The sequence below is a fragment of the Micromonospora sp. NPDC047762 genome, from assembly GCF_043204655.1.
Lineage (GTDB): Bacteria > Actinomycetota > Actinomycetes > Mycobacteriales > Micromonosporaceae > Micromonospora.
Window position 1 is genome coordinate 284,921 of sequence record NZ_JBIDCQ010000006.1, and the last position, 184,110, is coordinate 469,030.

A 184,110-nucleotide genomic window follows, 5' to 3' on the forward strand; every position below is an offset into this window, starting at 1 on the left:
TGGCCGCCCGTAGCCGCTTCTACACCGGCTCCACCGGAGGCAAGGGCTGATGGCAACGAGCACCCAGGCCCCACCAGCGCGGCCCCCCGCCACCAGCACCGACCGACGGCGGCGCATCACCGCGCGCCCGGCCGCCTGGATCGTGTGGGGCGTCGTCATCTTCTTCTTCCTCAACCTGCTGGGCGTCGTGGCGTCCGTGCTGGTCAGCTCGTTCGGCCGGCGCTGGTTCGACACCTGGCTCCCGGACGGCTACACCACCAGCTGGTACGCCCGAGCCTGGGACGAGTTCGCGCTGTTCCAGGTCATCGTCGTGACGCTGGAGGTCTCCGTACTCGTCGTTGGCCTCTCGCTGGTGATCGGCGTGCCGGCCGCCTACGCCCTCGCGCGGCGCTCGTTCCCGGGCAAACGGCTGATCTTCCTGGTGTTCCTGCTGCCCATCCTGATGCCCCCGATCACGTACGGCATCCCGCTGGCGACAGTCCTCTACAAGTTCGGCCTGGCCGGGCACATGTCCGGGGTGGTGCTCGCCAACCTCGTGCCGTCGGTGCCCTTCGTTATCCTGACCATGACCCCGTTCATCGAGCAGATCGACCCGAGGATCGAGAGCGCCGCGCGCATGTGCGGCGCCGGCCTGCGGACGGTGTTTATCCGGGTCCTCACGCCGCTGCTCGTGCCGGGCATCCTCGCCTCCGCGATCCTCGTGCTGGTCCGCACCGTGGGCATGTTCGAGCTCACCTTCCTGACCGCCGGGCCGGACTCGCAGACCCTGGTGGTGGCGCTCTACTACTCCATGTCCGCGTCGGGGATCAGGGCTCAGCAGTCGGTCGACGCCATGGCGGTCATCTACACCTCGATGATGCTGGTCCTCCTCGTCGTCGCGCTGCGCTACGTCAACCCGACCCAGCTGGTGGCCCGGGTCAAGGACGAGCCGGAGCACTGAGGCCGGCGCCGGCCGCCTCGTCGAGGATCTCGCCCAGGCGGCCCGCGACGGTGAGGAGCGCCGGCAGCCTCGTCCGCAGACCGCGATAGGCCGCGGCGAGAGCCGGGTCCACCGCGACGGGCTCGCCGCGGGCGACACCGGGATCGAGCTGGGCAACCGCCTTCCGAAGATCGCAGGTCTGACCGGTCGCGAAGAGCCCGAGGGCCGCCGCGCCGAGGGTGACGTGCTCGGCCACACCCGCGACCCGGACCGGGCAGTCCAGCACCGCCGCCATCACCTCGCGCCACAGCGGAGACCCGAAGGCACCGCCGGTCAGGCGGACGCTGCGGATCGGCGTCAGCGCGGCCAGCCGGTCACGGACACCAGCGAGTTGCAGGCAGACACCCTCCACGGCGGCCCGCACCAGGTGGCCGCGCGAGTGCTCGCTGCGCAGGCCCAGGAACGCGCCCGGCGGGGCGCAGCCCTGCGGCGGGGCCTCATCGGCCCGCAGGTAGGGCAGCATCACGAGACCATCGCTGCCCGGTGCGATCCGCTCGGCGAGATCCAGGAGCGCGGGCGCGGCCCCGTCGTCACCGAGGACACCTCCCGCCCACCGTACGACGTTGCCGCCGTTGCTGAGCGCGCCGCCGACAACCCACGCGTCGTCGGTCAACGCACCGCAGGAGAAAGTCTCCGCCGGGTCGGTGAGGGGAGCCTCGACGACCGTTCGCAGGGCCCCGGTGGCCCCGAGCGTCAGGCCACCGACGGTGGGGTCGGTCGCCGCCGCGCCCAGACTCCGCAACGGACCGTCACCCGCGCCGACGACGACCGGTGTGCCGGAGGGCAGGCCGACCGCGCGCCCGGCCATCGCCGACAACCGCAACACCGCCGTCGTGGGCAGCACCGGGGGCAGCTGACTCTCGGACACCCCGGCAAGATCGAGTACTGCCGAACTCCACAGCCGACGGTGCACGTCGAACATCCCGGTGCCCGATGCGGAGGACAACTCGGTCACCAACATCCCCGTGAGCCGATGGACCACGTAGTCCTTGAGGCCGATCCACCACCGCGTCGCGGTGCAGAGCCGCGGCTCGTGGCGGGCGAACCACAGCAGCTTGCAGAGCGGGTTCATCGGGTGCACGGGTGTGCCCGTCAACCGGTGCAGTTCCCGGCTCTGGCCGGACAACCGCAACTCGCGGGCCGCCTCCGACGACCGCCTGTCGTGCCGGGTCAGCAGCGGCGTCACCGGCGTCATGGCCGCGTCCAGCCCGATCAGGCCGTACCTGGCGGAGCTGAGCGCGACGGCGACCACCTCCGCCCCGCAGGTGCCGGCCACACACGCGGACATCGCCGCCACTGTGGCCGCCATCAGCACGTCCGGGTCCTGTACCTGCCAGCCGGGTATCGGCTCAAGCAGTGGGTACTCCCGCGTCGCGACGTGTCGGGCGGTGCCGTCCAGTGCGAACGCGACAGCCCGCACGGCCCTGGTGCCCACGTCGACTCCGACGATCACCCGCCGCTCCGGCCCCATCCGCCCATGGTCGAGCGGTGTTCGGCGGACCGGCAAGCGGTTGCGCGCAGTTGTCGTCACGCCGGCCCGCAGCCGACCCGTTCGCGCGGAAGATCGGGCGTCACCGACGCGAGTGGTGACAGGATTGCCCCCATGCCTGCTCGCGCACTGAGCTTCGGAATGGTGGCCAGACAATACGAACGGTACCGGCCGGGGTACCCCGCCGAGCTTGTCGACCTGGTGCTGACGTACGCGGGCCGGCCCGTTCGAACGGCCCTCGAGATCGGCGCCGGCACGGGCAAGGCGACCCGGCTGTTCGCCGCAGCGGGCGTCACGGTCACCGCGACCGAACCGGACCGGGCCATGCTCGCCGAGTTGCGCAAGCACGTGCCAGCAGGCGTCCACACCGTCCGCGCCGCGTTCGAGGACCTGCGGCCGGGCGCGACGTACCACCTGGTCTACGCGGCGGCGGCCCTGCACTGGACGACACCGCAGGGGCGGTGGTCGCGGATGGCCGCGCTGCTGGAACCCGGCGGCGTGTTCGCCTCGTTCGGTGGACCCACCCAGCTGGTCGACCCGGCGGTGGCGGACGCTGTCCGCGCCGCCCGGGAGCCCTTCCTGGAGAGCGACGAGATCCCCTCGCCCGACGGCACGCCCCCGGAGCAGGCCATGCAGTGGCCGGGCACCGAGCTCCAACGGTCCGAGTGGTTCACCGATGTGCAGCAGACCGTGATCGAGCGTCGACTGACGATGAGTGCGCGCGACTACGTCGGGCATCTGTCGACGATCTCGGCGTACCTCGAGCTGTCGACCTCCACGCAGGAGCAGGCCTTCGCCCAGATCGAACAGGTCCTGCCCGAGACCGTCGAGCTCCGCGCCGACCTCATCGTCCATCTCGCCCGTCGGCGCCCCGATCAGTAGCGCCGACGGCGCTCAGACCAGGAACTCCTCCCGCATCCGCGCGCCCAGGTTGATCCCGCCGACCGCCCGAGGGCCGGCCGGATCGTGCACGGCGACGGTGTTGTTGCGACGCATCAGCTCCCGGACCGCGGGTGGCAGTCGCGGCGGGTCGTCCATGGCCGCGAGGACCTGCCCGGCACTGACGATCAGCCGATCGGCCAGGGTGGCGGCGTCGGTGTCCACCCGCACCCGGCCGTACTCCCAGCCGGAGGTGGTCAGGTCGAGCACCTCGAACACGCGGGTCACCACCGGGTTCGGGTCGGTCACCCGGTCGAGCCGGGGCGCCCGCTTGCCGACCACGGTGACCGCGGCGGCCACCTGCGCGTACGGGTGGAAGCCACACGGCAACGCGAACAGCGGCCAGCGCAGGGCCGGGCCGGCCTCCTTCCACAGCGGCCGGTAGTTACGGCGGTGCACCAGCAGCCGTCGGCCCGTCCGCCGGTGGATCTCCTGCGCCTGGGCCTGAAGGTCCACGTGGGCCTCGTCGGCGACCTGACTCACGATCCGGGTCGCCACCACCAGGCCGTCGTCGCTGTCGAGCGAACCGGTGAGCGCGTCGACCTGCTCGTTGAACCGGACCCGCGCGTGGGGGCCGTACCGGGACTGGACGTCGTGCAGCAGCGCCTGCTGGCGTCCCGGGTCGAGCTGGACTCGCCTACCGCCCAGCAATCGACGGAGCCAACGCATGTCGCCTCGATTCAGCAGAGCCGTCGCGGACGGCGGCAATGCTAGTGCGTCGACCCTCCCTCATGTTCCCAAGGGGGGTTGATCGACTCGGCTCTCGGAGACGGCGATCACCGCCGACGGGGCGTGATCAGCCCTGACTCGTACGCCCACACGACCAACTGGGCCCGGTCGCGGCAGTGCAGCTTCGTCATCGCCCGGTTGACGTGTGTCTTGGCGGTCAGTGGACTGATCACCATGCGCGCGGCGATCTCGTCGTTGGGCAGCCCACGGGCGACCAGTTCGACGATCTCCTGCTCCCGGGCGGTCAGCACGTCGCGTCCGGCGGTCGGCACGGCCGGCGGTGGTCCGGCCACGAACTCACTGATCAGTGTGCGGGTGACGGTCGGCGCGAGCAGCGCGTCACCGCGCGCCACGACCGTGACGGCGTGCAGCAGGTCGGCGGGGTCGGCGTCCTTGAGGAGGAAGCCGCTGGCGCCCGCGCGGAGCGCGGCGAACACATAGGAGTCGAGCCCGTAGTTGGTGAGGATGAGAACGCGGATCGCCGCCAGGTCGGGATCGGCGGCGATGCGCCGGGTGGCCTCGATGCCGTCGAGGCCCGGCATCTGCACGTCCATCAGGACGACGTCCGGGCGCAGACTCCGGGACAGGTGGACGGCCGAGGTGCCGTCGGTCGCCTCGCCGACGACCTCCAGGTGGTCCTCGGCGTCGAGCAGTGCCCGAAAGCCGGCCCGCATCAGCGCCTGGTCGTCGGCGAGCAGCACCCGGATCATCCCGGCTCCTGGGAGAGGCGGGCGGTCATCGTGGGCCGTCCAGCGGGAAGGTGGCCCGTACGGTGAAGCCGTGGTCGTCGTGCGCGGCGGTCCGTAGTGTGCCGCCCAGGGCGCTGACCCGCTCCCGCATGCCGCGCAGGCCCACGCCCGGGGTCAGCGGCTCGGTCGGCGACGCCCGACCGTCGTCGCTGACCGCGACGGTCAGCCCCGCCGGGGCGTACTCCACCTGGATGTGCGCGGTCGCGGGCCCGGCGTGGCGGGCCACGTTGGTGAGTGCCTCCTGGATGACCCGGTACCCGGCCTGGTCGACCTCGTCGGGCAGGTCGCCGCGCTGGCCGGTGACGGTCACCTGCACCGGTACGCCGACCGCCCGGGTCCGCTCGGCCAGCTCGTCCACCCGGGCCAGCCCGACCCGATCGCCGTCGGTCGGTGCGCGGAGGACGTCGAGGGTCGTGCGGAGTTCCCGCATCGCGGCGCCGCTGGCCTCCTGGATCGCCAGCAGCGTGGCCGACGGCTCCTCGCCGTGTTTGCGGGCCAGGTGCACGGCGATCCCCGCCTGCACCTTGATCACGGAGATGCTGTGGGTCAGGGAGTCGTGCAGGTCGCGGGCGATGCGCAGGCGCTCCTCCCCGGCGCGGCGCAACGCCATCTCCTCGCGGGTGCGTTCGGCCTCGACGGCCCGCTGCTCGACCTGCTCGAGGTACGCCCGGCGCTGCCGCGCGACGAGGCCGGCGACGTTGGCCGCCACGAACCAGCCGAGCAGCAGGGCCGTCCGCTCGGCGACCAGTTGGCCTGGTCGGCCGGCCGGCGCCATCGAGATGTCGCTGGCCAGGAAGCTACCGAGGAAGACAAGGCTGGCCACGGCGGCGGCCGACCGGTGTCCCTGCCAGGCGCTGACGTAGACCGCGCAGAGGACGGGGAACGCGGCGGACACCCCGGGATGCACCCGGACGTGAACGGCCAGCATGGCGACGGTGACCACGCCCAGCGCCACCACCGGGTATCGCCGGCACGCCGCCAGGGCCACCACGGTGGCGAGGACCAGGGCGACGTCGAGCACCTCGACCGGCGCGGCGTCCGGGGTGAGCACGGCGTTGCCGAGCAGGAGGACGCCGAGGGCGAGACCGCCGAGGGCGTACGGGAGGTCGCGGCGCATGGTCGCACTGTAGAACGGCCGTCGTCGGTGGAGCATCCCGCGCGCGTGGTAGCTGCGGCGTACCACGGACGCGGTATGAGCGGCGCGGCAAGTGTCTGCGACGGCACGACGTTTTCCCGGCCCGCCGGAACAAGCATCGAGCCCATGACATACCGCTTCTTCGCCCCCACACCGACGAGGGCGGCCACCGGCCGCACCGCAGCCGTCTACCAACAGTTGCGCGACGACTTCCTCGGGCCGTTGCCGACCTTCCAGGCGCTCTCGGCCGTGCCGGAAGTGCTGGCCGCGACCTGGGCGCTGATGCGGGAGGCGCTGCTCGCCGGGGACGCGCCCCGGGTCGACCGCGAACTCGTCGCGGCTTCGGTCTCCCGGGCCAACCGCTGTCAGTTCTGCGTCGACGCCCACGTGCTGCTGCTGCACGCGCTGGGCGCACCGAAGCTGGCGGAGACCGTCGCCCGGGGCGAGACGCCCGCCGAGCCGGGGCACGCGGCGCTCGTCGGCTGGGCGCAGGCGAGCCGCAGCCCCAGATCCGCCGACTGGACCAGCGCTTACGGCCCGGAGATCACCGGCACCCTGCTCGCCTTCCACTTCATCAACCGGGTCGTCTCCGCGTTGCTCGACCCCGATCTGCTCCCCGGCGGCCTGCAACGTTCCCCGCTGGTGCGCTCGGTCGGGGGCCGGCTCTACGCCAGGGCGGCCCGGGAGTCGAAGGAGCCCGGCCTGAGCCTTCCGCTGCTCGACGTCGACCCGACGGCATCACCTCCCGCCTGGGCGGGGGACGGCCCGGTGGGTGTCGCCTACGCGTCGCTGCGGAACGCCGCCACCCGGGGTGGGGACCTGCTGGGCGCGGTGGCGCGCCAGACCGTCACGGCCACGGTGCGCTGGGAGGACGGGCAGTTCCCGGCGCGGCCCACGGACTGGGCCGTCGACCTGGTCCGGGACGTGCCGGGCGCGGACCGCGTCGGGACGCGGATCGCGTTGCTGGCGGCGTTCGCGCCCGGCGCGATCAGCCCGGGCGACGTCGCTCTCTGGCGGCTCTCCCACCCCGCCGACGCCGACCTCGTGCGGTTGGTCGCGTACGGGGCGATCACGGCCACCGATCACGTCGCCCAGGCCCTCGCCTCGGCGCACCTCTAGGAGGCAACCCATGCGCAAGGCACTCGTCATCATCAGCGCACTGCTGCTCGTCGCGTTCGCCGTGCAGTTCGTCCTCGCCGCCGTGGGTGGGTTCACCAGACCCGCCGGCGACGACGCGTACGCGCTGCACAGCGTCAACGGCATGGCGGTGATCCCGCTTCTCACGCTGCTCACCGCCCTGTTCGCCGCGTTGGCGAAGGCACCCGGAAAGATCATCGGACTGGCGGTCCTCCCGATCGGCCTCGTCGCCCTCCAGCCACTCATCGCCATGGTGGCGGAGGCGTCCACCGACGCGTCGGGTGTCAGCACCCCGCTCGGCCTGACCATCGGTGGGTTGCACGCGCTCAACGGGATCATCGCGGTGCACGTCGTGGTCGGCGTCCATCGGGCGGCGCGACAGCTCGCCGTGCCGGTCCCCGCCGGCGCGGCTCGGCTGGTCACCCGGGAAGGAGAGCCGGCGTGACCACCGGGTCGCTGCTCGTGGCCGACCTCGTGATCGCGGTCCTCGCGGTCGCCGCCTGGCTGGGGGCTGGCGCCGCGTCCGCCGCCCGTCGTCGCCCGCTCGCACTGGGACTGGCGGTCGTCGCGCTGCTCGCCACGCTCGCCCGCGCGCTCACGATCACCGCCCTCGCCCGGGCCGGCTGGTGGTTCGCGGCGGAGAAGGTCCTCATCGCGGCTCCGCTGTCGCTCGCGGCGGTGGGTGTCGCCGGTCCGCGGTTGCTGCGGGCCCCGGGCGACATCCGGGCCGTCGCGGTCCCGCTCCTCTTCGCCGGGTACGCCACGAGCAGCGCCCTGCTCGTGACGGTCCTGCACGGCTATCCGGCGTCGGCCGGGGCGGGGCTGCTGGCGGTCGCCGGGGTCGTGACGGCCACGGTGATCTCGGCGCGTGCGCTCGGTGCGCGCCCGTCCCGGACGGCGTCCCGGGCGGCCCTCGTGGTGGCGGTCGCGGCCCTGCTGACCGGAACCGGGCTGACCGTCACCCCGGGCGCCGCACCCGCCGTACCGCATGAGCATGGTTCTCCGGCGACCCGCATCGCCGACGAACCCACCCGGCGGTTCACACTGACCGCCGCAACCGCCACTGTGGACGCGGGCGGGCGGAACGTCGCGGCGTGGGCGTTCAACGGGCAGGTCCCCGGACCGGAGTTGACCGCCACCGTCGGCGACGTCCTGGAGGTGACGCTGCGCAACCGGAACATCGAGCGCGGCGTCACAGTGCACTGGCACGGGTACGACGTGCCAAACGATCAGGACGGGGTACCCGGCGTGACCCAGGCGGCGGTGCGGCCCGGGCAGGAGTTCGTCTACCGGTTCCGCGCCGACCAGGCCGGAACGTACTGGTACCACACGCACTCGGCCTCCGATGTCGGCGTGCGGATGGGTCTCTACGGGGTGCTGGTGGTGCGACCGGGCCCGGTGACCGGCCTCGACGTCACAGTGCCGGTGCACACCCTGGCGGGCCGTCCGTTGCCCGCGCCGAGGGTGGAGAAGGTCGAGGCCGGCGTGCCGGTGCGGTTGCGGCTGATCAACACCGACAGCACGACGCACCGGTACGCCCTGGCCGGGACCGCGTTCCGGGTGGCCGCGGTCGACGGCGTCGACCTGCGCGGCCCGACGCCGCTGGTGGACACCGCAGTGCTGATCCCGGCCGGGGGCCGCTACGACCTGGTCTTCGACGCGCCGGCGACCCCGGTGGCACTGGTCGTCGACGGACGGACCGTCTACTCGACCGGACCGGTGTCGACGGCGACCGGTGCCTGGCCGGTGCTGGATCCACTCGGCTACGGCGCGACCGCCCCGGTGCAGTGGTCCCGGTTCGACAAGACGTTCACCCTCGTCCTCGATCGCGGCCTCGACCTGCGCAGACTGCTACCGCGGTACGCCCACACCGTCAACGGCGCGGCCGATCCGGACATCCCACCGCAGGTCGTACGCCTGGGTGACGTCGTACGGTTCACGATCGTCAACCGGTCGCAGACCGTGCACCCGTGGCACCTGCACGGCCACCACGTCCTGGTGCTGGCCCGCGACGGTCGACCGGCGACCGGAAGCCCGCTGTGGCTGGACTCGTTCGACGTCCGTCCGGGCGAGGTGTGGGAGGTGGCGTTCCGGGCCGACAACCCGGGGATGTGGGCCAACCACTGCCACAACCTGGCGCACGCCGATGCCGGGATGACGCTGCATCTCACCTACTCGTGATCGCCGAGACGGGTAGTTTTCTGTCATGACTGAGGACACCTTCCGTTCGGTGGCGATCGAGCGCACCAGCCTGGGCAACTACGTCGTGCGGAACTCCCGTGGTGGGTCGGTGTCGCTGGGCACGGGCGAGGACGGCAGTTTCACGCCGGTGGAGTTGCTGCTGGCCGCCATCGGCGGTTGCGCCGCGGTGGACGTGGACCACATCACCAGTCGTCGTGCCGAGCCGACCGAGTTCACCGTCGCCGTGACCGGTGACAAGATCCGGGACGAGGCCGGCGGAAACCGGATGCGCAACCTGCGGGTCGAGTTCACGGTGACGTTCCCGGAGGGCGCGGAGGGCGACGCGGCCCGTGCGGCGCTGCCCCGGTCGTTGCAGCAGTCGCACGATCGGTTGTGCACGGTCTCCCGTACCGTCGAGCTCGGCACTCCCGTCGCGATCGCCGAGGGCCCGGGGCCATCAGCGACTGATCGGCGCTGAGCACTGCTACTCAGGCCTGTGCGGCTCGTTCGTGCGAGGGTGGCGGGATGCGTCGACTACTGGTGCCACTGCTGATCGTCCTCACCGTGGTGGTGGCGTGTGCCGACCCGAACGCCCAGCCGGGTCGCTCGGACCCGACGGTCGCGCTGCCGGCGCCCACCGAGTTGCTCGCCGACGGCAGCGTGCCCTGGGCCGACCTGAAGATCACCGACGAGGACTTCAACGGTCGCCCTGCCGCGCCGAGAACGCCGGCCAACGACAGCGAACCGTGCCGGGCGGAGCAGCTGGCCGGTCGGCTCACCACCTGGACGCGGCCCGGCAACGGCGGTGAGACGCCTCGGGGCTTCGACGCCGCCATCGGCAAGCTCATCGGCGAAGTGGACGTGCGGAACTCGTCGACGGTCGAGTGCACCCTGCAGGGCGAGGTGCCCACGACCATGCGCGCCGCCGGTCGCGAGATCCCGATGCTCTACACCCACGGCATCGACGAGGAGGGCCGCACCCGGGTGATCGTCGTGCCGGCCGGCGGCAACGCCAGCCTGCGTCTGGACTGGTCCGGACCGTTCTGCCAGCCGGTGAAGGGGTCGTTGGAGCTCGCGATCGAGCTGCCGCACGACGGTGGCAGGCTGCGCGCACCGGTAACCGCCGTCGAGCGTCCGGGCTGTCCGCAGGGGGAGGGGGTCAACCCCCGCGCGCGCGGGACGCTGTCCGCGAGCGGGTTCACCGAGCCGGTGGCGGTGTCGAAGCCCCCGTCCTCGCCGCTCGAGAAACTCACCGTCGCTGTGCAGGGGCCGACGACCGCCGTCGCCGGGTCGCGGCTCACCTTCCGGGTGACGCTGGGCAACCCGACCGACGGCCCCCTCGCGTTGGACCCTTGCCCGGCCTACCTGATGGAACGGTTCTCTCTCGGCGACGCGACGAACGACGCGGTGAATTCGGCCCAGCTCTACCGGCTGAACTGCCGCGCCCTACCGCAGATCCCCGCTGGCGGCACTGCCGTGTTCGAAATGGTCGCCGAGGTGCCGGCCTCAATGCGGGCCGGGCGCGAGCTGACCGTGACGTGGAAGCTCTATCTGCCGCACTACGTACAGCGGAGCAACCAGTTCGGTGTCGTGACCCTCACCGTCGCCTGAGGAGGTCACCGCTTGGCCGGCAGCATCGGCAACCTCGACATCGGCGAGAACGAAAGATAGATGCTGTTGAGGGTATGGGAGCGCTCCCGTAGCATACCTGACGCGGCCTGTTAACGTTCACAACCGCTTACCACGCAATGACCACCACCAATGTATGGGCCGCCGTCCCGCGAGGAGGGTGCTACATGGTCAGATCCAGAGCCACCAATGCCGGTCTGGTTGCGGCCGGCGTCGGCTTACTGCTGTCGTCGACAGTTGTCGCGGCGCTGCCGGCCGGTGCCGCGGCTGAGGGTTGTTCGGTGAACTACGCCGTGTCGTCGCAGTGGCAGGGCGGCTTCGGTGCCAACGTGGCGATCACGAACCTGGGTGACCCGCTGAGCAGTTGGACGCTGACCTGGTCGTACGGTGCCGGGCAGACGGTGACGCAGGCCTGGAACACGTCGCTGACGCAGAGCGGGTCGGCGGTGACCGCGAAGAACGTGAGTTACAACGGTGCGATCCCGGCCAACGGCACTGTGTCGTTCGGGTTCAACGGGTCCTGGACGGGCAGCAACCCCGCCCCGACGAGCTTCGCCCTGAACGGTGTCACCTGCACCGGTGGCACGACGCCGACTACTCCGCCCCCGACTACTCCGCCGCCGACCGACCCGCCGCCGACCACGCCGCCGCCCACCCAGACCTGTGACCTTCCGTCGACGTACCGGTGGTCGTCGACCGGTGCGCTGGCGCAGCCGAGGTCCGGTTGGGTCTCGCTGAAGGACTTCACCGTCGCGCCGTACAACGGCCAGCAGCTCGTCTACGCCACCACCCACGACACCGGCACCCGGTGGGGCTCGATGAACTTCGGCCTCTTCTCGAACTACTCGCAGATGGCCTCGGCCAGCCAGAACGCGATGAACAACGCGACAGTGGCGCCGTCGCTGTTCTACTTCGCGCCGAAGAACATCTGGGTGCTCGCCTACCAGTGGGGTGGGCCGGCGTTCTCCTACCGGACCTCGACCAACCCGACCAACCCGAACGGGTGGTCAGCGGCGCAGACGCTGTTCAGTGGCAGCATCACCGGTTCGGGCACCGGCCCGATCGACCAGGCGGTCATCGGTGACGACCAGAACATGTACCTGTTCTTCGCCGGTGACAACGGCAAGATCTACCGGGCCAGCATGCCGATCGGCAACTTCCCCGGCAGCTTCGGCTCCAACTACACGACCATCATGAGCGACTCGACGAACAACCTGTTCGAAGCCGTCCAGGTCTACAAGCTCCAAGGCCAGAACCGTTACCTCATGATCGTCGAGGCGATCGGTTCGCAGGGTCGCTACTTCCGCTCGTTCACCGCGACCAGCCTGGGCGGATCGTGGACCCCACAGGCCACCAGCGAGAGCAACCCGTTCGCCGGCAAGGCCAACAGCGGCGCCACCTGGACCAACGACATCAGCCACGGTGAGCTGCTGCGCACCAACGCCGACCAGACCATGACCGTTAACCCCTGCAACCTGCAACTGCTCTACCAGGGTCGTTCCCCCAGCTCCGGCGGCGACTACGGCCTCCTGCCGTACCGGCCGGGTCTGCTGACCCTGCAGCGCTGACCGGCTTCGATCGCGCTCGACCGAACCGGAACGGGGCGGGCTCGGCGTCACACCGAGCCCGCCCCGCACCACGCCGAGCGCGATTGATCCTTCGGCGTCCCCGGTCTCCGGAAACCTGGCACTGGATCGCTCCCGTGACGCCGGCTGACAAAGACGGGACACGACACGCGCCAGCGGGGCGGGCTGTGGCTGACGAGTTTGGGACGATGCGCCGGTCGACCTACCGACATCACCCGACTCGAAGGGACCTCCGCGATGGCAAAGGTCATCTCCACGCTGTTCATCTCGGCCGACGGTGTGGCCGAGATCGACCCTGACTGGCACTTCCCGTACTTCGACGAGAACATGGGCCGCGCCGTCACCGAGGACTACGACGCCGCCAACGTGCTGCTCATCGGCCGCGAGACGTACGACAGCTTCGCCGGGGCCTGGCCGGACCGTGAGGCCGCCGGTGGCGAGGACGCACCGTTCGCCAAGCAACTGGGCGACATGCGCAAGGTCGTCGCCTCGCGTCAGCCGCTGGAGTTCTCCTGGCGCAACTCCGAGCTGATCGACGGGGACCTCCTCGATGCCGTCACCGCGCTCAAGGCCGACGCCGGGGTGCGCGGGGTTCTCATCCCCGGGTCGATCTCCGTCGTGCAGCAACTGCTCGCCGCCGGCCTGGTCGACGAGCTGCGTCTGCTGGTGCATCCGGTGGCCGCGCGCAAGGGCCGCAGGCTGTTCGACGAGGGTGACGCGGCGTACCACCTGCGACTGCTGGCAACGGAAGCGTTCCCGACGGGTGTCCTTCGCGTGATCTACGCGCCGGGCCCGGCGCCGACGCCGGTTGGCTACGACGAGGTCAAGGACCAGGCGCCGGCCGGAAACTAGGGCGCTCCTGCGGGGACGGCCGCCGCGCCGGCCGTTCTCCGAGCGAGGCCGTCACAGGCCCATGTGAAGATCTCGGCGTGACCGAGTGGACGTACAACGATCGCCCTGCCGGCGTCAGGTTTCTCAGCGATCGGATCCCCGAGCCGGGCCGCACCGCCATCGAGGACGAGCTGTGGGCCTGGGTGGTGCGTGGTGAGAGCGACGCGGACGAGTTCGTCGACTTCTTCGACGACGACGACGAGCGCTGCGGCGCGACCGACGATGAGCTCAGGGCGGCACACGAGACGGCGTTGGCGGTTCGGCGGGAGCAGCAGCGCGAGTGGGGTGAGGTGCGCGGCAACCTCACCCGTGCCTTCGTCGAGCTCAACGGGCTGGGGGTGTTGGCCCGGGAGAACTTCAGCTGTTGTGGCACCTGCGCGAGCGCCGAGATCGACGACGAGCGGGACGACTCACGGCACTGGCGCGGGTTTCTCTGGTACCACCAGCAGGACACCGAGTCGCTGCTGGCGAGCGAGGACGGCGAGGTCTACCTCGGTTACGGCGTCTATCCGCCGGCCGACTTCGACGAGGCCGCCTACGCGGGCCTGTCGGAGGCCGAGCAGCAGGCCAGCTACCAGGCCGACCTGGAACGACTGCTGGACGAGGTCGCGTTCCCGGTGCTGCGCAAGCACGGCATGCAGGTGGAGTGGAACCGCAAGCAGTCCCGGCGGATCGAGGTCACCGGTGCCCGGTGGTATGCGCCACTGAATTGACCGCCATCGTTCCATCCCACACTTCGGCCAGATGTTTAGTGAGGCCCATCGATATTGACGCGCGGCCTCGGCGGCGACAGGATCTCGGGCACCACCACCCCTGATTCCCTCCTGGGAGGCGCCATGACCCGTCCCCGCCTGCCCCTCCTGCGGGCAGCCACCCGGTTGGCCGCACTCGCCCTCGCCACCGCCGGCGTGCTGCTCACCGTCGCCACCCCCGCCAGCGCCGCCGTGCCCACCGGCCGCTACGTAGCGCTGGGCGACTCGTACACCGCAGGCCCGCTGATCCCCACCCAGGTCGACCTCAACTGCCTACGGTCCAACCGCAACTACCCGTCGCTGGTGGCGGCGTCCGCCGGTTCGTCGTCGTTCGCCGACGTGAGCTGCTCCGGCGCCACCACTGACGACATCCTCTACGGCGGTAGCGGCCAGCTGGGCATCACGACGCCACCGCAGCTCAACGCGGTCACCTCGAACACCTCGCTGGTGACGGTGCAGATCGGCGGCAACGACATCGGTTTCGCCGGCATCATTGGCGACTGCGCGGAGGCGAGCGTCAGCAGCCCGCTCGGATCTCCGTGCAAGAACCGGTACACCGCCGGAGGCGTCGACCAGTTGCAGGCACGGATCGTCGCCGCCACACCGAAGATCACCGCCGTGCTCCGGGCGGTCCGGCAGGCCGCGCCGGGCGCGCGGGTCGTGGTGCTCGGCTATCCGGCGATCCTGCCCGACAGCGGTTACGGCTGCTGGCCGGTCGTTCCGATCGCCTATCAGGACGTGCCGTACCTGCGTGGCGTCGAGAAGTCGCTCAACGCGATGCTGGCCAGCGTCGCGAGCGCCAACGGCGCCACCTACGCCGACGTCTACACGCCGTCGATCGGCCGTGACGCGTGCAAGAGCAGCGGTACCCGGTGGGTCGAGGGTCTGGTGCCGCAGAACTCGGCCGCGCCGTTCCACCCCAACGCCCGAGGTGAGCAGGGCATGGCCACCGCCCTGATCGCCAGACTGAACAGCTGATCAGGCCCCCGAACGGTCGAAGCGGCCCCGTCGGAAGTGGCGGGGCCTCTTCATGGGGACACCGGGCTCGGCCGACGTCGCGGTGCTTGGGATCGGGCAGTCCGGGGTACCGACGATGTCATGCCGATTGTGGGGGAAGTCGTCGGGGACCGTTACCGTCTGCTCGAGAGCATCGCCAGCGGTGGAATGGGCGATGTCTGGCGGGCGGTCGACGAAACCCTGGACCGCCGCGTCGCGATCAAGATGCTGCGACCGCGGCTGGTCACCGATCCCGGCTTCGGCGAACGGTTCCGTCGCGAGGCCCGGGCGATGGCGGCCCTGCGTCACCCGGGTGTCGCGCAGGTCTACGACTACGGTGAGGTGTCCCAGCCCGACGCTCCGGTGCTCGCGTACATCGTCATGGAGTGCGTGCAGGGGCAGCCCCTGTCGGAGCGGATCGCCGAGACGGGCCGGCTGGGTGTGGCCGAGACGATGTCGATCGCCGCGCAGACCGCCCGCGCGCTCCAGGCCGCCCACGACGCCGGCGTCGTGCACCGGGACGTCAAACCCAGCAACCTGATCATCGAGCCGGACGGGCACGTCATACTCGTCGACTTCGGCGTCGCGGTGACCCAGGAGGCGGCGAGCCTCACCGGGACGAACCAGGTCGTCGGCACCGCCCTCTACATGGCACCCGAGCAGGTCACCAGGAGCGAGACGACGTCGGCGATCGACATCTACGCGCTGGGGGCGGTCGTCTACCACTGTCTTGCCGGCAGGCCCCCGCACGAGGGCGAGAACGCGATAGCGGTGGTGTTGCGCCATCTCGAAGAGGAGCCGTCGCCACTGCCCGAGGACGTTCCGGAGGCGGTCCAGCGGTTGGTTGCCACAGCGATGGCCAAGGACCCCAGCCGTCGCTTCCCGACGGCGGCGACAATGGCCGCGGCGGCCCAGATGCTCGCGGATCCGGCCGATCAGCTGCGGACGGCTGTCGGAGCGCCGGTCGGGGCGGCGGTCGGGGCGGTCGAACGCACCGAGATTCAACGGCCGGTCGTCGGCGGTGCGGCGAAGCGGTCGGGCGGCCCGGGGCCCAAGGTGCTCGCTGTGGTTCTCGGATCGATGGCCGCCGCAGCCGCCGTCCTGGTGTTCGCCGATCCCATCGGGATGATGACGGGCCCGACCGACGGGCCGTCGACGCCGCCAGCGGTGTCCACGACGGGCCCGTCGCAGCGCGAGCCCGACCTGGGCGTGGGTGGCGGAGAACCGGCTACCCGCGGTTCCGGGGGCCTGCCGGTCCGCGCGCCTGGCTCCCCGACCCCGACGGCAGGCGTTTCGGCGGGTGCCGGGCCGGTCGGCCAGCCAACGCCCTCCGGCGAGAGCACCGGGGGCGCGCCCGAGCCCACCTCGTCCGAAAGCCCGCCAGCGGAGCCGACGGCAGCCCCGACGGGTGGGACGACGGCGGCGCCGACCGCGACAGCGTCCGCGGAGAGCGATGAGGAGTCGGCCCCGGAGCCGACGAAGAAGCCGTCCCCGGGGGCGCCGGCAGCGGACGAGAACGCGGCGCCGGAGGTCTAGCGACGACTGCTGGCGTGACGGCCGAGGCCGCCACGCCAGCAGTGTGGGTCAGGAGTCGATCGGGTCAGCCGGTGCTGCAGGTGATCGTCGGCCAGTTCCAGTTGCCGTTGGCCATGACCGTGATCCCGAAGTTGTTGCCGTTGCCGTTCGGCCTCGCGGTGACGGTGCCGCTGCTGCCGCTGACGGAGGCGTTCCAACTGTTCTGGATGCTCTGGCCACCACCGAGGCCGAGGCTGACCACCCAGTTGTTGGTGCCGCTGACGGCGACATTGAGGTTGAACCGGTCACCCCACTGCTGGCCGGCGGAGATCGTCGCGTTGCAGTTGCCGGTCCCCGGGTTGCCGGTGGTGGGCGGAGTGGTCGGGTTGCCGCCGCTGCCCTCCCGCACGGTGATGTCGGAGCTTCCCTGGCTCTGGTAGCCCTCGGTGGCCATGACCTGGTAGCTGTGGTTGGTGCCGAGGTTCAGGCCGGCCCGGGCCCAGGCGTCGAAGTGGTTGGCGGTGGTGATGGTGCCACTCGAGCGCTTCTGCTGACGGACGCTCCAGAACTGGTAGAACGTCTGGTTGCCATCGATCGACGGGGCGTTGACCCGCTGGCTGCGGAGGATGTCGTAGGTGCCGCCGTCAGTGGTGACAGTGCCCATCCGCTGTGCGCCGCTGCTCGGGTTGTAGCTGCCGAAGTTCTCCACCACGTAGTACTCGATCAGCGGGTTGCGCGTCCATCCGTACAGGGCGAGGTAGGTGTTGTTGTTGCCCGGGTTGTAGCTGCCCGAGTAGGTGACCGTCCGCCGGCTGCCGGTGGCCCAACCCTTGCCGCCGACCCAGTTGTTGGTGCTCCTGTCCCAACTGCTGGTGTATCGGCCATCGGCGCGCAGCGTCATGCTGGCGTTGCCGCTGTCCTTCCAGAAGGAGAAGTAGTACCCGTTGTGCGTGCCGGTGAGGTTCGACGTGAGGGTCCGGTCGGCCTCGGCGTACGCGTTGGTGGCCGTCATCGTGCCGGCGACGGCCACGACGGCGGCGCATGCGGCGCCCAGGAGCAGCCGCATACGGGCGCGGCCTCTCGGTTTGGTGTGGCTGGTGTCGGTCATGGAACTGTTGCCTCCTCTGACGGCTGGCGGGGGCCAGCGGCGCGGTACGCCTCGGCAGGCTGCCGGCGGCCGGGTGACGGCCACGGCGTCGTACCGCTCGGTGGTGGTGGGGCCGGTCGTCCTGCACGACGATCGGAGAAGTGGGGCGTGGTGGCTGGTGCTGACGACAATCGAATGCCGTCGATGGCGACCGTATTAACCCGGCCGTCGACTTGTCAACAACTTCCGGAAACAGAGCAGCAACACCGCCGTCATCACCGGAGCGGCATCCATCCAGGTCAGTAGTGGATCAGAGGTCAGGGCGGTCGTCACGGCGTCCCGACAGCCGAACATTGGCCGGGATGGTGCCGCCGAAAGTTCCGGAGACTTTCCGGACCAGGTGCCCCGGCCTTGGTCAACGACACGGGCGGACGCTCCCGTTGCCCGAGGGGTCAGCGACGCCGTAGGTCGTTGAGCCGGGCGGCCTGGCGGGTCAGATGGTCGCGTTCGGCGAGGTTGGGGGCCTGCTGGGCAGCCTCGGCGTACAGCCGCGCCGCCGTTGCCAGGTCGCCGTCCCGCTCGTTCAGGTACGCCGCCACCGCCGTGTACCGGGGCAGCGCGTCGTCCACCGCCGCGAGCGCCGCCAGGCCGGCCCTGGGACCGTCGGCCTCACCGACCGCCACCGCGCGGTTGAGTCTGACGACCGGGTTCCCGGTCAGGCGCACCAGTTCGTCGTACCACTGCACGATCTGCACCCAGTCGGTCTCCGCGGCGGTGGGCGCGTCCGCGTGCAGCGCCGCGATGGCCGCCTGGGTCTGGAACTCACCCAGTTGGTCGCGGGCCAGGGCCGCCTGGAGAATCGCGACGCCCTCGGCGATCGACCGGGTGTCCCAACGGCTGCGGTCCTGCTCGGCGAGCGGCACCAGGCTGCCGTCGGGGGCGGTCCGGGCGGCGCGCCGGGCGTGGTGCAACAGCATGAGTGCCAGCAGCCCCGCCACCTCGGGGTGGTCGATCGCGGCCGCGAGCTGCCGGGTGAGCCGGATGGCCTCGGCGGCGAGGTCCACGTCACCGGAGTAGCCCTCGTTGAAGACCAGGTAGAGGACGCGCAGGACGGTGGCGACGTCACCGGGTCGGTCGAACCGCAGCCCGGAGACGGTGCGCTTGGCCCTGCTGATGCGTTGCGCCATGGTCGCCTCGGGCACCAGGTAGGCGTGGGCGATCTGCCGGGTGGTCAGCCCGCCGACAGCGCGCAGCGTGAGCGCGACAGCGGACGACGGCGTGAGCGACGGGTGGGCGCACAGGAAGTAGAGCTGGAGCGTGTCGTCCGCGGTGGGGGTGGGCCCCGGCGCCGGCTCCTCCTCGACGAGATCCTCGCGTCGACGGCGAGCGGTGTCGGCTCGGGCCGCGTCGAGGAACCGTCGCCACGCCACGGTGGTCAGCCAGCCCTTCGGGTCGCGCGGCGGGTCGGCCGGCCAGACCCGGACCGCTTCGACCAGGGCGTCCTGCACGGCGTCCTCGGCCGCCGCGAAGTCGATTCCGCGGCGGACGAGGATCCCGAGGACGCTCGGCGTGAGGTTGCGCAGCAGCGTCTCGTCCATCGGAGTCGTCACTCCGTGATGGTGGGCGGCTCGCTCAGGAACGGGCGCAGCTCCAGCCACTCGTGGATCGGCTTCCCGCCCGCCCCGGGCGCGGCCGACAACTCCCCGGCCAGCTCGACAGCCCGGTCGTAGCTGTCGACGTCGATCACCATCCAGCCGGCGATGAGATCCTTGGTCTCCGCGAACGGGCCGTCGGTGACCGGCGGGCGACCCTCGCCGTCGTACCGGACCCACGCTCCCTCCGGGGCGAGTGCCTGACCGTCGACGAACTCGCCGGTCTCCTCGAGTCGGGCCGCGAAGTCGCGCATGTACTGCATGTGGGCCGAGATCTCCGCCGGGGTCCACTGGTCCATCGGCACGTCGTTCACCCCGGCCGGGCCGCCCCGGTAGTGCTTGAGCAGCAGGTACTTGGCCATCGTGGTGCTCCTTGGTGTTGGCTGCGACCCGTCGTGGTCACGTTCACTCCGGGGACGGAGCCGCTCGGCACTTCTCGACATGGCTGTCCGAATTTCTTCCTCCCGCAGGTTAACCTCGGGTGAATCGTCCGCCGTTGGGGCACCTCGGGCGGCGCAAAACTTGATTCGTTCCAAAAAAGTGAGCTAGTGTTCGTACCCGTGATGTCCGACTTCGAGGCGCAGCTACGGGCTGTCTCGTTGCGCGTGACCCGGCCCCGGTTGGCGGTGCTCGCGGCGCTGCGTGACCACCCGCACGTCGGCACCGACGCGGTGATCGCGCTGGTCCGCGCGGACCACCCCACGGTCTCCCACCAGGCGGTGTACGACGTGCTGCGGGTGCTCACCGACGCCGGGCTGGTGCGGCGCATCCAGCCGGCCGGGGCGACAGCCCGATACGAGTCCCGGATCTCGGACAATCACCACCATGTCGTGTGCCGCTCCTGCGGCGCCATCGCCGACGTCGACTGTGCCGTCGGCCACGCTCCCTGTCTCACCGCCTCAGGCGACCACGGCTTCGTGGTCGACGAGGCGGAGGTCGTCTACTGGGGCACCTGTCCCGACTGCGCGACCGAACGCACGCCCCAGAGATCCGCAAGCTCGGAAGGAAGTACATGAGCGACACCCAGGACAACGGCCCCGTCAGTGCGCAGGGCGTGGACCAGAAGGCAGCGGCCGGCTGCCCGGTCGCGCACGACTCGGTGACCGCGCACGGCAGCGAAAGTGAGAACCCGGCGATCGACTCGCCGACCCCGAAGACCGGTGGTCGTCCGCGCACCAACCGGGACTGGTGGCCCAACCAGCTCGACCTCTCGGTGCTGCACGCCCACTCGTCGAAGGGCAACCCGCTGGGCGAGGACTTCAGCTACGCCAGGGAGTTCGCGAAGCTCGACGTCGAGGCCCTCAAGCGCGACATCGTCGAGGTGCTCACCACCTCGCAGGACTGGTGGCCGGCCGACTTCGGCCACTACGGCGGCCTGATGATCCGGATGAGCTGGCACGCCGCCGGCACGTACCGCATCGAGGACGGCCGGGGCGGCGCCGGCGACGGTGGGCAGCGGTTCGCGCCGCTCAACAGCTGGCCGGACAACGCCAACCTGGACAAGGCCCGCCGGCTGCTCTGGCCGGTCAAGCAGAAGTACGGCCAGCAGATCTCCTGGGCCGACCTGCTAGTGCTCGCCGGCAACGTCGCCCTGGAGTCGATGGGCTTCAAGACCTTCGGCTTCGGCTTCGGTCGCGAGGACGTCTGGGAGCCCGAGGAGATCTTCTGGGGCCCCGAGGACACCTGGCTGGGAGACGAGCGCTACGCCTCCGAGAAGGAGATGGCGGCCGGCGTCGGCTCGACCGAGATGGGGCTCATCTACGTCAACCCGGAGGGCCCCCGCGGCAACGCGGACCCGCTTGCGGCGGCGCACTTCATCCGCGAGACCTTCGGCCGGATGGCGATGAACGACGAGGAGACCGTCGCCCTCATCGCCGGTGGTCACACCTTCGGTAAGACCCACGGTGCCGGCGTCGCCGACAACCACGTGGGTCCGGAGCCCGAGGGCGCCCCGCTGGAGGCGCAGGGCCTGGGTTGGCTGAGCACCCACGGCAGCGGCAAGGGCGCGGACACGATCACCAGTGGTCTCGAGGTGACGTGGACCGACGTGCCGACGCAGTGGAGCAACCGCTTCTTCGAGATCCTCTTCGGCTACGAGTGGGAGCTCACCACCAGCCCCGGCGGTGCGAAGCAGTGGGTCGCCAAGGACGCCGAGGCGATCATCCCGGACCCCTTCGACCCGGCGAAGAAGCACCGGCCGACGATGCTCACGACCGACCTGTCGCTGCGCGTCGACCCGGCGTACGAGAAGATCTCCCGCCGCTTCCTGGAGAACCCCGACCAGTTCGCGCTGGCCTTCGCCAAGGCGTGGTACAAGCTGCTGCACCGCGACATGGGCCCGATCGAGCGCTTCCTCGGGCCGTGGGTGGCCGAGCCGCAGCTCTGGCAGGACCCGGTGCCGGCCGTCGACCACGAGCTGGTGGGCGACGCCGACATCACCGCGCTCAAGGCGAAGGTCCTCGAGTCCGGTCTCACGATCGACCAGCTGGTCTCCACCGCCTGGGCCTCTGCCGCCAGCTTCCGGCACACCGACAAGCGCGGCGGTGCCAACGGGGCGCGCATTCGCCTCGAGCCGCAGCGCAACTGGGAGGTCAACCAGCCGGAGCAGCTCGCGACCGTCCTGACCACCCTTGAGGGCATCCAGCGGGAGTTCAACGAAGCCGGCGGCGCGAAGATCTCGATCGCCGACCTGATCGTGCTGGCCGGTTCGGCAGCCGTCGAGAAGGCTGCGCGGGACGCCGGCGTCGAGGTGACAGTGCCGTTCCGGGCGGGCCGCACCGACGCGACCCAGGAGCAGACCGACACTGAGTCGTTCCGGGTCATGGAGCCGCGCGCCGACGGTTTCCGCAACTACCTGCGTCCCGGCGAGAAGACCCAGCCGGAGGTGCTGCTCGTCGACCGTGCGTACATGCTCAACCTGACCGCGCCCGAGATGACCGTCCTCATCGGCGGCCTGCGCTCCCTCGGCGCCAACGTCGGCGGCAGCCAGCACGGTGTGCTGACCGACCGGCCGGGCGTGCTCACCAGCGACTTCTTCGCCAACCTGCTCTCCCCGGGCACCCGGTGGAGCGCGTCGAAGTCCGACGAGCACGTGTACGAGATCCGCGACCTGGCCACCGATGAGGTGAAGTGGACCGCCACCGCGGTCGACCTCATCTTCGGGTCAAACTCGCAGCTGCGCGCCCTCGCCGAGGTCTACGCCAGCCAGGACGCCCGCGACAAGTTCGTCGCCGACTTCGTGGCCGCCTGGACCAAGGTCATGGAGCTCGACCGGTTCGATCTCGCCTGACAGGTACCACCGACGAGCCCCGGCCGATCCGCACGTGATCGACCGGGGCTCGTCCCGTTCGCGTGCCGTTCGACGCGGCACCAGCGCCGGTCACCTCGATGTCACCCCCGGTGCCATTCCCTTTGCGGCGAATCCCATGGATGATTTTTCTGTCTCATTGATCAGGTGGCGGACGGGCCCATCCATGGCAAGGTGTTGACCCTGCCCCGGGCGGCGGGCGCGGACCCAGTCACGCAGGGAGTCAACGTGGCCCATCCCGACCTGCAGGCCGAGGACGTGGACCAGCACGCCGGAAGCCCTGCGATACCCCGGCAACGGGTGGTCTCCGCCGGGCGGTCCCGGGCGGGCGTCGCCGACACAGCAGTCGCCTGGCGTCCGCTGCGGATCGCGATGATCGGTCAGAAGGGGATGCCGGCGACCTACGGCGGGATCGAACGGCACGTGGAGGAGATGGCCAGCCGGCTCGCCAGCTACGGCCACGAGGTCACCGTCTACTGCCGCCGGAGCTACGGCGAGACGCCCGCCGACGGCTACCGGGGCGTACGGCTGCGCCAGACCCACACGATAGCGAGCAAGCACCTCGACGCCATCGTGCACGCGGCGACCTCGACCATGGCGGCGATGGCCGCGCGGCCCGACATCGTCCACTACCACGGGCTCGGGCCGGCCCTGGTCGCTCCACTTCCGCGTGCCCTGTCCCGGGCGCGCGTGGTGTTGACGGTGCACGGGCTGGACAACCAGCGGGGCAAGTGGGGGCTTGCCGCGCGGGCAGTGCTGGGCAGCGCCCACTGGTTCAGCGGGTACGTCCCGCACCAGCGGGTGGCGGTCTCCCAGGGGCTCGCCGCCCACTACGGCGCCCGGTTCGGCCGCCCGACGACCTACATCCCGAACGGCGTGAACCCGGCGCGACCGGCGCGTACCCGTCAGATCCAGAACCGGTTCGGGCTGACCCCCGGCGGCTACCTGCTGCTGGTCGGTCGGCTGGTGCCGGAGAAGGCGGCCGACCTGCTGATCCGGGCCTTCCGCCGGACCGAGACCCCGATGCGCCTGGCGATCGTCGGCGGGTCGTCGTTCACCGACGACTTCGTGGACCGGCTGCGCCGGGAAGCCGGGGCGGACGACCGGATCGTCTTCACCGGGTTCGCCTACGACGACCTGCTCGCCGAGCTGTACGCCGGAGCGGCCGGCTTCGTTCAACCGTCCCGGTTGGAGGGACTGCCGTTGACGTTGCTGGAGGCGGCCGCGTACGGGCTGCCGGTGGTCGCCAGCGACATCGCGCCGCACGTCGAGGTGCTCAAGGCCGACACCGCCGGCGGGCGGTTGTTCCGCGACGGCGACGAGGACGACCTGGTCCGGGTGTTGACGTCGCTGCTCGCCAACCTGCCGGGTGAGCGGGCCGGCGCGGTGGCGCTGGGCGAGCAGATCACCAGCAGGTACAGCTGGGACACCGCCGCCCGCGAGTTGGAGCAGCTCTATCTCCGGCTGGCCCCGGAGCCGGGCCGCCGGGCGAGGGCACGACCCACGGCGACCGTCGACTGACCGGGCGGTGTCGGCCGGGGCAGTGTCGGGTCAGCCCCCCGGGGGACGGGGCAGTCGGTGCAACGGCCCCTTCTGCCGTCGAGGTGACAGGACTAGATTGAACCGATCTTGTGCCGGGAGGACATCGGTTGGCCGCGCCCGGCAGCGGCCGAGCAGCGTCGATTCAGTTCAGTGGGATCAGTGGAACAACACACTCAGCAGGTCACTCCGCTCATGAGCAGGCGGCTCGACCCGACCCGCCTGCTCACCGGCGCGGCGGCGCTGGCCGCCGCGGTCGTGGCGGTGGTCGCGGGTGTCTCCATGGCGGCCGGTGACCGCAGGGGGATGGTGCTGCCGCTCGCGGCGGTCGTGGGGATCGCGGTGGCCGTCCTCGCGCTGACCCGGTTCGCCGGGTACGTGCTGCTGATGCTCGCGGTGCGCTCCTGCGTCGACCTGTTCAAGCTGACCGGCCCGAGCGCCGGCCAGGCCGAATCCGGCGGAACGGCCCGGGCGGTGGACCCCTCCACCCTGCTCGCCGTGCTGTTCCTCCTCGCCGCCGGGCTCTGGCTGGCCGCGCAGCTCAGCCGGCGCGGGCGGTTACGCGGCTCCCCGCTCAGCTGGGCCATGCTGCTCGTTGGTGCCAGCAGCCTGGTCAGCGCCCTCGGTGCCAGCCGGCCGGCGAACAGCCTGTTGGAGGCGCTGCGGATCCTCACCGTGGTGGTGATGTTCGTGGTGCTGGAACAGCTCATGCCGGACACCGCGGCGATCCGTCGGGTCCTGCTCGCCTGCTACGCCTCGCTGGTGCTGGCGCTGGGCTACACAGTCGTGCTGTCGCTGCTCGGCAACCCGCCGGCCGAGGTGAAGGGCGACTTCACCCGCATCAGCGGCACGTTCAGCCAGTCGACCACGTTCGGCCGCTACCTGATGTTCATGGTGATCTTCGGGTTCGCGATGTACCGCTTCCTCGATCGTCGCCTGCGGGCGTCCCTCGGGGTGCTGCTCGCGCTCTCGCTGCTGTTCCTGCTGCTCACCAACACCCGCAGCGCCCTGCTCGGTGCGGCGATCGGCCTGGTGGTGGTCGCCGCGCTGCATCGCAGCAAGCGGATGCTGGTCACCCTCTGCGTGGTGGCGGTCGCCGGGGTGGCACTGGTGCCCGCCGTCGGCGAACGCTTCGCCCAACTCGGCACGTCCCGGGCTGTCGGCGGAGACCCGACCGGAAACACCCTGGCCTGGCGGATCGGCTACTGGACCGAGATCGTCACACTCGCCGACCGGAACCCGGTGACCGGCATCGGGCCGAACATGACCCAGCGGGAGACCGACGAGGCGAAGAAGCCGCACAACGACTTCCTGCGGGCGTACGTGGAGACCGGGCTGCTCGGTCTCGGGGCGTACCTGCTGATGCTGTTCGCCCTTCTGCACACCGCCCGGACCGCGCTGCGGCGCGCGCCTCCGGGCAGCTTCGAGCGCGGCGTCGCGGTCGGGTTCACCGGCTGCGCCGCCGCGTTCGTGGCGATCAGCGCCGCCTCCAACGTCATTTCCAACGTGGTCACCCTCTGGTACTTCGTCGCGTTCGCCGCGGCGGCCAGCGTGATCGCCCGCCAACCGGCTCCGAACCTGACCGGCGAGCAGCCACGAGGCACGTCCGTCCCGGTTTGACTGAACGACAGCATTGGGGAAAAAGTGGAGATCGTCGACTACCTGCGGGTCGCCCGGCGGCGCCTCTGGGTACTCGTGGGGGTGCCGGTGCTCGCCACCGGCGCCGCGGCCGCCATCGTCCTGTCAGCGCCACAGCAGTTCAGCGGGACCGCGTACGTGGCGGCGCCGGCCCTGGTGGGCGGCGTGGCCGGGACGCAGTACACCGGTACGCAGGCGGCGAACCAGTTCGTCGCGGCGTTCGGCGCGGCGGTCACCTCGCCCCGCGTCCTCGCCGACGTGGCCGCCGACACCGGGGTGCCGCCGGAGCGGTTGCGCGACGGGCTCGCCATCACCCAGGTCGGCGCGAGCAGCCAGTTGGAGGTGACCTACACCGCCGGCGACCGGGCTACTGTCGCGCCGGTGCTGACCGCGACCACCACCCGGGCGCTGGCCTTCCTCTTCTCCTCCCAGGTCGGCATCGCCACCGGTGAGGTCGAGGCGGCCAACGCCGACGTCACCGCGGCGACCAAGGCGATCGGTGAGTGGGAGAAGGCGAACAAGGTCTCCCAGCCGGACCGGATCTACCAGGCCACATTGGGCGAGCTGACCAGCCTGCGCCAGCAGCAGCTCTCCATGCAGGCGGTCGGCAACGGTCGAGGTGTCGACGCGGCGACCGCCGCGATCACCGCCGCCCAGAAGAAGCTCGACGAGCTGGGGCCGAAGCTCCCCGACTACCAGGCCCTGATCGCCCAGCGGGACGCGGCGACCAACGCCCTGTCCCAGGCGCGGGAAGGGTTGCAGGCGGCGCGGGCGCAGGCCCAGGCCGCCGATCCGTTGCAGGTGACCAGCATCGGCGAGGCGCACGAGGTGAGCCGGATGACCGAGCTGGTGCGCACCGGCCTGCCGGTGGGCGGTGCGGGTCTGCTGCTCGGGGTGCTGCTGGTGGGCGTACTCGAACTGCTCTCCCGGGGTCGTGCCGCCGCCCGGCCGGTGGCTCCGGCGGCGACCACAGCGGCCCCCTCGGCGCCGGCGGAGACCGTGAGCGCGGCACGGCCGTGACCGCCGGAGAACGGCCCGGCGGGTGCGCGAGGTGACCGGCCGGTCGCCGACCGCGCCGGAGACCGGCGACCAGCAGGTACGCGGCATGGCCCGCGGCGGTGTGCTGAACCTGGGCAGCGCCGTGCTCAGCCAGGTGGCGCTCTTCCTGGTCATGTTGTTGCTGGCCCGGGTCCTGGGTGTACGCGAACTCGGCCGGTACGCCCAGGTCTACGCCGTGCTGTCGCTGCTGGGGCTGCTCTCGCTCTCCGGCTTCCGGGCCGGGCTGACCCGGTTCGTGGCGGTGCACCTCGCCGACGACGAGCCGGCCGCCCTGCGGGGCGCGATCCGGCTCGGGATCGGCATCTCGGCCGTGGCGTCCACAGTGATCGCTCTTGGTCTGGTGGTCGGCGCGCCGTGGCTCGCCGACGCCCTGCACGACCCGCAGCTCACCACCGGGCTGCGGTTGGCGGCGCTCTGCCTGCCCGCCGCCACCGTCTGCGAGGCCGCCCTCGCGGCCACCCGCGGGTGGCGCACGCAACGGGCGTACGCGCTCATCGGCCAGGTCTACGAGCCGGCCGCCCGGCTGATGCTCACCGCTCTGGCGCTCGCCCTCGGGGCCGGCCTGACCGGCGCGTTCTGGGCGCTGGTGGCGGCGAGCTGGAGCGCGGCCGGGCTCGCCCTCGTGGCGCTCGCCCGGATGGTGCGCCGGGTGCCCGCCGCCCGGCCCGCGTACCGGCCGGGTGAGCTGTTCCGGTTCTCCACCGTCAGCTGGGTCTCCTCGCTGTCGTCCACCGGGCTGATCTGGGTGGACGCGCTGCTGCTCGGCTTCTTCGACTACGGTCCCGACGCGATCGGCGTCTACCACGTGGCGACCCGGCTGGTCACTATCGCGGTGTTCGTGCTGGCACCGGTGAACGCCTCGTTCGGTCCGCACCTGGCGCACCTCTACCACCAGGGTCGACTGGACGAGGTACGCCGGATCTACCGGGTCGCCACCGGTTGGGTGCTCCGGCTGTCGCTGCCGGCCTTCGTGGCCCTGCTGGTCTTTCCGGAGCAGTTGCTGCGCGTGGTCGGCGGACCGGGTCTGGCCGGCGGTGCGGCGGTGACCGTTGTGCTGGCGCTCGGCCAACTCGTGAACGCCGCCACCGGGCCCTGCGGGACGCTGCTGAACATGTCCGGCCGGGTCTCGGTCAACATGGTGGACAACCTCGCGGCCCTGCTGCTCAACGTCCTGCTCAACCTCTGGCTCATCCCGGCGTACGGCATTCTCGGCGCGGCGGTGGCCTGGGCGGTGTCGTTGGCAGCGGTGAACGTCGCCCGGGTCTGGCAGGTGCGCGCGCAGGTGCACACCGTGCCGGTGACGGCGGGCATGGTCAAGGGCCTGGTCGCCGCGCTGGTCGCGATGGGTGCCGGGTTCGGTGTGCGGTGGCTGCTCGGGGGCGGGACCGTGCAGCTCGTGGTCGGTCTGGCCGCGATCGTGGCGGTGTACCTCGCCGTGGTGCTCGCCCTCGGGCTCAGTCGGGAGGACGTCATGGTGTTGCGCTCGGTGACCCGCCGAGGCCCTCGACGCGCCCCGGCCGACCCCGCCGACCCCGCCGACCCCGCCGACCCCGCCGACGGTGCCGACGGTGCCGACGGTGCCGGTGTGGGTGCCGCCCGCCCAGTGGTCCGCTCGTGACCGGCGTCGTGCGGCGTCAGGTCACCGACCGGCTGCGTCGGGGGGTACGCGCGGCGCGGGCGTGGGGGCGTGCGGCGAAGCCGGGAGAGCCCGGTCCGTTGCCCGATTTCCTGGTGATCGGTGGGCAGCGCTGCGGCACCACGTCGCTGTACCACCACCTTGCCGCGCATCCGCTGGTCCGGGTGGCCAGCGGCAAGGAGTTGCAGTACTTCAGCATCCACCACGGCCGGGGCGTGCTGTGGTACCGGGGGCATTTCCCTCGTCTCGCCCCGGGTGAGCGCACGTTCGAGGCGAGCCCCTACTACCTGTTCCATCCGAGCGTGCCGGCCCGGGTCGCGGCGACCCTGCCGCAGGCGCGCTTCGTCGTCCTGCTGCGCGATCCGGTGCAGCGGGCCTACTCGCACTACCTGCACACCCGCTCGTACGGCGTCGAGCCGCTGTCCTTCGCCGACGCCCTCGACGCGGAGGAGGAGCGGCTGGCCCGGGCGGCGCGCGGTGGCCCGGACAGCGCCGCCGCGCACCGGGCGTTGCGTAACTATTCGTATGCCGCCCGGGGTCGCTACGCCGAGCAGTTGGACCGCTGGTTCGCGCATGTCCCGCGGGAGCGGATCCACGTCGCCCGAACCGAGGACCTGCACACCGACCCGGCCGGCACGTACGCCGACATGCTGCGCTTCCTCGGCCTGCCGGCCTTCACCCCCGAGGCGTTCACCCGGCACACCCGTCGCGTCGACCCGGGAGTCTCCGAGCTCACGCCGGAGCTGCGAGAGCGCCTGGGTGAGCACTTCGCGCCGCACAACGCGCGCCTGGCCGCGCTGTTGGGCTGGCCCGACCCCTGGCCCGGCTAGGGCGCGGCGGTCTTCGTCCTAGCGGACGGCGGCGAGGATCCGGTCCACCGGCTGGTCGGCGCGGAGCAGGACGGGGACGTCGGTCACTGTGGTGCCGCCGCCGGCCGCGCCCAGTGGGGAACCCACCGTCCCGGTCCGTCCGCCCGGTGTCGCCGGCACGGTCACCGGCGTGTTCGACGCCGACCACAGCACCAGCGTGCTCGACCCGCCCCGGACGAACGCGACCCCGTGCAGCCTGCCGGCCACCGGGGCGGGCAGCGGGGTGACTGTGGCGTCCCGCGCCGCGTCGGCCAGGGCGGCCAGCATCCGACCGGCGTCCCGCTCGGCCCCGTCCGGGTCGAGCAGGCCGTAGCGGACCTCGCTACCGGCGGCGTTGTTCGGGTTGTACGCCAACGGCAGCCAGCTGATCTCACCGATCCCGCCGGCGACCAGCAGGGTGACCGTCTTGACCATCTCCGCCGCCCGACTGGCCGGGTCACCGTCGCCGTCGCGCCAGAACTGCCCGACCTCCCACGCCTGGATCGGCGTACCCGGTGGTGTGGTGGCGCGCAGGTAGTCCAGCAGCGGGGCCACCCCGCTGAAGTGCTCGTAGAAGTGCACCTGGCGGACGTCGACGGTGCGGTCGGTCAGCAGCGACTCGGTCACCGCCAGGAAGCGCAGGCTGCGGCTGTTGGTCTCGGTGCCCAGCGCCCCGCGCAGTTGCGCCTCCCCGTTCACCGCCGGGATCTGCTGCCCCCGGGTGCCGACCCGACGGTGGAAGTACGCCTGGTAGGCGGCGACGGCCTCGGGCATCCGACCGGCGCGCACCAGCCGGTCGGCGACACCCATGCCGTACGCGACGCTGCTGATGCCGGAGTCGACCACCAGCGCCTTCGGGTCGGTCGCGCGGATCGTCTCGGCGGCGGCCCGGACCAGCCGCGCGTACTCCTCGGGGCTGCCGGCCCAGTAGCTCGGCGCGTTGACCTCGTTCTCGATGGCGTACTCCCGTACCCCGTACGGGCCGTAGCGCTGCACCACCGAGCGGACGAATCGCTGGTACGCGCCGAGGTCGGTGGGCATCGCCGACTCGGTCTTGTTCGCCGCGCCCCGGGTGTAGCGGGCCTTGCCACCGGTCGCCCAGCACACGCCGGTGCGGATTTTCAGGTGCAGCGTGACGCCCAGGTCCCGGCTGCGCGAGGCGATCTCGTCCAGCCCAGCCCAGTCGACCTGCCCCGAGGTCCGTTCGATCTCGCACCAGGAGATCTCCTCGTACGTCGCCGAACCGGCGAGCCGGCGCAGGTACGGCTCGAACTGCTGGTACCGCGACCAGTCCCAGTGCGCGCCGAACGGGTTGCTCACCGGGTCGCCGACGCGCGCCGGCGGGGCGGCTCCGGGTGCCACCTTGGCGGAGGGGGTGGCGGCCGGTGGCGGATCGTCGTCGCCGGCGGTGCAGCCGGCGGTGAGCAGGAGCGTGACGGCGACGGCGGTCGCGGCCGCGCGCAGCCGGCCGGGGCGGGTCACCGGTAGCCCAGCGCGCGCAGGGTCGGACCGGAGAAGACCCAGACCAGCAGGCGCAGGAACGGGTCGAGTTCGCGGCGGTAGCTGCCCACCCGGGAGCCGTAGATCGGCGCGGCGTCGCCCACCGCCGCCCGTCGCCGCTCCGCCTCGGTGGTGTACTTCTGCGCCACGTCGTGCTGCTTGCTGTCGTAGTCGAGGATGCCGTCCTCCCAGGGCTCGCCGAGGAATTCGAAGAGGCCGCGCATCGTCTTCTCCGGCTCGCTGACCGCCTCCTCGTACCGCAGCTCGTAGTAGCGGTCCGCCGGCAGGGTGGCGCCGACGGCCCGCGCGGCGCGGATGTAGCGCGGCCACTTCACCACGCACTTGACCGCGGACCAGTAGCCGAACCGTTTGCGGTGCGAGACCACCACGTCGCGTCCGTCCCGGATGAGGTGCACGATCTGGGCGTCCGGGAAGACCTCGGTGACGAAGTCGAGCGACATGGCGTACAGCGGGGTCTTGTCGGCCCACCGGGCCTTGCCCCGCGTGGCTGCGTAGTCGGCGTGCACGCCGCCGAAGAAGTCCCGGATCCGGCGCAACCAGTCCTCGCGCGGGAAACCGAAGCGGGCCAGTCGCTCCCAGTCCCGGCCGACGATCCGTCGCAGGTCCGGCAGGAACCGGGTCTCCGGACCACAACTGATCCGCGAGTGCGAGTCCAGGACGAGACGCACCATCGTGGTGCCCGACCGCTGGCAGCCGACCAGGAAGATCGGTGCGGTACGGGTTCCGGTCTCAGCCACTGTCGACCGCCTTCTTCGTCTCGGATCGGGCGTCGGCCGCGGCGCGATCGAGCCGTTCGGTCAGCTCGTCGCAGCGGGCCCGGACGCGCCTGTCGACCGGTAGCCGTCGGTGGTTCGTCGGGCCGTGCGACGCGCGTGGGGCGATGTGCGCGTGCAGCCGGGGATGGTAGGTGAAGTCGAGGAAGGCGCAGAGCCGCCGGAGCTGCGCGGCGGGCTCCGCGACCAGGCTGTCGTAGCGGCAGAGCAGCACGTCGGCCCGCTGGTCCAGGCCGAGCTGGAAGAACAACGAGTTGCGGACGTACCAGAACAGCGCGGCACCGCTGTGCGGATCCAACCCCTGCGGGTCGTGGGCCCGGATCAGCTCGACGGTGTCGGCGTCGAGGCGTTGCCCCTGCCACCGGCGGCCGATGCTGCCGTCGGCGATCGCCCGCAGGGCCCGAAGGTTGGCGTCACCGAACTTGGCGACCTCGGAGCGGGCCCGGTCGTCGACGTCGCGGTAAACCCAGAGCGCCCGCCCGGGGGTCAGCCCCGGCAGGGCCAGTAACTCGTCCACGCGGTGGCTCTCACAGAGCGGCTTGACCAGGACGTACGCGTGCCGGCTGCGCTGGAGAGTGGCGGTCAGCACCGGGTCGGGGCGCAGTTGGAAGCGGTGGAAGAGGGTGCCGTCGTTCTCGTTGCGGACCTCGACCTCTCCGGCGGCGTCCAGGCCCCGGACCAGCATGTTCGTGCCGGAGCGTTGCAGACCGACCAGGTAGACCGGCATCGCCGAGCCGGGCGTCCGGCCGGCCCGCCGCCGCCAGCGTCGCTTCGCCAGTGCGGTGCCGATCCGGTCGACCGGGTTGAGGCGGTCCTCCTCGATCAGCCGTCCGATCCCCTCGGTACGAGCCCAGCGCAGGTGCCGCCGGACCCGGCGCGCGGTGTACGCGAGCGCGGAGACCTCGTCGTCGGCTGCCACGGTCCTCCTCGTCGGACACCGGCCCCGGCCCTGCACCAGAGCGGGTGTGACCGGCGGCAGCCAGGTTATCTGGAGATCATGGCGGGAGGCCAGGCCGCGGACCGCACGGGCAGACGAAGATCACCCGTTCAGCCACATGCCAAACGTGAGCTGGACTCGCCGACCCGCCCTGCATACCGTGGGCCCTGGTCGGGGCGGGCAGACCCCGGTCATCACCCCCGGGCCCGGATCGCCCGATCGATGTGAGCAGGGCGAGTCGATGCGCGTGCTGCACGTGAACAAGTTCCTCTACCGCCGTGGCGGCGCGGAGGGGTATCTGCTCGATCTCGCCGACCTGCAACGGGTCGCCGGCGACACGGTCGCCTACTTCGGCATGAGCCACCCGGAGAACGAGTCGCCGCTGCCGTACGCCGCGCGGTTCCCGTCCGAAGTGGAGCTGGAGCCGGCGCCGAGCGGTGTGCGGCCCCGCGCGGTGGCCGTCGGCCGGATGCTGTGGTCACCGACGAGCCGCCGCGGGCTGGCCCGGGTGATCGACGATTTTCGGCCGGACGTGCTGCACCTGCACAACATCTACCACCAGCTCTCCCCGTCGGTGCTCGCCGCCGCCCGCGCCGCCGGTGTGCCGTGCGTGCTGACCATGCACGACTACAAGCTCGCCTGCCCGAGCTACCAGCTGCTGGACCGGGGCCGTCCCTGCCAGGCATGCGTCACCGGCGGCCCGTTGCAGGCGGCCCGTCGCCGCTGCAAGGACGGATCGCTGTCGCGCAGTGGCCTGCTCGCCGTCGAGTCCTGGTTGCACCGGCAGTTCGACGCGTACGACCCGGTGCAGCTCTTCGTGAGCCCGAGCGGGTTCCTGGCCGACGTGATGCGCCGAGCGGGCGTCTACCCGGACCGGCTGCGGGTGGTCAACCACTTCGTCGACCTGACCGGCGTCGCGGCCAAGCAGACCCCCGGCGGCGGTGTCGTCTTCGCCGGGCGGCTGGCGTCGGAGAAAGGTGTCGACGTGCTGATCGAGGCGGCCGCCGCGCTGCCGGACGGGGTCATCGTGGACATCGCCGGCGACGGCCCGGCCCGGCCGGAGTTGGAGGCGCTCGCCGCGCGGCGGGTGCCCGGTCGGGTCCGGTTCCACGGCCGTCTCGACAAGCCGCGCCTGCACGAGCTGATCCGGTCGGCGGCAGTGGTCGCCGTTCCGTCCCGATGGCACGAGAACCAACCGATGGCGGTGCTGGAGGCGTTCGCCTGCGGGGTTCCGGTGGTCGCCACCGACCTGGGCGGGCTTCCCGAGCTGGTCGAGCCCGAGGTGGACGGCCGCATTGTCGCGGCCGACGCGCCGACGGCCCTCGGCGACGCGCTCAACGACCTCCTGGCCGACCCGGACCGGGCGTACCGGATGGGCCGGGCGGGCCGGGCGAAGATCGCCGCCCAGTTCGCCCCGGACCGGCACCTGGACCGGATCCGTGGGCTGTACGCGGAGGCCGCCGAGGCGCTGCCGTCGCGCCGGGCCGCCGCCGGCGGGGGAGCGGCCCGGTGAGCCCGGTACGGGTGCTCTACCTCGCCGGTAGCGGTCGCAGTGGCAGCACGCTGGTGACCACGGTCCTGGGACAGTTGCCGGGCTTCTTCGCGGCCGGCGAGCTGCGGTACCTGTGGCGGCGCGGCATCCTGGAGAACCGACCCTGCGGCTGCGGCGCCCCGGTCGCCGACTGCCCGCTCTGGGCCCGGGTGCGCGCCGACCTGACCGACGCCGACCCGGCCGGGATCGCCGCCCGGTTGGCCCAGCGGCTGCGGCTGCGCGGACTGCCCGCACTGCTGCGCCGCCAGCGTCGGGGGCAGCCGCCGGTCGCGGGCCACCCCGACGACACGCACCTGGCCCGGCTCTACGCCTCGATCGCCGAGCACGCCCTGGCCGGCCGGTCGGACGGTGTCATCGTCGACTCCTCCAAGCTGCCGCCGTACGGGGCCCTGCTCGGCGGCCTGCCCGGCATCGACCTGTACGTCCTGCACGTGGTGCGCGACCCGCGCGCCACCGCGTACTCGTGGCGTCGCCGACGCCCGCTGGACGGGCGCGCCGACGACCAGCTGATGAGCCGGCCACCGGTCGGCAAGGCCGCGCTGCTCTGGCTCGTCTGGAACACCGCGACCGTACGGCTGTGGGGCGCCCGTCGCCGTGCGCCGGGCCGCTACCTGCGGGTGCGGTACGAGGACTTCGTGGCCGACCCGGCCGCTGCCACCGCCCGGATCGCCGGCTTCGTCGGCGCGATCCCCGACGAGCTTCCGTTTCCGACACCGGCCACGGTACGGCTCGCGCCCACCCACTCGGTGGCCGGCAACCCGTCGCGGCACCGCACCGGACTGGTCGACGTGGTCGCCGACAGCGAGTGGCTGACCGGGCTGCCCACCCGCGCGTACGCGGCGGTCACCGGGCTGACCGCCGTGGCGCTGACCCGCTTCGGCTACCCGTTGCGCCGCCCGGCGGCCACCTCTCCTGCCGCCCGCTTCGCCGCGGACCCGGCCGTCTCCCCGTCACCCGCCACCCGGCAGAAAGGCTGAACGATGCTCTCACTGGTGGTGGGCACCGGTCGCTGTGGTTCGACACTGGTCCAGGAGCTGCTCTCCCGGCATCCAGCGGTCGGCTTCGTCTCCGGTCTGGACGACAAACTGGCCCGGCTCAACCCGAAGGGCAGGTTCAACGGCCCGCTCTACCGGCGTTCGGCGCCGCGCCCGGCGGGGATGACCTCGCTGCGGCACAGTCGACGGTTGCTGGAGCGGGGCCGGCTCCGGGTCGCGCCGTCGGAGGCGTACCACCTGCTCGACCGGCAGGTCCTGGCCGGCTTCTCCCGACCGTGTCGGGACCTGGTCGCCGAGGACCTGACCCCGTTCGTGGCCCGGCGGTTGCGGGCCTTCTTCGACGAGCGGATCGCCCGGCAGGGCTGTCAGCAGTTGGTGCAGCACGTCACCGGGTGGCCGCGGACCGGCTTGCTGCACGCCGCGTACCCGGAGCTGCGGGTGGTCAACGTGGTGCGCGACGGCCGGGCGGTGGCCAACTCGTGGCTCCAGATGGGCTGGTGGGACGGCTGGCGCGGGCCGGACAACTGGATCTACGGCCCGCTCCCGTCCGACCTTCGGGAGGAGTGGGCCGAATCCGGTCGCTCCTTCCAGGTACTCGCCGCGCTGGGCTGGAAGATGCTGATGGACGCCTTCGCGCAGGCCCGACTGCGTCACCCGGCCGACCAGTGGCTGGACGTGCGCTACGAGGACCTGGTCGAGCAACCGCGCGAGCAGGTCGGCCGGATGCTCGACTTCCTCGGTCTGGGCTGGTCGACGGCCTTCGAGAAGGGCTTCTCCCGGTACGACTTCACAGTGGGCCGGGCGGAGGCGTACCGGGACGAACTCAGCCCGGCACAGCTCGCCGCGATCGAACGGGTGCTGGAGAAGTCCCTGGCCGAGTGGGGCTACCCGGTCTACGGAACGCTGCAGGAGTAGAGAGCAGCCGTCAGCATGCCGACCGTTCCGGTGACCGGTGTCGACGTCCAGCCGCCGGGGCCGTTCGCGACCAGGTTGAAGGTGCCGGTTCCGATGCCCAGCAACCCGCCGGGGACGGTGACCGAGGTGGCGCTGGGGCCGAGAGTCCCGCCGCCGGTGAAGCCGCCCGACAGCGACCACGTGAAGCCGCTGCGGGTCAGGCCGCCGACCGGCAGGGTCCAGGTGAAGGTCGGCGGGTTGAGCAGGCCTGCCGTGCACTGCAGGTTGGTCGGTGGGTTGACCGTGCCGGCCTGCAGCGAACCGCGACCGTACTCGGTGTCGGTCCAGGCGGCCAGCGTCGACTGCGGCGGTGCCAGCACGACGGCGGTGCCGGCGAGCAGCAGGGTTGCGGCACCCGCGAGCCAGCGCCGCCGGACGTGGCCGGCTCGCTCCCGAGCCGGCAGAGACCGCACGCGGAGGCGCCTCACGGCCGCCCCACCCTGATCCGGCGCGCGGCGCGCATCAGCAGCAGACCGGTGGCGAGCGCACCGCCCCCGGCCAGCAGAGGTGTCAACAGGTTGGTCCCGGTGCGCGGAAGCGGGCCGACAGTGCCGCCCGCCGATGCGCTGTCGCCGAATCCGGTCGCCGTGACGACCAGGTCCGCCGACCCCGAGGCCACCGCGTTGGCGAGCAGACTCGCCGTGACGAGCACCCAACGCTGCTGATCGGCGCGCATCGAGCTGATCGTGACCGGGTGCGCGGCCAGCCTGGTGGCGGGACCGTCGGCGAGGACCTGCTCACCCTGGCCGGTCGGGCAGGCACCCTTCACCCAGCGGATGGCACAGACGGCGACCATCACCTGGAGTCCGTCCGGACGGACGGCGAGAGGGCCCAGCGCGGACAGCGAGATGGTCACCTCGCCGGGCTGCTCCGCGTGCGCCGAGACGCCCACCTGCCAGGGCACGGGCTGCTCCGGCGCCAGGTTCGCCATGCGATCGTCGTCGCCGATCGAGACCAGCGTGAGGTACCTGCTCCGAATGACCTCCTCGGTGGTGTCCGCGCGGGCCTGACCGGGCGTCGCCAGTACCGCGGCGGCAACGCCCGGCAGCACCGCCAGCACGACCAACATGCGTCCCACTGTCGAGTCGCCACGCGGTCCCGTGCCGCTCGGCTGGGTGCCGACCTCCGGGGCTGCCCCCACCTCGTCGGGTACCGCCGAATCCGGTCGCCGACGGCGCCACGCGCGCTGTCGTCGGGTCCCCGGCTCGCCCCCGCGCGGCCAGAACGCCCAGGTGACGATCGCGGCTGCCCCGACCGTGATGAGACTCGTGGCGTAGACGTTCGACACGGCTCGCACCGCGTACCCGAGCCTGGGCACCGACCACTGCACGAGCCGCACGTGGCTCACCGCGTACGGCGCGGCGTCGTTCGACTGGTTCGCGTCCCCCCGCAGGGTGAGCAGGCGGGTGGCCCCACCGCCGTTGGCGATGTCGAGCACCCGGTGGGTGATCGGTGGCAGCGGCGTGCGGTCGACGGTGACGACGTCTCCCACGTGGACCTCGGACGCGGGGATCTCCCGCACCACGGCCAGTGACCCGGCCGGGATGGTGGGGCTCATCGACCCGGTCTTGAACAGGATGAGCGAGATGTCGAAGAAGAACGCCAGCGGGACGAGGACGACGCAGGCCGTCCCACCGACGGCGAGCACTGTCAGCACCAGGTCGCCGACCCGGGCGAGGGTGCCGTGCCGTCGACGTTCGCGTCCCACCATCTGCAGATCCCTCACGTAGACGTGGCAGTGAATTCCCAGGTGACCACCCCGGTCGTGCCCTGGTACGCGTTGCTGGCGCCGGACTGGACCCGGACCTCGAAGCAGAACCTCAGCTGCGGCGTCGCGCCGGCCGGCACGGTGATGGGGGAGGACACCGGTGAGCCGGGCACCGCGGTGATGGCGGAGTAGCCGGGCCCGACGATCCAGGTGGGTGAACCGGAGAAGGCGGCGGCGGCACACGTGGTGCTGGTCGTGGGGGTCCGCACGGCCCGGTACTCGAGCGCGGGCAGCAGGGCGCCGGAGTTGTTCGACGAACTCGTCAGCGCGACCGCGCCGCCGACATTCGTCGTCGAGGTCGTCCGGATGTCGAGGAAGGCGTAGAACGACACCGAGGGGGACATCGCCGTCGCGTTGAACGCCAGCGTCGCGGCGTTCGCGACCGGGGTGTGGCTGGCCCAACTACTGGAGGCGGTCTGCGATTCGGTGCCGAAGACGCTCGCGCCGAACGACCCGGTGCCGTACTCGCTGTCGGTCCACGCGGCGAGCGTGGACGTCGTTCCCAGGCCGAGAACGAGGGCGCCAGCGAGTACGGCACGGGTCCGGCGAAGCCGTGGTGTTCCGGCCGGCGTCCGACGGTTGACCACGGCCATCACCTAGACGGACTCGGCCAACAGTTGCCAGGTTTCCGTGACCGATGTGCCCTGCACCAGGGTGCCTCCCGCGTTGACGACGAAGCAGAGGTTCACCGGCGCGCCGGGCGTCGTGGGGGGAGTGCCCTGCGTCAGGTTGAACGGCACCGCGCCGGCCACCGAGTTGAGCGGGGTGCCCTGCGCCACGATCCAGGTCGGGGTGGTGGGTGTCGCGCTGCAGTCGGCGAAGGCCGGGACGGTCGCGATGCCGTAGGTGAGGCCGACGAAGCCGGCCGGGGCGGGGGTCGCTGACGCCACGGTGACTGTCGCGTCGTACGTCGTGGCCGCTGTCAGTCGGACGGCGAACGGCGCCGCGACCACGTCACCGGGGCTGATGTCGTCGAAGCCGGTGCTGAAGGTCAACGCGGCCGCGGTGCCGGCGGTGGGGTGCTCGGCGTAGGTGGTGCCGTTGGTGCTGCCCTCCATGCTGAAGGTGCCCGCCGTGAACGTGCCCGTGGCGTACTCCGAGTCGTTCCAGGCGGCGAGGGTGATCGTCGCACCGAGGCCGAGGACGATCCCTCCGGCCAGGATGGCCTTCAGCTTGCGAGAGCGGCCTCGACTGCTCGGTTTGTCCACTGCCGTCCCTGTCGGTTCAGTCAATTTGTCCTCCTCGGTGCAACGCGGTTGGTTGTCGTGGGCCGATGCCAGCGGCGCAAGGATCACGATAAACACCCAAAACAGTGCAAAACGCCCAAAGCGGTTAAGTGACCACGGGAGGGTGCAGATGGGCAGGGAGTGCACCGATCGGCACTATCGACGGACGTCACGGGGCAGCTAATCTTTGGCCCCACCCCATCGATGTGAGGAGATGCGATGGCGCGCCGTACCGGCCGACCCTCCTACCAGCTGGACAAGGCCGATGTGCGGCACCGCCGCACAGTGCGCTTCGTGGCCGTCGCGGGCGTGATCGCACTGGTCACCGCGTTGCTCGGCGGGTTGATCGGCTACCAGTTGGGCCGTCCGGACGCGACCGAGGCGACCATCGCGAGCATCAAGCAGGACGAGGCGAAGCGGGACGCTCAGCAGATCGTGGAGCTGATCGAGACGGCCCGACGCGTCCGCGACCAGGTCGCCCCGGTGCTGGCCGCCATCAAGACGGAGACGACGGCCGGACGTGCGCCGGACCCGGCGCAGGCGCGCCAGTGGCAGGGGGTCATGCGCCAGGCGGCGGAGCCGTTCGCCGAGCCGCCGTCGGGGACCACCGCCACCAACGTGGCGCGCGGAGGCCTGCGCGGAGCGGTCGAGCAGGCGTCGCTGGCCGTCGACGCCTACGCGCTGGCGGCCGGCGTTCCAGCGGCGCAACGGGCGGCCCTGCTGGACGTCACCGCGCGGCAGGCCGCCGAGGCCGCGACGATCTGGTCGGTCGCGGCGACCCAGCTCGATCAGATCAGCGTCGACTCGGGCCAGGGCCACCAGCATGTGTTCCTGGACACAGACCCCCACGAAGGAGCCCTCACCCCGGACGGAGCGGCCGAGGGAACCGGTGGCTGAGGCCCCTTGCGGGGCAAGTGTCGGGTTTGTTGACGGAGGGCGCCTTGCCGGGTCCGCCGAGCGGTCACGGCGTGATCTGGGGGTGACGCGCCAGATCGGGTACGGTCGCTTACTGCAAAGTCTATGAACCAGATTGGCTTTCTGTGAATTGGAAGCCGAATCGGAGGGGCACAGCCGTGAGGTTCCCAAGCGTCGTCCGTCAGGCCGGCCTCGTCGTGGCCGTCACCGCCCTCGCGCTGACCGCGGGTTGCGCGAAGAAGGACGACAGCGAGGTCCAGGCGAGCGGGGTCAAGCTGGTCACGGCCGGCAAACTGACCGTCTGCACCCACCTGCCGTACCCGCCGTTCCAGTCCAAAGACGCCAGCGGCAAGGTGACCGGCTTCGACGTCGAGATCATGGACCTGGTCGCCAAGGAACTCGGCGTCGAGCAGACGATCGTCGACACCCCGTTCGAGGGGATCAAGTCCGGTCAGGACCTCAACACCGGCAAGTGCGACGCGGCTGCCGCCGGCATGACCATCACCGAGGAGCGGAAGAAGGTCATCGACTTCTCCGACCCGTACTTCGACGCCACCCAGGCGATGCTGGTGAAGACCGGCAAGACGTACAAGTCCCTCGACGACCTCAAGGGCAAGAAGCTCGGCGTCCAGGCGGCCACCACGGGTCGTGACTACGCCAAGAAGCTCGAGGCGGAGAAGGGCCTGAAGCTCGTCGAGTTCGAGGACCTCGCCGCCCTCCAGCAGGCCGTCGCCAACGGCCAGGTCGAGGCCGCCATCAACGACCTGCCGGTCTGGACCGAGTACCTCAAGAAGAACCCGGGTGGGTTCGAGGTGGCCGCCGAGTTCGACACCGGCGAGCAGTACGGCTTCCCCGTGAAGAAGGACGCCAACCCGGAGTTGCTCAAGAAGATCAACGAGGTGCTGGCCAAGGCCAGGCAGGACGGCACGTACAACACGATCTACGAGAAGTGGATCGGCAAGCAGCCGAGCGCCTGAGCGCCACGCAGTACCGGAGGGCGCGCGTCCCGCGCGCCCTCCGACGTCGGTAACCTCCGGGAAGGCAACGAGCGAACGTGAAGCTGCGACGCCGCCAGCGGGAGCGGCTGTCCCTCGGGCTCCAGTACCTGGTCTTCATCGCCATCATCGCCACGGTGCTCGTCGCCGCGGACTGGGACAGGTTGGCCGACGCGTTCTTCCGCGTCGACATCATCAAGTCGATGTTCCCGACGATCATCACCGTCGCGCTGCGCAACACCATCCTCTACACGCTGGGCGCGTTCGCCTTCGGCCTCGTGTTCGGGACGATCCTGGCGCTGATGCGCCTGTCCCGGGTGGCGCCGTACCGCTGGGCGGCGACGGCGTACATCGAGCTGTTCCGGGGTCTGCCCGCGCTGCTGGTGCTCTTCCTCGTCGGGTACGGCATCCCGATCGCCTTCCCGGAGCGCGAGATTCCGGGCGGGGTGTTCGGTTCGATAGCGATCGGCCTCGGGTTGACCGCCGCGGCGTACATGGCGGAGACGATCCGGGCCGGCATCCAGGCCGTGCCGAAGGGGCAGATGGAGGCGGCGCGGACCCTCGGCATGTCGCACTTCACCGCCATGCGCACGATCGTCATCCCGCAGGCGTTCCGGATCGTGATCCCACCGCTGACGAACGAGCTCATCCTGCTCACCAAGGACTCGTCGCTGGCGTACGTGCTCGGGGTGACGGCGCAGACGATCGAGATCACCAAGTTCGGCCGGGACATGCTCAACGACCGGGTGAACGCGACCCCGCTGCTGGTGGCCGGCCTCGCCTACCTGGTGATCACCCTGCCGCTGTCGCAGGTGGTACGACGCCTCGAACTCCGCTACGCCAAGGCTCGGTGACCCCGATGACGACCACCCCATCCCGTCCCGCCGTGGAGATCCGCGACCTGCACAAGTCCTTCGGGCCGCTCAAGGTGCTCAAGGGCATCGACTTCGAGGTCGGCCAGGGCGAGGTGGTCTGCGTCATCGGTCCGTCCGGTTCCGGCAAGTCGACCCTGCTGCGCTGCGTCGATCTGCTGGAGGAGCCGACCGCCGGCAAGATCTGGGTGAACGGGGTCGAGATGACCGACCCGGACGTCGAGATCGACGCGGTCCGCCGCGGCATCGGCATGGTGTTCCAGTCGTTCAACCTGTTTCCGCACCTGACCGTCCTGAACAACCTCACCATCGCCCAGCGCCGGGTGCTCCGGCGAGGTCGGGCCGAAGCCGAGCGGATCGCACGGGCCAACCTGGAGCGCGTCGGGCTGACCGACAAGGCCGACGCCTTCCCGGCGCAGCTCTCCGGGGGGCAGCAGCAGCGGGCGGCGATCGCCCGGTCGCTGTCGATGGAGCCGAAGCTGATGCTCTTCGACGAGCCGACCTCCGCGCTCGACCCGGAACTCGTCGGCGACGTGCTCACCGTCATGCGCAAGCTGGCCGAGGACGGTATGACGATGATGGTGGTCACCCACGAGATGGCGTTCGCCCGCGATGTCGCCGACCGGGTCGTCTTCATGGACGGCGGCGTGGTGGTCGAGCAGGGGCCGCCGCAGGAGGTGCTGGGCGCGCCGAAGCACGAACGGACCCGCGCGTTCCTCTCCCGGGTCCTCGACCCGACCCACGTCGCGCAGCTCGGCCAGCCGGACCAGTCGCCCGCGTCGCCGCAGACCCCCAGCCTGCCGGCGGACGACCGCCACCACCTCTGACCACATCTGCCGTACGTCCTCCGCGCCGGGTTGCCTCATCCGAGGGGCAGCCCGGCGTCGTTCTGTGCGCCCTGCGTTGACGGCGCGGGCGGCGGTGTCCGCCCGCCACTGACCAGTCTGAGGACCTGACTGTCGACGGCCTGCGTGTCAGCTTCATGTCAATCGACGGACGTCGTGATGTCAAGGTAATCTTTTTGCAATCAGAGCTGTACTTTCGTCGATGGATTACATAAGTTGCTGTTATCCATCGAAAGTTCTGAGTCTTCCGAGCCAAGTCCGCGACGAGCCTCACCCTCAGTCGTGCCACCGCCCCGTGCTCGGCGGTCGATGCACTCTGCCCTCGTCGCGTCTTCGCCCGGTCGGGAACGGAGACCCATGGACGATCACGTTGGTGGCCCTCACCGCCACCTGTCCCGCAGATCGCTGATCGCCACCGGCGCGCTCGCCGCCGGGGCGTTGGGCGCGTCCGCCCCAACGATCGGCACCGCGTTCGGCGGCAGCCCCGCCCGGGCCGCCGCCGGTGTCACCAAGAAGATCACCATCTACGCCGAGCAGTTGCCCGGCAACCTGTTCGGGTACGGCCTGGCGCCTGGTCAGGCCACCGTTCCGGGTCCGATCCTGGAGATGTACGAGGGTGACACGCTGGAGATCACCCTGGTCAACACCACCAACCAGCGGCTGTCCATCCATCCGCACGGGGTGGACTACAGCACCGAGTCCGACGGCAGCCCGTTCAACGCCTCGTTCAACAACCCGGGTGAGACGCGGACGTACGTCTGGCGCTCACACGAGATGGTGGCCGCGGCGGGTCGGCGGTACATGCCGGGCAGCGCCGGCTACTGGCACTACCACGATCACGCGATGGGCACCGACCACGGCACCGGCGGTGTCGCGAAGGGACTGTACGGCGCGCTGATCGTCCGGCGACGTGGCGACATCCTGCCGTCGAAGCAGTTCACTGCGGTGTTCCACGACATGATGATCAACAACAAGATGGCTCCGGCGACGCCGATGTTCGAGGCGAACCTGGGCGAGCGCGTCGAGTGGATCGCCATCGGCCACGGCAACCTGTTCCACACCTTCCACCTGCACGCGCACCGCTGGGCGGACAACCGCACCGGGATGTTGGAGGGGCCGAGCGACCCGAGCCTGGTGGTCGACAACAAGGACCTCAACCCCGGCAGCTCGTTCGGTTTCCAGGTGCTGGCCGGGGAGGGCGTCGGACCCGGCGCGTGGATGTACCACTGCCACGTGCAGACGCACTCCGACGGCGGCATGGCCGGGATCTTCCTGGTGCGCAACGCCGACGGCAGCATGCCGCCGGGCGCCGAGGAGGCGATCCACCGGTTCCAGGGCCACACCCACACGCACGGAAGCTGACCGAACCGAAAGTGGGGACGGGCATGACGAGAAAACTACGACGAACCCTTGCCGCGGTAGCGGCCTTGGCGACACTGCTCCCGGCGACGACGGCGGCCGCGGCCGCACCACGAACGGCGGCCGCCCCGCAGGCGGCGACGCCGCAGAGGACCGCGGTCCTGGTATTCCACGGCCCGGTGGCCGAGCAACAGGACCCGGTGTCGCGCGCGGTGGACACCATCAAACAGCTTGGTGCCGGTCATGACATCGATGTCACGGCCACCACGGACCCGGGCGCCTTCACCGCAGCCGGGCTGTCCGCGTACCGCAGCGTGGTCTTCCTCTCCGCGGCGGGCGCCGCGCTGAACCGCGACCAGGAGTCGGCGCTCCAGAGCTACGTCAAGGCCGGCGGCGGGTTCGTCGGCATCGCCGACGCCGCCCGCGCCCAGGTCGACTCCACCTGGTTCACCGGGCTGATCGGCACCCGCCCGGCCGGCGCCATCCCGGTCGCCGAGCCGGTGACCCGGGTGACCGCCAGCGGCGAGAACCCGCCCAACGAGACCAAGGAGAAGCTGACCGACGGCGACGCCAACACGAAGTGGCTGGTCCGCACCCCGACCGCCTGGGTGGCGTACGAGTTGAGCGCACCGAAGAAGATCACCGGGTACGCGCTCACGTCGGCAAACGACTCCGCCGGACGGGACCCGAAGGACTGGACCCTGCAGGGCTCCAGCGACGGTCAGAGCTGGACCGACCTGGACCGCCGCACCGGGCAGACCTTCCCGGACCGCTTCCAGACCCGCCGGTTCGACATCGCCACGCCGCAGGAGTTCACGCGCTACCGGCTCAACGTCACCGCGAACAGCGGTGAACCCCTGGTCCAGCTCGCCGACCTGCGCCTGTTCACCGGCAGCACCACCGCTCCGGAGCCGCCCGCGGTGAACCGCGCGGTGGTGAACATCCTGGACCGCAAGCACCCGGCCACCGCGTCGCTGCCGCTGACCATCACCCGGTCGGACCGCTGGGAGAACTGGGACCCGAACCCGATCGGCACGGTGCACACCCTCGCCCAGGTCGAGGAGCGGCACTACAACCCGGGCGCGGCCGCCAACGGCGCCTTCCACCCGGTGTCCTGGTGCCGGGACTACGACGGCGGCCGGTCGTTCTACACCGGCATGGGCCACACCGAGGGCAGCTACGGCGAGGAGGCGTTCCGCACGCACCTCACCGGCGCTCTCAACTGGACCACCGGTCGGGTACGCGGCGACTGCCAGGCCACCATCGCCGCGAACTACAAGGTGGAGCGACTCACCGCCGCCAACCAGACCGGGCAGCTGGACCAGATCGGCGAGCCGCACGGGCTCACCATCGCGCCGGACGGCACTGTCTTCTACGTCGGCAAGGCTGCCTGCCCGAGCGGCCCCATCGCGGACTGGAACAACCCGAAGGTGGGCCTGGGCTGCGGCACCATCCACTCCTGGGACCCGCGCACCAAGCAGGTCAAGCTGCTCACCACCCTGGAGGTGATGGGCAACCGGGGCAGCGGCTCCGAGTTGGTCAAGAACGAGGAGGGTCTGCTCGGCATCGTGCCCGACCCCGCGTTCGCCGAGAACGGCTGGCTCTACGTCTACTGGATGCCGCACGACTCGGTCGACCGGGTGAAGCGGGTCGGTCAGCGGACCGTCTCGCGGTTCACCTACGACCGCCAGGCGCAGACCGTCGACCAGGCCACCCGCAAGGACCTGTTGCAGTTCCCGGTGCAGATCCACAGCTGCTGCCACGCCGGCGGTGGCATGGCGTTCGACGCCAAGGGCAACCTCTACGTCGGCTCCGGCGACAACAACTCCTCGGAGGGGTCGCAGGGCTACGCCGGCAACAACTGGACCGAGGAGTACCAGGGCATCTCGTTCCAGGACGCCCGTCGCACGTCGGGTAACACCAACGACCTCGCCGGCAAGATCATCCGGATTCACCCGGAGCCGGACGGCACGTACACCATCCCGGAGGGCAACCTGTTCCCACCGGGCACCGAGAAGACCCGGCCCGAGATCTACGTGATGGGCGTGCGCAACATCGCCCGTCTCCAGATCGACCCGGTGCACCAGTGGCTGACCGCTGGCTGGGTCGGCCCGGACGCCTCGTCGCCCAGCCCGACCCTGGGCCCGGCGAAGTACGAGACGGCCACCATCATCACCTCCGCCGGTAACCAGGGCTGGCCGTACTGCATGGGCAACCGGCAGCCGTACCGTGACCGCAGCAACACCGACGCGACAGTGCTGACCGGCTGGTACGACTGCGACAACCTGAAGAACACCTCGCCGCGCAACACCGGACTGGAGGACATCCCGGCGGCCCGGGACAACATGATCTGGTATTCGCCGGACGGTGGCGGCCCGGTGTTCCCGAAGCGGACCGACGGCAGCGGCCTGCCGACCTACGTGGCGGCCGACGCCACCTACACGCAGCCGTACCTGCGCGGCGGCGGGCAGGCCATCATGTCCGGCCCGACGTACCACCGGAACCTCGTCGACACCGCCAGCGGCGTGGCGTGGCCGGAGCACTGGGACGGCAAGTGGTTCATCGGCGACCAGTCGAACGCCGCCAACCGGGTCGCGGTCACCGTCGACCCGGCCGGCGTGCCGCAGGCCGCCCCACCGGTGTACGCCGAGTCGCTGCGGGCCATCATCCCCGGTGGCAACGGCGACACCCGGTTGCAGAGCTGGATGGACGCGAAGTTCGGCCCGGACGGCGCGCTCTACCTGCTCGACTACGGCGGCGGCTTCTTCAGCCTGCACGCGAACCAGAAGCTGATCCGGGTCACCTACACCGGCGGGGCGCCCACCCCGGCACCGGCGGCGACCTCGGTCGCCGTGCAGAACAAGCCGCTGACCATCGCCTTCACCGGTTCCCGCTCCGGCGGTGTGAGCCACCGCTGGGAGTTCGGCGACGGCGCCACGTCGACCGAGGCGGACCCCCGGCACACGTACGCCACTGTCGGCACCTACACCGCGAAGCTGACCGTCACGTACGCCGACGGTCAGACGGCGACGGTGCAGACCACTGTGACGGTGGGCTGCGCGGTGCCCGACGACCGGTCGACGGTATGGCTCGGCGACACCGACACCGGGGTGCCCAGTCGCACGGTCGGGCAGGGCTGCACGGCCAACGACCTGATCGACGACGAGAGCACCTGGACCGACCACAACGGTTTCGTCCGGCACGTCACGGCGGTCGCCCGCGTCTTGCAGGACGATGATCTGCTCAGCACCCGTGAAGCGGGCACCCTCACCCGTCTGGCCGCCGCGTCGGAGATCGGCCGGGACGGGCACACCGGGTACGAGCCGCTCTTCGACGGCACCGCCGAGTCGCTGCGCGGTTGGCAGCAGGCGCCGTCGGGCCAGTTCGACATCCAGCCGGACGGGTCGCTGCGCTCCAGCGGTGGCCTGGGCATGCTCTGGCACACCAAGGAGTTGGGCGACTTCTCGCTGAAGTTGCAGTTCCGGGACATCGCCCCAGGCACCGGCCGGGCCAACACCGGAGTCTTCATCCGGTTCCCGGACCTGCGAACGCCCCTGGACCAGCGGCCACCGGACAGCTGCGGCACTGTCGGATCGGCGCGGACCTCGCCGGCCTGGATGGCGATCTACTGCGGACACGAGATCCAGATCTACGACGGTGACACCGGTGAGCCGCAGAAGACCGGCTCGGTCTACAACTTCGACCCGGTGCCGCTGGCCCAGGCCGGCGTGACGCCGAAGAACGAGTGGAACGACTACGAAATCCGCGCCGTCGGGCAGCACTACACGATGATCCGCAACGGCGTGGTGATCAACGAATTCGACAACACGCCGGGCAAGCAGTCGTCGCGAGCCGGCGACCCGCCGACCGACCTGCGGCAGTTCCTGCGCGGCTTCATCGGCCTGCAGAACCACGGTGACAACGACCTGACCGAGTTCCGCAACATCCGTGCGCGAGAACTCTAGGAGTGACGATGACCCGACGACTGACGGCCGCGCTGGCGGCGTTCCTGCTCACGGTGATCCCGTTGGCAGTGACGCCCGCCTCCGCCGCCCCGCGCGTCGCCGCCGACCAGGTGTTGACCTGGACCGCCGACGACAGCATCACCCGATACAGGTCCGCGCCCACCACGGCGGTGGCCGGAGCGACCACGATCATCTGGGAGAACAGCGCGGCCACCGGCAACACCACCGGGATGCCGCACACCCTGACCTTCGACACCAGCACCGAGGGCTACAACCACGACGTCACACTCAATATCCTGGCCAGCCCGTTCGACGCCAACGACGGCCGCCACCAGGCGACTGTGACGCTGACCCCGGGCCGGTACCGGTACTTCTGCTCGATCCCCGGCCACAGCTCCATGGTCGGTGAACTGGTGGTCACCGAGGGCGGTGGCGGTGGCGACACCACCGCGCCGACAGTGACCGCCGCGGTCTCCGGCGACCAGGACCAGGACGGCAACTACGTCGGCGCGGCCACTGTGACAGTGACGGCCACCGACGCCGACTCGGGGGTCCAGACCGTCGAGTACCAGGTCGACGACACCAGCTTCCTGCCGTACACCGAGCCGGTGCGGGTGACAGCGATCGGCGACCACGCGGTGCAGTTCCGCGCCACCGACCAGGCCGGCAACACCAGCGCCGTCGGCTCGGTGGCGTTCCGGATCGTCGAGCCGGGGGAGGAGGACACCACAGCGCCGGTGGTCACGGCCGCGCTGGCCGGCGACCGCGACGGCGACGGCAACTACATCGGTACGGCCACCGCCACGCTGACCGCCACCGACAGCGGATCCGGTGTCGCCACCATCGAGTACGCCCTGGACGGGGCGGCCTTCACCGCGTACGCGAACCCGATCGTGGTGAACACGGCCGGGATGCACATGCTGCACTACCGGGCCACCGACGTCGCCGGGAACACCTCGGCGGAGCAGATGTCCCACTTCACCGTCGTCGAGCCGCCGGCCGAGGACACGACTCCACCCACCGTCGCCGCCACCGTGGCCGGTGACCGGAACGACGACGGCGGGTACGTCGGCGGCGCGACCGTCACCGTCACGGCCAGCGACACCGAGTCGGGCGTGGCGACGATCGAGTACGCGCTCGACACGGGAGGCTGGACGGCGTACGCCGCTCCGGTCGCCGTCCGCGCACCCGGCGCGCACACAGTCCGGTACCGGGCGACCGACGCGGCGGGGAACTCCTCCACCGAGCAGTCGACGTCGTTCACAGTGGTGGCCGACAGCACCGACCGCTGCCCCGACTCGGACACCCGGGCCACTGTGGTCATCGACGGTGGCGACACCGGCGTGCCCAACGTGGACACCGGTGACGGCTGCACCATCAACGATCTGATCGACGAACACGCCGACTACCCCGGCCACGCCGAATTCGTCCGACACGTCGAAGCGGTCACCGCCGCACTCGTGACCGGCGGCACGCTCGACCGGCGGCAGCAGGGCGCCATCGTCCGGGCCGCGGCCCGATCGGACGTCGGCGCATGAGTCCTCGAACCTCACCGACAGGGAGTACCACGATGCCCGGACGTACCGTCGCCAAGCTCGCCACCGTGAGCGCCGTGATCGCGGCCTCGGTGCTGGCCGTGGCGCCCACCGCACACGCCGACCTGGTCACCCACTGCATCGGCACCGGCGGCGCGGTGACCGTGCCCAACGACCTGCTCGTGCCCGCCGGCGAGTCCTGCGCGCTCACCGGCACCACGATCACCGGCAACGTCACCGTCGCGGCCGGCGGCAACCTGGTGGTGACCGGTGGCCGGGTCAGCGGTGAGGTACGCGTCGCCGCCGACGGCTACCTCGACGCGACCGAGACGACAGTCGACGGCCAGGTGGTGCTCGCCGCCGGGGGGTACGGCATCTTCCTGAAGGACGCCCGCACTGGCACTGTCACCGTACGGCCGAAGGGCTCCACGACCATCGACAGCTTCCTGTTCGCCGAGGCGTCGACGGTCACCGGGCACGTCAACGTCGGCGCCGGCGAGGTCCGGCTGGAGCGGGGCACCCAGGTGCAGCGCAACCTCAGCAGCACCGGCACCTACTACACCGACCTGCACGACTCGTTCGTCGACGGCACGCTGTCGGTGCTCAACAGCGCCACCGGCAGCGTCGTGTGTGGCAGCGCCGTCCAGGGCCGGGCCACCTTCGCCGGCAACCTGGGCGGTGTGCAGCTCGGCCCGAACGGTGCCCTCGACAGCTGCGCCTCCGGCGGTTACTGGGGCGGGGACGTGAGCATCACCAGCACCACCGGTGGTGTCACGGTGGACGACAACATCATCAACGGCCAGTTGACCGTCACCGGCAACGACCCGGTCGCCCAGGTGGCCGCCAACAACCGCATCCGCGGCGGCGTGACCGGTGACCAGGCGGCGGCGACCACCAACCGGGCGGCGCGGGTGGCCTCTCCGGACCGGGAGGACGCCGGCGACCAGCGGGCCGAGGTCCGTCGTACCTCGGCGGTGCAGGAGGCCGCTGCGGCGGGCGCGGCGAAGCTCTAACTGATCGACGCAACGGCGGCCGGTCACCCGCTAGGTGATCGGCCGCCGCCGCCGTACCGGGTCCGACCCGTCGCGGCGGCCTTGGCGTAATGCCGACGCAGACGAGTAAGTGCCTCCTGCCGTCGGTCAATACAAGCCAAGTGAACGCTTACTCCCGTGGCGGGGAAATGAGCCAGGCCAGGGGCTGTCCGCTGAGGGCGGCGTCGGCAATGCGGTGGGCGCTGGCGGTCTTCAGGGCGGCTCGTGAGCTGTCGATCCAGCACTGGACTTTGTCGACGCCTTGGTGGCGGTACTCGACGGCTTGGACGAGGCATTCCAGCTTGTCAGCGTCGCCGGCGACGACAGCTTCTCGTGTCTCGCCGGCTTCATGTGTCGGCGTGGGAGGTGGCGCCGCGTGTGAGGGGTTATGAGGCGACAGGCAGGCCGGTAGCGTTGGGTGGCACGGCGGCCTGGGCGCCGGCGATGCGTCCTGCGCTGTGAGGAGGCCCACGATGGATTCCTTGCCGGAGTTGACTTTCGGGCAGCGGTTGAAGGCCTACCGGGAGAGGTCCGGCAAGACCCGCGCGGTGCTTGGCGGCCTGGTCGGTCGCAGCGCCGAGTGGGTCAAGGCGGTGGAGACCGATCGGATCCTGCCGCCGCGCATCCACATGCTGGACCGGATCGCGCGTGCTCTGAAGGTTGAGGTGTCTGCCCTTGCCGGCGAGTTGGGGGCCCGGTCCGCTGTGGTTAACGGGCCGGAGCACCCGGCGCTGCCGTCCGTCCGGGACGCGGTCAACCACTTCGCACTTTCCGACGATGTTTCCCCGGAGCCGTTGACGAGCCTGAGGGACCGGCTTGCGATGGCATGGCGTGCGCGTCATCAGGCGTCGGACCACCGCACCGTGCTGGGCGGGTTGTTGCCGGGGCTGCTGCGCGACGTGCAGCGTGCCGCATTGGCATACGAGGGTAATGAGCGTCGACAGGCTCAGGCCTTGTTGGCGGAGACGTTCGGGCTGGCGCAGATGTTCCTTGCCTATCAACCCGCCGCCGAGTTGTTGTGGCGGGTCGCGGACCGGGCGATGGTGGCGGCGCAGGAGTCCGGCGACCCGGAGGCGGTGGCGAGCGCGGGGTGGTTCCTGTGCCAGGTGCATCGGGATGCCGGTGACTGGGACACCGCGATGTCGGTGACAGTGGACCTCCTGTCGGCGCTGGAGTCGCGTGCGGCCGAAGGGAACACGAACCTGTTGGCGCTCTGGGGTGCGTTGAACTTTGAGGCTGCCTACACCGCCGCCCGTGCTGGTGAAGAAGGCCGGGCTTGGCGGTACTGGGATCGCGCGGATCGGGTGGCTCAGCGTTTGCCAACGGGTTTCTATCAGCCGCAGACGTCGTTTTCGCAGGTCATCATGGGCGCTCACGCGGTGACCGTGGCGGTCGAGTTGCAGAAGTCCGGTGAGGCGGTGCGACAGGCACGCCGCCTTGATTCCGCGGCGATCCCGTCGAGGCCGCGCCGGGCACGCCATCTCATCGAGGTCGCGCGGGCGCACTACGGCAAGGACGACAAGGAAGCGGCCGTGTCGACCCTCAGGCAGGCGTACGAGTCGGCACCGGAGACGATTCGCTTCAACGGGTACGCCCGCCAGATCACCTTGGATCTGCTCGACGGCTCGCGTTCCACGCGTGACGACGCCCGAGACCTCGCGCTAAAGGTCGGGTTGCTCTCCTGAGCCAGGGGTAGAAACCCTACCCATTCCGCTCCGATACCCACCGTAGCTTTCTGCTCACGGGATGCGGCGGGCGGTGCGGGTATCGCCTGGTCGCCGCGTCCCCTCAGCGTCGGGGGGCGGGAAGTCGTCCTCGTGCTTGAACGAGGGAGAGTCCGTGCGGCGCGTCTCGTATGACGAATACCTCTCGGCCACCGCGCTGACTCTCGCCCGCAGGCACCGGCCGGTGTGGTCGTGGCGGCTCTGGAGACGCATCTGCCGCTGTGGAGCCGACCTGCCGTGCCGCGCGCGGCACCGGATTCCGATCAGTCGTGCTCACTGGCCGCCGGAAGGTGAGCAGTGAGTAGCCGGCAGCAGAAGGCGATCGTCGCGGTTCGCGTCCGAGAGCTGGACGGCAGGTGTAGCTGCTGCCGGACGTGGCTCACGTCGTACCCCTGCTGGCAGGTCGAATGGGCGACCGGTCGGCGGACGCTGACGAGCATCGCCGGCCTTCTGGCGGGTGCGCGGTGACCGTCCACGGCCCGGTCATGCCGATCTGGAGCTGCGGTGGCTGCGGCCTGCCTTGGCCCTGCACGACCCGCAAGCGCGAGTTGCGCGCGGAGTACGCGGATGCGCCAGTGTCGCTGGCGCTCTATCTCGGGTCCTACCTGGTGCAGGCGACTGAGGACATGCAGTGGACGCCGGCCGGCGTGCTGCACCGCCGGTTCCTCGGATGGACCAGGGATGCGGAGCTGCCGAATCCAGCAGCACCGCAATCCTGCCAGCCCGCCCGAGCCAAGCCCTAGCCGGCGGACGCCCTGGCCGGGCCCGTGTCGCCGCCGCCCGGCCCGTGCTTGCGTAGCGGTGCCGGCGTCGGAAGGTCGGCCTGCTGCGCAGGTAGGTGGTCACGCGAGGTCTCCGGCGTCCGGCTCGGCCTGGTAGCTGAACCGTCCACCGGAGACCTCGCCGCTCTCTGTCGCCGATTGGCGACTGCCTTCAGGCCGGGTCAGCTCAGAAGTTGCCGGCGGAGTTGCACTTGACGCCTTGGTCGAGGCAGTTGCGCACCCGTGCGGCGAGCGCCTCGTCCTTCCATGCGTTGAAGAAGTCCGCGTGCATGGAGAACGACGTGCCGGACGCGAGGGTGATGCCGTCCGTGTTCGCGCTCAACGGGTACGAGATCACGAAGGACACCGACGGAACGGGCACCGGGTGGCTCTTCGGGCAGGCCCCGGTGTGGTCCCCGTTGGCCATGTGCGCCTTGTGGTCGGGGCTGTCCAGGTGCTTGCCGTCCCAGCAGTCCGGGAAGGTGATCTGCCGGACGATGTTCGCGGTCTTGGCGCAGACCGGGAACGTCTTGTCGGCGCTGCGGCCGATCTCGCCGCCGATGCCGGCGCACCAGAAGTGGTTGCCCTGCTTGTCCGGGGTGTCGACCTGGGTCTTGGCGTTACCGGTGATCATTCGTAGGCCGAATGGGAAGGGCTGGGTCCTGCTCGGGTCTTTCAGGCGGGAACCGTAGTAGACGGTCACCTCCTTGGGGTCCACGACCTTGCCGTTCTGGTACATGGTCGGCACCCAGTAGGCGGACTGGTCGTCCGGCGAGTTGCAGGTGGTCGCCGTGGACGCCCGCAGCGATTCGGCTGTCGAGTTGGCGTCGGTCGACTTGTTGCCCCAGAAGGTGTGGTTGTGCGAGCCACCCACCAGCTTCGGCAGGACGATCGGGTCGTCGCTGTTGTGGTGGCTTGTCGTACAGCCGACGTTGAATTCGGGCACCTTGACCGGGTTGCCGGTCACCGGCTTGGGCTTGCGGGCGAAGAACGCCTTCGTCGCGGCGGCCTGCGCGCCAGCGTCGATGGTGATCCAGCCGCCGGATGCGGTGGGCGGGGCGGCGCTGGTCGCCGGCGTTCCGGGCTTGCCCGGCGCGGACGGGGTGGCCGAGGTGCCCGGGGCGCTCGGCGTGGCCGACGGGTCGCCCGGGGCGGTGGCCGTCGGCGCGTCCGGGCCGGACGAGCCGATGCCGGTGTCGCTGGACGGGCCGGACGCGCCGGGGGTTCCCGGCGCCTCCTTGCATCCGCCGGCCAGCGCCAGGCTCACCAGCAGTAGGGCGGTGACGGAACGACGGTGTCGAGGGGTGGATCGGAGATTCATCAACGGGGGCGCACCTTTCTTCCGAGAGGGAAGAATACGAGTGGACCCCCTGCCCGCCTCCAGTTGGAACGATTAATTCTCTCTTAAATAGCGCTCAGCGGTTGCCTGGTCAGCGTTGTGGAGTCGCTGTGATGTCGGCTCGATCTCAATTCTCTGATTTCTCTCGAAAAACCGTAATCGGCGGCTGCGGCATCACTCTGCTTTCTTGAGTGGTCGGCCGTATCGGCTCAGCAGCGGTCGCGTGCCTTGCGCGGGAAGGTCTCCCGCGACACGACCTTCGTTGACCTGCTTCCGTGCGACACCAACACCTGGTCCGGGCCGATCCGTGGCAGGTCCGCGAGGGTGAAGTCCACCGAGCGGGCATCGCGGCGGCTTGACCCGTCGAGGGTGTAGGTGACCCCGGCCCGAAATTCGGTGAGCAACTCGACGTCCACGTCGGAATCAGGGCTGTCGACAGCGTCGGCGACCTCCCAGCCCTCCGGCGGCTGACCCAACAGCGCCACCTCCACGACCTCGCTGGCGGGCGGGCCGCCGATGCTCCACCTGATCAGGGTCCGTTCGCCCGGTTCACCCTGATGGTCGTTCTCGAACACGCGGATATTGGCGTCACTGTCGTCGCAGGTGACCAGTACGCCGATCGGTTGGCCGTCCTGAACGGCGAGAGCGACAATCGGTTCCTCCGCCGGTGAGCAGGCGGTCAGGAGGAGGAGGGGGAGCGGGAGCAGAATCCATGGACGTCGTCTTCCGCGCATGTCGGCAGCCTTCCAGCACAGCATCACGCTTCGATGCCCCGAGGATCACGAAAGGGGTAGCGACCGACGGAACCGGACCGTGCGCGGTGCCGAACCTTTCCACCTTCGTTGGGTGATTTCCGGAAACAGCGCGGGGCGCCGTCTACGCGGAGAGAATTGCCGCCACGGAGCACACGGAAGCCGGGGGACGTTCGATGGTTTTACGGAGGCGTATGGCGCTCGTCGCGGTGGCGGTCGCGGCGACACCGCTGGTCCTCGGTGGGTGCACCACCGAGCGAAAGGCCGCCGTACGTCCCGCCGAGCAGGTGGTGCCCTCGCCCGAGCTGACCGTCACGCCCGCCGATCTCTCCCGGAACGTGCCGCTCAGCGCCGAGGTGGTTCCGCTCGTCACGGGTGGAAAGATCACCGCCGTGCGCATCGTCGACGAGGCGGGCACGGCGGTCGGGGCGCAGCCGCGCGAGGACGGCTCGGCGTGGGTGCCGAGCGCCCCGTTGCGCCCGCAGCACACGTACACCGCGTCGGTGACCGCCACCGGCGACTCCGGGCGGACCACCACCCGCACCAGCAGCTTCACCACCGCGGCGGCGTCGACGAAGCCGCAGGTGAGCAGCACGTTGTACTTCGCCGACAAGCAGACGTACGGCACCGCGATGCCGGTGACCATCGGTTTCGATCCGCCTGTCGCCAGGTCCGCCCGGGCCGACGTGCAACGTCGGTTGTTCGTCACCACGAACCCGCCGCAGCCGGGTGTCTGGTCCTGGGTGGACGACGGCAGCCAGGTCTACTACCGGGCTCCCGACTTCTGGCGACCCGGCACGACCATCAGTGTCCGGGCGGGCCTGACGGGTCTGCCGATCGGGAAGAGCCACGTCGGTGACGCCGACCGCACCGCGACGTCCCGGATCGGACGGCAGGTGTCGCTCGAAGTCGACAACGCCACCAAGCAGATGCGCGTGCTACGGGACGGCAAGCTGATCCGCAGGATCCCGGTCAGCCTCGGCAAGCGCAGCACCCCCACGTCCAGCGGCAAGATGGTGATCATGGAGAAGCACCAGTACACCACGTTCGACACGCGTGGCGAGCCGAACGGCGGCTACGTGGTGAACGTCGAGGACGCGCAACGGCTCACCTGGGGCGGCGAGTTCATCCACGGGGCACCCTGGTCGGTGTCCGATCAGGGACACCGCAACGTCTCGCACGGCTGCACGAACATCTCGGCGGCCAACGCCGACTGGTTGATGGGCGTCACCCGGGTCGGTGACCTGGTCACCTTCACCGGCACCGAGGTCCGGCTCCAGCCGGGCAACGGCTGGACGGCCTGGAACACCAGTTGGGGCCAGTTCATCAAGGGCAGCGCGCTGCCCGTACCCGCGGATCTGCGACCGACCCCGGCGTCGGCGCCGCCGGCCCGTGCGGTCGCCGGTGGCGTGCCGACGCCGGGGCCGTCCGCCTCCGGAGGCTGAACCACCGGGCGCCCGGTGGGCTCTCGCCGCTGGCGCGGCGGCCCTACCCTCCGGGCCATGACGTACGAGCCGACAATGGTTCCCGGCCCGAGGCCCAACCGGACGCTTCGTACGGTCCTGATCGTCGTCGGCGCCCTACTGACGGTGTGCTGCGTCATCGGCACGTGCGTCGGCCTCTGGCTCTACCGCTCGGTCAAGGACACAGTCGAACCGGTCCGGGGGGCCGCGACGGCGTACCTCGACGACGTGCGGGCCGGCAACTACGCGGGCGCGTACGGGCGGCTGTGCGACCGGGTGCGCGACACCATGCCGCAGGAGGACTTCGCCCGGATCCAGAGCGCGCAGTTGAAGATCACCAGTTACGAGATCACCGGCGTGAACGTCAACAACTACAACGGGCGGGTCACCGGGACCGTCCAGGTCGAGGTGGTCCAGGCGGCCACCGGTGCGAGGTTCAGGCAGGGGGTGGCGCTGGTCAAGGAGGACGGCGAGTGGCGCGTCTGCCAGTGAGAGACCGCACCGTCGCCGCGCAGAAGTTGGTGCGCGAGCTACGGTGAACCTGACGCTCACGTGAGGAAGAAGGCTGTGTGGCTGACGTCACCGGCTCGGAGGGAGGGGTCAATGCGGATCGGGGAACTCGCCACGAAGACCGGGGTGTCGGTACGAGCCCTGCGCTACTACGAGGAGCAGGGCCTCCTGACTGCCGCACGGAGCAGTGGCGGTCAGCGCCACTACCTCGACGACGCGATCGACCGGGTCTATCTGATCCAGATGCTGTACGCCGCAGGCCTGTCCAGCCGAACCATCCTGGACCTGCTGCCCTGCGTCGACGCGAAGGTCAACACACCGCAGTCGCGGGCCCTGCTGCGCGCCGAACGCGACCGCATCGATCGGCAGATCACCCAACTCCGGCAGGCGCGCAAGCGGCTCGACGAGGTCATCGCGGACAGCGAGAGCCCAGCCAGCGGATGCACTCATACGGGCACCGACGCCGTGATGGCGTAGCGACACGGCGAGGCCCCGTCGTCACCACCGGCCGCGATCTGCCCTCAGGGCGATCGGTGGCGGCCCAGCAGGGCGTCGCTTGGCGTGTCAAGTTGCTCAGCTGCCAACGATCACGGAATGGGCCAGCTCCGGGATGCCGTAGTGCTGGTCGAGGACCTGCATGGCGGCGCCCGCGGCGATCACGTCCGCGCCGAGGCTGGACAGGGCCACAGTGGTGCTGAGCCAGTCCGCGCGCAGGGTGTCCGCCCCGACCGCCTCGGTGACCACCGCGAGATAGGTCTGCGGATGCCGCAGGAGGTCCGCGCCGGTCAGCACCACGTGGGCGAGGTCGAGGGTCTGGAGCAGGTTGACGACGCCGACGGCCAGCACGCGGGCGGCGTGTGCGATGTCTCCGGCCTCGACGGCGCGGTGGTGCACGATCTCCAGGCACCCGTGCCGGCCACAGACGCAGAGGGGCCCGGTCAGGTCGACGACAGTGTGGCCGAACTCGCCCGCGTTGGTGTGTGCCCCCCGGTGGGCCGCGCCGCCCAGCCAGAAGCCTCCGCCGATGCCCGACTCGACCATGATGAGGGCCGCGTCGCCGAACGTCGCGCCGTGCCGCCAGGCCTCAGCCGTGATCCCCGCGGTGACGTCCTTGTCCAGGTGGACGGGGAGACCGAGGTGTTTCTCGGCGATCTCGCGCAGCGGTACGTCGTGCCAGTGCCGCAGGCCGTGGGCGTCCCGGACCAGGCCGTTGGCGTGGTCGAGTGGGCCGATCATGCCGATGCCCAGCCCGGTGAGCCGGCCCCGCAGGTCGCCGGTGCCGGCCATCGTGTCGATGCCGGCGCTCAGGGCGTCGAGGAGTTGCGCCGGGGTGAAGTCGCGGGGCAGCGGGCTGACCGCCGAGTGGTGCACGGTGCCGGCCAGGTCGACCAGGACGAGCCGCAGCGTGCGTCGGGCCACGTGGGCGCCGATCGCGTACCGGCTGTCCGGGACGAGTTCGTAGACGACAGCGGGCTTGCCGATGCCCGGACGTCGGACGCCGGCGGGGCGGATCAGGCCGTCGGCGGTCAGCCGGGCGATGACCTTGGAGACCGCCTGTGGTGTCAGGCCGGTGGCCTCGACCACCGTCGCGCGCTCGAACGTGCGAGCCGTGCGCCCCACCGCCATCACGAGAGCCTGGTTGTAGCCGCGGAGGAACGTGACGTCGGCAGTGACGCGAGTCATCTCACCACCCTATTACGCAACGCTGTTGCTAAATTTTTTCGGTGATCGAGTTGAGTAGAGGTCGACGGCTGGCGGCGCTTGCCGCTCTGGCACTGGGCGGCGTCGCGGTCGGCCTGACCGAGTTCGTGGCGATGGGGCTGCTGCCCGACATCGCCCGCGGTCTGCTCCCGCACGAGTACGCGCGGTCGTCGTCGGACGCCGTCGCCCGCGCGGGCTGGATGATCACCGCGTACGCGCTCGGTGTGGTCGTCGGCGCGCCGCTGATCGCCGCGTTGAGCGCGCGCCTGCCCCGCAAGAAGCTCGTCCTCGGGCTGCTTGTGATGTTCGCGGTCGGCACTGTCGCGTCCGCGCTCGCCCCCACCTTCGATCTGGTGCTGGTGGCCCGGTTCGTGGCGGCGCTGCCGCACGGCGCGTACTTCGGCGCGGCCGGTCTGCTCGCGGCGACCCTGATGGGCCCCGGTAACGAGGCCCGTGGTTTCGCCACAGTGCTCGGCGGTCTGACAGTGAGCAACCTGGTCGGCGTACCCCTCATCACGCGGCTCGGGCAGACGGTCGACTGGCGGGTCGCGTACCTGGTCATCGCCGGTTTCTTTCTGCTCACCCTGCTGGCGGTGCTGGCGGTCGTTCCGGAGGTCGCCGCGGCGGTCGACGGCTCGCCGGCCGCCGAGCTGCGGGCGCTGCGGACCTCGCAGGTCTGGCTGGTCGCCGCGACCGGCGCTGTCGGCTTCGCCGGCTTCTTCGCGGTGAACACCTACATCGCACCCGTCACCACCGACGTCGCCGGTCTCTCCGCCGCGACGGTGCCGTGGACGTTGGTCGCGGTGGGTCTGGGGATGACCGTCGGCAACGCCCTGGGCGGCTGGCTGGCGGACCGCGACCTCCAGCGGAGCATGGTCATCGGCTTCGTGGCGATGATCGTGAGCATCGCCGTGTTCAGCCTTGTGGCGTCGACGAGCGTGGGCCTGTTCGTGGGCGCGTTCCTGGTCGGTGCGACCAGCCTGTATCTCGGTCCGGTCCTGCAGGCACTTCTGATCACCGTCGCCCCGGGAGCGCAACTGATGGGCGCGGCGGTCAACCAGTCGGCCATGAACATCGCGAACAGCCTGGGCGCCGCACTGGGCAGCGTCGCCATCGCCGCCGGATTCGGCTACCTCGCGCCAGCCCGGGTGGGTGTCGCTCTGGCGGTCGTCGGGTTGATCCTGGGGCTGGTCGGCTTCGCCGTCGGGCGACGAGTGCGCGAGCGGGTCCCGGCGACCGTCTGACGAGTGCGGATCCCGGCCACCGTCTCGACCTGAGGTGGCCGGGCCGCCCGCGAGGTGCGGTCAGAAGTCGTCCACGCTGACCGTCACCCGGTCGGTGCTCGATCTCCAGTTGGGCACGTTGATCACCTCGTGGCCGCCGCCGCGTTGGCCCACGGTGATGCGTACCAGGCCGAGGTGTGCCGGCGTCGCCGGGATGAAGACGTCCATGCCGGTGATGAAGGTCTGGCTGAAGAACTCCGGCAGCGGGGCCGACAGGTCGGTGACGCCGTCGCTGCCGTCGTCGAAGGCGAAGATGCCGATCGTCCGCTTGGCGCGTGGTGTGTTCGCCGCGTTCAGGACGTCCCTGCCGTTGATCCAGAGGTGGTCGCCAGCGTCGCCCTGGTCGCCCCACCACTCCTTCTGCCGTTGGATCGTGAGCGCCGTGTGCCGGTCGCTGGTCTCGACCAGGCCGCTGAGGCCCTCGCCCGGCTCGCTGGTCGCCAGGCGCAGGAACGAGTCCGAGCGGAGGAACGGCTGGAAGTAGAAGTGGTGGGTCGCGGCACCCGGGCGTACGACGGCGAACTCGTAGCGTGCCGTGGCGAGCACCGGGAGAGGGCCGAACGAGCCGTCGACGCCGAGCGACAGCCGATGCGCGGGCCGGTGTGACAGTCGGCCGCCGGTCAGCGGGCTGACCGGGTAGACCTCGACTGTCGCACCGGTGACACCGACGTTGCTCGGGAAGAGCACGGCGCGGCCGGAGACCCGGGCGGCGCCGAAGAGTTGCGGCACGATCCGCGTCGTGTGGGGCGCGTGGCCCCGGAGGAAGCCGAAGATCTCGGTGAACGACTCCGCCGACGACACGGTCTGGGTGTGCGACTGGTCCGGCAGGTGCACGTTCGTCGCGCCGACGACGGCGCGGGCCGGGTCACCCTCGCCCCAGATGGCGAGCGTGGGCACGCCACCCGGTGGGGAGGTCGCGGTGCGCCCGTCCAGGTTGACGTAGTGCGCGACCCGGACGGCGCGCTCCGGCGAGCTGTTGAGGTAGCCCTGCGAGACGAAGGTGCCCAGCGAGTGCGCGACGAGGTCGACCCGGTCCGCGCCGGTGGCCGCCAGCAGGCGGGAGATCCGTGCGTCGAGTCCCGCGTACACCTGGGGCAGGATCGTCGCGATGTTCGGGGAGTCGTACTCGTGGGCTTCGATGATGTCGATCGGGTATCCGTTGCTGGCCAGCCGTTTGGCCTGGGTCTCGAACTGCGCCGCTGACCCCGCGCTGCCGTGTACGAAGATCACTGGACGGTGTGTCGGTGTGGCGGCGGCTTCGGCGGCGCGTGGAACGGCGACGGCGGACAGGCTGGCCGCGAGGGCGACCCCGGCCACCACGGAGAGCAGGCTCCGGCGAGATGTGTGCATCGATCCTCCACCAGGACGGACGAAGTATTTGCACTACTAGCGCAAGTATCGTGTCAGGGTGGGGCGCGATGGTCCACACCTTCCGGTCAGTTGACCTTTGTGGCGAGCAGGTCGCCGACAGCGGCGCGGACCGGGTCGGGGTTCGACCAGCTCCAGTTGGGGTGCGCGCGGTTGGTGAGCAGCGCCAGGACGAGTTGGCGGTCGGGCGCGACCAGGAGCGAGGGGCCAGCGAATCCGGTGTGGCCGAAGGTCCGGGCCGAGGCGAGCCTGCCCATGAACCAGCTCTGGTTGAGCACGACGCCGAGGCCGTGCGCCGAGGTCCGGTTGGGGCGCTCGGGATCGATGGCGGGTTTGCCGGCGTTGTGGTTGGTGAGCATCCGACGCACCGTCGCCGCGGCGAGGATCCGTTTGCCATGGTGGGTGCCCTCGTTGAGGAGCAATTGACCGATGGCCGCGAGATCGGTCGCGGAGGCGAAGATGCCGGCGTGACCGGCGATGCCACCGAGGTGGTTGGCGACGTCGTCGTGGACGACGCCACGGAGCAGCCCTCGGGACGAGCGGGCGTCGGTCGCGACCAGTCGGCTGGCCTTCGCGGCGGCCGACAGCCAGCTGTTCGGGTTGAAGCCGGTGTCGCGCAGACCGAGCGGGCCGGTCAGGTTGGTCTTGAGCGCCTGGTCGAGCCGCTGGCCGGTGACCTTCTCGACGATCTTGCCGGCGACCATGAGCCCGACGCTGGAATAGCGGAACGTGTTCCCTGGCACCGCGCCGGAGATCAGCGGCGTGCCGAGCACGGCGTTCCAGCGGGCCGCGTTGTCGGGCAGGCCGGTGACCGTGGCGCCGACGGGAAGACCGCTGGTGTGGGTGAGCAGCATCTCGACGGTGATCTGCTCCTTGCCCGTGCCGGTGAAGGCGGGCAGGTAGTCACGCACCGCAGCGCCGAGGTCGACGCGGCCCTTGTCGACCTGCTGCAGCAGCAGGATGGCCGTGTACACCTTGGTGACCGAGGCGAGGTCGAAGATGGAGTCCCGGCGCATCGCGACGCGCTGGTTCGCCGCGAGCAGCTTCGGACCCGCCGTATACCGCAGCGCCTCACCGACCGCGGTGTGCACAGTCACCTTCCCGCCCACCACGACGAGAGCGACAGCACCGGGAAAACCCTTGTGTTGCACGGTCTGTGGGGTCGCGGGCAGGTGTCGCCGGAGCAGGGCGGTCACGTCCTGGGCGTAGGGGGCCTGACGCACCGGCGGGTTGCCGCCGACCGGTGCGTCCGGTGCCCTGAGCGGCGGCCCGGCGTCACCCGCCGCTCCGAATCCGACCCGGCTGCCGGTGGCGCCCTTCGCGGTCGCCGCGTCGCCAGTGCCGGCCGAGCCGGTGTCCGGCGCGCCGGTGGCACCGCAACCGGTGAGGGCGGAGGTCGCGGCGGCAAGGCCGGCCCCGAGCAGAGTTCGACGCGCGACGGACATGCCGGAGATCGTGACAGCCGGCCGGAGGGCGCGCCACCGGACCCGTCCGAACGTCGGACCCGTCCGGCCCATCGGACAACAGGCCGTCATCTGGCGGACACAGCCGGTCGCCGTTCAGGTGGTTGTGCGACGATCGGCGGGCAATACGTCGAACGACCGTCCACCGGTCTGTCCGCGCACGTTCGCTGACAGTTACCGGGGAGGGCACGCCCCCCGTAACCCCCTTGGAGAGCACCATGTCCCTCTCCCCGTCCCGGGTCTTCGCGGAACTGAACGCGCCGCGACCCCCTGACCAGCTGACTCCGACGATGGGCACGGCCGTTGTGGTCGGCGGCAGTGTCGCCGGTCTGCTGGCCGCCCGGGTGCTGTCCGACCACGCCGACACCGTCGTCATCATCGACCGGGACGACCCGCAGGTGACCGGCGCGCGGCCCGGCGTACCCCAGGGGACACAGCTGCACGCGCTGCTGCCCGGCGGCCTCTTCCAACTGGAGCGCCTGTTCCCCGGATTCCGCGACGACGCACTGGCGCGCGGAGCGGTCGAGGCGCCGCCCGAGGCCCGGCGCAACTACCTCGACTGGCGTCTGAAGGTCGTCGTCCCCGACGACGCCGACAGTCTGGCGGGCAGTCGACCGCTGCTGGAGGGCCTGATCCGCCAGCAGGTGCTCCGGTTGCCCAACGTCAAGACGATCACCGCCCGCGCCACCGGCCTCGTGTTCGACGGCACCGCGGTCACCGGGGTCCGCTGCGAGGTCGATGGGGTGCCCGGGGTCGAACGCGCCGACCTCGTGGTGGACGCCATGGGACGGTCCAGCCGACTCTCGGACTGGCTGGAGCAGGCCGACTGGGACCGGCCGGTCACCCGGCGGATGACAGTGCACCTCAACTATGCGACAGCCCTGTTCCGCCGTCCGGAGGTCACCCCGGCCTCGACTGTCGTCCTGGCTTTGAACACGCCGAAATCGGGGATGGACGTGGCCGGGGCCGCGTTCTTCGCCATCGAGGACGGCCGGTGGATGGCCATGATGGCCGGTTACGGCAACGACCGCCCGGGGCGTACCGCGGATGACTTCGTCCGCCGCCTGCGCGAGCAGTTCCCACCGGAGTTCGGCGAGGTCGCCGACCAGGAGATGATCGGCGACGTCCAGACCTACCACCATGCCGACAGTCGACGACGGGACTTCCACGCGCTCAAGCGGTTCCCGGCCGGCCTGATCAGCGTCGGCGACGCCGTCGCGTCGTTCAACCCGGTGTACGGGCAGGGCATGACGGCGGCGGCCCTGCACGCGGCCTGCCTGTCGACGTACCTTCGGTCCGGCCCGGATCTGCGGGCGCCCGCGCGCCACTACCTCGCGCTCCAGAAGGTCGTGGTGGACGCCGCCTGGTCGCTCTCCACCTCGGCGGACCTGGCGTTGCCCCACGTCGACGGGCCCTACCCGCGCGGCTACCGGTTCTCCCGCTGGGCCAGCAGCCAGGTCATCGCCGCGACCGTCACGGACGTGGTGACCGCGCGGCGGTTCAACGACGTCGTCTCCATGCGCGAACACCCGCACTCCCTGGCCCGCCCCGGCGTGCTCCTGGGCGCCCTGCGCGCCAACCGGCGCGCACACTGAGCGAGTGACCCGGCGGCCTCGCCTGCGAGGCCGCCGGCAACGCCCTATCGGGGGAGCTTGCGGAGGATGTCGACCACGAAACGGTGGTCGTCCAACTGCGGCAGCCCGGAGACACCGACCCAGCCCACCACACCGGTGCCGCGCACGCGCAGGGGTACCGCGCCCCCGGCCGCCGCGTACCGCGAGGCCGGCAGACCGAACCGCTCGGCCAGCGTCACCTGCTTGTCCTGGCACAGCCGGGCCATGTAGAGCGAGGAGTGCTCGAAGCGCATCACCACCCGCCCCTTGCGGCGCAGCCACGCGTCGTTGTCCGCCGTCGACCCCGGCAGGCCACAGTGGAACAGCTGCCGCCCGGCCCGCCACACGCCCACCGAGACCGGCAGCCGCTGCTCGGTCGCGGCGGCGACGGCGAGCATCCCCAGCTCGTACGCGTCGGTCTCGGACAGGCCCGCGAGCTCCAGCTCGTTCTCCTCGCGCAGCAGCTCGTCGAGCGTCGGCCACGATTCACGGTCAGCTGACATGTTCTTCTCCTTGTTGGTGCGGGCGATCATCCTCGTCGCTCGGGGCGATCACCAGGCGCAGGGCGCGTAGTCCTTCAGGAAACAGCCGTACAGGTCCTCGCCCTGCTCGCCGCGGACGATCGGGTCGTACACCCGGGCCGCGCCGTCGACCAGGTCCAGTGGGGCGTGGAAGCCCTCGTCGGCCAGCCGCATCTTCGTCGGGTGGGGGCGTTCGTCGGTGATCCAGCCGGTGTCGACGCTGGTCATCAGGATGCCGTCGGTCAACATCTCCTCGGCGCTGGTGCGGGTCAGCATGTTCAGCGCCGCCTTGGCCATGTTGGTGTGCGGGTGCCCCGGCCCCTTGTAACCGCGGCCGAACTGACCCTCCATGGCCGACACGTTCACCACGTACTTGCGGCGGGCCGACGCGGCGGCCATCGCCGGGCGCAACCGACTGACCAGCACGAACGGCGCGGTGACGTTGCACAGTTGCACTTCGAGCAGCTCGACCGGGTCCACCTCCTGGACCCGCTGGACCCAGCTGTTGACCGAGTCGAGGTCGGGCACGAGCCCGCCGGCGTCGATGGCGGTGGACGCCGCGATCCGTTCCGGCGAGGCCGAACCGCTGGTCAGTGCCAGCGCGGTGAGCGCGTGCGGAGTGAGCGCCGTCGACTGTGGGCCGGCGGTCAGGGTGCCCACCGGGCCGCCCTGCGCGTCCGGCTTGGCGAACGTGATCAGCTCCGGCAGCGGGCCGTCCGGCAGGGCCGCGGCCTCGGCGGCGATGAGCTGCGCGTACGCCCCGGGGGACCGGCGGACGGTCTGCGCCGCGTTGTTGATCAGGATGTCGAGGGGGCCCTGGCTGCTGACGTCGTCAGCGAGGGCGATCACCTGAGCGGGGTCGCGCAGGTCGATCCCGACGATCCGCAGCCGGTGCAGCCAGTCGGCGCTGTCGGGCATCGCGGCGAAGCGGCGGACCGCGTCGTGCGGGAACCGGGTCGTCACCGTCGTGTGGGCGCCGTCGCGCAGCAGCCGCAGCGCGATGTACATGCCGATCTTGGCCCGGCCGCCGGTGAGGAGCGCACGCCGGCCGGTCAGGTCGGTGCGGGCGTCGCGGCGCTCACGGTTCAGCGCGGCGCAGGACGGGCAGAGCTGGTGGTAGAAGGCGTCCACCTCGCGGTAGCGCTGCTTGCAGACATAGCAGCCGCGCGCATTGTGCAGGAAGCCGGCCGTCTCGCCCCCGACGGAGGACGCCAGCGGAATGCCCTGCGTCTCGTCGTCGATCCGCCCCGGAGCGCCGGTGGCCGTGGCCTCCGTCACCGCGCGGTCGGCGGCAAGGATGGCGTCCCGCCGCTCCTCCCGCCGCCGCTGCTTGATCACCTTGTAGAGCCGGGCGGTGGCCCGCTGCACCTGCACCACGTCGGGGTGGTCGGAGGGCAGCGCCTCCAATGCCTCGAAGACGCTGAGGCAGGCCTCCAGCCGGCTTCGGTCAATACCCTCTTGACCGTTTTCGGTAATGTTGTCCACCGTCATGCGTCGTTGTCTCGTCCCGTATCCCGTGCCGGCTCCAGCCGACCCGCCCCAAGTCCGACCCGAAACGGTACGCGCCTCACGGCCTCCGACGCACCTCGCGGCCGCCCGGCGTGGTGCGCCTCGCGCGGCGCTAGGCGGCGTCGGAGTGTCCGAGACGCCAGTAGCCCATGAAGGCGACCGCCCGCCGGTCCAGACCCCGCTCGGCGACCAGGTGCCGGCGCAGGTTACGGATGACGCCGGCCTCCCCGGCCAGCCACGCGTAGAGCGGCGCCGGGGCAACCTGCTCAGGCACCTCCCACAGGATCTCGGTGTCCACGTCGACGTCCGGCACGGGCTGGGCGGCCGTCGACGCGCCGGGGGCCAGCAGCTCCCCGGCCGCGGCGACGACGGCGGGCACCAGTCGGCTGCCGTACCCGTCGGCGCCCCGGGCCAGCCAGCGGACCTCGACGCCGGGCGGTGCGAGCAGCGGCAACACGTCGGCGGCGTCGGGCACCTCCAGCACGACGATGCCCCTGGCGTCGAGGGGGAGCCGCTCGCAGATGCTGCTGATCGCCGGCACGGCGGTCTCGTCCCCGGCCAGCAGCACGGTGCCGCCGGTGGACTGTCGAAATTCGACCCCGCCGTGGTTGCCGTCGAAGCCGGCATCCGGCCCGACCAGAGCGATCTCGTCGCCGACGCTGGCCCGCCGCGCCCAGCGCGTCGCCGGGCCACTGTCGCCGTGCAGCACCAGGTCGACGTCGACCTCGGCCAGGTGCGGGCGGACCGCCCGGACGGTGTAGGTCCGGATCGGGTTGCGGAGGTGCTCGGGCAGGGCCCGCCACGTCGCGTACCAGTCGGCGCCGTCCGGCAGGGTCGCCCGGTCCTGACCGGGCAGCGGCAGCGCCAGCTTGATCCGCTGGTCGTAACCGTTGTCGGCGAAGCGGTCCAGGTTCGCCCCGGTGAAGGTCACCCGGGTGAAGGACGGGCTCAGGCGGCGTACCGCGCGGACGGTGACGGCGAACACGCGCCACGGGGCGATGGGCAGGGTCTCGGTCATGGTGCCTCTCTCGACGCGGGCGGCTCTACCGGGTGGTGCTCGCCACGGCGCGGGAGCGCCACAGCAGCCAGACGAAGTACGGGGTGCCGATCATGGCGGTGACCAGGCCGGCGGGGATCTGGGCCGGCGCGATGACCGTCCGGCCGAAGGTGTCGGCGATGCTGACCAACACCGCGCCGAGCAGGGCGGCCACCGGGAGTACCCGGGAGTGCCGGCCGCCGACGAGCGCCCGCGCGGCGTGCGGGGCGACCAGACCGACGAAGCCGATGACTCCGACGGCCGAGACGGCTGTGGAGGTGAGCAGCGCCGCCGCGCCGAGCGCGATCAACCGGGTGCGTTCCAGTCGAACGCCCAGCACGCGTGGGGTGTCGTCGTCCAGCGCCATCAGGTCGAGCTCCCGGCGGGCGGCGACAACCGCCGGGGTGAGCACCAGCAGGGCGATCGCCACTGGCAGCACCTGGGTGGGCATCCGACCGTAGGTGGAGCCGGACAGCCAGGTCAACGCCTTCCCGGTGTTCCACGGGTCGAAGGCCACGACCAGGTAGGTGATGACCGCCATGCCGCCCTGCCAGGCGCCGAAGCCGATCAGCACGAGTCGGTCGGAACTCAGCCCGCCGCGCCAGGCGAGGCCGTAGACCAGGGCGAACGCCAGCATCGCGCCGAGCCCGGCGACGCCGGAGACCGCCCACACCCCGGCCAGCGGCACGAAGGTGAGCAGGGAGACCGCGCCGAGTCCGGCGCCGGCGGTGATGCCGAGAATGCCGGGTTCGGCCAGCGGATTGCGGCAGACCGCCTGCACTGTGGTGCCGGCTACCGCGAGCGCCGCGCCGGCCAGGACCGCCGCGGCGACGCGCGGCCACCGCTGGTCCAGCACGAAGGTGTACGCGGGCCCGGTGCTGCCGTTGACCCAGTTGACGACGTCACCGAGCAGCACCCAGGTGTCACCGGCGAGCATGCCGACCGTCACTGCGCAGACGGTCAGGACGGCGGTGACGGCGACGACGCCGCGGTGGAAGGCTGCGGAGCGGACGGCCGCGTGCCCGCCGGGCGGACGACGGGTGGGGCCGGCGTCGCGGTGCCGGCGGGCCAGCCAGATGAGGATCACCGCGCCGAACAGTGTGGTGACCACGCCGGTGGGGATGTCGACCCCGGCCTGCCCGCCCATCACGGCCCGCAGCAGCACGTCGGAGCCGAGGACGATGATGACCCCGACGATGCCGGACAACGGCAGCAGGACGTGGTGCCGGTGCACGCCCGGCACCACGGGGGCGAGCAGCCTGACGATCACCGGTGCGCACAGGCCGACGAAGCCGACCGGGCCGGTGAGGGTGACGGCCGCGGCGGAGAGCAGCACGGCCAGCACCATGACGGTGAGCCGGGTGCGCCGCACGTCGAGGCCGAGCACTGTGGCGGTGTCGTCGCCGAGGGTGAGGATGTCGAGGCGGTGCCCGAGCAGCACGAGCACGATGGCGGCGCCGACGATCACCGGGGCGAGTTGGGTCAGCGCGGTCAGGTCGCTCTGCACCAGCGAGCCGTTCCCCCAGGCGAACAGCCCGATGGTGGCCTGCTCGAACAGGAGCAGCAGCAGGGTGGTCACCGACCCGAGCGCCAGCGCGGTCGCCGAGCCGGCGAGGATCAGCCGGGTGGTGCCGGCCTGCCCACCGGAGGACATCGCCATCACCAGGCCGGCGGCGGCCAGCCCGCCGCCGAAGGCGAGGCCGCCGGCGGGCAGCGCGGGCAGTGAGACGCCGAACGCGGCGACGGCGACGATCGCCAGGTGGGCGCCCGCGTTGACCGCGAGGGTGTCGGGGGACGCGAGCGGGTTGCGGGCGATCGACTGCAACGCCGCCCCGGCGAACCCGAGCGCCACGCCGATGGCGAGCCCGGCGAGCAGCCGGGGCAGGCGGGACGCGATCAGGACGCGGGCCGCCTCATCGTCGGCGCCGGTCGCGAGCCGCAGCAGGTCGACTGCGCCGACGTTCGAGGTGCCCTGGGTGAGGTGCACCGCGCCGACCACGAGCAGCAGCAGGATCGCGGCGACGAAGACGACGGCGATGCGGGGCACGGCCAGGCGCCCGCCCGGAGCCGGCCGGGTGGCCGGCTCCGGGCGTGGTGGCGCGTTCAGCACGCTCACACCGTGTACGTCTTGACGAGTTCGTCGATGTACTGCTTGCCGGAGAGCGGACCGCCGAAGGTCCAGATGCCGTTGGGCATCTTGTGCAGGTTGCCCTTCTGCACGAAGGGCAGCGACTTCCAGATGGCGTTGCCGGCGAGACCGTCGGCGAACACGTCGTCGCCGTCGGAGGCGTTGTAGAAGAGGTGCATGTCCGGGTCCTTGAGGACCGTCATGCCCTCGACGTCGGTCTGGCCCAGACCCCACACCTCATCGGTCTTGCCGGTCCAGGCGTTGGTGAGGCCGAGTTGGATGCCGATCTGGGAGACCAGCGCGCCCTTGCCGAACATCCGGATGCTGACGGTGCTGCCCTCCTTCCAGCCGTCGGCGATGGCGAACGGTCGGCCGGCGGCACCCGCGTCGGCGATCTTCTTCTTGCCGTCGGCGATGGCCGCGTCGAAGTCGGTAAGCAGCTTCTCCGCCTCCGCGGTCTTGCCGACCGCCTTCGCGATCATGGTGAGGTCGGTGCGCATCCGGCCCAGGTTGCCGGTGGCGTCACTGCCCTTGGCGACCACGACGGGCGCGTACTTCTCCAGCTGACTGACCATGTTGGCGCCCCGGTCGTCCTCCATCACGATGAGGTCGGGCTGGAGGGCGACGATCGAGTCGACGCTGGGCTCGCCACGGGTGCCGACGTCCTTGACGCCGGGGTCGAGCTTCGCCGAGGTGACCCAGGTGCCGTAGCCCTTCGGGTCGGCCACGCCGACCGGCATGACGCCCAGGCTGACCAGCATCTCGACCTCACCCCACTCGAGACCGACGACCTTGGTCGCCGGGGCCTTGAGGGTGATTTCCTTGCCCCGGCTGTCGGTGAGGGTGACCGGCCCGCCGGCGGCCGAGGCGGAGGTCTCGGGAGTGGCGGTCTTCTCGGTCGTGCCGCAGGCGCCGAGCGTCAGCGCGGCCACGACGGCGATGAGGGCGGTGAAACGGGTACGGGTCATGACGGTCTTTCTCTGCTGTGGATGGGGGGGTGTTCAGACCAGGGCGCGGATCTGGTGCCGCCCGACCGGGCGGGTGGTGACCAGTCCGCTGACCGGATCGGTGGTCACCTCGATGCGGATCCCGTAGGTCTCGGTGAGGGCGTTCTCGGTGAACACCGTCGCCGGGGTGCCGGTGGCGCGGACCCGGCCCTGCTGCAACAGGACCACCTCGTCCGCCACTGCGGCTGCCTGGTTGAGGTCGTGCAGTACGACGCCGACGGCGACGCCGTGATCGTCCGCGAGGTCACGGACCAGGTCGAGGATCTCCACCTGGTAGCGCAGGTCGAGGAACGTGGTGGGTTCGTCGAGGAGCAGAACCGGGGTGTTCTGGGCGAGGCAGGTGGCCAACCAGACCCGCTGCAACTCGCCTCCGGAGAGTTCGTCGACGGGACGGTCGGCCATCGCGGCCACGCCGGTGACGTCCATGGCGCGTGCGATGGCGGCGGGGCCGTCCGGGTCCTCGGTGCGCCAGCGCCCCCGGTAGGGGTGGCGGCCGTAGCCGACGACGTCGCGGACGGTGACGCCGCTGGGCACCGGCCGGCTCTGGGCGAGCAGGGTGACCCGCCGGGCGAACTCCCGGGCCGCGAGGCTGGCGGCCGTGACGCCGTCGGCGAGGTGCACCATTCCGGCCTCGATCGGGTGCAGCCGGGCCAGGGCCCGCAGCAGTGTGGACTTGCCGCTGCCGTTGGGCCCCACCAGTGCGGTGACGGCACCCGCGCGGAGGTCGATCGCGGCACCGTGTACCACCGGCACACCGTGATAGCCCAGACGGAGGTCGACGCCGGACAGGCTGCGCTCCCCGTTGACCGACGCCAACTCGTTCTGCATGAGGTTAGGCTAACCTAACCGAATGATGGCCTGTCAAGCCGGTCGCGGGGCCGTGACCGGCCGGACGGACCGGTGCTCGTCGGGCCCGTGCGCGCGTGGGGGATGCTGGGTCCGTGCACATCGCGACCCTCGGCCCACTCGCCGTCGACGGCAAGCCCGTTCGAGGTGAACGGCTCGCGGCGGTGCTCCGCGCGCTCGTCGACGCGCGGGGGCGAGCGGTCTCCGTGAGCCTGCTCGTCGACGCCGTCTGGGACGGCGTGCCGCCCGACGACGCGACCGGCGCCGTCCAGGCGCTCGTGTCCCGGGTACGTCGCCTCGGGCTGCCCGTGGTCGCCGTGCCGGGCGGCTACCGACTGCCCGCCGACGAGATCAGCGTCGACGCGGTCGAGGCGCGCGCGCTCGTTGATCAGGCAGGCACCGTCCTCCGGTGCGGTGACGTCCGTGCCGCCCGCGGCCTGGCCGATCAGGCGCGGGCCCTGTTCCCCGAGGTGCCCGAGTTGGTCAGCGCCGAGGACACCCGCCTGTTCGCCGAGGTCGCCGCGCTGCGCGCGCAGGCGGCACTCGCCGGCGCGGGCCCGTACGACGAGGTCGACCTGGGCCGACTCGCCGCGCGGACACCGCCGGACGAGCCCTCCGCCGCCCTGCTCGTCCGGGTGCTCGCCGCCCAGGGACGGGAGGCAGAGGCGCTGGAGGTGGTCGAGCGGCTGCGCGCCGACCTGGCCGACCGCTACGGCACCGACCCGTCACCCGTGATCACGAGCGTCCACCTGGCGTTGTTGCGCGGTGAACTCACCGCACCGCCCGTCGCGGCACCGCCCCGGCAACAGGCGCGGATCACGCTGCCCGCCGCGTGGCGCCGCCCCATGGCCGCCCTCGTCGGGCGGGAGCGCGACGTCAAGGCCGTCACCGACGCGCTCGCCGAGGCACCCGTCGTGACGGTCGTGGCAACCGGCGGGGCGGGCAAGACCCGGCTCGCCGCCGAGGTGGCCAGGCGTACGGCAGCGGGTGGGCGGGCGGTCCGCGTGATCGAACTCGCTGGTCTGCGCTCGCCCGACGAGGTGCTGCCCACTGTGCTCGCCGCGTTCGGCGGTGCGGACACCACGGCGACCGGCGGCAACCTGGGCCTGGAGCGGCGGGTCCTCAGCCCCGAGGAGCGGCTGCGCGCCGTGGCGCCGGACCTCGACGGGCTGGTGGTGCTGGACAACTGCGAGCACGTGCTCGACGCGGTGGCCGTCGTCGTCGCGGACCTGGTCGCGGCGGCCTCGCCGGAGGTCGCGGTGCTCGCGACGAGCCGCGCCCCACTGGGCCTGCTCGGCGAGCTGGTGCACCGGCTGACCGCGTTGCCGGACGCCGACGCGCTCGCGCTGGTCGAGTCCCGGGCACGGGCCGGTGGCGCCGTGCCGACGTGGGACACCGAGCGGACGCTCGCCCTGTGCCACCGGCTCGACAACCTGCCGTTGGCCCTCGAACTGGCCGCCGCACGACTGCGGCACATGCCGATCGACGACGTGCTCGCCGGGTTGACCGACCGGTTCGCGCTGCTCGACGACGCACTGCGCGGCCTGCCCGAGCGGCACGCGAGCCTGTGGGCGCTTGTCGACTGGAGCAGGGAACTGCTCGCCGAGGCCGACCGCGACCTGCTTCAGCGGGTCGCTGTCATCCCCGCGCCGTTCACCGCGGACCTCGCCGCCGCCGTCGCGCAGGCCCCGGACGTCCGTCGGGGCCTGGCGACCCTCGTCGAGCAGTCCCTGTTGACCCTGGTCGAGGGAGACGGCCCGCCGCGCTACCGCATGCTCGAAACGGTCCGTGAATACGGCGAGGCCCGGCTGGACGCGGCGGGTGCCCGGGACCAGGCCATGGCCGGCCTGGTCAGGTGGGCGCGGCAGCAGGCCGTCGCGCTGGCCGCCCGCTTCATCGGCCCCGGCCAGGTCGAGGCGCTGCACCGTTGCGCCGCCGAACAGGACAACCTGGTCGCGGGCCTGCGATGGGCGATGGGAGGGGACGACGAGCCCGCCGCCGTCGACGTCGCCACCGCGCTGTTCCACCTCTGGTCGGTGCGGGGCCTGCACCTGGAGGTCCTCTCCTGGGCGCGCGGGCTGCTGCACATGGACGACCCGCAGCGGCGGCTGCGGTCGGCGATCCTGCGCGGCGCGGCCAGCGGCCGGCCACTGCCCAACGCCGACCGGCTGGCCTGGACGTGCGTGGTGATCAGCGTGAACGCTGGCGTCAGCGGCGACCTGCGGCCCGCCGTGCTCGCCCGGCGGGCGCTGCGGACGCTCCAGACCGAACGTCCCGTCGAGGTGTCGTCCCGGCTGACCGCTCTCGCGTCGGCGCTGCCCGGCTTCGACGCGTCCGATCTGGAGCAGAGCCTGAAGAGCGCGACCGAGATGGTCGCGCACCCGGACCCGTACGTGCAGGGGCTGGGGCTGTTCGCGCGCGCGGCGGTACGGGAGAACGGCGGCCTGCCGGAGGCGTCGATCAGCGACGCCGAGCAGGCTTACCACCGCTTCGAAGCCGCCGGCGACCACTGGGGCATGGCGATGGCGGCGGGTGCGGTCGGGCAGTTCCTGGTTCCGGGCGGGGATGCCCGGTCGGCCGAGTGGCTGACCCGCAGCGTCCGGCACATGGAGTTGGTGGGCGCCACGCAGGACGCGCGGTCGATCCGGGTGCGGCTGGACGTGCAGCTCGCCCTGACCGGCGACGCGGAGGCGGAACGGCGACTGGGCGAGACGGCCGCGCTGGGCCAGGCCGAGCAGATCGACGCCGCGCAGGCGCTGCTCGGCCTGGCGCACCTCGCCTGGCAGCGTGAGCGGTACGACGAGGCGCTCGCCCGCGCCGACGAGGTGACCCGTGTCCTCGCCGGCTGGGTCGGACCGCAGCCACAGCCGCGCGTGATGCTCCGGGCCACGGCGGCGCTCATCTATTTGCGGGTGGCCCAGGTGGGGCGGGTGTCGGGCACCCACGCCACCATCCAGGCGGCCGCCCTGCTGTCGCTCGCCCGCGAGGATGCGCTGACCTCACGGGACCTGCCGGTGATCGGGGCGTGGGCATCGGGCGGCGCGGAGCTCGCGGCGTACCGGGGTGAGGCCGACACCGCCCGCGAACTGGCCGTACTCGCGAAGCGGATCGGCACCCAGATCGAAATGTTCTTTCCCTTCGAGAACGGCGAACGGCTCAACGCCATCCTCGGGAAAGAGGAACAGCGTGAGCCGTTGCATGCCGCGTGGCGCGAGCGGACACCCGCAGCGGCCGTCAGCCGGATCCGCGAGCTGATGGACGACCTGCTCGCGTAGGTCAGATCTTCTTCCGGTACGCCCGCAGCGCCAGCGGCATGAACACCGCGACGAAGCCGGCGCACCAGGCGAGCGTCCACCACACGTGGTTGCCCAGCGGGGTGCCGAGAAACAGCCCGCGCACCGACGCCACCAGATGGGTCATCGGGTTGACGTCCACGAACGCCTGCATCCAGCCCGGCAGGGTGTCGGCGCCGACGAACACGTTGGACGCGAAGCTCAGCGGCATGATCAACGCGAACATCACACCCTGCACGGCACCCGCGGTCCGCACCTTCATGGACACCAGCACCGGCAGCCAGCTCAGGCAGAGCGCGAACAGCACCGCGAGCAGACACCCGGCGATGGCCCGGAACAGGTCGGTCTCGATGCGGAAACCCATCACGTAGCCGATCGCGAGGGTCGACACGGTGACGATCACGTACCGGACGACGTCGCCGAGGACCGCGCCGACCAGTGGGGCGGAGCGGGGGATCGGCAACGACCGGAACCGGTCGAAGATGCCCTTGGCGATGTCGGTGTTGAGGTTGACGCCGATCGCGATGGCGCCGGTCGCGATCGTCTGCGCCAGGATGCCGGGCAGCAGGAACTGCAGATAGTCGTGGGTCGAGCCGGCGACCGCGCCGCCGAAGACGTACACGAAGATGATGAGGAACAGCACCGGTTGCAGGGTGACGTCGATGAGCGCCTCGGGCGTACGCCAGGTCTTGATGAGGCTGCGTTTGGCGAGTGCCAACGAGTGCCGGACCAGTCGAAACGGTCGCGGGTGCGCGGTGATCGTCGACAGCGCCCGGTTCCGGGTGGGTGGTGCGTCGGTCAGAGTGCTCATGCCGCGACCTCCGTGGGGCGGGTGGTGTCGTCTTCTGATGCCGTACGCCCGGTGAGGGTGAAGAACACCTCGTCGAGGCTCGGCAGGTGCAGGGAGAGTTCGGTGACCGCGATGCCGGCCGTGGCGAAGCGCGCGACGCTCTCGGTCAGGGCCGCGTCGTCGGTGACCGGCACCGCGAGGACACCCTTGCGGATCTCGTCGGCCTGCGCGCCGGAGCCGACCTGGGTCAGGATCTCCGCGGTACGCGGCAGGTGCGCCGGGTCGGACGGCCGGACCTCCAGGGTCTGCCCGCCGACCACCCGCTTGAGCCCGTCAGGTGTGTCGTGTGCGATCACCCGGCCGTGGTCGATCACCGTGATCGCGTCGGCGAGCGCGTCGGCCTCCTCGAGGTACTGCGTGGTGAGCAGCACCGTCGAGCCGTTGTTGACAAGCGTTCGGACCACGCCCCACATGTCCTCGCGTTTGGCCGGGTCGAGCCCGGTCGTCGGCTCGTCGAGGAAGATCACGTCGGGCGAGCCGACGAGGCTGGCGGCCAGGTCCAGCCGTCGCCGCATGCCACCGGAGTAGGTCTTGGCCTGACGGTTCGCGGCATCGGTCAGGTCGAACCAGTCGAGCAGCTCGGCGGCCCGCCGCCGGGCGCCGCTGCGCCCCAGCTCCAGCAGGGTGCCGAACAGCTCCAGGTTCTGCCGACCGGTCAGGTCCTCGTCGACCGAGGCGTACTGGCCGGTCAGTCCGATGCTCTGCCGAACGCGTTCGGCGTCCCGCACCACGTCGAAACCACCGATCCGGGCGGTTCCGCCGTCCGGGGTCAGCAGGGTGGAGAGGATGCGAACGGCGGTGGTCTTACCGGCGCCGTTCGGGCCGAGCACCCCGAGCACCGTCCCCCGGGGCACGGCGAGGTCCACGCCCTGCAGCGCCCTCGTCTTCCCGAACGTCTTCACGAGGCCCTCGGCCTCGATCACCAGGTCAGCTGTCATGCGTACAGCCTGCGCGGGCTCGCTGACACCGCCCCGACACGCCACCGACATCGGCTGACACGGGCTGACACCGCAGTCGTCGAGGGGAGGGCGGCCAGGGTGTGCGCGTCCACACCGACGGCCGGCGCCACGATATGCTGGCCACGGCAGAGCGCCTGCCAGCGCCCGATGTGGTGGCCCACGCCCGACCACATGCCTGGGGCCAAGAGTCTCCGACTCCGCGCCGATGTGTCGACTCTCGGCGTGCCGGTCACGCCGTCCGTTCGGTGGAGTGCGTGGGGCTGCACCGGAGGCGTCATGTCTGATCCCACCCCCCGACGGACCCCGGCCCCGGGTCGCGCCCGCAAACGCGCCATCCGGGAGCACGCAGCGCGGGCTGGCGTTGCCTACTCGGAGGCGGCCCGGCAGCTCGAGTCGGTCGGCCTTCGGCCCGGCGAAACCCTTTCCAGGTACGGGCGGACGATCTATCCGATCGGGTTCGACCCGCATCGCCAACTGCTCGTCGAACGCCGTGAGCGGCGGTCGTTCGAGGAGCGGGTGTCGGACACCAGACGGGCCGCGGCCCTGCCTCATGGCCGTGCGCGGCACCTCGTCGAGCGGTTCCCGCCCAGCCGCGGGCGTACCGGCAGCGGGGTCGGCTCGCTCTATCACGGCGAGGGCCGCGAGGAACTGCTCGCGATGCTGTTCATCGTGATCGTGGCCGAGTCGCCGGGGTTGCTGCCGGAGGTGGGCGACCTCGCCTGGATCGCGGAACTCGGCGAGGACACGGCACTCGACACGGCTTGCGCCGAAGTCGACAGGGAGGCCCGCCACCTGCTCGACCAGGAGCCACTGGCCCTCTGGTCGCGTATCCAGAACGCGCTGACCGTGGCCGGACGCAGCGTGGACGGGCAGGTCCGCCAGGAGGCGATCCGGCAGACCGCGCTGTTGGGCACGATGATGACCCCGCGTCTGGGATACGCGGGCGAGCCGTACGTTCCGGGGTTGCCCGTCGCCGGGGTCCGGCAGATCCTCGACGCGCTGCTGATCGTCGCCGACGACGGACACGCGCCCGGCACCCGCGTACGCCTGCTCCCGACGCCGCACCACGGGCGGTCAGCCACGATCATCGGTGCCCTTTGGGGTTCGTCCGGTCCGCCGGTCGGCTATCTGGTGTGGCTCGACGGAGCGACGGCGCCGCTGTCGGCCCGCCCCGACGACCTGATTGTGCTGGCCGACCAGGAGACCGTTCCGCGCTGAGTCGGGGCGGTCTGGACCACTGTCGCAAGGATCAGGCGACGGTCAGGCGGAAGACCTGCCGGGAACCGCCCTCCGGACCGGGATCGACGGCCTCGGCAGCGGTGAAGCCGAGGCGCTCGTAGAAGGCACGCGCACCGCTGACGCGGGCGCCCGGGTGATCGGCGCCAAAGGTGAACACGTCGACGGAGCCTGAGCCCGGCACGAACCTGCGCACAGCCGCTGTCATCAGTGCGCGACCAACACCCTGCCCGCGCGACTGCTCAGCAACGACAAGCCAGTGGACGTGGTGGGTCGGAGCTTTCGCCGTGAACAACAACCCACCCAGGAGATCGGGTCCGGAGGAGACAGCAACACCAACGCGTCACGGTCCAGTAACCCGCCCCACCGTCGTCGATCATGGACTTGTGGTGGTCAACAAAAGCCGTGAACAGCAATAACTAAGGCACCACAACTCCATGATCCACGATACCGGCCCGCCCCCATGCCGCGATCTTGCACTTTCTGTCCCGACATAGGGGTCGTTCCACGCGTATCGGCAACCGAAACTGCAAGATCGGCGGGGTGCGGGGTGCGGGGTGCGGGGTGCGGGGTGCGGGGGCGTGGGGTGCGGGGCGCGGGGCGTGGGGGCGTAGGGGCGTGGGGCGGCCGGGCTCCCTTGTGGGGGAGCCCGGCCGGTGCGGTCGGCGCCGTCGTAGAGCTGTCCGGGGCGAAGCGGGGGGAGGTGCTGCGCACGGGAGAGGTACGGACGGCGTGACCGCGCTCCGCGCGGTCGTCCGCGTGCTCAGCTCGGCAGGCGGCCCCGCGTGGAGACGAAGTGGTAGGACATGACGGCGAATCCGGGGTCACGGAGCAGCCGTCGGAAGGCGTTCAGTTGCTGGGGCGACAGCCCGGCAGCCAGCAGGTCCGGTTCCAACTGGCGGGAGTTGGTCTCGTAGAGCGATGTTCCGGTCGACCCGCCGGCCCAGCTCTGCGAGTGGGTGATGGTGTCCAGGTCGGTCAGACCGGCGAGGGCCATCTCGGTGTGGACGTCCTGCGCCCATCCCAGATCGGCGCCGTGGTCCTCCAGGACACCCATCATGGCGTCCATGACCTGCGCGAAGAGCTTCGCGGCGTCGTCGCTGGGCGCGGTCAACACCCGCTGCGGCGCGGTGCAGTCGAACTCCTCGACCACCAGCCACCCGCCGGGCGCCAGCGCGCCGGTGAGGGTACGCAGGACCCGTCGTCGATCGGGAAGGTGCAGCAGCACCAGCCGGGCGTGGATCAGGTCGAACGCGTCTCCGGGTGGCGCTTCGGTGCGCACGTCGTGCTGGCGTACGTGCAGGTTGCCCTCGGCCACCAGGTGTGTGGGGTCGATGTCGGTGGCCAGCACGTGCCCGTCGTCGCCGACCGCGCGGGCCATCCGCCGGGCCATCGAGCCGCCACCGGCCCCGACCTCCCAGCAGGTCGCGCCGGGCTCCAGCACCGGGCGGGCCAGCCGACGCGTCGTGATCGGATCCAGGAAGGACTCCAGCGCGTGCATCTGGGGAACGGCGTCCGGCGCGCCGTTGTCGAAGGTGTACGTGTCATCGCTCGTAGCGGTTGTCATCGGTGTCTACCTCTCCGTAAAGGGTCGGGTGACTCGAGAAGGGTCGGGTGACTACGGGGTGTCGGCCCAGAGCCGAGGGGTCGCCCTGTTGGCCGGGGGCGGCGCGACGGCGGCGACGCTCAACATCGCCGCCAGTGGGGCCGGATCGCGGCGGGCCTCCGCGGTCGGCCGGTCGTAGACCACCCGGCCGTACTCCAGCACCGCCACCCGGTCCGCGAGCTCGATGGCGTACTGGAGTTGCTGCTCCACGAGCAGCACTGTCAGGCCGTCGGCGGCGAGACCGTTGACGAGTTCGCGGACCCGCGCCGCCAGATCGGGCGAGAGCCCCTCACATGGTTCGTCGAGCAGCAGCACCCGGGGTTGGCCGAGCAGCGCACGAGCTATCGCCAGCATCTGCTGCTCGCCACCGGAGAGTTCGCAGCCGCGGTGCCGCAGCCGCACCGCCAGCCTCGGCAGCAACTCCAGGGTGCGGGCGACCGTCCAGCCTTCGCCGCCGGAGGTGGGGGCCCGCCACGGCGCGGCCGCCAGGTGCAGGTGCTCGGCCACTGTCAGCCGGGAGAAGACCCGTCGGCCCTGCGGGACGAGACCGACGCCGGACTGGGCGATGCGATGCGGTTGTCGGCCGGCGACATGCACACCGCCGATCTCGACGCGACCGCTGTACGCCCGCACCAGCCCGGCGATGGTGTGCACGAGCGTGCTCTTGCCCGCCCCGTTGCGGCCCACCACGGCCTGGATGCTGCCTGGGCGTACCCGCAGGCTGACCTCGTGCAGGACGATTCCCCCGCCGTAGCCGGCGCAGAGACGATCCACAGTGAGCATCAGGCCACCCCGTCGGCGTAGGCCTGCCGCACCAGCGGCGAGGTACGGATCTCGTCCGGTGTGCCGGCGGCCAACGTCTGACCGTCGCGCAGCACCGTGACCGTGTCGGAGAGGGCGTACACCAGGTCCAGTCGGTGTTCGACCAGCAACACGGCGACCGCCCTGGGCAGTGCCTGGAGCACCTCGACCAGCCGGCCGACCTCGACGGCGGACAGCCCGGCCGCCGGTTCGTCGAGGAGCAGCAGGCGGGGGCGGCCGGCCATCGCCATCGCGATCTCCAACTGGCGTCGTTGCCCGTGGGCGAGGTGCCCGGCGGGCACCGCCGCGACGGCACTGAGCCCCATCTGGTCCAGCAGCGGACCGGCCAGGCGCTGTGCGGCGCGTCGGCGGCCGCCGGGCCACCACCGGCCGCCCGGGATGATCCGTGGCAGCGCGGCCACCACGACGTTCTCCGTCGCGGTGAGCGTCGGGAAGACCGCGGGTCGTTGGTGGATGCGGTTGATGCCCCGCCGGGCCCGGGCCGCCGGGCCGAGTCGACCGACGTCCCGTCCGTCGAACCGCACCGTGCCGCGTTGCGGCCGGGTGGACCCGCCGAGGACGTTGAGCAGGGTCGTCTTGCCGGCCCCGTTCGGGCCGATCAACGCGTGCCGCTGGCCGTCGTGGATGCACAGGTCCACGCCGTCGAGTGCGGCGAGCGAGCCGTACCGCACGCTGATTTTCTGGGCTTCCAACAGGCCGGTCATCGGTGCAGCTCCGCAACCTCGGCCTGGTCATGGGCGGCTGGCTGGTTCGGCTGTGGCGTCCCGGCGCCCGGTGGGCGCAGCCGACCCCGGGCCCGGTTGACACCGGTGGGCAGCAGGTAGACAGTTGCCACGAACAGCGCGCCGAGCACCAGTGGCGCATGGCCGGGCAGCACCCCGAACAGCCAGTCCCGGACGGCGATGACCAACGCCGCACCCACCAGGGCGCCACCCACCGAGGCGGTACCACCGATGACGACACCGAGCAGCAGCAGCGCGGACGTGTCGAAGCCGAAGTCGGCGGGGGAGATGTACTGCTGGGCGACGACCAGGAGCGAGCCGGCGGCGCCGGCGATGGCTCCGGCCGCGATGTGCGCGCCGGACAGGTGCAACGCCACCCGGTGACCGCTGGCCCGCAACCGCGTCTCGTCGTCGCGGCCGGCACGCAGCACCAACCCCGCCCGGGTACGCAGCAGCACCAGCACCGCGCCGACCAGCGTGGCCACGACGACCAGGGCGTACAGGTAACGGGCCTGGTCGTTGGCCAGGGCCGGGAGCCCCCAGAACGGGCGAACCGCGGGGATGCCGGCCAGCCCGTCCGTGCCACCGGTCACCGACCGCCACCGCCCCAGGACGATGACGACGAGTTCACCGATGGCCAGGGTGATCATCAGGACGATCACCCCTCGGGCGTGTACGACGAGCGGCACGGTGAGCGCGGCCAGCAGCGCCCCGGCGGCCGCCGCGACGACGAGCTGCACGACGCCGACATCGGAGACCCGGCTGCCGACCACGGCGCAGGCGTATGCGCCAGCCGCGTACGGCGCGGTCTGGCCGAGGGTTGGCATGCCGGCGACGCCGGTGAGCAGGGCCACGCTCACCCCGACCAGGGCCAGCGCCAGCGTCCGGGCGAGGATCGCCGTGGTGTAGTCGTCGACCACCCAGGGCGCCACGACCAGGCCGACCAGGACGAGCGCCGCGATGCCGCCTCGAACTCGCCGGATCACCTCGCCCCTCATGCCGCCCTCCACCTGCCGGCCAGGCCACGCGCCCGCACGGCCAGCACGGCCGCCATGGCGGCGAACAGCAGAAACGGTGCGGCGGACGGCAGCAGCGCCACGCCCAACGTCTGGATCTCGCCGATCGCGAGCGCGGCCAGCAGGGTGCCCGCCATCGACCCGAGACCACCGAGGACGACCACCACCAGGGAGAGCAGCAGCACCGTGTCGGCGGTGCCAGTGCCGGGGCCGATGATGGGCGCGCCCAGCACTCCGGCCGCGCCGGCCAGCGCGCCGGCGGCGGCGAGCACACCGGCCCGGATCCGTGCCGGACTCACGCCCAGACAGGCCACCATCTCCGGGTCGTCGACCGCCGCCCGGACCAGCATCCCGGCCCTGGTACGTCGCACCACCAGGTAGAGGGCGACGGCGAGCACCGCCGCGACGACGATGAAGACCAAGCGGTACGCGGCGTAGCGGTGACCGGCGACCATCACCGACCCCTCCAGGGCTGCGGGCACCTGGACCTGCGGGTTGTCGGGGCCGAAGCCGGCGACGAGCAGGCTGCCGCCGGCCAGCGCCACCCCGAACGTCAGCAGCGCCTGACTCAGGTGATTGCCGGTGGCGACCGGTGTGAGCAGGCCGGCCAGGAGCACCCCCGTCGCCGCGGCGGCCAGCACACCGACAGTCAGCGCCAACGCCAGGCTCACCCAGCCGCCGTCGAGCAGTGCCGCGGCGGTGTACCCGCCGATCGCGTAGAGCAGGCCGTGCGCCAGGTTGAGGATGTTGGCGACGCCGAAACAGAAGACCAGGCCCGAGGCGGCGACGAACACGAGCAGCCCGTAGGCGACTCCGTCCAACGCCGGGATCAGGTACGGGTCGATCCGGTTCGTGCCGGCCGCCACCACTATCACCGGCCGACGGTCGCGAGGTCGCCCACGACGGTGTTGGACAGCGCCCGGCCGTCCTGGCGGACCTGCCGCAGGTACCACTTCTGCACGGGAGAGTGCGTGGTGGTGGAGAACTGCCAGGTGCCACGCGGGCTGGCGATCTGGCCGAGTTGGCCGATGGCCGTGTTGATGGCCTCGGGGGTCGGGTCGTTCCCGGCCGCGCCGATCGCCCGGTCGAGCACCGCCGCCGCGTCGTACGAGGCCAGCGCGTAGGTCGTCGGCGAACCGTCGTGCTTCGCCTTCCACGCGGCCACGAAGGCGCGGTTCTCCGCGTTGTCGAGGTCGGGCGAGTAGTTGAGCACCGAGTAGATGTCCCGGGCGGCCTCGCCCTGCGCGTTGAGTACGCCGCCCTCGGTGAGGAACCCGGCCGCGTACAACGGGATGTCCTTGATCTCGGACTGGGCATACTGCTTCACGAAGTCGACGGCGGCGCTGCCGGCGTAGAAGGTGTAGACGGCCGCCGCGCCGGAGGCCTTGATGCGGGCGAAGTACGGCAGGAAGTTGGTGGTGGCGGGGAACGGAGTGAAGGTCGTCTTGCCGTCGGCGTTCGCGAGCTTCCCGCCGATCTTGCCGAAGGCGTCGGTGAAGCCGCGCAGCTCGTCCCAACCGCCCTGGTAGTCCGGGCCGATCGCGTACACGGAGCCCTTGACGTTGTCGCGGACGTGCTGGGCGATCGCCGCCCCGGGCTCGTCGGAGAGGTACGAGGTGTGCCAGACCCGGGAGACGTCCTTGAGCTCCGGCCGGCCGTTGGAGCCGACCAGTGGCACCTTCGTCTCGTTGAGCAGAGGGGTGACGCCGGCGACCGAGCCGCCACCGACGATGCCGGTGAGCGCGGACACCCGGTCCTGCTTGAGCAGCTTGGTCGCGGCCGGGACGGCGGTCTGCGCGCCGTTGCCCTCGTCCGCGACGACGAGGTCGACCTGCCGGCCGCCCAACTTGCCGTCGTGGGTGTCCAGGTAGAGCTGGAAGCCGTCGCGGATCTCCGTGCCAACAGCCTGGTACGTCCCGGACAGCGACGCGAGCAGGCCGATCTTTATCGAGCCGCCGGCGCTCGTGCCCGGAGCGTCGTCGCCGCAGGCGGTGCTGGTGGTCAGCACGGCGGCGAGCAGCGCGGCGGTAAGGGCACGGCTGCGCCAAGGCGTGGTGAGAGGCATGTCTAACTCCAGGGGAAGGGAAGGGTCTCCGGCGTGGGGGCGCCGGGGTGGTCAGCGGCTGCGGGCGAGCGCCGCCCGGGCAGCGGGGGTCAGCGCGTCCCCGATGCGGTTGGCCAGCTCGGTCATCTCGTAGGAGACCTTGCCCACGTCACACTCGGGCGCGGCGAGCACCAGCAGCGAGGCGCCGTCGTTGAAGGCCATGGAGAACATGAACCCGCCCTCGAGCTGGGTGACGTTCGAGATCACCGCGCCGGCGTCGAAGAAGGCCGCCGCCCCCCGCAGCAGGCTGACCAGCCCGCTACCCGTGGCGGCCAACTGGTCGGCCCGGTCCGGTGGCAGGTCGCGGGTGGCGGCCACCATCAGGCCGTCGCTGGAAATGGCGATCGCGTGGCTGACCTCGGTCGCGCGCGCCGCGAAATTGTCCAGCAGCCAGCCGAGATCCTGTTGGTCGGTCACGTGCTCTCCTGTCGCGTCATTTGTTACCGAGGTTGATCGGGGTACGCCGTCGGTTGGCCACGCCCCGTGCGTACGCGGCCATCGCCGTGGCCACCTGCGCCGGGTCGCGGTACTCGGACCGTTGCTGCTGCTGGGGCACTGTCACAGCGCCGGGCACGAGGTGCCGTTGCGGCTGGCGTTTGGGCAGGCCGGAGTTGGTTGTCGTGGCGACCTCGGGGGTGTGGGCCTGGGCGGCGGTACGCCAGGCGTCGTCGGCGGGGCTGGACCACTGCTGGCCGTTCTGGCCGTTCTGGCCGTCGACGACGTCGTTCTGGAACCAGTGGTTGACCTGTTCGAAGATGAGCAGCTCCTCGGTGGGCGCGTCACCCCGGTCCGGCGGTGGGGGAGCCGGTCGGAAGACCGGCGCGGCCGGCAGGGTCCGTTCGGTCGGCGGGCGGCCGGCGGTGGGCTCGGGGCGGGGCTGGTACGGCGGCGGCGGGCTGGGCGTGCGAGCTGCCCGCCGCGACAGCCGGCCGGGTGCGAGCAGGTACTCCTCCGGTGGCAGCGACCGGATGATCGCCGCGGGCAGTGTCGCCTCGGCGAGGATGCCGCGTCGGGGGCCGCGTCGCAGTTGGACGGTGACGCCCAGCCGCGCCGCGAGCTGGCCCACGACGACCAGCCCCATCGCCCGTACGGCGGCCACGTCGATGGCCGGCGGGTGCGCCAGCAGCTCGTTGAGTTGCTGCATCCGCTGCGTGGACAGCCCCACGCCCTCGTCGCTGATCTGGACGATGACGCGGTCTCCCAGACTTCGGCCGCTCACCCAGGTCTCGCTGCCCGGCGGCGAGTACGTCGTGGCGTTGTCCATGAGTTCGGCGAGCAGGTGCACGACCTCGTCGACGGTCTTGGCAGCCACCGCGACGTCCCCGTCGATCATGCCGAGTCGGACCCGTGCGTAGTGCTCGATCTGGGACAGCGCTGCCTGGAGCACCTGCTGCAGCGGAACGTCGCGCTGGCGTACGCGCCCCACGCCGACACCGCCGAGCACCAGCAGGCTGGCGTTGATCCGGCCCATCCGGGTCGCCAGGTTGTCCAGTGTGTACAGCTGGTCGAGCCGGTCGGGGTCGGTTTCGTCCCGCTCGACCAGGTCGACCTGGGCCAGGACGGCGTCGACCAGTCGCTGTTCGCGGCGGCTCAGGTGGATGAAGATGTCGGCGGTGTTGGCGCGCATGACGGCCTGTTCGGCGGCGGTCCGCACGGCGGCCTGGTGCACGGCGCTGAACGCCTGCCCCAGTTCGCCGATCTCGTCGTCGCTGGACGGTTCGAGGGCGGCACTGGACTGCTGGTGGGCCAGCTTGTGTGGGTCGACGGCGGCGCTGCCGGGCTGTTGGAGCTGGGCCACCACGGCGGGGAGCTGTTCGAAGGCAACGGCGTTGGCCGCGTCCCGCAGCCGGCGCAGCCGTCGGGTGATCTGCCGTGCGACGGCCCAGGTCACCAACGCGGTCAGGATCAGGGCCAGGAGGACACTGGCCGCCTCTGCGACGGCGCGGCGGCGCTGGTCGGCGTGCGCGGCCCGAACATCGTCGCGGACCGCGTTGTCGACCCGGGCGCGCAGGTCGGCCAGCCGGGCGGCGCGCGTCTGGGTGGTGGACACCCAGTCGTCGGTTTCCAGTTTCAGTTGCGACCCCGGCTGGGCCCGGGCCACCTCGTCCTGCATCCGTTGCAGGGCCAGCGCCTCCTTGCCGGTGCCGGCCTGTTCCCACCAGATGCTCCAGTCGGGTGGGGCCAGGGCCAGGAACGACAGGCTCGACTCGGTGTAGCTGGTGCGGGCGGCGGTGATGTCCTGCTGCATGGCCGGCGTCAGTTCGCCGCCCGCGACGGCGCGCAGCACGGCCACCTGTTGCTGACCGATGGCCTCGGCCGTCTTCGACAGCGCCGCCGAGGCCCGGATCCCGTCGGCGAGTGGGGCGTCCACCACGCCGTGTGAGACGTTTTCCCGGAAGTTGATGAGGTCGGCGATCGCGATTCGGTAGCTGAAGGTCATCGCTGACACCGACGCGTGCGTGGCGGTGCGCACCTGGGTGCGCAGTGGGGCGAGGCCGTCCAGGGCGGCGTCGATGCGCCGCAGGAGAGCCGAACTGGTGCCGTTGTCGGTGGCCAGTCGGTCACGCTGCCCGCGGTAGCGGGCGACGGCGTCATCGGTGGCGGCCATCTCCGCGCCGAAGGCGTCCTGCTGCTCCGGCCGGGCGTAGGTGAGCAGGTCGGCGGCGGCGATGCGTTCGCGTTGCAGGCGGTAGGCCAGGTCGCCGGCCTCGGCACCGACCTGGGCCAGGACCTGCAGGTCGCTGGCGCGGGCCGTCTGGCGTGCGCTCTCGGTCAGTGCGAGACCGGCGAAGCCGATCACGGCGACGAGCGGGGCCGCGACGATGAGCCGCATCCGGCCGGCTATCTTCCAACCGCGTCGGCGGGTCGGGTAGGGTCTGGCCGCGTGGGACCGGGTGCTCGACGCCAAGATTGACTCCCACGACTTCGATGACGGTCTATCCGCACGTTGCCGAATGCAAGTCCCATTCGGCCGGAAGCCGCGCTCGTAGACCAGACCTGGCCGTGGTACAAACTGCCCGTACCAGCATCTGTACCCAACGTCAGCGACCGGTGACGCCGCGAGGTCGAGCTGACTCGTCGGGTCAGCGCTGGTTGTCGAGGGGTTCGGCCGACGGGTGCCGCCGCTCCGGCTCATCCGGTTCGGGTTGACCGTTGAGCACCTGGCCGATCAGCTCACGCAGCTCGTCGATCGCGTCCACCACGGCGCCCGGGTCGCGCGCGTCACGCCGGCCGCGCTGGCGCGGCACCTGCCGATCCAGTCGAGCCGGCTCCGGGGCGCGGGGGCCTCGGCGACCGTCGGCCGCCAACTGCTCGGCCGCGACCTGCGGCCACAGCGCGGCCAACTGTCCGCCGGTGCCGAGCACGTCGTCGCAGCGCAGGGCGAACTCGTGACTGCCGAACCGGCGACCTGACTCGACCGCCGCGACCGTCTCCCGGCTGAACCGCACCAGGTCCGCCAGGGCTCGTTGGGTCAGACCCCGTTGGACGCGGCAGTCGCGCAACTCCCGTCGGAACCGCTGACTGGCCGCAGAGTGAGCCGAGCTCGACGGGGACGTGTGCTCCATGCGCTCACCTTCGTGGAACGGACATTCAGCGGCGGACGCCAGATCGAGATTGGCCGATGAGCCGAACATTCACAGAGGGCAATTCTTAACCCAGGAAGCGATGGGTGTGAAGACGTTCACCGGCATGGATCGTCGGGAAAAGCCGGAAAGATTCTCGCCGGACCCGGTGCCAGAGCTGAGGCGCGCCGGGTGGAACGTGCCGACGCCAACCCACCCCACCCTCGACCCGTCCGCAGGTCAGCACCGCTGGAGCCGGTGCCCGCTCAGCCCGCGCGCACTTCGGCCGTCGCGCCGTTCCGTGCCGCCGGCACGTCGGTGGGCGCCGGGACGTCGATTATCGCGAGCAGCGTGCGGTGCGCACGAAACGCGACATTGGGTTTGTACGACCGATGTTGCTCCGGTGACAACCTCAGCTCGGGAATGGCTTCGGCGAGCCGGATGAGGGCGATTACGGCTTCAAGTCGCGCCAGTCCCGCGCCGATGCAGAAATGTGGACCGTGGCCGAACGACAGGTGATTGCCCACATCGGCCCGGTGTAGGTCGAACCGGTCCGGATCATGGAACGCCGCCGGGTCCCGGTTCGCCGCGCCGATCAACAGCAGGCAACGCTCCCCGGCGGGGATCGTCACCGTCCCCAGCGTGACATCGCGGGTGGTCACCCGCAGCCAGCCGTCGATGGCGGGCGCGAACCGGAGCGTCTCACCCACGAAGGCGGGGGCGAGCCCCGGGTCCGCGGTGATCGCCGACCAGCGCTGGGGAGCGGAGAGGGCCTGGTCGAGGGCGTGCGCGAGCAACCCGGCGGTGGTCTCGTGGCCCGCGACCAGGAGGTTGAAGGCGAGGCTCGCCACCTCGGGCACCGTCAGCACGCTGTCGTCGTCGTCCCGGTAGTCCAGGGCGCGGCTGATGAAGTCCTCGCCCCGGTGTCCACTGTCCACCCGCTGGCGGACCAGGTCCTCGCAGTAGTGCCAGAACTCCAGCAGGCCCTGGGCCAGGCGTACCTGCTCGGCCGGGTCGGGCTGCCCCCAGATGAGGGCGATCTGCCCGTCCGCCCAACTCCGGATCCGTCCGATGTCGGCGTCGGGCACCCCGAGGATGTCCAGGACCACCAGCAGGGGAAGCTCGGTCGCGAACTCCGGGATCAGGTCGACCTGGTCGCCCTGGCGGGCGGCGAGACGGGACACCAGTTGGTCGACCCGGCGTCGGATGATCGCGCCGTACTCTGCCTCGACCCGCTCGGCGGTGTTCGCGAAGGTCGCCCGCAGGGCCCGCCGGGTACGCGGGTGCGCCGGTGGGTCCGCGGCGGCCGTCGTGGGTGGTGCGTCGATCTGCATGATGACGTTCAGCGCCGGTGGACACACCTCGTAGACCGGGGCGAGGGTGAGGGCGTTGGCGAATGTCGTGGCGTCGGCGAGGGCCCGTCGGACGTCCGCGTGCCGGCTGATCAGCCACAGGCCCAGATCCTCGGCGTAGTGCACCCCGGCGGGATCGTCGAGAATGCGCCGCCACATGCTTGCTGGATCGGCGAGATAGACCCCGGTAAACGGATTCAACCGCATGGAAAGCCTCCTGGTGCAAGCGGCGCTAAACCGGCAGCGCCCCATTGGCGATCCACTTCAGTCTGGCCGATAATGGCGTGCATCTGCCTCTGGCTCTTTACGGTGCGCTGGTAGGCCGTACAAGTCAAGATTGGTTATCGTCTATCTATTGGTCGGCATAATTGCGTGTTGCAACAGCCGAGTGAATCTGGCCGCATGCAAGTTGCGGCTCGGTCCTTGCCCTGAAGCCGACCTGGCCGGGCGGTGCAATCAACCCGCCGCTTTCGCTCCTGATCGGGGAAACGACACCCGAGACGAGGAGTGACGCCGGGGTCCGGTCACCGACCGCTGCCGAAGACCCTGGCGCTGATGAAATCGGTCGGCGAAGTCGGCCCCGCGACACCGCCCACGCCTCGCGGGGGCTCCGGTCCACGCCGGAACCCCCGCCCTTCTCCTGTCGTGACGGCCCGGTCAGTGCCCAGCGGTCAGGGCGCCCACGGGGTGGCGACGTTCCACGTGCTGTCGGCGGTCCACGACGTCGGCGTGTTGTACGCGTCGCCGCCGGTGCCGTTGCTGAGCCAGACCTCCGCGTTGTAGTGCCGCAGGTACTTCCCGCGGAAGTTGTACGACTCCAGTGACACGCCGGTGCCGGTCAGCCCGGTGCGGGTGCACCAGGTGGCGTCGGCGCGCAGCAGCGCGGAGCCGTCGTCCGGTGAGTTGCGGACCCGGGAGTTCTGGTGCCGCAGGTACTGCCCGGGGAAATTGACCGACTCGAACGAGTAGCAGCCGGTACCGGCCAGGCCGGGCCGGATGGTGTACGTGGCGTCGGCCTTGAGCAGGCTGGGGCTCGCGGCGTCGACCACCTCGGTGTAGGCCAGGCTGTCCTGGTGGCGTAGGTAGCGGTTGGTGAAGCCGGGCGTGGTCACCTGCAACGACCGGCGGGTGTTGACCGGCAGGGCGACGGGCGCCGAACTGCCGATCGTCTTCGAGGCGTTGATCAGGGCGGTGTTGGCGGCGCGTACCCGCGCCTGGTCCATTTTGATCACCTGCCGGTCGTAGGTGAGGAAGCCGTTCAGCTCGCCCTCCAGGTCGGTGATCTCGGTGTAGATCGAGGCGCTGAGCCCCTTGCCGAGCATCAGGTTCTGGGTGCCCTGCACCAGCCCCACGTACCGGTCGGTGAGGGCGGTCGAGCTGGACTGCCACTCGTACGCGAAGAAGCTGCCGTTCGGGCTGTACTCGTGGGCCGGCGTGTGCAGGCCCAGGCCGCCGAACTCGCCGAGCACCGCGATCCGGCTGCTCGACGGTACCGGGGAGTCCGGGCCGAGGTAGACGTGCCAGTCGTCGATGTCGCCGTTGCCGGGGTTGCCGAGCGACTGGCAGCAGTTGTGGCCGCTGTGCGGGTTGACCAGACGGGTCGGATCCTGGTTCTTGATGTTCTGCGCGACCCGCCGGGTGTCGGCGAGGGACCGCTCGCCCCAGCCCTCGTTGTAGGGCGTGTACGCGATCACAGCGGGTGAGCTGCGGTGCTCGTCGACGATCTCGCGTGCCTCGGCCTCGAACTGCGCCTGCTGGGCGTCGGTGGGGTTGACGTCCTGTGCGGTCAGCGACGGGATGTCCTGCCAGACCAGCAGGCCGAGCCGGTCGGCGTGGTAGAACCAGCGCTGCGGCTCGACCTTGATGTGCTTGCGCACCATGTTGAAGCCCAGGTCCTTGTGTTTCTGCAGGTCGAAGACGAGGGCGGCGTCGGTGGGCGCGGTGTAGAGCCCGTCCGGCCAGAAGCCCTGGTCGAGGGTGCCGACCTGGAACACGAACTGGCCGTTGAGCTTGGGACGCAGCACCCCGTTGACCAGGCCGGTGGTGATCTCCCGCATGCCGAAGTAGTGCGTGGTCCGGTCCACTGTGGCGCCGGCCGCGTTGCGCAGGCTCACCCGCAGGTTGTAGAGGAACGGGTCGTCGGGTGACCAGCGGCGGGCGTTGGGCACCGGCACGCTGAAGTCGGTGAAGGCGCCGGTGGCCGAGCCGACCACTGTGGTGCCGTTCAGCGCCTCGGCGAGCACGCTGTGGCCGCTCACGTCGCCCCGGGTGAAGACCCGGACCCGCAGGGTGTTGTTGCCCAGGTTCGGGTAGACGTCCACGCTGCTGATCGAGGCGGCGGGCACCGGCTCCATCCACACCGTCTGCCAGATGCCGGAGCTGGGGGTGTAGAAGATCCCGCTGGGTGTCTTGGTCTGCTTGCCGATGGCGGGCAGGCTGCCGTTCTGCCGGGTGTCGGTGGGGTCCCAGACCTTGACGACGATCTCGTTCGTCCCGGCGGTGAGCTGGGGCGTCACGTCGAAGGTGAAGGCGTCGTAGCCGCCGGTGTGCGCGCCGACGCGGACACCGTTGACCCAGACGGTGCTCTGCCAGTCGACGGCGCCGAAGTGCAGCAGGGTGCGCCGACCCGACCAGTTCGCCGGGATGGTGACGGTGCGTCGATAGAACAGGTAGTTGCGGTTGTCGTTGGCGGCCCGCTGGATGCCGGACAGGGCGCTCTCCACCGGGAACGGCACGTTGACCCGCTCGGGCAGGTTGGTGCCGAACTGCGGCGCGTCGTCGGTCGTCGACTGGCGTAGCTGCCACTCGCCGTTGAGGTTGAGCCAGTCCGGCCGCGTCATCTGGGGTCGCGGGTACTCGGGCAGTGGGGTGCCGGTCAGGGCCTGGCTGGTCCAGGGGGTGGTCAGTGGTGGCGTCTTGGCCGGTGCGGCGTACGCCGGCGAGGCGGGCGCGGTGAGGACGCCGGCGACCAGGGTGAGGATGAGCAGCAGTGGCAGGGCGGGGCGGATGGGGACGTGACGTGTCATGCCGTCTCCGGGGGGCGAGTCGCCGCGGGCGGTGCAGCCAGGCCCGAAGCGCGTGGGTGGTGGGCATCGGGTGGTCATTGACGGGGGACGGGCGTCAGCGACGGATGTCGGTGGGATCTCCACGCGCCAACGGCGGCGAAAAGATTGACATCCATCATCACCTGTATAACGTTATAGGGCCGCGTCGACCCTCCCGTCAATGCCTGTTCATCAATGTCCGGTCGGCTCGCCTGTCGAATTCGCGAAAGGTTGGGGATGGGCGTCAACCTGAAGGACATCGCCCAGCGCGCCGGTGTCTCGCTGGCCACGGTCTCCAACGTGGTGAACGGGTACCGGCCGGTGGGGGAGCGGACCCGACAACGGGTGCAGCAGGCGATCGACGAACTCGGCTACAGCCCCAACCTCGGCGCCCGGCACCTCCGTCGGGGCCGTACCGGCCTGATCGCCCTGGCCGTCCCGGAACTGACCAACCCGTACTTCGCCGAGCTCGCCGAGATCGCCATCTCCGAGGCCGCCGTGCTCGGCTACACGCTCGTCATGGAGAACACCGCAGCGGACCGGGAGGCGGAGTTGGCGCTCCTCGACGGCTCGCGACAGCGCATCATCGACGGCCTGATCCTCAGCCCGGTGCGCATCGGCCGGGAGGAGGTGCTGGCCCGGTCGGCCGGCAGCCCACTCGTGCTGATCGGCGAGGGCGTCTACGACGTGCCGCACGACCACATCGCCATCGACAACGTCGCCGCCAGCCACGCGGCGATCCGGCACCTCGTGGCGATCGGCCGCCGCCGGATCGCGTTCATCGGCGCCACGCCGGGAGGTGACCGGCAGTCGGCGCACCTGCGGGTCCGGGGTTACCGGGAGGCCCTGGCGGCCGCCGGTCTGCCGTACCGACAGCGGCTGGTCGCCGGCACCGACGCGTTCGGTCGGCTCGACGGCATGCGCGCCATGCGTGACCTGCTCGCCCTCGGTGATCCGCCGGACGCGGTGTTCGGTTACAACGACCTGGTCGCCATCGGCGCGTTGCGGGCGCTGGCCGAGGCCGGTCACCGGGTGCCCGAGGACGTCGCGGTGGTCGGGATCGACGACATCGAGGAGGGACGGTTCACTGCCCCGACCCTCACCACGATCGCCCCGGACAAGAGGGAGATCGGCCGTCTCGCGGTGCGCCGCCTCGTCGCCCGCATCGAGGGCGCGGAGGTCGCGGGGCCGCTGACCGTGCAGACACCGTTCCGGCTTCTCCGCCGGGAGAGCACCGGCACGCCGGACGCCTGACCACCGGCGCCGCGCGCCGTGCGAGATCCATACCGCCGGTGGTACGACCCAGAGAGGATGACCCGCTAGATCCATATACCTCAATATGATGACCGCTATCTCGACTGCGGTGCGCTCACGAGGCGTGCCATCCTGATGCGGAGGAATGCATGGTTCGCTGGCGTACCCTCACTGGCCTGCTGGCCACCGCGTTGGCCGCGGTGACCGCGGCCAGCCTCACCCTCACCGCGCCGGCCGCCGCGGCCGACAGCCCCATGACGCCGAACGTCGTCGGTGGCACCCGCGCCGCGCAGGGCGAGTTCCCGTTCATGGTCCGTCTCTCGATGGGCTGCGGCGGGGCGCTGTACAGCCCCCGGCTGGTACTCACCGCGGCGCACTGCGTGGGCGCGACCGGCACCAACACCAGCATCACCGCGACGCTCGGGACGGTCGACCTCCAGTCGTCCAGCCGGATCACCGTCCGGTCCAACTACGTCTACCGCGCCCCCGGCTACAACGGCGCCGGCCGAGACTGGGCGCTGATCCGGCTGGCCAGCCCCGTCACCGGACTGAGCACGCTGCCGATCGCCAGCACCACCGCGTACGACAGCGGCACCTTCACCGTGGCCGGCTGGGGCGCCGCCCGCGAGGGCGGCAGCCAGCAGCGGTACCTGCTCAAGGCGACAGTGCCCTTCGTCAGCGACTCCACCTGCAACGCCAACTACGGCGGGGATCTCATCCCCGCCCAGGAGATCTGCGCCGGCTATGCCAGCGGCGGCACGGACACCTGCCAGGGCGACTCGGGTGGCCCGATGTTCCGCCGCGACGCCTCCAACGCCTGGATCCAGGTCGGCATCGTCAGCTGGGGCAACGGCTGCGCCCGGCCCAACTACCCGGGTGTCTACACCCAGGTGAGCTACTTCGCCTCGTCCATCGCCTCGGCCGCGGCGAGCCTCGGCGGCTGACCGTACGACGGGACGGCCATCCAGCGCGTTGGTCGCCCCGCCACCGCTCGGGCGGCCCGGACGACACGGTCCGGGCCGCCCGTTCGTGCCGTCCGCCCGTCCGGCGGCGAGTGGGCCACCCGACAGAAACGGCGGGCCGTCACTGCGCCGTCGTCCGCAGCGGCGATGATGGGCCGGTGAAGATCCTGTCCATTCAGTCGTCTGTCGCCTACGGCCACGTCGGCAACTCGGCGGCGGCCTTTCCGCTGCAACGCCTCGGGCACGAGGTCTGGCCGGTCCTGACCGTGCACTTCTCCAACCACACCGGGTACGGGGCGTGGCGCGGCCCGCTGCTCCCGGCGGCGGACGTGGCCGAGGTGATCGCGGGCATCGAGGACCGAGGGGTCCTCGGCAGCGCCGACGCGGTGCTCTCCGGCTACCAGGGCGACCCGGCCATGGGCGCGGTGATCCTCGACGCGGTCGCGACGGTGAAGGCGGCCAACCCGGCCGCGGTGTACTGCTGCGACCCGGTGATGGGCGACGCCGGCCGGGGCATGTTCGTCCGGCCGGGGATTCCGGAGTACCTACGGGACACCGTCGTGCCCCGTGCGGACATCATCACGCCGAACCACTTCGAGCTGGACTTCCTCGCCGGTCGCACCACGAACTCGCTCGCCGAGGTGCTGGACGCGGTCGACGTGGTGCGGGCGACCGGGCCACGGCACGTCCTGGTGACCAGCGTGCTCCACGGCGACCTGCCCCCGGACTCGCTGGAGGTGGTGGCGGTCTCCGACGAGGGCGCCTGGGCGGTGACCACGCCGCTGCTGCCGATCAATCCGAACGGTGGGGGCGACGTCACCGCGGCGCTGTACCTCGCCCACCTGTGGACGACCGGCTCACCCGCGACCGCGTTGGAACGCACCATCGCTTCCGTCTACGCCGTGCTCGAGGCGACTCTCGCGGCGGGCACCCGGGAGATCCAGCTGATCGCGGCGCAGGACGTGATCGCCGACCCGCCGGCCCGGTTCGCCGCCCGCCGGCTGCGCTGACGGCGGGTCCCGGACCGGCTGCGTCGCCGACGGGCGCGGACCGCTGACCGGTGGCGGTCAGCGACCCTCGGGAACGGCCATCTCGCCGAGCAGCGACCAGTCCTCCTGCGGCACGGTGGCGTTCACGATCCGCGGGGTCTCGGCCAGGTACGGCGGCAGGGTCTCCTGGGCCGTGCGGAAATGCGCGGACTGCACGTGGGCCCCGCCGGCCTGGTCGTCGCGGAACGCCTCGACCAGCACGTACTCGGTGGGATCGTCCACGCTGCGGGACCAGTCGAACCACAGGCAACCCGGCTCCGCCCGGGTCGCCTCGGTGAACTCGGCGGCGATCTGCGGCCACCGGTCGGCGTGCTCGGCCAGGACCCGGAACTTGGCGGTAATGAAGATCATGGCCCCAGGCTACCCAGCCGGGCGGGCACGGGCGACGACCTCCTCGGGTGTCAACGGCGCCTTCGGGTGGTGCGTCAGGCACAGCGGGGTACGGACCTTCACGAACGAGAACCCCTCCCCGGCGGCGTAGAACTCGCCACTGTTGAGCAGGCCGATGTCCGGCAGCCGCCCGCCCTTGGCCTCGGCGAGCTGGCGGGCCGCGTCGATCTGGGCCGGCGCGTTGAGCAGCCCGAAGAACTGCGTCGTCGCGTTGCCGGAGATCTGGTTGTGCAGACCCTTGGGCGCCTGGGTGGCGAAGACCAGCCCGAGCCCGTACTTGCGGGCCTGCGAGGCCAGCGCGATCGAGCTGGCGGTGCAGGCAGTGGTGCCGGTCGAGGGCACGAGCGTCTGCGCCTCGTCCATCACGAACAGCCCGCCCAGCGGCCGGTCACCGGCGGGGTGCCGCTTGATCCACGCGAAGAGCGCCATCTGCAACTGGTTGACGAAGCTCTGCCGCTCCTGGTCGGAGGTGAGGCCGACGAAGCTGATCACCGAAACCCGGGCCCGCCGCCCCGCCGACGGCGTCAGCAGCAGCCCCGGGTCGGCCGGCGCGCCGACCCCGCCGAAGAGCGGATCGGTGACCATCGCCGCCTTGAGCGCCTCGGCCAACTCCTCGGCGAGCTTCCCGGCACGGGCCAGCCGACTGACCCCCTCGGGCAGATCGGTGAGGAACTCGGTGAAGCCGGGCAGGCCGACCATCCCGCTACGCGCGTACGCCTGGAGTGCCTCGGTGAGCACGGCCTTGCCCTGCTGGGCGAGCCGGCCGGAGCGGTCCACGCCCGCCCGTGGCGCGAGCGCCTCCACGGCGGAGCGGACGGCCTGGTCGAACTCGTCGGGCCAGTCCCGCAGGGAGGTGAAGTCGGGCAGCGGCTGGAAGCTCAGCGGCCGACCGGCGGTGACCCGGGGCGTCCACACCACCACCTCGGTATGTGCGAGGTAGTCGGCGGCGCGTTCGGCGTCGCCGGGGCCCCAGCCGGCCGGCGGGTCGGGCCACGGGTCGCCGAGCCGGGCCAGGTCGTTGTTGGGGTCGAGCACGATCGCGGAGACCCCCTCGCGGGCGCACTCCTCGACCAGCCGGCGGATCAGCACCGTCTTGCCCGAGCCGGAACCGGCGAACACGACGGCGTGGCGACGCAGCGACTCCAGGGGAACCGTGAAGGGGTGAGCGCCGTCGACGGTCCGGCCCAGCCCGACCGCCCGACCGCCCTCGCCGACGACGAGGTCGGCCTGGTCAGCGGGTACGGCCTCGGCCGCCGCACCGGTCGACACATCGGCGGGAGCGTCGGCCTCCGACACCTGCGACGGGTCGGATTCGGGACCACCGGACGGTGGCTCGTCGTCGTGCGTCGGCGGCTGGGCACCGCCGCGCGTTCCGTCGGGCCCGGGCAGGACCGCGCGGAACAGTTCGGTGCCGCTGGCCGGACGGCGGGCCACCAGCCACTCCTGCAGGGTCGTGGACGGTTCGGCCGCCATCACCCGCAGGGCGGCGAAGACCCGCAGGTCCGCCTCCGACACGGCACACCGCAGGCCGCCGGCCGCGTCGAAGCCGGTCAACACCTCGGTCGTACGCTTCCCGGTCGGCCACGGACCGTTGCGCAGCAGGATCAGCCGCCGTTGTGGCAGGTCCCGGTCCAACCCGGCGAGGGTGCAGGCGGCCTTGACCCGGGCGGTGACGGCGATGGCATTGGGGTGCGCGATGGCCCGGAAGCACCAGTGCGCCTCGTTCTCGGTGGCCTCGTCGAGCACCTCGATGAGCCGCCCGTGCAGCGCGGGCTTACGGCCGGGCGGCGGATCGTACTTGTAGGTGGCGCCGGTCGGCGCCTGCTCGGCGATCCAGGCGGCGAGGCCGGCGGCGAGCAGCGGCGGCATGTGTTCGTCCTCGCCCGTCGGGTCGACTGCGGCCGACACGTCCGCGGCCTCGACCAGTTCGGCGAACCGCGCGTCCAACTCGTGCAGGCGGCGCTCGTCCGTCGTCGGATCGGCGGAGGCGCCACGGGCGGTGCTGACGGTCGGCGTCGAGTCGGCGCCGTCGATGAGCCGATCCAGCTCGATCACGTCGTCGCGATCACGGCACCAGGCGATGTGGCGGTCCACCCGGCGGAGCAGGGCGCGTGGCGTCAGGGTGGGTGCGTCGGCGAAGGCGGCGGGGGCGATCGGCCAGGTGGGGTGCGGTGGCCCGAAGTACATTCCCGCGTAGGCGGCGGCGAGGCGCTTCGCCACGATGGCCTGCCCGATCTCCGGGGTGGGGATCCGGTCCGGCAGATGCGCCGTACGGAAGCGGTCGGCGACCGGGGTGGGCGCGGTGCGGGTCATCAGCACCCAGGTGTCCGGCAGGCACGAGACGACGACGAGCGTGCGGCGGGTGATGTCGCGGAGCTTGAGCAGGCCGTCGGCGATCGGGCCGAGCACCCTGGCCTGGCCGTCCTCCAGACCCTGATGCTGGTTGAGCAGCGAGGTGCTGGTCTGGGCGAACAGCGTGTCGAGCTGGTCGACGGCGATGACAGTGGGGTCCAGGGTCAGGGCCATCAGCCGGGAGATGTCCTGCACGACCTGCTGGGGGGTGCGGATCGCGGCGCTCAGTCCCCACGCCGCCCGTGCGGCCGGGTCACCCGGTTCGGAGATCAGGTGGGCGTAACCGACGTCCTGTGCCTCGAAGTCGATGGCGCCGTGCAGGACGAGCGCCCGAGCGGTGTCCTGGGCGTCCCGCCCGACCTCCCGATCGCGCTCGCGCAGCGCCCAGATGAAGGTGTCGAGGTGCGCACGGGTCACCGGTCGGGTGCCGGCGACCGCGTCGCGCACCTCCACCGGCAGGCCGAGCTGGGGGGTGAGTCGACGCAGGAAGGTCTTCAACTGGGTGCCCCAGCCGACGTGGGGGCGGCCCATCCCCTCCACCAGGGCCAGGGCCACGCTCTCCCAGAACGTCTTGCCACTGACCATGTCGACGAGGAAGAAGTAGCCGCCGTCGCCCTGGATCCGTTCGCGGACCGCCCCGAGCAGGTGCGTCTTGCCGGCGCCCGCGCGGCCCTGCATGGCCACGCCGAGCGGCATGCTCGTGTCGTCGGTGCGGGCCCGCGCCACCCCGCGCAGGATCTCCGCGGCCACCTTCTCGTGCAGCTCCGGCACGTTGTGTGGGCTGGGTCGCCAGACGTCGTCCGGGGTGACCGCCGGGTTGAGACTGACCGCGTCCAGCGCGGCCCGATGGTCCTCCGAGATCATGCCGGGCCGATCGCCAGGGCGTGGTTGTCCTCGTTCCCGATGCGCACGGCCGCAGCCCGGTCCCGTGGGGTCAGTGACTTGGTGTTCGCCACCGGGATGATGCGGACGTCCTCTCGGCCGACCATCGCCCGCAACGCCGCGTCGAGGGCTGCCCGGTCGGTGTCGGCGAGTCGGTCGCGGACGTCGGCGAGGCCGACCCACGCGCCCGGCGCGGTGGCCAGATCCCGGTACGCCGAGCGGACCAGCGCCTCCACCTCCGCCGCGGACACCGGTGCGGCCGTCGCCGCTGTCGTAGTGGGTGCCGGTACTTCGGGTCGCGGCTCGCTGAGGGAAGCCGTTGCCCCGGTCTGCTTGAAGAAGTCGCCGTGGCTGACCCGGAGCCGGTCCAGCGAACGGTGCAGGTTGGACAGGACGGCGAACAGGGACCGGGTCGTCGAGCCACCCGCCTTCGGCGGCGCGGCGGTGTGCAGCTGACGTGCCACCCGCCAGCCCTGCTCGGTCAGCTCGTGGGCGAACGGCCGGTGCGTCCGATCGGTGTCGACCAGGCCCAGGTCGACGAGCTTCGCGTTGTCCTTGCCGGTCAGTGTGAAACCGGCCAGCTCTTTCAGCTCGACGTTGGTGAGTCGGCGTGCCTCGACCATCAGCACCACGAGGGCGTTGATCTGGTTCGGCGTCAGGTGCGGGACGTCCGCCGGGCTCGTCATGATGTCTCATCTCCATGGGGGTGCGTGCCGCCCGCACGTCGCCGGGCCAGCAGCCGACGGATCCCGTCGACCACCGCCGGCGCGTCGGTGAGCACCTGCTCGTTGGTGAAGCGGAGCACGTCCAGCCCGAGGAGTTGCAGCTGCACGTCTCTCCGCCGGTCGTTGGCGAAAGCGATTCGCCCACGATGCTCCGGGCCGTCCACCTCGACCGCAAGACCCTCCGTGGGCCAAAACAGATCCAGACGGTACGCCGCGGCCAGGACGTGCCACTCGAAGGTCTGGTTCCACCGCCGGCCCCGCGCCCAGTCGTGCGGCGCGAGGGCGCGTTCCAACGCCTGTTCGGCGGGGCTGTCACCACGGGGTACGCCGGCGATCGGCGGCCAGGCCAGCACCGTCGACTTCGGCTCGGCGGCGGTGGCCGGGAGCCGTTCGGTAGTGCCGGCGAGACCGCTGAACCGCTCCGGCACCGGCATCGGCACCGCGCGCACCCGGTCGGCGTGGCGCAACGGCCCGCCGGCCAACCACACTGTGAAGCCACCGTGCCGCACGAGCCACTCGGCGGCGGCCACCAGCGTCCGCTCGGCGTCGGCGTCCAGGTCAGGCAGGGCCACGACCAGCACGCAGCTCTCCCGGTCGTACGCGCCGGAGATCACCCGGGCGAGCCCGGCGGCGCGTACCCCCGGGGCGAAGCGGGACCGGCCGGCGGGGCGGCGCGGGCCGCGCAGCCCTCGCTCGGCGAGGTCGGCCAGGAACGGCCCGAAGTGCCGGGAGCGGGCGGCGGTACGGGCCGCGAGTGCCCGCACCGCCGCCACACTGAGCGCGCCCTCGCTGTCAAGATGGTCGGCCCCCGTCAGCCAGCGGGGGAACATCGCGAGGGCGGCGGTGTCCAGTTGGTCGAGCAGAGTGTCCACGAGGTCACCGAGAGAACCCGTCACAGTGGGCCGGTAGTGCACCATCGCGGGGGCTACCGGGGGTAACGGGTCGAGTGCCACCCGCAGCAGTTCCGGGTCGATGCCCGGCAGGTGACTGACCCGCCCCGTCGGCGGGGCCGCCCACCAGGCCCTGCTGGCGTCGCCGTCGGCGCGGACGGGGTGTGCCATGGCGGCACCCTACGACAGCGACGGGCGCGGCCGGGGACCCCTCGGTGGCGAGAGGCCCCGGCCGCGCCCGCCGCTCAGCGCAGCCGGCGGATGTCGCCGTACGCGCGGTAGTAACCACCGCGGCTGGACTCGCGCACCTCGGTCACCAGATAGCGGGCGCCCGGCTCGCGAATCCCCTTGGGGAACTGCACCGACCAGTCGCGCCGGTAGCCGTCGGAGAGAACCTGAACCCGCAGCCGCCCCCGATCGTCACGACACTGCACGACCACGCCCGCGCCCGAGTCGCTGGTCACCTCGACGATCGTCGGTTGCACCGGCTGGGGCGCCTGGCGGGGGGCCTTGATGTCGCGTACCTCGGGCACGTTTCCGGCCTGCGCGGCGCGGATCGCCGGCTCGCTCGCGTCGATGCAGGCCAGATGGCCGCCGGTGGTGACGACGTAGAGCCGGTCGTCGTGGTATTGCATGGAGTACGCCGAGCCGCAGCCGGTGCCGAGCTTCCACAGCCGGGTGCCCGCCGCGTCGAAGCAGTAGATCGAGGACTGGCTGTCACCGGCGAAGACGTACTCGCCGCCCTCGGCGGTGGCGCAGGAGAAGACCGGGGCGTCGCAGCGGTAGGTGCGGTCGAGCCGTCCCGACTTGGACAGCCGCACCACCTCGCGGGTGCCCGTCCCGGCGAACACACTGCCGTGCTCCTGCCAGCCGAAGAGCACCGAACCGGTGGTGGTGTGCCACAGTTCGCTGCCGGTACGCCACTCGTAGCCGGTCACGCCTCGCGAGTGGCCGTGGTAGATGGCGTCGTCGTCGCACCGCACCATCCAGGCCGAACGCCCGCGACCGGGGCGACGCCACAGGAACTCGTCCTCGTGGTCGACCGCGGTGATCCCGCCGTCGGCGTCGGAGACGCCGAGGACGCCGTCGTGGATGTCCAGCCAGTAGATGTCGATCTCCGGGGCGATCGCGTACGCCACGCGGGGCACCTTGCCGGACAGGTCGTAGACGTTGCCGTCGTCGCAGCCGGCGTAGATCCAGGCGTCGTCGGCGACGATGCACTTGACCCCGTCGGGAAGGCGGACCTGGCTGCGCACCTGGGCGTTGTGGTCGAGCGTGGTGATGACTCCGTGCTCGTTGCCGACCATGCAGTGCTGCCCGTCGACGAAGATGCCGAAGGCGGGGGCGCCGGAGTCGTAGCGCCAGAGCACCGGGGCGGTGTGGGCGGTGGAGCGGGTGCTGACGATCTGCCGCCGCGACACGGTGCGCTTCTGGCGCACGCCGGGGACCGCCGGCGCGTAGCCCTTGCGGACCTTCTCCCCGATCTTCTTCGCCGCGGCGGCCCGAGCCCGGGCGTTGTCCGGATAGGCGCTCGCCTTGACCTGCCCCTGGTCGCCGATCCGGCCGTAGCGCACCGTCAGCGTGGCGTTGTCGACGATGACCTCGTAGAACTTGTGCGCACCGTCCACTTCGGACAGTTCGAGGTAGGTCGTCTCCTGGGACATGGGGGGCCTCCGAGGGTCAGCGAGCGGCGCGATCCGGCCGGCGCGGCGACAGTGACCACACGTTAACGGCGACCCCCGACAGAACCGGCGTCCGGCCAGCGCAGCGCGTCGTCGCGGAGCACCGCGTGCGCGCCGACGCTCTGGTTGACGATCTGCGTCACCCGCACGTCGACGGCGATGCTGGCCAGCGCCACCGCGTCCGGGCGGCTGAGGCCGTGCAGTCGCTGCATCAGGGTCAGCATCGAGTCCAGGGCGGTGAACGTGGCGGCGTCGAGGGTGGCGCCGACGCCCATGGTCAGCCACGCGTCGGGGGTACGGGCCACCGGGCCGGTGACCGGAAAGTCGTCGCGTACGTCGATGGTCAACGTCACCTCGTCCATCGGACACTCGATCGCGGTGCCGCCGACCTCGCCGTCACCCTGTACGGCGTGCCCGTCCCCGACGGAGAAGAGCGCGTCGTCCACCGGGATCGGCAGCAGCAGGGTGGTGCCGGCGGTGAGGTCCCGGCAGTCCAGATTGCCGCCCCACGGGCGCGGTGGGGTCGTCGAGTGCAGCCCCGGCTCAGCGGGTGGCATGCCGAGCACTCCCATGAAGGGTCGCAGCGGAACAGTGTGCCCGTGCTGGTTGCGGCCGGTCATCGTCACCGGGTCCAGCGTCCAGGCGTGCACCACCTGGTGATCCTGCACGCCGTAATGCTTGTTGAACTCGCTCGGCCAGCCGCCGGCCACTGTGGTTCCCCAGCTGCCCGGGACGACCGCGTCGATGCGTACCGCGAGGGTCTGACCAGCGCGCGCACCGCGGACCGCGACCGGACCGATCAACGCGTGTCCGTAATCGGGGCGGTGCTGCGGCACCCGGGGCCGGTCCCGGTTCGGCCCGCCGGGGTACGGGCCGGCGGACCACCAGCAGTCCAGGGTGCGACAGGTGACGGTGTCGCCGGGATCGATGGTGAGCACGGGCGGGAGATCGGGGGAGAAGTGGCCGTGCAGGCTCTCATTCCCCGGGGTGAGGGTGTGTCGCATCTGTGCAGGCTAGTGGCAGCTGGTCCGCGCGCCGGGTCGCCAGGTGCGCGGTGGGTGCCGGGCGCACCCACCGCGCACGACTCAACCTGGGCGATGTCAACCCGAGGTGCAGGAGCGGATCTGTGGGCGGGCGCTGCTGTTGCCGTTGGTCATCGTGGTGAAGCCGAAGGTGTTGCCACTGCCGTTGGACCGCATGGTCATGACCGTCCCGCTGCTGTCCCAGGTGGCGGTGCCGTTCCACACGGTGGAGACCCGCTGCGGCGAGGTGATGGCCACGACCACGGTCCACGTGCTGGCGCCGCTGACCGTCACCGACGTGTTGTACCTGTCGCCCCAGACGTTGGGGGTCGTGGCGGTCGCTGTGCAGGTGCCGCCGGAGGGCGGTGGGGTGGTCGGCGGCGGGGTGGTCGGCGGGGTCGTGCCGTCGGGCGCGACCGCGCGGCCGGTGGACGGCGAGATCATGCCGGGGCACAGGTTGCGGCTGGTCAGGTTGGCCATGATCTGGGGGATGGCGTCGCGGGTGTTCTGGATCCCGTCGTGCATCAGGATGACCTGACCGGCCTGGAGTCGACTCGCGTTGGACACGATCTGGCTGACGCTGGCGCCGTTCCAGTCCTGCGAGTCCACGTCCCAGATCACCTGGCGCATGCCCAGCGACGACGCCACCGACTGCAGGGTCGAGTTGGTCTCGCCGTACGGCGGCCGGAACAGCACCGGCCGGCTGCCGGTCGCCGACTGGATCGCCGAGCTGGTCTGGGACAGGTCCGACTGCATCTGGGACTGGCTCATCGAGGTCATGTGGGCGTGGTTCCAGCTGTGGTTGGCGACCCACATGCCGGCGGCCACCTGTGCCTGTGCGGCTGACCTGTTGTTCTGGACGTTCTGCCCGACGTTGAACATCGTGGCCCGTACGCCGTTGTTGCGCAGCACGTTGAGCAGCGCGCTGGTGCTGCCGGTCGGGCCGTCGTCGAAGGTGAGGCCGACGTAACCGTTGCAGGTGGCGGCGCTCGACGGGGTCGAGGTGGCGGCGAGGACGACGCCGCACATGGCGACCGCGGTGGCGAGGACGGCGAGCGCCGCGCGCAACCGCCTCGACCACAGGGCCGTGCGGGGGAGAAGTCTGCTCATCTGGTGCCCCTTCTCGCAGACCCGGACGGCGGACGGCGCAGTCCGGACAGGTGTGGTGGTGGGTGGATCGCGGCCTGCTGTCGCATCGACCTCAGTGGATCGGAGTATTACAGCGAGAATTCGAACACGTCAACAAGTTCCGGAATCACTCCGGAACAGGGCAGGACGGCTCGTGGGGCATGCATGTGCCGTGGCCAGTTGTGACTGCGCTGACGTTGATCTGCCGGGGAGTCGATCGACGCCAGCCATGGCGCTGAAGAGACGCTTGATCCGGAAATTCATCGGAAGTATCGGCGGCCGGCCACGGAGTTGCCGTCGTCCGAGGGCGATGAATTAGTAAAGACTGTGAACAGATGATGTTAGAGTCACTTGCGTCGATATCCGGCTCGGATCTCGGCCACTGGGGCCCGAGGAAGGAGCAACCACATGACAAGACTCCGCGCGCTGGTCGCGCTGGCGGCGCTGATCGTCGCCGGCGGACTGGTCGCGATCGTCCCGGCCACCGCCGCGTCGGCGGCGGCCTGCTCAGCGTCGTGGCAGGCCTCGGCCGTCTACTGGGGAGACGCGCAGGTCTCCCACAACGGCCGCAACTACCGGGCGAAATGGTGGACCCAGAACGAGGCCCCGCCGGGCACGACCGGCGTCTGGGAGGACCTCGGCGCGTGCGGAGGCGGCACCACGCCACCCACCGGGGGGACCTGCGCCTACCCGAACTGGGCCGCCGGGACGTGGTACGCCACCGGGGCGATCGTGCGGTACACCAACGGCCTCTACTACATCGCCGAGCACGACAATCCCGGGTACGACCCCGTTGTCAGCACCTGGTACTGGGAGCCGTACACCTGTGGTGGTCAACCACCGACCACCCCGCCGCCCACCAACCCGGGGGGCTTCGTGGTCACCGAGGCCCAGTTCAACCAGATGTTCCCGGGTCGCAACTCCTTCTACACCTACTCCGGTCTCGTCGCCGCGCTCAGCGCCTACCCGGCGTTCGCGAAGAGCGGCAGTGCCACCGTCCAGCGGCAGGAGGCCGCGGCCTTCCTGGCGAACGTCTACCACGAGACCGGCGGGCTCGTGCACATCGTCGAGCAGAACACCGCCAACTACCCGCACTACTGCGACCCCGGCCAGCCCTACGGGTGTCCCGCCGGGCAGGCCGCCTACTACGGGCGGGGGCCGATCCAGCTCAGTTGGAACTTCAACTACAACGCCGCGGGCAACGCGCTCAACCTGCCGCTGCTGACCAACCCGTGGCTGGTGCAGACCGACGCCGCGGTGGCCTGGAAGACCGGCATCTGGTACTGGATGACCCAGAACGGGCCGGGCACCATGACCGCCCACAATGCGATGGTCAACGGCGCCGGGTTCGGTCAGACCATCCGCAGCATCAACGGCTCGATCGAGTGCAACGGCGGAAACCCCGCCCAGGTGCAGAGCCGCGTCACCAGGTACCAGCAGTTCGTCGGCATCCTCGGCGTGTCCGCCGGAGCCAACCTCTACTGCTGATCCGTGCCCGGGCCTCGGCGTACGTCATCCGACGGCGTCGAGGCCCGGCACGTCGGCGGCCGGGCCCGGTGCGGGCGGCTGCCGTTTCGGCGCGGCCAACCCGTTGACACGGCCGTGTTGCGCCCGGAACTATCAGCGGCAGTCCACAGGCTCGACTCCCGTTGCTCACGAACTCTCATGACAACGATGTCAGGGCTCGGCCCACCACCCGCTCCACACTGCCCAGACGTTCGACGAACTCGACCCGGTTCGAGTCGAAAGGCTCCGTCCCTCATGTCGCACACCCCCCTTGCGCGTCCACTCTCGCGCCGCCTGATCGCGGCGACGGCAACAGCCCTGCTACCCCTGGGCCTGCTCGTCGCCACGCCCCCGGCGAACGCCGCCCCCACCCCCGCCACCCCCGGCAACTTCACCTCCTCGTTCGAGTCCGCCGACCCGCAGCCCGCCACCAGCACCGTCGAGGTCGGCCCCAACGGAAAGCCCGTACAGGCCAACCTCAGTGGCAAGGTCGCCACCCTGCCGGGCAGCATGCTCGGTCAGGTCAGCGCCGTGACCGCGAGCGACGAGAACAAGCCGCGCGAGGTCGCCGCGAACCTCGCCGACGACGACCCGTCGACGAAGTGGCTCGTGTTCGCGTCCAGCGGCTGGGTGACCTACCAGCTGGCCACGCGAGCGACAGTGCGGCGTTACTCGCTGACCGCTGCCAACGACGCGCCGACCCGCGATCCGAAGGACTTCGTCGTCCAGGGGTCGAACGACGGCAGCACCTGGACCGACCTGGACAAGCGCGCCGGCGAGAAGTTCAGCGGACGCTTCGCCACCAACACGTACAGCTTTACCAACCCGAACGCCTACGGCTTCTACCGGCTCAACGTCACCGCGAACTCCGGTGACTCGCTCGTGCAGCTCGCCGACTGGAACATCAGCGACGGCTCGGACGTCCGCCCGCCGGCCACCCCCATGGTCAGCGAGGCGACCGCCGGCCCGAACGGCGGCTACACCACGAAGCCGGACGTCGGGTTCACCGGACTGGCCGCGCTGCGCTACTCCGGCGGCGCCGAGGCCAACGGCCGGTCGTACGCGACGAACAAGCTCTTCGACGTCAGCATCCCGGTCGGGCCGAAGACCCGGCTGTCGTACAAGATCTTCCCCGAGTTCACCGGCGGGGACGGCCGGTACCCGTCCACCTACACCGCCGTCGACCTGCACTTCACCGACGGCAGTTACCTGAGTGGTCGCTCGGCCGCCGACCAGCACGGCTACCCGCTCACGGGCGCCGGTCAGGGCGCCTCGAAGGTGCTCTTCGCCGACCAGTGGAACCTGGTGCAGGCCGACCTGGGCACCGTCGCACGCGGCAAGACGATCGACCGCATCCTGCTCGCGTACGACAATCCGCAGGCCACCGGGGAGGCCCGGTTCCAGGGTTGGCTCGACGACATCGAGCTGACGGCCACGCCGGCGTCGATCGACGGCTCGAAGCTCACCAACTACGTCGACACCCGGCGGGGCACCAACTCGACGGGCGGCTTCTCGCGCGGCAACAACCTGCCGATCACCGCCGTACCGAACGGGTTCAACTTCTTCACCCCGGTGACCGACGCGACCTCCGACTCGTGGGAGTACGAGTACCACAGGAAGAACAACGAGGCCAACCTGCCCATGCTCCAGGGCCTCGCGATCTCCCACGAGCCCAGCCCCTGGATGGGTGACCGCAACCAGATGTCGGTCATGCCGGTCGTCGGTGGCGGGTCGCTCACCGGTCAGCCGGCCAGTCGTGCGCTCGCCTTCAGCCACGACGACGAGACGGCACAGCCGGACCTCTACCGGGTCACGCTCCAGAACGGCCTGATCGCGGAGATGTCGCCCACCGACCACGCCGGGATCATGGGGTTCACCTTCCCCACCGGGCAGCCGACCGGAAGCCTCGTCTTCCACAACGGCACGTTCACCATCGGCACGGACGGCACGTTCACCGGTTGGGTCGACAACGGCAGCGGCCTGTCGGCCGGTCGGAGCCGGATGTTCGTCTCCGGCACCTTCGACCGGGCGCCGACGGCGTCCGCCGCGACCTCGGCCACCTTCGACATCTCCGGGTCGCGGGAGGTGACGATGCGCCTCGCCACGTCGTTCCTCTCCGTCGACCAGGCCCGCCGCAACCTCGACCTTGAGGTCACCGGCAAGAGCTTCGACCAGATCCACGCCGCCGCGACGGCCGCCTGGAAGGACCGGCTCGGCCGGGTCGAGGTGCGGGGCGCCACCGAGGCGCAGCTCGTCACCATGTACTCGAACCTGTACCGGCTGAACCTCTACCCGAACTCGCAGTCGGAGAACACCGGCACCGCCGCCGCGCCGCGCTGGCAGTACGCGAGCCCGGTCTCGGCGCCGACCGGCGCGTCGACCCCCACCCGGACCGGCGCGAAGATCGTCGACGGGCAGATCTACGTCAACAACGGCTTCTGGGACACCTACCGCACCGTGTGGCCCGCCTACGCGCTGCTGTACCCGGACGTCGCCGCCAGGATCTCCGACGGGTTCGTGCAGCACTACCGCGACGGCGGCTGGATCGCCCGCTGGTCGTCCCCCGGCTACGCCGACCTGATGACCGGCACCAGCGCGAACGTGGCACTGGCCCAGGCGTACCTCACCGGGGTCAAGCTGCCCGACCCGCTCGCGGCGTACGACGCGGCCGTCAAGGACGCGACCGTCGCGTCCGGGCGCAGCGCGGTCGGACGCAAGGGCATCGAGAGCTCCCTGTTCCTCGGCTACACGCCGACGTCCACAGGGGAGTCGGTGTCCTGGGCGCTGGAGGGCTACATCAACGACTTCGGCATCGGCAACATGGCCGCGGCGCTCGCCAAGGACCCGGCCACGCCGAAGTCGGAACGTGCCCGGCTCACGGAGGAGTCGCGGTACTTCCTGGAGCGGGCCCGCAACTACGTCCACCTCTTCGACCCGAAGACGAAGCTCTTCCAGGGCCGCGACGCCGCCGGCAACTTCCTCGCCGGTGACCCGTTGGACTGGGGTGGCGTCTACACCGAGACCAACGGGTGGAACTTCGCGTTCACCGCCCAGCAGGACGGCCAGGGCCTGATCAACCTGTACGGCGGGCAGAAGGCGCTGCGGGACAAGCTCGACGCGTTCTTCACGACTCCGGAGAACGCCGACCGCCCCGGTGGGTACGGCGGCGTCATCCACGAGATGCTCGAAGCGCGCGCGGTGCGGATGGGTCAGCTCGGCATGAGCAACCAGCCGTCGCACCACATCCCGTACATGTACAACGTCGCCAGCGCACCCGCCAGGACCCAGGAGACGGTGCGGGAGATCCTGCGGCGGCTCTACGTCGGCAGTGAGATCGGCCAGGGCTACCTGGGCGACGAGGACAACGGCGAGATGTCGTCGTGGTACATCCTCAGCTCGCTGGGCATCTACCCGTTGCAGGCCGGGTCGTCCGAGTGGGCGATCGGCTCGCCGCAGTTCACCAGGATGACCGTGCGCCGCAGCAGCGGCGACATCGTCGTCAACGCGCCGAACAACAGCGCGGCGAACATCTACGTGCAGGGCGTCTCGGTCAACGGCAGGAAGCAGCGCGGCCTGTCACTGGATGTCGCGACGCTCGCCAAGGGCGGCACCATCGACTTCCAGATGGGATCCAAGCCGTCGTCGTGGGGCAGTGGCAAGAACGACGCCCCGCCGTCGCTCACCAAGGGTGACGAGGCGCCCAAGCCGTTGCAGGACGTCACCGGCCCCGGTCTCGGCACCGCGACCGCGACCGGCGGTCAGGACGCGTCGAAGCTGTTCGACGACTCGTCGACCACGCAGCTGACCTTCGCCTCGGCGACCCCGCAGATCACCTGGGCCTTCCGTGGTGGCAAGCAGAAGCCGAAGTACTACACGGTCACGTCCGGAGCCGCTGCCGGCGACCCGGCGGACTGGCGTCTGCAGGGCTCCAACGACGGCCTCACCTGGACCACAGTGGACTCTCGAAACGGTCAGGTGTTCCCGTGGCGCAACCAGACCCGCCCGTACTCGATCGACAAGCCGGGACGGTTCGCGAAGTTCCGCCTCGCCGTCACGAAGACCGTCGGCGCCGCGCAGACCACCCTCGCCGAGGTCGAGCTGCTCGCCGGCGGTGACCTCGACCTCGGGGGCGGCGACATCACCGTCACCGCGGCGGACGGTGTGCACGCGACCACCGGCGTACCCGTCTCGGTGCCGCTGGCCACCGTCACCGGCGGCGACGCCGGCGGCTACCAGGCCACCATCGACTGGGGTGACGGCACGCCGGCCACCGAGGGCACCGTGACGTTGAGCTCGCGGGCCGTCTACCGCATCGGTGGGTCGCACACCTACACCACGCCCGGCTACCACCAGGCGAACGTCACGGTGACCGACGGCGAGACCCAGAGCTCCACGACGGTCGGCGTCGAGGTGGCGTACGCCCCGGCCTCCGGTCTCACCGCCGCCTTCGACAGCGTCTGCGTCGGCGACGAAGGGGCCCTTGCCGCGGACTGTGACGCCAAGTCCTGGGCGTACTCCCGGGCCGCCCTGGCGGCCGGTGGTGCCACCCAGGGCCAGGCCCAGCAGGTTCCCGGAACCGCGCTGCGGTTCACCCTGCCGGTGATCCCGGCCGGGCAGCCGGACAACGCCACCGGCAACGGGGCGAGCGTCGTCCTCGACCTTCCGGAGGACGCGAAGAGCATCTCGTTCATCGGCGCCGGAACGCAGGGCAACCAGAGCACCACCGGCACGGCGACGTTCAGCGACGGCAGCACGGCCAGCATCCCGATCCAGTTGAGCGACTGGACGCTGGGCGGCAACGCCAACGGCACCCCGTCCTACGGCAACATCATCGTCACCCGGACGGCGTACCGGTTGCAGGGCACGAGCCGCGACGGCGCCCAGCCGTTCCTCTTCGCCACCGCGCCGTACCAGATTCCGGCGGGCAAGACGCTGGTGTCGGTGACCCTGCCGACGCAGACCGGTGACCCTCGCTCGGCGGGTCGGATCCACGTGTTCGCCGTGGCCAACGACGGCACGCCCACCCCGGCGCTGACGACCGCCGCCCCGAAGAGCCAGACGGCCACCGCCGGCCAGGCCCTCGCGGCGAACCTCGGTGCGGTGACCGGCGGCGTTCCCGGTACGACGGGCTACCGCGCCCGCGTCCAGTGGGGTGACGGCACGGTTCCGGTCGATGTGACGATCGGCGCGTCGGGTGCGATGAGCGGCCAGCACACCTACGCACGTGAGGGCACCTACACGGTGCGCGTCACCGCGTGGGACACGCTGTCGAGCAGCACCGAATCCTTCACCGTGACCGTGGCTCGGGGCGGATCGCAGCCGGCGATCACGCTGTCCGCGTCCGGCGCCGTCACCACCGGCGGCGCGATCACCGTCACCGGCAGCGGGTTCGCCGCCGGCGAGCAGGTGACCGTCAACGTCGGCACCGACCCGGGCCGGGCCATGAAGGTCGCGGCCTCCGCGACGGGAACGGTCCGCGCCTCGGTGCCGACCTCCGGTGACGCGCAACCCGGCCGGTACGCCGTCACCGCGACGGGCGCGTCCTCGCGTACGCCGGCCACGGCCACCGTCCAGGTGACCGGGGAGCCACAGGCGCGGACCTACCAGCCGCGGGTTTCGCTGTTGACCACCTCGGGCCCGCGCGGCACGTCGATCATGGTCGACGGTTCCGGGTTCGCGCCGAACGAGGTGGTCACGATCGCCTTCGGGACCGGACTGGCGGTCAGCACCGTGCGCGCGAACGGTGACGGCGTCATCTCCGGCGCGACGGTCAGCGTTCCGGGCGCGGCGAAGGCGGGCGCGACCAGCGTCACGCTCAACGGCGCCACGTCGGCCACCACGGTGGCCCGACCGTTCACCGTCACCGGTTAGCACCGAGCCGGGGACAACGCAGCGTGGGGCGGGCCGTGGTCACGGCCCGCCCCACGCGCTACCGGGGTGGCCTGCGCTCAGTGCGGTGGCAGCAGCGCGTCGACCAGGCCGCGCAGCGGCCCGACCAGGTCATGCTCGGTGGCTGAACTCAGCGGTTCCAGCCGGATCGACGACCGCAGCACCGCGACTCCGATGCCGGCGGCGAGGGCCATCTGGGCGCGGAGCAGGACCTGTTGGCTGTCCGGATCGCCGGGACGCCACCCGCGAGCCGCTGCCAGCTGTTCGCTGGAACGGGCCAGCACGCCACGCCGGATATCGTCGGCCTCCGCGTCCCCGGACGACCGCAACAGCAGTGCGAGCTGGCTCGACAGGCCCGCCGCGCCGAGGCCGGCGATGTGCCGGGCGATGGCTTCGGGCACCCGGTCGGCCGGCGTCTGACCGGTGGTTCGGCCCAGTTCGTCGCCGGCAGCACGCAGGCACGCCTCGAACAGGCCTTCCTTGGACGTGAAGTAGCGGCTGATGAGCGCCACGTTGACGCCCGCGTCGTCGGCGATGTCCCGGACGGTGGTGGCCGCGTAGCCGTCCCGGGCGAAGCGTTGGCGGGCGGCGTCGAGCAGCAACTGCCGGGTCTCGGCCGCGTCCCGACGGCGACGCTGGGGCGGTTCGCCGGCGGTGTTGCTGGTCGTGGGGACGGGCGGTTCTGCTGTCACGGCGCGTCCTTCCTGTCGCTCTGGCGCGGAGTCGGTGTATTGCCGTCCGGCTATCTGCTGCTCGGTGCGGGCCAGCAAGTAAACATATGTTGACTTTCTGTCGACCGCAAGGTCCGGTACGAGCCGATGGTGACGTAAACGACTGTTGACATGAGTCCTGGGCTGCGGATACTGGCTAAGTCAGCAAACGTTTACATCTAGTTCGGGGATCTCATGACCCACACCATCGAGGAGTCGACGAACCTCGACTCCGCGTCCGGCGCCGCCCCGCGCGCCAACAGCACCCTCCTGGTGCTGTACCTGTCGCTGGGCGGCCTGGCGTTCGCGGTGCTCCAGTCGCTGGTCGCGCCCGCGCTGTCGACCATCGGAAGGGACCTGGGCGTCTCGACCGGAGACATCAGCTGGGTGCTCACGGCGTACCTGTTGGCCGCCTCGGTGTTGACGCCCATTCTCGGACGTCTCGGTGACATGGTCGGCAAGCGCCGGGTCCTCATCGGCGTCCTCGCGGTCCTCGCCGCGGGCACACTGCTCGCCGCTCTGGCCCCCAACCTGACCGTGCTGATCGTCGCGCGGGCGCTACAGGGAGCCGCCGGAGCGATCCTGCCGCTCTCGATCGGCATCGTCCGCGACCAACTGCCCCGGGAGAAGGTCGGCGTCACCGTCGGCCTGCTGTCGGCGATCTTCGGTGTCGGCGCAGGTGTCGGCATCGTGGCCGCGGGCCCGATCGTGGAGCACCTGTCGTGGCACTGGCTGTTCTGGTTGCCACTGGTCCTCGTCGTCGTCGCGCTGCTCGGAACCATCTTCGGGATGCCCGAGTCGCGGGTCCGCACGCCCGGACGGCTCGACATGCTCGGCGCGGCCATCCTGTCGGTGTCGCTGATCTCGTTGCTGCTGGCCGTGAGCAAGGGGCAGGGCTGGGGCTGGACCGAGCCGAAGACCATCGGCCTGTTCCTGCTCGGCGTGGTCGCGATGGTGGTGTTCGTCCGGGTCGAGCTGCGGGTACGCGAGCCCCTCATCGACATGCGCCTGATGCGGATCCGCGGTGTCTGGGCCACCGACCTCGTCGCCCTGATCCTCGGTTTCGCGATGTTCGGGACGTTCGTGCTGGTACCGACCCTGCTGCAACTCCCAGCGGCCACCGGGTACGGGTTCGGCAAGACGGTGTCCCAGGCGGGCCTGTTCCTGCTGCCCACCGTCCTGATGATGGTGGTCTTCGGCCCCCTCGCGGGTCTGCTGGACCGTCGCTTCGGCCCCAAGGTGCCGATGTTCCTCGGCACGGTCGCGGTCGTCGTCGCCTTCGCGCTGCCGGCGCTCGCGCACGGCGCGACCTGGCAGGTGCTGCTCTCCGGGGTGCTCACCGGCGCCGGCATCGGCCTGGCGTTCGCGGCGATGTCCAACGCCATCATCGAGAGCGTCCCGGCCGGGCAGACCGGCGAGGCGAGCGGCGTCAACACCATCGCCCGCACCATCGGCAGCAGCATCGGCGCGGCGGTCGTGGCGGCCGTCATCACCTCGAACAGCACTCCACAGGGGCTACCCACCGACACGGCGTTCACCGCCGGCTTCTGGGTGTGCGCGGGCGTCGCGGTCCTGGCCGTCTTCGCGGCACTCGCCCTGCCCTCGGCGCGCCGCCGCCACGAGCAGGCCGTCGCCGCCGGTGTCGACGACCTCCCGCCCGAGCCGGTCGAGCTGCACCTGCCCACTCGGCAGCACTGAGCAAGCGGCTGACAGGCGCAGGCCGTGCCCACCAGGAGTGGGCACGGCCTGCGCCGTTCGGTGTGGCCTCGACCTGCTCGCTATCCGCCCAGTCGAAGGTGCCAGCGCGCACCCTGGCTGGTGAGCCGGACGACAGCCAACGGCTCGACGTCCACCTGCCGGTACGTCGCCATCGGAAGACCGAGGGCGTGCACCACCGCGACCCGGATCACCAGGGGGTGGGTGACCGCGATGACTCGTCCACCAGCCCGGTGCTGCGCATCCAGCCAACTGCCGACCCGATCCCGCACCTCCGTGACGGACTCACCGCCGTGCGGCGCGCAGTCCGGGGCGGACAACCAGTCGTGCAGCGCCTGCGGCTGCGATTCAGCGACCTCCTCAAGCGACCGGCCGGACCAGTCCCCGTAGTCACAGTCGGCCAACGCGGTCTCGACCGTCGGCAGAAGGCCGAAGGCGTCGGCGGTCTGTCGGGCGGCCACCGCGGGGCTGGACAGGCAGGTGGCGTTCTCCCCGAGGCGCCAACGCCGGTCTGCACCCGCGTGGGCCTGGGCGAGCGCGGCACGCAGGCCACCCTCGTCCAGGCCGTCGTCGGCACCGCCGAAGCGGGCCCGGCGCAGCGCGGCGGTGTGACCGTGGGCGACCAGCCGAAGGCTGGTGCCGGTCACGTGCTCGGCAGCGCGGAACCGGCCCGGCGACGCCGCTCGTGGTGCATCAGGGCCGCGAACAGCAGGCCGATGCCGGTCCAGAGCACGACCTGGGTGCCGAGCGAGGCCAACCGGAAACTCCACAGCAGGGTCGCCGGGAAGTCCGCCGGAACCTCCTGGAAGGACGGCATCACCACGTACGACACTGCCGTGACCAGGAGGAACCCGCCCACGGCCGCGGCGGCGCGAAGCCACGTCGGTGCGTGGGCACCGACCGACCGGTAGCCCAGCGAGCCGGCCCACACGGCCACCAGCCCGAGCACCACCATCAACAGGTAGGTGACGGTCCGTTGGTTGATGGTGGCCGGGTCGCCGACCGCCGGTGGGTTCGCGGGGTACTTGAGGAACGGCACGATCACCGCACCGAGCAGCGCCGCGCCGGCCAGCAGCAGACCCCACCGCCCGTCGTCGTCGCCGCGCCGCCGCCGGGCCAGCAGGACGTACGCCGTGGCCAGCAGGCCACCCATCGCGGCCCCGAACAGGGCGGTGGCCAGGAACAGGCCGCCCCGCTGACCCGTCCGGCTGACCAGCGCGTCCTCGTGATCGTGCGCACCAACGGCAGGCTCGGCGTGCGTCGCCGCCTCCTCGATGGCGATGGCCGCCTCGACGTGCGGTTCGCCAGCGACGTACGCGAACGCCCCGGCCAACAGGCCGGCGATCAGGCCGGCCAGCAGCCCGCGGACGAGGACGGCGAGGAACGGGGGAGTGCTGGTGGTGGTCAGTGGCACGGGACGCCCAGCAGGTGCCGGCCGTCGTGCATCAGCTCGTGCAGGTACATCCCACTGCGCGACACCGCCCCCTGGTCGAAGGCGACGAGATACGTCAGCAGGGCGAGCGCGGCAACGGTCGCCAGAGCGGTCCACAAGAGACGGGCACTGCCAGCGGGGTGCACCACCGGCTGGCTGGTAGCGGAGCTAGACATGAATACACGAACCTCCCCAGGGATGACGCGTCCCCATCGCAAGGCTGCGGACGACCGAGCGTCCTGGCTCGCGGACCCCAATGGTGATTGGGGAACCGCTCACAGTGGCGCGACCGCGCCGGATTCACACCGGCTTCCCTCGCGTCGCCGCAGATAGTGCGTCGACGGTATCGGTGCCGCCTCAGGCGGTCAACCCGGACCCCGCGCCCCGGGCGCGTCCGTACACCGGGACGTCGACGAGGCGGACCAGCCGCAGGTGCCGGTGGATTCGTCAGACCAAAAGGCGACACTGCCGGAGGTCGGTCGTGGTGCGCGTTCGGGCTCGACAACAGGCTGTTACCGCTAACATGGTCAATCTGCCAGATCGGCTCCGTGGCTCCGGGTTGACCCGGAGGGTTCGATCAGCGGCGGGGCGGGGTGTGCGGTGGACGGGAACGCGCCAGGGACGGGTCCGGTGACGACCGGCGAGGTCGCGCGACGAGCGGGCATCGTCGACGCGCACCATCACCTCTGGGTCCGGGCGCGGCACCCACAGCCCTGGATCGATCCGCACACCATGGCCGCGATCGACAACGACTTCACACCGGTCGAGCTCGCCCCGGCGACCCGGGCCGCCGGGGTCACCCAGACCGTGGTCGTCCAGTCCGTCGCCGTTCGGTCGGAGACGCCCGAGTTGCTCGGCATCGCGGCCGACGACCCGCTCGTCGCCGGGGTCGTCGGCTGGGTCGACCTCACCGCCGCCGATGTCGACCGTCGCCTCGCCCGACTACGCGGGGCGCGCGGCGGCGAACGGCTGGTCGGGATCCGGCACCTGGTCCAGTCCGAACCCGACCCGACCTATCTCGATCGCCCCGAGGTGCGGCGCGGCATAGCCGCGGTCGGTGCCGCGGGTCTCGCCTTCGACCTCCTGGTGCGCCACCGTCAGCTGCCGGCGGCCGTCCGGCTCGTCCGCGACCTGCCCCAGGTGCGGTTCGTCCTGGACCACCTCGGCAAGCCCCCGCTCGGACGCGCCGAACTCGGTGACTGGCACCGCGACCTGCGGGCGCTCGCGGCCGAGTCCAACACCACGGCGAAGCTCTCCGGCCTGGTGACCGAAGTGGACGGTGGGTCCTGGACCGCTGCCGACCTGCGGCCCGCGGTCGAGCACGCCCTTGACGTGTTCGGGCCGGATCGGCTGATGTTCGGCTCGGACTGGCCGGTGTGCCTGCTCGCCACCTCGTACACCCGCTGGGTCGCCGTCCTCGGTGACCTGCTGGACCCGCTCTCCGACGACGAGCGGGCCGCGATCTGGCGCCGGACCGCCGGCCGTTTCTACCGGCTGGCCCCGTCCTGAGACGGCAGCGCCCTTCGGCCTGGGGACATAGGATGTTATCGATAACATGCTAGCGGCGGCAGTCGGTGTCGATTTGGTCAGACGTATGGCTTCGGTGGCACAGGTAACGATGGCAAAACATGCCCGCAAGACCTTGGCAACATACGTGAATGCGTGGCAAGGTAACGCCTGATCGCGGGAATCATCCGACCTATCTCCAAGGTTGTGCGCGCACCTCGCCGCACCGCCGGCCGAGCGGGGTCGGTCGCTCACAGACGTTCGGCTCGTCGGCGGGTCCCCGTCGGACGCCGGCACCACGCTTGGGGAGGTCAGGTCCGACGATGAGTAGCGTCGAGGCAACCGCCGGCACACAGCGCGGCGAACTCAGCGACTGGTTCCGGGAACGGATCTCCCACGCCGTCTCCGAGTTCACCGCCGCCACCGCGTTGGTCGTCCTGTTCATCGCCCTGACCTTCGCGAGCCCCTACTTCCTGACAGCGGACAACCTCTTCAACATCGGGGCCCAGACGGCGGTGATCGCCATCATCGCCACCGCCCAGACGATGGTCATCATCACGAAGGGCATCGACCTGTCCGTGGGGTCGGTCGCCGCGCTCGCCGGCGTGTTGGGCGCGATGGTCGTACGCGACCTCGGCTTCTCGCTCTGGGCGGCGACGGCGGTCGCGATCGGCGTCGGCGCGCTGGCCGGGCTGTTGAACGGGCTGCTGGTGACGGTGGCCCGGATTCCGCCGTTCATCGCGACGTTGGGGACCATGTCCGTGGGCCGCGGCCTGGTCTTCATCATCACCGGCGCCGTCGGCGTCTATGGCCTTCCCCGGTCCTTCCAACTGCTCGGCAACGGGCAGATCCTCGGCATTCCGTTCGCCGTGGTGATCACCGTCCTGGTCGCCGTCGGGGTCGCCTTCCTGCTCTCCCAGACCCGCTTCGGTCAGTACACCTACGCCATGGGCTCCAATCTGGAGGCGGCACGCCGCTCCGGCATCCGGGTCGGGCGGCACCTGACCGGGGTGTACGTGCTGGCCGGCGTGCTGGTCGGGCTCGGCGGCATGATCGCCGCGTCCCGGGTCAACTCCGGCCAGCCCAACTACGGGATCTCGCTGGAACTCGACGTCATCGCCGCCGCCGTCATCGGCGGAGCCAGCCTGTTCGGCGGGCAGGGCCGGATCGTCGGGACCATCATCGGCGCGTTCCTCATCGCCCTGGTCCGCAACGGCGCCGTCCTGCTCGACATCAGCATCCACTACCAGCAGGTGATCGTCGGCGTGATCATCTGGGCCGCCGTCTACTTCGACCAGTACCGCCGCCGGCGGCTGGAATCACGGGGTTGACATGCCATTCCGAGAGTCCGAACGAGGAAGGACACACACCATGGCACACACCACCACCAGCCGGCGGACGCGAGGACGACTCCTGCGCGTGCAGGCGATCCTGGCCGCGGCCGCGGCGACCGCCCTGCTCAGCGCCTGCGGCGGGGTCGAGGTTCGCGACGGCGGCGGCGACAGTGCGGCCAAGGACGCGAGCGGCCCGTTGAAGCTCGCCGTCGTACCCAAGGCGGTCGGCGCCGACTACTGGAACACCGTCAAGGCGGGCGCCGAGTGCGCCGCGCAGCGCGCGGGGGACGTCACCGTCCAGTGGGACGGGGTGACCGCCGAGACCGACGTCGAGGGCCAGGTCAACCTGATCCAGAACTTCGTCACCAAGAAGGTCGACGGCATCGTCTACGCGGCGACCGACTCCAGCGCGCTGGCACCGGCGACCGACAAGGCGCTCAGCGCCAACATCCCGGTCGCCATGATCGACTCTGGCACCAGCCCGCAGCCGTCGAACGTGCCCCTCTTCGCCACCGACAACCGTGCGTCGGCGACCGAGGCGGCCAAGCTGCTCGCCACCGAACTCGGCCCCGGCAACCACGAGGTGGCGCTGGTCGAGTTCCAGCCCGGATCGCAGACCAACACCGAGCGGGTCGACGGCTTCAAGGCCGGCCTCGCCCAGTACCCCAACCTGAAGCTGGTCGGCCAACAGCCGAGCAAGAGTGACGTCAACGAGGCCCGACGGGTCACCGAGAACATCCTCACCGCCAACCCCAACCTGAAGGGTGTCTTCGCGGCCAACGAGCCGAGCGTGCTCGGTGCCGCGCAGGCCATCCAGGCCGCCGGCAAGTCCGGCAAGGTGGTCATCATCGGGTGGGACGCCGCCCCGGACGAGATCGCCGGGGTACGCAACGGCCAGATCTCGGCGCTGGTCGTGCAGAACCCGTTCAAGATGGGCTACTTCGGCGTCGACAAGATGGTCAAGCACCTTCGGGACAAGGCGCCGCTGGCGTCGGCCGACACCGGCGTCACCTTCGTCACCAAGGAGAACATCGACTCGGCGGAGATCAAGGCGGTGCTCGAGCCCAGCTGCGCCAACCCGCCGGTGCAGTGATGGGCGTGAACCCCACGGCCACCCCGACCAGCGACCAGCAACCCACCGACGCGGAGCCGCCGGTCCTCGAAGCCCGCGGCATCGTCAAGCGGTTCGGGCACGTCGAGGCGTTGCGCGGCGCCGACTTCACGGTCCGCCGCGGTGAGGTCGTCGCGCTGATCGGCGACAACGGCGCCGGCAAGAGCACCCTGATCAAGACCCTGTCCGGTGTGCACCCGCCGGACGAGGGCGAGATCCGGGTCGGCGGCCGTCCGGTCCAGTTCTCCACCCCGGTCGACGCCCGACGGGCAGGGGTGGAGACCGTCTACCAGGACCTCGCCGTCGCCGACGACCTCAGCGTGGCCGCCAACCTGTATCTCGGCCGGGAGATCCTTCGCTCCGGACCACTCGGCCGGCTCGGGCTGCTGGACAAGCGCGCCATGCGCCACGGCGCCGCCGCCGCGCTGGACGAACTGGGCGTACGGATCCCCCGGGTCACCACCCCCATCGCGATGCTGTCCGGTGGGCAGCGGCAGTGCGTGGCGGTGGCCCGGGCCATCATCTGGGCGACCAACGTGGTCATCCTCGACGAGCCCACCGCGGCCCTGGGGGTGGTCCAGACCGGACGGGTGCTCGATGTCGTCCGGCGGGCCCGCGACGCCGGCATGTCGGTGGTGCTGGTGAGCCACAACATGCCGCAGGTCCTCGAGATCGCCGATCGGGTCGAGGTGCTGCGCCTCGGCCGGCGCGCGGCCCAGCTCCGCGCCGACGAGGCCACCACCGACGATCTGGTCGCCGCGATGACCGGCAGCACCAGCGTGGGTCGGGACGAGCGGTGAGGGCCGCCGTCCAGGGAGGCGCCCGCGGTCCCGCGGGTCCGACGAGCCGCGGCGGCGCTGCACCGCCGCTGCGGCTGAGCCCACTGGGCTTCGGCGCCTCCCAGGGCGGCAATCTCTACCGGGCGACGTCCGACGAGCAGTTCGCCGCCGCCGTGGACACCGCGTGGGCAGGCGGCATCCGATACTTCGACACGGCACCGCACTACGGGCTGGGCCTGTCCGAACGACGCCTGGGCGCGGCCCTGCGCTCCCGCCCCCGCGCCGAGTACGTGGTGTCGACGAAGGTCGGCCGGCTGCTCGTGCCGTCACCGGAGACGGCGCACCAGCGGGATCCGGAAGGGTTCGACGTTCCCGCCGATCACCGCCGGGTCTGGGACTTCAGCCGCGACGGCGTCCGCCGTTCGCTGGAGGCGAGCCTTCGGCGCACCGGCCTGGACCGGATCGACGTGGTGTATCTGCATGACCCCGACGAGCACTGGCAGCAGGCCGCGAACGAGGCGATCCCGGCCCTGGTGGAGCTGCGGGAGCAGGGCGTGATCGGCGCCGTCGGGGCGGGAATGAACCAGTCGGCGATGCTGGCCCGCTTCGTGGCGGAGACCGACGTGGACGTGGTGATGTGCGCCGGCCGGTACACCCTGATGGAACAGGGCGCGCTGACCGACCTGCTGCCCGTCGCGCAGGCCCGCCACGTCGGTGTGGTGGTCGCCGGTGTCTACAACTCCGGGCTGCTGGCCCGGGACATGCCGCCGACCGACGCCGTCTACGACTACCAGCAGGCGCAGGCGGAGGTGATCGACCACGCCCGCCGGATAGCACGGGTCTGTCAGGCGTACGGCGTCACGCTGCCCCAGGCGGCGTTGGCGTTCGTCCGTCGTCACCCGGCCGTGGTCTCGACCGTTGTCGGCATGCGGGACGACGTCCAGGTGACCGAGACCCTCCATCGGTCTGGTGTCGACGTCCCGGAGCAGCTCTGGGCGGCGCTGTACGACGAGGGGCTGCTCGACGTACAGCCGTGAGGGTCGGTCACGACCGGGCCGTCTCGATGCTGGCGTCAGCGTCGTCGGGTAACCCCTGCAACGACTCCTCCACACCGATCAGGTGGTTGGCCATCCGGGTTCGCGCCCGTTCCGGGTCGCGTGCCACGAGGGCCTTCAGGATCGCCACGTGCTCGTCATGGGTGCGTAGGTCCGCGCCCTCCTCGTGCAGACTCCGCCAGAGCCGGCCACGGATGGTGCGCCCGGCGAAGGCTTCGATCAGACCAACGAGCACCGGATTCTCGGCGTGCACCGCGATGATCCGGTGAAAGGCGATGTCGATCTCCATGATCCGCTCGTGGTCCGGCGGTGACTGGCCGACCAACCGGGCCGCCTCGGCGAGCAGGTCACCCGCCTGGGCCAGGGCCTCGTCGGTGATCCTGGTCGCCGCCAGGCAGGCGGCCTCGCACTCCAGCAGCCGGCGGACGGTGTGGATGTGCCGAGGGTCGCCCTGGCCCTGGAAGTCGACCACGAAATTCATCGGGGCCAGCAGCTGTGGCGCGTCGAGGTTGGTGACGTAGGTGCCGTCGCCCTGACGGATGTTGACGATCCCCAGGATCGACAGGGCCGACATCCCCTCGCGCAGGGAACCTCGCGAGACACCGAGCTGCTCGGCGAGGTCCTTCTCGATGGGCAACCGGTCCCCGGGCCGGAACTGCCCTTCGAGGATCATCCGTTTGATGCCGTTGACCACTTCGTCCGTGCGCGACATGACCCCCCCTAACGGCCGGCGGGGGTGGCCTTCCCACCCGCGATCACGTACGCCGCCTCCGGAGATGACACGGTAGTCGGGTCTGTCGCCGCCCAGTAGTGGCCGTCGGGAAACCGGTAGAGCGCCACCGACTCCTGACGCATCCGGGTGGAGTAGCCGGGCTGGCCGGGCAGGACGTATCCGCTGCCGGAACCGGTGTCGCGGATGATGCAGGGATCGGTGAAGTGTTCGTGCAGGTGGTCGACGAACTCGGTGACCCGGTTGGTGAGGTCCCCCGAGATCGCGACGTAGTCGAGCACCGACACGTGTTGGACCATCTCGCACAGCCCGACACCGCCGGCGTGCGGGCACACCGGGACGTTGAACTTCGCGGCGAGCAGCAGCACGGCGACGATCTCGTTGATGCTGGCCAACCTGCCGGTGTCGAGCTGGCAGAAGTCGATGGCCTCGGCCTGGAAGAGCTGCTTGAACATCACCCGGTTGTGGCAGTGTTCGCCGGTGGCGACGCCGATCGGAGCGACGGCGCGGCGGACGGCCGCGTGGCCCAGGATGTCGTCGGGGCTGGTCGGCTCCTCGATCCACAGTGGCGTGAAGCGGGCGAGGGCGGTGACCCACTCGATGGCCTGACCGACGTCCCACACCTGGTTGGCGTCGATCATCAGGTTGCGATCCGGGCCGAGGATCTCCCGTGCGATCGCGCACCGGCGGATGTCGTCGTCGAGGTTGGCGCCCACCTTGAGCTTGACGTAGCCGTAGCCGGTGTCGACCGCCTCCTGGCACAGTCGGCGCAGCTTGTCGTCGCCGTAGCCGAGCCAGCCCGCCGAGGTGGTGTAGGCGGGGTAGCCGGTCCGGTCGAGCTCGCCGAGGCGGGCGGCCTTTGTGCTCTCCTTGGCGCGCAGGATGGCCAGTGCCTCGTCGCGGGTCAGCGCGTCGGACAGGTAGCGCAGGTCCGCGATGTCGACGAGTTGCTCGGGGGTCATGTCGACGAGCAGCCGCCACAGCGGCTTGTCGGCGACCCGGGCGACCAGGTCCCATGACGCGTTCAACACGGCGGCGAGGGACAGGTGGACGACGCCCTTCTCGGGGCCGAGCCACCGCAGTTGCGAGTCGGAGGTGAGCAGGCGGTAGACCGCGCCCATGTCCGCTGCCATCGTTGCCACGTCCTGGCCCACGAGGAGCTGTGCCTGGTGGACTGCCGCCGCCGCGACGATGTCGTTGCCTCGTCCGATGGTGAAGGTCAGGCCGTGCCCCGCGAGTGGCGCGCCCACGCCGTCGACGCCGTCGGTGTGCAGGACGACGTAGGCCGCCGAGTAGTCGCCGTCCTTGTTCATGGCGTCTGACCCGTCAGCGGTCAGGGAGGTGGGGAAGCGGACGTCTTCGACGGTGACGGCAGTGATCTGCGGCATGCGCTCCTCGCCCGGCTAGGCTAAAGATCAGATGATCACTGGGAGTATACGGAGGGCTGCTCCAGCGCGTCAACGTTGTCGATCACCTCGGACGTGCAGACATATGATGTTTGCCCTCTCGGGTCGAGCCGCCTTGACTCCGATCATGCCGGTTGGCGGGCCAAGGTGAGGCGCGCGGCGGACCCTGGTGATTGGATGTTCCGGCTCGCCGCGAGGCATCGACGGCGACGTATGGGCGTGGTCTCCAGTGCCGTGGCCTCGATACGTCAAATCTTTGTCGAATGTCGACACCAGTGCGCAGAGCCCCGTCTCCGGTGCCCGGCGTCGGTCGGCCGCAGCGTGCTCCCGGGGGTTGGTGACGGTGGTCACCGCATCGCCGCCGACACGCCCGAGACCGACATGTGGGGTGTGACAACGACTGCGTCCCTATATATGGTGTCGAGCGCAGCTGGTTCGGCCGCTCATCCGGTGCGGTCGAGGCAACAGGGAACCCGGTGGAAATCCGGGACTGTCCCGCAGCGGTGAGTGGGAACGACAGCCGTCAACAGCACTGGGCCACCATCGGCCTGGGAAGCGACGGCCAGTAGGAGACCGGCGAGCCCGGTCGTGCCCGCGAGTCCGAAGACCTGCCAGCGCGCCGCGTACCCCACCCGGGTGGGCGGCGGTCCGAGGCCGCGTGGGACGGCTGACGCCACCTGACCCACGCCGGGGCCGGCGTGGCGTCCGTCGGTGTCTGTCTCCTCGCGTCCGGGCCACCAGGTCTCGAACTCCGAGGAGCGAGTGGTGACAGTCACCGAGGTAGTCCCGGCCAGCGGCGACGCGACAGTGCGCCGGACGCCGATGCAGGTCCGCAAGCGCGACGGCGGCACCGAACCCGTGGACGTGAACAAGATCGTCCGGGCGGTCGAGCGGTGGGCCGACGACCTGACCGACGTCGACCCGTTGCGGGTGGCCACCCGCACCATCAGCGGCCTCTACGACGGCGCGACCACTGCCGAACTCGACCGGCTGTCCATCCAGACCGCCGCCGAGATGATCGGTGAGGAGCCGCAGTACTCGCGTCTGGCCGCGCGGCTGCTGGCCGGCTACGTCGACAAGGAGGTGCGGCGACAGGGCATCACCTCGTTCAGCGCGGCGATCCGGGTCGGCCACGCCGAGGGCCTGATCGGTGACGACACCGCCGCGTTCGTCGCCACACACGCCGCGACGCTCGACCACGCCATCGACCCGGACGGCGACCGCCGGTTCGAGTATTTCGGCCTGCGCACTGTGTACGACCGCTACCTGTTGCGCCACCCCACCAGCCGACTGGTGCTGGAGACCCCGCAGTACTGGCTGCTGCGGGTGGCCTGCGGCCTGTCCCGGACGGCGGACGAGGCGGTCGACTTCTACCGGCTGATGTCCAGCCTGGCCTACCTGCCCAGCTCACCGACCTTGTTCAACTCCGGCACCCGGCACACCCAGATGTCCTCCTGCTACCTGGTCGACTCCCCGCTCGACGAGCTGGACTCGATCTACGCCCGGTACGCCCAGGTCGCCAACCTGTCCAAGTTCGCCGGGGGCATCGGCATCGCGTACTCCCGGGTCCGCTCCCGGGGCGCGCTGATCCGGGGCACGAACGGGCAGTCCAACGGGATCGTGCCGTGGCTGCGCACGCTGGACGCGAGCGTCGCCGCGGTCAACCAGGGTGGCCGACGCAAGGGCGCTGCCTGCGTCTACCTGGAGCCGTGGCACCCGGACATCGAGGAGTTCCTGCAACTGCGGGACAACACCGGCGAGGACGCCCGCCGTACCCACAACCTGAACCTGGCCAACTGGGTGCCGGACGAGTTCATGCGCCGGGTCGAGGCCGACGAGCTGTGGTCGCTGTTCGACCCGCACGAGGTGCCCGAGCTGCCCGACCTGTGGGGGGAGCGGTTCGACACCGCGTACCGGCAGGCCGAGGCGCAGGGCCGCTACGTGCGGCAGGTCCCGGCCCGGGAGCTGTACGGGAAGATGATGCGGACCCTCGCCCAGACCGGCAACGGCTGGATGACCTTCAAGGACGCGTCGAACCGGCTCTGCAACCAGACCGCCGAGCCGGGCAACGTGGTGCACCTGTCCAACCTCTGCACCGAGATCGTCGAGGTGTCCAGTGACGCCGAGACCGCCGTGTGCAACCTCGGCTCGGTGAACCTCGCCGCCCACCTCACCGCCGACGGCATCGACTGGGAGCGGCTGCGCGCCACGGTGCGGACCGCGGTGACCTTCCTCGACCGGGTCATCGACATCAACTACTACCCGACCGCGCAGGCGGCGGCGAGCAACCCCCGCTGGCGGCCCGTCGGGCTCGGGCTGATGGGCCTGCAGGACGCCTTCTTCGCGCTGCGGCTGCCGTTCGACTCGCCGGCCGCCCGCGAGCTGTCCACCCGGATCAGCGAGGAGCTGTACCTGACCGCGCTGGAGACCTCCGCCGACCTGGCGCGCGACTTCGGCGCGCATCCGTCGTACCCGCAGACCCGGGCCGCGCGGGGCCAGCTCCAGCCCGACCTGTGGGGTGTCGAGGGTACGCAGACCGCGCGGTGGGACGCGCTGCGCGAGCGGGTCGAGGCGTACGGGCTGCGCAACTCGCTGCTGGTGGCGGTCGCGCCGACCGCCACCATCGCCTCGATCGCCGGGTGCTACGAGTGCATCGAGCCGCAGGTGTCCAACCTGTTCAAGCGCGAGACCCTGTCGGGGGAGTTCCTCCAGGTCAACACCGCTCTGGTACGCGAGCTGAAGGCCCGCGGTCTGTGGACCGAGCGGATCCGTTCGGCGATCAAGCGGGCGGAGGGGTCGGTGCAGGACATCGCCGAGTTGCCGGTCGGCGTACGGGAACTGTTCCGCACGGCATGGGAGCTGCCGCAGCGGGCGCTGATCGACCTGGCCGCCGCCCGTGCCCCGTTCATCGACCAGTCCCAGTCGCTGAACCTGTTCCTGGCGGCACCGACCATCGGCAAGCTCTCCTCGATGTACCTCTACGCGTGGAAGGCCGGGCTGAAGACCACCTACTACCTGCGCTCGCGGCCCGCGACGCGGATCCAGCAGGCCACCGTCAGCGCCGTCGCGCCCGTCGTCGTCGACGCCGACGCGCTGGCCTGCTCGCTGGAGAACCCCGAGTCGTGCGAGGCCTGCCAGTGACTCTTCCCGAGGCCGCCACGACCGACACCAGCACCACCGACACGAGGACCACGCACATGCTGCTCGACCCCGGGATGGACCTCACTCTCCGCCCGATGCGCTACCCGCACTTCTTCGACCGGTTCCGCGACGCGATCCGTAACACCTGGACGGTCGAGGAGGTCGACCTGCACGCCGACCTCGCCGACCTGGACAAGTTGTCTCCGGCCGAACGGCACCTGGTCAGCCGCCTGGTGGCATTCTTCGCCACCGGTGACACGATCGTCGCCAACAACCTGGTGCTCAACCTCTACCAGCACGTCAACAGTCCGGAGGGTCGCCTCTACCTGTCCCGCCAACTGTTCGAGGAGGCCGTGCACGTCCAGTTCTACCTCAACCTGCTCGACACGTACGTGCCCGACGAGACGGAGCGTTTCGAGGCCTTCGCGGCCATCGAGAACATCCCCTCGATCCGGCGTAAGGCCGAGTTCTGCTTCCGGTGGATCGACTCTCTCAGCGACCTGCGGGAGCTGCGGTCCCGCGAGGACCGGCGCACGTTCCTGCTCAACCTCATCTGCTTCGCCGCCTGCATCGAGGGGTTGTTCTTCTACGGCGCGTTCGCCTACGTCTACTTCCTGCGTTCCCGTGGCCTGCTGCACGGCCTCGCCTCGGGCACCAACTGGGTGTTCCGCGACGAGTCCATGCACATGGCGTTCGCGTTCGACGTCGTCGACACCGTTCGCGCCGAGGAGCCGGACCTGTTCGACGACGACCTCGCCGACCAGGTTCGCCGGATGCTCACCGAGGCGGTCGAGTGTGAGGTGCAGTTCGCCGAGGACCTGGTGGGCCACGGCGTGCCCGGTCTGACCTTGGCCGACATGCGGGAGTACCTCCAGCACGTCGCCGACCGCCGCCTCGCCCAGCTCGGCATCGCGCCGCACTACGGGTCGAGCAACCCGTTCGGCTTCATGGAGTTGCAGGACGTGCAGGAGCTGTCCAACTTCTTCGAGCGGCGGGTGTCGGCGTACCAGGTCGGGGTGACCGGCACCGTCGCCTTCGACGACGACTTCTAAGGACCTCGGTCCCTGCGCTTCCGTTGATCAGGTGATGAAAAGTAGCTTGGAGGCGACCTCGACAGCTACTTCTCATCACCTGATCAAGGAAGTGGCCCGTTCAGCTGTGAACCTGTGAGTAAGTCAGGCAAGCAAGCCGAGACGGGGGTGGTCGCCTGCCCGGAAAGGAACGTGCTGATGGTCGACATCACCGTGCGGCCCATGACCGACGCCGACGCCGACCGGGTCCTGGCGATCTACCAGGCCGGCCTGGACACCGGTGACGCCAGTTTCGAGGTCACCGCGCCGGGCTGGGCGGCGTTCAGCGCCGCCCGGCTGAGCGGGCACCGCTTCGTGGCCGTCGACCCGGGTGGAACGGCGCTTGGCTGGGTCGCCGTCTCGCCGACCTCGACCCGCGCGGTGTACGCCGGTGTGGTGGAGCACTCCGTGTACGTCGACCCGGCCGCCCAGGGCCGTGGCATCGCCCGACTGCTGCTGGACGCGTTGATCACCTCCACCGAGGCCGACGGCGTCTGGACGATCCAGTCCGGGGTCTTTCCGGAGAACACCGCCAGCCTGGCGCTGCACCAGCGGGTCGGATTCCGGGTCATCGGCGTCCGGGAGCGGGTCGGTCGCCACCACGGACGCTGGCGCGACGTCATTCTGTTGGAACGGCGCAGCCCCACCATCGCCTGAGAAGTCCGCCGGTCGGCGGCGGCCGTCACCGTCGGGTGGCGCAGGCCACGCACGTACGTGCTGACGGGCGGGCAACCAGCCGTGCGGCGGGAATCGGGCGGCCACAGCCCTCGCACACGCCGTAGCTGCCGTCGTCGACCCGTCGCAGCGCGACGTCCAGCTCGGCCAGGCGTCGGCGGGTGGCGTCCAGGACGGCCGTGAGCTGCGCGCGTTCGAAGGCGATCGTGCTGCCCTCGGGGTCGTGCTCGTCATCGGCGTTGGACGAGCGGGACGCCTCGAAGAGGCTCCGGAGGTCGCCGTCCAGGGCGGTGGCCTGGGCCTCGGTCTGCTCGCGCAGTCGCAGCAGCTCCTCGCGGACCGCGCTGGAATCCCTGTTCATGGCCGCTCCACAGTACCTGAGGGATGACAGCGGTCACATCACTGGCATTCCGAGACGACCGGTCATATCGTGGTGTCTGTCAGCCAGTCGGACCCCTGGGCGGAAGGAGTGCACGAGATGCCACGACCGAAGTCGCCCACCTCCGCCGGAACCCGGCAACGGTTGTCCGACGCCGCGTTGGACCTGTTCCACCTGCGGGGCTACAACGGGACGAGCGTCCAGGACATCGTCGCCGCGGCCGGGGCGCCCAAGGGCACCTTCTACAACCACTTCGCCAGCAAGGAGGACCTCGCCCTGGACTCGGTGGCGAGATACTCCGCGGCGATGGGGCTGGAGATGCTCGACGAGAAGCAGGGCGGGACACCGCTTGAGCGGATCACCGATCATCTGAGATACGTCACCGGCCTCGGCGACACCATGGGTGATCGCGGATGTCTGCTGGGCAACTTCGCCACCGAGATCCCGGCGCACAGCGATGCCCTGCGCAACGCCGTCGACGCCGGCTTCGGCCGCTGGGTCGCCGCGCTCGCCATGGCGATCGAGCAGGCGCGGGCTGCCGGTGAACTGCACGGCGACGAACCTGCCACCGATCTCGCCGGCTTCGTCGTCTCCAGCTACGAGGGCGCGGCAGCCCGGGCGAAGGCATCCGGTGACCTGGCCGCCCTCCAGGAGTTCTTCACGATCACCACGGCCCGGATCCTCACCTGATCCGCGTCCGATCCCGTCGGTAACAGTCCGGGTCTTTCCATCCGGCGCGGCGTGTACCCAATCCAAGACGACCGGTCGTACGCCTTCGGCCGGGAGCAGCACCTGAATTGAGGAGTGAGACATGAGCACGTACCTGATCAATCACCTGCGTATCCCGGGCGGAGTGCCGACCGAGGAGTCCCTGCGTTACCTGGAGCAGGTGCAGGCCACCACCGAGGCGTACGGCGCCAAGTGGCTCGTCCTCGATGCCCAGGTGGAGGTCCTTGAGGGCAGTTGGCCCGGGTCGGTCGTGCTGATCGAGTTCCCCGACGCGGAGACCGCCAGGACCTGGTACAACTCGCCCGAGTACCAGGCGATCCTGGCGCTACGCGTCGACCACACCATCAACGACCTGGTCCTGGTGGACTCCGTCGGCCCGGACTTCACGGTGGCCGGCTACGCGCGTCAGATCCGCACCCTGCTCGGCCAGTGACCAGTTCTCGCTGACCTGCCGTACGCCGATCCCCGCGCACCGCACGTCGTGCGCGGGGATCGGCTACATGAAGTTGCGGGTGTGCAGGGCGGAGAGCGCCGCCGCCTCGTCGGGCCGGAAACCCAGGCGGACCAGCCGGCGCTGACGGCCCTGGTCCATGGCGTGTTGCAGGGCCCGCACCCGGTCGAAGCCGGCCGACACGTCGTCCGGGTGCCACCCACCCGCCGCGAGCACCACCAACGCGTCGAAGACGTCAGCGTTGAGGCCCGCCGTGTCGACGAGCGCGTCGTGACGGCGGTGGATGGCCGCCCGCAGCCGATCTCGCAGCAGTGGATCCGACTGCGCCTGATGCTCCAGGTGTGCCATGCCGAACACCACGTGCCGGCGTTCGTCCTGCATGGCGAGCCAACAGATCCGGCGTGTCACCGGGTCCGGGGCGAACTCGTGCAGGAAGGACAGCAGATCGACGAAGCTGCCCTCGCCGAGCACGGAGAGCAGGAACGACGCCAGCGCGAAGTCCGACTCCGCGACGAGGGTGAACAGCGACTGCCGACCGCCGGCGGACGACGTGCCCAGCTCGGTGCCCCGCAGCAGTGCCCGCCGGCTGAAGACCTCCATGTGCCGGGCCTCGTCGGCCACCTGCACGGCGAGAAGCTGCACGACCTCCCGGAAGTGCGGGTGGATGCGCCCCACGAACCGGGCCGGCACGACCAGCGCTGCCTGCTCGTTCTCGACCAGGTACGTCATCACCTGCACCACCGCGGCCTCGACGTCGGCCGGCAACACGAACGGGTCGTCCCACGGCACCGCGGTCTGCGGGTCCCACTGTCGCGCGGCGGCCTGCGCGTACAGGTGGGGGGCGATGTCGGCCCAGACCAGGTCGCGGTCGTCCAGATCGAACCGGGCTTCGGGACCACCGGCCTCCAGGAGCGCGCCACGGGCACCGAGCCCCCATCGTGCGGGTGGCCGGCTACTGAGCGCCGACGGCAGGGCCGGCCCGGCCCGCTCCGCGCCGAACCAGCGGTCGTCGTCCACCGACCCCCGGATGACGACGGCGACCAGGTCGCTCCGGTCACCCCGATCCGGCCACTCGACCCCGTGGCCCCGGCCACGACACCAGGCGGGCAGGTGTACGCGCAGCGCCGGGTCGCGACCGGAGACCGCCAACCGGCCGCCCGGCGGCAACCCGGCCAGGGCGCGCTGCACCAGCAGGTGTGCGCCCCGGCCGAAACCCAGCACACCCAGGTCGAGCGCGGCGACAGGCGTCGCGCTCACGGCCGGTAGTCCGTGGCCGTCACCCGCCCGTCGGGGGAGTAGAAACCGCTGGTGTCGACGGCGTCGGCGAGGACGTCGTACCCCGTGGTGCGGCCCTCCCGCCAGGCCGTCAACCCCTCCAGGTCCAGCAGCGGCCGCACCTGCGGATCGGCGTACGACATGCCGAGCAGGAGCGTGCCGAAGAGCCGGACCCCGTCGGACTCCGGTGCGCGGACCGTCATGTTGCAGTGGTCGTAGCGTGCGGTCTGCGCCACGATCCGGGTGCCCTCGGGCGGTAACGTGCCCTCCTGGACGAACGCCAGATGGTTGGCGTCGATCATGCAGGCGGCGTCGACCTCCCCGGCCACCAGGGCGCGGGCGGCGTCGCGCTCACCGCCGATGTGGTCGCCGTGCAGGCCGACACCCACGTCGAAGCGGCGTACGTCGACAGTGACCCCGCGCGCGGCGAGGTGATCCAACGGGATCAGCGTCGCCTGTGGACTGTCGACCGCCCCGACGGCGACCACCCGTCCGGCGAGGTCCGCGAGTTGGCGCACCGGCGAGTCCGCGCGGACCACCACGACCGAGGTGAGGTCCTGGTCGGTGTCGCGCATGGTGAGCGCGCGTACGGCAGTGCCGTTGGCTGACGCCAGCCGCTCGGCCCGCAGGTAGGCCAGGGGAGAGTTCCAGGCCGCGTCGATCCGCCCGGCAATGAGATCCTCGACCTGGCGCTCATAGTGGGAGTAGAGGACGAAGTCGAAGTCCAGGCCCCGCCCGCGCAGCCAGGTGCGGAAGCCCTCCCAGATGGTCACCACCTTCGGGTCATACGCGACAGCGCCCAGCAGGACGGTTGGCGCGGGCATCAGCGGTTGGCCTCGTCGAGCAGTGGCAGCCCGGTGGCGACCCGACCGACGAAATCGTGCAGCGCGTCGGTGGTCGGTGCCATCACCCGGGCCGCGCGGGCGTCCCGGAAACGGCGCTCGAGGCCCAACTCCTTGCGGAAGGCGCTGCCGCCGCAGAGCTGCAACGCGCCGTCGGTCACGTCGGCGACGGTCTCACCGGCGAGCGCCTTGACCTGGAGCACCCGCAGCATCGCGTCGTCGCGGCCGGTCTCCAGGGCGGTGAGCGTGTCACCCAGGAAGGCCCGCAGCGCGTCGGTGCGGATCATCAGCCGGGCGAGGTCGCGTCGGGTGACGGGCGCGTCGCGCAGGGCGGCGCCGGTGTGCGCGAGCGTGGTCCTGGTGAGATGTCGGCCGGCCTCGGCCACCGCGCTGTCGGCGAGACCGAGACAGAAGGCGGCGTTGAGCACCAGGAACCAGGGCAGGACCGCGCCGAGCGCGGTGTCGAGCCCGGCACCGTCGGCCGCCATCCTCGCCGTCGACGGAACCCGCAACCCGTCGGCGGTCATCGGGCGGGAGCCGTTGCCCCGCAGGCCCAGCCCGTCGAAGTCGCCTGCCACGCTGAGGCCGGCGCTGTCGGAAGGCACCAGCCACAGCGTCATCGGGCCGGCGTCGGGGGTCAGCGGAAGGCTCGACCAGACGTAGCTGTTGGCCTCGCCAGCCGCGGTGACCCAGCTCTTCCGGGCGTCGAGGCGGACCGTGTCACCGTCGGCCGCGGTAGCGGTGCCGGTCGGCGACCAGAAGTGGCTGCGCGAGCCGTACTCGGAGAACGCCAGCGTGGTGAGGTGATCGCCGGCGGCGATGGCCGCGCGGACGTCTCGTGGACCGTGCGCCTCGATGACGGCGGTCGCCGCGTAGTGCATGAGCACCACCATCGCGGTGGATCCGCACTCGGCGGCCAGCCGTTCGATCACCTCGGCGACCGCCCGCATGCCGTGGCCCGCGCCGCCGACCTCGGGCGAGGAGGCCAGGCCGAGGAGGCCGGCCGCGGCGAGAGCATCGACACCCGGACGGGGGAAAGCCCCGTCCCGATCGACGATCGGCGCCTGCGTGCGAATCACGTCCTCGATCACCGTGCCGAGCGTGTCCGTGGAATCGGTGGCGGTCTGGGCATTGTCGACGCTGGCCGTCATGCCGGTACTCCTTCAGGAGGGCCGATGGGACCTCCGCCGACCCTATCCGAACGCGAGAACGCAGCGCGACCGTCGAATCACCGTCTGGCGCGGGCGTTGTCCCGGTGGGATCGGCCGTGCCCGTCGTCGCGGTCGATGCGCAACTCGCGTTCCAACTCGGTGATGACCGCCCGCAGATCGTCCAGTCGTTGGGTGAGCGCGATCCGGTCCACCTCGTCCGGTACGCCGTCGCCGTCCTCGTCGTATCCGGGGGCCAGTCGCTCGGTCATCTCCAGCCGGCGGGCCTCCTCCATGGAGTTCACGATGACCGCGATGAGGATGTTGAGCAGCAGGTTGACGGTGATGACCACGTAGCTGACGTAGTAGAGCAGTGTCCACGGTGAGATCGCCATGCCCTGCTCGATGAGGTCCGGCAGCGTCTCCAGAGACAACAGCACGAACAACGTCAGCAGTGACCGGCCGATGTCGCCGTACTCCTGCGGATACCTGTTGCCGAAGATGAGCCAGCCGGCCATCCCGTAGACGTAGAGCGTCACCACGGCCAGGGCGAAGAACCCGGTGACGCCCGGCAGGCTGCGCCACAGCGCGGAGACGATGGTCCGCAGACCTGGCGAGAACCGCACCAGGCGGACCATGCGGACGACCCGGACGACCCGTAGCAGCGCCGGGTCGCCGTGCAGGCCCGGAATGAAGATCGCCGCGATCACCACGAAGTCGAAGACGTTCCAGCCGTGCCGGAAGAAGTCCTGCGGGCGTCTGCCGTACGCCGCCAACCGGATGGCGATCTCGACGACGAAGACGGCTCGGAAGAACAGCTCCAGCCCGTGCAGCACGGTGCCCGCCGGGCTCAGGTCGTCGTACGTCTCCAGGCCGAGCACGATGCCGTTGGCGAGGATGACCACGACGATGGCGATCTCGAAGGGGCGGGACCGGGCGAGCTGGTCGCACCGGTCGGCCCATCCCGAGCGCGGGCCCGGTGTGGACGGCCCACCCCGGGGGGCGGGCACGGGTGCGTCACTCACCAGTCGGCCGGCTCGATCGTGTGGCGGTGCGAATGGTGTGCGGGCATGCCCACCAGCCTAGCCAAGATCAAGACGGTGGAGGTCGCGCGACCGCTCAGGAGTGGGGCGTCCGCTCTGTCGTCACGGGCGCGGCGAAGAAGGCGGCGAGTGGTTCGACTGTTCTCGGGTGCGCCCGGTTGATGGCGTCGTGCCCGCTGCGCGGGATGGTCAGGGTCCGGGCGTGCGGCAGCGCGCGGGCCAGCGCCTCGTTCTGGTGCACGTAGTAGGGCGGGCCGTCGGCCCCGCAGGCCAGCAGCACCTCGGCGCGCACCCCGGCCCACCGGGTGGCCGGGCCGTCGTGCGCCAGGATCAGCGCCGCCTCGTCCAGCGTCGTCGGCAGCAGCTCGCCCATGGTCCGGCCGATCGGCGTACGCAGGAACGCGCGGATGATCGCGGTCCGAATGCCGAGTGGGAGTTTCGCCGCCGCCATCTGCGAGTTGATCCCGGCGGTCGTGATGGCGAGGCTGCGGGCGGTGTCGCCGGCCCGTGCCGCCGCCCGGGCCGGCGCGAGCCAGCCCGACGGGAAGCTGCCGTCGATCGAGACGGCGGCGTCGTAGAGGGCGAGCCGGTCGATCGGCAGTCGGAGCGCGGCTTCGAGCGCCAGGAAACCGCCGCCGCTGTGGCCGATGACGTTGCCGGACCCGGTGTGCTCCAGCACGGCGGCGAGGTCGTCGACCTCCTGATCTGCGGTGTAGGGCATCGCCCTCGGTGGCGCGTCGGCCCGTCCCCGTCGGTTGTAGAGGTGAACGCTGAACCGGTCGGCGAGTGCCGCGGCCAGCCGCCGGTAGACGTCGATCGTCACGCCGCCGCCGTGCACCACGACGATCCCCGGCCCCGTCCCGGTTGAGTGCAGCACGATCGTCGCGCCGTCCCGTGCTGTGACCTGCTCCATGTCTGGTCCACCTTCTCCCGCCGACAAACAACTGCAAACGAAGTTCGCAGTTTACAGTAGGTCAGTGAGCGACGCACCCGCGAGTACCGGCGACGGCGGCCCCGAGCCACAGTCGATCTGGAGCAGACCCGAACGCGGCAGCCGTGGCCCCGCCCCGGCACACAGTCGGGACGCCATCGTGGAGGCCGCCCTCGCCCTGGCCGACGCCGAAGGGCTGGCGGCGGTGTCGATGCGCGCGGTGGCCGCCTCGCTCGGCACCGGTGCCGGGTCCCTCTACCGCTACCTGTCGTCCCGCGACGACCTGTTGGACCTGATGACCGATCGGGCGGTGGGGGAGCTGCGCCCGTACCCGCAGGTGGAAGGCGACTGGCTGAAAACGATGGTGCTGCTGGGGCGACGGCAGTTGGCGCTGTTCGGTGCCCACCCGTGGTTGCCCGACGTGATCCATCGGCCCTCGGGCGCCGGCCCGGAGAGCCTGGCCTGGTTCGACAACTGCATAAGGGTCCTGGAGCCGGTGCGCTGCCCGGTGACCGCCAAGTTCGAGGCCATCGCGATGATGACAGGCGTGGTGAGCCTCTTCGCCCGCCGCGAATCCGCGGCTGGGACGTTCAGCTTCGCCGGGATGGACCTCACGACGTACCCGCACCTCGTCGCGGCGTTCAGCCAGCCCGCCGGACCACCGCCCCGGGCGGACCTCGTCGAGCGGACCCTGCGCGGTCTGCTCACCGGCCTGCTGGTCGTGGAGTCGACCGAGTCGGGCTGAGCGGTTCGGCGTACGGGCGGTGTCAGTCGTTCGTCCGCCACCGCGACGCCCGCTGGTCTAGGTTCTCGACGGTGAGCGGGACCAGCCGCGAAGAGGTGCGCGATGTCCGACCCTGATCTTGCCGACCTGCGCCGTCCTGGCCGAGCTCACCGAGGAGCAGGACAAGGCGGAGTAGTCGGCCGGGGCGGGGTGGCGGTCGGCGTCACGTCGTGGTGGTGAGGTATCGGCGGTAGCCGAGGGCGGACTGCGCGAACCCGAGGGACGCGTAGAACCGGTGGGCGTCGGTACGCGCGGCGTTCGACACCAGTTGGACCTTGTAGCAGCCGGCCGCCGTCGCCTCGTCGAGCGCCGCCAGCATGAGGGCCCGGGCGACTCCACGACGACGCCAGTCGGACGTGACCACCACGTTCTCCACCACCATGTACGGTCGCGCCCCGTGGGTGAGGTTGGGGACGACGACGGTGTCCAGCGTGCCCACGAAGGTGTCCCCGGCAACTGCCAGCAGGAGGCGGCGGCCAGCTTGGGCGTGCAGGTCACGCCAGGCGGTGGCGAGCCGGTCGGCGTGCGGCCGTGCGTCGTCCGGAGCGAGCTGCCACAGCACGTCGAAGACCAGCTCGGGGTCGTCCTGCGCCACGGCGGCGCGGATGACGACGTCGCCGCTCACCGAGTCGACGCCAGACTGTCCAGATCGGACGGCGCGGAATGCCGACGTCGTTGCCCCGCGTACCGGGAGAGCCGGCTGTCGATGTGCCTCACCATGGCGCCGAGGATACGGTCACCGGGTGGCGGGCGACGGCGACCTGCCACCGCCGCCCGCTTCGGCGATGACCCCGGTCAGGCCCGCGCCGCCCGGACGGCGTCGCGCAGTGGGGTGCTCGGTCGGCCGATCAGCCGGCTCAGGTCGTCGCTGTCGGTCGCCAGCTCGCCGTCGGCGATGGACTGGTCGAGCGCGGCGACGAAACCGGCGGTGCCCGCGTCCAGGCCGACGTTCTCCAGGGCCGAGGCCAGCTCGGCGGCGGACATGTCCTGGTGAACGACAGTGGTGCCGGTCACCTCGGTGACGGCTTCGGCCAGCTCGTCGAAGGTGAACGCCGTACCGCCCAGTTCGTACACGGCGTTGCCGTCCTCATCCCGGGTCAGCGCGGCCACGGCCGCCCCCGCGTAGTCGGCCCGGGTCGCGGCGGAGATCTTGCTGCCGCCGGTGGCGCCGAGGATCGTGCCGGACCCCAGGTACTGCGGTAGCTGGTCGGTGTAGTTCTCGGTGTACCAACTGTTGCGCAGCACGGTGTAGGCCAGGCCGGACGCGGCGAGCACCTCCTCGGTGGCCTTGTGCTCAGGGGCGAGTGGGTTCGCGGTGGTGTCGGCCCTCAGGATGCTCGTGTAGACGAGACGCTCGACGCCCGCGAGCTTGGCGGCGTCGATGACCGCGGTGTGCTGCGCGACGCGCTGACCGGGAGTGTCGCCGGAGATGAGCAGCAGGCGGCGTACGCCGGCCACGGCTCCGGGCAGCGTCGACGGGTCGTCGTAGTTGGCCTTGCGGATCTCGACGCCGCGCGTGGCCAGGTCGGCGGCCTTCTCCGGGCTGCGGACGATGGCGGCGATGTCGGTGGCGGGTACCCCGTTGTCGAGCAGTTGCCCGATCACCAGGCGGCCCAGCCGGCCGGTGGCGCCGGTGACGGCATAGGTGGGCATGGGAACCTCCGGAGGTAGTGACAGATCAGCAGGCACTTACGAACCTACAGCACTAACCGACGGGCAGCGTGGGTTAGGCTGGTGAGGTGAGCGACATGCCGGCCCGGGACCCGGCGGGGCCTACCCAGGAATTCGTCAGCGATGTCTTCGCCCGGGGTTGCACCTCCCGCGCGGCCTTCGAGGACGTCACCTCGAAGTGGGCCTCGCTGGCCCTGTTGGCGCTCGGAGAGGGCCGCTACCGCTTCAACGCTCTGCGTCGGCGCATCGACGGGGTCAGCGAGCGGATGCTCTCCCAGACCCTGCAGACCCTCGAACGCGACGGGATGCTCACCCGCGAGGTGCTCACCGCGATCCCACCCCGCGTCGAATACTCCCTGACCCCCCTCGGTGCCCGGGTCGCCGAGCAACTGCGTGGCCTCGCCGATCTGCTGGAGGCCTCGGTGCCCGAGTTGCAGACCGCCCGCGACAGCCACGAGCGCGACCGGGGCTAGTACGACAGCCGCCGTTTGGGATCATGGCTGAGGTTCGAGGTTGAGCCGGGGTGTGTAGTGGGCTCGGGCTTGATGCTGGCGTCGCCCAACCTGACCAGTGCAAACGGAGGGCGAGGTCGCTGATCGGGCGGATGAGGCAGATGTTGATCAGGCGGCGGACCTCGTTGACCGTGAGCTTGATCAGTGCGGTGTCGGCCAGGTCCTGGTCGGCGGCGTCGCGGTATTCACCGGGAACCGCGGCGCAGATCGGCCACCTCGTCTGACGGCGTGAAGCCGGCCGAGGCGTAGGTAGCTACGGCGCCGACGTTGGAACTCTGCACGCACACACTCGCGCTGGAGGAACCCATGTCGCGAAGGGCCGCAGCGGCGGCGAGCGTGATCGCCGTGCCGTAACCATGGCCTCGGTGACTGCGGTGGACGCCCATCGGTTCCAGCAGTCCTGGTCGCCCCGGGCCGGCTGACCATACAGCCGCGACTGCCACGGCGTCGTCGTTCTGATCGAATGCGGCGAGGCAGCGTGCGTCGGCGTAGAACGGGCCACCGGCCATGGTGAGCCAACGCCCGACCGTGCGGCGCCGGTCGGCATCACTGAAGGGTGAGCCGCGGAACGCGGACCAGTGGACGGCGACCCACACCTCGGCGCGATCGGGTTCGATCGTCTCGATGCGCAGACCGCAGTCCTTCACCGGGTCCGAGAGACCGCGGTGGAACGTTGTCCACGGCTCATCCCGCTCCCAACCCCGCTTCAGCAGCAACTGGGTGAGAGGCTCCGCACCTCGGGCTTCGACGGTCGCACCGTCGGGATCCAGGACACGCCCTGGGGCGTCCAGATCAACGGCGAGCTGGCGGGCCAGTGCCTCGTCATCACGCCAGTCGGGAGCGACGGCCATGCGCACCAGGTCGGGGCCGTCCAGCAGCCCGAGCGCGAGAACCTCCCCGTCGCGCAACCACATCCGGATGGCGGCCGCCGTAGCCTCGGCACCACGTGACGAGTGCCAGCCGAGATCGCCGGGATGCAGATGCAGCGGTCCCCCGTCGTACTGCCACCGCTTGAGCGCGTCCACCGCTGGTGACAGCTCATCAACGCTGGGGGTGCTCAGAATGATGCTCATGGTGCACCCAAACCCAAAGAGCGGCCTGGCACCATCGATTTTCGAAGCAGCCGGTGCTCGTCACGGTCGCGGAATGTCTGTATCCAGGTCGTCCCCAGGCAGTCGGAAGCCAATCCGGAACGACGAAGAACAACCACTGGTGACGAGGTTAAGGCGGCGTGTGTAGTGGGATCGTCGGGCTTGGGCTTGATGCCGGCGCCGCCACAGTGACCAGTGCAAACGGTGGGCGAGGTCGCTGATCGGGCGGATGATGCAGGTATTGATCAGGCGGCGGACTTCATTGACCGTCAGCTTGATCAGTCCGGTGTCGGCAGGGTGGTGGCGGGCCGCGTCGGCGGCGCAGATCGCCAGGACGGCGAGGGCGGCCAGGGCGAGGGTGGTGAAGCGGTGCCAGGAGTCCCAGCGGCGGACCTGGTGCTGGTCCAGGCCGACCTGGCTCTTGGCGGCCTGGAAGGCTTCTTCGACGGTCCAGCGGATGCCAGCGACCCGCACGAGTTGGGCGAGGGTAGCTGGGCGTGGCGTCCAGCAACGGTAGAAAGCCAGCTCACCAGTGGTGGTGTTCTTTCTGATCAAGAGGCTGTGTCGGCCGTCGTCGTCGGGGTCGGCGTCGGTGCAGCAGTCCCAGACGTCGTCGAGCCAGGCCCAGTGGTAGAAGCGCGGTCCCTTGGATCCGGCGCCGGCCGATCGGCGTTGCCATGCCGTGGCGGGTAGGTCAGCGGCCACCTGGTCGGCGCGGACGCGGGTCTTGCCGCCGTCGAGCGGGACCAGGTGGCTGCGGGACACCGCCAAGACGTAGCCGATCTCGTGCTCGCGCAGGCCAGCGCGGAAGACACTGCTGTTGCCGTAAGCCTCGTCCGCGGCGGCCCAGCCGGCCGGCACTCCGGCGTCCAGGGCGGCGGTAATCATCTCGGCGGCCAGTTCGGGTTTGGTGGCGAACCCGACCTCGTCGGGCACCCCGGCGGCCTGGCAGCGGTCCCGGTCGTCGGTCCACGACGCCGGCAGATACACCCGCCGGTCGATCAGGGTATGCCCGTCGACGCCGGCGTAGCCCAGGAACACCCCGACCTGGCTGTTCTCGATCCGGCCCGCGGTGCCGGTGTACTGCCGCTGCACCCCGACCGTGTGCATGCCCTTCTTCAGGTCACCGGTGTCGTCAACGACCAGGACCGCATCCGGACCACCGAACCGGCCGGTGATCAGTTGCCGCAGGTCGTCACGGACAGCGTCGGCGTCCCACACCGCCCGGTACAACAGTCGCTGCATCGCATCCGGCCGGGCATGCCCGGCTTGCTCGGCCAACTGCCAGCACGTCTTGAGCTCAAGATCGGAGAGCAGTCCAGTCACGAACTGTCCCGCCGCACGACGCGGTTCCACCCGCCCGAACTGCCCCGCGAAGCAGCCCAGCACCTCGGCCAGCACCCGCTCCCATTGACCAACCACTACGCTGTGGCACGCGGCCACCGCAAGATCTGAAGTTGTGTCCACAACGCACAGACGATCACGCTGTGGCCGCCTCGCGTCCACCCCATCAGAGCAGCGACATCTCGAACGGCGGCTGCCGTACTAGGACGAACCCGCGCCGGCCTCGCGTCGCGTCGCGTCCGTCCGTGGGCTCTGGCGGATGCGCTGGGTCGCCACGACGCATCCCAGCACCGCCAGCGCCGCCACGATCGAGGCGGGGGAGACCACCTCGCCGAGCAGCAGCGCCGACCATCCCAGGGTCAGCACCGGCTGGGCGAGTTGGACCTGGCCCACCTGCGCTACACCGCCCCGGGCCAGGCCCGCGTACCAGGCGAAGAAGCCCAGGAACATCGAGACCCCGGTGAGATAGCCGAACGCCGACCAGCCGAGAGCGTCGGCCCGGGGCGGACTGACGGCGGCGGCAACGGCCGTGACCGGAACGGTGATGGGCAGCGAGAGCAGCAACGCCCAGCAAATCGTCCGAGCGCCGCCCAACTCGCGGGCGAGCGCGCCGCCCTCGGCGTAGCCAAGGCCGCAGAGCACGACCGCCGCGAGCAGGAACAGGTCGGGCAGGGTGATGGCACCGCGTACCGCGCCACTGGCGCCGAGAAAGGCGAGAACCGCCAGCAGCCCGCCGGCGCTCACGATCCAGAACAGCGGCGGTGGGCGTTCGCCGGCCCGCAGCACCGCGAACACGGCCGTCATCGCGGGCAGCGCGGCGATGACGACCGCGCTGTGTGCCGAGGTCTGGGTGAGAAGCGCCATCGAGGTGAACAGGGGAAAGCCGACGACGACCCCGAGAGCGACGACCGGCAGCCGTCGCCACTGACCGTGGGTGGGCCGCGGTGCGCCGGTGAGACGCAGGTACGCCCATGCCAGCAGCCCCGCGCCGACAGCCCGGCCGAAGGCGACGAACCACGGGTCGAGTTGCTGCACGGCCATGCGGGTGACCGGAAGTGACAGGCTGAAGCCGAGCACGCCCAGGGCGCCGAGACCGAGCCCGGAGAGCCGGTCCGCTGTTACCGTGTTTTCCGCAGTAGCGCTACTCTTGTCCCTCATGGAAAACGGTAACGCAGCCCAACGCGTTATCCAAGATCTGCGGACCCTCGCTGCCGTCGCAGGCCCCGGTGCCCGGCTGCCCTCGGTACGAGAGCTGACCGCCCGACACCAGGCCTCGCCGGTCACCGTCGCCGAGGCCATCCGACAGTTGGCGGCCGAAGGGCTGGTCGAGGCGCGACCCGGCCGAGGCACCTTTGTGGCCACTGCACCGGACGAGCCGGGCGTACCCGACCTGTCCTGGCAGACCGTCGCGCTCGGGCCCCGCCGGTTCGGTCAGGATGAGATGCAGGCGCTGTTGGCGCTGACGCCCGCCGGAACGATCCCGCTGTCCGGTGGCTACCTCGACGCGGACCTACAGCCTGCCGCTGCGCTCGGAGCCGCCCTCACCCGAGCCGCCCGCCAGCCCGCGAGCTGGCAGCGGGGGCCGGTCGAGGGCCGCGCGGACCTGCGCGCGTGGTTCGCCCGCGAGGCCGGGGCGGGGCTGCATGCCGAGGACATGGTGATCTGCCCCGGCGGGCAGGCCGCCCTGTCGTCCGCGTTGCGGGCCCTCACCGCGCCGGGCGACGCCCTGCTCGTCGAGTCGCCGACCTATTTGGGTGCGTTGGCCGCCGCCCGCGCGGCCGGGCTGCGGGTGGTGCCCGTGCCCGCTGACGCCGACGGGGTACGGCCCGACCAACTCGCCGCCGCGTTCGCCCGCACCGACGCCCGGCTCTTCTACTGCCAGCCCCTGTACGCCAACCCCCACGGCGCGACGCTGGCGGAGCACCGCCGGGCGCAGGTCGCCGAGGTCGTCCGCGAGGCCGGGGCGTTCCTGATCGAGGACGACTACGCCCGTGACCTCACCATCGACGATCCGGCTCCGCCACCACTGGCCAGCGATGATCCCGACGGTCACGTCATCTACCTTCGTTCACTGACCAAGTCGACCGCCCCCGGGCTGCGCGTCGCCGCCATCGGAGCCCGCGGCCCGGCCGGAGCGCGACTGCGCGCTGCCCGGCTGCTCGACGACTTCTTCGTCGCCGGACCACTGCAACAGGCGGCGATCGACTTCCTCACCTCTCCGTCGTGGTCGCGGCATCGCCGGGCACTGCGCACAGCCCTCCGGATACGCCGTGACGCGTTGTTGACCGCGCTACGCCGGCATCTGCCAGGCATTGCCCCCCAATCGATCCCACGTGGCGGCATGCACCTCTGGGTGCGCCTCGCCGCCGGCACCGACGAGGCGGCACTGGCCGCTGCCGCGGCGGCCGAGGGGGTCGCCGTCTTCCCGGGCCGACCGTGGTACGCGGCCGACCCCCCGGCCCCGCACCTACGCCTCACCTACGCGGCAGCCGCACCCGAACTCATGGACGAGGCCGTTCGACGCCTCGCCCGCGTCCTCGGTTGACCACCGGTCGCCTGGCTGGTGACGTCCGGTGCGTGGGTTTCAAGCATTCAGCGTCTCGCGCGGCGGCACACCGAAGCTGGCGTGGTATCGCGCGGTGAACCTGCTGTGGCTGGCGAATCCCCACCGACTGGCGATCGCCGAGACCGTCTCCTGGCGCGGGTCGGCGCGTACCAGGTCGTGGTGCGCTCGGACGAGCCGGACCCGACGCAGGTAGGCCATCGGGGTGGTCCCGAGGTGACGGCGGAAGGCGAGTTGAACCGCCCGGAGGGAGACGCCGGCGGCGCTGGCGATGTCGGCCGCGCTGATGTTCCGGTCGGCGTGCTCCTCCAGGAACGTGATCGCCCGTCGCAGCGTGGCGGTGGTGGCGTCGTTCCGGTCCGCTGCGGTCGGTTCGGTGAACGCGGTGTTGGGGAAGATCGCGAGCGCCGCCGCGGCCAGCATCCGGGCGGCGTTGCCGATCACCAGCGGCTGTGCCCCGGCGGCCGGGCTGTTCAACACGACGTCGCGGACGAAGCTGGTGGTGTTGCGCCACTGCCGGGCGAGGGCAGTGCTGGCGGCACCGAGCTCGGTGAACTCGATCCGACCGGGCCGGCGGGCCGGCGCGGTGGTGGCCACCTGCTCCAGCACCGACAGGTCCAGTACGCAGAGCTCCACCTCACCGGGATGCCAGTGCACGGTGCATGGCTCCTGCGGCCTGGTGACGAGGAAAACGTCGCCGGGGCCGAACCGGTGGTCCGATCCGGCGCAGGAGCGGTCGACGCGTGCGGTGCGGGTGCGACCGATGACCAGCCCACCGAGGGTGCTGGCATCGATCTCGAGGTGCCCGGTCTGTCGGGTGGTCGCGATGGCGAAGGGGCCGGTATCGACGCGGTGGTGGGTGAGCCGGTATCCGTTCCTGCTCTGAATGCGCAGTTTCGGGTCGTACGTGTCGGACAGGAATTCCTGGATGGCCGTTGGATCACGGCTGTCGAACTGGTGGGTCTGCACTTGCGATGACGTCATCCGCTGTCTCCGTCGGGTGGAGGTGCCGCCGGGCGCTGGAACGGTTGCCGGCGGCAGGTTCGGGACGTGCCGGGGTGCTCGGCGGTGACCCGGCACGTCGTTGGCCGGCGGTGCGGTGGGATGGAACGTCGCGAGCGGGACGGCAGCGACCGGTTGAGCGTGTCGGATCTGGTCGGACCGTTCACTGATGCTGATACGCAATATCCGTAGATGGGAATGTCACCATACGACAATCACCCACGTGCCGTGTTGCGAATCACGGCGATGTGTCAGCAGCTCGACTTCGTTTTCCGGCTAGCGCGCCACATGGTTCTGCGTCCGCTGTCCTAGCCACCCGCGTGGCAGACAGCGAAATCTTGTTCATGATTCGTCGGAGGATGACCGACCGGCTCACTGCCGGGAGGCCGACCCACGGAGGGGGAAGCGTTGGACGGTACCGATCCTGAACGCGTCGTTCGGCTGGCCGTCGCCGAGGCGCTGGCCCGGGTGGCGGACGAGGACAGCCTGGGCCTGGGCGAGGGGGACGCGCTGGAGAGGCTCGGGCGTGGGCTCCGGGAGGTCCTGCGGCGCGCACTCGACGACCGGGTGCCGTTGACCACGCCGGAGTTCGTCGACCTCTGCCGGGACCTGGGTCTGCACCGTGACGCCTTCGACCTGCTCGGGCACTACCTGATGACCGCGTTGCTGACCCAGCACGTCGGACCGGACGCCCTGATCCGCGTCGGCGTGCTCTTCGGCACGGTCGGGCGCTACCTGCCCGGCACCCGTCCGGTGGCCCACCGCAACGAAGGTCCCGCGGCACGGCGACGCGACGTGCGCTCGGACAACAGCGTCGTCGGTCGGTACCGGCGAGCCAAGCTGCCGGAGCACCTCCCCAACCCGCCGAGCTGGACCTGCACCGGATGCGGCCGCGAGTGGCCCTGCGCCACCAAGCAGAGCCAACTGCTCGCCGAGTTCGGTGGAGCGCGCGCCTCACTCGCGGTCTATCTCGGCTCCTGCCTCGTCGCCGCCGCTCAGGACCTGCCCACGATGCCGTTGCCCCGGGTCCGGCTCCGTTTCCTGGGCTGGCTGCCGCGCGCCCGGATCTGACCGGGCCGTCGGCGGGGGACCGGTCGGCGAACGCCCTGACCCGGCCCCGCCGGGGCCGGGCCGGACTGGACACCGCGCGATCACGGGGTGACCCGCTGCTGACCGGCCGGCGCCTCGGCCAGGTCGGGGCAGGGTGTTCATCGCGCGCACCCGCTGCGTACGGCGGCTGTTCACCGCCTTCTCCGAGGCTCCTTGATCGAAAGAGCATTCGCTTGATCGAGGAGAGGCTCTCAGGTGAGAGACAAGCATCCCGAAGAGACCGAGCACGCGCAGCTGTCCCGGCGCAAGCTGGTCAAGTACGCGGGCGTCGGCGCGACGCTGGCCGCGGCCAGCCCACTGGTCGGTGCCGGCGCGGCCTGGGCCGCTGAGGACCGCCGGCCGGGTGACGACGACAAGACCGACCGGGGTAATTCCAAGAACCGGGCGTGGCGTGCGGGCGACCACCACATCCACTCCGAGTACAGCGGCGAGTTCGACACCACGAAGTCCCCGATCGTCTTCCACAAGGGCGCGGACGCGGTCTACCCGATCGTCACCAACGCCATCATGGCGAAGAACTTCGGCCTGACCTGGGCGATGTGCACCGACCACGGTGGACCGACCCACTCGAAGGTGAACATCGAGCAGGCGTACCCCGACCTGCTGCGGTCCCGCAAGCTGGTCCCCGAGGTGCTCCAGTTCTGGGGCATGGAGTTCGACGCGCCCTCGCTGGACCACCACACGCTGATGATCCCGCGCCACGAGGACGAGGCGAAGCAGCTCTTCGAGCTGGAGAGCCGGTTCGCCAAGTACGACGCGTTCCCCACCGACCCGGCCCGCGACACCGAGGCCAAGATGGTGGAGTTCCTCAAGGTGGCCCGGGGCATGCCGCACAAGCCGCTGGTGATCGCCCACCACGCGTCCCGTTCGGCGCCCGGTCTCGGCGTCTACGGTCAGGACACCCCGCGCGAGTTCCGCAACGGCAACAACGCCGCGCCGGACGTCTACATCGGCTTCGAGGGCGCGCCTGGTCACCAGGCCGGCCCGCTCAACGGCGGCAAGCGGGGCGGCTACGGCAACCACCCCACCTACGGCGGCTTCGACCAGATGACCGCCCGGGTCGGCGGCCTGTGGGACTCACTGCTCGGCGAGGGCCGGCGCTGGTGGATCACCGCGACCTCGGACTCGCACGTGCACTGGACCCGGGGCGGCTCCGACTTCTGGCCCGGCGAGTACAGCAAGACGTACGTGCACGCCCGCCAGGACTACGGCGACATCATGGACGGCCTGCGCAACGGCCGGATCTGGGTCACCACCGGTGACCTGATCCGCAGCCTCGACGTCACCGCCACGTCCCAGGGCAGGACCGCCGAGGTCGGCGAGACGATCACGGTGAGCCGTCGTAGCCGTACCGATGTCGAGATCGAGATCACCTTCCGCCCGCTGGGTGGGGTGAACGCGAACGGCGACCGGCCCGAGGTCCGCCGGGTCGACCTGATCGTCGGCCAGATCACCGGCCCGAGCGCCAGCCTGGACGCCGACACCAATCCCACCACCACTGTGGCGGCCCGGTTCGGCCCGCGGGACTGGCGTCGGCGGGGCGACAGCTACGTCATCCGGCACACCCTGCGCAATGTCGAGGCGGACACCTACGCACGGGTGCGCGGCACCAGCACCGACGAGGCCGAGCCGCTCGCCGACGGGCTGGAGAGCCCGTGGGACGACCTGTGGTTCTACTCGAACCCGGTCTTCGTGCACGTGCGCTGACCGATGCGGTAGCGACATCGCGGGCCTGTCCGGCACCGCTCGACGGACGACGTCCGGTGGTGCGGGGCAGGCCCGTTGCGCTGCAGTCGCAGGTCAGTCGGGCCTGCTGCGGCGGGCTCGGGGAGTGGCGGTTCGCCCACTCCGCGCCGCCGCGGCACCGCTGCGAGGTGCAGCGGGCGCGGCAGGCTCCGGGTCGGCCTGCACCTGTGTCACCACCTCGCAGAGGTCACGCAGCGGGTCCGCCGCCTGGGCCGAGCAGGCGACCTTCTGGAGCAGTGACCGCAGCGTCGCCGACTCGGCCGGGGTGAGCGCCCCCAGCAGATGCGACTCGACCTGCCGCAGTGCGACCCGCCGCTTCTCCCAGGCGGCACGGCCGGCGTCGGTGACCTCGATGAGCCGGTTGCGCCGGTCGGCCGGGTCCGCGCGCCGGGCGACGAACCCGGGCCGCTCCAGGTCGTCGATCAGGTACGTGAGGACGGTGCGGTCGATGCCGATCTCCTCGGCGATCGCGCCCTGGTTTCGGGCCGGCCCGTTGCTGGCCGCGGTGAGTAGTTGGTAGCCGCGCGGGCCACCGGGGAAGTCGGTGAGCGCGTGCTCGGCCGCCCGGACGTAGCCGCGGAAGACGATGCCGAGCATCCAGCCCAGGTCGTCGTCGAGCGGATCGGGCCGGTCCGGCCGGTGAGAGGCACCCGTCATCCCCCGACAATACCGCAGCGAGGCAGACCTTGTTGGCAGAAGATGTTCTGTCTGGCATAAGGTTATGGCCACGGCGCATCGACCGAGGCGTCGGGGAAATCGGGAGGCTCGCAGATGAGCGACTACGGCCACGACCTGGTCTTCGGCTCCTTCGTCACGCCCAGCGCTGACAATCCGGACCGTACGGTCGGTGTCGCCGTCCTGGCCGAGCAGGTCGGGTTGGACCTGGTCACCTTTCAGGATCACCCGTACCAGCCGGCGTTCCTCGACACCTGGACGTTGCTGAGCTTCGTGGCGGCCCGCACCAGCCGGGTGCACCTGGCGGCGAACGTGACGAACCTGCCGCTGCGCCCGCCGGCGGTGCTCGCCCGCAGCGTGGCCAGCCTGGATCTGCTCAGCGGTGGCCGGGTCGGCCTCGGCCTCGGGGCAGGGGCGTTCTGGGACGCCATCGAGGCGATGGGCGGTCGGCGGCTGACCCCCGGCCAGGGCGTACGGGCGCTGGAGGAGGCCATCGAGGTCGTCCGTCAGCTCTGGGACGTCGAGACGCGCGGCGGAGTGCGGGTCGAGGGCGAGTTCTACCGGGTGGTGGGTGCCAAGCGCGGTCCGGCTCCGGCCCACGCGGTGCCGATCTGGCTGGGCGCGTACAAGCCCCGGATGCTCCAGCTCACCGGTCGTCGGGCCGACGGTTGGCTGCCCTCGCTGGGCTACCTCCAGCCCGGTGATCTGACCAGGGGTAACGCGATCATCGACGACGCCGCGCAGCAGGCTGGCCGGTCCCCGCAGGACGTGCGTCGGTTGCTCAACATCGCCGGGGAGTTCTCGGCCGTCGGGCGCGGCCCGCTGAACGGACCCGCCGAGCAGTGGGCCGAGGAGTTGGCTGAGCTGGCGCTGGAGGAGGGAGTCGGCACCTTCATCCTGGGCAGCGACGACCCCGACGACCTGCGCCGCTTCGCCGGCGAGGTGGCCCCCGCCGTCCGCGAGCTCGTCGCCGCCGAACGTGACAGGGGCGCGGCTCCGGCACGTACGCCGGAACCAGAACCGGAGCCGGAGCCGGTCGCTGCGCCGGCGGTCCGGGCGAGCCGGGCCACCGCGACCGGTGGTGCGTTCGCCGTGGTGCCGACCCCCGACGACGGCGTACGGCGAAGCGAGCGGCAGGTGTGGGACGAGGCGGCCCGGCCGACCGGGCCCGCGCCCGACCCGGAGCGCACCTACACCCCGCAGGAGCAGGCCACCGGCGCGCACCTGGTACAGGTCCACGACGGGCTGCGCGCCGAGCTGACCCAGATTCACGACCTGATCGAGCAGGTGGCGGCCGGCGAGATCGACGCCGGTACGGCCCGGTCCCACATCAACACGATGACCATGCGGCAGAACCGGTGGACCCTCGGCGTCTACTGCGAGTCGTACTGCCGCATCGTCACCACCCACCACACGATCGAGGACCAGTCGCTCTTTCCCAGGTTGCGGGCTCGTGACCCGCGACTCGCCCCGGTGGTCGACCGGCTGGAGCAGGAGCATCACGTCATCCACGACGTGCTGGAGGGTGTCGATCGGGCCCTGGTCGCGTACGTCGGGTCTCCGGACGGGCTCGCCGAGCTGCGGGCCGCGGTGGACCTGCTGACCGACGCCCTCCTGTCGCACCTCAGCTACGAGGAGCGGGAACTGGTCGAGCCGTTGGCGCGTCTGGGTATCGCCTGATCAGCGTGCCGCTACGGCGGCTCGGGGTTGCCCCGATCTAATCTGAGAGACTACTCTCGAAACATGTCTCTCAAGAATCCGTACGGGGATTTCGAGATCACCGAGCCGCAGGCGCTACGGGCGCTGGCCCACCCGGTGCGGCTGGCCATCCTCGAACACCTTCAGCGGCACGGCCCGGCGACGGCGACCGGGCTCTCGCCGCACGTCGGCGCCACACCGTCGGTGGTCAGCTGGCACCTGCGACACCTCGCGACCTTCGGACTGGTCAACGACTGGGACGGCGCCACCAGCAAGCGGGAACGCTGGTGGCAGGCCGTCGCCCGGGGCTTCCGCTTCACCGCGCCCGACAGCGCCGAAGGGCAGTCCGCCAGCCAGCAGTTGCGCGGCGAGATGTTCGCCCGCAACGCCGACGCGCCCCAGCAGTGGCTGCTGCGCGAGGAGCCCCGGCTGGACCCCGAGTGGCGCGCGCTGGCCGGCATGGCCGACACCCGGTTCGTGGCCACCGCCGACGAGCTCCGCCAGCTGGAGGAGTCGATCGAAGAGCTGATCGCCCCGTACGTGCGGCGCAAGGAGGAGTCGGCCCCGGACGGCGCGCGGATCGTCCGGATGCTGCGCTACCTCCTGCCCGAGCCCGGCGACGACGACGCGGCCACGTCATGACCGCCACCGGCACCGGCTCCCTGAGCGCCACCGGCGCCGTGCCCCCGCCAGCCCTGCACCGCGACCGACGGTTCCGCACCTTCTGGATCAGCGAAACGATCTCCCAGTTCGGTGACCGGATCAGCGAACTGGCTCTGCCGCTGATCGCCGTCACCCTGCTCACCGCGACGCCCATTCAGGTGAGCGTCCTCACCGCGCTGATCTGGCTGCCCAACCTCCTGGGCCTCTTCCTCGGTGCCTGGGTCGACCAGCGCACCCACAAGCGGCGACTCCTGATCATCGCGGACCTGGTCCGCGCCGCGGTGCTGCTCAGCCTGCCGGTGGCCTACCTGTTCGACGCGATCACCCTCACCCAGCTCTACCTGGTGGCACTGCTCACCGGCCTCGGAGCGGTCCTGTTCGCCATGGCGCGTCAGGCGTTCTTCGTCGCGCTGGTGCCGCGATCGGCGTACGTGGACGCGAACAGCAAGCTGAGCATGAGCCGGTCGCTGTCGTTCATCGCCGGCCCGGCCGTCGGCGGCGGGCTCGTCCAGGCCCTCAGCGCGCCGGTCGCGATCCTCGTCGACGCGGTGTCGTTCCTCGGCTCCGCGCTGCTGCTCCACCGCATCCCGGTGACCGAGACGCCGCCACCGCCGCGTCGAACGTCCACGCTGGGCCTGGTCCGCGAAGGGCTCACGCTGGTGCTGCGGCACCCGGTGCTGCGGGCCGCCCTCGGTTGCACCAGCACTGTCAACTTCTTCACCTTCATCGCCGGCGCGCTGCTGGTGCTCTACGCCAGCCGCGAACTCAACCTGTCGGCCGGCGCGATCGGCATCGCCCTCGGGTTCGGAGCGCTCGGCGGCTTCGCGGGAGCGGCGCTCGCACCACGGGTCTCCCGCGCCATCGGCCTGGGTCGTACCGCCATGATCGGTGCGGTGCTCTTCCCCGCGCCGCTGGCGTTCACTGCGCTGGTCTCCGGACCGACCCGGACGAAGGTGGCGATGCTGGCGGCCATCGAGCTCGTCTCCAGCATCGGGGTGATGCTCATGGACGTGAACCTCAACGCCCTGCTCACCGCCGTGACACCCGACGACGCGCGGGGACGCCGGGCCGGCGCCTACAGCGCCGTCAACTACGGCATCCGACCGCTCGGCGCGTTGGTCGGCGGCACCTTGGGCACCACCATCGGGCTGCGGCCCACCCTGGCCATCGCCGGCCTCGGCGGCGTGCTCGCCGTGCTGTGGTTGATCGCGTCACCGGTGCGCCACATCCACACCCTCGACGAAACGGCGACCTGATCGACGAGGCGGCGCGGTGTCCAGGGCCGCGGCCCAGGACACCGCACGTCAGGCGGTCTGCGCCAGCAGGATCCGGGCCAGCTCGGTGGGCTGGGAGAACATCGGCCAGTGGCCCGTGTCCATGGTGACCAGTCGCCACTGGTCACTGGTCAGCAGCTTGGCCACCGTGTCGTTGGGCTCGGGCCCGTCGAGCAGGCACTTGACGTACGTCGCCGGCAGCTCACCCAGCGGCCGGCCCACCACGGCCGGCTCGGTCAGCGTCGCGCCCGGATGTGGCGTGGAACCCTCGATCAGACGGGCGACCTGCTCGTCGGTGAGACCCTGACCATCGAAGTCGGCCGCGCCGAGCGGCGCCCAGTCGCCGCCATTGTCGGCGAGCTGCGCCTCGAACGCCGCCTGGCCCTGCCACCAGCCGGAGGCGAACGACCCACCGTCGACCGGCACCTCGGAGTCCACGAAGACCACCCGGCTCAACCGGTCGCCGATCCGCTCGGCTGCCTGACCCACCGGAATGCCCGAGTAGCTGTGCCCGACCAGCACCACATCGTGCAGGTCGCCGCGCTCGATCTCGTCGATGATGTCCTGCACGTGGGTCTGCTGCCCGGCCGGGACACCCCGCTTGTCGGCGAGGCCGGAGAGGGTCAGCGGGTGGGTGCAGTGCCCGGCCGCCCGCAGGGGCGGCACCACCTCGTCCCACGCCCACGCCCCCAGCCACGCCCCTGCCACCAACACGAAATCAGCCATGGCCGGGACCCTAGCGACACCCTGCGACAGCGCCGACACGTCAGGACAGGTGCGTGCCTGGGCCGATGACCGCGAATGGTCAGGCGGTGGCGTCGAGCCGGGCAGCGATCTGCGTCGGCAGGGGATAGCTTCGTTCGACCGGCAGTTGGTCCATGGCCGCTCGCACGTCCCGTGCCCGCACCAGTTCCCGTACGCGCTCGACAGTGGGGGTGATGTCCGTGACGCTGACCGTCCAGCCGTCGACGTACCGGGCGACAGCTTCGCCGGACAGTCCGACCTGCAAGGACCGGTAGGGCAACGCGCTCAGGTGCAATGTCCGTTCCGGATCCCACTGCACCCGTACCGGGCTGGCCTTGAGTTGCCGCGACCACGTCGCCCGATCACCGTGCAGGCCCTGGTCGTAGTGACTCAGACAGGCCCGCGCCAGCGCCCACTCGAAGCCCTCCCGCGTGATATCGATGGACAGCACGCGCTCCTGCCCAGGCTTGGTGGCCCAACCACAGCGGTACATCATCCACAGGAACGACGGCTTGATCCAGGTCATCCGGTCACGCTTGAAGGGGGCCACGAAGCGACCAGCGGCCACCGCCGGCAGCGCGATCTCCGCTGGGTACGCCTGGTACACGGTGATCGTGTCGGCAGAGAAACGAGCACGGATCTGACGGGCGGGAACGGACACCCTGCGATCTTGACCCATCCGACCGCACCCTCTCCACCGAAATTTCGCGCCCCAGGATGGGGGAAACCCGGTGCGGATCGGCGGCTGCCGTACTCAGCACTCAGACGTGGTCCCGGGCGGGCGGCCCGATCTCGACGGGCATCCGGTAGATCCGGGCCGGGTAGTCGACGGCCGCGACGCCGCCGTTGAGCCCAGCGGTCAGGTGCAGTTGGGCCGCCGGCATCCAGAGCCGGGCATCGGCGTCGAGCCACATCGCGTCCACCCAGGCCAGTCGGGGGTCGGCGACGAGCGTCCGTACGCTGCGGTCGGGTGCGAGGACGAGGAGACGCCGCCGTTCCAGGTCGCTGAGATAGATGGTGCCGGTGGCGTCGATGGCCGTGCCGCCGGTGCTGGGTGTGTCACACCAGCGTTCGACAGCCTGGGCCAGCTCGTCGGGGGACACCGACGGGTCGTCCAACCACCGGGTGGCGACCCGGGACATTCCGCCGGAGGCCGGCTGGTAGTAGAGCCAGCGACCGTCCGGCGACACCTCCAACTGGTCCAGGTGCAGGCGTACCTCGGCGCCGTCCGGGTCACGCAGCACGCGACCGTCGGCGACCACCGGGCCGCCCGTCGTGCTCGGATGCCCGTCCAGCACCCGCCTCGACCGACCCGAGTCGAGATCGAGCACGATGAGGCCCGCCGCCCCGGCGTCGCTGACATACGCCACCCGGCCGTTGAAGCGGACGTCGTCGACGTAGCTGCCCGGGTGCACCGCCTCGTCGAGGTGGTAGACCCGCTCCACGCGGTCGTCGTCCGGGTCGACAACGATCAGCCGAGCGCCGCCCGGCACCTGCGCGCCGCCGATCCGCGGCGAACCCGAGTCGACGATCCACAACCGGCCGTCCGGGCCGGCGCGCAACCCGTTGACGTGCACGAACGCCCCGTCCGGCGGCTGGTCGGGACGGTTCCAGGCGACATCGGGGTACGGGACACGACGCCCGTCCGGCAGCGCCTCCGCCACCTGCACGCCGAGCCGATCCGCCGACGGGTAGCTCAGGAACACCCGCCCCCGCACAGTGGTCACGCCTGTGCACACCCGGTCTTCCTGGAACACCGGCGTCAAACGGTGGTCCTGTTCGGTGGGCAGCGACAACATCGCGCGGTATCCCCGCAGCGTGCCGGCCGAAACCGCCGGTTGAAGCCGCCGCCGTGCTCAGCGCATCTGCGGTGCCGGGGGGCCGACCCGGGCGGCGAGCCGCTTCGGAGCCATCACGCAGTAACTCTCGGTGAGCAACTCACCCACCTCCTCCCAATCGGTGTTGTCGTCCAGGACCATGCCCACCACGGTCGGGCTCCAGTCCGGTTTGTAGAAGGGGTGCCCGGTGGCGAGGAGCCCGGCGATCTCGTCGAGTGGCGACCGGAAGGTCAGCAGGCAGGCGGGCTGGTCGAGTGCGGCGGCCCGTGCGTGCACCGGCTGGCGATCGGGGTCGACGGTGAGCACGTGGGCGATGGTCCGCTTGCGAATCCGCCAGCGGGTGCCCACCCAGGCAGGCTCCTCGTAGGTCTCCGGCAGGCCGAGACAGATCGGCCGTAGCCGGTCGAGGACCTCGGGCGGGACGTCTCCGGGTGCGGTCACGGGCAACGACGCTAGCCGTACGGTGTGACAAGTTCCGCTCGTCGAACCCCACCCCGCCCGGTGGTGCGCGCCCTGCCGATCCGCCAGGATGGGCCGGGGCGACAGTGGGCCGTCGCCTTGGCCCAACCAGCCGCCCGTGCCCGCTGAGGAGTGCCGTGCCGTCCACCCTGCTCTCCCGCCGTGACCTCGACTTCCTGCTGCACGAGTGGCTGCGGGTGTCCGAGCTCGTCGAGCGCCCCCGCTACGCCGAGCACTCCCGGGAGACCTTCGACGACGCCCTGGATCTCGCCGAACAGGTGGCCACCGAGCAGTTCGCCCCGCACAACCGCGCCGCCGACCTGGCCGAGCCCACCTTCGACGGGCAGCGGGTGCGGCTGATCCCGCAGATCCGTGCCGCGTTGGACAGCTTCGCCGAGACGGGCCTGCTCACCGCCGGGCTGGACGCCAGTGTCGGTGGCCTGCAACTGCCGCACGCCGTCGCGGCGGCGTGCTTCACCTGGTTCCAGGCTGCCAACGTGGCCACCTCGGCGTACCCGTTCCTCACCCTGGGCAACGCCAACCTGCTGCTGGCCCACGGCAGCCCCGAGCAGGTGGACACCTACGTCCGGCCGATGCTGGACGGCCGATTCTTCGGCACCATGTGCCTGTCCGAGCCGCACGCCGGCAGCTCGCTGGCCGACATCACCACCCGCGCCGAGCCGCAGGCGGACGGCACGTACCGGCTGCACGGCACCAAGATGTGGATCTCCGGTGGTGACCACGAGTTGGCCGAGAACATCGTCCACCTGGTGCTGGCGCGCATCCCGGGCGCGCCGCCCGGGGTCAAGGGCATCTCGCTGTTCATCGTGCCGAAGGTGCTGGTCGGCCCGGACGGGACGCTCGGTGAGCGCAACGACGTGGCGCTGGCCGGGTTGAACCACAAGATGGGGTTCCGGGGCACCACCAACACCCTGCTCAGCTTCGGCGACGGCGCGCACACCCCGGCCGGCCGCGCCGGAGCGGTGGGTCACCTGGTCGGCGCGCCGCACCAGGGTCTGGCGCAGATGTTCCACATGATGAACGAGGCCCGGATCGGGGTCGGGGCGGGCGCCACCGCGCTGGGTTACACCGGCTATCTGAAGAGCCTGGCGTACGCGAAGGAGAGGCCGCAGGGCCGGCCGGTCGGCGCGAAGGACCCGGCCGCCGCGCAGGTGCCGATCATCGACCACCCTGACGTACGACGGATGCTGCTGGCCCAGAAGAGCTACGTGGAGGGGGCGCTGGCGCTGGTGCTCTACTGCGCCCGGTTGCTCGACGAGCAGAGGACCGCACCGGCCGAGGCCGACCGCGAGCGCGCGCACCTGCTGCTGGACGTGCTCACCCCGATCACCAAGAGTTGGCCGTCACAGTGGTGCCTGGCGGCCAACGACCTGGCGATCCAGGTGCTCGGGGGCGCTGGCTACACCCGCGACCACGACGTGGAGCAGCACTACCGGGACAACCGGCTCAACCCGATCCACGAGGGCACCCACGGCATCCAGGCACTGGATCTGCTGGGGCGCAAAATGGTCATGCAGGGCGGCGCAGGTCTCACCCTGCTGACCACCACGATCGGTGACACGGTCGAGCGGGCCCGCAAGGTCGGGGGAGAGGCGTCCGAGCTGGCCGAGCGGCTGGCCGCCGCGGTGGACCGGGTCACCGCTGTCACCCGTCGACTGTGGGCTGACGGTGACCCGGTGCTCGCGCTGGCCAACGCCAGCGCCTACCTCGAGGCCGTCGGGCACGTGGTGATCGCGTGGATGTGGCTGGAGCAGGTGCTGGTGCTGCCGCCGGAAGGCGCCGGCGACGCGTTCCACGCCGGCAAGCGGCAGGCCGCCCGCTACTTCTTCACCGTCGAGTTGCCCCGGACCGGCCCGCAGTTCGACCTGCTGGACAGCCGGGACCGGACCACGCTCGACATGCGCCCGGACTGGTTCTGACCCTCAGCGTCGTCGGCCCTGGTGCTGCACCGCCTGCCGCCCCTTGACGACGCCCCAGACGATCACGATCACCAGCGCGATCAGACCGATGATGATCAGCCAGCGGACCGCCTCGAGGATCAGGCCGAGCAGGATCAGCACGCCGGCGACCACGCCGACGACCCAGAGCAGTGCACGCATGTCGACCTCCAGTGACCGGCCGTGCCTGGTGCGGCCGGCCCCGGTTTCTCATTCCCCGTCCGGCCGACACCATGCGCGGGCGGCACACCCGACGTCGATCAGGGGCCGGTACGCGCCACGTAGACGGTGTTCGCCGACTCCCCGCCGGTCAGCGGGTTGGCGAACGGCACGACATGCGCGCGTACGCTCACGAACACCTCACTGAGCGCGGCGGTGAACTCGGCGTCCGGCGGGTCGTCCGACCAGAGCGCGAAGACTCCCTCGGGGCGTAGCAGGGCGGCCAGGCGACGCAACCCGGCCGGCGGGTAGAACGCCGCGTGGCTCGGGTGCAGGACGTTGCGCGGGGAGTGGTCGACGTCGAGCAGGACCGCGTCGAACCGCCGGCCGGGCACCTCGGCGTCGAAGCCGGTGTCACCGGCCACCGCCGCGAAGAAGTCGGCCTGGACGAAGCGGGTCCGGGGGTCCTCGGCGAGCCCCGCCGCGAACGGCAGCAGCCCTCGTTGGTGCCAGTCGATCACGTCCTCGATCGCCTCCACCACGAACAGTGAGCGCACCCGGGGGTCGCCCAGCGCCGCGCAGGCGGTGTAGCCCAGCCCGAGGCCGCCCACCACCACGTCGAGCGAATCACCGGCCACCTCGGCGAGACCGAGCCGGGCCAGCTCGATCTCCGCGACCGGGAAGAGGCTGGACATCAGGTACTCGTCGTCGAGCTTGACCTCGTACACCTCGACCTGGAGTGCCGGGTCCCGGCGTCGGCGCAGGCTGATCGCGCCGATCGGCGTCTCCCGCCAGGCCAGCTCTTCGAAACGCGCGCCCACGGGTGCCCCCTCGTCGCCGGATTCGTCCACGGATGGTAGCGGTTGCCCCGCGACGGGCGGCCACGCAGGGTCCACGGGACATTGACGCAGCGCATATCCTGTGCCCGGCCGATCCACCGGAGGGGACTCATGCCGTCGCGGCAGGACCAGCTGCACTCCTACCAGTTCAGCGTCCAGCGTGCGGTCGCCGCCCTGGTCATGCGGGAGACCGACCCCGCGCAGTCGCCGTTTCGGCGGCTGGCCGGCGCCGGCCTGGCCAGCGTCCTGGTCGCGGCGATCGGGCTCGGTGGCTTCGCCCTCTACGGCCTGTTCGCCGGCGGCGGCAAGGGCTGGCGGGACCCGGGTGCGGTGATCGTGGAGAAGGAGTCCGGCGCCCGGTTCGTCTACCGCGAGCAGAAGCTGCACCCGGTGCTCAACTACGCCTCGGCGCTGCTCATCGTCGGTGCGGACCGCTCGAAGACCGTCCTGGTGTCCCGACGCACGATCGACGGAGTGCCGCGCGGGCTGCCGTTGGGCATCGCCGACGCACCCGACTCGCTGCCCGCCCCGGGCCGGCTGGCCGCCACGGCGTGGACGGTCTGCTCGACCGTCCCGGCCGGCACGGGCGTCGAGGCGCCCCGCTCCGCGTTGCTGATCGGCACCGAGCCCGACGGCGGTCGGCCGTTGGGCGACGACGCGCTGCTCCTGCGCCACCCCGACGGCGGGCTGCACCTGGTCTGGCATCAGCGCCGCTACCTCGTCCGTGATCCGAGCCGGGTGCTGGCGGCGCTCGCCACCACCCGAGCCCAGGCGGTCGGGGTCGCGCCGGCACTGCTCAACTCGCTGCCCGCCGGCACCGACCTCGCCCCACTCGATCTGCCCGCGTTGGGTCGGCCCGCCACCCGGGTGCCGGGTGCCGCGATCGGCACTGTCTACCTGGTGAGCAACTCCGGCGGCGGTCGGCAGTACGCGGTGGCGCTCGACGCCGGCCTGGCCGGCATCACCGAGTTGCAGGCGGGGTTGCTGCTGGCCCGCACCGGGCAGGTGGCACCGGTGCCGATGACGTTGGGCCGGTTCGCCGCGCTGCCCACGGTGCCTGATCTCACGCCGACCGGCCCGAACGCCCCGCCACCGACCCCGCCCCGGCTCGCGGCCGGCGACGGCGGGGCGCTCTGCACGCGCATCGGTGACGACGGCGGGGTTGGTGAGATGCGGTGGGGCGTACCGCTGCGGGACCTGACGGCCGTGCCCCGTACGGCGCGGACCGGCGGCGCGGTGCTGGCCGACCACGTGGTGGTGGAGCCGGGCCGCGGCGCGGTGGTCGAGGCCGCCGCAGCGCCCGGCGCGACCGGCGGCGCGGTCTCCGTGGTCACCGACCTGGGCCGACGGTACGTGCTGGCCGACCGGGAGGTGCTCCCGATGCTCGGCTACCGCGACGTGCGGCCGATGCGGTTACCGTCCGGGCTGGTCAGCCTGGTACCTGCCGGCGCCACCCTCGACCCGGTCGCCGCCCGCGCCGTCGCCGCCGGGGACTGACCCTCACCCGAAACCCGCCGGCACCGGAGTGGCCGCGGTGATCAAGAGGTTTGCGTCAGAACCTGGCACGAACCTGACGCACATCTCTTGATCACCGGAAGCGACGTGTGGCAGGGGGTGCTCAGTCGGCTGGGCGGCGCAGGACGGTGACCGCGAACGGCGCGTCGTCGCGCCACGGGCGCAGGTCCCAGGTGGCGAAGCGCTGCTCCACGCGCAGCCCGGCGGCCACCGCGTCGGCGTCGAACGCGGTCAGCGGGTAGCCGCGCTCCGTGCCGAAACCCACTGTCAGCACACCATCGGGTCGCAAATGCGCCGCCACCCGGCGCAGCACCTCCGGTTCGGTGCCGACGGCGACGAAGGCGAGCACGTTACCGGCCAGCACCGCCGCGTCGAACGGCTCGGCCTCACCCAGCGCCGGTAGATCCAACTCGGCGAGGTCGGCGACGAGCCACGTCGGGCCGGGATAGTCGGCGCGGGCGGCCTCCACCAGCGCGGGGTCGGCGTCCACCCCGACCACCGTGTGGCCCCGCTCGGCCAGCGCGGCACCGACGCGTCCGGTGCCGCTGCCGGCGTCGAGAATGCGGGAGCCGGGAGCGACGAGGGCGTCCACCAGTCGGGCCTCGCCGGCCAGGTCCGCGCCCTCGGCCACGAGCTTGCGGAACCGGTCGATGTACCACTGTGAGTGCTCGGGACCGGTGTCGGTCGCCCAGCGGGTCGGGTTGGCCATGAGGCCACCGTATCCGGGCCGGTGGGGGCCGGGCGGGCGACCCGGACGAGACCATCATCCCTTCTCCGCGCCGCTGGTCAGGCCCTCGGTGAGCAGCCGTTCGCTGGCGAAGAAGAGGATCACGATGGGCAGGGTGAGCACGACCGACCCGGCCATCAGCACCGTCTTGGGGACCTCCACCCCGTCGGCGAGCAGGGACAACCCCAGCGACACCGTCCACCTGTCGGGTTTGTCGACCAGGAACAGCAGGGCGAAGAGGAACTCGTTCCAGGCGATCATGAAGTCGTAGAGCGCGACCGCCATGATCGACGGCATCGCCAGGGGCAGGCTGACACGGCGGATGATGCCGAGTCGGCCGGCGCCGTCGATGGCGGCGGACTCCTCCAGGCTGACCGGGATGGTCTCGAAGTAGTTCTTCAGCATGTAGACCGACACCGGCAACGTCTGCGAGATGTAGACCAGCACCAGACCGAACAGCGAGCCGCGCAGCCCGGCCCGGGTGAAGACCACGAACAGCGGGATCGCGATGACGATCGACGGAAACAGGTAGACCGCCAGGAACAGGAAGTCCACCTGTCGCCGGCCGAAGAACCGCAGCCGGGCCACCGCGTACGCGCCGGGGATCGCGACCAGGAGAGTGAGCACTGTCGCCGCGACGGCGACCAGCCCGCTGTTGCGGATGAAGGTGAGGAAACCCTGGCCGCCGTCGTCGGTGGCCTTGAGCACCTCGGCGTACGTGGCCACGGTCAGCTCACCGAAGCCGACCACCAGCGCCCCGGGGTCGAGCAGCAGCCGCTCGATGGGTCGTACCGAGAGCACCAGCATGTAGTAGAAGGGGAAGACCGTGATCACCAGGAACACGGCGATCACCAGGCGGCGCAGCCAACGCAGGCTCACCGTCTCGACGACGTCCCGGTCCATCAGCCCACCCTCCGTCCGAAGAAGCGCAGATAGATCAGCACGAACACGATGAGCACAACGGCCAGCACGACCGCCTGCGCGGCCGCGGCTCCGATGTCGGTACGGGCGGTCAGGAACTCGTACACCCGGACGCTGACCACCTCGGTGCCGGCCGCACCGCCGGTGAGCAGGTAGACGTCGTCGAACTTGTTGAACGTCATGATGAAGCGCAGCACGCCCAGCAGGGCGATCACCGGTAGCAGTTGCGGCAGCAGGATGTGCCGGAACCGTTGGGTGGGGGTGGCGCCGTCGACACGGGCGGCCTCCTCCAACTCGCCGGGCACCGCCTGGAGTCGGGCCAGCAGGAACAGGAACGCGAACGGGAAGTACCGCCACGCCTCGAAGACGATCACGGTGGCCAGTGCGGTCGACTCCTGGGTGAGGAACGGCACCGGGGCGTCCCAGCCGAGCAGGCGTTGACCCCACGCGTTGACGATGCCGAGCTGCGGGTCGAGCATCACCTGCCAGACGAACGTGACGGCGACCACCGGTGCCACGTACGGCAGCAGCATTGACGCCCGGACCAGGGTGCGACCCCGGAACGGCCGGCGGACGACCAGTGCGGCCACCAGGCCGAGCGCTATCGACCCGACGGTGCCGCCGATGCTGTAGATCAGGGTGACCCACAGCGTCTCGGCGAAGCCGGGGGTGTGCAGCACCCGGTCGATGTTGTCCATGGTGAACTCGCCGAACAGGCCGGTCTTGCGGAGCGTGGCCAGCCGGACCCGCTGGAAGGCGAGCACCACTGTCCACACGATCGGGATGCCGATGACCGCGATGGTGACGAGCAGGGTCGGTGCGACCAGCGCGAGCCCGGCCCGGGATTCGCGGCGGCGCAGGGTCAGCGGTCGGCGCCCGGGTGACGCCGGCTGCTCTCTGGTGGGGGAGCGGCCGGGGCCGGGCGCGGTGGTGGTCAATTGACGCCCGCCTTGATGGCGTCCACGTCCTTCGTGGCGCGCTTGGCGGTGCCCGCCGCGTCGGACTTGCCGGAGACGAGGTCGCCCAGCACCTTGGGCACCGGCAACTCGCCGAGCATGGCGCCGACGAGTTTGCCCTGCCCCTGGCTGAGGCCCCAGCGCCCGAAGGTGTCCGGGCTGCGGCGCAGCGTGGCCAGCACCTCGTCGCCGTACACGTCGGTGAGGGGCTTCTTCGCGTCCACGCCCGCCTGGCTGGTGTTCCAGGCGGTCAGGTACGCCTCCGGCTCAGTGGGGGTGCCCTTGCGCACCGGGAAGCGGCCCTCCGGCGACATGCCGAACCAGCGTGGGTAGCCGTCACCGAGCATGTACTCCACGAAGGACTTCGCCGGGTCGGCCACCGCGCCGTCGAGGACCGCCCACGAGCTGATCTCGCCGTACTGGGCCGGTTCGGTGCCGTTCGGGCCCTTGATCGCGGTGACGAACCCGCTGTTCTTCGCGAGGAACGCCGGGTCCGCCTGGCACTGCGGGCAGGTCGGCTTGGCGTCGTTGCGCAGCCCGGCCAGCTCGTCGAGGATGAACGGTGACCAGATCACCATGGCCGCCTTGCCCGCGAAGTAGGTGGCCCGCGTGGTGTCCACGTCCTGCGCGCCCTTCACCGAGCTGGTGCGGATCAGGTCACCGTAGAAGCGGAACGCCTCGACGCACTGGGGCGAATCCAGTGTCACCTTTCCCGAGTCGTCGGTGAGCTGGCAGCCGTTGGCCAACGCCAGGTGCTCGAAGGTCTGTTGGGTGAACACGTCGCTGGGGGCGGTCGCCGCGGTGATGCCGGCGACGCCGCCGGTGTTCAGTCTTGCCGCGGCGGTGGTGATTCGCTCGTAGGTGTCGGGGGCGGGCAGGCCGGCCGCGGCGAACAGGTCCTTGCGGTAGACGAGCAGCTGCCCCCAGCCGTCGCTGGGCACGGAGAGCTGTGTGCCGTCGTCGGAGGTGAGCTCCAGCGCTCGGGGGGAGAACGTCTGCTTGCCCAGCTTGTCGACGACCTCCGCGTTCGCCGAGGCGTGCAGCAGCTCGTTGCCGGCGAGCGTACGGATGCCGGCGAGCGAGACCGACCCGACCACGTCGGGCAGGTCGCCGGCGGCGGCGTTTGCGGCGATCAAGGAGGGGAACTGGTCCTCGTTGACGGTCACGAGATCGACCTGGATCCCGGTCTTGGCGGTGAAGTCGGCGATGATCGCCTTGGTGGCGGTGACCCGGTCGGCCACGTCCTCCAGGCTCCAGACGGTGATCTTCTTGCTGTTGCTGTCGGATGCGTCGTCGCCGCAGGCCAGCAGGGTGGACGTGGTCAGTGCCAGGATCACTGTGGTGGCGAGTATCCGCCTCGGAGGTGCTGACATCGGTGGCACTCCTCTCGAAGGGTACATGAAGGATCCAACACCTTCGATTGATCAATAGCAAGACATATGGCGATTTTTTGCTATCCTGGAGCCCAGTGCTACCGGGATGTGACACATGGGCAACTGGGTGGTCTCTCTCGCCGGGCCTCGACGCATCAGCCTCGAGCCCTGCCCGCCGGATCCGCTCGGCCCCGGCCAGGTCCGAGTCCGCACCTGCTACTCGGGCATCTCCGCCGGCACCGAGCTGACCCTCTACCGGGGCAGCAATCCCCGGCTCAGCAAGGACTGGGACGACGCCGCCCGGATGTTCGTCCCCCGACAGACCCCGGTTCCGTACCCGTTGATCGGCTTCGGCTACGAAGAGGTCGGCGAGGTCGTCGAGGTCGCGCCGGACGTCACCGACCGACACCCGGGGCAGCTCGTCTGGGGCATCTGGGGGCACCGAGCCGAGGCCGTGCTCGCCGCCGACGCGGTCCGCGTGCTCCCCGCCGGGCTGGATCCGCTCGCCGCGGTCTTCGCCCGCCCCGGCGCCATCGCGCTGACCGCCGTGCTCGCCGGTGACCTGCACCTCGGCGACTGGGTAGGCGTCTTCGGCCAGGGCGTCATCGGGCTGCTCGCCACCCGGCTCGCCGTGCTCTCCGGGGCCCGGGTGGTGGCCGTCGACCCGGTACCCGACCGGTTGGAGCACGCCGCCCGGTACGGCGCACACTCGACTGTGGACGCCACTGTCACCTCCGCCGCCGCCGTGCTGCGCCAGGCCACCGCCGGCCGGGGCGCCGACGTCTGCCTGGAGTTGTCCGGCGCGTACCCGGCGCTGCACGAGGCGATCCGCTCCACCACCCACGCCGGCCGGGTCGTGGCCGCCGGCTTCTACCAGGGCCAGGCCGACGCGCTCGGCCTCGGCGAGGAGTTCCACCACAACCGCATCCAGTTGGTGGCCGCCCAGGTCTCCGGGCCCACCCCCGCGCCGAGCATGGCCGGCCGGTGGACCGGAGACCGGGTCGCGCAGACCTTCATGGACCTGGTGGCCGACCGCAGCGTCGACCCGCTGCCGCTGGTCAGCCACATCGTCGACGCCAGCGCGGTCGCCGACGCCCTCGCGCTGCTCGACCGCGGCGCCGGTGACGTCCTCCAAGTCGTGCTGAGGTTCTCATGACCACCATCGCGCTGGCCTGTCAGGAACAACTCCTGCCGGGCACCAACCTGATCCAGAAGTACGCCCTCGCGGCCGCCCTCGGCTACCAGGGCATCGAGCTACGCGGCCGCGGCGACCTGGCGTTCGCCCGCCGGTTGCCCGAGCTGCGCCGGGCCCGCGCCGCCGGGGTGGTGATGCCCACCGTCTGCGTCGAGATGGACCACTTCATCGGCGACTTCGACCCCGCCCGGTCCGCCGATGCCGTCCGTAACCTGCGCTCCCAACTCACGGTGATCGCCGAGCTGGGTGGCGTCGGGGTGATGACCCCGGCCGCCTGGGGGATGTTCTCCCGACGACTGCCGCCGTTCGATCCGCCCCGCCGGCCGGACGGCGACCGGCAGGTGCTCCTCGACGCCCTCGGCGAGCTGGGCGAACACGCCCGGGCCGAGGGGGTCACTCTCTTCCTGGAACCCCTCAACCGGTACGAGGACCACATGGTCAACCGTCTCGACGAGGCGGTGGCGCTCTGCGCCGCGCTCGGGTTGCCGTCGGTCCGGGTGGTCGCCGACACCTTCCACATGAACATTGAGGAGGACGACGTGCACCGCGCGCTGCGCGCCGCCGCGCCGTACCTCGGGCACGTCCAGGTCAGCGACTCCAACCGCTACCAGCCCGGCGCCGGGCACCTGGACTGGCCGGCGCTGGTGCGCACCCTGCTGGAACTGGACTACCGGGGCTGGCTGGCGCTGGAGTGCCGGCTCCGCGGCGACCCGGTCCGGGCCCTGCAACAGGCGGCCACGGTGCTGCGACACGCGCTGCCCCGGCGGGCCGCCGCGTGACCGCCGACGCCGGGCCGACAAGCGTCGACGCGACCGCCGGTGTCGGTCTGCCCGCTGACACCGGGGCGACGCGCGCCGACACCGCCGGCACGGGTGGCCCGGCCGACGCGGCCGGGCTGCGTCGCCTCGCGATCGACACGCTCGACGCCAACTGGGAGCACGACCACACGGTGCCCTCACGCACGCTCTACCCGCACCAGTGGAGCTGGGACTCCGCGTTCATCGCGATCGGGTTGGCCCAGGTCCGTCCCGACCGCGCCTGGCGGGAGCTGGCCAGCCTCTTCGGGGCGCAGTGGGCCGACGGACGGGTGCCACACATCGTGTTCAACCCGGCGCTGCGGGTCGGCGCGTACTTCCCGGGGCCGGAGATGTGGCGATCGGCCGACGTGCCGGGAGCACCGACGGTCGCCACCTCCGGTCTGGTCCAGCCGCCGGTGCACGCGCTCGCCGCGTTGTTGGCGTATCGGCGGACGCCCGACCCCAGCGCCCTGGCCGCGTTGCGCGTGCTCTACCCCGCGCTGGTCGCCCAACAGCGCTACCTGGCCGACCGGCGGGACGTGGCCGGTGACGGACTGGTCTGCATCGTGCACCCGTGGGAGTCCGGGTTGGACAACAGCCCGGCGTGGGACGAGCCGATGGCCGCGGTGCCGGCCGAGGCGGCAGTCATGCGGGCGTACCGTCGGCACGACACCACGCACGCCGACGCCGCGCACCGCCCCACAGACCTCGACTACGCGCGTTACCTGGCGATCGTCGCCGCCTACCGCGACCACTGCTACTCCGACCGGGACCTGGCCGGCGGGCATCCGTTCCTGGTGGAGTGCCCGCTGTTCAACGCGGCGTTCGGGGCCGCCGAACACGCCCTCGCCGAGATCGCCGCGCTCGTCGGTGGCGACCCCGGGCCGCACCGGGTCCGCGCGGCCCGCATCACCGAAGCATTGGTACGCCGGCTGTACGACCCGGACACCGGCACGTTCCAGCCTCGTGACCTGCGCACCAACCGTCTGCTGAGCGCCCGTACCGTGCTCGGGCTGACCCCGCTGATCCTGCCCGACCTGCCGACCCGGCATGTCGACGCGCTGGTCGTCGAGGCTCGGTCGGCGCGCTTCGGGGTGGCCCGTCGGATGGACCGGCCGCTGCCCACCCACGACCGCACCGCACCCGACTTCGAGCCGCTGCGTTACTGGCGTGGGCCGAGCTGGCTCAACATCGGCTGGCTGGTCCGGCGTGGGCTGCTCGGTCACGGGCACCCGAAGCTGGCCGCCGGGCTGCGCCGCTCGATGATCGCTCTGGTCGCCGGGGCCGGCTGCCACGAGTACTTCCACCCGGACACCGGTGCCGGGCTGGGCTCACCGGCGTTCAGCTGGAGCGCCGCGCTGCTGCTCGACCTGCTCGCCGACTGAGCGCGCTGCCGGGTGGTAGCGTCCCCGATCCCGGCGGCAGCAAGGAGCATCGTGCGCGAGATCGACAAGGTGGCCTGGATCCTCGTCGAGGACGGTCGGGTGCTGAGCACCCGGTCGGTGGGCAAGGACGTCTGGTACCTGCCGGGCGGAAAGCGTGAGCCGGGCGAAACCGACCTGGAGACCCTGCGTCGGGAGATCGACGAGGAGTTGAGCGTCGAGGTCGACGTGCCAGGTGCCGTGCGCCTGGGCACCTTCACCGCTCAGGCGCACGGCCACACGACCGGCATCACAGTGCGGATGACCTGCTATCGGGCGGGCTATCGGGGGCAGTTGCGGCCAGCCAGCGAGATCGCCGAGATGGCCTGGCTCGGGTACGCGGACCGGCACCGCACCTCACCGGTCGACCAGATCATCTTCGACCACCTGCTGGCCGAGGGTCTGCTGGCCTAGCGGCAGTTTGTCGCGCCCGGGCAGGGGTAACCGGCCGAGCGTGACCGACGGCGACGGGTTCCCGTACTTCATCGACGCGGTGTCCCAACGGTCCGGCCTGCCCGCCGAGGAGGCCGCCGTGCTCGCCCGCGCCGTGCTCCAGACGTTGGCCGAGCGGGTGACCGGCGACGCGCCCGGGGACCTCGTCGGGCACCTTCCGAACGAGGTCGACGGCTACCTGACCGGCGCGGCCCCGGATCCGGCCGGGACGGCCCCTCCGGCCCCGGATCCGGCCGGGACCCTCGGCCCGGATGCTGCGGGCGACGGGTTGACCAGCGGGCTGGGCCTGGAGGTCGGCGGTGCCGGCACGACCCCGATGGAGGCCGGCCCGACGGAGTTCCTTCGGCGGGTGGAACAGCGTGCCGGGGTCGACCCGGCCACCGCCAGGGCCGGAACCGGGGCCGTCTTCGCCACGTTGCGCACGGCGATGACGGTAGGGGAATTCCAAGCGATGGTGGCGCGACTGCCGCGCGACGGCGGTCTCTGACCCGGCCCGGTCGCGGGTCACCTCGCCGGCCGCCAGGTGACTCATGCCTCGGGCACGTCCTCGGGCTCGGTGACCCAGGCGGAGAAGACCGGCACCCCGTGCCAGGGGCCGGTGACGCCGTCGGCCCGGGTGTCGGTGGCGACGGCCACCACCGCGTACGGGTGGCCGAAGCGCAGCTCGGCGGTGCGGGCCACACCCTCCGGCGGCATGCTGGTAATTCCGGCCATGCCGGTCACCGCCGCCGCCTCGAAGCCGTACCTGTCGAACCGGGCCACCGCCGTCTGCCGTGCCTTGAAGTCCTCCACCGGCAGCGCCAGCGCCGTCGCGAGCGTGGTCACCGCGGCGAGGAAACCGAGTGCCGGGGCCGTCAGGTCGTGGTCGTTCCGAGCGGACCAGCAGGGGAGGACAGCGTTGTGCCGCTCTTCGCGGCCGTCGCGGGCCCAGGTGTGTACCCGCTCCTCGGTCAGCGTCCAGAGCGGAGTCTCGCCGAGCGGCAGGTCGAACAGTGAGCGGCCGCCCGCCGGTGGGGCGCCGTCGGCCGCCCCGGCGCTGACGTCGTATGCGATGGCCAGCACCTCGGCCGCTGGCACCTGCGGCGCGGCGGCCACCGAGAGGACGACCAGCCCCGCGCCGTCGGTCGTCTGAGCGGGCGCGGCGTGCACGATCACGTCACCGGCCCGAGCGGTGGACACGATGGCGCAGCGGTGGCCCTCGCTCGGGCTGCGCAGTGCCCGCCGTAGTTGGCCGGCCCACGGGCTGTTGGCGCCGAGCGCGCGTGCGTCGGCGACGTCGAACGGGGTCGCCCAGGACACCCGGGTGGCCAACGCGCTGGCCAGGATGAACACCACCTCCGAGAGGGATACCTCATCCGACTCGAACTTCAGGGGAAACGTCTCGATCAGGCCGAGGGTGTGCTCGCGCGCCCAGGCGTTCAACCCGGCCTGATCGGGCAGTGCGCCGACCTCGGTCGTGCGGGGCAGCGCGGCCCGCCACGCCGCCGATCCGTCGTCGCCCTGCCCCGCTGTGTGCCAGAGCGCGGTGGCGGACCCGACCAGCGGGTGCGGCGCGTCCAACAGTGTTCGGGCCACCTCGGCCGCGCTCGGCAGGTCGGTGCCCAGCGCCTGGGCCAGCTTCGCGGCGGCTCCGTCCGCTACGGCCGGATCAGTGTCGGCCGTCGTGGCGGTGACCGCGAGTAGCAGCCAGGCGCCGAGCGGGGAGGCGACGTGGTGCCTGTCGCCGACCGTCGCGTGCAGTCGCGCGGCGTACGCGGACAACGGGCCGTGCAGATCGCTCCTCATTCCCACACTCTGCCCGCCGACCCGGCTCACGACCACAGTTCGAACGGCTCGTCGATCTCCGTGCCGGCGAGAAAGGGGGTGATCAGCCGGGGGAGCTGCCCGGGGTAGAAGCGTTCCCGACTGGCCACCACCTCGGGCAACGGCCACCAGCGGAAGCCGAAGTAGTCCTCCCGCTCGTAGTCGAGCCGCTGCGCCTCGTCCACGTCCGGGCCAGGGCCGGCCAGCCGTACGGCGACGACGACCTCGTCCTGGACGTGCCGCAACTGGCGGTGCAGGAAGCTCGCCCGCCGCCGCCAGTTCGGCGTACCAACCTGGTCGGTGGTGATCACGATCCCGGTCTCTTCCCGCAGTTCCCGTACCGCGGTGTCGCGACAGGTCTCGCCGGGATCCATGCCACCGCCGGGGAGCTCCCACCAGGTGCCCAGCCGGGCGTGGTCCGGGTCGCGGGTGTGGAACAGCAACACCCGGTCGGTGTCGTCGACGACCACGACCCGCACCGCGCGTCGCTCCAGGATCGGCAGGTCACGGGGCAGCTCGTTCATGGGGCCAGTCTGTCGTAGCGTCTCCTTCGGCGGCGGGTAGGCTGCCCGCCGTGGCTGGTCTGTTGAGGAATGTCGCGGCACGTATCTCCCGGGTCGGTGCGGTGATCCCGTCGCCCCGGCGCACCGGGCCGGCGCCCGCGCAGGTGGCCCGCCGCCGTCAGGTGAGCGCCTTGCAGCGTCGGGAGTTGACCTACGCTCCGGAGCGCGACGGCCAGGCCGACCCGGGCGAGATCGTCTGGACGTGGGTGCCGTACGAGGACGACCCCCGCCAGGGCAAGGACCGGCCGGTGCTGGTCGTCGGGCGGCACAGCCGGACCCTGTTCGGGCTGATGCTGTCCAGCCAGAGCGACCGGGACGGGCAGCGGCACTGGTTCGCGCTCGGGCCGGGGGAGTGGGACCGGGACAACCGGCCGAGCTGGGTCCGGTTGGACCGGGTGCTCACCATGCGCGAGGACAGCATCCGCCGGGAGGGTGCCGTGTTGGATCGGCCCCGGTTCGACCGGGTCGGGCAGGCGTTGCGCGCCGGTTACGGCTGGCGCTGACCGCCGCGGGCGCGGATCGGCGGCGAGCCGCGCCCGGAGCTGCCCGGCAGTAGGGCGGCCCGGGGCGGTGACGCCCCTGGCGGTGAGGTCTATTCGCGGCTCGGACCGACCGCCGCGCCCTTCGCGTCCGGCGGCGGGTACGGCTGGTCGGCGAGGAGCCGGGCCAGGTGTGCGCTGTTGAGCGCCAGTGCCTTCGTGGTGCGACCGGTGGTGTCGGGCTTCGGGCCGGCGTCGCGGTAGTCCACCGTGTGCAGCGCCTCACCGACCCAGTAGGTCGCGGCGGCGGCGGCGACGGTGAAGCCCACCTCGTTGAGCGCCCCCTGCACCTCGGCGATGCTGTGGTGCGCGCCGTCCTCGTTGCCGACGACCGCGACGCCGGCCACCTTGCCGTAGGTGAGCAGCCGTCCCTCGTCGTCGGTCTCGGACAGCTCGGCGTCGAGGCGTTCGAGGACCATCTTGGTGACGCTCGCGGGCTGGCCGAGCCAGATCGGGGTGGCGATGATGAGGATCTGGGCGGCGAGCAGCTTGGCGCGGATGGCGGGCCAACCGTCGCCGTGGCCCTCGTCGGTCGACACCCCGAAGCGCACGTCGTGGTCGACCACCCGGACGATCTCGCCGTCCACGCCCTGACGGTTCAGTTCGGCCAACACCTCCCGGCCCAGTTGCTCGGAGCTGGAGGGGGCAGGCGACGGCTTGAGGGTGCAGTTGAGTACGAGGGCACGGATGCTCGGCACGAGGGGTTCCTCTCGTCGGTCGGCTGGGCCGTCCCTCCGCGTACCCGAATCATCTCCGCCCACGCCCCCCACCAGGCACACCTGATCAAGAGGTTTGCGTCAGAATCCGGGCCGACAGTGACGCGAACTTCTTGATCACCGCCAGCAGGCGGGGTGGGGTGGGGGTGGGTCGGTGGACGTGGTGGGGTGGGTCCGGGGAGAGTTTGGGCTTTGGTTGTCCACAGTGGACGAGGTTCCGCACGGGGCTGATCTGCGGGCTCGGCTCTGGCGGGGTGAGACGGGCGACGGCGAGCGGTATGCCGTCAAGGTCAGCGGTGGCGGTACGCCGGCCGGCCTGATCGTGACCGCGCACCTGGCCGAGCGGGGCGTGCCAGGTGTCGCGGCGCAGGTCCGCACCTGCGACGGACGCCTGTACGCCGAGCGTGACGGGCACCGCCTGTCCGTGGTCCCGTGGGTGTCCGACCTGCGGGCGCTGGACGGCCCGATGAGCGAGGCGCACTGGCGTGCCTACGGCGAACTGCTGGCCGCCGTGCACGCGGTGCCGGTGACCGACGAGTTGGAACGGCTGTTGCCAGGCGGCGGTGACGCGTACCCCTCGATCGTGGCCGCGACCCGGGACGTGGCCGGACGGCTCCGCGACCAGGCCGACTCCGGTGATCCGCTGGTCGCCGAACTGGCCGCCGTCTGGGCGGCGAACGCCGACCGGGTGTCCACGCTGCTCCGTGGGGTCGAGCGACTCGCCGTCGACCGGTCGGGGCCGGCGGTGGTCTGCCACGGCGACCCGCACCTGGGCAACCTCCTGCTCGGCGCGGACGGGCAGGTCTGGCTGATCGACTGGGACGACGCGGTGCTCGCCCCGCCCGAGTGCGACCTCATGTTCGTCCTCGGCGGGGTGCTCGCCTTCGCGCCGATCACTGCCGAGCAGCAGCAGGCGGTGCTCGCCGGCTACGGCAGGACCGACGTCGACCCGCTGCGCCTGGCCTGGTTTCTCGCGGTCCGCGCGCTCGACGACCTCAGCGACTGGACCCGCCAGGCGTTGGACCTCGACGTCGAGCCGGCCGACCGGGACCGGGCCGCGCGGATCGTGCGGGGGCTGGTGTCACCGGTGGGTCTGGTCACCCTCGCCGACGCGGCAGTGCGCGACCTCGACCGGCGGCTCTGAGCGGCGACCACGTCGCCGTCTACGCGGGACAAGAAGTAAGGCAAAGAGCGAATGCGCTCTCTGCCACCTCCAACATATATCGCACCCGGGGCCTTGCGGCAAGACCCGGGTGATGCCGCAGAATCTCCAGCCGACGCCCAAATCTGGGAAAATCGGGGGATTACATGATCGATGTCATCATTGCTGGCGGCGGGCCGACCGGCTTGATGTTGGCCACCGAGTTGCGGCTGCACGGACTGCACGCGCTCGTGCTCGAGAAGGAGACCGAGCCGACCAGCTACGTCCGCGCGCTCGGCCTGCACGCGCGAAGCATCGAGGTGCTGGACCAGCGAGGTCTGCTGGAGCGGTTCCTCGCGCTCGGAACGCAGTACCCGGTCGGGGGCTTCTTCGCCGCGATCCCCAAGCCGTCGCCGGGCGGGCTGGACACGGCACACGCGTACGTCCTCGGCATTCCGCAGACCATTACCGACCGTCTCCTGGGCGAGCACGCCAGCGAGGTCGGCGTCGAGATCCGGCGCGGCAGCGAACTCGTCGGGCTCAGCCAGGACGACGACGGGGTGACCGTGCGGCTGGCCGACGGCACGCAGGTGCGTACGCGCTACCTCGTCGGCTGCGACGGCGGTCGCAGCACCGTCCGCGGGCTGCTCGGTGTCGGCTTCCCCGGCGAGCCCAGCAGCGTCGAGACGTTGCTGGGCGAGATGGAGGTGGGCGTGCCACCGGAACAGGTGGCCGACGTGGTGGCCGAGGTCCGCAAGACCCATCTCCGATTCGGTCTCGGGCCCCTCGGAGACGGGGTGTACCGCGTCCTCGTCCCGGCCGAGGGGGTGGTCGAGGACCGCACCGTCCCACCGACCATCGAGGACTTCAAACACCAACTGCGGGTGTACGCGGGCACCGACTTCGGTGTCCACTCACCGCGCTGGCTCTCCCGCTTCGGTGACGCCACCCGGCTGGCCGAGCGTTATCGGGTCGGCCGGGTGCTGTTGGCCGGCGACGCGGCACACATCCACCCGCCGACCGGTGGGCAGGGGCTCAACCTCGGCATCCAGGACGCGTTCAACCTCGGCTGGAAACTGGCCGCCGAGCTCAACGGCTGGGCGCCGGAGGGGCTGCTGGACAGCTACCACAGCGAACGGCATCCGGTGGCCGCGGACGTGCTGAACAACACCCGGGCGCAGATGGTGCTGCTCTCACCCGAGCCGGGGCCGCGGTCGGTGCGCCAACTGTTGTCGGAGCTGTTGGACTTCGAGGACGTCAACCGGTACCTGATCGAGAAGATCACCGCGATCGGGGTCCGCTACGACCTCGGCGCGGGGCACGAACTGCTCGGGCGTCACATGCGTGACGTGCGGCTGAGGCGGGGGCGCCTCTACGAGCTGATGCGCGGCGGCCGGGGCCTGCTGCTCGACCAGACCGGCCAGCTCTCGGTCGCCGGTTGGGCGGAGCGGGTCGACCATGTCGTCGACGTCAGCGATGAGGTGGAGGTGCCCGGCGTGCTGTTACGGCCCGACGGGCACGTGGCGTGGGTGGGCGACGATCAGACCGACCTGCTCAGCCATCTGCCCAGGTGGTTCGGCGCGCCCGTCAGCTGAACGGTCAGCGTTCGCCGAGGAACGCGCTGTCGACCAGTTGGCGGGGCGATCGGGCACCACCGAGGCTCTTCGCCTGGTACATGGCCGCGTCGGCGCGGCTGAGTGCATCGGTGAGCTGGGCCGGGCCGGTCACCGGGGCGAGCCCGACGGACGCGGTGACCCGGACGCTGCACCCGGTCAGCCGGATCGGCGCGGCGACGGTCTCGCTGAGCCGGCGGGTTGAGTGCTCGATCCAGCGTCGGTCGACGGTGGGGCTGGAGAGCAGCCCGGCGAACTCGTCGCCGCCGAGGCGCGCCACGAGATTGTCCCCGGCGAAGCCGGCGAGGCGTTCGGCAACACTGATCAGCACCTGGTCGCCGGCGGCGTGCCCGTACCGGTCGTTGATCTGCTTGAAGTCGTCCAGATCGAGCACCACGGCGATCAGCGGCTGGCCGGCGGCGTCGGTGAGCAGTGCGGCTGCCAGGCGGTAGAAGGCTCGGCGATTGGGCAGCCCGGTCAGCGGGTCGTGACTGGCGGCGTGCCGTTCAGCGGCCAGTTCTGCCTGGAGGTGACCGATCTCGGCCTCGGCGCGCACCGCCCGTCGGCGTAGTTGCCAGGAGGAGAGCAGTGCGCCCGCCGCGCAGACGCCGGAGGCGACACTCATCGGATCCGGCACGAACCCTCCCATCGCCGCGACCGCCTCCAGCCTTCGGTTGACGCGGTACACCGCGTCGGGCCCAGTTTTGCCTGATCGTTGCCCGTCTGGGGGTAACACAAAGTGAACGGATGGGCACCGATCATGTGCGTTATCATGCTCGCCGTCGGATGCAGATGCAATAGCAGATGCACGTGCAGAACCGTCCAATGTCGATACCGCACCCCCTCGCCGTCACCGCTCCTCCCACGGCCACCGGCGGGCTCGTAACAGAAAGACGCCCCCATGCAGCAGCCACCCAATGGCGTACCGATCCACCAGTTGCCTCCGCTGAGCTGGCAGAAGAGTCGCCGCAGCAACCCCAGCGGCAACTGCGTCGAACTGGCCGAACTGCCCGAGGGAGCGGGCATCGCGGTCCGCAACTCACGACACCCGGAAGGGCCGGCGCTCATCTACACGGTGGATGAGATCGCCGCCTTCGTTCTCGGTGCGCGGGACGGAGATTTCGACCACCTGATCAACTGACCGTCCGGGGGCGGGTCGTCCCGGCGACGAGACTGATTCACCGGCGCGGAGGAGTTCACCTCACTGTCGGTCCATGGCATGCTTACACGTCGGCCGGGCCGGGGCGCCCGGCCGTCGTGGGTCGGTGTCCGGAGGTCCGCACGTGACGATGGTTCCCGCCGAGGGTGGCCCGACAACCGGGCCGACCGTGCTGCGCATGCTGCTCGGCGCCCAACTGCGCCGCCTCCGGGAGTCCAGCGGGGTGACCCGGGAGGGCGCCGGCTGGGAGATCCGCTCCTCCGAATCCAAGATCAGTCGGATGGAGCTCGGCCGGGTCGGCTTCAAGGAGCGCGACGTCGCCGACCTGTTGACCCTCTACGGCGTCACCGAGGACCACGAGCGTGACGCGCTGCTCAAGCTCGCGCGGGACGCGAACAGCCCCGGCTGGTGGCACCGCTACGGCGACGTGCTGCCGTCCTGGTTCCAGTCGTACCTCGGCCTGGAGGCCGCCGCCGCGCTGATCCGCAGCTACGAGGTGCAGTTCGTGCCCGGCCTCCTGCAGACCCGGGAGTACGCCCGCGCGGTCGTGCTGCTCGGGCACGGCACTGCCGGTCCGGGCGAGATCGACAGGCGTGTCGCGCTGCGGATGCAGCGTCAGCAGTTGCTCCAGCGGCAGAACCCGCCGCAGCTCTGGGCTGTGGTGGACGAGGCGGCCCTGCGCCGGCCCATCGGCGGCGCGGAGGTCATGCGCGGCCAGCTCACCGCGCTCATCGAGGCGACCAAGTCGCCCCACATCCGGTTGCAGGTCATCCCGTTCGCCGCCGGTGGCCACGCCGCCGCCGGGGGTGCCTTCACCATCCTGCGCTTCGGCGACCAGGAGCTTCCGGACATCGTCTACATCGAACAGCTCACCAGCGCCATCTACCTGGACAAGCGCGACGATCTGGATTACTACGCGGTGGCCATGGAGCGGCTCTGCGTCGAGGCCGAGCCGCCCGAGCGTACGGCGGAGATCCTCGGCGGCCTGCTGGACGACCTCTACGCGGCCTGACTGCCGACCGCGCTCCCACTCTCCGTTCACGTATTGACCGACGCCGACCGGTCGAGCTAGTCTCTGTATCGATACAGACTGGATCGATACAGAGAGGTGCCGGTGAAGCCAACACTGCAAGCCGTGGCCGACGCCGTCGGCGTCTCGCGCAGCACCGTGTCAAACGCCTACAGCCGCCCCGACCAGCTTTCCGCCGCCCTGCGCGAGCGGATCCTGGACGCCGCCCGGCAACTCGGGTACCCCGGCCCCAACCCCACCGCGCGCTCCCTGCGCCGAGGTTTCGTCGGGTCGATCGGCGTGCTGTTCACCTCGCAACTGTCGTACGCCTTCACCGACCCGTTCGCGGTCCGCTTCCTCGCCGGTGTCGGCGCGGCGGCCGAGCGGCACGGCACCAGCATGCTGCTGGTGCCGCTGCCACCGGCGGTGACCGACGCCCGGCAGGCGGTGGAGAACGCCGCCGTCGACGGGTTCTGCGTCTACTGCGTCGCCGACGAAGAGTGGGCCCTGGACGTGATCCGCCAACGCGGGCTGCCGTTCGTCAGCACCGCCGCCCGCGACGACGCCGGCACCGACGAACGGTTCGTCGGCATCGACGAGCGGGCCGCCGCACGCAGCGCCGCCGCGCACGTAGCGGGGCTCGGGCACCGTCGGGTGGCGCTGCTCGCCGACTCCGTGCTGCCCGACGCGCCGGCCGGCCCGCTCACAGTGGCCGGGGTCGACCAGGTGCCGCATCCGACCACCCGAGGTCGGCTCAGCGGGTTCGCCGACGCCTTCGCCGAGGTCGGCGTCGGCTGGGCCGAGCTGACACTTGTCAACGTCCCCGGCAACAGCCGCCCGGCGGCAGCCGCAGCCGTCGCCGGGCTGTTCGACCAACCCGCACCGCCGACCGCCGTGCTGGCCGGCTCCGACGTCCTCGCGCTCGGTGTGCTGGACGCCCTGGCCGCACGGCCGGCCCATGATCGTCCCCCCGTCTCGGTGACCGGCTTCGACGACGTCCCCGAGGCCGCCGCTGCCGGCCTCACCACTGTCCGGCAACCGGCCGAGGAGAAGGGCCGGATCGCCGCCGAGCTGCTGCTTGACCCGCCCGCGGACGCCGCGGCCGGTCACGTGCTGCTGCCCACCGCACTCGTCGTCCGGGAATCCACCGGACCGGTCCCAAGGAGTTGACCATGGAACTTCCCACCGGATACATCACCGCGCTCGACGCCATGAGCCGGCACGTCAACTCGGCCCGACCGGACGCGCCGGTCCAGGTCGAACACCCCCGCCGGGCCCTGCTCGCCCCGACCCGGCAGGCCACCGCCCTCGCCCTGCGCCGGCTCGCCGACCGCATCCAACCGCGACCGCTGCCCGGCACCCCGCGCTGCTCCTGACCCCGCACCAATCCCATTCCGGTACGCACGGGACGAACAGTGTGGGTCCGGGCACGCAGAGTGGTCGACTGCGGTGTTGCCAGGCAGACTGGTGAAGTTATGTCGCCGCTCACGCCCACTCTCCGCCTCCACGACCGCTACGTACTTCACGAGCGGATCGGTCTCGGTGGCATGTCCGAGGTGTGGCGTGGCGACGACGAGGTGCTCGGCCGGCCGGTGGCGATCAAGGTGCTCGCCGGGCAGTTCGCCACCGACCCACAACTGCGGGCCACCATCCAACGCGAGGCCCGCGCGGCCGCCCGGCTCACCCACCCACACGTGACCCAGGTGTACGACTACGCCGAAGCGACACTGGCCGGCGGCGTCGTGGTCCCGTACCTGGTGATGGAGCTCGTCGACGGCCACAACCTGGCCGACCGGCTGCGGACCGGGCCGCTGCCCTGGCCGGAGGCGGTCCGGGTGGCCGGGCAGATCGCCGCCGCGCTGGCCGCCGCGCACCGCATCGGCGTCGTGCACCGCGACGTCAAGCCCGGAAACGTCATGCTCACCGACACCGGCGCCAAGGTGCTCGACTTCGGCATCGCCGCGCTCGGCGGCCTCGACAGCCAGTCCGGCGAACCGCTGATGGGCACCCCCGCCTACTTCGCCCCGGAACGGCTGACCGCCGGCCCGCCCGACCCGGCGAGCGACGTGTACGCCCTCGGCGCACTGCTCTACCGCACCCTCACCGGGCGGGCGCCGCTACCCGTGCAGAGCTGGGAGGACGCGCTGGAGGTGCACCGGCGCGGCACCCCGGTGCCGCCGCTGCGAGTGCCCGGCCTTCCCGCCGACATCGCCGAGCTGACCGTGGCCTGCCTGGCCGCCAACCCGGCCGACCGGCCGAGCGCCGCGCATCTGGCCCGCCGATTCGGTGCCGGTCAGCCGGTCGAGCCGCCCACCGAGCTGCTGCGCATCCGGCCGGCCGCCCACCCGCCCACCCTGATCGACAGATCGGTGGTGGCCCGCCCCGTCCCGGCGACCGCCGCACCGCCCCGACGCCGGTCGCGTCGGCCCCTCGGTGTGCTCGTCGCGGCCGTGCTCGCCGTGCTGATCGGCGTCGGCGCCCTCATCGCGCAGAATCCGCTCGGCAATCCGGGCACACCCGACCCGACCGAGGTCGCCGCCGCGCCGTCGACCTCCTCCCCGGCCCCCGCGCCCACGACACACTCGCCGACGCCGGCCGCACCGTCCTCGCCACCCTCCGCCGCCAGCACCGCGCCCTCAACCGTCGGGCAGCAGGTACCGGTCAGCTTCCGCGAGGTGAGCAGCGAGTTCGCCGCCATCCTCGCCACCGCGGTCGCCCGCGACGACATCGACCGGAAGACCGCCGAAGACCTGCGCGACGACCTGGCCGACCTCAACCGCCGCACCAGGGACCGCGCCGAGCGCGTCGCCGACCTACGGGACCGCATCGCCGAGCTGGTGCGGCGGGACCGCCTACCAGCGCAGACGGGCGAGAAACTGGACGCTCTGCTCGCCCGGACCGGCACGTTCTCCACCAGCCGTACGGACGACTGATACCTCCGTCGATACCGCTGGCATGATGTCCCGATGCGGACACGTCTGATCTTCGTGCGACACGGCGAGTCGGTCCACCAGCTCGAAGGAGTCATCGGTGGGCCACGTGGCTGTCGGGGCCTCACCGCCCTCGGCCACGAGCAGGCACACGACCTGGCCAACCGGCTCACCGGCGACATCGCCGCCGACGGGCCGGTGGCGGTCTACTCGTCCGTGCTGCGCAGGGCGGTCGAGACCGCGCAACCGATCGGCGCGGCGTTCGGCGTCCGGCCCGTGGCCGACTGTGGTCTCTGCACCTGGCACACACCCCCGTACGCCGACGGCCTGCCGACCTCCCTCTTCCGTACCGACCACGCGATTGCGGGCGGCGGCGTGTTCCGACCGTTCGAGGAGGGCAACGAGAGCTGGGCCGAACTGGTGGTCCGCGTCAGCCGCGCGATCATGGAGATCGCCCACCGGCACCGGGGCTCCACAGTGGTCCTGGTCGGCCACAGCGAAACCGTCGAGGGCGCCTTCCACGCGCTCGGCGCGCAGCCGGTCTTCCGGGCGTTCGACCTGGACGTGCCCCCGGCCTCGATCACCGAATGGACCACCGACCACGACCCCGGCGGCTGGCCGCCGGCCCGCTGGACGCTGCGTCGCTTCGCCGACACCGGGGGGTGGGCCAGAGCGTGATCCAGTACCGCCGGGCCGGACCGAGTTCGGTGTCTCGGACGGCGGCGGGCGGACGGGCGGATGGGGCGACGCTATTCGGCGGCCAGGATCTGCTCGCGCAGGATCTCCGCGTGCCCGCAGTGCTGCGCCATCTCGCGCAGCACGTGCAGGTAGACCCAGCGCAGCGGCAGCGGGCCGCGCCGGTTGCCGCGAAGCAGGTCGTCGAGGCCCAGGCTGGACGTGGCGCGGCGGGAGGCTTCGCAGGCTTCCCGGTGCGCGCGCTGGACGGCGGCGATCGTGTCGCCGTCGTTTAGGATGAACGATTCGTCCGGCGTGGCCGGGATGCCGATTTCGGAGCGGGGCCGGCAGGTGACGGCCTCGTCGAACCAGACCTTCTCCACGAACGCGGCGTGCTTCACCAGACCCAGCAGCGTCGTCCGGGACGGCACCAACGACCGCCGCGCCTGCTCCTCGGTCAGCCCGTCCAGGTAGCCGTTGAGCGCTCTGCGGTGCTCGTCGATGAACGCCTCGAACTGCGTCTGGGCTGACTGGCCGACGACATCAGCGGCGAAGGTCGGAGGAAAGGAGGTCATTCCCGAAGCATTCCAAGGTCGTTGCCGCCGCGCAAACAGCACATTCAACCGAAGGAGAGAAGAGCGCCGCGCTCGTCAAAGCGGGCGGTGCCCGCCCAGGCGATCTCCCACCGGTTGCCCTCCGGGTCGGCGATGTAGCCGGAGCGCCCACCCCAGGACCGGTCGGTCGGCTGCGCCACCACCGTCGCCCCCGCCGCGACGGCCGCCGTGAAGGCCGCGTCGACCTGCTCGGGGCTGTCGACGTTGCAGGCCAGGGTGACCCCCGACCAGCCACCGGCCGGCGGCGGCACGCCCGGCGCAGCCTCGGCGGCCAACTCCGGTAGCGGGTAGAGCGCGAACAGCACACCACCCAGCAGGAAGGCCGACCAGCGGTCGTCACTGGCCGGCAGCTCGGGCCACCCCAACGACCGGTAGAACGACCGCAGCGCGGCGACGTCGCGTGCTCCCAGTGTGACCACGGACAGTCGGGAGGGGACGGCGCTCATGAACCGATCCTGCCCGAAGCGGACCGTCTCTGTCGTCGTGGGCTCTGCCATGCGCTCCTCCACGTGTCGATGACACTGTCCACGCTAGGGGACGGGTCCGACGGAGACTCCCAGTCAGCCGATGCTGACGCTGACCGACTCACCCGCGTCGGTGCCCGCCCGGGCGTACACCTCGCCCTTCGGCGTCCAGACGCCCGAGAGCCCCGCCGCCTCGGTGTAGCCACCGCCGGTCGACCCGGCGAAGCTCGCCACCGCCACCCAGACCCGGTGCGCGGCGGCGATCCGGTGCGCCCGCTGGTCTGTCACTGCGGCGTCGCGGGCCGACTCCAGGACGCCCGCCGCGTACACGTCGATCCCGAGCGCGGCCGTCCGGTCCGCGTGCGCGGCCACGCCGGTGTCCTTGCAGATCGCCAGCCCCACCCGCCAACCGTCCACATCGAGCACGACCGGGGTGTCGCCGGGCCGGAACCGGCGGGCCTCCGCGTCCCCCAGCCACATCTTCCGGTACGCCACCGTCGCACCGCCACCGGTCACCGCCAGCATCGCGATGTGGTCGCCGGTGACCGGCGCACCGACCAGGGCCAGCGCACCCGCCTCGGCGCACGCCTCGACCAGCGGCGCCAACCGCGGGTCGTCGACCGACACGACCGGCGCGTCCAACTCGTACCCGGTCAGCGACAGCTCCGGAAAGACCACCACCCGGGCGCGCGCCGCGCGGACCGCGGCGGCGTGCGCCCGCGCGTTTGCCGCGACGTCCAGGGGTACGCACGGCGGCTGGACCACCGCGAGCCGCAGCGGGGTGCGGCTTTCCGCACCCCCACCGGTGTGGCCGACCCGCGCGGCCGGGCGGTCGGCCCCATGGTCGGCTCTCAGGATGACTTCGTAACGTGGGCGCATGATTCGAACGTCCCACGCCGTGTTCGCCACCGGAACCCCCGCCGCCGCAGCGGAGCCACCACAGGACGGGATCGTCGGCTACGTCACTGACCTGGTGGAACGACTCGGCGGACCGGGCGCTGGCCTGGCAGTGGCGTTGGAGAACCTCTTCCCGCCGATCCCCAGTGAGGTGATCCTGCCGCTGGCCGGGTTCGTCGCCGCACAGGGACGGATGAGTCTGGTCGGTGCGATCTTCTGGACCACGCTGGGTTCGGTGGTGGGTGCGCTCGCGCTCTACCTGATCGGCGCGGCGCTGGGACGCGACCGGATGCGCAACATCGTTTCCCGGCTTCCACTGGTCAAGCTCAGCGACGTGGACCGGACCGAGGCGTGGTTCCTGCGCCACGGTGTGAAGGCCGTCTTCTTCGGCCGGATGATCCCGATCTTCCGAAGCCTGATCTCCATCCCGGCGGGGGTGGAGCGGATGCCGGTGAGCACGTTCCTGCTCTACACCACGCTGGGCAGCCTGATCTGGAACACCACGTTCGTGCTCGCCGGTTACCTGCTGGGTGACAACTGGCATCTCGTCGAGGGCTACGCCGGCATGCTCCAGAAGGTGGTGATCGTCGTCTGCGCGGCGGCGGCCGCCTGGTTCGTCGGGTCCCGCGTGCTGAAGGCCCGCCGCGCTGCCCGCGACCCCGAGCCGACCGAACCCGAGCAGGGTGCCTTGAACGGGATGCCCGACCCGGGCGGTCGCGGCACCCTCTACCGAAGCGGATCGTGGGCGTCGGACGAGCGCTAGCCAGCCCTTCTGGTTTGCTTGTTCCTTTGCTCTGCACCCCAGACTGCACCGGCGTCGCGTGCGGACGGGTCACGTGACGCCCCACATCGCGCCGACGTTTCCTGCGGGCACGTCGCACGAAGCGGCGCAAGGGGGAGCAGGCTTGCTGCGGAAGGCGGGCGAGGTGGTGGGGGAGCGGCAGACCGGCAGGTGGTTGCTTCGGCTCCGGCTGCCGCTCGGTGTCGCCGTCGGAATCGCGACGTCCGCCGTCGAGTTCGCCTTCCTCGCCGTCGCGATCGCAGCCTGCGGTGTGTCCGCGGTCGCGCCTGCGGCGGGCCGTCGGGTTACCGGCCTGACCAGCAGGTACGGCGGGCGGCTCATGCGGATGGAACACCGCCGCCTCGCCGGGCTGTTCGCCACGCAGGATCTGCCCGTGCCGACCACCGCGGCGACCCGGCGGCAGCTCGGCTACCTGGCCGCGCGACTGTTGCCCGGCGCGCTCGGCCTGCTGGCGTACGCCGTGCTCGGCGTCGGTGTGGTGCTGGCCGGGATCGTGCTGCGCGCGGCCGTGCGCGGGGAGCTGACTGTTCTCGACGCCCTGTCCCAGGTCGCCGTCGGGGCGGTGCTGTTACTGCTCAACGTTCAGGCCGTCGCCAGCATCGCCGCACTGGACATCTGGCTGGCGCGACGACTGCTCGGCGCGGGAAGTCGGGCAGAGCTGACCCGCCGGGTCCACGAGCTGACCACCAGTCGGGCCGGAGTCATCGCCGCTGTCGACGCCGAACGGCAGCGCATCGAACGCGACCTGCACGACGGCCTCCAACAGCGACTGGTCGCCCTCGGCATGCTGCTCGGCCGGGCCCGCCGCGCCCGCGACGCCGACCGCACACACGCACTGCTCGCTCAGGCACACGAGGACGTGCAGCGGGCCATCGAAGAGTTGCGCGAGGTGGCGTGGCGGGTCTACCCGTCAGCGCTGGACGACAGCGATCTGGGTGAGGTCCTGGCCATCGTCGCCCGCGGATCCGAGGTGCCGGTGCGAATCCGCTGCGAGCTGCCGGTCCGCCCCGAGCGGCAGGTCGAGACGGTGCTGTACTTCGTCGCCTGCGAGGCGCTCACCAACGCCGCGAAGCACGCCGCCGCTACCCTGGTCACTGTCGAAATCGGAGTACGGGATGGGTGGATCCGGATGCGCGTACACGACGACGGCGTCGGCGGCGCGGAACCGACCGGACGTGGGTTGTCCGGGCTGGCGCGACGGGTCGCCGCGCTGGACGGCCGACTTCTGGTGACCAGCCCAGCCGGCGGTCCGACGACCGTGCTGGCGCAGCTGCCGTGCGCCTAGTCCTCGCCGAAGACTCGACGCTGCTCCGGGAGGGCCTGACGCGGCTGCTCGCCGACGAGGAGCACGAGGTGCTCGCGGCGGTCGGGACCGCCGACCAGCTTGTCGAGGCGGTCGGACGATCCCGTCCCGACGTGGTCGTCACCGACGTCCGGATGCCACCCGACCACACCGATGACGGGCTGCGGGCCGCCCTGGAGATCCGTCGCCGGTGGCCCGATACCGGCGTCCTCGTGCTCTCCCAGTACGTGGAGCGGCGTTACGCCGGGAGGCTGCTCGCGGACCGTCCCGAGGGGGTCGGCTACCTGCTCAAGGACCGGGTCGCCCAGGTGGACGACTTCCTCGACGCCCTCGACCGGGTGGCCGCCGGAGGCACCGCCCTCGACCCGGAAGTGGTCCGTCAGGTGGTGGCCGGCTCGGACCGTCCCGACCCGTTCGGTCGGCTCACGCCGCGGGAACGGGACGTGTTGCACGAGATGGCCCAGGGGCACACGAATCTCGCCATCGCCCAGCGGTTGCACGTATCGCAGAGCGCTGTCGAGAAGCATGTCAACGCCATCTTCGACAAGCTCGACCTCGCACACACAACGGGCTACAGCCGACGAATCCTCGCAATCCTGCGCTACCTGGGCTCCTGACCCGCCCAGGCTGTGGGCAGGGCACCGCGGCCGGCCACGCATGATCGACTCGGGTTTCCTGATGTCGGGGTGTCCGGGCATCCGGGATGCCCCGCCTTCCGTGAACCCGAGTGGATCAACCCGGTGAGGGCTGGTCCGATGGCGTGGAGCCCGGTGTCGTGTGGGTGGTTTGTCGGTTTGTGGGGTGTGGCCGGGCGCACGCGTGGGCCGGAATCATGGCCGGGCCGGGGTCGTTACATACCCTGACGATCGCAGTACCACCGGCCGGCCGCCCGA

Annotated in this window: 164 protein-coding genes, 2 pseudogenes and 2 riboswitches (1 of these 168 running past the window's edge); of the genes and pseudogenes, 83 read left to right on the plus strand and 83 right to left on the minus strand. The window is 71.1% G+C overall.

Going from position 1 to position 184,110, the window contains the following annotated elements; translation table 11 throughout:
- Nucleotides 1-50: the 3' portion of an ABC transporter permease gene (locus ACGF3C_RS20575; RefSeq protein WP_393224210.1), read on the plus strand. Its footprint begins 850 nt before the window's first position; only the last 50 of its 900 coding nucleotides appear in the window; its start codon lies beyond the left edge, outside the window; it ends in the stop codon at nucleotides 48-50.
- Complete coding sequence (locus tag ACGF3C_RS20580) at nucleotides 50-940, plus strand: ABC transporter permease (RefSeq protein WP_393224213.1); 891 nt, start codon at nucleotides 50-52, stop codon at nucleotides 938-940. Before ACGF3C_RS20575 ends, ACGF3C_RS20580 begins: the two co-directional genes overlap by 1 nt.
- Here ACGF3C_RS20580 and ACGF3C_RS20585 read toward each other — a convergent pair.
- The gene (locus tag ACGF3C_RS20585) at nucleotides 918-2,450 is read right to left on the minus strand and encodes a gluconokinase (protein ID WP_393224217.1); all 1,533 of its coding nucleotides are present in this window, start codon (nucleotides 2,448-2,450) and stop codon (nucleotides 918-920) included. The genes ACGF3C_RS20580 and ACGF3C_RS20585 overlap by 23 nt on opposite strands.
- A 132-nt stretch (nucleotides 2,451-2,582) precedes the next feature.
- Here ACGF3C_RS20585 and ACGF3C_RS20590 point away from each other — a divergent pair, with 132 nt between their 5' ends.
- Entirely contained in the window at nucleotides 2,583-3,350 is a 768-nt protein-coding gene (locus ACGF3C_RS20590; protein WP_393224220.1) for a class I SAM-dependent methyltransferase, read from the plus strand.
- Nucleotides 3,351-3,362: 12 nt separating this feature from the next.
- Here ACGF3C_RS20590 and ACGF3C_RS20595 read toward each other — a convergent pair whose 3' ends face one another.
- From ACGF3C_RS20595 to ACGF3C_RS20605, 3 genes are all read right to left on the minus strand, one after another.
- Nucleotides 3,363-4,076 carry a hypothetical protein gene (locus ACGF3C_RS20595; RefSeq protein ID WP_355008580.1) on the minus strand — a complete coding sequence of 238 codons (714 nt, stop codon included), beginning with the start codon at nucleotides 4,074-4,076 and terminating at the stop codon, nucleotides 3,363-3,365.
- A 107-nt stretch (nucleotides 4,077-4,183) separates the two neighbouring features.
- On the minus strand, nucleotides 4,184-4,846 hold the full coding sequence (locus ACGF3C_RS20600; RefSeq protein ID WP_393224224.1) for a response regulator: 663 nt from the start codon (nucleotides 4,844-4,846) through the stop codon (nucleotides 4,184-4,186).
- A 25-nt stretch (nucleotides 4,847-4,871) separates the two neighbouring features.
- On the minus strand, nucleotides 4,872-6,002 hold the full coding sequence (locus tag ACGF3C_RS20605; protein WP_393224227.1) for a sensor histidine kinase: 1,131 nt from the start codon (nucleotides 6,000-6,002) through the stop codon (nucleotides 4,872-4,874).
- 144 nt (nucleotides 6,003-6,146) lie between these two features.
- Between ACGF3C_RS20605 and ACGF3C_RS20610 the strand changes: the two genes are divergently transcribed.
- The 10 genes from ACGF3C_RS20610 (at nucleotide 6,147) to ACGF3C_RS20655 (ending at nucleotide 16,728) form a co-directional block, all read left to right on the plus strand.
- Nucleotides 6,147-7,139, plus strand: a complete 993-nt coding sequence (locus tag ACGF3C_RS20610) for a carboxymuconolactone decarboxylase family protein (protein WP_393224230.1) — start codon at nucleotides 6,147-6,149, stop codon at nucleotides 7,137-7,139.
- A 10-nt stretch (nucleotides 7,140-7,149) separates the two neighbouring features.
- Entirely contained in the window at nucleotides 7,150-7,602 is a 453-nt protein-coding gene (locus ACGF3C_RS20615; RefSeq protein WP_393224233.1) for a DUF6220 domain-containing protein, read from the plus strand.
- Complete coding sequence (locus tag ACGF3C_RS20620; RefSeq protein ID WP_393224236.1) at nucleotides 7,599-9,338, plus strand: multicopper oxidase family protein; 1,740 nt, start codon at nucleotides 7,599-7,601, stop codon at nucleotides 9,336-9,338. Before ACGF3C_RS20615 ends, ACGF3C_RS20620 begins: the two co-directional genes overlap by 4 nt.
- 25 nt (nucleotides 9,339-9,363) lie before the next feature.
- Nucleotides 9,364-9,816, plus strand: a complete 453-nt coding sequence (locus tag ACGF3C_RS20625) for an OsmC family protein (protein ID WP_357227535.1) — start codon at nucleotides 9,364-9,366, stop codon at nucleotides 9,814-9,816.
- A gap of 47 nt (nucleotides 9,817-9,863) precedes the next feature.
- Nucleotides 9,864-10,949 (plus strand): hypothetical protein, encoded by a 1,086-nt coding sequence (locus tag ACGF3C_RS20630; RefSeq protein ID WP_357227538.1) that lies wholly within the window; start codon nucleotides 9,864-9,866, stop codon nucleotides 10,947-10,949.
- Nucleotides 10,950-11,134: 185 nt separating this feature from the next.
- Nucleotides 11,135-12,535 (plus strand): non-reducing end alpha-L-arabinofuranosidase family hydrolase, encoded by a 1,401-nt coding sequence (locus ACGF3C_RS20635; protein WP_357227541.1) that lies wholly within the window; start codon nucleotides 11,135-11,137, stop codon nucleotides 12,533-12,535.
- Nucleotides 12,536-12,790: 255 nt separating this feature from the next.
- Nucleotides 12,791-13,405: a dihydrofolate reductase family protein gene (locus ACGF3C_RS20640; RefSeq protein WP_357227544.1), complete on the plus strand. Its 615-nt coding sequence runs from the start codon at nucleotides 12,791-12,793 to the stop codon at nucleotides 13,403-13,405.
- 77 nt (nucleotides 13,406-13,482) lie between these two features.
- Complete coding sequence (locus ACGF3C_RS20645; protein WP_357227548.1) at nucleotides 13,483-14,157, plus strand: DUF6891 domain-containing protein; 675 nt, start codon at nucleotides 13,483-13,485, stop codon at nucleotides 14,155-14,157.
- A gap of 123 nt (nucleotides 14,158-14,280) precedes the next feature.
- Entirely contained in the window at nucleotides 14,281-15,174 is an 894-nt protein-coding gene (locus tag ACGF3C_RS20650) for an SGNH/GDSL hydrolase family protein (RefSeq protein WP_357227551.1), read from the plus strand.
- A 120-nt stretch (nucleotides 15,175-15,294) separates the two neighbouring features.
- Complete coding sequence (locus tag ACGF3C_RS20655) at nucleotides 15,295-16,728, plus strand: protein kinase (RefSeq protein ID WP_357227554.1); 1,434 nt, start codon at nucleotides 15,295-15,297, stop codon at nucleotides 16,726-16,728.
- A 64-nt stretch (nucleotides 16,729-16,792) separates the two neighbouring features.
- Here ACGF3C_RS20655 and ACGF3C_RS20660 read toward each other — a convergent pair whose 3' ends face one another.
- The 3 genes from ACGF3C_RS20660 to ACGF3C_RS20670 form a co-directional block, all read right to left on the minus strand.
- Nucleotides 16,793-17,815: a glycoside hydrolase family 11 protein gene (locus ACGF3C_RS20660; RefSeq protein ID WP_355008593.1), complete on the minus strand. Its 1,023-nt coding sequence runs from the start codon at nucleotides 17,813-17,815 to the stop codon at nucleotides 16,793-16,795.
- Between the two features lie 431 nt (nucleotides 17,816-18,246).
- Complete coding sequence (locus ACGF3C_RS20665) at nucleotides 18,247-19,392, minus strand: DUF6596 domain-containing protein (protein ID WP_357227562.1); 1,146 nt, start codon at nucleotides 19,390-19,392, stop codon at nucleotides 18,247-18,249.
- Between the two features lie 8 nt (nucleotides 19,393-19,400).
- Nucleotides 19,401-19,808, minus strand: coding sequence for a YciI family protein (locus ACGF3C_RS20670; RefSeq protein WP_357227559.1), 408 nt, complete (start codon nucleotides 19,806-19,808; stop codon nucleotides 19,401-19,403).
- Nucleotides 19,809-20,006: 198 nt separating this feature from the next.
- Here ACGF3C_RS20670 and ACGF3C_RS20675 point away from each other — a divergent pair, with 198 nt between their 5' ends.
- The 7 genes from ACGF3C_RS20675 to ACGF3C_RS20705 all read left to right on the plus strand — a co-directional run bounded on the left by ACGF3C_RS20675 (nucleotide 20,007) and on the right by ACGF3C_RS20705 (nucleotide 29,455).
- Nucleotides 20,007-20,462: a Fur family transcriptional regulator gene (locus tag ACGF3C_RS20675; protein ID WP_354969622.1), complete on the plus strand. Its 456-nt coding sequence runs from the start codon at nucleotides 20,007-20,009 to the stop codon at nucleotides 20,460-20,462.
- Nucleotides 20,459-22,735: a catalase/peroxidase HPI gene (gene katG, locus ACGF3C_RS20680; protein WP_393224245.1), complete on the plus strand. Its 2,277-nt coding sequence runs from the start codon at nucleotides 20,459-20,461 to the stop codon at nucleotides 22,733-22,735. Before ACGF3C_RS20675 ends, katG begins: the two co-directional genes overlap by 4 nt.
- A 246-nt stretch (nucleotides 22,736-22,981) precedes the next feature.
- Nucleotides 22,982-24,274 carry a glycosyltransferase family 4 protein gene (locus ACGF3C_RS20685; RefSeq protein ID WP_393224248.1) on the plus strand — a complete coding sequence of 431 codons (1,293 nt, stop codon included), beginning with the start codon at nucleotides 22,982-22,984 and terminating at the stop codon, nucleotides 24,272-24,274.
- Between the two features lie 213 nt (nucleotides 24,275-24,487).
- On the plus strand, nucleotides 24,488-25,912 hold the full coding sequence (locus tag ACGF3C_RS20690; protein ID WP_357229794.1) for an O-antigen ligase family protein: 1,425 nt from the start codon (nucleotides 24,488-24,490) through the stop codon (nucleotides 25,910-25,912).
- A 24-nt stretch (nucleotides 25,913-25,936) separates the two neighbouring features.
- Nucleotides 25,937-26,950, plus strand: a complete 1,014-nt coding sequence (locus ACGF3C_RS20695; RefSeq protein ID WP_357229796.1) for a Wzz/FepE/Etk N-terminal domain-containing protein — start codon at nucleotides 25,937-25,939, stop codon at nucleotides 26,948-26,950.
- A gap of 22 nt (nucleotides 26,951-26,972) precedes the next feature.
- Nucleotides 26,973-28,607: an oligosaccharide flippase family protein gene (locus tag ACGF3C_RS20700; RefSeq protein WP_357229798.1), complete on the plus strand. Its 1,635-nt coding sequence runs from the start codon at nucleotides 26,973-26,975 to the stop codon at nucleotides 28,605-28,607.
- Nucleotides 28,604-29,455 (plus strand): sulfotransferase, encoded by an 852-nt coding sequence (locus ACGF3C_RS20705; protein ID WP_357229800.1) that lies wholly within the window; start codon nucleotides 28,604-28,606, stop codon nucleotides 29,453-29,455. Before ACGF3C_RS20700 ends, ACGF3C_RS20705 begins: the two co-directional genes overlap by 4 nt.
- Nucleotides 29,456-29,473: 18 nt before the next feature.
- Here the strand turns inward: ACGF3C_RS20705 and ACGF3C_RS20710 are convergent, their stop codons facing one another.
- From ACGF3C_RS20710 to ACGF3C_RS20720, 3 genes are read right to left on the minus strand one after another with little or no spacing between them, the layout of a single operon-like run.
- Complete coding sequence (locus tag ACGF3C_RS20710) at nucleotides 29,474-30,955, minus strand: hypothetical protein (RefSeq protein WP_393224252.1); 1,482 nt, start codon at nucleotides 30,953-30,955, stop codon at nucleotides 29,474-29,476.
- A complete protein-coding gene (locus tag ACGF3C_RS20715; protein WP_355008604.1) occupies nucleotides 30,952-31,731 on the minus strand; it encodes a sulfotransferase in 780 nt (259 codons plus the stop codon). Before ACGF3C_RS20715 ends, ACGF3C_RS20710 begins: the two co-directional genes overlap by 4 nt.
- The gene (locus ACGF3C_RS20720) at nucleotides 31,724-32,686 is read right to left on the minus strand and encodes a hypothetical protein (protein ID WP_357233171.1); all 963 of its coding nucleotides are present in this window, start codon (nucleotides 32,684-32,686) and stop codon (nucleotides 31,724-31,726) included. Before ACGF3C_RS20720 ends, ACGF3C_RS20715 begins: the two co-directional genes overlap by 8 nt.
- Nucleotides 32,687-32,945: 259 nt before the next feature.
- On the opposite strand from ACGF3C_RS20720, the gene ACGF3C_RS20725 reads away from it, so the two are divergent.
- From ACGF3C_RS20725 to ACGF3C_RS20735, 3 genes are read left to right on the plus strand one after another with little or no spacing between them, the layout of a single operon-like run.
- A complete protein-coding gene (locus ACGF3C_RS20725; protein ID WP_357233169.1) occupies nucleotides 32,946-34,217 on the plus strand; it encodes a glycosyltransferase family 4 protein in 1,272 nt (423 codons plus the stop codon).
- Nucleotides 34,214-35,233, plus strand: coding sequence for a sulfotransferase (locus tag ACGF3C_RS20730; protein WP_357233167.1), 1,020 nt, complete (start codon nucleotides 34,214-34,216; stop codon nucleotides 35,231-35,233). The genes ACGF3C_RS20725 and ACGF3C_RS20730 overlap by 4 nt, the downstream gene beginning before the upstream one ends.
- Nucleotides 35,234-35,236: 3 nt before the next feature.
- Nucleotides 35,237-36,166, plus strand: a complete 930-nt coding sequence (locus tag ACGF3C_RS20735; RefSeq protein WP_357198991.1) for a sulfotransferase — start codon at nucleotides 35,237-35,239, stop codon at nucleotides 36,164-36,166.
- Here ACGF3C_RS20735 and ACGF3C_RS20740 read toward each other — a convergent pair.
- From ACGF3C_RS20740 to ACGF3C_RS20755, 4 genes are read right to left on the minus strand one after another with little or no spacing between them, the layout of a single operon-like run.
- On the minus strand, nucleotides 36,145-36,633 hold the full coding sequence (locus ACGF3C_RS20740) for a hypothetical protein (protein WP_393224258.1): 489 nt from the start codon (nucleotides 36,631-36,633) through the stop codon (nucleotides 36,145-36,147). The genes ACGF3C_RS20735 and ACGF3C_RS20740 overlap by 22 nt on opposite strands.
- The gene (locus tag ACGF3C_RS20745; RefSeq protein ID WP_393224261.1) at nucleotides 36,630-37,916 is read right to left on the minus strand and encodes a signal peptidase I; all 1,287 of its coding nucleotides are present in this window, start codon (nucleotides 37,914-37,916) and stop codon (nucleotides 36,630-36,632) included. The genes ACGF3C_RS20740 and ACGF3C_RS20745 overlap by 4 nt, the downstream gene beginning before the upstream one ends.
- An 11-nt stretch (nucleotides 37,917-37,927) precedes the next feature.
- Nucleotides 37,928-38,560 carry a SipW-dependent-type signal peptide-containing protein gene (locus ACGF3C_RS20750; RefSeq protein ID WP_357224129.1) on the minus strand — a complete coding sequence of 211 codons (633 nt, stop codon included), beginning with the start codon at nucleotides 38,558-38,560 and terminating at the stop codon, nucleotides 37,928-37,930.
- Between the two features lie 9 nt (nucleotides 38,561-38,569).
- Nucleotides 38,570-39,205 (minus strand): SipW-dependent-type signal peptide-containing protein, encoded by a 636-nt coding sequence (locus ACGF3C_RS20755; RefSeq protein ID WP_357224127.1) that lies wholly within the window; start codon nucleotides 39,203-39,205, stop codon nucleotides 38,570-38,572.
- A 213-nt stretch (nucleotides 39,206-39,418) separates the two neighbouring features.
- On the opposite strand from ACGF3C_RS20755, the gene ACGF3C_RS20760 reads away from it, so the two are divergent.
- The 8 genes from ACGF3C_RS20760 to ACGF3C_RS20795 all read left to right on the plus strand — a co-directional run bounded on the left by ACGF3C_RS20760 (nucleotide 39,419) and on the right by ACGF3C_RS20795 (nucleotide 50,698).
- Complete coding sequence (locus tag ACGF3C_RS20760; RefSeq protein ID WP_357224124.1) at nucleotides 39,419-40,096, plus strand: hypothetical protein; 678 nt, start codon at nucleotides 39,419-39,421, stop codon at nucleotides 40,094-40,096.
- A 176-nt stretch (nucleotides 40,097-40,272) separates the two neighbouring features.
- Entirely contained in the window at nucleotides 40,273-41,091 is an 819-nt protein-coding gene (locus ACGF3C_RS20765; RefSeq protein WP_357224121.1) for a basic amino acid ABC transporter substrate-binding protein, read from the plus strand.
- Between the two features lie 77 nt (nucleotides 41,092-41,168).
- Nucleotides 41,169-41,963: an amino acid ABC transporter permease gene (locus tag ACGF3C_RS20770; protein ID WP_355008611.1), complete on the plus strand. Its 795-nt coding sequence runs from the start codon at nucleotides 41,169-41,171 to the stop codon at nucleotides 41,961-41,963.
- Between the two features lie 5 nt (nucleotides 41,964-41,968).
- Complete coding sequence (locus ACGF3C_RS20775) at nucleotides 41,969-42,808, plus strand: amino acid ABC transporter ATP-binding protein (RefSeq protein ID WP_357224118.1); 840 nt, start codon at nucleotides 41,969-41,971, stop codon at nucleotides 42,806-42,808.
- 375 nt (nucleotides 42,809-43,183) lie between these two features.
- Nucleotides 43,184-44,188, plus strand: a complete 1,005-nt coding sequence (locus ACGF3C_RS20780; RefSeq protein WP_355008615.1) for a multicopper oxidase domain-containing protein — start codon at nucleotides 43,184-43,186, stop codon at nucleotides 44,186-44,188.
- 23 nt (nucleotides 44,189-44,211) lie between these two features.
- Nucleotides 44,212-48,150, plus strand: coding sequence for a ThuA domain-containing protein (locus ACGF3C_RS20785; RefSeq protein WP_393224268.1), 3,939 nt, complete (start codon nucleotides 44,212-44,214; stop codon nucleotides 48,148-48,150).
- Between the two features lie 8 nt (nucleotides 48,151-48,158).
- Nucleotides 48,159-49,688 carry an OmpL47-type beta-barrel domain-containing protein gene (locus tag ACGF3C_RS20790; RefSeq protein ID WP_357234330.1) on the plus strand — a complete coding sequence of 510 codons (1,530 nt, stop codon included), beginning with the start codon at nucleotides 48,159-48,161 and terminating at the stop codon, nucleotides 49,686-49,688.
- Between the two features lie 32 nt (nucleotides 49,689-49,720).
- Nucleotides 49,721-50,698 (plus strand): hypothetical protein, encoded by a 978-nt coding sequence (locus ACGF3C_RS20795; RefSeq protein ID WP_393224272.1) that lies wholly within the window; start codon nucleotides 49,721-49,723, stop codon nucleotides 50,696-50,698.
- Nucleotides 50,699-50,846: 148 nt separating this feature from the next.
- Here the strand turns inward: ACGF3C_RS20795 and ACGF3C_RS20800 are convergent.
- Nucleotides 50,847-51,068, minus strand: a pseudogene (locus tag ACGF3C_RS20800) (hypothetical protein); the annotation flags it as partial.
- A gap of 121 nt (nucleotides 51,069-51,189) precedes the next feature.
- Here ACGF3C_RS20800 and ACGF3C_RS20805 point away from each other — a divergent pair.
- A complete protein-coding gene (locus ACGF3C_RS20805; protein ID WP_393224275.1) occupies nucleotides 51,190-52,401 on the plus strand; it encodes a helix-turn-helix domain-containing protein in 1,212 nt (403 codons plus the stop codon).
- Between the two features lie 503 nt (nucleotides 52,402-52,904).
- The gene (locus ACGF3C_RS20810; RefSeq protein ID WP_393224277.1) at nucleotides 52,905-53,183 is read left to right on the plus strand and encodes a hypothetical protein; all 279 of its coding nucleotides are present in this window, start codon (nucleotides 52,905-52,907) and stop codon (nucleotides 53,181-53,183) included.
- Nucleotides 53,184-53,388: 205 nt separating this feature from the next.
- On the opposite strand, the gene ACGF3C_RS20815 is transcribed toward ACGF3C_RS20810, so the two are convergent.
- Both ACGF3C_RS20815 and ACGF3C_RS20820 read right to left on the minus strand, forming a co-directional pair.
- Nucleotides 53,389-54,522 carry a DUF1996 domain-containing protein gene (locus tag ACGF3C_RS20815; protein WP_393224280.1) on the minus strand — a complete coding sequence of 378 codons (1,134 nt, stop codon included), beginning with the start codon at nucleotides 54,520-54,522 and terminating at the stop codon, nucleotides 53,389-53,391.
- 227 nt (nucleotides 54,523-54,749) lie between these two features.
- Nucleotides 54,750-55,274, minus strand: a complete 525-nt coding sequence (locus ACGF3C_RS20820) for a hypothetical protein (RefSeq protein ID WP_393224282.1) — start codon at nucleotides 55,272-55,274, stop codon at nucleotides 54,750-54,752.
- Between the two features lie 212 nt (nucleotides 55,275-55,486).
- On the opposite strand from ACGF3C_RS20820, the gene ACGF3C_RS20825 reads away from it, so the two are divergent.
- The 3 genes from ACGF3C_RS20825 to ACGF3C_RS20835 all read left to right on the plus strand — a co-directional run bounded on the left by ACGF3C_RS20825 (nucleotide 55,487) and on the right by ACGF3C_RS20835 (nucleotide 57,742).
- The gene (locus ACGF3C_RS20825) at nucleotides 55,487-56,737 is read left to right on the plus strand and encodes an Ig-like domain-containing protein (RefSeq protein WP_393224285.1); all 1,251 of its coding nucleotides are present in this window, start codon (nucleotides 55,487-55,489) and stop codon (nucleotides 56,735-56,737) included.
- Between the two features lie 57 nt (nucleotides 56,738-56,794).
- The gene (locus tag ACGF3C_RS20830; RefSeq protein ID WP_393224288.1) at nucleotides 56,795-57,247 is read left to right on the plus strand and encodes a hypothetical protein; all 453 of its coding nucleotides are present in this window, start codon (nucleotides 56,795-56,797) and stop codon (nucleotides 57,245-57,247) included.
- Nucleotides 57,248-57,358: 111 nt separating this feature from the next.
- Nucleotides 57,359-57,742 carry a MerR family transcriptional regulator gene (locus ACGF3C_RS20835; RefSeq protein ID WP_357232170.1) on the plus strand — a complete coding sequence of 128 codons (384 nt, stop codon included), beginning with the start codon at nucleotides 57,359-57,361 and terminating at the stop codon, nucleotides 57,740-57,742.
- 96 nt (nucleotides 57,743-57,838) lie between these two features.
- Here the strand turns inward: ACGF3C_RS20835 and ACGF3C_RS20840 are convergent, their stop codons facing one another.
- A complete protein-coding gene (locus tag ACGF3C_RS20840) occupies nucleotides 57,839-58,948 on the minus strand; it encodes an ROK family protein (RefSeq protein ID WP_393224291.1) in 1,110 nt (369 codons plus the stop codon).
- 41 nt (nucleotides 58,949-58,989) lie between these two features.
- Between ACGF3C_RS20840 and ACGF3C_RS20845 the strand changes: the two genes are divergently transcribed.
- The gene (locus ACGF3C_RS20845) at nucleotides 58,990-60,210 is read left to right on the plus strand and encodes an MFS transporter (protein WP_357232175.1); all 1,221 of its coding nucleotides are present in this window, start codon (nucleotides 58,990-58,992) and stop codon (nucleotides 60,208-60,210) included.
- Between the two features lie 60 nt (nucleotides 60,211-60,270).
- Here the strand turns inward: ACGF3C_RS20845 and ACGF3C_RS20850 are convergent, their stop codons facing one another.
- A complete protein-coding gene (locus ACGF3C_RS20850; RefSeq protein WP_393224294.1) occupies nucleotides 60,271-61,599 on the minus strand; it encodes an alpha/beta hydrolase in 1,329 nt (442 codons plus the stop codon).
- Nucleotides 61,600-61,685: 86 nt separating this feature from the next.
- Nucleotides 61,686-63,062, minus strand: coding sequence for a serine hydrolase domain-containing protein (locus ACGF3C_RS20855; RefSeq protein ID WP_393224297.1), 1,377 nt, complete (start codon nucleotides 63,060-63,062; stop codon nucleotides 61,686-61,688).
- A gap of 236 nt (nucleotides 63,063-63,298) precedes the next feature.
- On the opposite strand from ACGF3C_RS20855, the gene ACGF3C_RS20860 reads away from it, so the two are divergent.
- Nucleotides 63,299-64,675, plus strand: coding sequence for an FAD-dependent oxidoreductase (locus ACGF3C_RS20860; protein WP_393224300.1), 1,377 nt, complete (start codon nucleotides 63,299-63,301; stop codon nucleotides 64,673-64,675).
- Nucleotides 64,676-64,719: 44 nt separating this feature from the next.
- Here ACGF3C_RS20860 and ACGF3C_RS20865 read toward each other — a convergent pair whose 3' ends face one another.
- The 6 genes from ACGF3C_RS20865 to ACGF3C_RS20890 all read right to left on the minus strand — a co-directional run bounded on the left by ACGF3C_RS20865 (nucleotide 64,720) and on the right by ACGF3C_RS20890 (nucleotide 71,722).
- The gene (locus tag ACGF3C_RS20865; protein WP_355010264.1) at nucleotides 64,720-65,196 is read right to left on the minus strand and encodes a heme-degrading domain-containing protein; all 477 of its coding nucleotides are present in this window, start codon (nucleotides 65,194-65,196) and stop codon (nucleotides 64,720-64,722) included.
- A 48-nt stretch (nucleotides 65,197-65,244) separates the two neighbouring features.
- Entirely contained in the window at nucleotides 65,245-66,705 is a 1,461-nt protein-coding gene (locus ACGF3C_RS20870) for an SDR family NAD(P)-dependent oxidoreductase (protein WP_393224304.1), read from the minus strand.
- A gap of 130 nt (nucleotides 66,706-66,835) precedes the next feature.
- Nucleotides 66,836-67,741, minus strand: coding sequence for a siderophore-interacting protein (locus ACGF3C_RS20875; RefSeq protein ID WP_357233239.1), 906 nt, complete (start codon nucleotides 67,739-67,741; stop codon nucleotides 66,836-66,838).
- Nucleotides 67,742-67,766: 25 nt separating this feature from the next.
- Nucleotides 67,767-69,866 carry an iron ABC transporter permease gene (locus tag ACGF3C_RS20880; RefSeq protein WP_393224481.1) on the minus strand — a complete coding sequence of 700 codons (2,100 nt, stop codon included), beginning with the start codon at nucleotides 69,864-69,866 and terminating at the stop codon, nucleotides 67,767-67,769.
- A 5-nt stretch (nucleotides 69,867-69,871) separates the two neighbouring features.
- The gene (locus ACGF3C_RS20885) at nucleotides 69,872-70,855 is read right to left on the minus strand and encodes an ABC transporter substrate-binding protein (RefSeq protein WP_393224308.1); all 984 of its coding nucleotides are present in this window, start codon (nucleotides 70,853-70,855) and stop codon (nucleotides 69,872-69,874) included.
- A 33-nt stretch (nucleotides 70,856-70,888) separates the two neighbouring features.
- Nucleotides 70,889-71,722 carry an ABC transporter ATP-binding protein gene (locus ACGF3C_RS20890; protein WP_393224311.1) on the minus strand — a complete coding sequence of 278 codons (834 nt, stop codon included), beginning with the start codon at nucleotides 71,720-71,722 and terminating at the stop codon, nucleotides 70,889-70,891.
- 113 nt (nucleotides 71,723-71,835) lie between these two features.
- Between ACGF3C_RS20890 and ACGF3C_RS20895 the strand changes: the two genes are divergently transcribed.
- Complete coding sequence (locus tag ACGF3C_RS20895) at nucleotides 71,836-75,015, plus strand: BTAD domain-containing putative transcriptional regulator (protein ID WP_393224314.1); 3,180 nt, start codon at nucleotides 71,836-71,838, stop codon at nucleotides 75,013-75,015.
- 1 nt (nucleotide 75,016) lies between these two features.
- On the opposite strand, the gene ACGF3C_RS20900 is transcribed toward ACGF3C_RS20895, so the two are convergent.
- Both ACGF3C_RS20900 and ACGF3C_RS20905 read right to left on the minus strand, forming a co-directional pair.
- Nucleotides 75,017-75,844 carry an ABC transporter permease gene (locus ACGF3C_RS20900; RefSeq protein WP_357232937.1) on the minus strand — a complete coding sequence of 276 codons (828 nt, stop codon included), beginning with the start codon at nucleotides 75,842-75,844 and terminating at the stop codon, nucleotides 75,017-75,019.
- Nucleotides 75,841-76,821: an ATP-binding cassette domain-containing protein gene (locus ACGF3C_RS20905; protein ID WP_357232935.1), complete on the minus strand. Its 981-nt coding sequence runs from the start codon at nucleotides 76,819-76,821 to the stop codon at nucleotides 75,841-75,843. Before ACGF3C_RS20905 ends, ACGF3C_RS20900 begins: the two co-directional genes overlap by 4 nt.
- Nucleotides 76,822-77,118: 297 nt before the next feature.
- Between ACGF3C_RS20905 and ACGF3C_RS20910 the strand changes: the two genes are divergently transcribed.
- Nucleotides 77,119-78,060 (plus strand): hypothetical protein, encoded by a 942-nt coding sequence (locus ACGF3C_RS20910; RefSeq protein ID WP_393224318.1) that lies wholly within the window; start codon nucleotides 77,119-77,121, stop codon nucleotides 78,058-78,060.
- Nucleotides 78,061-78,091: 31 nt separating this feature from the next.
- Here the strand turns inward: ACGF3C_RS20910 and ACGF3C_RS20915 are convergent, their stop codons facing one another.
- From ACGF3C_RS20915 to ACGF3C_RS20970, 12 genes are all read right to left on the minus strand, one after another.
- Nucleotides 78,092-78,376, minus strand: coding sequence for a GNAT family N-acetyltransferase (locus ACGF3C_RS20915; protein ID WP_393224321.1), 285 nt, complete (start codon nucleotides 78,374-78,376; stop codon nucleotides 78,092-78,094).
- 465 nt (nucleotides 78,377-78,841) lie between these two features.
- Nucleotides 78,842-79,645, minus strand: coding sequence for a methyltransferase domain-containing protein (locus ACGF3C_RS20920; RefSeq protein ID WP_357231304.1), 804 nt, complete (start codon nucleotides 79,643-79,645; stop codon nucleotides 78,842-78,844).
- Between the two features lie 51 nt (nucleotides 79,646-79,696).
- On the minus strand, nucleotides 79,697-80,467 hold the full coding sequence (locus tag ACGF3C_RS20925; protein WP_357231307.1) for an ABC transporter ATP-binding protein: 771 nt from the start codon (nucleotides 80,465-80,467) through the stop codon (nucleotides 79,697-79,699).
- Entirely contained in the window at nucleotides 80,467-81,210 is a 744-nt protein-coding gene (locus ACGF3C_RS20930; RefSeq protein WP_393224325.1) for an ABC transporter ATP-binding protein, read from the minus strand. The genes ACGF3C_RS20925 and ACGF3C_RS20930 overlap by 1 nt, the downstream gene beginning before the upstream one ends.
- Nucleotides 81,207-82,226, minus strand: a complete 1,020-nt coding sequence (locus ACGF3C_RS20935) for a branched-chain amino acid ABC transporter permease (RefSeq protein WP_393224328.1) — start codon at nucleotides 82,224-82,226, stop codon at nucleotides 81,207-81,209. Before ACGF3C_RS20935 ends, ACGF3C_RS20930 begins: the two co-directional genes overlap by 4 nt.
- On the minus strand, nucleotides 82,223-83,119 hold the full coding sequence (locus ACGF3C_RS20940; protein ID WP_357231316.1) for a branched-chain amino acid ABC transporter permease: 897 nt from the start codon (nucleotides 83,117-83,119) through the stop codon (nucleotides 82,223-82,225). The genes ACGF3C_RS20935 and ACGF3C_RS20940 overlap by 4 nt, the downstream gene beginning before the upstream one ends.
- Nucleotides 83,116-84,309 (minus strand): ABC transporter substrate-binding protein, encoded by a 1,194-nt coding sequence (locus tag ACGF3C_RS20945; protein ID WP_357198683.1) that lies wholly within the window; start codon nucleotides 84,307-84,309, stop codon nucleotides 83,116-83,118. The genes ACGF3C_RS20940 and ACGF3C_RS20945 overlap by 4 nt, the downstream gene beginning before the upstream one ends.
- A 51-nt stretch (nucleotides 84,310-84,360) precedes the next feature.
- Nucleotides 84,361-84,765 (minus strand): roadblock/LC7 domain-containing protein, encoded by a 405-nt coding sequence (locus tag ACGF3C_RS20950; RefSeq protein WP_030490280.1) that lies wholly within the window; start codon nucleotides 84,763-84,765, stop codon nucleotides 84,361-84,363.
- 16 nt (nucleotides 84,766-84,781) lie between these two features.
- On the minus strand, nucleotides 84,782-87,181 hold the full coding sequence (locus ACGF3C_RS20955; protein WP_393224333.1) for a nitrate- and nitrite sensing domain-containing protein: 2,400 nt from the start codon (nucleotides 87,179-87,181) through the stop codon (nucleotides 84,782-84,784).
- Nucleotides 87,182-87,431: 250 nt separating this feature from the next.
- Nucleotides 87,432-87,914, minus strand: coding sequence for a helix-turn-helix transcriptional regulator (locus ACGF3C_RS20960; RefSeq protein ID WP_357233695.1), 483 nt, complete (start codon nucleotides 87,912-87,914; stop codon nucleotides 87,432-87,434).
- Nucleotides 87,915-88,177: 263 nt separating this feature from the next.
- Nucleotides 88,178-89,470, minus strand: a complete 1,293-nt coding sequence (locus ACGF3C_RS20965; protein WP_393224336.1) for a cytochrome P450 — start codon at nucleotides 89,468-89,470, stop codon at nucleotides 88,178-88,180.
- 464 nt (nucleotides 89,471-89,934) lie between these two features.
- Nucleotides 89,935-92,289 (minus strand): AbfB domain-containing protein, encoded by a 2,355-nt coding sequence (locus ACGF3C_RS20970; RefSeq protein ID WP_393224339.1) that lies wholly within the window; start codon nucleotides 92,287-92,289, stop codon nucleotides 89,935-89,937.
- A gap of 255 nt (nucleotides 92,290-92,544) precedes the next feature.
- Here ACGF3C_RS20970 and ACGF3C_RS20975 point away from each other — a divergent pair, with 255 nt between their 5' ends.
- The 3 genes from ACGF3C_RS20975 (at nucleotide 92,545) to pdxY (ending at nucleotide 95,533) form a co-directional block, all read left to right on the plus strand.
- A complete protein-coding gene (locus tag ACGF3C_RS20975) occupies nucleotides 92,545-93,561 on the plus strand; it encodes a LacI family DNA-binding transcriptional regulator (RefSeq protein ID WP_357229685.1) in 1,017 nt (338 codons plus the stop codon).
- A 149-nt stretch (nucleotides 93,562-93,710) separates the two neighbouring features.
- Complete coding sequence (locus ACGF3C_RS20980) at nucleotides 93,711-94,505, plus strand: serine protease (RefSeq protein WP_357229687.1); 795 nt, start codon at nucleotides 93,711-93,713, stop codon at nucleotides 94,503-94,505.
- 176 nt (nucleotides 94,506-94,681) lie between these two features.
- Nucleotides 94,682-95,533 carry a pyridoxal kinase PdxY gene (pdxY, locus tag ACGF3C_RS20985; protein WP_357229689.1) on the plus strand — a complete coding sequence of 284 codons (852 nt, stop codon included), beginning with the start codon at nucleotides 94,682-94,684 and terminating at the stop codon, nucleotides 95,531-95,533.
- 57 nt (nucleotides 95,534-95,590) lie between these two features.
- On the opposite strand, the gene ACGF3C_RS20990 is transcribed toward pdxY, so the two are convergent.
- The 7 genes from ACGF3C_RS20990 to ACGF3C_RS21020 all read right to left on the minus strand — a co-directional run bounded on the left by ACGF3C_RS20990 (nucleotide 95,591) and on the right by ACGF3C_RS21020 (nucleotide 104,625).
- Nucleotides 95,591-95,923 carry a putative quinol monooxygenase gene (locus ACGF3C_RS20990; protein ID WP_030490272.1) on the minus strand — a complete coding sequence of 111 codons (333 nt, stop codon included), beginning with the start codon at nucleotides 95,921-95,923 and terminating at the stop codon, nucleotides 95,591-95,593.
- A gap of 9 nt (nucleotides 95,924-95,932) precedes the next feature.
- Nucleotides 95,933-99,178, minus strand: coding sequence for an ATP-binding protein (locus ACGF3C_RS20995; protein ID WP_393224344.1), 3,246 nt, complete (start codon nucleotides 99,176-99,178; stop codon nucleotides 95,933-95,935).
- Complete coding sequence (locus tag ACGF3C_RS21000; protein WP_393224347.1) at nucleotides 99,175-99,882, minus strand: hypothetical protein; 708 nt, start codon at nucleotides 99,880-99,882, stop codon at nucleotides 99,175-99,177. The genes ACGF3C_RS20995 and ACGF3C_RS21000 overlap by 4 nt, the downstream gene beginning before the upstream one ends.
- The gene (locus ACGF3C_RS21005) at nucleotides 99,879-100,982 is read right to left on the minus strand and encodes an endonuclease domain-containing protein (protein WP_393224350.1); all 1,104 of its coding nucleotides are present in this window, start codon (nucleotides 100,980-100,982) and stop codon (nucleotides 99,879-99,881) included. Before ACGF3C_RS21005 ends, ACGF3C_RS21000 begins: the two co-directional genes overlap by 4 nt.
- A 74-nt stretch (nucleotides 100,983-101,056) precedes the next feature.
- A complete protein-coding gene (locus tag ACGF3C_RS21010; RefSeq protein ID WP_357260858.1) occupies nucleotides 101,057-102,475 on the minus strand; it encodes a PQQ-binding-like beta-propeller repeat protein in 1,419 nt (472 codons plus the stop codon).
- A gap of 62 nt (nucleotides 102,476-102,537) precedes the next feature.
- Complete coding sequence (locus ACGF3C_RS21015) at nucleotides 102,538-103,497, minus strand: acetamidase/formamidase family protein (protein ID WP_393224353.1); 960 nt, start codon at nucleotides 103,495-103,497, stop codon at nucleotides 102,538-102,540.
- Nucleotides 103,498-103,593: 96 nt separating this feature from the next.
- The gene (locus tag ACGF3C_RS21020; RefSeq protein ID WP_357235794.1) at nucleotides 103,594-104,625 is read right to left on the minus strand and encodes a polysaccharide deacetylase family protein; all 1,032 of its coding nucleotides are present in this window, start codon (nucleotides 104,623-104,625) and stop codon (nucleotides 103,594-103,596) included.
- Nucleotides 104,626-105,051: 426 nt separating this feature from the next.
- On the opposite strand from ACGF3C_RS21020, the gene ACGF3C_RS21025 reads away from it, so the two are divergent.
- Both ACGF3C_RS21025 and ACGF3C_RS21030 read left to right on the plus strand, forming a co-directional pair.
- On the plus strand, nucleotides 105,052-106,131 hold the full coding sequence (locus ACGF3C_RS21025) for a glycoside hydrolase family 19 protein (protein WP_357228549.1): 1,080 nt from the start codon (nucleotides 105,052-105,054) through the stop codon (nucleotides 106,129-106,131).
- Nucleotides 106,132-106,404: 273 nt separating this feature from the next.
- Nucleotides 106,405-112,020 (plus strand): GH92 family glycosyl hydrolase, encoded by a 5,616-nt coding sequence (locus ACGF3C_RS21030; RefSeq protein WP_393224357.1) that lies wholly within the window; start codon nucleotides 106,405-106,407, stop codon nucleotides 112,018-112,020.
- Nucleotides 112,021-112,097: 77 nt separating this feature from the next.
- Here ACGF3C_RS21030 and ACGF3C_RS21035 read toward each other — a convergent pair whose 3' ends face one another.
- Entirely contained in the window at nucleotides 112,098-112,730 is a 633-nt protein-coding gene (locus tag ACGF3C_RS21035) for a TetR family transcriptional regulator (protein ID WP_357235420.1), read from the minus strand.
- 213 nt (nucleotides 112,731-112,943) lie between these two features.
- Between ACGF3C_RS21035 and ACGF3C_RS21040 the strand changes: the two genes are divergently transcribed.
- Nucleotides 112,944-114,446 carry an MFS transporter gene (locus tag ACGF3C_RS21040; RefSeq protein ID WP_393224361.1) on the plus strand — a complete coding sequence of 501 codons (1,503 nt, stop codon included), beginning with the start codon at nucleotides 112,944-112,946 and terminating at the stop codon, nucleotides 114,444-114,446.
- 80 nt (nucleotides 114,447-114,526) lie between these two features.
- Here the strand turns inward: ACGF3C_RS21040 and ACGF3C_RS21045 are convergent, their stop codons facing one another.
- The 3 genes from ACGF3C_RS21045 to ACGF3C_RS21055 are packed head-to-tail and all read right to left on the minus strand — an operon-like array spanning nucleotide 114,527 to nucleotide 116,072.
- Nucleotides 114,527-115,111 (minus strand): histidine phosphatase family protein, encoded by a 585-nt coding sequence (locus ACGF3C_RS21045; protein ID WP_357228851.1) that lies wholly within the window; start codon nucleotides 115,109-115,111, stop codon nucleotides 114,527-114,529.
- Entirely contained in the window at nucleotides 115,108-115,878 is a 771-nt protein-coding gene (locus ACGF3C_RS21050) for a CbtA family protein (protein WP_357228848.1), read from the minus strand. Before ACGF3C_RS21050 ends, ACGF3C_RS21045 begins: the two co-directional genes overlap by 4 nt.
- Nucleotides 115,869-116,072, minus strand: a complete 204-nt coding sequence (locus ACGF3C_RS21055) for a CbtB-domain containing protein (RefSeq protein WP_355010105.1) — start codon at nucleotides 116,070-116,072, stop codon at nucleotides 115,869-115,871. Before ACGF3C_RS21055 ends, ACGF3C_RS21050 begins: the two co-directional genes overlap by 10 nt.
- A gap of 34 nt (nucleotides 116,073-116,106) precedes the next feature.
- A riboswitch (cobalamin riboswitch) is annotated at nucleotides 116,107-116,262 on the minus strand.
- 264 nt (nucleotides 116,263-116,526) lie between these two features.
- Between ACGF3C_RS21055 and ACGF3C_RS21060 the strand changes: the two genes are divergently transcribed.
- From ACGF3C_RS21060 to ACGF3C_RS21080, 5 genes are all read left to right on the plus strand, one after another.
- The gene (locus ACGF3C_RS21060) at nucleotides 116,527-117,405 is read left to right on the plus strand and encodes an amidohydrolase family protein (RefSeq protein WP_357228844.1); all 879 of its coding nucleotides are present in this window, start codon (nucleotides 116,527-116,529) and stop codon (nucleotides 117,403-117,405) included.
- A gap of 320 nt (nucleotides 117,406-117,725) precedes the next feature.
- On the plus strand, nucleotides 117,726-118,733 hold the full coding sequence (locus ACGF3C_RS21065; RefSeq protein WP_357228841.1) for an ABC transporter permease: 1,008 nt from the start codon (nucleotides 117,726-117,728) through the stop codon (nucleotides 118,731-118,733).
- 40 nt (nucleotides 118,734-118,773) lie between these two features.
- A complete protein-coding gene (locus ACGF3C_RS21070; RefSeq protein WP_357228837.1) occupies nucleotides 118,774-119,829 on the plus strand; it encodes an ABC transporter substrate-binding protein in 1,056 nt (351 codons plus the stop codon).
- Nucleotides 119,829-120,647: an ATP-binding cassette domain-containing protein gene (locus ACGF3C_RS21075; RefSeq protein WP_357228834.1), complete on the plus strand. Its 819-nt coding sequence runs from the start codon at nucleotides 119,829-119,831 to the stop codon at nucleotides 120,645-120,647. The genes ACGF3C_RS21070 and ACGF3C_RS21075 overlap by 1 nt, the downstream gene beginning before the upstream one ends.
- Nucleotides 120,644-121,663 (plus strand): aldo/keto reductase, encoded by a 1,020-nt coding sequence (locus tag ACGF3C_RS21080; RefSeq protein WP_357228831.1) that lies wholly within the window; start codon nucleotides 120,644-120,646, stop codon nucleotides 121,661-121,663. Before ACGF3C_RS21075 ends, ACGF3C_RS21080 begins: the two co-directional genes overlap by 4 nt.
- Before the next feature lie 7 nt (nucleotides 121,664-121,670).
- On the opposite strand, the gene ACGF3C_RS21085 is transcribed toward ACGF3C_RS21080, so the two are convergent.
- Together ACGF3C_RS21085 and ACGF3C_RS21090 are read right to left on the minus strand one after the other, a co-directional pair.
- A complete protein-coding gene (locus ACGF3C_RS21085) occupies nucleotides 121,671-122,393 on the minus strand; it encodes a FadR/GntR family transcriptional regulator (protein WP_357228829.1) in 723 nt (240 codons plus the stop codon).
- Between the two features lie 8 nt (nucleotides 122,394-122,401).
- Complete coding sequence (locus ACGF3C_RS21090) at nucleotides 122,402-123,799, minus strand: enolase C-terminal domain-like protein (protein WP_393224370.1); 1,398 nt, start codon at nucleotides 123,797-123,799, stop codon at nucleotides 122,402-122,404.
- Nucleotides 123,800-124,231: 432 nt separating this feature from the next.
- Nucleotides 124,232-124,448, plus strand: a riboswitch (cobalamin riboswitch).
- 191 nt (nucleotides 124,449-124,639) lie between these two features.
- On the opposite strand from ACGF3C_RS21090, the gene ACGF3C_RS21095 reads away from it, so the two are divergent.
- The 3 genes from ACGF3C_RS21095 (at nucleotide 124,640) to ACGF3C_RS21105 (ending at nucleotide 128,685) form a co-directional block, all read left to right on the plus strand.
- Nucleotides 124,640-126,958, plus strand: coding sequence for a ribonucleoside-diphosphate reductase subunit alpha (locus ACGF3C_RS21095; RefSeq protein ID WP_393224484.1), 2,319 nt, complete (start codon nucleotides 124,640-124,642; stop codon nucleotides 126,956-126,958).
- 56 nt (nucleotides 126,959-127,014) lie between these two features.
- A complete protein-coding gene (locus tag ACGF3C_RS21100; RefSeq protein ID WP_355010116.1) occupies nucleotides 127,015-128,010 on the plus strand; it encodes a ribonucleotide-diphosphate reductase subunit beta in 996 nt (331 codons plus the stop codon).
- Nucleotides 128,011-128,187: 177 nt separating this feature from the next.
- A complete protein-coding gene (locus ACGF3C_RS21105) occupies nucleotides 128,188-128,685 on the plus strand; it encodes an N-acetyltransferase family protein (protein ID WP_357229856.1) in 498 nt (165 codons plus the stop codon).
- A 25-nt stretch (nucleotides 128,686-128,710) separates the two neighbouring features.
- On the opposite strand, the gene ACGF3C_RS21110 is transcribed toward ACGF3C_RS21105, so the two are convergent.
- The gene (locus tag ACGF3C_RS21110) at nucleotides 128,711-129,064 is read right to left on the minus strand and encodes a TraR/DksA C4-type zinc finger protein (protein ID WP_357229854.1); all 354 of its coding nucleotides are present in this window, start codon (nucleotides 129,062-129,064) and stop codon (nucleotides 128,711-128,713) included.
- A gap of 117 nt (nucleotides 129,065-129,181) precedes the next feature.
- Between ACGF3C_RS21110 and ACGF3C_RS21115 the strand changes: the two genes are divergently transcribed.
- Together ACGF3C_RS21115 and ACGF3C_RS21120 are read left to right on the plus strand one after the other, a co-directional pair.
- Entirely contained in the window at nucleotides 129,182-129,772 is a 591-nt protein-coding gene (locus ACGF3C_RS21115) for a TetR/AcrR family transcriptional regulator (protein ID WP_357229852.1), read from the plus strand.
- A gap of 121 nt (nucleotides 129,773-129,893) precedes the next feature.
- Entirely contained in the window at nucleotides 129,894-130,244 is a 351-nt protein-coding gene (locus ACGF3C_RS21120) for a DUF1330 domain-containing protein (RefSeq protein ID WP_357201402.1), read from the plus strand.
- Nucleotides 130,245-130,307: 63 nt separating this feature from the next.
- On the opposite strand, the gene ACGF3C_RS21125 is transcribed toward ACGF3C_RS21120, so the two are convergent.
- The 5 genes from ACGF3C_RS21125 to ACGF3C_RS21145 all read right to left on the minus strand — a co-directional run bounded on the left by ACGF3C_RS21125 (nucleotide 130,308) and on the right by ACGF3C_RS21145 (nucleotide 135,483).
- Nucleotides 130,308-131,519, minus strand: coding sequence for a ferritin-like domain-containing protein (locus ACGF3C_RS21125; protein WP_393224374.1), 1,212 nt, complete (start codon nucleotides 131,517-131,519; stop codon nucleotides 130,308-130,310).
- Nucleotides 131,516-132,361, minus strand: coding sequence for a phosphate/phosphite/phosphonate ABC transporter substrate-binding protein (locus tag ACGF3C_RS21130; RefSeq protein ID WP_393224376.1), 846 nt, complete (start codon nucleotides 132,359-132,361; stop codon nucleotides 131,516-131,518). Before ACGF3C_RS21130 ends, ACGF3C_RS21125 begins: the two co-directional genes overlap by 4 nt.
- Nucleotides 132,361-133,530 (minus strand): acyl-CoA dehydrogenase family protein, encoded by a 1,170-nt coding sequence (locus tag ACGF3C_RS21135; protein WP_393224379.1) that lies wholly within the window; start codon nucleotides 133,528-133,530, stop codon nucleotides 132,361-132,363. Before ACGF3C_RS21135 ends, ACGF3C_RS21130 begins: the two co-directional genes overlap by 1 nt.
- Before the next feature lie 77 nt (nucleotides 133,531-133,607).
- Complete coding sequence (locus ACGF3C_RS21140) at nucleotides 133,608-134,552, minus strand: ion transporter (protein ID WP_357229844.1); 945 nt, start codon at nucleotides 134,550-134,552, stop codon at nucleotides 133,608-133,610.
- 94 nt (nucleotides 134,553-134,646) lie between these two features.
- Complete coding sequence (locus ACGF3C_RS21145; protein ID WP_393224382.1) at nucleotides 134,647-135,483, minus strand: alpha/beta fold hydrolase; 837 nt, start codon at nucleotides 135,481-135,483, stop codon at nucleotides 134,647-134,649.
- Nucleotides 135,484-135,547: 64 nt separating this feature from the next.
- On the opposite strand from ACGF3C_RS21145, the gene ACGF3C_RS21150 reads away from it, so the two are divergent.
- Nucleotides 135,548-136,246, plus strand: coding sequence for a TetR/AcrR family transcriptional regulator (locus ACGF3C_RS21150; RefSeq protein WP_393224385.1), 699 nt, complete (start codon nucleotides 135,548-135,550; stop codon nucleotides 136,244-136,246).
- Between the two features lie 202 nt (nucleotides 136,247-136,448).
- Here the strand turns inward: ACGF3C_RS21150 and ACGF3C_RS21155 are convergent, their stop codons facing one another.
- Nucleotides 136,449-136,910, minus strand: coding sequence for a GNAT family N-acetyltransferase (locus ACGF3C_RS21155; RefSeq protein WP_357224170.1), 462 nt, complete (start codon nucleotides 136,908-136,910; stop codon nucleotides 136,449-136,451).
- Between the two features lie 170 nt (nucleotides 136,911-137,080).
- Nucleotides 137,081-137,938 carry an SDR family oxidoreductase gene (locus ACGF3C_RS21160; protein WP_357224172.1) on the minus strand — a complete coding sequence of 286 codons (858 nt, stop codon included), beginning with the start codon at nucleotides 137,936-137,938 and terminating at the stop codon, nucleotides 137,081-137,083.
- A gap of 95 nt (nucleotides 137,939-138,033) precedes the next feature.
- On the opposite strand from ACGF3C_RS21160, the gene ACGF3C_RS21165 reads away from it, so the two are divergent.
- Nucleotides 138,034-138,429 (plus strand): helix-turn-helix domain-containing protein, encoded by a 396-nt coding sequence (locus ACGF3C_RS21165; protein WP_357224213.1) that lies wholly within the window; start codon nucleotides 138,034-138,036, stop codon nucleotides 138,427-138,429.
- A gap of 224 nt (nucleotides 138,430-138,653) precedes the next feature.
- On the opposite strand, the gene ACGF3C_RS21170 is transcribed toward ACGF3C_RS21165, so the two are convergent.
- From ACGF3C_RS21170 to ACGF3C_RS21180, 3 genes and pseudogenes are all read right to left on the minus strand, one after another.
- Nucleotides 138,654-139,541 carry a GNAT family N-acetyltransferase gene (locus ACGF3C_RS21170; protein ID WP_357224174.1) on the minus strand — a complete coding sequence of 296 codons (888 nt, stop codon included), beginning with the start codon at nucleotides 139,539-139,541 and terminating at the stop codon, nucleotides 138,654-138,656.
- 321 nt (nucleotides 139,542-139,862) lie between these two features.
- Nucleotides 139,863-140,945: pseudogene (locus ACGF3C_RS21175) on the minus strand (IS701 family transposase); the annotation flags it as partial.
- A gap of 159 nt (nucleotides 140,946-141,104) precedes the next feature.
- On the minus strand, nucleotides 141,105-142,061 hold the full coding sequence (locus ACGF3C_RS21180; RefSeq protein ID WP_357224177.1) for a DMT family transporter: 957 nt from the start codon (nucleotides 142,059-142,061) through the stop codon (nucleotides 141,105-141,107).
- On the opposite strand from ACGF3C_RS21180, the gene ACGF3C_RS21185 reads away from it, so the two are divergent.
- A complete protein-coding gene (locus tag ACGF3C_RS21185; RefSeq protein ID WP_357224180.1) occupies nucleotides 142,060-143,448 on the plus strand; it encodes a PLP-dependent aminotransferase family protein in 1,389 nt (462 codons plus the stop codon). The genes ACGF3C_RS21180 and ACGF3C_RS21185 overlap by 2 nt on opposite strands.
- Nucleotides 143,449-143,487: 39 nt before the next feature.
- Here the strand turns inward: ACGF3C_RS21185 and ACGF3C_RS21190 are convergent, their stop codons facing one another.
- Nucleotides 143,488-144,450, minus strand: a complete 963-nt coding sequence (locus ACGF3C_RS21190; RefSeq protein WP_357224184.1) for an AraC family transcriptional regulator — start codon at nucleotides 144,448-144,450, stop codon at nucleotides 143,488-143,490.
- A gap of 426 nt (nucleotides 144,451-144,876) precedes the next feature.
- Here ACGF3C_RS21190 and ACGF3C_RS21195 point away from each other — a divergent pair, with 426 nt between their 5' ends.
- Both ACGF3C_RS21195 and ACGF3C_RS21200 read left to right on the plus strand, forming a co-directional pair.
- On the plus strand, nucleotides 144,877-145,539 hold the full coding sequence (locus ACGF3C_RS21195) for a hypothetical protein (RefSeq protein ID WP_393224391.1): 663 nt from the start codon (nucleotides 144,877-144,879) through the stop codon (nucleotides 145,537-145,539).
- Between the two features lie 234 nt (nucleotides 145,540-145,773).
- A complete protein-coding gene (locus tag ACGF3C_RS21200) occupies nucleotides 145,774-147,285 on the plus strand; it encodes a phosphoesterase (protein ID WP_355010023.1) in 1,512 nt (503 codons plus the stop codon).
- A gap of 93 nt (nucleotides 147,286-147,378) precedes the next feature.
- On the opposite strand, the gene ACGF3C_RS21205 is transcribed toward ACGF3C_RS21200, so the two are convergent.
- The gene (locus ACGF3C_RS21205; protein WP_355010022.1) at nucleotides 147,379-147,981 is read right to left on the minus strand and encodes a MarR family winged helix-turn-helix transcriptional regulator; all 603 of its coding nucleotides are present in this window, start codon (nucleotides 147,979-147,981) and stop codon (nucleotides 147,379-147,381) included.
- A gap of 114 nt (nucleotides 147,982-148,095) precedes the next feature.
- Here ACGF3C_RS21205 and ACGF3C_RS21210 point away from each other — a divergent pair, with 114 nt between their 5' ends.
- The 3 genes from ACGF3C_RS21210 to ACGF3C_RS21220 all read left to right on the plus strand — a co-directional run bounded on the left by ACGF3C_RS21210 (nucleotide 148,096) and on the right by ACGF3C_RS21220 (nucleotide 151,616).
- Nucleotides 148,096-149,679, plus strand: coding sequence for an LLM class flavin-dependent oxidoreductase (locus ACGF3C_RS21210; RefSeq protein WP_393224395.1), 1,584 nt, complete (start codon nucleotides 148,096-148,098; stop codon nucleotides 149,677-149,679).
- 63 nt (nucleotides 149,680-149,742) lie between these two features.
- The gene (locus ACGF3C_RS21215; RefSeq protein WP_393224398.1) at nucleotides 149,743-150,339 is read left to right on the plus strand and encodes an ArsR/SmtB family transcription factor; all 597 of its coding nucleotides are present in this window, start codon (nucleotides 149,743-149,745) and stop codon (nucleotides 150,337-150,339) included.
- Nucleotides 150,336-151,616, plus strand: a complete 1,281-nt coding sequence (locus tag ACGF3C_RS21220; RefSeq protein WP_393224401.1) for an MFS transporter — start codon at nucleotides 150,336-150,338, stop codon at nucleotides 151,614-151,616. Before ACGF3C_RS21215 ends, ACGF3C_RS21220 begins: the two co-directional genes overlap by 4 nt.
- A gap of 48 nt (nucleotides 151,617-151,664) precedes the next feature.
- Here ACGF3C_RS21220 and ACGF3C_RS21225 read toward each other — a convergent pair whose 3' ends face one another.
- The 4 genes from ACGF3C_RS21225 to ACGF3C_RS21240 all read right to left on the minus strand — a co-directional run bounded on the left by ACGF3C_RS21225 (nucleotide 151,665) and on the right by ACGF3C_RS21240 (nucleotide 154,657).
- Entirely contained in the window at nucleotides 151,665-152,360 is a 696-nt protein-coding gene (locus ACGF3C_RS21225; RefSeq protein ID WP_393224404.1) for an alpha/beta fold hydrolase, read from the minus strand.
- Nucleotides 152,361-152,439: 79 nt separating this feature from the next.
- Nucleotides 152,440-153,039, minus strand: coding sequence for a DUF4291 domain-containing protein (locus tag ACGF3C_RS21230; protein WP_393224407.1), 600 nt, complete (start codon nucleotides 153,037-153,039; stop codon nucleotides 152,440-152,442).
- A 100-nt stretch (nucleotides 153,040-153,139) separates the two neighbouring features.
- Nucleotides 153,140-154,105: an SMP-30/gluconolactonase/LRE family protein gene (locus ACGF3C_RS21235; protein ID WP_393224410.1), complete on the minus strand. Its 966-nt coding sequence runs from the start codon at nucleotides 154,103-154,105 to the stop codon at nucleotides 153,140-153,142.
- Between the two features lie 129 nt (nucleotides 154,106-154,234).
- Entirely contained in the window at nucleotides 154,235-154,657 is a 423-nt protein-coding gene (locus ACGF3C_RS21240; RefSeq protein ID WP_393224412.1) for an MmcQ/YjbR family DNA-binding protein, read from the minus strand.
- 155 nt (nucleotides 154,658-154,812) lie between these two features.
- Here ACGF3C_RS21240 and ACGF3C_RS21245 point away from each other — a divergent pair, with 155 nt between their 5' ends.
- Nucleotides 154,813-156,615, plus strand: coding sequence for an acyl-CoA dehydrogenase (locus ACGF3C_RS21245; protein WP_393224415.1), 1,803 nt, complete (start codon nucleotides 154,813-154,815; stop codon nucleotides 156,613-156,615).
- Nucleotides 156,616-156,618: 3 nt separating this feature from the next.
- On the opposite strand, the gene ACGF3C_RS21250 is transcribed toward ACGF3C_RS21245, so the two are convergent.
- Entirely contained in the window at nucleotides 156,619-156,795 is a 177-nt protein-coding gene (locus ACGF3C_RS21250) for a hypothetical protein (RefSeq protein WP_355010015.1), read from the minus strand.
- A 98-nt stretch (nucleotides 156,796-156,893) separates the two neighbouring features.
- A complete protein-coding gene (locus ACGF3C_RS21255) occupies nucleotides 156,894-157,613 on the minus strand; it encodes a spermidine synthase (protein WP_357204575.1) in 720 nt (239 codons plus the stop codon).
- Between the two features lie 129 nt (nucleotides 157,614-157,742).
- On the opposite strand from ACGF3C_RS21255, the gene eccB reads away from it, so the two are divergent.
- Nucleotides 157,743-159,128 carry a type VII secretion protein EccB gene (gene eccB, locus ACGF3C_RS21260; protein ID WP_393224419.1) on the plus strand — a complete coding sequence of 462 codons (1,386 nt, stop codon included), beginning with the start codon at nucleotides 157,743-157,745 and terminating at the stop codon, nucleotides 159,126-159,128.
- A gap of 121 nt (nucleotides 159,129-159,249) precedes the next feature.
- Here eccB and ACGF3C_RS21265 read toward each other — a convergent pair whose 3' ends face one another.
- The 4 genes from ACGF3C_RS21265 to ACGF3C_RS21280 are packed head-to-tail and all read right to left on the minus strand — an operon-like array spanning nucleotide 159,250 to nucleotide 163,123.
- On the minus strand, nucleotides 159,250-159,855 hold the full coding sequence (locus ACGF3C_RS21265) for a class I SAM-dependent methyltransferase (protein ID WP_357231075.1): 606 nt from the start codon (nucleotides 159,853-159,855) through the stop codon (nucleotides 159,250-159,252).
- Nucleotides 159,856-159,909: 54 nt separating this feature from the next.
- Nucleotides 159,910-160,776, minus strand: a complete 867-nt coding sequence (locus tag ACGF3C_RS21270; protein ID WP_238684902.1) for a carbohydrate ABC transporter permease — start codon at nucleotides 160,774-160,776, stop codon at nucleotides 159,910-159,912.
- Entirely contained in the window at nucleotides 160,776-161,732 is a 957-nt protein-coding gene (locus ACGF3C_RS21275) for a sugar ABC transporter permease (RefSeq protein WP_357231069.1), read from the minus strand. Before ACGF3C_RS21275 ends, ACGF3C_RS21270 begins: the two co-directional genes overlap by 1 nt.
- Entirely contained in the window at nucleotides 161,729-163,123 is a 1,395-nt protein-coding gene (locus tag ACGF3C_RS21280; protein WP_393224424.1) for an ABC transporter substrate-binding protein, read from the minus strand. Before ACGF3C_RS21280 ends, ACGF3C_RS21275 begins: the two co-directional genes overlap by 4 nt.
- A gap of 115 nt (nucleotides 163,124-163,238) precedes the next feature.
- Between ACGF3C_RS21280 and ACGF3C_RS21285 the strand changes: the two genes are divergently transcribed.
- Genes ACGF3C_RS21285 through ACGF3C_RS21305 form a run of 5 tightly spaced genes read left to right on the plus strand, consistent with a single transcriptional unit; the run spans nucleotide 163,239 to nucleotide 167,476 of the window.
- A complete protein-coding gene (locus ACGF3C_RS21285) occupies nucleotides 163,239-164,279 on the plus strand; it encodes a zinc-binding alcohol dehydrogenase (protein ID WP_357231063.1) in 1,041 nt (346 codons plus the stop codon).
- Nucleotides 164,276-165,097: a sugar phosphate isomerase/epimerase family protein gene (locus ACGF3C_RS21290; protein WP_357231060.1), complete on the plus strand. Its 822-nt coding sequence runs from the start codon at nucleotides 164,276-164,278 to the stop codon at nucleotides 165,095-165,097. Before ACGF3C_RS21285 ends, ACGF3C_RS21290 begins: the two co-directional genes overlap by 4 nt.
- A gap of 47 nt (nucleotides 165,098-165,144) precedes the next feature.
- The gene (locus ACGF3C_RS21295) at nucleotides 165,145-166,500 is read left to right on the plus strand and encodes a hypothetical protein (RefSeq protein ID WP_393224488.1); all 1,356 of its coding nucleotides are present in this window, start codon (nucleotides 165,145-165,147) and stop codon (nucleotides 166,498-166,500) included.
- Between the two features lie 51 nt (nucleotides 166,501-166,551).
- Nucleotides 166,552-166,950 (plus strand): NUDIX domain-containing protein, encoded by a 399-nt coding sequence (locus tag ACGF3C_RS21300; RefSeq protein WP_357231057.1) that lies wholly within the window; start codon nucleotides 166,552-166,554, stop codon nucleotides 166,948-166,950.
- A gap of 40 nt (nucleotides 166,951-166,990) precedes the next feature.
- On the plus strand, nucleotides 166,991-167,476 hold the full coding sequence (locus ACGF3C_RS21305) for a DUF2267 domain-containing protein (protein ID WP_393224428.1): 486 nt from the start codon (nucleotides 166,991-166,993) through the stop codon (nucleotides 167,474-167,476).
- A 41-nt stretch (nucleotides 167,477-167,517) separates the two neighbouring features.
- On the opposite strand, the gene ACGF3C_RS21310 is transcribed toward ACGF3C_RS21305, so the two are convergent.
- Together ACGF3C_RS21310 and ACGF3C_RS21315 are read right to left on the minus strand one after the other, a co-directional pair.
- On the minus strand, nucleotides 167,518-168,774 hold the full coding sequence (locus tag ACGF3C_RS21310) for a hypothetical protein (RefSeq protein ID WP_393224431.1): 1,257 nt from the start codon (nucleotides 168,772-168,774) through the stop codon (nucleotides 167,518-167,520).
- 26 nt (nucleotides 168,775-168,800) lie between these two features.
- On the minus strand, nucleotides 168,801-169,316 hold the full coding sequence (locus ACGF3C_RS21315; RefSeq protein ID WP_393224434.1) for an NUDIX hydrolase: 516 nt from the start codon (nucleotides 169,314-169,316) through the stop codon (nucleotides 168,801-168,803).
- 50 nt (nucleotides 169,317-169,366) lie between these two features.
- On the opposite strand from ACGF3C_RS21315, the gene ACGF3C_RS21320 reads away from it, so the two are divergent.
- Nucleotides 169,367-169,858, plus strand: a complete 492-nt coding sequence (locus ACGF3C_RS21320) for a type II toxin-antitoxin system PemK/MazF family toxin (protein WP_124778425.1) — start codon at nucleotides 169,367-169,369, stop codon at nucleotides 169,856-169,858.
- Nucleotides 169,859-169,947: 89 nt separating this feature from the next.
- Here the strand turns inward: ACGF3C_RS21320 and ACGF3C_RS21325 are convergent, their stop codons facing one another.
- Entirely contained in the window at nucleotides 169,948-170,592 is a 645-nt protein-coding gene (locus ACGF3C_RS21325) for a flavodoxin family protein (protein ID WP_393224437.1), read from the minus strand.
- Between the two features lie 223 nt (nucleotides 170,593-170,815).
- On the opposite strand from ACGF3C_RS21325, the gene ACGF3C_RS21330 reads away from it, so the two are divergent.
- Both ACGF3C_RS21330 and rox read left to right on the plus strand, forming a co-directional pair.
- Nucleotides 170,816-171,754 (plus strand): phosphotransferase enzyme family protein, encoded by a 939-nt coding sequence (locus ACGF3C_RS21330; protein ID WP_393224440.1) that lies wholly within the window; start codon nucleotides 170,816-170,818, stop codon nucleotides 171,752-171,754.
- Nucleotides 171,755-171,918: 164 nt separating this feature from the next.
- The gene (gene rox / locus ACGF3C_RS21335; protein WP_393224443.1) at nucleotides 171,919-173,346 is read left to right on the plus strand and encodes a rifampin monooxygenase; all 1,428 of its coding nucleotides are present in this window, start codon (nucleotides 171,919-171,921) and stop codon (nucleotides 173,344-173,346) included.
- A gap of 4 nt (nucleotides 173,347-173,350) precedes the next feature.
- Here rox and ACGF3C_RS21340 read toward each other — a convergent pair whose 3' ends face one another.
- The gene (locus ACGF3C_RS21340; protein WP_357230673.1) at nucleotides 173,351-174,001 is read right to left on the minus strand and encodes a GGDEF domain-containing protein; all 651 of its coding nucleotides are present in this window, start codon (nucleotides 173,999-174,001) and stop codon (nucleotides 173,351-173,353) included.
- 264 nt (nucleotides 174,002-174,265) lie between these two features.
- Between ACGF3C_RS21340 and ACGF3C_RS21345 the strand changes: the two genes are divergently transcribed.
- The 6 genes from ACGF3C_RS21345 to ACGF3C_RS21370 all read left to right on the plus strand — a co-directional run bounded on the left by ACGF3C_RS21345 (nucleotide 174,266) and on the right by ACGF3C_RS21370 (nucleotide 179,140).
- Nucleotides 174,266-174,505, plus strand: a complete 240-nt coding sequence (locus tag ACGF3C_RS21345; RefSeq protein ID WP_091406718.1) for a DUF397 domain-containing protein — start codon at nucleotides 174,266-174,268, stop codon at nucleotides 174,503-174,505.
- Nucleotides 174,506-174,647: 142 nt separating this feature from the next.
- Entirely contained in the window at nucleotides 174,648-175,535 is an 888-nt protein-coding gene (locus ACGF3C_RS21350; protein ID WP_357230670.1) for a helix-turn-helix transcriptional regulator, read from the plus strand.
- 123 nt (nucleotides 175,536-175,658) lie between these two features.
- Complete coding sequence (locus tag ACGF3C_RS21355) at nucleotides 175,659-176,702, plus strand: substrate-binding domain-containing protein (RefSeq protein ID WP_357230667.1); 1,044 nt, start codon at nucleotides 175,659-175,661, stop codon at nucleotides 176,700-176,702.
- Between the two features lie 2 nt (nucleotides 176,703-176,704).
- Nucleotides 176,705-176,908: a hypothetical protein gene (locus tag ACGF3C_RS21360; protein WP_238668377.1), complete on the plus strand. Its 204-nt coding sequence runs from the start codon at nucleotides 176,705-176,707 to the stop codon at nucleotides 176,906-176,908.
- A gap of 99 nt (nucleotides 176,909-177,007) precedes the next feature.
- Nucleotides 177,008-178,465 carry a serine/threonine-protein kinase gene (locus tag ACGF3C_RS21365; protein ID WP_393224450.1) on the plus strand — a complete coding sequence of 486 codons (1,458 nt, stop codon included), beginning with the start codon at nucleotides 177,008-177,010 and terminating at the stop codon, nucleotides 178,463-178,465.
- A 33-nt stretch (nucleotides 178,466-178,498) separates the two neighbouring features.
- On the plus strand, nucleotides 178,499-179,140 hold the full coding sequence (locus ACGF3C_RS21370) for a histidine phosphatase family protein (RefSeq protein WP_357232211.1): 642 nt from the start codon (nucleotides 178,499-178,501) through the stop codon (nucleotides 179,138-179,140).
- Between the two features lie 71 nt (nucleotides 179,141-179,211).
- On the opposite strand, the gene ACGF3C_RS21375 is transcribed toward ACGF3C_RS21370, so the two are convergent.
- The 3 genes from ACGF3C_RS21375 to ACGF3C_RS21385 all read right to left on the minus strand — a co-directional run bounded on the left by ACGF3C_RS21375 (nucleotide 179,212) and on the right by ACGF3C_RS21385 (nucleotide 181,094).
- Complete coding sequence (locus tag ACGF3C_RS21375; RefSeq protein ID WP_357232214.1) at nucleotides 179,212-179,712, minus strand: DinB family protein; 501 nt, start codon at nucleotides 179,710-179,712, stop codon at nucleotides 179,212-179,214.
- A gap of 44 nt (nucleotides 179,713-179,756) precedes the next feature.
- Nucleotides 179,757-180,197: a VOC family protein gene (locus tag ACGF3C_RS21380; RefSeq protein WP_357232217.1), complete on the minus strand. Its 441-nt coding sequence runs from the start codon at nucleotides 180,195-180,197 to the stop codon at nucleotides 179,757-179,759.
- A 114-nt stretch (nucleotides 180,198-180,311) separates the two neighbouring features.
- Nucleotides 180,312-181,094, minus strand: a complete 783-nt coding sequence (locus tag ACGF3C_RS21385; protein ID WP_393224453.1) for a carbon-nitrogen hydrolase family protein — start codon at nucleotides 181,092-181,094, stop codon at nucleotides 180,312-180,314.
- Here ACGF3C_RS21385 and ACGF3C_RS21390 point away from each other — a divergent pair.
- From ACGF3C_RS21390 to ACGF3C_RS21400, 3 genes are all read left to right on the plus strand, one after another.
- Nucleotides 181,093-181,875 (plus strand): DedA family protein, encoded by a 783-nt coding sequence (locus ACGF3C_RS21390; protein ID WP_355009991.1) that lies wholly within the window; start codon nucleotides 181,093-181,095, stop codon nucleotides 181,873-181,875. The two genes, ACGF3C_RS21385 and ACGF3C_RS21390, sit on opposite strands and share 2 nt — an antisense overlap.
- A gap of 142 nt (nucleotides 181,876-182,017) precedes the next feature.
- Nucleotides 182,018-183,199: a sensor histidine kinase gene (locus ACGF3C_RS21395; RefSeq protein WP_393224455.1), complete on the plus strand. Its 1,182-nt coding sequence runs from the start codon at nucleotides 182,018-182,020 to the stop codon at nucleotides 183,197-183,199.
- Nucleotides 183,190-183,834, plus strand: coding sequence for a response regulator transcription factor (locus tag ACGF3C_RS21400; RefSeq protein WP_357232227.1), 645 nt, complete (start codon nucleotides 183,190-183,192; stop codon nucleotides 183,832-183,834). The genes ACGF3C_RS21395 and ACGF3C_RS21400 overlap by 10 nt, the downstream gene beginning before the upstream one ends.
- Nucleotides 183,835-184,110: the final 276 nt, after the last annotated feature.

Excerpts from the sequence above, each read along its gene's own strand:
- ACGF3C_RS20580 (WP_393224213.1), top strand. The coding sequence starts at position 50 with ATGGCAACGAGCACCCAGGCCCCACCAGCGCGGCCCCCCGCCACCAGC.
- ACGF3C_RS20585 (WP_393224217.1), bottom strand. The coding sequence starts at position 2,450 with ATGGGGCCGGAGCGGCGGGTGATCGTCGGAGTCGACGTGGGCACCAGG.
- ACGF3C_RS20590 (WP_393224220.1), top strand. The coding sequence starts at position 2,583 with ATGCCTGCTCGCGCACTGAGCTTCGGAATGGTGGCCAGACAATACGAA.
- ACGF3C_RS20595 (WP_355008580.1), bottom strand. The coding sequence starts at position 4,076 with ATGCGTTGGCTCCGTCGATTGCTGGGCGGTAGGCGAGTCCAGCTCGAC.
- ACGF3C_RS20600 (WP_393224224.1), bottom strand. The coding sequence starts at position 4,846 with ATGATCCGGGTGCTGCTCGCCGACGACCAGGCGCTGATGCGGGCCGGC.
- ACGF3C_RS20605 (WP_393224227.1), bottom strand. The coding sequence starts at position 6,002 with ATGCGCCGCGACCTCCCGTACGCCCTCGGCGGTCTCGCCCTCGGCGTC.
- ACGF3C_RS20610 (WP_393224230.1), top strand. The coding sequence starts at position 6,147 with ATGACATACCGCTTCTTCGCCCCCACACCGACGAGGGCGGCCACCGGC.
- ACGF3C_RS20615 (WP_393224233.1), top strand. The coding sequence starts at position 7,150 with ATGCGCAAGGCACTCGTCATCATCAGCGCACTGCTGCTCGTCGCGTTC.
- ACGF3C_RS20625 (WP_357227535.1), top strand. The coding sequence starts at position 9,364 with ATGACTGAGGACACCTTCCGTTCGGTGGCGATCGAGCGCACCAGCCTG.
- ACGF3C_RS20630 (WP_357227538.1), top strand. The coding sequence starts at position 9,864 with ATGCGTCGACTACTGGTGCCACTGCTGATCGTCCTCACCGTGGTGGTG.
- ACGF3C_RS20635 (WP_357227541.1), top strand. The coding sequence starts at position 11,135 with ATGGTCAGATCCAGAGCCACCAATGCCGGTCTGGTTGCGGCCGGCGTC.
- ACGF3C_RS20640 (WP_357227544.1), top strand. The coding sequence starts at position 12,791 with ATGGCAAAGGTCATCTCCACGCTGTTCATCTCGGCCGACGGTGTGGCC.
- ACGF3C_RS20650 (WP_357227551.1), top strand. The coding sequence starts at position 14,281 with ATGACCCGTCCCCGCCTGCCCCTCCTGCGGGCAGCCACCCGGTTGGCC.
- ACGF3C_RS20655 (WP_357227554.1), top strand. The coding sequence starts at position 15,295 with ATGCCGATTGTGGGGGAAGTCGTCGGGGACCGTTACCGTCTGCTCGAG.
- ACGF3C_RS20660 (WP_355008593.1), bottom strand. The coding sequence starts at position 17,815 with ATGACCGACACCAGCCACACCAAACCGAGAGGCCGCGCCCGTATGCGG.
- ACGF3C_RS20665 (WP_357227562.1), bottom strand. The coding sequence starts at position 19,392 with ATGGACGAGACGCTGCTGCGCAACCTCACGCCGAGCGTCCTCGGGATC.
- ACGF3C_RS20670 (WP_357227559.1), bottom strand. The coding sequence starts at position 19,808 with ATGGCCAAGTACCTGCTGCTCAAGCACTACCGGGGCGGCCCGGCCGGG.
- katG (WP_393224245.1), top strand. The coding sequence starts at position 20,459 with ATGAGCGACACCCAGGACAACGGCCCCGTCAGTGCGCAGGGCGTGGAC.
- ACGF3C_RS20690 (WP_357229794.1), top strand. The coding sequence starts at position 24,488 with ATGAGCAGGCGGCTCGACCCGACCCGCCTGCTCACCGGCGCGGCGGCG.
- ACGF3C_RS20725 (WP_357233169.1), top strand. The coding sequence starts at position 32,946 with ATGCGCGTGCTGCACGTGAACAAGTTCCTCTACCGCCGTGGCGGCGCG.
- ACGF3C_RS20735 (WP_357198991.1), top strand. The coding sequence starts at position 35,237 with ATGCTCTCACTGGTGGTGGGCACCGGTCGCTGTGGTTCGACACTGGTC.
- ACGF3C_RS20745 (WP_393224261.1), bottom strand. The coding sequence starts at position 37,916 with ATGGTGGGACGCGAACGTCGACGGCACGGCACCCTCGCCCGGGTCGGC.
- ACGF3C_RS20760 (WP_357224124.1), top strand. The coding sequence starts at position 39,419 with ATGGCGCGCCGTACCGGCCGACCCTCCTACCAGCTGGACAAGGCCGAT.
- ACGF3C_RS20775 (WP_357224118.1), top strand. The coding sequence starts at position 41,969 with ATGACGACCACCCCATCCCGTCCCGCCGTGGAGATCCGCGACCTGCAC.
- ACGF3C_RS20780 (WP_355008615.1), top strand. The coding sequence starts at position 43,184 with ATGGACGATCACGTTGGTGGCCCTCACCGCCACCTGTCCCGCAGATCG.
- ACGF3C_RS20785 (WP_393224268.1), top strand. The coding sequence starts at position 44,212 with ATGACGAGAAAACTACGACGAACCCTTGCCGCGGTAGCGGCCTTGGCG.
- ACGF3C_RS20790 (WP_357234330.1), top strand. The coding sequence starts at position 48,159 with ATGACCCGACGACTGACGGCCGCGCTGGCGGCGTTCCTGCTCACGGTG.
- ACGF3C_RS20795 (WP_393224272.1), top strand. The coding sequence starts at position 49,721 with ATGCCCGGACGTACCGTCGCCAAGCTCGCCACCGTGAGCGCCGTGATC.
- ACGF3C_RS20805 (WP_393224275.1), top strand. The coding sequence starts at position 51,190 with ATGGATTCCTTGCCGGAGTTGACTTTCGGGCAGCGGTTGAAGGCCTAC.
- ACGF3C_RS20815 (WP_393224280.1), bottom strand. The coding sequence starts at position 54,522 with ATGAATCTCCGATCCACCCCTCGACACCGTCGTTCCGTCACCGCCCTA.
- ACGF3C_RS20820 (WP_393224282.1), bottom strand. The coding sequence starts at position 55,274 with ATGCGCGGAAGACGACGTCCATGGATTCTGCTCCCGCTCCCCCTCCTC.
- ACGF3C_RS20825 (WP_393224285.1), top strand. The coding sequence starts at position 55,487 with ATGGCGCTCGTCGCGGTGGCGGTCGCGGCGACACCGCTGGTCCTCGGT.
- ACGF3C_RS20830 (WP_393224288.1), top strand. The coding sequence starts at position 56,795 with ATGACGTACGAGCCGACAATGGTTCCCGGCCCGAGGCCCAACCGGACG.
- ACGF3C_RS20835 (WP_357232170.1), top strand. The coding sequence starts at position 57,359 with ATGCGGATCGGGGAACTCGCCACGAAGACCGGGGTGTCGGTACGAGCC.
- ACGF3C_RS20840 (WP_393224291.1), bottom strand. The coding sequence starts at position 58,948 with ATGACTCGCGTCACTGCCGACGTCACGTTCCTCCGCGGCTACAACCAG.
- ACGF3C_RS20850 (WP_393224294.1), bottom strand. The coding sequence starts at position 61,599 with ATGCACACATCTCGCCGGAGCCTGCTCTCCGTGGTGGCCGGGGTCGCC.
- ACGF3C_RS20855 (WP_393224297.1), bottom strand. The coding sequence starts at position 63,062 with ATGTCCGTCGCGCGTCGAACTCTGCTCGGGGCCGGCCTTGCCGCCGCG.
- ACGF3C_RS20860 (WP_393224300.1), top strand. The coding sequence starts at position 63,299 with ATGTCCCTCTCCCCGTCCCGGGTCTTCGCGGAACTGAACGCGCCGCGA.
- ACGF3C_RS20865 (WP_355010264.1), bottom strand. The coding sequence starts at position 65,196 with ATGTCAGCTGACCGTGAATCGTGGCCGACGCTCGACGAGCTGCTGCGC.
- ACGF3C_RS20870 (WP_393224304.1), bottom strand. The coding sequence starts at position 66,705 with ATGACGGTGGACAACATTACCGAAAACGGTCAAGAGGGTATTGACCGA.
- ACGF3C_RS20875 (WP_357233239.1), bottom strand. The coding sequence starts at position 67,741 with ATGACCGAGACCCTGCCCATCGCCCCGTGGCGCGTGTTCGCCGTCACC.
- ACGF3C_RS20885 (WP_393224308.1), bottom strand. The coding sequence starts at position 70,855 with ATGACCCGTACCCGTTTCACCGCCCTCATCGCCGTCGTGGCCGCGCTG.
- ACGF3C_RS20890 (WP_393224311.1), bottom strand. The coding sequence starts at position 71,722 with ATGCAGAACGAGTTGGCGTCGGTCAACGGGGAGCGCAGCCTGTCCGGC.
- ACGF3C_RS20900 (WP_357232937.1), bottom strand. The coding sequence starts at position 75,844 with ATGAGCACTCTGACCGACGCACCACCCACCCGGAACCGGGCGCTGTCG.
- ACGF3C_RS20905 (WP_357232935.1), bottom strand. The coding sequence starts at position 76,821 with ATGACAGCTGACCTGGTGATCGAGGCCGAGGGCCTCGTGAAGACGTTC.
- ACGF3C_RS20910 (WP_393224318.1), top strand. The coding sequence starts at position 77,119 with ATGTCTGATCCCACCCCCCGACGGACCCCGGCCCCGGGTCGCGCCCGC.
- ACGF3C_RS20920 (WP_357231304.1), bottom strand. The coding sequence starts at position 79,645 with ATGACAACCGCTACGAGCGATGACACGTACACCTTCGACAACGGCGCG.
- ACGF3C_RS20925 (WP_357231307.1), bottom strand. The coding sequence starts at position 80,467 with ATGCTCACTGTGGATCGTCTCTGCGCCGGCTACGGCGGGGGAATCGTC.
- ACGF3C_RS20930 (WP_393224325.1), bottom strand. The coding sequence starts at position 81,210 with ATGACCGGCCTGTTGGAAGCCCAGAAAATCAGCGTGCGGTACGGCTCG.
- ACGF3C_RS20935 (WP_393224328.1), bottom strand. The coding sequence starts at position 82,226 with ATGAGGGGCGAGGTGATCCGGCGAGTTCGAGGCGGCATCGCGGCGCTC.
- ACGF3C_RS20945 (WP_357198683.1), bottom strand. The coding sequence starts at position 84,309 with ATGCCTCTCACCACGCCTTGGCGCAGCCGTGCCCTTACCGCCGCGCTG.
- ACGF3C_RS20955 (WP_393224333.1), bottom strand. The coding sequence starts at position 87,181 with ATGCGGCTCATCGTCGCGGCCCCGCTCGTCGCCGTGATCGGCTTCGCC.
- ACGF3C_RS20960 (WP_357233695.1), bottom strand. The coding sequence starts at position 87,914 with ATGGAGCACACGTCCCCGTCGAGCTCGGCTCACTCTGCGGCCAGTCAG.
- ACGF3C_RS20965 (WP_393224336.1), bottom strand. The coding sequence starts at position 89,470 with ATGCGGTTGAATCCGTTTACCGGGGTCTATCTCGCCGATCCAGCAAGC.
- ACGF3C_RS20970 (WP_393224339.1), bottom strand. The coding sequence starts at position 92,289 with ATGACACGTCACGTCCCCATCCGCCCCGCCCTGCCACTGCTGCTCATC.
- ACGF3C_RS20975 (WP_357229685.1), top strand. The coding sequence starts at position 92,545 with ATGGGCGTCAACCTGAAGGACATCGCCCAGCGCGCCGGTGTCTCGCTG.
- ACGF3C_RS20980 (WP_357229687.1), top strand. The coding sequence starts at position 93,711 with ATGGTTCGCTGGCGTACCCTCACTGGCCTGCTGGCCACCGCGTTGGCC.
- ACGF3C_RS20990 (WP_030490272.1), bottom strand. The coding sequence starts at position 95,923 with ATGATCTTCATTACCGCCAAGTTCCGGGTCCTGGCCGAGCACGCCGAC.
- ACGF3C_RS20995 (WP_393224344.1), bottom strand. The coding sequence starts at position 99,178 with ATGATCTCGGAGGACCATCGGGCCGCGCTGGACGCGGTCAGTCTCAAC.
- ACGF3C_RS21000 (WP_393224347.1), bottom strand. The coding sequence starts at position 99,882 with ATGACGAGCCCGGCGGACGTCCCGCACCTGACGCCGAACCAGATCAAC.
- ACGF3C_RS21005 (WP_393224350.1), bottom strand. The coding sequence starts at position 100,982 with ATGGCACACCCCGTCCGCGCCGACGGCGACGCCAGCAGGGCCTGGTGG.
- ACGF3C_RS21010 (WP_357260858.1), bottom strand. The coding sequence starts at position 102,475 with ATGTCCCAGGAGACGACCTACCTCGAACTGTCCGAAGTGGACGGTGCG.
- ACGF3C_RS21015 (WP_393224353.1), bottom strand. The coding sequence starts at position 103,497 with ATGCGACACACCCTCACCCCGGGGAATGAGAGCCTGCACGGCCACTTC.
- ACGF3C_RS21020 (WP_357235794.1), bottom strand. The coding sequence starts at position 104,625 with ATGAGCAGACTTCTCCCCCGCACGGCCCTGTGGTCGAGGCGGTTGCGC.
- ACGF3C_RS21025 (WP_357228549.1), top strand. The coding sequence starts at position 105,052 with ATGACAAGACTCCGCGCGCTGGTCGCGCTGGCGGCGCTGATCGTCGCC.
- ACGF3C_RS21030 (WP_393224357.1), top strand. The coding sequence starts at position 106,405 with ATGTCGCACACCCCCCTTGCGCGTCCACTCTCGCGCCGCCTGATCGCG.
- ACGF3C_RS21040 (WP_393224361.1), top strand. The coding sequence starts at position 112,944 with ATGACCCACACCATCGAGGAGTCGACGAACCTCGACTCCGCGTCCGGC.
- ACGF3C_RS21055 (WP_355010105.1), bottom strand. The coding sequence starts at position 116,072 with ATGTCTAGCTCCGCTACCAGCCAGCCGGTGGTGCACCCCGCTGGCAGT.
- ACGF3C_RS21065 (WP_357228841.1), top strand. The coding sequence starts at position 117,726 with ATGAGTAGCGTCGAGGCAACCGCCGGCACACAGCGCGGCGAACTCAGC.
- ACGF3C_RS21070 (WP_357228837.1), top strand. The coding sequence starts at position 118,774 with ATGGCACACACCACCACCAGCCGGCGGACGCGAGGACGACTCCTGCGC.
- ACGF3C_RS21075 (WP_357228834.1), top strand. The coding sequence starts at position 119,829 with ATGGGCGTGAACCCCACGGCCACCCCGACCAGCGACCAGCAACCCACC.
- ACGF3C_RS21085 (WP_357228829.1), bottom strand. The coding sequence starts at position 122,393 with ATGTCGCGCACGGACGAAGTGGTCAACGGCATCAAACGGATGATCCTC.
- ACGF3C_RS21090 (WP_393224370.1), bottom strand. The coding sequence starts at position 123,799 with ATGCCGCAGATCACTGCCGTCACCGTCGAAGACGTCCGCTTCCCCACC.
- ACGF3C_RS21095 (WP_393224484.1), top strand. The coding sequence starts at position 124,640 with ATGCAGGTCCGCAAGCGCGACGGCGGCACCGAACCCGTGGACGTGAAC.
- ACGF3C_RS21100 (WP_355010116.1), top strand. The coding sequence starts at position 127,015 with ATGCTGCTCGACCCCGGGATGGACCTCACTCTCCGCCCGATGCGCTAC.
- ACGF3C_RS21105 (WP_357229856.1), top strand. The coding sequence starts at position 128,188 with ATGGTCGACATCACCGTGCGGCCCATGACCGACGCCGACGCCGACCGG.
- ACGF3C_RS21110 (WP_357229854.1), bottom strand. The coding sequence starts at position 129,064 with ATGAACAGGGATTCCAGCGCGGTCCGCGAGGAGCTGCTGCGACTGCGC.
- ACGF3C_RS21115 (WP_357229852.1), top strand. The coding sequence starts at position 129,182 with ATGCCACGACCGAAGTCGCCCACCTCCGCCGGAACCCGGCAACGGTTG.
- ACGF3C_RS21120 (WP_357201402.1), top strand. The coding sequence starts at position 129,894 with ATGAGCACGTACCTGATCAATCACCTGCGTATCCCGGGCGGAGTGCCG.
- ACGF3C_RS21130 (WP_393224376.1), bottom strand. The coding sequence starts at position 132,361 with ATGCCCGCGCCAACCGTCCTGCTGGGCGCTGTCGCGTATGACCCGAAG.
- ACGF3C_RS21135 (WP_393224379.1), bottom strand. The coding sequence starts at position 133,530 with ATGACGGCCAGCGTCGACAATGCCCAGACCGCCACCGATTCCACGGAC.
- ACGF3C_RS21145 (WP_393224382.1), bottom strand. The coding sequence starts at position 135,483 with ATGGAGCAGGTCACAGCACGGGACGGCGCGACGATCGTGCTGCACTCA.
- ACGF3C_RS21160 (WP_357224172.1), bottom strand. The coding sequence starts at position 137,938 with ATGCCCACCTATGCCGTCACCGGCGCCACCGGCCGGCTGGGCCGCCTG.
- ACGF3C_RS21165 (WP_357224213.1), top strand. The coding sequence starts at position 138,034 with ATGCCGGCCCGGGACCCGGCGGGGCCTACCCAGGAATTCGTCAGCGAT.
- ACGF3C_RS21170 (WP_357224174.1), bottom strand. The coding sequence starts at position 139,541 with ATGAGCATCATTCTGAGCACCCCCAGCGTTGATGAGCTGTCACCAGCG.
- ACGF3C_RS21185 (WP_357224180.1), top strand. The coding sequence starts at position 142,060 with ATGGAAAACGGTAACGCAGCCCAACGCGTTATCCAAGATCTGCGGACC.
- ACGF3C_RS21180 (WP_357224177.1), bottom strand. The coding sequence starts at position 142,061 with ATGAGGGACAAGAGTAGCGCTACTGCGGAAAACACGGTAACAGCGGAC.
- ACGF3C_RS21190 (WP_357224184.1), bottom strand. The coding sequence starts at position 144,450 with ATGACGTCATCGCAAGTGCAGACCCACCAGTTCGACAGCCGTGATCCA.
- ACGF3C_RS21205 (WP_355010022.1), bottom strand. The coding sequence starts at position 147,981 with ATGACGGGTGCCTCTCACCGGCCGGACCGGCCCGATCCGCTCGACGAC.
- ACGF3C_RS21210 (WP_393224395.1), top strand. The coding sequence starts at position 148,096 with ATGAGCGACTACGGCCACGACCTGGTCTTCGGCTCCTTCGTCACGCCC.
- ACGF3C_RS21215 (WP_393224398.1), top strand. The coding sequence starts at position 149,743 with ATGTCTCTCAAGAATCCGTACGGGGATTTCGAGATCACCGAGCCGCAG.
- ACGF3C_RS21220 (WP_393224401.1), top strand. The coding sequence starts at position 150,336 with ATGACCGCCACCGGCACCGGCTCCCTGAGCGCCACCGGCGCCGTGCCC.
- ACGF3C_RS21225 (WP_393224404.1), bottom strand. The coding sequence starts at position 152,360 with ATGGCTGATTTCGTGTTGGTGGCAGGGGCGTGGCTGGGGGCGTGGGCG.
- ACGF3C_RS21250 (WP_355010015.1), bottom strand. The coding sequence starts at position 156,795 with ATGCGTGCACTGCTCTGGGTCGTCGGCGTGGTCGCCGGCGTGCTGATC.
- eccB (WP_393224419.1), top strand. The coding sequence starts at position 157,743 with ATGCCGTCGCGGCAGGACCAGCTGCACTCCTACCAGTTCAGCGTCCAG.
- ACGF3C_RS21265 (WP_357231075.1), bottom strand. The coding sequence starts at position 159,855 with ATGGCCAACCCGACCCGCTGGGCGACCGACACCGGTCCCGAGCACTCA.
- ACGF3C_RS21270 (WP_238684902.1), bottom strand. The coding sequence starts at position 160,776 with ATGGACCGGGACGTCGTCGAGACGGTGAGCCTGCGTTGGCTGCGCCGC.
- ACGF3C_RS21280 (WP_393224424.1), bottom strand. The coding sequence starts at position 163,123 with ATGTCAGCACCTCCGAGGCGGATACTCGCCACCACAGTGATCCTGGCA.
- ACGF3C_RS21285 (WP_357231063.1), top strand. The coding sequence starts at position 163,239 with ATGGGCAACTGGGTGGTCTCTCTCGCCGGGCCTCGACGCATCAGCCTC.
- ACGF3C_RS21290 (WP_357231060.1), top strand. The coding sequence starts at position 164,276 with ATGACCACCATCGCGCTGGCCTGTCAGGAACAACTCCTGCCGGGCACC.
- ACGF3C_RS21310 (WP_393224431.1), bottom strand. The coding sequence starts at position 168,774 with ATGAGGAGCGATCTGCACGGCCCGTTGTCCGCGTACGCCGCGCGACTG.
- ACGF3C_RS21315 (WP_393224434.1), bottom strand. The coding sequence starts at position 169,316 with ATGAACGAGCTGCCCCGTGACCTGCCGATCCTGGAGCGACGCGCGGTG.
- rox (WP_393224443.1), top strand. The coding sequence starts at position 171,919 with ATGATCGATGTCATCATTGCTGGCGGCGGGCCGACCGGCTTGATGTTG.
- ACGF3C_RS21345 (WP_091406718.1), top strand. The coding sequence starts at position 174,266 with ATGCAGCAGCCACCCAATGGCGTACCGATCCACCAGTTGCCTCCGCTG.
- ACGF3C_RS21360 (WP_238668377.1), top strand. The coding sequence starts at position 176,705 with ATGGAACTTCCCACCGGATACATCACCGCGCTCGACGCCATGAGCCGG.
- ACGF3C_RS21365 (WP_393224450.1), top strand. The coding sequence starts at position 177,008 with ATGTCGCCGCTCACGCCCACTCTCCGCCTCCACGACCGCTACGTACTT.
- ACGF3C_RS21370 (WP_357232211.1), top strand. The coding sequence starts at position 178,499 with ATGCGGACACGTCTGATCTTCGTGCGACACGGCGAGTCGGTCCACCAG.
- ACGF3C_RS21375 (WP_357232214.1), bottom strand. The coding sequence starts at position 179,712 with ATGACCTCCTTTCCTCCGACCTTCGCCGCTGATGTCGTCGGCCAGTCA.
- ACGF3C_RS21380 (WP_357232217.1), bottom strand. The coding sequence starts at position 180,197 with ATGAGCGCCGTCCCCTCCCGACTGTCCGTGGTCACACTGGGAGCACGC.
- ACGF3C_RS21390 (WP_355009991.1), top strand. The coding sequence starts at position 181,093 with ATGATTCGAACGTCCCACGCCGTGTTCGCCACCGGAACCCCCGCCGCC.
- ACGF3C_RS21385 (WP_393224453.1), bottom strand. The coding sequence starts at position 181,094 with ATGCGCCCACGTTACGAAGTCATCCTGAGAGCCGACCATGGGGCCGAC.